The following is a 230,686-nucleotide window of genomic DNA, read 5'->3' as shown; positions in this document are numbered from 1 at the left end:
CGCTTACGCTGAGCAAGCGCGAATCCTTTACGCATAGTTTCCGTAACAGCTTGAGGACTTAAAATCATGTTCGTCCAACGCGTGATCGGCCGGAACACGGACACCAAATCAATGATCTGATGAGATTCCTTATGAATACGGTTGATATTGCCCTGCGCACACAAGGCAACCAGCGGCGTATTGCTTGCATTCGCGCACGCCACCGGCAGCGTAAGATTCAATGCGCCCGGGCCGAGCGTAGCCAAGCACACGCCCGGCTTACCAGTCAGATGCGCGTAGGTGAGCGCCATGAAGCCCGCGCCCTGCTCGTGGCGAGTGACGACGAAGCGGATGCGCCCGTCGCGTTCCAGCGCTTCGATGAACGGGATGTTCTCCTCGCCGGGGATGCCGAAGATCACTTCGACACCCTCCTGCACAAGACATTGGACCATCAGGTCAGCAACATTGCGCTGATGATGACGATTGTGATGCGATTGGGGTGCGATTGCAGTGTCATGATGCTGTTCGTTGCCATCGCGGTCGAGCCCATCGCGAAGACGCGACTCGATGCGGGCAAACAATGATTCGTTATGTTGTGTCACGAGTGCATGAGTATAACCATGCGGATGATCGAACTGGTGAAACGGACGATATATGGCCGTAACAAATCAGGATTGTTGGCAATGTGCTGTGCGCCTCATGCTGTCAGCCTGCGGCTTTCATCCTTGGGGATGAGAGCAGCAGAGTCAGTTTCCGCCTGCCGCACGATGTAAGAACAACGCGTTGCGCGAGACCATGAAACCATCATCCGATATTCGTTATGAAGAAATGAGGAATCATGGAAGGTTTGGCTACGGCAACGGTACATCCGGTACATCCAACTGCCATCGAAGCGATTGATCTCATCAAAGACTATGGGCGTGGTGAGAGCGTGGTACATGCGCTACGCGATGTCAATGTACGTTTTGAACAAGGACGGTTTACTGCGATTATGGGCCCGTCTGGTTCTGGCAAATCTACGCTGATGCATACGCTCGCCGGACTTGACTCGGCGACAGGCGGACGGATTATTTTCGAAGGTGCCGATATTACGAAGATGAACGATAATCAGCTCACGTTATTGCGGCGGCACAAGATTGGTTTCATTTTTCAAAGCTTTAATTTGTTGCCGATGTTTACCGCCGAGCAGAACATTCTCATGCCGCTAACACTGGCGAACGAGAAGCCGGACCGTCGTTGGTTTGACCAATTGGTTCACACGCTTGGCTTGAGTGAACGACTGAACCATCGTCCGAACGAACTCTCTGGTGGCCAGCAGCAGCGCGTCGCCATTGCTCGTGCGCTCATCACTAAGCCCTCACTCGTGTTCGCTGACGAGCCGACCGGCAATCTTGATTCTGTGTCCAGTGCTGAAGTATTGAGCTTCCTGAAGCAGTCAGTTAAGGAACTTGGCCAGACGATCATCATGGTGACACACGACGCGGTAGCCGCCTCTTATGCTGACCGTGCAATCGTGTTCGCTGACGGTCGCATTGTTGCTGACGTGCCGAATCCTACTGCCGAGCGGATGAGTGACCTGCTCATGGCCGAACGCGAGCGCGCTACTCGTGCTGCCATGAATCCGGTTATTGCTTAGTTTGGGGGAGTTGCACCATGTTTTCGATCACGCTGAAACTCATGAAAAAAAGCGCGCGAATGCTGATTCCTGCGGGCATTGCGATCCTTATTGGTACGGCATTCATTAGCGCGACATTCCTGTTTTCTAATACGATGACTGATTCGCTTGGTCGCCAGCAGACTGGCAGCTACGGCGGCGCGAACTATATCGTGACGTTGGATGCTGATTCGTTGGATACTGCGAGCGAACAGGAGCGTAATGACGCGTATTCAACGACTGTTGCCGATTTTCATCTCGATCAAGTAGCGGCCCTCGCCGGCGTTGATGGCGTGCGCGCGGATACTGCGAGCGATATCACCGTGATCAACGGCGATAAGAACGTTAACGGTATTGCAGTTGGTACCGCTTCGGACACTAGCCTGCTGCCAGTGGGGATCGCATCTGGCGATCAGCCGGTCGACAATAATGAAATTGCTCTACCGCAGTCTGTTGCCAAGCAGCTCGGTGTGAGCATTGGCGATACTGTGACTGTCAGTTCACGCATTCTGCAGGAAATGTCAACGGCAACTGTTGATGACACTGCGAACTCGAGTACGACTAGCGGGATCACGGTGCGTGTGACTGGTCTGACTGATGACTCAAACGGCGTGTATAGCTCTTATGGTGGTGCGTCCGTGATTTCCAACAACGTCGTGGCTACGTTGGACGGTGTTGACGATTTCTTGCAGGTTCCCGCTAACAAACTGTTGCTTAACCTCGCTGGTGGCGGCAACGGTACGGACGGTAGTGCCACTGATGCTGCTAAAGCGCAGGCTACCGCTGCTAATCTCGTCAAACTCATGCCGAAACACTATCGGGTGCTTTCGCGTGATGCTGCTAATCAAGAAGCCATCAAGTCACTGAGCGCAGACGGCGGTACTGACATCACTACTACATTCCTGCTGAGCTTCGGCGTGCTTGCCATGTTCGTGGCCGCGCTCGTCATCGCCAACACATTCCAAGTGCTCGTCGCACAGCGCCGCCGCACGCTGGCATTGTTGCGCACGATCGGCGCGAAGAAAAGCCAGTTGTATGGTGCTGTGCTGTTTGAGGCCGGCGTGCTTGGTTTTGTCGCCTCTGCGCTCGGCGTGGCGCTCGGCTGCGCGCTCATCGGCGGCCTCACCGCGTCGGGACTCATGGCGTCAACCGGCATGGACGCACGGTTCGTCGTCAGCTGGCAAGCGTTCGTTGTGCCAGTGTTGTTTGGCATCGTCATGACCGTGCTCGCTTCGCTGAGTTCTGCACGATCCGCGACAGCTGTGACTCCACTTGAAGCGTTGCGGCCGATTGAGCTGACTGATACGCGTCGCGCAGGTGTTATGCGTGGCATAATCTCCGCGTTGCTCGTGCTCGCCGGCTTGGCGTTCGCTGGATTCGCTGCATGGCAGATGAGCGAGTCGATCGCCGGGCATTCGTCCATGATCACTGACGCGTATTCCACAGTGCTGCTCATGGCTATTTTCGGCTGCGCGCTGATTTTTCTTGGTCTTGTGCTGTCCGCCGTGTTCTGGCTGCCTGTGCTCATGCGCGGTGTGGGTGCGCTCGTGTCTCTTGCTGGACCGTCCGCTAAGGTTGCGCATGCGAACATCCAGAAGAATCCGCGCCGCGTGGCTGCGACCGGCGCCGCGCTGCTCATCGGCGTTACGCTCGTCGCAACCATTGCAACCGGTGCGACCAGTGCCAAGCAGACGATGGGGGAGGCGCTCGACAAACGATTTAGCGTTGACATGATCGCCGACGGTACCGATATGACCGACGCGCAGGCTGACAATGCGGCCAAGGTGAAAGGCGTTGCGGCGTCCGTGTACGCGCCGACTGTAATGGAATACGCGACCGACAAGGATGGCAACGACCTGTCCGTGCTGTTGGTTGGAGTTCGTGACGCGGATGCACTCCGCTCGGTGATGAAGGCTGATCTGTCACACACGACGATCGCCGACGGCACAGTGCTCATGCCAAAGTACGAGGTGTTCACCGGTAAGACGATGGCGTTCAGCGGCGACAAGGTGACATTCTCCGATAAGACGAGCGGCTCTGACGATGGCACTGCCACGTCGGACGAGACGACCGGATCAACTGGTAAGACGATCACGTTTACACCCACATACGTCGACTATCGTCGCGTATCCGAAAACTACAATGCGGTCGCGTTCGTCAACGTCAAGCATTTTGAAAACGGCGACCTTACAGCCACCGGTCATATGTTGCTCATGAAGATCGACGCGGACGCTGCCGGTGTTGCTTTGAACGATGTGCTCACCAATGTGCAACAGGCGTTTACTGCTAGCCCTGGCGTGCAAGTAACCGGGCCGATTGCGGAACGCTCGCTGTGGGAGACGATGATTAACGGCCTGATGGCGCTGCTCGTCGGCTTGATCGCAGTCGCCGTGCTTATCGCCCTCGTTGGTGTCGCGAACACGCTGTCGCTGTCAGTTATCGAACGTACGCGTGAATCCGCGACCCTGCGCGCCATCGGCATGACGCGCGGCCAGCTACGCCGCTCGCTCGCGGTCGAGGCACTGCTGCTCTCGCTCGTCTCCGGCGTGGCCGGCGTACTGCTTGGCACCGCGTTCGGCTGGCTCGGCTCCTACATGGTGTTCAGCCTGTACGGCGACGTGGCCTTCCCATTCGATTGGGCTGGCAATGGCATCATGCTCGGCGTGGCAGCTGTGGCTGCACTCATCGCCAGTATCGCCCCCGCCCACCGCGCTGTGAGCGTGCCGCCCGTCGAGGCTCTCGCCGAAGCCTGATGGCTTGGCTCGAGTCTCTAGGGCGGCCTTCGCGGCAAAGCCGCTCACTTCGCCTACAAACGGTCCGCTGGACCGTTTGTTTAACGGCTCAGCTCGTCGAGGCTCTCGCCGAAGCCTGACCTGAAAAACTTGGCCCCCTTGCCGGGGGAGCTGCCAGCGAAACTGACTTAAGGGGTAGTCGGAAGGTTCATCAACCTCCTGACTACCCCTTAAGTCTTACTGCAGTCTTACTGCATTCGACAGTCCCATAGCAGAGAGCCTATGAACTCACACAATCCCGTTATCGTAAGCAAACACCACGGCTTGCACCCGGTCGCGCGCGTTGATCTTGGCAAGAATATGTGCCACATGCGTTTTCACAGTCGGCAGGCTGATGAACAGTTTGCTCGCGATCTCCTGATTACTTAATCCATGCGCGATCTCAACCAGCACCTCGCGCTCACGGTCGGTGAGCAGTTCAAGCTCAGGATCGGTGTACGCCGGCTGTCCCGGCTGCGACGACGCAGCGGCTGGCTGGGTTTCAGCAAGCGAATTGCCTTTCGCGTATCCATCCTGCATCATCTTCTCGATCAGACGCTTCGTGGCAGATGGCGCAATAATCGCATTGCCGTTAAACACCGTGCGAATGGAACTCAGTAGTGTTTCCGGCTCAGTATCTTTTAGCAAGAATCCGGATGCGCCAGCGTTAATTGCAGCCATCACATACTCGTCCAAATCGAACGTCGTCAGAATAATCACACGCGTCGGCCGCCCATCCGCCGCCGATTGCAGCGAACTAATACGTCGCGTCGCCTCAATGCCATCCATGCCTGGCATGCGCACGTCCATCAGCACCACATCCGGGCGCAACGATTCTGCTAACGCAACAGCTTGCGCACCATCGCCGGCTTGACCAACCACCTGCATGTCCGACTGGGAGCCGATTACCATCGCAAAACCAGCACGCACCAGCTCCTGGTCATCCGCGATCACTACTCGAATTCTGCTGTTCTCACTCATATCTCACCACTGTATGTGCTCACGGGTGTGCCAAAAGTCGGCGACACCCTGATTTCTCCCCGAATTCACTAGAGCTGTCACGAACAGCCATGCCGGCCGTAGCATGAAACTGCACAGTAAACATGCGTGTCGCGCAATCGAACGCGCATGCCGCATTATGCACGCCGGCTCACTCCTCGTGCCGTTCTGCGGTGTGCCGCAACTGCTCGTCCAGCGACGCAGCAGGCCGCAACTGCATTTCAGGCTGCGCGTGATCGTGCGCCTCATCACTGAATCCAGTTTCGCGCAGCACGCTCAGCAGTTGCCGCATATGTTTGAGCGCGACTCGTCCCTGAGCGCCGATTGCAGCGAACGCATCCTGAATCGCGTCCGCTGACGGCTCCTCACCGCGGGCCGCGGCATCATCCAACATGCGAATGCCGGCCACTGCACGGTCGATCACCGAAGACAATGTGGCGCTCACCTCCGCTTGAATGCGCGAACTGATCCGATCACGCTCCATATTCGCGGCCAATATCCGCTGCTTGCGCTGCTCCTCACGCAAGGCCTCCTCGCGTGCCTGCAACACCAGCACATTCGCGCCACTCGAACGATGCCAACGCGCCAACAGGATCGTGCCCATGCAGATCACGCCGATCACCAGCGTCCATGCGAAGCCTTGCAGCAGCTGCCTCGGCGTGCTCAAAACCCCAGTGACCGTGTAGTCCGCGGTACGCAGCAGCCAATGCAGAATGCTCGCATAGCCAAGGTTGCTTAGCATCACCTTGAACCCGAACAACATCGCGTTAGCAGCGGAAACTACGCTCGTCCACCGCCACGCGTTCGCGCGGCCGTACAGCACCGCAGAATACAGTGCGCACAGCGAGAACAGGTTCGAGAACATCACCGGCTGGAAGACGATCAGCTGGAACGCCGACGCTAGAGCAACCATGGCCGCCGATGATTCAGGGAACCGCCGGCGCAGGCACAACGGCAGCATGGTGGTGATCACGATGAACTGGTTAATCGCCTGCTCAGCGGTGCCATAGGTGTAGCCGTCAAGCAATGACATCGGGTTATTGAACATGATGCCGATCAGCAGCATCGTGCCGATGATGTCGGTGGCCAGATAATGCCGTTCTGTCCATTGGGAGAGCCGTTCGATCCAATTGAACGACTGCCCGTTCGCCAGCACGGCCTGCGCGATTGGCTTCGAACGAATCGTCTTGTAGACGCTCGCCCATGAGGGGACCCGGGGGAGCGTGGGGGAGAAAACCCCATGCTCGGGTTTGCGCGGCGCACGGTTGCTTGTCTGTTCGGCGAGATCGGCCGGTGCTTCGGCCCTGGCACTGTCATTCGTGGATTGTGCAACCGGTGTGGATTGTGTGACTGGCGAGGCGTTGACCGTTGCGGAGCTGGTCTGCGTGGAGTATGCATGCGCGCTCGCCAATGGTAGATGCGCGTGAACCATGAACCCGCCGCCGATGCGCGGCCCCGCCTCAAGTGTGCCGCCGGCGGCCTCGACGCGCTCACGCATGCCGAGCAAACCGTATCCGGGCTTGTGCCCGTCCAGCGAAGCGGTAGCACCGCGGCCGTCATCGGTCACCGTGATATCCAGCGCGCTGTCCGACCAGTGTTCGTCGATCAGCACATGCGCGTTCGGACCGGCGTATTTGCGCACGTTCGTCAGCGCCTCCTGCACGAGATGATAGACGGCCGCGCTGGACGCCGGGGCGAGCATTTGCGGCTGTGGCAATCCGGTGATGCGCCGCTGCACCGTGCCGCCGTCGGGCGTTGACGCCGCGGCCGCGTGCGCTTGCTCGACGAGTGCGCCGATGTCCGCATAATCAGCATGTGATGATCCGCCGAATACACCAAATAAGCGTTTCATGTCATGCAGCGCGCGTTCTGACTCGTGCCGGATCGTCTCCATTGTGCTGCGCGCCACGGCCGGATCATGCGCGCCCGCATACCGGCCGCCATCCGACTGGACGATGATAATCGACAGCGTATGCGCCACCACGTCATGCATATCGCGGGCGATGCGCGCTCGTTCCGCCAGTGCCGCGATATGCCGTTCCTCCGCCTCACTGGCCTGGATTGCGTCATTGCGTTCCTGCATCATGCGGATCGTGATAAGCCGCGCTCGCTGCCAAAACGCGGCAATCACAATCGCGATAAGACATGCCGCGATCTCCGCCAGATACACCGCGGACTGCCGCAGCACTATTTGCGCACACGAACCGGTGAACCCGCCGCCCGCATACACGGCGTGACAATCCCGGATCGATCCCTCGGCGCCCTGCGCGTACTCGGCGGCGGTGATGTACGGGTCGAAGAACGGGCCAATCTCAAGCGACCACGCCATAACCGGGCCGGCCGCCGCGCCGAGCGCCGAAGCGAGCACGATGAACGCCGTTGTATTGCGTGGGTCGCCGTAGACGATCACTGAATACAGCATGATCAGCGCCAGAAAATCGGAAGGCACCATTGCCGGGCCGGCAACCAGTTGGACGGCCGTCAATCCCGCGAACACAGCCGCCGCAGTCTGCGGTCGTACGCGTCGAAGTGCGAGCGGCAATGCCAGCACGGCCGACCATACGGACATCGGACCGCTGTCATACGCGAACAGCATGCCGGGCATGTTGCCGACGCTCGTACCGAACAACAGACCGAACGCGAGCGTCGCCAGCAATGCTACGGCTGAGTCGATGGCCAGCATGCGTGCCTTCCGGTCGCGCACAAAGGTGTCTCGTATCGTTGTCAGTCGTCGCGTCATGTCCATGATCGACCAGCGTAGCGCGCTGGCGGCCGCATGGCCATCATGCGTGGGGATGAAGCGGGAATGATATACGGCGGGCTGTGGCGTTCGGTCGGCGGTGGTCAAGGTGGGCGCTCGCGATACGGTCGCAAGCGGCTTGGTTGTCCCCGCGTACGGCTGATATGGAAGACGACGCATAAGCGAAACGTCTTCGGGCTGTACGCGATGATCTACGCATGACAACATGTGCGCATGGGTCCGTACACGAAGATCTACGGGAAATGAGGATGCGCATGACGCTGCTTGCCGAATATTACGTGCCGGGACTGCACGTCGAGGATCGTTCGATCAAGGTGCCGCTCGACTGGACCGGTCATGAGCCGGGACGCGGCTTCGATGGTGAATCGATCAGCTTGTTCTACCGTGTGGTCACCGCGCCCGAACACGTGCACGACGACCTTCCGCTGCTCGTCTATTTGCAGGGCGGCCCCGGTGGCGAAAGCCCGCGCCCGCTCAACCCGACCTCTGACGGTTGGATTGAAGAGGCGATCAAGCATTTCCGCGTCGTGCTGCCTGATCAGCGCGGCACTGGCCGTTCCAACCGCATTGATACGCAGGTTATGGCCCGTCTCACCCCCGCGGGAGCGCGCGCACAGGCTGACTATCTGAAACTGTTTCTCGCCGATTCGATCGTGCGCGATTTCGAACACTTGCGCCGCACCGAGTTCGGTGGCGCGAAATGGGTGACGCTCGGTCAAAGCTACGGTGGCTTCCTCACGCTCACGTACCTGTCGCTGTTCCCGGCCGGCGTAGCCGCGAGCTTCACTTGCGGCGGTATTCCGCACGTGCCTGCCGATGCGACCGAAGTGTACGAGCACACGTTCCCGCGCATGCTCACTAAAACCAAGCAGTTCTATGAGCGCTACCCGCAGGACGTTGAGCGCGTGGCGGCCATTGCCGACATGCTGCCCACTGCAGCCGAAGTGGCCGATTTCGTTTCCACGCTCACCGATTCCGTGATCGCGCCGCTGGGCGGCGACGATCTTGGACACCGTCTGGGCGTGATCGCCGGCATGACTGCGCACGGATTCCCGATGCTGCCCAACGGTGACCCGCTCACCGTGGAACGTTTGCAATGCCTTGGTTCTGATTTTGGTATGAAGCCGAGTTTCGAACGCGTGCACTGGATCCTCGATGCTGCGTTCCTCGACGGTGATGGCAGTGCGAACGCTGATTCGCCACTGTCGGACGAGTTCTTGAGCAAGGTGCAGGCGGCTACGTCATCGCGGCCGTTGTATTGGCCGTTGCAGGAGTTTATTTACGCGAACGGTGAGATGGACAAGCCGATTCGTTGGGCTGCACAGCGTGTGCGTGACACGAAGAGCGAGTTCGCGGCCAGCGTGCGCCCGCTCAACTTTACCGGCGAGGCAATGTTCCCGTGGATGTTCGAACAGGAGAATGCGCTGCGCCCGTTCAAGCCGGCGATGGACCTGCTCATGGAGGATACGCGCTTCGGCGTGATCTACGACGCTGAGCAGCTTGCGCGCAACGAAGTGCCGCTTGAGGCCGCCGTGTACTTCGATGACATGTACGTTGATTCCGGCATGCAGCTCGACACGCTGAGCCGCGTCGGCAACTCGCACTACTGGACCACCAACGAGTTCGAACACGACGGCAACCACGGTGACCGCGTTTTCAAACATCTTTATACGGAGGCGCTGAACCGCGGCGACTTGGCATCGCTGTTCTAGCCTTCAGCCAACCTCGTCATAGCACGAAAGGACATCATTATGAGCATGGATATCACCATTGGATTCATCGGCTACGGCAACATGGCTCAGGCTATCGCACGCGGTCTCGTTGATGCAGGAGTAGTCAACGGTGGTCAAATCGTTGCCTGCGCGGCACACTATGACAAGCTCGAGCACACTACGGCCGAACTTGGCGCGCGCCCACTGCACAACGCGACCGAAGTTGCCGCGGCGGCCGACGTCGTGGTCATTGCGATCAAACCGTACCAGATCGAGGCTGTTGTCGGTCCGATCGCCGCCGAACTGGCCAAACCCGGCAAGATCGTCGTCTCGATCGCTGCCGGTTGGGATCTCGGCAAATACCGTGAATTGTTCGGTGCGGACTTCGAGAACATCCACGTCCAGTGCACGATTCCGAACACGCCGATGGCGGTCGGCAAAGGCGTGCTCGTTACCGAAGCGGACAATACGCTTACCGGCGCGCAGAACGAAACGTTTGAAGCGTTGTTCTCGCCGATCAGTCTGATCGAACGCGTTGATACTGCGCACATGAACATCGCCATGTGCATCGCCGGCTGCGCGCCCGCCTTCACTGACATGTACATCGAGGCGCTCGGCGACGCCGGTGTCAAATACGGTTTGCAACGTGCCGCCGCCTATCGCATGGCCGCCAAAATGATCGAAGGCGTGGGCGCACTGTACATGGCCACTGAAACGCATCCCGGTGCAATGAAGGATGCTGTCTGCTCGCCGGGCGGCACCACCATCCGCGGCGTCGCACAACTGGAGAAGGACGGCTTCCGCGGCGCGATCATCAACGCTGTTGACGCAATCGAAGCGTAGTGACTGATAAGGCACGGTTGAAACGCAGGTGAGACACAGTTGAGACTGGCAATAACCAGCAAGTTAACGGGCGAGTGCAGGAAAACTTCTGCGCTCGCCCGTTATCGTAGATGCTGGTATTCGCATATAACCTCACCTAATAACCCACCGCTCATATCCACATAATGAGACGACAGTGTAGTCGTTGAGGCGGCTCACAGGGATTCATCAGCTGTTTTTGTTCCACGCATAAATAGCCGCATATAACCATCGCTAATATGCTGATTTCGCATTTACGCCATAATGCCCCCAAAACCCTTCATACACTGGCATCACCGCCGCAAGCGGCGCCAGAAGGCCGAATCCAGCCGAACGGCGGACACAAGAAGGGAATCATTATGAACGTCAAGAAAATCCTCGCGGGAGCATTAGCCGTACTCACACTGGTCGGCACTGCTGCCTGCGGTTCGGCCTCCGCCGACAGCGCCAACACCGTGAAAATCGGCGTAGTGGGAGACAGCAACGAAGTTTGGGACCAGTCCGTCATTCCTGCCCTCAAGAAGGAAGGCATCAACGTTGAACTGGTAAAGTTCTCCGACTACATTCAGCCCAACGAAGCACTTGCTAAGGGTGATATCGACCTCAACGCTTACCAGGGCTACATCCTCATGGACGACTTCAACAAGACGCACAACAATGCGCTCGCTGCCGTTGGTGAAACCGTGCTCAACCCGATCAGCCTCTACTCCGACAAGGCCAAGAAGGTCGAGGATATTCCTGAAGGTTCCGAAGTAACCATCGCCAACGATGACGTCAACGCCGCACGTGGCCTGCTGCTGCTCCAGTCCGCTGGACTCATCAAGCTCGACTACAAGGAAGGCACCAACCCCACCCCGGACGACATCGTCTCCAACCCGAAGAACCTGAAGATCACCGAGCTTGAAGCCTCACAGACCGCCCGCTCCCTGCCTGACGTGGGCGCCAGCGTCATCAACGTGTTCATGGCTCTCGACGCCGGCCTCAACCCCAAGTCCGACGCCATCTACATCGAACCGGTCAACGAGCAGTCCAAGCCGTACTACAACATCATCGTCTCGCGCGCCAAGGATAAGGACAACGAAACCTATAAGAAGGTTGTTGACGCTTACCGCACCGACGAGAGCAAGAAGATTATCGAAGACCTGTACAAGGGCGCTGTCATCCCTCTGTGGTGACGAACACACCCCAGTGGCTGCCGATCGCACAGTTTGGCAGCCACTGGGGTGAAACACAGTAACGCGGCAAACTGCGTAAGCGAGCACAGAAGCTCACGCGGCGAGTCGCACAGTGACACAACACAGTGACACAACACACGGAAAGCACAACCATGACTACACCACTAACCACCGAACAGGCGATTGACCTGTACACCACCATGCGCAGAATCCGCAAATTTGAGGAAACAGTCAAAGCGCATATCGGCAAGGAAATCGTCGGACCAGCCCACCTGTACATCGGCGAAGAAGCAGTCGCCACCGGCGTTTGCAGCAACCTCACGCACAAGGACTACGTGACCAGCACCCATCGCGGTCACGGTCACACCCTTGCCAAGGGCGCTCGCGTCGATCGTTCACTCGCAGAACTCTACGGTCGCACTACCGGCTACTGCAAAGGCAAGGGCGGCTCCATGCACCTGGCTGACTTCAGCGTCGGCATGCTCGGTGCTAACGGCGTAGTCGGCGGCGGTTTCAACATCGCTACCGGTGCGGCGCTCGCGGTCAAGCAGCGTCATGGCAGCGAAGTCGCAGTGTGCTTCTTTGGTGACGGTGCATCCAGTCGTGGCACATTCCACGAAGCAGTCAACCTCGCCGCCACGTGGAAACTGCCAGTGATCTACGTGTGCGAAAACAACGCGTGGGCATCCACCACCCGTTTCGACGACGTCAAAAACGTCGACTATTTGTCTGAACGCGCCGCAGGATACGGTATTCCCGGCGTGACCGTTGACGGCAACGACGTTGAATCCGTGCGCGATGCAGCCGCCAAACTCATCGCTCGCGCTCGCCGCGGCGAAGGCCCCTCCATCCTCGAATGCAAAACGTACCGTCGCGACGGCCACTTTATTACTGATCCACAGCTGTACCGCAGCCAAGAAGAAGTCGAAGAGTGGAAAGAATACAACGATCCAATCGACCGATTCCGCAAGAAAATCTTGCTCAACGGCACGGTCACACAGGCTGATCTCGACGCAGCCGAAGCGGGACTCGACAAAGAGTTCGTAGACGCGCTCGAATTCGCAGCGAACAGTCCGTTCCCGACAACTGATCAGGCATTGGAAGACGTATACAGCGGTGAGGTGAACCTTTATGAGTGAGCGAATCATTACCTTCGGCGAGGCAACGCGCGAAGCCATGCTCGAAGAAATGCGCGCCGATGAGCGCGTATTCGTCTACGGCGAAGACATCGCCAAACAAGGCGGTATTTTCGGCCAGTTCGCCGGCATGAAAGACGAATTCCCCGAACGCGTACTAGACACGCCGATCTCCGAAACCGCACTCGTCGGCGCCGGCGTCGGCGCGGCCATCGCAGGAGCCAAGCCGGTCATCGATCTGCACTTCGCTGATTTCATTGGCATCGCCATGGACGAAGTCTTAAACCAGATGGCCAAAGCCCACTACATGTTCGGCGGCCAGGCCAGCATGTCGCTCGTATTGCGCGCGCCTGATGGTCTCATGAAGCACGGTGCCGCCCAGCATTCGCAGTCACTGGAAACCTGGTTTACCAACATTCCAGGTATTCGCGTTGTTGTTCCTTCCACGCCCGCCAATGGCAAGCAGCTGCTCAAAGCTGCAATCAAGGATCCAGACCCAGTCATCTACTTCGAAAACAAAGGTCTGTTCCCGGTTAAAGGCAATGTGCCTGACGATCTGCCTGATATTGATCTTGGCAAAGCTGAGATCGTCAAGCCTGGCACTGACGTGACACTGATTTCATACGGATTGATGCTTACCAAGGCGCTCGCCGCTGCGGAGGCAATCGAACGTGAGCATGGCGTAAGCGTTGAGGTTATTGATCTGCGTTCGATCAGCCCGCTTGACATGCCCACCATCTACGAGTCGGTGAAGCGCACCGGGCATTTGGTTATCGCACACGAAGCCATCAAGATTGGTGGTGTTGGTGGAGAAATCGCTGCACGCGTCGCTGAAAATCACTTCGACTATTTGCGCGGCCCGATTCTGCGCGTTGGCGCAAAATTCTCGCCGCTGCCGTTCAGCCCGGTGCTCGAGGACTATGTGCTCGCCGGCGAACGCGAAATTACTGCGGCGCTGAAAGCTGCAGCTGGACTGGGAGAGGCGGCATGAGCGAAGTCGAATCGACCACGCTGACCAATACTGCTGCAACGAGCGCACAAGGCGAGCGTGCTGCGCTGATGCGCCTCGACCATGTGACCGTAGAATTCCCCGGGCGTGACGGAAAAGCTCCATTCCACGCGGTTGATGACGTATCGCTGACCATCAGCAAGGGTGATATTTACGGCATTATCGGTTTTTCCGGTGCGGGCAAATCAACACTCGTGCGCACGATGAACGTGCTGCAGCGCGTTACCTCCGGCAGTGTAACGTTCAACGGCAAGGAAATCTCATCCCTGTCCGAGAGCGAGCTCAAACCGGTACGCCGCAAGATCGCAATGATCTTCCAGCATTTCAATCTGATGCCTTCACGCACAGTGCTGGACAATGTGACGTTGCCGCTTGTGCATGAGCGCATCTCAAAGGCTGATGCAAAAGCCAAGGCGTTGCGACTGCTTGATCTTGTTGGCATTGCTGATAAAGCAAACGTGTACCCACGTCAACTTTCCGGCGGTCAGCAGCAGCGTGTAGCAATCGCTCGCGCGCTTATCGGCGATCCAGAGATTTTGCTGTGTGATGAGGCTACGAGTGCTCTCGATCCGCGCACCACACGTTCGATCCTCACGCTGCTTAAAGACCTCAACGCGCGACTTGGTTTAACGATTGTGCTGATTACTCATCAGATGCAGGTTGTGAAAGATATTTGCACGCGTATCGCCGTAGTTGATCACGGTCGACTCGTTGACGACGGTGGCATTCTTGACGTATTCGCGCATCCGACGAGCGAACTGACACGCGAGTTCATCTACACATCCGGCAATATCAACAAAGGTCTTGAACTCGTTCGCACGCACGATCTATTTGCTGCTGAGCGTGACGCAGGCAACGTATACCTGCTTTCCTCTGTTGGTCAGGGTGCTGAAGAGACACTGATGGCTGACGTGCACCGTCGCTACGGCGTGACCGGCAACATTATTTTTGGCAACGTGGATGTTATTCACGATACGCCGTTCGGTATGATTCTCGTCTCGCTCGAGGGTACGCCTGATGCGGTACGTGGCGCATTGGAATACTTCGCAACGGTTGGTGTTGAAGCAACCCCGCTAGCTGACGTACATGTGAACGAAACCCAAGCGGAAGGGGAAGATGATGAGTGACGTGCTCAACACGCTGCTGCCTAACGTTTCGCAGATCTGGCCCGAAGTGTGGGAGGCAACCGGCGAGACTGTGTACATGGTGGTTGTCGGTGCGATTATCGGTTATGCGATCGGCCTCGTTTTTGGTTTGTTGTTGCTGCTCACCGGCCGTGGTGGACTGCTGCGCAATGCGATCGTGTACAACATCCTCGACAAAGCTGTAAACATCCTGCGCTCGATCCCGTTCATCATCCTCATGGCGCTGCTCGTCGGTGTTACGCGCGTAATCGTAGGCACATCTATTGGCACGAACGCAATGATCGTGCCAATTGTTGGCGCCACGATCCCGTTCTACGCGCGACAGGTTGAAAACGCGTTGCTGGAAATCGATAACGGTCTTGTTGAAGCAGCAAAAGCTTCAGGCTTGGGCACACTCGACATCATTTGGCGCGTGTACCTGCGCGAAGGGCGTGTGCCAATTATTCGCGTGTCCGCCTTGTCGTTCATTAACGTTGTTGCGTTTTCCGCAATGGCTGGCGTAGTCGGCGGTGGCGGTCTCGGTAACCTAGCAATCATCCGCGGCTACAACCGCTTCCAAGGTGATGTGACGCTCGTAGCGACGCTCATCATCCTGATTATCGTGTTCATCAGCCAATTTCTGTGCAACTGGCTGGCACGCAGGCTGCAGCACTAACTGCAGCTGGTCGGCGTCGACTGGAGCCTTCAATGTTGCGTGTGGTCTTGTGCTTTCGACTACAAGCGGCACAAGGCGACAGTCGGCGTCTTTTTACATAAGACGTATTTCTCTATTTGTTAGTGCAATCGGCAGTGGCGCGATTGCACGCATCACCATTGGTAAGGAGCAGTGACCAAGATGACGACAACAGGTGCATGGACGCCTCGATTTGCAAGCGTCGCACAAACTGTGCCGCCGAACGTGTTCGCTGACATGGACGTAAAAGTCGCTAAGGCTGTCGCTGCTGGCGCTGACGTGATTGACCTAGCAAAAGGTAACCCGGATGCCTATCCGGCTGAATTCATTCGCGATGTTGCTAAATCATCCGTTGACGATCCACTCAACGCACGATACACGCCGTTCGATGGTAAGCCAGCATTTCTTGAAGCTGCAGCCGGCTGGTATCAGCGCGTTCATGGCGTAGCACTTGATTGGCGTACGCAATTATTTGCTGTTGAAGGTGCAGTAGATGGGCTCGCGGGCCTATTTGCGATTCTTGTGGAGCGCGGGGATGCTGTTGCTTTTGCAGACCCGTACTATCCGTCATATCACTGCATGTCAGTCATGTACGGCGCTGAAGAGATTTTGCTGCCTGCCAAACGTGAGCTTGGCTGGTTGCCGGATCTCGACGCGGTTGACGAGGACGTGTGGCGCAGACTGCGCGTGCTGGTGCTCAACTATCCAAACAATCCCACGGGAGCGCAAGCACCTGCAAGCTTCTTTGCTCATGCGATTGAACTCGCCAAACGCTACGGATTCCTTATTATTCACGATTTCGCATACACCGGACTTGGCGTACACGATCAGCAAGTCAGCTATCTGACATTGCCGGGCGCTACCGATGTGGGTGTGGAAGTTAACTCGCTGTCGAAGATGTACGCGATGGCCGGCTGGCGCGCCGGATTCGTTGCCGGCAATCCGGATGTGATCGCGCGCCTCAAGCAATACCACTATCAAATGGGATCCATGGTTACTGGCATGGTGCAGGATGCTGGCATTGTTGCGCTCAACTCTGACCAAAGCTGTGTGGCTGAACTTGCCGCACGTTACGCTGCTCGACGCAAGGTTGTTTCCGACGGTTTGCGTGCGCTTGGACTTGACGTATTTGACTCGCCCGGCGGCGTCTACGCGTGGATCGCCACACCGGAAGGTTGGAGCGGCCAGCAGTTTGCTGACGCGTTACTCGACAAAGCGTCTGTTGCGGTATTGCCAGGTACGTGCTTCGGGCGAGTGGGTGCGAACTATGTGCGCTTGAGCTTGCTGAAAGATGAAGCGCAGCTGCGTGAAGCGGTACGACGCATCGGTCAAGCCGGTGCTGCAATCGGACTGTGAGCGTGCATACGTTGTTGCGCTACTAGTGATGCGGTAACTTTGCGAAATAGTGAAGTTGCCGCATCATCATTTTTGACATCATCATATGTGTTGGTGAACAGCCGGTATCGAACACGCCGTATCGCGGGGGAGTGGCCAACGTCCACCTTGGCTTTAGACTGGGAAGCATGTCTCTTACTATTGGAATCGTTGGTTTGCCGAATGTTGGCAAGTCCACTATGTTCAACGCGCTGACGCGCAACAATGTTCTCGCTGAGAATTATCCGTTCGCTACCATTGAGCCGAACACTGGTATCGTGCCGCTGCCGGACGATCGCCTGCCGGTGCTTGCCAAGCTCGTGCACACTGAGAAGGTTGTGCCCGCAACCGTCACATTTGTTGATATTGCAGGCATTGTCAAGGGTGCTTCCGAAGGCGAAGGCTTGGGTAATAAGTTCCTCGCCAATATTCGTGAGGCGGACGCGATCTGCGAGGTCGTGCGCGCTTTCGAAGACGACGATATCGTGCACGTCAACGGCAAGGTCGACCCGGCTGACGACATCGACACGATCAACACTGAGTTGATCCTCGCTGACATGCAGACCATCGAGAACGCGCTGCCCAAGCTCGAAAAGGACCTGCGCGGCAAGAAGATCGAGCCTGCGTACATGGACGCGGTCAAGAAGGCCAAGGCCATTCTCGAATCTGGCCGCACGATTGATCAGGCTGCTTCCGCTGGCGAAATCGACAAGGCTGATATTTACGACCTGCACTTGATGACCGCTAAGCCGTTCATCTACGTGTTCAACGTGGATGATAACGAGCTGGCTAACGATGAGCTCAAAGCTAAGCTTGCTGCTTCTGTTGCTCCTGCGCCCGCAGTGTTCCTTAACGCTCAGTTTGAGGCTGATCTGACTGATCTTGATGAGGCTGACGCTCGTGAAATGCTTGCTGATGCTGGTCTTTCCGAGTCTGGTCTTGACCAGCTGGCTCGTGTTGGCTTCGACATCCTCGGCCTGCAGACCTTCCTGACTGCAGGCGAGAAGGAAGTGCGCGCTTGGCAGATCCACAAGGGCTGGACCGCCCCGCAGGCCGCCGGCGTGATTCACACCGACTTCGAAAAGGGCTTCATTAAAGCCGACATCGTCTCCTACGACGATTTCGTTGCCGCTGACGGCTCCATGGTCAAGATCAAGGAGGAAGGCAAGCTCCGCCAGGAAGGCCGCGACTACGTGATGCAAGACGGCGACATCGTGGAATTTAAATTCAACGTGTCTAAGAAGTGATCGCGGCGATTGCCGGGTAGCATCGGGGGCCTTGGAATCCCAGTGATTCCAAGGCCCCCAGCACATGGTGGTCGCTGGCTGTTGTGGTGTGGTCTATGTTGGGAACGGTGTATCACCGGGGTCTGCGCCCGGCGTGACGGACGATTGGATCGGGGAGAAAGCCACGGTGCCAATCGTGGACATAATCGTGTTTTGTGTAGCGCGAAATGGGGCCTCTCCATCACACGGCGTTCTGTAATGGAGTCATGACCAACAACAGTGCCAACAATTCAGCAATCTCCATTCAGGTTATGGTGGCCGGCCGTGTGCGTGTCTCACCGGATCTGCCTTTCGGCAACGGGTGCGGACTGGTCCGCGGTTCGGGCTTTTTCGTGCCCGCGTCCAAGCGCATATGGCTGCCCGTGTGCGCGTTCCTCGTCACCACGCCGCACGGCCGTATCCTGTTTGATACCGGCTGGGGCCGGGACATGAGTCCGGACGGCGTCTACGACCGTGGAGCGCAGATCCGCTCTCTCGGCTCATGGTCTCTGTATCGGGTCAACCAGGGTGTAGTGGGTCCGGGGATGACCGTGCCTGAGCAGCTGGCCGCGCAGGGCCTGTCCCCGGCTGATCTCGACGTGGTGGCGATATCCCATCTTGATTGTGATCACGCGAATGGACTGCGCGGCGTGAGGGACGCCCGGCGCATCATGGTATCCAGGGACGAGATGCGGTGCGCCACGCGGTTCCCGAACAGCCTCGTGCGCTTCAATGCCTCGTGGTGGAGGGGAATCGACCTCGACCTGTACGACTGGAACGACCATGAGGGCCCCGCCGGACGATCCTACGACCTGTTCGGCGACCGCAGCGTGCAGCTCATCAACATCCCTGGCCACACCGACGGTCAGGTGGCCATGAAGATCACGGCGCCGTCGGGCCGGTACGTACTGCTGTTCGCCGACGGCGGTTACGCCACGCGATCATGGAGGGACATGGTTACGTCGGGCATCGTCTACGACCGTCACGCGCAGCGCTCCTCGCTCGAATGGATCCGCGAGCAGAGCCTGTCGCCGCTGTGCGTGCGATCGGTCGCCTGCCACGACACGGCGAATCGTCCCGAGACGATCCTGCTGAGCTGAAATGGCGCACGTCACGGCACGATCAGTGCGTCCAGTGCGGCGAACACCGTGTTGACGATTCCGTCCACTCCCCGCTCGTGTACCTTGGAAGGGTCGTGCAGCCAGAACGTGGTGGCCGACACCATCGATGAGGCGACGATCTCCAGAATCAGCTCGCGGTTGACAGTGGGACGGCGCGGACCTTCCGTCCGTGGTTCCTCACCGCCGTCAGTCATCCGCAGTCTGCATTGCCGCTTGATGGCGTCCTTCCATCGTTCAATGAACCGAACGTCGGGCGCCGAGACGAGCAGCGCGCGGAACGCGTCCTCGTTGGCCCGGATGTAGTCCAGCGTGGGCATGAGCGTGACGCGCGCTGCTCCGTACGCATCCCCGTCATCGGCATCCCTGACGGTCAGCGGCTCGTTCAGCTCCTCGAGGTCCCTCACCAGTCGACGTTCCAACGTCTCGAGCACCTCGCCAACGTGGTGGTGGTGCGCATAGAACGTGCTGCGCGCCACGAACGCTTTCGCGCACAGCGTTTTGACTGATGGCAGCTCAACGCGCCCCGTCGGGCCGGACGGATCGGCGCCTTCGTTGAGCAGATCGATGAGCGCGCGCTCGATGGCAGACTCGACGTCGTCCCGCGGCTTAGGCGCAACGGGCGGCGGATTGGCATGTGAGGTCTCCATGTCTCAACTCATATCCGCCATTCCGGACAGGTGACCCCATCGCCGAGGGCGCCAACACCAAGGGTGATAAGGCGTTGTTCACCCGGCGTGCATCCCGACTCGTGGGGTTTCGCGTGGTCTTACTCAGGAATATTGGTACATTGCCGGCAGAGTCGCTGTCAAGGCGGATGACTGAGATCAATGCGTGGGAACGAGCGACTGTTGCAGAAGAGCGAGCCGGTCGAATTTAAATTCAACGTGTCTAAGAAGTGATCGCCGCATAGTGCCGAGGCCTTTTGAACCTTAGTGATTCCAAAGGTCTCGGCTTATATTTGCGTTCAGTTGTTGTGTGGGCTTGTGCTTGGGGCGTTTTGTCGTGTGTCTGAGTGTCTGCGGGAAGGTGCGGATCGTCAGCGAGAACTAATCAGTCTTTCGGGAGCTCAATTTCTACATGAGTTTCTCCGCTGATTCTTCGGATAGTCGCTGCGGTCACTTTCGCCTCGTTCCCGAAAGGATCAAGATTGTCGGGAAGCGGGACGGTCCCGATAAGAGTTCCGGTGAATCGTACCGCCAAGTATTGTGATGTCGGTCTCACCGTGACCCACATGCGTGTGTTGTCGTCAAGGTCGGACAGAAGGATGTCTATTCCTTGCGTTGGCACAATACTCACTACCCGTTCGGTTGGCGATAGTACTATTTTGTGAGGCTTGGCGTTGACGAACCCGCCGCGAGTTTCAGAACGGCGCATGCTCTCCTTCTGAGTCTGCGAACTCCGAATCGGTTTAATCTCAGGTTCCGGTTTCGAAGGTAGAACGACCTGTGAAGATAAATCGACCGGCGCATGCTCGTCTGGCATTTGTAGACGAAGCTGCCATTGGTTCTGGTCTCGGTCCTTAGCGCGATCAGGGATGTGAGCCAGCATGACAGCACCGTCGGCGGGAACCTGTCCACAATGGCGCTCCATCTGGTATTTGCTGATGTGACCAATCTCCTCGCCATCAAGGTAGACCCAATATGTCGGATAGCCGAGATATTTGCCAGAACGAATTCTGTCTTCGGTCACGTATACCCACAGCCATGCGTCGTATCCGTAACTGCGCAAGATGTCTTGATGATGTTCATCGCCGGAAATTTCTACACCGCAGTCCATGCTCTCGATGATGTGACCTTTTGGCTGGACGTTGATTGGCGTGGTGCTAAGGCCTTTAAGATAGGCGCTTTTGGCGAATATCTTGTCTTTACGGCGTCTCTCGGTGATGGCACGTTGCGCGGATTTCCGTTGTTCCTCCGTGGATAGAAACCTTGGCCTGTCCATGGTCCTCAATCGATGCCAGCACGCAAGCGTCTGTCTGGCGTCCTGAAGCGCGCGATGTGCTTCTTCATCGGCGACACCCAACAATTTCGAGAGCTCAAGAAGACTCATCGAAGGAGCATTTGGGAACATGTCGCTGCCAAGGCGCTGTGTATCGATGACATTGTTGGCAAGATGCGGACAGCCCATTCGATCCGCTTCCCGGTTTATTGCGGCGATGTCATATGAGATATTGTGTCCGATGATTGTAAGGGACATCATCGATTCAATGAATACTGGTATGACTTGTGCGGCCTCGGGCTGTTCAGCGGTGTCAGCTTCCGTGATTTTGGAAAACAGTTTCGCTGATACAGGTAAGTCTCCGACCGGCGTGATCAGCTGCTCATACTCGTGAATCGGAAAGCCATTGCGGAGAAGAATCGCTCCGATCTCCACCACTTGTGTGCCAATCTCTGAACTGATCGTTTCCGTATCCAATACAACCGCGTCGGCCGCTATTGCGGCCGTGCGGAATTCCACCAATGCGGTTGGTGCCGATACGGATCTGCTTACTGGATTATCCGGATGGTCCGATAGAGGTAGAGGAACGACTTGCCGTACTTCATCTTGAGATTGTGATGCATGGCGTCCTTTGCGGCTTCCGAACGGCCAGGAAAACAATCTCATGCATCCTCCTCGTTGCACTTGCATCCGAACTGGAATCGTTCGGCGTGATCTTTCATCTTGCTCTTGCTGGCTCGTGTGCCGATATTGGCTGAGCCGGATGAGTCTTTCATCCCGTTACAGGTACCAAGCATCTTCGCATATTGGCTAAAGCATATCAACATGGACATATCAGTGGGCAGTACCTGGGCAATCCATGGCGAATAGTGCGGATTGCTTGGCTTAGCAAAGTAACCGTGTTGCGCTTTTTCAAACATTGATCTTGCTTATTCCCAATGCAATGGATGATGTATGCCCTCGTCGTAGTGATGATGTTCGGAAAGAAAGTCAATGAGCTCATTGAAATACGAATCGTCGCCGTTGATCTTATCCGTCAGGTAGAACAACGCGATCAACGCCTGCGCGACTGATCGTTGCTTGTAGTCGAAGTCCGGGTATCGGCGGCGCATGTCTCGGGTGACCGGCGGCACGATGACCATTTCGCGGTGCCATAGCCTGCTGTGATGCGAGCATAGGTTGCGCAGATAGACCATCGCGTGGATGATCTCGGATGCGGTGCGCAGGTTGGTGCGTATGCCAAGCGACCGGTACAGCTCCTTGAGCGCCTCCGTGTCCTTATGCAGGCTGAGCATGCGTGAGACGGTATCGAACGGCATGGTCTCCACCGCCGCCCATATCGGCACTGGTTCGCTCGCTTTCCGATAGTGTCGGATGCATATCTCGTTCGACATGTCCATCCATTTGCGGATGTTCGCAACCAGTGAAGTGCGAAGCTCGACGCCTTTGCGGTTGGTGATCAGCTCGTACGAGTCAATGTCCGCGTATGAGTATGCGCCGCCATTCCGGGCGATGAGATACGCGAAACGAGACCGTACCGTCAACTCGATAAGAGCCGTGCCCCGCAGGATCTTGGAACGTAGTTCACCGTCCAGTCGACACGGTTCGAGGAAGTCCGAAACATTGACGTTCGGTTTGAAGTCGTTGTCCCCGTGCGCTGGATCAATCTGAAACGCGCGGAAATAACCGGACAACCGATAGTAGTTGGAATCAAACAAAATCTGGCGCATCTCATCGTGATCCGGTACGGTCAGGCCCCGTGACTCCATGAGTTCGATCATCTCATCCAAGTTTTTCGCGGGCTTCACTGACACCTCCGGAAATGAAAAGAGCCTCCCGGGTTGCGCACTGTAAGGAGGCGTGGAAGGCTGCTGTTGTCATTGAATTTAGCATCTGGTCTTGACTGGCAGTGATTTTGGCCTTACTGCACTACGATGGTGCAGGATGATCACAACGTTGTGTGACTATTCTGAGCAAGAGGCGACACAGTCCGGCGACATCGTCGAGTTCAAGTTCTCCCCAACGTCTAAGAAGTGATTTTCGGGTAGTGTTGAAGGCCTTGGAATCCCAGTGATTCCAAGGCCTTTGTCTACACTGTATTCAGTTTCGTTGTCGTATGGAGTTGCATCGTGATGAACACGGTGCATTGGGTATCTGATCGGAGGAGCTGGAGGAGCGGATATGACCGGTTATGTGCTGCGTCTGTATGACACCCCGCTGCTCCGGTTTGATGCCGCGTACGGTGAAGGGCTGTTGGCCGGCAAGGTCGAGGCCCGTATCCGTTGGTTTGATGAGTCGAAGCGGACGCTGCTGCCGTTCCCGTTGGCCCCTCAGCCGGATGATGCGAAGCTCGCCGTTTGGCTGGAGCGGCGTACCATCCCGAAGAACCGCGAGTTCGCGGCTCAGATCCTCGCGCAGGCCGGACTGAACATCGCGGATACGCTCGGCATCATCGATCTGTGCAAGGGATTGTCGGTCAACGATTCGTTCTGGGTCGAACACGACGACGAGAATCTGAATTTCGCGGACATCAATCTGTATGACAATCCGTTGGACGAGACGCTCGCGATCGTGGCGTATACGGGGTATACGTCGAGTGAGAAGCATGCGGTCGGTCTGTCGGGCGAGTGGACAACGGGTGGGCAGTTCCCGAAGGCATGGCGGCATACGGATGGTGGCCTGGAGCTGTGGAAGGCGGGTTCCGAAGGGTATGCGAACGCGGGCTTGGAACCGTATTCCGAGTATCTCGCCTCGCAACTGGCGCACAAGCTCAGCGTGAACGCGGTCGAATATCGGATGGCGCGTTGGAAGGGCAAGCTGGCGTCGGTGTGTCCGTCCATGAATTCGAAAGACATATCGTTTGTGCCGTTCTACGCGGCCACGCAGCTCGCATCGTTCCCGGAGATTCTCGCGGCCGCCCGTGCTGTGTCGGAAACATCGTTCGAGGCGATGCGCACGATGCTCGTGTTCGATGCGCTCATCGTCAATCAGGATCGTCACGCCAACAACCACGGGTTCCTGCGCGACAACCACACCGGTCGTATCCTCGGCCCGGCGCCTCTGTTCGACCACAACATGTCGCTGTTCAAGAACGACATGCGCTCCGATTGGGAGCATGGTGCGTGGACGCCGAAGGTACTGGAGGAACGTCAGCCGTCGAACTCGCGCATGACGTTCCGAGACCAGTGTGCGGCCATCATGGGGGTCGCGCAGCATGAGATGCTGCGCAAGGCATTGGACGTCACGTTGGAGAACGATCCGACGTATCCGCTTGAGGACGGCCGCATCGAGGCACTGAACGACTATCTGCACGCCGCGGCCCGAGCGCTGCTCGACATCCCCGTGGTGGACGAGGCGAAACTTGCCGCGCAGCTCGACGCACTGCAGCCCGCGGTCAAGAACGCGCCCGCGATTCTCAACAACAGACTGCTTGAGAAGGGATAATCGGACGAGTTCAATCTCCCCAATGTCTAAGAGGCGAATGCCGGGTAGTGTCATGGTCTTGGACGGGGAGCATGTCCTAGAACCTCCGCGCTACGTGTGCGACCAATGGCAACATGGCAACGGCCAGCACGAACGTCATCGCCAGAACTGCTCCCGCTGAATAAACGCTGTACGCCCAGCCGTATGCGATCTGCCCGAGAGGCTGGGCGCACATACTCGTGGAGAGCGCGAGCGACATCACCTTGCCGGTCATGTTCTCGGGGCAGCTCATCTGGATCGCTGGCACGGCGATGAGGTTCGCGAGGGTGATGGCGACCATGGTTCCGCAGGTGCTCGCCGTGAGCGTCGCAAGGCGCGCTCCATCGCCGGTGGGAAGCGCCATGACGAGCGCCTGGGGCAGGATGGTGAGCGAGAAGGCGACGATTGCCATCGGGAATCGCCGCATGGAAAGCGACTTTGCAATCCGTCCGCCGACGAGCGCGCCGAGCAGGCCCGACGCTCCCACGAGACCGTATGCAAGACCGTACGCCGTGGAGTCGAACCCCAGCACGGTCCGCACCATGTAGGGGAAACCGACCTCCGCATAGCCCGTCACCAGAAAGTTGAGCGCGGCGCAAAGCAGCACCAGATACAGTACATGGGGGCGTTCGCGAGTGAGGAAACGCCCGGCGCGTACAAGGTCATCAAGGGCGGAGGTTCGCCCATCGCCACCGCGTTCGGGGGCGCCGAGCCGGATGAAGCACTCCACGACTGCGGCCGTGCCGAATCCCACGATGGTGATGCCCATCATGGGCATGGCGCCCACCGCCGCGTAGAGCACGCCGCCGATCACGGCGGGCACGAGCGTGCTTGTCTGGTTCACCACGTTCACCACGGCCATCGCGCGACGCATCACGTCCTCGCCGTGGGAGCGGAACATCTGCGGCAGCGCCGCCTGCACCGTGGGCGTCTCCATGGCATCGAGCACGGCGAGCACCACCTGCATCACGGCGATCGCCGCCAGGTTGAAGCCGACGGCCGAGAAGATAGTGGCGCAGACGAGCACCGTTGCGGCGGAGAGCGCATCGAGTGCCACCATGACGGTCCGGCGGTTCATGCGGTCCGCCACCACGCCGCCAAGAGGCGAGAGCAGGATCGTGGGCAGGATACTCGCTGTGAGGATGGACGCGAATGCCGCGGCCGATCCGGTCTCGTCAAGCACCCACATGGACATGGCGAACCGCAACATGAGGTTGGCGAAGAGCGATATGCCGAGACCTGCGACAAGCAGATAGAAGTCGCGTACGTGAAGAGGGTCCGCGGTTGGGCTGCTTTGTGGTTGAGTCGTGTATTCGGACGTGTTCGTCATTATTGAATTCCTTTCCTTGGTATTCATGGGCATCCATTCAGACCGACCGTCGGTCTGTTATGGTGATAAAAAATGCGCCACGGCAAAGGACGCACAAACGTCCTTTCACTTGGGCGCCATAATTTGCAAGCCAGCGTGCCCGGGGACGGCCTATGCGGACGCCGCTTCCCCCTCTGTCGTCAGGGCTGTGAGGCCTTTGACCGCTCGTAGGATGAGCGTCTCGTCGAACACCGGTACGCCGATGGCGTCAAGCATCGTGGCGAGGCAGCGGATACGGCGTTCCATGTCGGTGCGGTCGGCGGGATAGAAGCAGGGCATGAGCCAGTAGTTGCCGAGGAGCGAGAGCAGTTGTGCCGCTTCCTCGGGATATGCTGTGGGAATCGAGCCGTCCTGCACGCCCATGTCGATGAGCGAGCGGAAGGATTCGGGCAGTCCCGTCGACCAGAAGCGCATGTTCGCGGTGAAGAACGCGGGATCCTTGAGCAGTGCGAGCTGGGATCGAACGAGATCCAAGTGATCGGGGGCGTCCACGGCGGAAATGATGAGTGCGCGCAACTTCTCCAACGCGCTCATGTCATCACGCTCGATGAGTTCGTCGAGGAGACGCGCGGTGACGGCCCACTCGTCGGCGTTCAATTGATCAAGGATCGCCTCCTTCGATTTGAAATGGTGATAGAGCCCGCCTTTGGAAAGACCCAGATCGTTCAGGATGTCCTGGATGGATGTCTTCTCGTAGCCTTTTTCAGTAAAGAGTCTGCGGGCGGAATCAAGGATTCGTCGTTCGGTCTCCTTGGGATGTGTATTGTGCGCCATGCGGTTCCACCTTTCAATCTTGACGCCGATAAGCATACAGACCGTCGGTCGGTCTGTCAAATGGTCTAATAGACTATCATGCGCTGTGCTTGAATATCCACAACAAGGCAGGATGAAAAAGACCGGCAAACATCGAGCCTCAATTCAATGTGTCTGAGGACAGATAAATGACTTTTGAAATGACACGATTTCACTTCTGGATGACTATCCGTCGGCTGCGCAAGTGTGGGGGAATGGACGGCTGTTGCGGTACGGCAAGTCGGTCGAGTTCAAGTTCTCCCCAACGTCTAAGAAGTGATTGCTTCATAGCATCGAGGGCCTTGGAATTCCAGTGATTCCAAGGCCCTTGTCTATACTGTATCCAGTCGTCCGCATGCGGAATCGTTTTGTGGCTGAACTGATGCGTGCTTGATTGGAGGGGTGGATATGACTGGTTATGTGTTGTGTCTGTATGATGTTCCGCTGCTTCGGTTCGATGCCTCGTACGGTGAAGGGCTGTTGGCTGGCAAGGTCGAGGCCCGTGTTCGTTGGTTCGATGAGTCGAAGCGGGCGTTGCTGCCGTTTCCGTTGGCTCCTCAGCCGGATGATGCGAAGCTTACCGCTTGGCTGGAGCGGCGGACCATTCCGAAGAATCGTGAGTTCGCGGCGCAGATCTTGGCGCAGGCCGGGTTGAATATCGCGGATACGCTGGGCATCATCGAGTTGTGCAAGGGGTTGTCGGTCAATGATTCGTTCTGGGTCGAACGCGACGATGAGAATCTCAGGTTTGCGGATATCAATCTATATGACAATCCGTTGGATGAGACGCTTGCCATCGTGGCGTATACGGGGTACACGTCGAGCGAGAAGCATGCGATCGGCCTGTCGAGTGAGTGGACGACGGACGGGCAGTTCCCGAAGGCGTGGCGGCATACTGGCAACGGGTTGGAACTGTGGAAGGCTGGTTCCGAAGGGTATGCGAATGCAGGCTTGGAACCGTATTCCGAGTATCTCGCCTCTCAGCTGGCGCGCAAGCTCGGCGTGAACGCGGTCGATTACCGGATGGCTCGGTGGAAGGGCAAGCTGGCGTCGGTGTGTCCGTCGATGAATTCGAAGGACATATCGTTTGTGCCGTTCTATGCGGCCACGCAGCTCGCTTCGTTTCCTGAGATTCTCGCAGCTGCCCGTGCGGTGTCCGAGGCCTCGTTCGAGGCGATGCGCACGATGCTCGTGTTCGACGCGCTCATCGTCAACCAGGACCGTCACGCCAACAACCACGGGTTCCTGCGCGACAACCGCACTGGCAGAATCCTCGGCCCGGCACCTCTGTTCGACCACAACATGTCATTGTTCAAGAACGATATGCGTGCCGATTGGGAGCGTGGGGCGTGGACGCCGAAGGTGCTGGGGGAACGTCAGCCGTCGAATTCGCGTATGACGTTCCGCGATCAGTGTGCGACCATCATGGGGGTCGCGCAGCATGAGATGTTGCGTAAGGCGTTGGACGTTACGTTGGAGAACGATCCGACGTATCCGCTTGAGAAGGGTCGTATCGAGGCGCTGAACGACTACCTGCACGCTGCTGCCCGCACGTTGCTCGACATCCCCGTGGTGGACGAGGCGAAGCTCGCCTCCCAGCTCGACGCGCTGCAACCCGCAATCCAGAGCGCGCCCGTGATTCTTAACGACAGACTGCTAGGGGAAGAATAATCGTTCGAGTTCAAGTTCTCCCCTATGTCTACGAAGTGATTGTCGGGTAGCATCAAGGGTCTTGGAATCGCCAGGATTCCAAGACCTTCGTTTATTTCGGCCATGCGGAACTCTTCAGGGGGTGCTTCCATCTCGAATCGCCGTGCCGGACGCCATTGGCAGTCTCGGAGTTGTGCCATAGACAGGTCTTCACTCACCGCCCGCCAACCGCTACGGACGGGTCATCAGATAGTTGGTGAATGAAACAGTCCCGATTGTCGGATGCCGAGTCTCGACCGTGCGGAATCCATGACGGGCAAAGAACGGATGTGCGGTGATGCTGGCGTGGACGGTGAGACGTACGATACCATGGTCGGCCGTGAATTGCTTCACTCGCGCAAGCAGCAACGTGGCGACGCCCAGACGCCCGTACGCCGGGGCGACGAACAACATGTCGATGTATCCGGAGTCGTCCACGTCGATGAAACCGATTGGAGTGCCGATTGTGGAATCGGGCGAATCGCCGTCACAGGCGTCGCCGGCCAGTGCGGCGACCCATGTATGCGCCGCCATCCGACGGATATTCCATCCGGCGGCCGAACCGACTCGGCCGGCCCACGTGCGCGTCTGTTCTGCATCGTAATCCCGCGACGCCGTTTCGAGGATAGCGCGACGGAAAACTTGCATCGTTGCCGTCGCGTCGGATGGCCGATACTCCCGGATGATGATCTGCATGATTTTCAAGTGTAGAAGGTGCAGGCCCTATGAGAAGGCAACGCCGACTGCCGTTCGAAGTCGAGGGCCTTGGGACTCGTAATTCCGAGGCCTTGTCATTTCGATGGCGCGTAACGCATCTCATGCGGTTGAGAAGTTGTGAGGAGCCATATCTCTCCGCAGGAATGCAGGTCTTGACAGTGTGTGCTCGCACTATCTGCTGATCTTCACCGTGACGTTGCGCGGGATAGCAGCGCGACGATTCCGAGAGTGACGATGATGATTATGGCAGCCGTGGCGAAGCTGCCGGTCATAGCGGATTCGTAGGCGCGGGAGGCTGCCTGCTGCATCAGGTCTCCTGTTGTACCCATGAATCCGGCCGCTTGTTGGAAGTCCTGTGCCACGGATCCGGCGGATTGCAGATTAAGCCCGGCAGATTGTGCGAGATCGTGGAATTTCGTGGCATACAGTCCGCTTTGTATGCTGCCGAAGATGCCCACGCCGATGATGGAGCCGAACTGTCGGAACACGGTCAACAAACTGGAACCAGCACCGGATTGTTCGGCAGGAACTCTGCCCATGGCCCATGTCAGCATCGCCGGTTGACCGGCACCCAAGCCGAAGCCAGCAACGACCTGACCGACCAGCACCGTCGACTGCTCCATCACTCCGTTGCGCCAACACATGGCGGCGCCGATCGTCAGCGTGCCTGCGGACAGGCATCCCAAGGCCAGCAGGCTCGTGCCGCGCGAGCCGATCCGGGAGACGATCCAGTCGTTCATTCGCGACCCCACAATGGACGCGACGACCAACGGCATCAGCAGCATTCCGCCAACCAGCGCGCCGTGGCGCAGCACCGTCTCCAGATAGGCTGGCATGATGAAGATGATGCCGTACATCGAGAAGTTCAGCATCATCAATGCCGGCGCACAGGCGGCAAACGACGAATCCCTCATCAATCCGAGTTCCATCAGCGGATTGCGGGACGTGCGGTCATGCAGCACGAACCCTGTGATCAGCACAACGCCGACCGTCATCGGAATCCAAGCATCCGCAGACAGGACGCCATGCTGCGCATTGACTAGACTGGCAGAAAACAGCGTGAACCCGGCGAACATCATCGCCACCGACATCCACGGAATCTGCAATGAGCGGGTTGCATGCGATGCGTTCATCCGCGGAACGTTCATGCGGATGACCACGATCACGGCGAGGAACACCACGCCGTCGAACCCGAAAATACCGCGCCATCCCAGCATTGCGGTGATCGCTCCGCCAACGAGAGGCCCAAACGGCACGCCCAAAGTGCCGGCTATCGCCCATGCGGTCATGGCGCGGGACAATTCAGGGCCCCGAAACAGAATGCCGAGCAGCGCCTGCCCCATCGGAATAACCACGCCCGCGCCAGCGCCCATGATCGACCTTGAAACGAGTAGTACCGGCACGTTCCCAGCCATAAGGCCGATCGCGGATGCGACGACGAACATGCTTAATCCTGCGAGCATGGTCTTCAGATGGCCGAGACGGTCGCCAAGAAATCCAGCCAGCAGCACCACGGCCGCGAACACGAGATTGTAACTGGAAACGATCCACTGCTGTTCAGCCATGCCCGCGCCGAGCGACTCAGCAATATTCGGCAGCGCTACATTGAACGCTGTGGTGTTGATCATCATCACCAGTTCGGCCGCGCACAGGCACACTAGGGAACGGTTCAGATCCTTTCCCTCCGTATCAGCATCATGCATAATCAATCCTTTAAGATACGTACAAGTTTCTTATAAACCACATGGCATTATAGATAGCTGCAAATAAGAAACGCCGTGGTATCTTGTAATCAGTGACGTGAATGATGTGCAGATGCGACGCCCATGCCGTGAACGGAGATGAGATTATGGAAGCGGAAAATATTGCGCCCAAGCAGACGCGCCGACGTGGCGAGGCTCTGAAAACGGCCATTCTGGAGGCCGCGTGGGAGCAGCTGTCCAGGTGTAGTGCCGAAGAGTTTACCTTCGACAACGTGGCTGCTAGGGCGCTCACTAGCAAGCCGGTACTCTACCGTCGATGGTCGAACCGCACAGAGTTGTTTGTGGCTGCCATGAAGCAGCATCGCAGTCACGCCGCCATCGAACGCCCGAACACTGGCACGCTCAGGGGTGACATCATCTCTATTCTCCTGCAGCTCAACCGCAAACAGTCTGACGCGGTGATGGTGCTGGCCAAATTCGGCGTCTACGCTAATTGGCTCGGCGTAAGCGCGCATGAACTCTACGAGCGTACGATGATGAGCGACCAACCCAGCATTATGATGGCCATCGATAATGCGCGGGCGCGTGGCGATATCACTTGTGAACTGCCAGAATCGTTGCTGCGCATGCCCGGGGAGCTCGGCCGCGCGATCATCTTGCGCGACATGCGGCCCTTGTCCGAAGCGGACATCATCACCACTGTTGACGAGCTGTTTCTGCCGCTCGTCGATCATTACGAGCAACAGTCGCGAATCGCCGCCAAGAAGTAAAGCGCCGGCGGGAATGGCGGGCGGAACTCCGTAAGCCGGCTGACTCCGTGGCATAATCGGGCGTATGCGTATTGTGATTCAGCGTGTATCTCAGGCCAGTGTTGATGCCGTCAACGAATTGGGGACGCTTGACCCAACATTCGAACCGCAGCAGATCGGGCCGGGCTATATGATTCTCGTCGGCGTATCTGACACGGACGGCGAGGAGGAGATCGCCTGGCTCGCGCACAAAGTGTTGTGCTTGCGCGTTTTCGAGGACGAGCAGGGCAAGATGAACCGTTCCATTCAGGACATCGGCGGCGAGATCCTTTCCATCTCCCAGTTCACGTTGTTCGCCGACGTGCACAAGGGCAATCGCCCGAGCTTCATCGGTGCCGGCAAGCCCGAACATGCGGATCTCATGTGGATCAAATTCAACGAGGCATTGCGCTCTGGGGGAGTGAAGGTGCGCGAGGGCCGCTTTGGCGCGCACATGCGAGTCGGCCTGATCAACGACGGGCCGGTTACCATCGTTATCGACACTGACAAGGACATGCGCCGCAAATAGCCGTTGCATAGTATTCGCATACCGTAATAGGCGCATACCGTAATAGGGGGTTACTGTTATGTTTACAAAAATCGATCTGTCGAATATTGATCTCTCGAATCTTGACTTGTCTGCGTTTGACCGTTTTGCAATTTGGTATGCGAGCCTGCCCTCTGCGGTGCAGACTTTGCTCACCGTGGCGGTGGGTGCGGCCGTCGCCTACGTGGTCTTCCGTATCGTCGTGAAGATCATCAAGGGCATCATCGGTGCCGTCATCGCCGCGGTGCTCTCCTTCCTGCTGATGACTGTGCCTGGCAATATGCTGCTGTCACAAACCGTGGAACGTGTGGAACAGCAGATCACCACCAGCGTTCAATCATCTCAAGCAAATCAATAACGGTTAGTGTTGATCGCTAGTGTTGGTCGCTAGTGCTGATTGAGAACAGCAGCTATGGTTTCAGCAACTAGAAACAGGCCAACATACCCGCTTGTTTGACGGAGTCTGTCGTCGCAGATTACCCTCAATATCAGAGGAATAATACAGACAGGTAGTGTTACGAAAGGAACCATCATGCAGCGTCAGTACGTATGCCCCAAGTGCGGTGGAACTCAATACGATAGCGATCAATTCCAAGCCACCGGCGGCAACTTTGCCAAAATTTTCAACGTGCAAAATAAGCGGTTTATTACCATCACTTGCACGCAATGCGGTTATACGGAACTGTACCGTTCGCAAACAAGCACTGGCATGAATGTGCTTGACTTCTTGCTGAGCTGACGATTATCGGTTACCGGTCAGGCTGGGGAGTACGATGGCCCGCGTGGTAGAGGTTCATGCGATCAAACGCGCGAGTGCAGATGCAAAATACCGGCAGATGACTGGCAGCCCGGTCAAACCGCTGATTCTCAAACTGTGTCTTCCAGCGGTGATCTCCAATCTGGTGACCACCGCATACAATCTCACTGACACATTCTTCATCGGTCGACTCGGTACCGCGCAGTCGGGCGCTATCGGCATCGCGTTCTCCGTGATGACCGTGTTACAGGCGCTCGGCTTCTTTTTTGGTAACGGTGCCGGCAATTCGATGAGCCGCGAACTCGGCAAACAAAACAATGAGCGTGCTTCGCGTCTGCTTGCCGTTGGATTTGCTGGAGCAACGATTTCCGGGCTCCTCGTGGCAATCTTCGGCCTTATTACGCTGCACCCATTAGTAATCTTCCTCGGCTCTACGCCTACAATCGCGCCGCACGCAGTGCATTACCTCACGCCAATCCTTATCGCGGCTCCGTGCGTATGCGGCTCGTTCGCACTGAATGGTCTTTTGCGATATCAAGGCCAGTCAATGTTTGGCATGATCGGCTTGGTTACTGGAGCACTGCTCAACTTTTTGCTCGCACCGCTTTTTATTTTCGTGCTTGACTTAGGCATTTTTGGTGCAGGACTTGCAACCGGTATTTGTCAAACGGTGAGCTTCCTGATTCTCACCACGATGAGCAGCAGGTTCGGCGTAATGAAACTGTCACTGCGTAACTGTCGCCCTGACGTGCTGCTCGTACGCGAAATTCTTGGGGGTGGCTTGCCCTCGCTGATCCGCCAAGGTGCCGGTTCGATCGCCACCACATGCGTGAACATCGCTGCCAACCCGTTCGGCGACGCGACGATCGCCGGCATGGCCATCGTCATGCGTATCATGCTCGGCGCAAACTCGGTGATTGTGGGACTTGGACAGGGTTTCCAGCCGGTGTGCGGTTACAACTATGGCGCCGGTAAATACGGCCGCGTGAAAGAAGCGTATTGGTTCTGCGTGCGATTGTCGACGATAGTACTGATCGTGCTCGGCGCACTGATTTGGATATTCGCCCCTCAATTAGTTGAGATCTTCCGCTCCGATCCAGCCGTAGTTGAAGTAGGCGTGGCCGCATTGCACTTCCAATGCGTCACGGTGGCGCTCAACGGCGTGAACATGATGGGCAACATGTCATCGCAGACAATGGGCAAAACCGGCATTGCCTCATTCCTTGCCGTATGCCGCATGGGATTATTCCTTGCACCCGCAGTGCTTATTCTGCCGCATTTCCTCGGTGTATTGGGCGTCGAGATGGCCCAGTCGGTAAGTGACGTACTGTCTTGCGCGGTCACGATACCGTTCCAGCGCAAGCTCTTGCAAGGATTGCGCGAGCGGTAGGTTATTACTCACTAGTTCATAATGTGGTGTGCTGCGCGGCTACGATGTTTGATGAACAGAGGGAGTGAATCATGGGGCAGCACAATCACCAGCCGGCAGCCATCGAGGTGCGTGGCGCGCGCGTGCACAATCTCAAGAACATCGACGTCGACGTGCCGCTGGGCGAACTGGTCGGTGTGGCCGGCGTATCGGGCTCCGGCAAAAGCTCGCTGGCGCTCGGCGTGCTGTATGCGGAAGGATCACGACGCTATCTCGAGGCGTTGTCCACGTACACGCGCCGCCGTCTCACGCAGGCGAGCCGCGCGCAGGTCGACGACGTGCGCCACGTACCCGCCGCGCTCGCCCTGCACCAGCGCCCCGCCGTGCCAGGCATCCGCTCCACCTTCGGCACGATGAGCGAACTGCTCAACAGCCTGCGCCTGCTGTTCTCCCGCGTCGGCTCGCACATGTGCCCGCATTGCGGCACACGCAACCAGCCTACGCGTGCGGTGGCCGCCGAACTGCCGATCACGTGCGCGCATTGCGGCAAGGACTTCTACGGCCCCGGCGCCGAGGACCTCGCATTCAATTCCGGCGGCGCATGCCCCACCTGCTCCGGCACCGGCATCGTACGCGAGGTGAACCGCGCCGCGCTCGTGCCCGACGAGTCGAAATCCATCGACGACGGCGCCGTACTGCCATGGGGCTCGCTCATGTGGGACCTCATGAAGCAGGTGTGCGGGGCGATGGGCGTGCGCACGAACGTGCCGTTCAACCAGCTCACGGACAAGGAACGCGACATCGTCTTCAACGGGCCGGCCGTCAAGAAGCACATCCTCTACCGGCCGAAGAAGGGCGACGATTTCGCCGAACTCGACTTCACGTACTACAACGCCGTATACACGGTAGAAAACGCGCTCGCCAAGGCCAAGGACGAGAAGGGGCTCAAACGTGTGGCGCGCTTCCTCGAGGAGAAGCCATGCCATGACTGCGGCGGCACACGCCTGAGCGAGGCGGCCCGCAGGCCCGAAATTCGCGGCTTGAATCTGGCCGAGGCGAGCGCGATGACATTGGACGATGCGGTGGCGTGGGTGCGTGGCGTGCCCGATACGCTGAAGCCTGACATGCGGGCGATGGCCACCAACATCTGCGAATCGTTCCTCGACGTGGCGCGCAGGCTGCTCGAACTCGGACTCGGCTATCTTGCGCTCGACCGCGCAGGCTCCACGCTGTCCACCGGCGAACGACAGCGCGTGCAGTTGGCCCGTGCCGTGCGCAACCGCACCACCGGGGTGCTGTACGTGCTCGATGAGCCATCCATTGGTTTGCACCCGTCGAACGTCGACGGGCTGCTCGGTGTGATGCACGATCTTGTCGCGGACGGCAATTCGGTCGTCGTGGTCGACCATGACGTGCGCGTGCTCAAGGCCGCCGATCATCTCATCGAAATGGGACCTGTGGCGGGCGGCGAAGGCGGCCACGTGATCGCGCAGGGGAGCCTTGCTGATATCGAATCGACGCCGGAAAGCCGGATCGCACCGTTCCTGCGCGCCGACGAACCTGAACGCGTGCGCGACCGCATCGAAAAGCCGCGCATGTTCGACGAGGGCCGTATCCACATGGAAACCGGCCCATTGCACACCGTGCGGCCGTTGGACGTCGACGTTCCGCGTGGCCGGCTCACCGTGGTGACCGGCGTCTCCGGCTCCGGCAAGACGACAATGGTGCTGGAATCGCTGATCCCCGCGCTGAAGGCCAGTGCGGCGGGGGAGCGGCTGCCCGATCATGTGCGCGCTCTTGACGCCGACGGCATCGAACGGGCGAACCTCATCGACGCGACGCCGATCGGCGCGAACGTGCGTTCCACCGTCGCCACCTACGCCGACATCCACGACGATCTGCGCCGCGCGTTCGCCCGTTGCGAGGCGGCCAAGGAAGGCGGCTGGAAGGCCGGCGACTTCTCATACAACACGGGACGCTTGCGCTGCCCGACCTGCGACGGTACTGGTTCGATATCGCTCGACGTGCAGTTCCTGCCCGACGTGGACATCGAATGCCCCGACTGCCGAGGTTCGCGATACGCGCCCGAAGCGGCCCGCATCCGCCGCCGCGCCAAGGACGGCCGCGAGCTGACGTTGCCGCAGATGATGGCGATGAGCGTGGACGAGGCGCTTCATGCGACCGGCGACCTCAAAAAGGTGCATGCCCGCCTGACTACGCTGCACGATCTTGGTCTGGGCTATCTCACGCTCGGCGAGCCGACCCCGGCGTTGTCGGGCGGCGAGGCGCAACGGCTCAAGCTCGCCAGTGAGATGGGGCGTGCGCAGTCGGACGCCGTGTTCGTGTTCGACGAGCCGACGATCGGCCTGCATCCGCTCGACGTGCGCGTGCTGCTCGGCGTGTTCGACCGGCTGGTTGCGGCCGGTGCCACCGTCGTGGTCATCGAGCACGATCTCGACATGATCGCCAACGCCGATTGGATCATCGACATGGGGCCGGGCGGCGGCGTGCACGGCGGGCGCATCGTCGCCTGCGGCACTCCGGAGGAGATCGCGAACGATCCCGACAGCATCACCGGGCGGTATCTTCACGGCTGACGCCGATTCGCCCCTGCCTGACGCCCGTTCGCGTGACGTTCAGCGTTCGCTCGGCGGCTTGTACTGGTCGTCCGCGGTGAAGCAGGTGCGATACACCATCGTCATGATCAGGCCGTCGGCCACCAAAGTCAGCGCCGCGATCGCCGCGAACACGACGAACTGGTATTTGGCGGCTTCAAGCGGGTCGCCGCCGGCGAACACCTGACCGGCCATCATGCCCGGAATCGTCACGATGCCGCAGGATGCGAGCGTCGCCGTGGTCGGCAGCAATCCAAGCCGTATCGACGAGACGATCGACGGCCGTGCCGCCGCCTCCCACGCGCTCGCCCCTAAGGCGAGCATCGTGTCGATCTCGTCGCGCCGCCACTGCTGCGGCGTGAACGTCGAAGAGTTGCGCCCCGCGAGCACGTAGACGCCGTGCGCATGTGGGTTGAGACGCGCGAACGCGGTGAGCAGGTTGCTTTTGCCCGACCCCGACGGCCCCACCAGATCGATGATCTCGCCGGCGTTGATAGTGAACGAAACGCCATCGAAGATCGTGCGCTCGCCCTGGTCGCCCCCGGCATGATCGTGCCCGCCTGTCGTCGTCGGCACCGTACAGCGCACATCGCGCGCCTCGAACAAAGGCGCGTCCAAGACCGCATCGTTTCCCATACCCGCGTACGTTACTGCCGTGTGTCGCCGGCCAATTTCTTAGCGTTTCTTAGAGCGGTCTTAGACGCTCCGTCATCTGATATAACGAAGACATGACGATCGGAGGGGATATGGACGAAACCCGGAAGGGCGATGGCGCCGGGCTGGACCCCGCGCGTCTGCTGTTGCCCGCCGTGCTGCTCATCGAGGACGACCGCAACCTCGGCGCGATGCTGGGGGAGATGCTCGGCATCGACTATCGCATGACGTGGGCGCGGACATTGGGCGAAGCAAGGAACGCATTGGCAGGCGCCGCATTCGACGCGCTGATCGTGGACCGCCGCCTGCCGGACGGCGACGGATTGTCCCTGATCCGCGAGCTGCGGGGCGGTGGCGTTTCCACGCCCGCATTGGTGCTGACCGCGCTCGCCGAAGTCGACGACATCGTCAACGGATTGGACTCGGGGGCGAACGACTATCTGACCAAACCGTTCCACATCGTCGAGCTCGAGGCGCGTTTGCGCGCACTGCTGCGGGGATTCCGCGCGCAGGCGGCAAGCGTCATGATCGGTGATTGGCTGCTCAAACCGGGCGTGAACGGCATCGAAGACCCGGATGGGCATATGGTCTCGCTCACCGAAACGGAAACGCGACTGCTCGCCACGCTCGCCGCATCCCCCGAACACGTGTTCGGCCGCGAGGAGCTGCTGGCGAACGTGTTCTCGGCCGGCAGCGACATTGGCGCGGTCGACGTGTACGTCTCGTACGTGCGCGCCAAGACCACGCGCGCGATCATCGACACCGTGCGCGGGCGCGGCTACCGCATCGGCAATCCGCAGGAGTGAAACATACGCGCAAGCACGGCGCGTATCGTGGGATGCCGTGCGTATCCGCGGGAAACGGGAACGCAATCGCAGGGGAGCGAACCATGAATATCCATAAGGGCCGTAGCCGGACGGAGGAGCGTCGCGGTCGTCGCAGCGTCGCCGGGCTGATCAGCCTGCGCATGACCATCGCGATGGCCGCCGTCACCGTCATCGGCGGTATCCTGTTCGCGGCCGGTGTGCTGCTCGGATCCCGTCATGAATTCGTCGAACGCGGTCTCGACCCGAACAGCATGTCGGTGACCGAGCAGTTCGGCTCCGGCATGATGGTCATCGACACGCGCAAGGCGATCGCGTTCACGCTGCTGTTCGTCGTCGGCGTGGTGGCGGCCGTGGCTGTGATCGGCCGGCATTATTCGCATAAGGAGGTAGCGCCGCTCGAGCAGGCATTCGAACTGCAGAAGCATTTTGTCGCCGACGCCAGCCATGAATTGAAAACGCCGCTCGCCGTGATCTCCACGCGCATCGACCTTATCGATTTCCGCCGCGCGCACGGCCAGCCGATCGACGGCGCGATCGACGATCTGCGCGCCGACGTGGACCGTATGAACGCGATTCTGACCGACCTGCTCGTCGCGGCACGCGGCGCGGTCAACACCGAACCGGTGATGCTCGCGACCACGATCGCCCAATCCGTCGATGCCGTGCGCCCGCTCGCCGATGAACGTGCGGTTCGACTCGAAACCCGCATCGACGGCGATCCCGCGCATTTCGTCGTGCAGGGCAATGCGGTCGGCCTGTCGCGATGCGTGGTCGCCGTGCTCGACAACGCGATCGCCCACGCGCCCGCCGACTCGGAGGTCACCGTCTCGCTCGGATTCCTGCACCACGGCAACGCGGCCGCCATCCGCGTGACCGATCACGGCGAAGGCATCGGAGACGATCCCGAACGCCTGTTCCGCCGCTTCGCGCGCGACGACGACGGCACCGCGCACCAGGGATACGGTCTGGGATTGGCGCTCGCCCGCGATGTGGCGACCCGCTACGGCGGCACGCTCGATGTGGAATCCACCTCGCCGGCCGGTACGACGATGCTCATCACCCTGCCGCTTGTAGAGGCTGGGGCAGAAGCCGGGATGGAGGCTGGGGCGGAAGCCGGAGCGGAGAAGAGCGAGGCTTAGCGCAACCTAAGCGGGCGTGCCGTAGCGTTACTGCCATGATCACTACAGTTATCGCCACCACGCCAACACTTGCACAGACCGCCACCGTCACTGTGCAGGCTGCCGCCGCGTCGGCAGTCGCCACGCCCGTCATCTCCTCCTGCCCGGTCTCCACCGGCGGTTTCATCGGCGCGATCACCGACTGGCTTGTCGGCCTCATGTCCACGATGGGCTGGCTCGGCACCGGAGTGGCCGTCTTCCTTGAAAATCTGTTCCCGCCCATCCCCAGTGAGGTCATCCTGCCGTTGGCCGGATTCACCGCCGCGCAAGGCCGCATGACCCTGTTCGAGGCGATCGGCGGGGCGACGCTCGGCTCGGTTGTCGGCGCGCTCGTGCTGTACGGCATTGCCTATGCGATCGGAGCGGATCGTATGCGCCGCCTGTTCGACCTCATGCCGCTCACCGACGCGAGCGATATCGATAAGGCGAACAACTGGTTCGCGCGTTACGGATCATGGTCGGTGCTGATCGGCCGCGTCATCCCGATCGTGCGCTCGCTGATCTCCATCCCCGCCGGCATCGCTCGCACGAATCTACTGCGCTTCATGCTGCTCACCGCATTCGGCTCGCTTGTATGGAACACGATCCTCGTCATGGCCGGCTATCTGCTGGGCTCGCAGTGGTGCGGCATCCTCGGCGTGCTCGACCGGTTCCAATACGCGGTCGCGGCGGTCATCATCGTGCTGTTCGCATGGTATGTGGTCGTCAAGGTGCGCTCGCGCATGCGCGTTGCGCGCTGAGTCGCGGTCATCCCCGGTCGTCGTTCGTCGGCGTCCGTCGTTCGGCGTCCGTCGGCACCCCGTTATCGTCACTCAATGCGCGCGAACACGATACGTGCGCGCACCGAGTGACGGTTACGATACCAAAAACGTCACTGAGTGCGCGCGTATGTCGTGATTGCGCGCACTCAGTGACGTTTATGACGTTTATGTCTGGCGTTGCCGATGCCGGATCTCGCGGGGGACCGCGCATCCGGACCGGAAAGGGTTACCGCCGCCAGTTATGCCGACGATAGTTGATGATGCGCTTGCCTCCGATACCAGCCTTACCGCCTGGACCCCATGGGCCACGCGCCTCAGCCTTGAGCGCAGTCAAATGATGTTTCATAGCTAGCAGCATGATATGCGTGTCTTCAAGGCCTAAATGACGTTCTGCGTCATCTTCGCGCAGTGCGCCTTGACGCTTTGCGTACGCGTCCAGCGTATTATCACCATCCGGGTGGCCTTCGCACGGCACTGATCCTTCATCCCACAAGCGGCTCATCGGCAACGTATCAATAATCGTCACATGACCATTGCGGTAGGCTTCCGCATACCCTGCCACATTGAGCATAAAGAAACTATGCTCGAACGTCGCCATGTGTGCGACGAACGGTTGTGCGGTAAGTCGCTTGAGCAGATCAGCTTGCGCAGCTGGATCCTCGTCCAATAATGGGAACTCGCTACCTGTCCGCTGGCTAATATCAATGCCAGTCAGCTGAATAATAAACGCGTTACCATGCTTAGCTGCTTCAGGAGTTACACCAAATGAGAAACGATGCTGATCGTAAGCATCACCAGATTCGTAATAGTCCTTGTCATACGCGTACGTACTGCCAGCAGCCTCAGCTGGGCGCGGCGACTTCATATTCATGTATTCAAAACCAACATCGATAATGTACGCACGATACGGTTCAGTACCATTCGTCTCCAAGTCGATGCCCATCACCTTGTCCACGTCACGGCCCGGCAAGTATGCTTCGCGCCAATAGTCCTTCGGCGCTGCAGCGGTGTGCGCGGCGACATGTTGTGCTGCGCTATGACGCGAACGTTCGAAACGAGCTTCCGGCACGGCAGTCTCATCTGCGTTCACCTGTTCAGTGCCTGGTACAGCCGGATTATCATCGTTAATGATTTGCTGACCTTCAACTAAATCATCCGCGCTGTTGGCATCTGAGCTGGAATCTGCGGGCGCTGATTCGTCCGGTCCAGCTTCAATGGAACCGTAATGCTTCTCGTCTGCCTCGAATAGGGCCATTTGCTTTTCGTGCCGTGCGGCCTCGCGTTTTTCGCGGTCAGCCTTGCGCTTCTCGGCGCGCGTATTGACAATCTCAGCCGTGTGATCTTGGATATCAGCCAGATCATCGTCGGTAAAGGGTCCGTTCTCGACCGCATGCAATACGGGCACAGTGACACGCTCGCGCTCCTCATCAGTGATCGTCCATAACCCTTCGGCCACGCCGCGGTCGCGCAACAGGTCGATCTGGTCGGTGAGCCTGCGATCCGCGTACGCGAGCGCGCGCGGCAGCTCGTATGTTTTGATGCGGCGGTCGAAATCGCGCATGAACGTCATGCTCATCTTCGCGATGATCGCCTCGAGCCGGTCGCGGATCGCAAGATCCTCTTTAAGCAGATCGTGCGCATTGCTTGCGGCTCCCGGCTCCAGATCGGCCGGTTCGGCCACTCCGATGCCGTGCTCGAGATCAAGGCCACGTACCCAATCCCAGTCGATGTCGTGGTCGTCGGCGTCTCGCAGCATGATGTACGCCCACTGGCCGATGGTGTCCTTCGCGCGCGTCACCCACGAGCGGTCGAGTGCGGCCGCGCTCCTCTCGATGCGCTGTTCGATATCGTTCGTATTGTCGTTTGTGTTGTTGTTTTGATTTTCGCTACTGCTATCCATGGAATCAATCCCCATGCCTCCCATCGTAGTGCGTCGATGCCGACGTTTCGGTTCGGTTCACGCGGATTTCATTCGCGGGATAGCACATACGCGTCGCGCGGGGGTCGACGTGGGACTGCCGCGTCAGCGATCTGCGAACCGCTGATTGAGTTCGCTGATACGCGCGACGAACGCGGCGACCTGCGGGGTGGGGATGCGCTTCTATGGTTCGAAGGTGATCTCCTGCTCTCCCTCGTTATAGATATCGACCCGGTTCTCGACGGTGACGGTAGTGATCGCCCATCCCCAAGCCATGCACTGCTGTTTGAAATCCTCGATGCGGTTGCGGCCTTCCATTTCGCGCAACGTGACGGCCACGCTGAACGGCAAGGCGCGGGATTCCTCGTCTTCCAGTCGTTCCCAGCGTTCTTTGGCAAGCAGAGCCATGCCCCAGAATCCTTGTACGGTGTATGTTTTTCGTGCCGCGAACCGGCTCTTTTCGATATCGGATATGTGCTTGACGTTATCCCATTTCCGGTATTGCAGACGCGCGCTGTTTTCGGACAGATTGATCTGTCGCAGCGCCGCTTGCACATTACCGTTGATGGATTCCACGGTTGGCTTTGCTTCGGGATGCTTCTCCAATTTCTTTTTGGAAGGCGGTTTGACTCGACCGAAGTGCAGATCCAGTTCGGTCCTAGTGTAGTCTACGCCTTGATGCCGGTCGCATTCGGGAAAGTAGCAGAGCGTGGCCCGTGCCATGAACGGATGCCTGCCCTTATTGTCGATCGGGACGGGCAACTGGTAGTGATAGGTTTCGTACCGTTCGGAGACGCCGGTGACGATGAACCTGATTTCGTCGTTTGCTGTCGTGAGTATGTCATCGACGGGGATCGGTGGCACGCCGAATCCTTCCGTAAACCGGTCCTCATCGTTTTGCTGCCAAGTCGTGGCCGCATCGATGAGTAGTGCCTTTGCTGTTTGCCTGGAGAAGCCCATCACATGAATGAGGTATGCGATTTTGCGGGTGATCCACGGCGCTGCCAGTGAAGTGCCAGTGTCCTCGATGATGCCCCGGGGAGTCCATACGCGCATGGGCGTATCGGTGTCTCCGCCATAGTATGCGATGTCCGGTTTGCGGAAGAACTCAAGGACCGGTCCATGCCGTGTGTAGGATGCGGGCATGCCGGATCGGTTGCAGGAATTGACCACAATGGCGTTAATGGAATCGGCTGGCGAACCGATGCGCATGTCGGCATGAGCCGGGGCATGTTCTGGCAGATTGGTGCCGGCCACAACGAAGATCACGTCATACTTGAACTGGAGGCGATCCAGTAGTGATGCGATGGGGGAGATGTAGTTTTCCGGTATCTCCGTATCCGTGCCGAGGGACAGGTTCCAGACCTTGATATCCAGATGGTTTGTGACGGCGGATTCGATCTGCTCGAGGATGGTCAGAACACTGTTTTTGCCATCTCGTGCGACGGCGAAATGCTTGACTTTGAACCGTCCGCATCCGTCATCGAGCCACGGGTTCAAGGAGGGGCCGTCCACGATAATCGAACTGACTTCGGTGCCATGCACCATATCGGCTTCACGCATGTCGATTTCGGGCAGGCAATCCGTTGCATCCACCCAATCGGTGAGGTATGAACGTTTGTCGAATCCGGTATCGATAACGCCCACGGTGGGCTCGTTCGACGGTGGGGGAATCAGCGGGGCCTGCTGCTGTATTGGCGCCGAATCGAAAACCGGTTCCTGAGAGAAATCTCCCGTAACGGACATGGAGACCAGATAAGGGGCGTTGCGCCGTATGCGGTCGATGACCGTTTCGTTGTTGGCGATCAACGTCAGCTTGTCGATGATCTGATAGTCGGTGACGGAGGCTCCCAATCGGTTCATCAGATCTGCGGCGTCCACCATCCCCGTATCGAACAGGGTAATGAACGACCCGGTAGGGGCATCGGCGGTGTACCGGGGTATAGTGAAGCGCCGCACGTAGTAGGAATCCTTGACGACCTGTGCGAACTCGGTCTTGTACATGCCGTTCGGCATGGCCTGCTTGCCTTTATTGAAGAGGTCCAGATCTTCCGAGCTGATGCTGCCGCTGAAGCGGCTATCGGTGCGTAAGTATCGAGCGTAATCGGCCAATAGGTCGATGCCGCTCCTGACAGCGTCTTTGGAAATGCAGTAGGTGAGGATGTGATATGGGGAACCGTCGCTCTGCCGCCCAAATCGTGCACCGACGACACAACGGTTGAGAGGAACGTCCGGGGATTGCCTGAGCAGACGCATCATGCGGTTGCTTTTGGCTACGACGCTGCGATAGCGCGCTTCGACGAGGATGTTGTCTCCGATCAGGGATTGCTCTGGCCATGATGCAAGTACCTGTTGCAGGTCATTCGCGAGTGCTATGAGTGTATCGGCTGTGACCGTTGCGCCTGTGGGAATATGGGCGGGACCGCCCGCGGCGGTGCCCGGTCGGCTTTCGAACGGCTTGTGCAGTTCTAGTAACGCGTTCATCTCCGCTTACTCCTCTTCGGTGAGCTTGCGTGCGGCGGTGCTTTTCGCCACGCCGCTGAGTGCTTCGATTTCCTTCAAGGTGAAGCCTTCCGCTCTCAGCTTGGATGGATCGTTCGGTTCTCGTTCCAATGCGGAAGTGTAGAACCGACGTAGATAGTCGGTGCCACTGTCCGGGGAGCTGAATGCCAACGAAGTGCGGATCAGGTTCTTCATATCGCCCGGATACGGCAACTGTGGCATGAGTGTCAGGATTTTCGTGAACAGGCGTTTATTTGGAATGGCGCGCTGCAATTTGCCTACGTAATACTGCATAAGCGATTCCGCAACGATTCTGAGATCGTCCTGCGTGTATCGGTTGAAATCGACGGTGGCGTCGAAACGTCGTTTGAGCGCCGCGTCGAACGATTCGTACAGGTTTGTGGTGGCGATCAGTGTCACGTCTTTGTTCAGCGAATCCAGTCCTTTGAGCATGGTAGATGTCGCGCGGCCCATCTCGCGCACATCATGCGCGTTGATGCGGTCCAATGCCAACGTGTCGATTTCATCAAACAGGACGATGACCTTGTCCGGGTGGGCCAGTTCGTTCAACTGCTGGAACAGGGTGTCGATATTCTTGGCGGTTTGCCCCAGACGGCTGTCAACCAGCGAACTGCTGTCCACGACGTACAGTTCACGGGAAAGAATACGTGCCATCTGCTTGGCCGACTCCGTTTTGCCGGTGCCAGGAGCGCCTTGGAACAGGAACCGATTGACACCAAACGCGTTGCCTACCGCGTTGATGATGCCGCGAAGATCGTCGCGGATGGCATCGGGCAGGGGAAGGGGATCGTTATCCAAGGTTGCCACATGCACCGCATCAGGAATCGTATTGGCGAATCCGTGCGACTGCGGGCTGACGGCATTGGAACTGGTGATCAGCGCGGTCACATACTGGCTCAATGCCATGTCGCCGGACAACTGAAAGTCGTTGGCGATCTGCCGTGCCTGTTGCAAGAAGCCGGCTTCGTTACGGTCCACGTGGAATCGGATGAGGTTCACTACGTCGTTTTTCTTCACTGAGGATCAGTCTCCTTTTGCTTCGCGATACGCGGACCGGACGGGGTAGTTACCGCATTCGGAGACCGATTCGTTCAGAACCTTTAGGAAGTATTTTTTGTCGGAATCGGGATATCGAAGGGATGCATGCACGATAGCGGATACCAGCTCCGGGCTTTGAGTCTGATAGATAAGTTCGTCAAACACTTCACTCAGAAAGTTCATGTCGTCAGCTGAGCATTCATCGTTAATAAATGCGACGGTTCCGGGAATGTCTTTGACGCAGGCTTCTACCATATCGTGCCATGCCTTATCAAGCATGACATTGTCCTCGTCAAGGGTGTCGCGACGCTGTTGAATGGCTTGTTGAATGTTCATCATTATCGTCCTTTTGGCTTGGGTTGGTCTTCTGACGGGAATATGGTCTGGATCTGTCCGTTGCGTTTGATGATGCCCACTCGGACGCCTTTGTAGGTTCCCCACCAGATAATGCCCTCCGGTTTGTTCCTGTTGGACTTCAATCCGCTAACATGTTCTCCGGCTTTGACGATGTCCGCCGCGGTCCAATGCCAAGGGAACCACATCTGCCCGGATTGCTCCCGTTTCTTACGGACGGTGTGGCCTTCCACTCGTCCTTGGCGAACGCCATTCGGGAACGTTTTGTCGATATAGTATTTGATGCCAAGCTTATCTAGGAGTTCAAGATTCGCCTGTCCGTGTCCTCCGCTTTTCATTTTCTGAATGCGGCCGGTGCGCGGATTGCGGGTGAATTCGCCTTCGATGCTGTGAATCAGTGCGGGATGGTGCACCCGATTGCTGCCGTTGGAGGTGTAATATACGCCCAGTTCACCGGTGCCCATAGCTACACTCCTTCATGCGTCGAGTCCAGGCGGGATACGTACGAAATTCCGCATCATCCCAGTATCGGCCGAATACTTCGGCCGGCATTGGCCCATTGACAATCACCCGTGAGGGTTCCAGCGTGGACATCATGGCCTCAAGGCCGCGGGCGAACAGCTGCTTCTCCTTGCGTGAGGCGATGCACCCTATGGTGCTGACGGCCACCATGCAATGTTGGGCCACGCCACGGAAGCAAAAATCGAAGGTTCTCTCGTCTCCCCAACGAATGTTGGGAACGACCGGCAATCCGGAACGTTGCAGATAGTGCCCGATCACACGGCTGCGATACACATTGCCCTGGAGCACCGGTTCAGGTGCTCCCCAGTACAGTGAGAAGTCAGGCGCGATGACGCCTTCGAACTCTTGCAGTTTGGGAAGATAACGGTCGGGATTCGCAGCCAATGCACGGAAACGTGTGTCGTCTTCGTAGAAGTGGATGAATGCGCGCCTGTTCGTGACCGTGTTCCGCTTGCTGAATGGCACGAGGTTGTGGGGCATGGGCACTGTGCTCGGGAGTGGATCGATGCACGGATAGCCGTGATCCAGAGTCGCGCCTTCGAGCAGCCACGGTGCGAAACCGTCGTCCGCGATGTTGCTTCGGTTTGGCATTGAGTCACCACCTTTCGTGGTTGGTTCGGCGTTGGGCGCCGAATGTTTACTTTCCTCGCTGAAAGTGCCATGATGGTGTCTTGTGGTCGAGCATCATCATGGCTCCTCCAGCAGGTGCGCGAGGATCTGGACCATCCTCGCGCACCGTTTTTTTAATTTTTCCCCGCTGGTAGATTTCTCCTCCGGTGGAGTCGATTTCCAGCATACTCTGCTGGGACGAATACTGCCATTTATGGAAGAAGAAATGTAAAAGAAAGAACGCCGATAGTCTCGTAAATTGTTGAAGAATGTTGGAATGACAGCGATTCGTCGGCGTGTCGTATTGGCTGTGACATACCGACAAATCACCGTCATTGAGCGCGGCAATACAAATGAATCTGTTTCCGCATGCCCTGATTGTTTATTCGATGACAGCCTGGCCGTTCATGAGAAGGGGGAGGAGCCGGTCGCGCAGTGCGGCGAGGCGGGCGGATTCTTTACTGGCCGTTTTTATACCTGAATACCAAAATTCCGACATTCGACTGAACTGCTCTTGAATTTCCTTCGGGGGAATTATTATTTGCAGATCATGCAGGGTCCGTCCGTCGATGGCGCCAAATGTTGTTCCGTTATTGCTTAACGCATTAAAGAGAGAGGAACAATGCTCGAGGGAAAAATAAACGAATAGCCGGTTGCTTCTGGATATGCTTTGAATTGAGGCAAGACCTCGTCCAATGCAGCATTGTTCCGCTGCGAAGTTCATGGCACCCACAGGTGCGCGAACGCTCATGAGAATGGAATCTTCTTCTGCAATGCGTTGAGGCTGAGTTGTGTAGACTCGACGAGTTGGGTAATGGATACCGAAGTCGGCTTTGCCTTGGAAGAAAGGCATTCCGTCACCTGTTTCATTATATGAATCTCCTGAAGGAGATTGGCCCATGATGATGTTGGCCATCATGGCGAGAGATCCGACGCTCCACCCCGCAGGAATGTCACGGTGGAGGGCTTTGCTGTAGGTCATTGCGCCGCCGGAGGAGCGGTAGGGGTTGCCGTGCTCGTCGGGGAAATCGAACTGGGTGAACCAGTAGTCATACACCGAACGTGCCACCGACTCCAGCTCTGCAATGATCTTCGTATTCATCTCGATCTTGCGAGAGATTACATCGAGCAGATTGGCTGCTTCTTCCGAATTCTCTACAATTGGAATTTCAAGTTCGCGTAATGTGTCTAGATCGATATTACTGACTATGGAACCTCGTGTATCAATGCGTCGAATTTGCGTTTGCACATACTCTGAAGTCAATGCATACAACAAATAGGTAGGTGCGCATTGAGAGCGGTCCACTTTGAGCAAAACTAGACGTTGGCCCATGCAACATTTCATGCCTTCAGGAATTATTCCGACTACTCCCATAGGGGCTTCGCGCGAAATGACAACATCACCGGGTTCGGGAATTGCACGCTGAATACGTTGTTGGTATGTATCCTCATCTACATATGAAACATTGCCATCGCTGAAACTGATATAACTGTTATTCAGGTTGAAATTGCGAACAACGGGGATACCAGATTCTTGCCACTTAGGAGTAGAGTGTGGACAATCAATGATTGCAGTGCATAGCTCTTCTAGCTTCACCTTACGCAAGATGCACCGCCTTCATCTGCTCCTCGATCTCGCGCTGCAGGCGCTCGCCTTCGGTCCACAGCTCGCGCAGCTTGCCCATCCGCTCGTCCATCTCCGCGTGGAACTGTTCTGGCGTGATGTCCTCATAGTCGATCTTCACTTCGAAATACTGTCCGGCGCTGAACGAGTACCGCTTCTCCCTGATCGCGTCATACGAGGCGATCACCGAAAAATCATCCTGCTCTTGGCTGCCATTGAACGTTTTGATGATGCGTTCGATCTCTTCATCGGACAGAATGGTCCGCTGGTTCTTGCCGACCTTCTCTTTGGTGCCGAGCTTCGAGGCGTCCATGAGCAGCGCATGGTCGTACTGCTTCGACCGGTCGAGGAAGATGATCGACACGTTCGTGCCGGTGTTCGCGAAGATGTTGCTCGGCATCGACACCACGCCGCGCAGCATGCCGGAATTCACCATGTTCTGGCGAATCTCCAGCTCGATTTTGCTTTTCGCGGTCAGGAACCCGGTCGGTACCACGATCGCCGCCTTGCCGTCCGGCTTCATCGAATCGATGATGTGCTGGAGGAACATCAGGTAGATGGCCATCTTCTCCGGCTGCTTCGCCGGTACCTTCGGCACGCCTGCCCAGAAACGGCTGCCGTACTTGTCGGACGCCAGCTGGTCGCGGCTTTGCGAGAAATCGGCCTTGAACGGCGGATTGCTCACCACATAGTCGAACGTCTTGATCGACTTGCCGTCCGGCTCCAAATGCCGCGGCGAGACCAGCGTGTCGTCGTGCACCACGTTCGCCAATGAGCCGACCTGACCGTTCAGGATCAGGTTTAGGCGCATGAACTCGTTGGCCTTCTGCGAACGGTCCTGCGTGTACGTGGTGCAGTTGCCCTCGCCGATCTGATGTGCCAACGCCAGCGCCAGCGTGCCCGAACCGGCAGCAGGATCGTACACGGTCACGTTCATATCTCCTGCGGGAGCGAGAATCCGGGCCATGATGTTCGCGATCGCATGCGGCGTGAAGTATTCGCCGTAACTGCCGGAATCCTTGTTGTAATCCTTGATGAGATACTCGAACACCTGCGAGAAGAAGTCATAGCCCTGCGAGAATGCGTCGAAGAAGCTGAAGTCAACCAACGAGCCGACCAGCGACCTGCAGAAGTCATTGCGCTTGTTCGCCTCGATAATAAAGCGACTTACGCCTTGGAACAAGGTGATCGACTCCGTGCCGGCCTTCACCGAATACACGTCGATGTTGTCTTGAGCGATACCGAGCAGCGCCGTGTCGAACGTCTTCGCGAAATCGTCGTCCTGCAGGTTGTACAGCGAGGACACCATCCACTCCGGGCGGATGATTGCCACGGTGCCAAGTTCATACGGCAGCATGGCGCGCGCATCCTCGTCAAGGCCGCGATACCGTTCCTCGATGGCGGAGACACTTTCGCAATCCTTGAACTGGTCGAGTTTGCCCAGTTCGTAGAGCATGCGATCGTTGAGATACTTGTACAGGAACGATTCGGTGATGATCTTGTACTCGCTGCTGTCGTTCGCTAAACCGTAATTCGCACACACCGTCTTCAGACGGTCGATCATGGCGAGTGTGTCGTTGAGGGTCTCGGTGTTCATGCGAGGCGTGTCTTCCTTTCGTCGGAATACTCATTGTAGATCCTGTCCGCGGTCGTCTTGACTTGCGACGGCGAGAACGTGACGTCGTTGTCCTTGAACGCTTTGATGATCGTCGGACCGATGCTGTGCTTGAAGATCGCCGGCTGGTCGAGTGCCGCAGCATTTCGCTCGACTGTGGCATCGATCGAACGCCGCAGGGGTGACAGGATGCGGAACAGCGCGGCATCGCTGGTCGCCATCGGTTGATCGTCTCCCATCATCTCCTTGTGGATGCGCATGAACTTTGCGTCGCCGCCGTATTTGCCGGTGAGCAGGTCGTTCTTCCGGTTCAGCTCGTCTGCTTCGCGTTTCAGCTCCTCGAACTGGCCGATCAGATCGGTCATCTCGTCGGTGGTGAGCTCCTGCATGTTGGCTTTGACGAGCTTTTCCCGGAGCTTGTCCAGCAGATTGACGTACGCGGGGTCCTTGGGATCGTCGTTGCCTTGGAACGAGCCGCAGGTGGTATGAATCGTCTTCTTCAGCTTGTCTGCCACGGTCAGCTCCTCGGTGCCTTCCTTCTCGAAGCTGAACTCCATATGGTCCAGCAGGATGTTGAGTGAACCGGTTGACAGCTGGCCGAGCTTCAGTGCCTTCTGCTCGTTGATGCGTTCGATACGCAGATTGACCTCGTTGAGCAGCTTGCCGAACAGGGCGATGTCGAAATGCTCATCCAGCTCGTTGAAGCCGTACAGAGTGGCCAGATTGCGCAGCTCCTTATACCGTTCGAGCGCCCTGCGAATCCGATACAGCTCGTCTTCGTCCTGGATCGCGCTGATCTCTTTGGCGAACGCGTATTCGTTGTCAGTGCTGTACCGCCACAAAATATCCTTGATGTCAGACAGATCGGCCTTGATCGCCTTCGGATCATCGAACAGGCTGGCGTACCGTGCAGCATCCTGACCGAACTCGCCGTTTAGCTCGGCCAGATAATCCTGATTTGTCTTGTCGAACTGCTTGGAGATATCCACGAAATCGACCACGAAACCGTGGTCCATCGACTTGTATGGCCGGTTCACACGGGTGAGCGCCTGCAAGAGATTGTGTGCCTTAAGCGGGCGGCATAGGTACATCTTCTTAAGTCGTCGCGCGTCAAACCCGGTGAGCAACATGTTGAACACCACTAGAATATCGATCTCGCCGAGCTTGAACCGTTTCTGAATATCGCGCTGTTCTTTTTTGGACCCTTCGTCGTAGAGTACCAGAGCTGAAGAAATATCCGTATCGTATTGCTGCAGTGCGGCATAGATATTGCGGGCCTGCTGTGAGGTGCGGGCCACAATCATCGCGCCGATATTGCTGCAATCCCTGCCGAGCGCGATGCGCGACTGTATGAGGTCGTTCACTATGTATTCCGTCAGCGGTTCCACGAAATGCGGATGCTCGCACACCTGATCGAGATCGGTGAGTTTGTCGATCTCCTGCAACGTGTCCATGATCGAACGCATTCTGACGCGAAACTGTGGTTTGATGTCCTCGCGTAGGAGTCGGAGCGTGTACCCGTCGGCAATGGACCGGTCGTAGAAGTAGGTGTGGATGTACTCCCCGAATACCTGCTTGGTGTCTGCGCCGTTCTTTTGACGGATTAACGGGGTGCCGGTCAGGGCGATGCGAACCGCGTCGCGATCCGCGTTGAACAGTGCGGCGAGGAAGCTTTTACCCGGTTTGTATTCGCGATGCGCCTCGTCGATGAAGAACAAGCGCTGTTCGTTCAGCCCATATTCGGTGGTGATGGTCTGTGCGTCGGCGCTGAACTTCTGGATGTTCACCACGGCGATCTTCACCGGGGAGATGGTGATTCCATCACCTTGTTTGGTATTCCAAGACGAAGGCTTGCGCAACAGCGTGACGAAATCGTCCCTGGAATCAACGCGTATGACGGTCGCGCCGCGTGAACGGAACTCGTCGTCGGCCTGATCTGCCAAATCAAGACGGTCCACAATGAAGAACGTGTACAGTACGCGTTGCCGATCTTGATAGTAATCGCGCAGATACCGTGTGAGTAGAAATGCCAACTCGGTTTTGCCGCTGCCTTGCGTATGCCAGATCACGCCTTGCCTGATGCCGCTGTCAAGTGTGCGGCGTACTGCCTGAGAGGCGAAGAACTGCGGATAGCGCATGATGTGCTTCTCGATGACGCGTATGCCGTTGTCATTGACGTAATCCTTGTAGCACAAGCCATATCGCAGCAGAAACATCAGCCGTTCTCGGGAGAACAACGAGGTGATGATGCTGTTTGCTGGAGTCTGCGGGTCGACGGCTTCGTCCCATTGCGGAGAATCCAACAAGGAGATCAGGTTGTTGTCTTTGAGAATGAACTTCTCCTCGTCGATGCCGCGTGGTGCTAGTTGCTGCAACAGCTGTCTGCTGCTGTCTTCCTCCTCGCGGAAACGGTTCATGCGTATGCCGTCATAGGAGCTGGTCGCGTAGAAGGAGCCTTGAATCGGTTCGCGGTCACTGTCATCGTACGGCTGATCATTGCTGAACGCCATGATCTGCGTGATGTTCGCGAAACGACGGAAAAAGGGTTGCTTGAATCTCGTGTACATGCGGTCGCGCTCGGCGAGAATGCCGTTGCGGTTGTTCAGACGCTTGACTTCCATGAAGCATAACGGCATGCCGTTGATCAGGAATACGATGTCCGGGCGGAAATTATCGTCGTCATGCGCATAGGTGAGTTCGGTGACGACCGTGAAGTCGTTGTTGTCCGGTGTCGCAAAATCGATGAGCCGGTATCCGTCCAGGCCATGCAGCAGATTGCTGAAGAACGCACGGCCGAGATCATCGCTGTCCAACGTGACCGCGATCTTGCGGATCAGGAACCTGACCTGATCGTCATCGATATCCATATCGGGATTGATGCGGCGAAGCGCTTGCCCGAACAGGTCGTAGAAGATATTGGTGTCCGGATCGTAATCGGTACCGGGTTTGTCGTTCCTGATGGAACGATATCGCCAGCCGAGTCTTGTGGCATGTACCAGAGCGGGGACCTTCACGTACTTGTCTTCTGGACCGTGCATCGTGCTTCCTGTCAACGTTGAACGTGTGTGCAATCCCATGATAAATGGTCGTGCGGTGTTGGATCGTATGGGATCAATGGTGTTGGGGTCGTCAGCAATCCGCGAACCGCTGATTGAGTTCGCTGATACGCTCGACGAACGCGGCGACTTGCGCGGTGGGGGAGAGTGGATAAAGCAGACCGTACTGCATACCGACCGGTTCGGGCCAGTCGACGGGCACATTGACCAGCTGCGGATGCACGCTGTCCCACATCGGCTTGGAAATGAGCAGATCGCCGGATTCGGCGCTGTCATTGAACAGGTCGAGGTCGTACTGATCGATGTCGACCAGCGTGACGCCCGGGTTGCGTTCCAGCAGGTCGCGGGCGATGTCGTCAGTGCCGTTGCCGCGCGGCAGGATGCGGATGCGCTCGCCGGTCAGATCGTCGATCGTGAGCTTTGCCCGTCGCGAGAGCGGATTGCCGCGCGGTATGGCTAGGCACAGCGGCTCGTACGACAGGGGGAGTGTACCGCAGATGCCGGTCCAGTGGTCCGGCACGAATGCGGTGGCGATCACGTCGATATCCTCGCCCAAGTGCGCGATGATGTCTTCGACCGATATGTTGTTATCCGGCATTGATACAAGTTCCAGTCGAATGCCTGGCTGGCCTGAGCGTTGCCACAGGTCGAGAATGAAACGGGCAGGGCGAAGAATAGAGATGCCCAAGCGTACTGGAGCAGCGTCGGGGTGCATCCGGTGGCGGGCCCTGTCGATGATCTCGTTCGATTCGCGAACGAGGGCGCGCGCATCTTCGAGAAACTCCGCTCCGGCTCGAGTTGGAGCGACCCCGGCGCGGGAGCGTTCGAAGATTGTCAGACCGTACTCCTTTTCGAATGTGGTGATCTGTTTGGCGACCGCCGGTGTTGAAATATGCAATCGTCGTGCGGCCTGCGCGAAACTGCCGGTATCCGCGGCGGCGATTACCGCGTCGAGTCTTCGATCGTACATAGGGGCCTCTGATTCCCATGCATCCAGAGTGTAAACCATTGGTTTATGTGACATAAACCAGAAGCATGTATAAACGCTAGTATTGCAAACGTCTATAAGCCTATCATGATTGTCAGCATAGAGAACAAATAGTATATAGACGAATGGAATATATACAAATATGACCTCGACTTCGACCTCGACATCAATTCAGGCATCTCCGGTATCTTCCGAATCTGAGATCTCCGACACGAAGGCGAACCGGAGCGCCGCTACGGCCACTACCATCGCCGCGGCCGTCGCTTCATTTCTCGCCGGCATGGACGTGCTCATCGTCAACGTCGCCCTGCCTACTATCGCAGCCGATCTCGGCGGAGACATGGCCGTCCAGCAGTGGGTTGTCGACGGCTACACGCTGTTGTTCGCCGCGCTGCTGTTATTGGCAGGCAGTCTCGCCGACCGGTTTGGTGCGAAACGCCTCTTTCTGATCGGGGCGGGACTGTTCGGACTGGCGTCGCTGTTCTGCTCGTTCGCATGGTCGATGGTGGCACTCGTCGCCGGCCGTTGTGTGCTCGGTGTCGCCTCCGCGCTGATCCTGCCAGCGTCCATGTCGCTGATTAACGAGGCGAACCCCGATCCACGCCGTCGCGCGTGGGCACTGGCATTATGGGGTGCCGGCGGCGCCTCCGCCTCTGCGGTCGGGCCACTGCTCGGCGGCCTGCTCACGCCGATCCACTGGAGCTTGGTATTCGCCATCAACGTGCCGTTCTGCCTGTTCATTCTCGCGCTCGCGCCGCGCATCGCGACCTCACCGCGTCGCCCTACTCGCTTTGACTGGATCGGACAAGCGCTGTCGTTGCTCGGGTTGAGCGTGCTGGTCGCCGGCATTATCGAAGTTGGATCGATCGGGTTCACGGCTTCTGTAACGCTTACGTTGCTGGGAGCAGGGCTGCTTGCGTTGGTGCTGTTCGTGTTTTCGCAGGCTAAAGTCGCTGCTCCAATGATGCCGCTCGGCTTGTTCCGTATCCGCGGCATGCAAGTTGCGCTGCAAATCGGCTTCATCATGATCTTCAACTGGTACGGCATGGTGTTCATCTGCACGATGTTCCTGCAGAATGAACGGCACATGGGTGCATTCGCAGCCGGCCTCGTGTTCGTACCGTCCGCGTTCGTCACGATCATCGGCAACCTGCTCGGCGGTCGTATCATCACCGCGCGCGGCGCGAAGTTCTCGATCACGCTGGGACTTACGATCATGATCGCCGGATTCATGTTCGAATTCCTCACCCCCGCGCCGATCCCCGTGTGGGTTATTGCAACAGGTCTCAGTGTCGTCGGATTCGGCGCGGCCATCACCACGCCCGCCGCAGCTGGCGTTGTTTTGCGGTCCGTCGATCCCGCTCAAGCTGGAATCGCCTCCGCCATGTTCAACACATTCCGTCAGGTCGGCGGTGCGATCGGCGTAGCTGTGTTCGGCGTCATCGCCACGTTTTTGCCCTCGCTTGACGTGGCGTTGCGGAGCGTATTCCTCGCCTCCGCGATGCTGCTTGTCTACGTGCTCGCCTTTGAACTGTTGCGTTGGCGGGAACGTTAATTACAGCTGGCTGTAACTGAGTCCGTGTTCCGCCGACCGCACGCGAATACGGTCGCGCCCGGGTGTGCGGAAGGTCGTAACCGACTCGCATGATGGATTGTGGACTCGGTTACGGCCTGTATCGTCGGTTGCAGGCTGCCGGCTGAGGTGTCGTCGGATTGAGGTGCCGTCGGATTGAGGTGCCGTCGGCATGAACGGTCAGATACCGTGCACGATGATGGGCGGACATGATCGTCGACGATCATTTGTCTGCTTACGCTGATAGTGTGCGGAGTCATGTGTTCTTTGTGTTGCATGATGATGGGCATTCGCCCGCAGGACGGCGGATTGCCCGGTCTGATCTAACGGGTGCGCGGAGCCATGCCCGAAGCTGGGTGTGGTTGAATCCGCATCATCCCCATGGTCCGAAGTTCATCATGTTTGGCGACATATGTCGTCGCACTCCGTTGCGCATTGAATTCTGCGCGCGGATGGTTGCGCATAATCGCGTAATTGGCGACGGCGATGTCATGTTTTGAAAGCAAAGACATTTCATCTATGACTCAATCTACGACTCATAACACACAATCCGTATCGTCCTTCGAACCTGCCGCCGATCCGCGTGAGGCCGGTTGGAAAGGCCGCGTCGCCTTGTTGCTTACAGGCCAGGTGTTCTCGCTGCTCGGCTCCAGCATCGTCCAATACGCTCTGTGGTGGTGGATCGCATTGGAATGGAAATCCGGCTGGTCAATGCTGTTCGCCACGATATTCGGTGTTCTGCCGCAAGGCATTGTCTCTATTTTCGGAGGCCCTATGGCCGACCGATATCGTCGTAAACCGTTGATCATGCTGCCCGACCTGATTATCGCGGCTGTCACTATTCTGTTGTCGTTATCATTCGCGTACGGATGGGCTGGACTGCCGATGTTGTTCGTCGTTTTGCTCATTCGTTCGTCTGGCGGCGGCGTGCAGATGCCAGCTGTCCAGTCATTTATCCCGGACATCACACCGGCAGGCAAACTTTTGCGCGTCAACTCGATCTTCGGCATGATCAACTCGGCCAACATGATCGTCGCCCCTGCGCTGGCCGCAGTACTCATCAACGTGATGCCACTGTGGTCGATCCTGTTGATCGACGTGACGACCGCGGTGATCGGCGTCGGTTTTGTCGCGCTTATCCGCGTGCCGAAGAAAACCGTGGCCAAGTCGGATGATGAGGCTGACGTAATCAATACAGCTGAAGTGGTTGGTGACGATGTCACAGCTACGCATCCAATCATCGCTGGTATTCGTCGCACAGTCGCCGATCTCAAGGCCGGATTTACCTACACGATGCGCCACCCGCATTTGAAGGGCGTGGTACTCGGAGACGGCATGACCTGCCTCATGTCTGTGGCTCCACTCAACCTCACACTGCTGCTCATGACCCGCGAATATGAGGGAATCGACCTGAACCTCGGCTTTATAAACCTGACTACTGCTTCTGACAAACTTGCTGCCAACGAGCTGAGCTTGACTATTGGCATGCTGCTTGGAGGTGCATTCATGTCAACGATCGGAGTGAAGATCATCCGCAACAATATGCGCGTCATTGCGTTTGCTATCGCCGCGGTTGGTATTGCAGTAGTTGGACTGGGGCTTGCGCCTGATCTGCTCAGTTATCTGATTATCAACGCGTTGTGCGGAGTCGCCTCGGCCATCTGTGTGGGCCCGATGCGCACGGTCATGCAATCTGAATCTGATGAGGCGATGGTCGGCCGCGTGTTCGGCATCGACACTATGCTCTCCACATTCGGCATGCCGGTGGGCATGTTGATCTTCGCGCCGCTCGCTGACCTCATTCCGATCATGTGGGTGTTCGTCGCTGGCGGCCTACTCACCCTGCCCGTCGCCTGGTACGTACTCACGCTGTCGAAGAAGTAGAGCGAAGATGTAGAGCCTGACGCCTGCCGCTCGGATATTGGATATGAAAAAGCCGTGGATCCGCAACCATACGGTGCGGGACCACGGCTTTTTCATAAATGGAATCGTAAGGGACTACGCAGCGCGGGCAATGGCCTGCTCGTAATCCTTCGTGCCCTTGAACACTTCCTGGATCCACGGGTTGACACCCTGCTTCTTCGCGCGCACGAGGATATATCCGAGCGCCAGCACGTTCGCCACGAGCGCGATGATCGACACGGTAAGGTTCACGTTCGGATTGTTCACCGACTGCGTGGAGAACACGGAGTAGTCCTGGAACATCGGGAAGATCTGCGCGAACATGCACCAGATCGCCAGCGTGTTCGCACGGTTCTGGATCCAGCCGCCCTTGTTCCAGAAGAAGTTCGCGACGGTCGGCGCGAGCAGTAGCGCAAGGCCGCAATACCACGAGTGAGTAGGCAGGCAGTTGTACGTGTAGCAGAAATTCCACAGATCGTAGGCGACGATGAACACCCACGTCATATCCGGCCAGAGCATATCGTCCTTCTTTTTGGACACGTAGATGCCGAACCAGCCGGTCATGCAGGCGATGTTGATCAGGCCGGCTACGCCGTTGAATACGTTGTGCCAGCCGCCCATAAGCGTTACGCCTTCGGTGGATACCCACGTAGTGCCCCACGCGCGGATTGCAGATTCGAAGTCAGAGACGACAGCGATGAGAATGTTGATTGCGACGATTACGAATGGGAAGCACTTGAACCATTCGGATTTGCCGATGCGTCCCCAACGATACTTCAATGCCATGAAGCCAATGCAGCCTGCGGTTGCGGCATACAATTTCGCGTAATGGAACCAGCTCGTCATATGGATATAAGTGGGGTTGCTGAGTGCCCAATCTGCGCCCATTGCCGCGCCCACGTAGATGGCGATGAAGTATACGGTTAATACTGCAGGGATAGCAACGAATGCGATGAGTCCGCCGATTTTGGTGCGACGTGCGAGCTCGTTTGCTCCGATAAGGCAGCAGAATACGAGTATCCAGCCAAGCCACTGCCAGCCGGCATTAGCGCCGTAGACCTGAAACAGCATAATGGTCCTTTCTTCAATTTCCTCTGGTTGCCGCGCGCCCATCTTTGGGAGTACTGCGACTAAGCATTAGCGATGTTGACAACTCGTCAATGCTGTGTTCGCCTGTAGTGTAACGCGGTGATTGACATGGTGTCAATTCATGTGTTGGGGTGGCGTGTTGAGGGGTTGAGTTCATTGTTGCGTTCGATATGTGGACGCAAAAATGGGATTGATGATTTGCGCAGGCTAGCGTGACAATCATGGTCGAATGGAATGCACAACAATATTTGCGATTCAGTACAGAGCGTACGCAACCGGCCCGCGATTTAGCCATGCAATTACCGCCAGACGATGGTTCGATTACGCGAGTACTTGACATCGGCTGCGGCCCAGGGAACAGCACTGCTGTACTGCGCGAACGATATCCGCACGCGGACATACTAGGCATTGACAATTCGCCTGAAATGATCAAAGCTGCTCGTGCAGCTCATCCTGATATTGAGTTCAAGTCATGTGATGCAGCAAGCGAACTCAATACGTTACCCAACAACTTCGATGTTGTGTTCTCTAACGCATGCATCCAATGGGTGCCTAACCATGCAACACTTATTCCAGAAATGTTGAGCCTGCTCAATGCTGGTGGTGTACTTGCCGTGCAAACGCCAATGAACTATGAAGAGCCGATTCACCGCATCATCGCCAATGTAGTGCATTCGCCGGCGTATGCGGACCGTTTGCCGCAGAGCCGTGAATTTTACAATCTCAAGCCAGCTGAGTACTGGGAGCTTTTGCATACATACGCTGTTCACTTCCGCATGTGGAAAGTCACGTATATGCACACGTTGCCTTCGCATGAAGCAATCATGGAATGGTATCGCGGCACGGGAATGCGCCCATACTTGCAAGCGCTCGCAAGTGACGCGCAGCGGGCTGAATTTGAGGGAGAAGTGTTTGCGCAGGTATGCGATGCTTACTCGACGCAGTCTGATGGCAGCATTATCTTCCCGTTCCCAAGGTTCTTCTTCACAGCGGTGAAGTAAGCGCATAGTCGAGCGTGGCGCAGATAGCAGTTAGCAGATAGCAGTTAGCAGATAGCAGATAGATACAGATTTATTGCACATATATCGCAACAAAGGCGACCTCCCATATAGCAGGGAAGTCGCCTTTGTTGCAATACGTGGTATGTTGCTACGCGAAACTACCGACTACTTGGACAGCAGCTCCTTGTAGTTCTTTGCAGCTTCAGCCAACGCTTCGTCGGTAATACCGAACGAGCCGAACGTCACGAACGGCTTAACCCACGTTGCGCTGATGTAGTTGGCAGTGCCCTGGAACGGCACCAGCACCTGGTCGATTACGAACTTGTTTGCACCGTCCGGCTGATAGTTTGCCTCCGGCGAGCCAGTGGAAACGGCAACCTGGAATTCCTTGCCTTCGAAGGCGTGACCTTCAGAACCGTATGCCCAGCCGTGCTGGAGTACTTCATCTTCCCACGTCTTGAGCAGCGCGGGGGAGGAGAACCACCACAGTGGGAACTGGAACACAATGCGATCAGCGGCTTCAATGGCCTTCTGTTCGGCGGCCACGTCGATCTTGCCGTCTGGGTACAGCGCGTACTCGTCGCGCACGGTCACATTGTCAAGTTCGGCAGCTGCGTCAGCCAGCGTCTTGTTAACGTGCGACTGAGTGTTAAGGCCGGGGTGAAAAACGAGAACCAGAGTCTTCATCTCATGCTCCTTGATAAAGAAAAATAGGTAAGTCGATGTTGATATTACCGTGCGTAATCTTGGCAGCGGGAAAGTATTGCGCATTATGTTGCGAGCGAACACAGCACTGGAGTGAGCTGGCTGCAGTATTCGCTCGCGACATAATGCGCTCAATGCGCAGTGTGAGTAGTTATGTCTTACTTGACGACCTTGAAGCCGCCGGTCCACGGGGTCTGCTCGGTGACTCCCAGAATGATCTGCAGTGCGCCGTAACCCTCGAGGTACTGTGCACGCTTGAGTGCGCCAGCGTCCACGGTCTTCAGGCCCGCAGCTTCGATGAACGCGGCGACAGACTTCTTGGCATCCTCATTGTCGGAAGCAAGCTGCACGACAGTCGGAGCGCCGTCGTTTTCGCCGGTGGCCAGCGTTGCGGCAAACGTGGTGTTGAAGCCCTTGACGACGGTGCTGTTCGGAAGCTTTGCGGCCACATACTCTGCGGCAGACTTGTAGCCTGCCGGCAATGCCAGGTCGAAAGTGGTGAAGTCGATCGGGTTGGCGACGTCCACCACGGTCTTGCCGGCGAGCTGATCGGCGTACGTGGCGAGCACTTCATCGTAAACCGGGAACGGCAGGGCGAGTACAACGATGTCGCCGGTGATGGTGGCTTCGCCGAACTTTGCGCCAGTTACGCCTTCAGCAGCAGCGGCAGCCTTGTCTGGATTGCGATCGATGACCTGCACGTTTGCGCCAGCCTTGGTGGCGATTCCTGCGACGGCGGAACCGATGTTGCCTGCGCCGAAGATGGTGATGTTGCTCATGGTGGTGTTCCTTTCGGTGGGTTGCGGCTTCTTGTTCTCTCGGCCGCTGTTGGGTGATGTTGCTCGACGATCGCGTTGCCGTCGTGTGGTGCCGTGCGGTGTGGCGTTCGTGCTGATGCCAGTATGCACCTCGATTAGAGATATTTCAAACTGAGATATATCAGAAAGATTTATGAGGTGTGTAAAAACGTTGTGATTACACCGTTTGTGGGTGGGTTCAAGATGTTCGCTGCCGGCGTGTCGTTCTGAGATATCTCGAATTGAGATATCATGGAGACATGATGAACACGATAGAACTCATGACCTTGGGCTTTTTGAGCGAGGAGCCGCTATGCGGATACCGTCTGCGCAAGAAGATGGAACAGCTGCAGGGCTATATGCAGGCCGTCTCCGACGGTACCTTGCACACGGTGACGAACCGCTTTGTTAAAGCCGGCTATATCGGTGAGACCTTCAATGTGGTCAACGGCCGTCGCTTGCGCGAATTCCATCTTGAGGATGCGGGCCGCGAAAAGCTGATCGAGGAGCTCAAAGGCACTGAAGGTTACATGCTCACCAACATCACCAAGTGGGCGGTCGTCATGTCATTCCTCTCCGTCATTCCCGACGAGGAGGATCGGCGCGCTGTGCTACGCCGCCGCCTCGACGTGCTCGACTCCGACGTGCGGCGCCTTTACAGCGACGGCGAAGGTCCGATTGACAACGACAAGGTCGACGACAAATACCGCCGCGCGATCATCATGATCCACGATGCAGAGATCGACGCCGAACGCCAATGGCTCAAGCACGAACTCGGCGAACCTGGCGAATGATACGTTCCGCTGATCGCGGCCGCCTGCCTAACGCGGCCGTGATCGAATCGCTGTACAACACTTTGGAGCGCGAACTTGGCCCCACGAATTGGTGGCCGGCCGAGACGACGTTCGAAATCATGGTTGGTGCCGTACTTACGCAGAACACCGCATGGGGTAATGTCGACCGGTCTTTGATGGCGCTGAAAGCGGCCGATTCACTTGAGCCGCACGCCATCGCGGCGCTCGAACCCGAGGTGCTGCAGGATCTTATCCGCCCATCCGGCTTCTACCGCAACAAGGCGAAAACGCTACAGGCATTGAGCCGATGGTATATCGAGCGTTGTGGCGCTGACCCCTCGGGTGCGCGCGATCTGTCGGACGATGCACTACGCGCGCAGCTGCTTGCACTCTTCGGCATCGGAGGAGAGACTGCCGACGATCTAGTGCTTTACGTGTTTTCGCGCCGCGCGTTCGTGGCTGACACCTATGCGCGGCGGCTTTTTACATTCCTCGGATTCGATGTGCCGGCCGGGTATGCTGCCTTTCACAAGTCGTTTGCGCCTCCTGTGCTTGACTGCGGGCTAGATGTCGCGCAATTGCAGGAATTCCACGGGCTTATCGACGAATATGGCAAGGCGTATCGCGATGACGTAGCCAAGGCGGCGTCCTTTCTTGCGCATTGGCGTGAGGGGTGACGCCTTGCGCCGGGTTGTGTCGTCTTGCGTTGCCGCAACGATTCCGCGTTGACGACACGCTATGGAAAACGTTTACCTAAATTGGTGGAGTCGGGTACAGTATGGGGGAAGAAACGCCACTACAAGGAGGTATGCATATGCTCGTCAACCACGCCAACCCGACCCGCGCCGACATGCTCGCTCGTATGGGCAGTCTGCAGCAGGTGGCCTACACTCGTCCGATCGAATATCAGGAGGGGCGTGCACACGGTCTGAAGGCCATCGAGGTGAAGAACGGCCCGCTGCGCTTCATGTCAATGGCCGATCGTGCGCTCGACATCGCACAGATCGAATACCGTGGCGAGAACCTCACGTTTCTTTCGAAGCCGGGATTGAACGGCCGTAACCAGTTCGATACCAACGGTCTCGAGGCGCAGCGTTCTATCATGGGCGGTCTGTTCTTCACCTGCGGGTTCGAAAACATTTGCGCGCCGTACGTAACCCCTGAAGGCTCTAAGTATCCGGCTGGCAGCTACCCAATGCACGGGCGCATCCGCACCACGCCTGCCGAGCACGTCTCCTCTGATGCCTACTGGAATGAGAATGACCAGTATGTGCTCGAGGTGTCTGGTGAAATACGTGAGGCCGAACTGTTCGGTGAAAACATGGTGCTGCGCCGCCGTATTTCATCGGTGTACGGCACGCCCACGATCACGGTCGAGGACGAGGTGACCAACGAATCCTTCCGCGAAGAGCCACTCATGTGGATGTACCACTGCAACTTCGGCTGGCCGCTGTTGGCCGCGGGTGCTGAGGTTGTTATTCCGAGCCGTAAGGCCACGCCGCGAGATGAAACGACCGCCGCCGACGAAACCCCGTGGAACGAGATTGGTGAGCCGGTGAAGAACAAGCCGGAAAGCGTTTACCTGCATGATTTGGCCGCCGATGAGAGTGGTCGCAGTTTTGCTGGCGTAGTCAACCGTGGTCTCGGTTTGGGGGTTGTGATCGAATTCGACGCGGCTGACTTCCCGTACTTCATGGAATGGAAGTCGATGGGCTCCGGCGACTACGTCGTCGGCCTCGAACCGTCCAACTCCAGCGTGCACGGCCGCGGCTGGCATGAGCGGCGCGGCGACCTGCACACGATCGCACCGCAGGCCACCGAGCGCAAGGTCGTCACGTTCACCGTCATCGAAGGGGAGGATGTGATCGACCAGCTTATCGCCCGTCGTGACACGCTCCTTGCCGCCTGAACCGCAGTGTGCGCCCATCTGAATCGTTCGTAATCATCACTCGATGCGCGCAATCGCAACGGGTGCGCGCACCCAGTGATGGTTGACGGTATCGAATCATCATTCAATGCGCGCAGACGTCCCGATTGCGCGCATTGAGTGATGTGAGCGACGACCCGGCTGTCGCCGACCGGGCGCATTGGCATTGATGCTGGGTACGATGTGGCGTCCCGCGGTTCTATGCTTTACCATTCCCGCCCGTGCACATCCGTCCTCCGCTCGTGCATCAGCGTTCCGGTCATCGGCACGTGGGCGTTCAACAGCTTGCGCCGCAACGGGTATCGTTGCCTTGCCTCGTCGTAATTTGTCCGAATGATCGTCGTGACTCCAGCGCGGCGCAGCACATCCTCCCTCGCGCGTTCGTCGCGCACCACATCTCGTATATCGCGTCGTTTTGTCATCGCAGGATCCACATACTTGTCGGTGCCGTCGTATTCCAGCACGATCACACGCCCGTCTGGCGTGTGCCATACGAAATCGGCACGATACTTGGTCCACGGTGCATCAGGGTCAAGGAACACGTGCTGCAATTCCGGTATGGCAAATCCCTCTTCGAGGATCGTCGCGTAGCACAGTGACTCGCCACCGTTCTCGTTGAGTGGATTTGCGTAATGCAGCAGCCGCAGCACCGGACCGCAGTCGGCGTGCAGCCCGTCACATATCCCCAGAATGCCGTCGCGCGTAACCAGACCGCGACGTAGTGCCGAATCGAACATTGGTAGCGCTTGAATGAACGAATACCGCAATCCGCAGTCCACCAGCGTGCGTTCCGGTGTGGTGATGCGCGTCACGTCCACGATGCCGGCTGCGTTGTCGCGCTGCGCGAGATCCTCCGGCTGTTCCTTTGCCAACGTGGTGACGATGCCGGTTCGCTCCCGCGTCCTGACGATCGTTGCCGCCGGTGGATGACGCATGATGATGTGGCGTAGGGACACGTGAGAGTGGGCGTTGCCGCCGGTGGATGACGCGAGGAACACCATGCCGCCGTTGTGCAGGTTCCAGCCGTATTCAAGTTCCAGCATGGCGGCGGCACTTAAGCCCGCGAACACGCGGTTTGGGCGTTGCCGTGCCAGTTCGCGGATGACATGCCGTGCCTGATCCGCGGCGTTGAGCGACGCCCAATATGCGGTTCGGGCGTACGCGTTGCGGTGCGGGCGGACCAGAGCACCCGATCGCAAGCGTGTGATTGTTGCCTGCCGCTGTGTGTTGGTTTTCGGGGTGAAACAGCGCTGGTCGCGTTCTGCCGCGGCGATGAGCCGATCGATGTCAGGGTGCGCTCTCATGTCGCCATGATGCAGGAGGTGGCGTTGCCACGCAATGCAATCCGGGGTATGTGGTCGAAGGGTCGGTTTTTCGGCGTGTCGCGGTCGGGTTGTGGATAACTTACGGCGGTCGGGCCGATGGGCAGGGTACTGGGCGTCAGAACCATCACTATGTGCGCGCAATCGCAACGGGTGCGCGCACATAGTGATGATTGGGGAGGCTGAATCGTCACTGAGTGCGCGCAGACGTGCTGATTGCGCGCACTCAGTGACAGTTGCAAGTGGGTTTGACCGGCTACTTCGTGAATCCCATGCGGTCGGCATCGGTGATCGGCCGTAGCACGCGTGCCGGGTTGCCCGCAGCGACCACGTTGCCTGGGACGTCGCGCGTGACGACTGAGCCGGCGCCGATCACCGCGCCGCGGCCGATCGTCACACCGTCCAGCACGACCACATGCGCGCCCAGCCACGCGCCGTCGCCGATCGTGATCGGCCGCGATACCACGCCACCCGCCGCGCGCTCGTCGTAATCCAACGCATGGTTCGTAGTGAACAATCCCACCATCGGCGCGATCCATACGGACTTGCCGATCGTGATCGGCGCCGCGTCGAACATCACGCAATCGTAATTAACGAACGACCCCTCGCCAAGATGAATGTTGCATCCTAGATCGCACCGGAAATTCGGCTCGACCACCACGTTCTCGCCGACCGAGCCGAGCAGCCGCTCCAACAGTGCCCGACGACGCTCGGTATCCTCGAAATCGGTGCGGTTATATGTCTCGAACAGCCTCCGTGCCTCCATGCGTTTGCGTTCTAGTTCCGGGTGCATGTCCCAGTACGGTTGCCCGGACACCATGCGTGACCACACCTCGCGGCCTTCGGTGGTCAGATCGGAGGGGATGACGGGTGCCGCCGGCTGTGTTTCAGGTCGTTGGCTGCTCATAATCGCTCCTTTGCTGTGACGTTGTGTGCCATGCTGTGCCGTGCCGGCAGATGTCTTCATCGTACCGGCGGCCTTTCTATAATGATCGCGTGACGCGCAGCGAAAGGGGAGCGGATGACGAGACTGCTGGTTGTGGAGATGAGCAGGCGCTTAACGACATCGCCTGCGACACGCTGCGTGACGCCGGATATGAGGTGACTGGTTGTTTGAACGCCAACCGCGCGTTCGATGCGATGCGTGGCACGATCTTCGATCTTGTGATATCCGACATTATGATGCCCGACATCGATGGCTACGAGCTGGCGAGCCGTATTCGTGTGCTCGACGCGAACATTCCGATTATTGTTATGACTGCGCGCGACGACATCATGTCGAAACGCCGCGGATTTCGCGCGGGCATTGACGACTACATGGTCAAGCCAGTCGATTTAGATGAACTGGTTCTGCGCGTCGAAGCACTGCTGCGGCGCGCACACATTGCCGAAAGTCGGCAGTTGAAAGTCGGCAGTTGAAAGTCGGTGGGTTCACGATGGACGCCGACCAAATGACCGCAACACTAAACGGCGAAGAGATCGCGCTCACAACGCGCGAGTTCAGCATCCTGGACCGGCTGCTGAGCTACCCGAAACAGGTGTTCTCTCGCGCACAGCTCATGGACGAGTTCTGGGATTCCGCTGACGCAGGCAACCTTAGAGCTGTGGATGTGTATATCACCAAACTACGGCAGAAACTCGCCGATTGTATGGATTTCGATATTGTCACCGTGCGTGGCATTGGTTACAAGGTCGTGCCGAGATAGGCGGATGGGTATGGAAGTGATGACGGGGAGGCTCGCAAAGAACTGCACGGCAGAAGGCGACTGGCATCGATCGGTGTTACGGGCCGCGTAGCGTTGTGGTCGTTCGCGGTATTCGTGCTGGCGGCCGCCGGCCAGACAAGTCTGATCGTGTGGCTGCCAAGGTTACTGCCGGCGGGAAACGGCTGGTATCTGGCGGTTGTGATTCTCGTGTACTGGCTGATTCTGGCTGTAGTGTTCGCTGTGCTTATCGGTCGACAGATTTGCAATCGGTTGGAACGGCCGATGCAAACACTAGGGGAGGCGCCGGTCGTGTCGCTCACGGTGACTTCTCTGTTATGTTGCGCCGCGGCACGTTGAAGGAAGCCACAAATGGGATGCGACCGACCAGATGTTCGCTGACTTCAACACGATGGTGGCCGAACTGGGCGGTATTGAAACAATGAAAAACGATTTTGTGGCGAACGTAAGCCATGACATCAAAAACCCGCTCGCCATTCCCGGTTTCGCCTGATGGATTGCAGCGTGTCCGGCATGCCGTGCGATCGCCGCAACAACTGAACGCCGTACAGCTCCAACCATTGAACATCTGTACGATCTCAATGACGACGTGTGCCGCAAAGCCCACGCACTACTCCACTGAACAGCCGGTTTTTGGGGGAAAGGGTCGCGCCATGCGCGTACGCGACTGAGCACCGTCGCTCAATGTGCGGAAAAGTTGTTCGCGGCGACTGTTGGCCGGCTGTAAACGTCAGATTCTTCTGCTGGATTGTCGTTCTTCAACGAATTGATGAGCTGGGCGACGATGTCCGGCATGATCGAGCGGCTGAGCCATTCGATGTTCTGCGGCGTAAGCAGATCTGGTGCCTTGGCGAGTACGCCGAGCATGCCGCTGGAGGCGAACTCCAGCAGCATGCGCTGGCCGGGGTTCAGCGTGTCCGGGTCGCGGTCGAGCGCCGCCAGCCAGATCTCGACGACATGGGTTTTGAGCTGCGCCGCGAGGCCTGCGGAACCGTGTGGCCCGGCGATGTGTGACAGGCGGTGGATGCTGCGGACTCGTTGCGGCGAGGACAGGCAGGCAAGTGCAAAGTCGCGAATGCTGTCAATGCCTTGGTCTTGTCGGATGATGTGCGTGATGAAGTCAGTGATGCCCGGCTCTTCATAGATTGCAGCGATCGCATCATCGGCCAACTCGGGAATGTTGCCGTAATGATAGTAGAACGCGCTGCGGTTGAGTCCACTTTCGCGTGTGATATCGCTAATGGTGATCTGCGCGTATGGTTTCTCTTCCAGCAGCCGCCAGAACGCATCCTGCATTTTCTGTGGTGCGCTTGGCTCCTCGGCTCTTGGTCGTGCCATGAATTACTTCCCGTCTCCATGATTGAATAACTCAACATCGTATCGTGTTTTTTGGCTTAATCGTGCGGTTTTCGTCCAATAACCCAACATAATGTTGAATTGCGTGGATTTATTTACCCGACGCAGTGATGTATTTCTTGGATGCGCAAATAAGTATTGCAGCAGTCAATCGCATGAGAGGAACGATCGACATGCCATTCCTTGAATTTCACGATGTGGTCCGACAATACGGCAGCGGCGAATCTGCCGTACTAGCGCTCAACCACGCCACCTTTGACATTGAACAAGGCGAACTCGCCATCATCCTCGGTGCGTCTGGTGCCGGCAAATCCACTGCACTCAACATCCTCGGCGGCATGGACCGCGCAACGTCCGGCTCCGTAAAACTCGACGGCAAGGACATCACCAAGGCAAACGAGGCGAAGCTTACCGATTACCGTCGTTTCGACGTCGGCTTCGTCTTCCAGTTCTACAACCTCGTACCCAATCTGACAGCCCTTGAAAACGTCGAACTCGCCTCTCAGATCTGCCCGAATGCATTGGACGCTCGAGAAACGCTCGACAAAGTCGGTTTGGGAGAGCGCCTGAACAACTTCCCAGCTCAGCTCTCCGGCGGCGAACAGCAGCGCGTTTCCATCGCCCGCGCGCTTGCCAAGAACCCAAAACTGCTGCTATGCGATGAGCCGACCGGTGCACTCGACTACAACACCGGCAAGGAAGTACTTCAGCTTCTTCAGGACTCCTGCCGTCAGCGCGGCATCACCATCGCGCTTGTCACGCACAACTCCGCGCTCGCGCCGATGGGAGACCGGCTGATTCGCTTCCGTTCCGGCAAGGTCACCGAGATCACGGCGAACTCGAATCCGACGCCGATCGCCGACATCGAATGGTAGGGAAGCGATAGGAACGTACATGAAAAAGACAGCACTTTGGAAGGACGCATGGCGCGCGATCCGCGGCAACGACAAGCGTTTTGCCGCAATGCTCGTAATCGTCGCGGTTGGTGTGATGATGCTCGGTGGGCTCAACTCCGTCGGCCGTGATATTCGCGCCGGACTCGACGAATTCTTCGACGAAACGACCATGCACGACATCACGATCGTCTCCACGCTTGGCTTCGACGATGACGATATCACCGCGCTGCGCACAGTGAACGGCATCAAGGACGTGGCCGGCGAATACGTCGCATCCGTTACCACTGCAATCGACGGCAAGCAATCGTCTGCCACTGTTACGGCGCTCAACAGCCGTGGTATCGACCAGCCGTACGTGACCGACGGGCGTTTGCCAAATGCCGATCATGAAATCGCTGTCACCGAGCAGTATCTGGATGATGCCGGCAAGTCGATTGGTGACACGCTTGAGTTTAGGTCGGACGATTCGATGGCAGCATCCGAGGCATTCGACGCGACTGAAACGTTCTCAGACGGCAAGTACACGATTGTCGGCACGATCGTCGATCCGAACGATATCGTCAACCCGTCCGGTCCGCTCGCGCTCATCTCCGGTAGCAAAACCGTGTACCCGATGTTCGTTGCAGCCGATTCGCTTGCCGGAGTCAACTCTGGAGCTGACGCTGGAACCAACTCCGGGAACGCAGTCGAAAGCGATACTGATGACCTGCCGTACACGTCCGTCGTCATCACTGTCACCGGGGCGAAGGCAATGAACACGTATGGCAACGATTATCTCGACACGGTCGCCGATGCGCGTGCGGCGATCGAAACCATTCAGCAGACCCGTGAACAGGCGCGCACCGACGCTGTGCACAGCGCTGCACTGAATACGGCCATGAGCGCGATTGATGAGCAAAAGGCCCAAATCGCAGCGCTACCCGATGGGCTGCCCGCCAAAACGGTTGCCGAACAGAAAATTGCCGACGCGGAAGCCGCCGCCAAACAGCAGGTTGACGCGCTGCCGAGCGCTAAGTGGATTATCCGTGATCGCAGTGCCGTCACCAGCTATGAGGATGTCAAAACGCAAAGCGACATGATCATGCGGCTGGGAACGCTGTTCCCCGTACTATTCCTCGTCATCGCGCTGCTCGTGAGCCTAACCGCTGTTACGCGCATGGTGGAAGAGGACCGTGGACTCATTGGCGCTTACAAGGCATTGGGATATACGCGTCACGAAACAATGTTCAAATATCTGGTCTACTCAGGCGCGGCTTGCCTGTTTGGTGGCCTGATCGGCGACGTGCTCGGACTGATTGGTCTGCCGTTCGTGTTCACGCGCAGGATCGTCTCGGATCTGTACACGCTGCCCTCGTATCCGCTGCTCGTCGACTGGCGTCTTGCAGTCGGAGGCGTGCTGCTGTTCGTTGTTATCATCACCGGTGCAGCGATGGTGGCCTGTACTGGATCCCTCAGGCTCGAACCTGCCGAACTCATGCGGCCGAAAGCTCCGAAAGCCGGCAAGACTATTTTCCTGCAACGTATCGGTTTCGTTTGGAACCACTTGAGCTTTCTCGGTAAGGTGACCGCCCGCAATCTGTTCCGTTACAAGTCTCGCGCATTGATGGTCATCGTCGGCGTACTCGGCTGCACGGCCCTGATGACCGCAGGATTTGGCATGGGCTCCTCTGCGTTGACCTTGATGCCGCGCCAGCACAGCGAGATCGCACCATACGACGTGCTGGCCGTGACCTCCGCCGTCGACCATGACAAGGCGCAGAACGATCTTGACGGGAACGCCGATGTGGAATCCGCATTGCCATTGCAGATCGGCAGTGTCACACTCGCTCCCGCAAACGGTGGCAATAGCGGCAATGCCTCCGATTCGACTGACGACGCGAAAATCACCGCGCAGCTCATGGTCATTCCCGACGGTGAATCCCTACACGGTTACATCAACCTCGCTACCTCGAGTGGAACGCCGATCAAACTGTCGAATGCTGGCGACGATGTTATCGTGACCGCTAACGCCGCGAAAAAGCTTGCGCTCGCCTCCGGCTCGACCGTGAACCTCACTGATCAAATGGCCGACACTGCGGATGCTACGGTTCATGAAATTGCCCAATACTATACCGGCAATCTCGTGGTCATGACGCAATCGGCGTATGAAAAAACGTTTGACGCCGACTTCACGCCGAATGCGGACTTGATCAACGTACGCGGTGACGATGACGCGCAGATCGCGTTCGCCGACGATCTTGCTGGACAGAACGAATACCTTTCGGTGACAAGTTCGGCCAAACAAGAACGCGACTTTTCGAAGAGCTTCCTCATGTTCTTCGTGATGATTGGCTTCATCGTGACCATGGCCGCGATCCTTGCGATCGTGGTGCTCTACACGTTGGCTAGCACGAACATCTCCGAACGTGAACGTGAGCTCGCCACCATCAAGGTGCTCGGCTTCAGACGACGCGAGGTTCACGGCTACGTGAACAAGGAGATGTTGTTACTCGCCTGCTTCGGCATCGCAATCGGCCTGCCGTGTGGGCGAGCGCTGTTGGGCTTTTTGGTCGGCGAACTCGACCTGCCGGGCATGAACATCGTGCCAAACGTGGCATGGTACTGCTATGCGGCGGCGGCCCTGCTCGCGCTCGCATTCACCGTGCTGGTTGAGTTGGCGACAAACCGTTCGCTCGACCGTATTGACATGGTTGGTGCACTGAAAAGCCCAGAGTGAGCGATTGCTATTGCAGCTCGCGCAGGCCCGCGAAGAGACGTTCGAATCCTTCGCGCATTGTCCTGCGCGGGCAAGCAACATTGATGCGCAGAAAATCGCGACCGTTGCCGCCGAACTGTGCGCCGGGGGAGAACATCACCTTATGCTCGCGGCGCAGCCATTCACACAGACTGTTCGTGTCTGCAAAGCGATGATCGTCACCAGTGAACGCGGAGCAGTCCAGCCACAGCAAATACGTAGCAGGGCCTTCAACTAACGATAACTGGCGGTCGGTGCTCGGCTCAACGTTGTACTCGTTGATCATGCGTGCGGCTTCGTGTTTGTTGCCTGCTAGATACGCGCGCAATTCGTTAAGCCATGGGCCACCCTGTGTGAACGCAGCAATAGCTGCATCGATGGCAAAAGCGTTCGGTTCAGCTACTTCATCCGTGTTCAGTCCGCGCCACACTTTATGGCGCAGCGTCGGATCGGGAACCATCACCGCAGCCGTATGCAAGCCAGCAATATTAAACGCTTTCGTTGGTGCGAGGCAGGTTGCTGAAATCGCAGCACACGTCTCATTCACTGCAGCAAACGGTACGTATGAGACTCCAGGATCAGTCAAATCACAGTGAATTTCGTCACTGATCACCGTCACATGATGCTCATAACACAATGCACCAATGCGCGCGAGCGTCTCACGATCCCAGATCATGCCAGTCGGATTATGCGGATTACACAGGATCATCAACGTTGTTTGCGGGTCAGCAAGCTTCGCAGCAAGATCTTCCCAATTGATTGCATAATGACCCTGCGCGCCATCGCGTACATACGTGAGCGCAGATTCAAGCGCGTTGCGACCATTATTGAGAATCGAATTGAAAAAAATGTTGTACACCGGCGTCATAATCAACACATTTTCCGCAGGCGTAGTCAGCTTGCGAACCATGCTGGAAATCGCTGGTATCACACCGGTAGTAAAAATCAGCGAATCCGAATCGATGGCAAGACCATGACGTGAACCCCACCAGTCGACGTACGCGTGAGCCCACTCATCAGGAATAGTTGAATACCCAAACACGCCATGCGCAACTCTTTGCGACAATGCGTCACGAACTGCGGGTGCCGTGGTGAAATCCATATCCGCCACCCACATAGGCAGCGCATCGCCAGCCTCATCCCATTTGAGTGAATGCGTGCCACGTCGATCAATTGGTGCATCAAAATCGAACGTCATACTATTGCCTCTCTTCGAACATCGCTGCCGTGCTATGGGTTACGCAACTACTGTCATGCAACGATTACTGTACCTGCTGCGTACGTGCACTGGTATTCGAAGCGACAACAATGCGCGTCGCCTTCGGGTCAATACGATTCGGATCCAGCGTAAGCTCACCGATAGCATCAGCACGGATTACGCCAGACGTCGGATTCACAATGCTGTCAATCGTGCCATGCGCTTCAACATCCACGGTTGAATATTCGAACGCGCGCGTCGTATTGATCAGTCGACAATTCTTCATCACAAGATTGTCGATATAACACAAGCCTTGCAAGCTCTCAATCGTGCAGTTGATGAACGTAAGATTGCGCGAATTCCACCCTAAATACTCGCCAGAAATGTAAGAATCAGTAACCGTTACGTTCTCACAATTCCAAAACGCATCCTTACTGATCAGCCTTGAATGAGCGATATGCACATCCTTCGCACCATCAAACGGGTAATTGCCAACAAGACGGAAATTCTGTGCAGTCACATGCTCGCAATTCATGCCCAAGTAATCGCCGCGCGCTGAGACGTTATCAAGATTCACATTCGTGCACTGCCACAGCGTTTCTGCAGCATTCGTGAAATCAACCGTATGCAATGACACGTCATCACAGCGGCGGAAATTCTTCGGCGCGTCAATCGTACAATCTTCCACTCGAATAGCATGCGTGTACCATACGCCGGCGCGCGCCATCTCAAACCATGTCGAATTACGCACCATCACGTCATGGCAATACCACAGCGGGTACTTCCACTGAAATGCGCAACTGTCCAGTTCAATACTGCTTGCATGCTTGAGTGGTGATTCGCCATCTGCAAAAATATCGTTCACATAACGGTGTTCATGGGCGAAAAACTGTGCGCGCTCGCCGGTGTATCGCGTCTGGTGTGACTCTTGAACGCTTGACTGTGCGTTGGTGTGCGATTGCTCTGATGTTTCGAGATTCACGGTGATGCTCCGATTACTTGTGTTGATGGTTCCGCTCGACAACAGTGCCTACGATATGAATATTGTGTGTGCTATCGGTTGTGTTGCGCTTACGGCGTATCGAAAAACCCTGCAGTGCGTGACCTGTGCGCAAAGCTGCTCGGTTTGAGTTGTGTTAGATATGACCGATTGCGCGCGCAGGGCTACCAGCAACGATGACACCTTGCGGCACGTCGTGAGTTACGACGGCGCCTGCTCCGATAATCGCACCATCGCCAACGGTGACACCTTGCAAGACGATGGCGCCTGCTCCGATCCACACATGCTTGCCGATATGGATCGGCCGGCTTATCGTGGTGGCGCGCTGTGCTGGATCCTTGAGATGGTTAATGGTGATGAGCTGCACGTTTGGTCCGAGAAACGAATCATCATCGAGCGTAATGCCGCCACGGTCCATGAGTGTGCAACCCCAGTTAATGAAGACGTTGTGCCCAATGGTGATGTTGTGCCCGAAATCCGTGTAAAACGGCGGGTTGAGCCTAAATGTTGGGTCAACTGGGTGCCCAACAATTTGTTCGAAGAGAGCATGAACGTCTTGGGGCTCATGCCAGCTTGTGTTGAGTTCAACGCATAACCGTTTGGTGGCAGTAATGATGTTGCCGATTGCTTCGTATTCGGGGTCAGTTGGCGACACTGGCTCACCGGATCGATCACGGGTGAGAATATCGGTCATTGGAAGTCCTTTCAGCTTGCATTGTCATTGAATCGCGCGCATGAAGAACTGTCCAATAGGTATTTTCAATACAATGTCATGCTTTCAGAGCATGACACAATGGGCTGCTGTTACTGATCGCTGGTGGTTGTGCTCGCGTCGCTCTCATGGTTGATAGATTCGCTAGAAGACTCACTCAAGAATCGTGCAAACGCCGCAGCGGCGGGGGAGAAGACGGCTTTTGTCGCTTCCACGCCAACACTGACGCATTGCCCAGTGGTGGATCCAATGGCACTGTGCGAATGCCAGGGTAGGTGATTCCTAAATCAAGGCAAATGTAAATACCCATGCCGTTCGCAGTCATATTGGCACCATTGGCCGGCAAGTTGCACCATCCAGCAACGTCTAAATGATCGGCGGCAGAGCCAAACCATTGAAGTACAGTTCTGCGCACTGACTCACGAGATGGCAAGAGCAATGTTTGCTCTTCAAGATCCTGTGGTGACAGTGATGTGCGATTGGCAAGCGGATGATGTTCGGGAACCAGAGCTGCCCACTGCTCTGCAATGCCAGTAGCGATACATTCATAACGGCTTGTATCTGCTGGTTCGCTAAGCAGTCCAAAGTCCATGAGCCCTTGCTCAATGCGGTTTTGAATAACATCTGCTGTGGTACTAATAACTTGGAAATGAACGTGTGGGTGCAATGCGCGGAACGCTACCATGCGTTGCGAGAGGAACGACATTGCGCGCATTTCGCCACAGCCGATAACAATATCGCCGCTAAGTTCACTATCGGATTGGCGAAGTTCAAATTCGGTTTTGTCAGTGAGTGAGACGATGGTTTGCGCCCGTTCGCGCAGTAAACGCCCTGCATCAGTAAGAGTTAGTGTGCGTCCACCGCGATCAAAGAGAGCAACGCCGAGATCCTCTTCAAGCTGGCGTAGTTGGCGCGATAATGTTGGTTGTGAGATGCGCAGTAGCTGCGCAGCCCACGTAATATTGCCCTCCTCGGCTACCGCAAGAAAATATCGTAGTACACGTACTTCCATACGCCCCTCCGTTCCTTCAATTTCTTCATTGTAGAGTGATTTGTTGCATTGAGTACGTTTCGCGTATGGTGCAGTCAAGTGCCATGCTTGACACGCATAGTATGGCATCGTTTGCAGCTATTGGACATTGTGAAGCAAGCGGTGTGTACTAGTGGCGGATATCAATCACAATCGGTAAGGATTTCAATAATGGATAATCCAAGTGTATTCCCCATGGGTAGTCCCAATGACGCATATGCGCAATATTTTGAAGGTCACAGCTGGTTGGCACCGCTTGCAGCTGATGGTCAGGTAAGTGTTGCGAACGTGACCTTTGAGCCAGGGTGCACGAATCATTGGCATATTCACCATGGTGTGTGCCAGATTCTGATTGCCGTGGGCGGGCGCGGTTACTACCAAATTGAGGGCCAAGATTCGGTGGAACTCAAGCCGGGTGATGTGGCTTATATTCCGCCGGAAACCAAGCATTGGCATGGTGCTGCACCGAGCGAAGCTTTTGCGCATATTGCTGTCATGCCTAAAGCTGATGGTGCGTCAAACGAGTGGTTGGAGCCTGTAGACGAGGCTGTTTATCGCGAGCTCGCGTAAGCGCATTGTCATAGAGGAACGGGTGGTTCCTTGATGCTCACACCGCAATAGAAGTGTACGAATGTACATATCCAAATAGTGGTCACCGTGACTGTGTTGTACGATCGTACACTTCTTCGATGTGCCAATGAATAAGCGATATTCTGCGTATTGGGCAACGCTATGGCCTATCCTAAAGAGGGAACGTGCTGTGCAGTCTTCATGATTGCATAACACACGTAACGTTCTTGATTCTAGGGGGCATAATGCGAATCGAACACGCGGTAACAAGCATTGCTGGCAATGAAACGAGTCCAGTGCTGCTACTGCTGCACGGGTGGGGCTCTGATGAACGCGATCTGCCTGGATTGCTCGAATACTGTGCACCCGAAGCGGATTATGCATCTTTGCGCGCGCCGATCGCTTACGGTATGGGATACACATGGTTTGGAACATGGGATCATGAAGGCGTGCCGACGGGAGCGTCGCTTGACCGCCAAGCGCGCGAAGCTGGTGAAGCTATTGATGCGTGGGTAGCGCAGAACATTGCTGACAATCGCGCAGTCGTACCCATGGGTTTCTCACAAGGCGGTTTGCTCGCAGGTGAGATGCTGCGTATCAATCCAAAGCGATATGCAGCAGCCGTGAGTTTCTCAGGCTTCCTTGCACACGGAGAGCTGCCTGGCGATAGTGAGCTTGCTAGTCTCAAGCCGCCAATGTTTTACGGTCGCGGCTCGATTGATGATGTTTTTCCTGCAGACGAGATCAGTGCTATGACCGATTTCTACACTGCTCATACAACGCTCACCGCCAAAGTGTACCCTGGCATGTCACACAGCATTTGCATGCCTGAACTGCGCGATGTCGCAACATTCCTCACTGACGCTGGATTGATTCGCCCGCGAATCTGGTAATGCGCACACTGATAGGCTAGCCAATATGACGATGCAATCTGGAAATGATCGCCACAACGCGGGCAAGGCGATGGGAGAGAATGATATTTCCCATGCGTTCGTATCAATCATCGTGCCGGTGTACGGCGTCGAAGCATATTTAGACGAATGCGTAGCGAGCCTAGTGCACCAAACATGGCGCAATATTGAGATCCTGCTCGTAGATGATGGCTCCCCTGATCGTTGCCCAGCAATGTGCGATGCTTGGGCAGCTCAAGATTCGCGTATTCGTGTGATTCATAAGGTAAATGGTGGCCTGTCAGATGCGCGTAATGCTGGTCTTGCAGCGGCAAAGGGATCATGGATTTATTTCGTGGATTCTGACGATGTGGTTTCACCAAAACTGATTGAGCATGCGTTGCATGCTGCCGACCAGTACGACGCTGATCTGGTCATGTTCCAGTTTGATACGATCTCTGAAAATGGTGCGCCGCTGTTCTCAGACTACAAGCACAATGACTTTAATGAAGTCATGGTGATGACCCCGGTTGATGCCATCAAAGCACAGGTAAAAGCTGAAATCGACGGATACTTTTGGTCGTTTATCGCCGCGGCGCCAATCTATCGTGATCATGATTTCTCATTCCCGGTAGGTCGCAAAATCGAGGACTTGTCGCGTATTTGCAATGTTATTGGCGAATCACGGCGCGTAGTGCGTATTCCTGAAGTGCTCTATCACTACCGTCTACGTCGTGGATCGATCACTGCTGGATGGAATGCGCAACTGGTGTGCGATTGGATGAAAGCTGCCGATGATCGTGAAACCTATATCGTTTCGCGTTTCCCTGAACTCAAGCAGTTTATGCGTTTGCAGCAGCTCACATTCTTCGCCAATCTCGACTATGAGACTATCCGCCAGTCGTTGACGGCTAGTTTGCATATTGATCCAGAGGATGCGGACCGGATTCGCCGTCGTATTGAAGGACTCGCTAAGGATGTTGCGGATGATGGCACGCAAATGCCGGATACCACGCGTTCGTTGCTTGATTTGCTGAAAGATTCAGTAGATGCTGCAGTTGATGATTTCCATGAAATGCGCGAAGAATGGGCGCGTTCGGGGCCGGGATGGAAGCAGTATGTGCACGAGCTGCTCGACCCGGCGTCAGAGCGCACGGTTTCGCAACGAGCAGTGGCCTCGGATGACAATAAGTCAGCGTGATATGCAGCCAGCGTAATATACAAAAGGCCCGCATCATATGGTGATGCGGGCCTTGCTGTTCCCCGTGCTGTGACGGGGAAATAAAGTGTTATCAATCGTGGCGGTTGATATTGGTATCGCGTGCCACGGGGACGGCGTCAAGCGCCGTGAGTGCAAGACTACTTGTTGAGCGCGTTGACGAGCTTCCAAGCAGCCTGGGACAGCGCGTAGCTGCCGAAAGACGGGTCGGTCGAAGCGAGCGGAGAGCGCAGTGCTTCGTTCATGATCTCATGCTTCATGATATTTCCTTTCACCACTGCTAATGGTTGTCGCTTTGTATTGCGTGTCATCTTGTGATGACGACTCATACTGTAATCGGAGCAAGAGCGTCGTCTCTAGTCGATTTTCTCGCGTTTTTTGTATATTTATCGGCTATTCTTGAGAATATACATAAAGTTGGCGGGGAGGCTCCATGGAACAGGTAGCCAGCGAAGCGAAACTGCGGTACCTCGACTTCATCGCGCGTGAAGACCGTATTCGGCATCATCGGTATGTCGAAGAAATGAAACAGTACGATCTCATGCGCTCCGGCGACATGTCTGCAATCCGCGAAAGCGCACAATTATGGGACTCAGGTCTGTACGGGCATTTGAGTAATGACCCATTGCGCGACGCCAAATATCGTTTTGTTACATCCATTACGCTAGCCACCCGCTTCGCTATCGAAGGTGGTATGGATGAGGAAGACGCCTACAACGCTTCCGATCTGTACATTCAAGACGTTGATACATGCGACAATGTCAACGCAGTGCGACGCATTCATACCGATATGATGACGTTCTTCACTTGGGCGATGGCTGACCTCCACAAGGAACCAGTCACCTCAAAAGCTGTGGCAGAAAGCATGGATTACATCCACTATCATCTGCATGAACGCATTACTGTTCCCATTCTCGCCAAGCATGTGCATCTCAACCCCACGTACCTCTCAGAGTTGTTCAAACGTGAAACCGGCGAAACCATTTCCCGATATGTCACTGGCAAACGTGTCGAAGCTGCACAGAACATGCTGAAATACTCCGAATATGGGTTCGCGGAAATCGCACAAATTCTTGCCTACCGGTCACAAAGTCACTTTTCAAAAGTGTTCAAAAAAGAAACCGGGTATACGCCAGGGGAGTACCGGCGTCGGTTCGCGCAGACTGGCATCTGGCCAGAATAGTGGTAGGCGGTATGGGTATGTGCCTATGTGAATCGCAAGCGAACCGCACATGAATTATTGTGCTTCGGGCGTATCTCGGCGGGAACGAATCTGATTTTCAGGTAGCGTGTAGCTAAGCACGAGTAAGAAAGAGGAACGCATTCATGGGAATGCCATTGGATATGTATGTCATTCGACATGGTGAGTCGGAGGCGAATGTCATTATCACCGCAGGCGAAAACGGTGACAATTCTCTGTATACGCAAGATAACGTGACGGTCCCTGATCGTTCGTGGCGTTTGACTGCCACAGGGCGTAAGCAGGCTGATTGCATTGGCCGTTGGCTGGTGGAACAGCAACAATTGTTCGATCGCTATCTTGTCTCGCCGTATGTGCGCACGCGCGAAACCGCTGCCACGATGGCGTTGCCAAAGGCCAAATGGGAAGAAAATCGCGTACTGCGCGAACGATCATGGGGCGAAATCAACACTATTACGAAGGATGATTTCCGCTCAAATTATCCGCGTAACTGGCAGTTTAAAGCTAATGACCCGTTATATTGGCGTCCGCCGGCAGGCGAGTCAATCGCCGATGTGGCTGAAAATCGCGTGCACAATCTCCTTACCTCGCTTGATCGCAAATCTGACGCACAATCGGTCGTCATGGTCAGCCACGGCGATCTCATGCTGGCACTCATGCTGGTGCTTGAAGACTTGTCAGATGAAGAGTTTATGCATCGCGCAGCATCAGATGATTGGAAAATCACCAATTGCACATGCCTGCACTACTCGCGCCGTGACCCCTCCACTGGTCGTACGTACAAGCGTTTCCGTTGGGAGCAGACTGCAAGACCAGTGCTTAACGCGCAGAGTGGTAAGTGGGAGGTTGCGGTAAGCGACTGGCGTTCCTTTAAGAAGCCGACATTATCGAACGGTGATCTGGTGGACGTCGTGCATGCTGTCGACCCGCATTTGTGACAACGCAAGCAGTGATGAAACGTGAAGGACTGGTGAACAGGTTACAATGGCACACGATGCGCGGACGCGGATGTTATGCGCCTGCGCGGGAGAGCTAAAGGAGTTCACTTATGAAGAACCTGTTCACATGGGCGCTGCACGGCGATGGCAAAACCCTCGCCCCTGGCGAAGTCGTCGAACCCGATGAGCGCTTGACCTGGCCGCGTACTGCAGGCATCGGCGCCCAGCACGTCGTTGCTATGTTCGGCGCGACCTTCCTCGTGCCGATTCTCACCGGCTTTGACCCGTCGACTACGCTGTTCTTCACCGCGCTGTCGACCGCCCTGTTCCTGCTCATCAACAAGAACGTGCTGCCGAGCTACCTCGGCTCGTCGTTCGGCTTCATCGCGCCGATCACGGCTGTTACCACCGCGAACAAGGGCATCGCCGTCGCCAGCTTCGGCATCATGGTCACCGGTCTGCTGCTCGCGCTCGTCGGCGTGGCCGTGCACTACGCCGGCTCGAAGTGGATTGACATCATCATGCCGCCGGTTGTCAACGGCGCTATCGTTGCGATCATCGGCTTCAACCTGGCTCCGAGCGTGTGGAACAACTTCAAGGCTGCTCCTGACACTGCGCTCGTCACACTGGTCGCCGTGCTTTTGGTCGCTGTGTTGTTCAAGGGTCTTGCGGGCCGACTCAACATCCTGCTCGGTGTGATTATCGGCTACGCGTACGCGTGCGTGCGCGGTCAGGTTGACTTCTCCGCTATTGGCAAGGCGTCGTGGATTGGCTTCCCGCAGTTCCACACTCCGCAGATTGACTTCTCGATCCTGCCAATGTTCCTGCCGGTTGTGCTCGTGCTTGTCGCTGAGAACGTTGGCCACGTCAAGTCCGTCGCCCAGATGACCGGCCGTGACTATGACAACCAGATGGGCACCGCCCTGTTCGCTGACGGTCTCGGTACTGCGATCGCCGGCTTCGGCGGCGGTTCCGGCACCACCACGTACGGCGAGAACATCGGCGTAATGGCTGCCACCAAGGTCTACTCGACCGCCGCCTACTGGTGCGCTGCCGGCTTCGCACTGCTCTTGAGCCTGTGCCCGAAGTTCGGCGCAATCATCAACACGATCCCCGCAGGCGTGCTCGGCGGTGTCACCACGCTGCTTTACGGCATGATCGGCATGATGGGTATTCGCATCTGGGTGGAGAACAAGGTCAACTTCGACAAGCCGCTCAACATCATGGTCGCCGCAATCGTCATGATCATCGCTATCGGCCAGTTCGAATTCGCGTTCAATGGCATCCAGTTCAACGGTATCGCTATCGGCACGATCGTGATCCTCATTGCCTACCATGGTCTCAAGGCTATCGGCAAGGCTACTGGCACTATCGATAAGAACGATCCGGATATTCTCTAACCGTCACGCTGACGCACCACGGCCGTATACCCGGCACCTTTCACAGGTTTGCCGGGCATACGGCCGTTTTGTATCAGTGAAACAGCAGTATGCCCGGGAGAGGATAGGGAAATAGGGGGATTAGGGGATTAGGGGATTAGGCGCGAGCAGCATATTGTGCCTCACGATATTCGCCAGGCGTCGCTCCAGCGCGCTTACGGAACACGTTGATGAAATAACTGGCTGAAGAAAACCCGCATTCACGAGCGATCTCTGCAATTGAAAGATTCGTGTTCGCTAGCAGACGCCGAGCTTCCTCAAGTCGCCGTTCAGTAAGGCATTCATTTGGTGTGCGGCCAACATATTTTTTGAACAGAATGCAACATTGACTGCGACTTACGCCGCCAGCTGCTGCAATATCATCAAGCCCAAGTGGATCGCGGAACCGACTTTGTATAATACCGGTCATTTCCAGCACGGTCATACGATTGCTTTGCTCGGTAGCCATATCGTCGCCGAGCGTGCTGGTCGTATTTGGCTCAAAGCGGTCAAGTACCATATCGCAGAGTTCGATTGCTGCTGCCAGTGCAGGAAGAGGATTGTTCCCCGCATTATGAGTCTGCTGCGTATCCGCATTGCGCTGACTGCCGCGCATGCCACCTCCAGGCATTAAACGAATAACACGTTCGACACCCATCAGCACATCACGCTGCCAATCAATATCCGGGCTTAAATGCAAAAAATCTTCCATATGCTGTGCAAACGCGCGTTCACAACGCGCTGCAACATCAGTCGTTACATGTTCAAACAGTGTTGGGCTAATAACAGCACATGAAAACCATGATTCACGCTTATCAGGTGAAAAATCATAATGCAAGCGGCTTGAGTTCACTACAATGCCTTCGCCTGGTTGCAGTACATCAGTATGACCGTTGACGAAATAGTGCAATTCACCGCTGACAACATGGATAAATTCAAGATCGCGATGCCAATGGCAGGGGCAACGATAGTCAGGAAAGCTCGAGAGCGGATCGCAGTGTGCATAGATCGGCAGTCCGGGAACGTTGTAATAAATATGTTCCGACAGATCTGAGAAAACTGTCACCTTTTTATGCAGTGTTGCCATGCGCTCCTCCCATCAGTATTCACAACACGGTGAATCTACTATTTTGATATTACTCTGGTGAGAAGCGCAATTGCAGCACTGATGTGAAGAAGCGCAAAGATATATGATAAAACCATCTTCCAGCTGCAGAGGAAGACCACGCAACAACATCAATGCTGAAGCAACAGTATGGACGATTCCGTCATATTCGGCATCTTCAGCAAGCACACAATAAGGAGTGATTGCGATGCGTAACCATGCACTGAAGAACGAATCTGTACTGTCTCATCTGATCGAGTGGACGAATGCTCAGATCAACACATTTTATGATATTTGCCACTCGTGGATGTCGCAGCAGGTTGCTCACCCAGATGAGGAAAACTGGTGGGCAGTATGGTACCCGGAGTATTTCCGCTTGGCTGCCTGAACGGCGGTTGCTAGCGCGCCGCCGGGCGAAACGCGGGTCTGACCGACTCGATATGCTAACGATGAACTTCCCGTCGTGCACAGTAGGGACATGCAAGGAGGCACATCATGGCAACATCGGACGGCAAGAACATCGCGATCGTTACTGGCAGCGCGCTCGGCCTCGGCTACGAACTCACTCGTCAGCTCATCGAACAAGGCTGGTTTGTAGCGGGTATTGATTTTAACGAAGAACGTCAGGTTGAGCTTGCTAAAACATTCTCCGCGCAATCATATCGAGGATTTGTGGGCGATATTTCTGACGAAGTATTCGTCAAACAGTCAATCGCTGAGATCGCGCGCATCGGGCACATTGACTTGCTCATTAACAACGCTGGCCAGCCATCATTCAAAGTACCTACCGGCTATGAGGCAGCTGACGTTGACAAATGCCTCAAAGGTTTAAAGGGCATGATTTTGTGGAGTGTAGAAACGCTTCGCGCTGACAATGAGCAAGACCTCAAAATCGCTAACGTGATGAGCACTGCTGCAACACGTGGCAATGCCAACGAATCCGTGTACTGCGCAACCAAGTGGGGCGAAAAAGGCTATACGCAAAGCCTGAAAGCTGCATATAAGGGTACGAGCGTGAAAATCGTCGGCGTATACCCTGGTGGTATTGATACCGCGTTCTACCGTGACAGTCACGATTATGTGTCTGAAGCCAAACAGCACACGTTCATGGATCCGGGTCAACTCGCTCAGGTTATTCTGTTCAATTTGGTGAATGAAGCAAACCTGACAGTTTCTGACATTCTCATTGAACGCAATTATGTGTGACCAGTGAAACACGTAGATCGTATGGCGACTTGTGATGTTGGGAGCAGTGCTGCTCTGAGCAAGTCGCCATACGCATAAAGTAGTGGGCATAGGCTACTCTGGCACAGTTTGCGCAACCTTGTGCAACCCCTGACATGAAAGACCAACGTGCCTAAGAAATCCGCGAAAAAAACATCGAACAACAGGTCGAACGCGTCCTTTACTGGCGAAATAGCCGAACCATACGCTGCCACTACTACGGTTGAAACGCGTCCCATTCCATTCGCCGAACTCGGCGTACCAGAACCATTACTGCGCGTGCTCGCTGCCGACGGCAAAACTGAAGCATTCCCCATTCAGGCAGACACGTTGCCTGACTCATTGAGTGGACGAGATATTCTTGGCCGCGGCCGAACTGGTTCTGGTAAAACACTTGCTTTCTGCATTCCGCTAGCGGCGCGCTTGTGCGAAGCTCCGTGGCAGACGGGCATGACCATGACCGCGTACCGTCGCGGGTTGAAAGCAGTCAAAGCGCAGCGGCTAGAAGAACGTCGCGCTGATGACTTCCTGCCACATCCGCGCGGTCTTGTGCTAGCTCCAACGCGTGAGCTCGCTAACCAGATTAACGACGTGCTCGTGCCTCTTGCACAAATGGCTGGCATAACTACTACCACCGTATATGGTGGCGTTCGATACAACCGGCAGATTCGCGATCTGAAATCCGGTGCAGATATTGTCGTCGCTTGCCCAGGTCGTCTTGAAGATCTCCTGCATCAGAATGCACTCACATTGTCTGATGTGCAGATCATCATCCTTGATGAAGCCGATGAAATGGCGGATATGGGATTTCTGCCACCAGTCAAACGTATTCTTGAGCAGATTCGCCCTGATGCACAACATATGCTCTTTTCTGCCACGCTTGACCACGGCATTGATGATCTGGTTCGTGAATTCCTACGCAATCCGAAAACGCATAGTGTTGCCGAGCCGGCTGATGCTGCTGATCTCATGAGTCAGCACGTATTCAACATTGACAGAGACGATAAAAACGCAGTGGTGCACGCGCTTGCCTCTGGAGCCGGACGTAGAATACTGTTCACTCGCACAAAATATCAAGCGAAAAACTTAGCGAAGAAACTCACGCAGTCAGGTATTCCAGCAGCCGAATTGCATGGCAATCTGACACAAAACCAGCGCGATCGCAATCTTGCCGCATTCGAAGACGGCGACGTGAACGTGATGGTTGCCACTGATGTTGCTGCACGTGGTATCGATGTCAGCAACGTAGAACTCGTTGTTCAAGTTGACCCACCTGCGGATCCGAAATCGTTCGTGCATCGTTCAGGTCGTACGGCGCGCGCTGGCCGGTCTGGCGACGTAGTCACACTCGTCTTGCCAGATCAGCGGCGTGAAGCCCGACGCATGCTGAAGGCTGCCGGCATTAGCGTGCGACCTATCGCAGTACGCCATGATTCGCCTGAAGTACTCGAACTGATTGGCGACGTAGCTGAGTCAGTAGAAGGTTGGAGCCTCGATCAAACTCAGCCAGCAGGTAACCCGCGTAAACGCAAAGGACGCAACGGTAAGGCAGCTAACAAGACTGCTGACATGGCAGACGATAGAGGCGCTCGCCGGCGAACGAATAAAACTAAGGCACTGCGTCACCTGCCTTCTCAGGATGCGGATGCTCGCATTGATACCGATACTGCGTTGACCGATTCGGCCGACTCGATTGATTCAACTCACTCGGCTGAATCAGCCGACTCGCCTCGCCATGCGGTGACTGCAGTATCTCCATCATCACAGTCACGTGGCCGCAAACCGCGCGGTAAAGCAGGGCAGCGTCGTGCTCAGCGCGAACGTGAGGAAGCATTAGGCATTATTCGAGTGCAGGATTTTGACGAAACAGAACCAGCATCATCACGCCGTGCATCACAACACACCACGAAAGACCGTGCTACGTCTGCGCGCAAGCAAGGAAAGCCACTGAAACCACGGCGTGATAAGACTGCTCGTGCTGCGGCTGCACCGGCGAAAACTGGTGGCAAACGCATTCATCATCATGATGAAAACCGTATCGTGCGTGACGAACGTGGAGAAGACGCTAAACGCCATGAGCGTCGCATGATCGCCAAGTACGGCAATACTGACGGTCCGCGTCGGCGCCACTCAAAAATCAAACGCACGCCATTCCGTATCGGCCGATAACCAGTATCGCGCTCAACGGTAGGCTATAACACGAATGTGGCGCTGTCTGCAACGTATATCATGCAGACAGCGCCACACGCATTGTTAGTGTGCACTCGTAGTGATGAACTGGTGTACCGCAGTAAACGAAGTGCGATAAATCAACACCATAATGAGCGAATCAGCCATAAGTGTGAGCGCACTAATAACTGCCAGCACCACGAACTGGTATTTTGCTGCCGTTAACGGATCTGCGCCAGCAATCACCTGACCGGCCATCATGCCCGGAATAAGCACAATACCGCTCGACGCTAATTGCGAGATGGTAGGAATCATGCCCAATCGCACCGATGACACAATCGACGGTTTAGCTGCCTCAAACGGGGTAGCACCAAGACTCAGTAGCATTTCCACTTCGTAGCGTCGTGCTTCCATATCGGCAAAAAATCGGCTCATTGCTACAGCTACTGCCGAAACCACATTGCCCAACAACATGCCGCTCAACGTAGCCAGCACAGTTGGCGCATACCACGGGTGCGGGCGAATAATAAGCTCCGTAACCACGCATACTTGCAAAATAACGCTTGCAGTAAGGGTCAACAACACTGATGGCATCACTGAGCGTGGAATATTCGCCGCTCGTGACATGGTGATTTGCACTGCTGCAAGAATCATCACCGCGATAAGTGCAAACACCAGCCATGGATTATTCTGCTCGATAACGAACTTGAGAATATAACCCATCGCCAAGAGTTGAATCAGCGAACGAAGAGTAGCCCACAGCATTTGCCGGTGCACGCCAAGTCGCATCGCATACGACATGCCAGCAGCTACCGCTACTAACAGGATGGTGATAATCAACCCCAATACGTCAATGGGGTAGGAGCCGGTAGTTGTATTCATCGCGTTTCTCCACCTTCAACCTGTGTAAGCACGCCTGCTGCGAGACGCATAGTACGATTTGCCCGCCCATCCGCTTCACGATGTCGTACGCGAATAATCGCCATGCCTTTCTCGCGAGCCGCATATGAGAGCATGTCACCGACTTTGTCAGCATTGTCCTCATCCAAGCCAGCATCCACCTCATCAGCAAGCATCACTTGCGGCACGGTGAGCAGAGTACGCAACAGGCATACGCGCGCTTGTTGCCCAACTGAGAGATCTTGCGGAGAACGCTCAAGCTCAATATCTGAACATCCCACTGTGTCAAGCGTGCGCCGCAACATCGACTCATCCGGGCGCGTTTCAGTAAGCGCAGTACCATCGTCACCAAAACGGTGCACGCGCAGCGTAAACGGCATAAGAATCGCTTCTCGTACAGTTTCACCGGTCAACGTTGGGCGCTGCGGCAGATACGCAACCTGCCGACGCCACCATTCAGGGCTCATTGATGTGCTCGGCTGGCCTTCAAGATACAATTCGGCACTCGCGTGAGGATTTAACTGTGCAAGCGTGGTCAGCAATGTGCTTTTACCTGATCCCGAGGGGCCGACTAAATCGACAATATCGCCGCGTTCGAGCGTAAACGACAGGTCAGCAAAAAGAGTACGGTACTGCGTCTGCTCGTCGCTGGCATGGTGAGAGAAGCGGCGAAATAACGAGGGCAGTCGCAATGAAGCACGGTCATTGTGCGTGGTTACCTTTGGCATTCGGCACGTCGCTTGAGCAACTGCGAACAGAGGTTGTGTACTTGCTGTCATGAGGGCAATGCTACGAACAAGAGCGACGATTTGGCGGCACACGGCGATTCTAAGCGTTTTCTTAGCCACCTTGGATTGTGATGGACACTGCACAACCCGGTAATCATTTACGATGGAAGGTGTGATGAACCATGACTGACATGACGGGCATAACGGCACATACAACGTCGAAGAGCGGCGCCGCCCCAATTGCGGCCAGTGATCCCGCGCTTGACTTGCTGACGGCCAGTATGATTGCTCATTGTTGATCGCCGATTGCCAGACGGCGATGTGGACCGAATGAGTGCGATTCTCACTGATTTGTTGATGGCGGCACGCGGATCAGTCAACACTGAACCAGTATCACTTACCGATGTTGTTCGGCAATCTGTCGCATCAGTACAAGGCAATTCGCGTCGCTGATCACGGCAGCGGTATTGGCGACAATCCTGAACGCTTATTCCGCCGGTTCGCGCGTGATGATGATGGCACCGCTCACCCAAGGATATGGTCTAGGGCTTGCGCTCGCGCGCGATGCGGCACAACGCTATGGTGGCACGGTTATGCGAATCACCCTGCCATTGAGCGACCAGTGAACAATCAGGAGCGATTGCGCGCATTACAGTGGAACTGTGAGCGCAAGAATAACGACATCGTCAACAGACAAGTCGGTTTCAGCAAGACAGCCACTGTTGCTGTTTGATGATGTTGATAGTACCGCTGAGGCAGCTAATACGACGCAATCGCGTCAGATTGCAGCCGTAAGCGATGCTGATAACACTGGCGATGCTGACACTGCCGACACAGCGTATGCGCATCAGTATGATCACTGGATTGCGCAAACGCTCGAACGATTATCTCATTCGCCCTTTCGCGCAAAATTTGTGCTTACCGACAAGGACCGAGCATACGCGCGTGCCAAAGGCAAAGCGGTGATCGCCCGGCATGCGCATGAACTACTCCGTGCACGTGTTGGCGATGCTGAACCAAAAGCAGATGGTCGTCAAACACCATGGCGTGGGCATCCAGTCTTTACTGCGCAGCACGCTACCGCTTGTTGCTGCCGCGGATGCATTGCTAAATGGCATCATATTGCAGCAGGAAGGCGTTTAACTGATGAAGAAATCGACCGTCTTGCAGCGTTAATTATGGCGTGGATTGAACGTGATCTTACGCAGCATCCTGCACGCTGACCAGCCAAACAAACCGCATTGCTGCGATCTGCTACAGCTGGGTTGGATGGTCAGTGTGCGTGCCAAGTTGCCGCAGATTACTGCGCTAATCCCATTTGATATTTCAGTGTCATAACACGCGTCGCCGAACGCGTCACCTTTTGCGCAAACGTAGGATCGGTTTGTGCTTTGGCAATAAGCCCGTTAAGAATCGGCTGCACATACGAATTATCGCCAATACATGCCAAGTCGCCGCCTGCTTCCACCAAGCGCACACCTAACTGGCTGGTTGCAATACCACTGACAGCAGCAGCCGACAGCGAATCAGAAATCACAACACCGTCATAGCCAGTAGACGCGCGCAAATGGCCGTCAATAATCGTAGAAGAAAACGCTGCGGGTGCGGACGGGTCAATCGCCTGATATGTTGCTAACGACATCATGACCATTGCCGGCTTAGCCTGCGTAATCGTCTGGTTAAATGCGCCAATTTCCTGACCATCCAACGTTGTAGTGGTGTCAAGAATACCTTGATCAGTGAAATCAGTATTGCCAGTTACCGCGCCTAGACCAGGATAATGTTTCACCGAAGTCTCTACGCCTGCATCGCGCATGCCTTCAACAAAAGCCGTACCATGCTGAGCATTACCGTTAGCATCAAGGCCAAAATCACGGTTCAGTGCACCAATAGGCGCATTCGATGAACGCTGAACTTGCACCGTACCTAACACCGGGGCTAAATCAACGTTAATACCAGCAGCTTTCAACTGCCCACCCCAAACAGCTGCGGAAGAACGCAGTTGATCAGCCGTCATCTGCCCTTGCTGCACAGCTGACGGCATCGTGTCAAAACCAGCACCCTTCAAATGCTGCACTTGACCACCCTCCTGATCGGTAGCCATAAGCAGCTTGTTAGCGTCAGGAGCATACCCTTGTAAAGCATCCGTCGCCTGCTTGACGCCAGAAACACCAGACCGCCAGTTACCAATAATCAGCACCGAACCCACATGCTGGTCAGTAATCAGCGAACGCAGCGCAGAAGCATCAGTACCCGCATACAAAGGGGCCATAATAAGCTGCCCAGCCTGCTCTTCGAGACTCATCGAAGCAACCGCACGTTGCGCTTTGCTAGACGGTGAATCATCAGTCGACTGCGGCACAGACTGACGATCAAGATCTTGCTGAGCATCCGAAGAAGTAGACGCATCATCAGATGTAGACGATGACGTATCCTGCTGCGCTACCGTTTGACTGCCAGTTTGCGACTTCAATCCACGATTCGTCGTCCACCATGCCGTCAGTGATACCACCAGTGCAACAGCAACTACTGCTGCAAGCACAACAAACGGCCACGATGTGCGCGTTGCACGAACCCTACCATGCCTGATCTTCTTCTGCTTCATACCCACGATTATGGCATCGCCTCTCGTCGCCGTTGATGTGCACACACATGCTCACACGCTCACATACGCTCAAACACGTGCTCACAGCGTAGATCGTTTAGCTCGCTCCCAGCCTTTCGGTAGGCTTAAACCATGTCTTTCTTCGATGTATTTGGAATGTTTGACCCCGGCAATGATCCACGCCGCTCCTCATCAGATGATCATGCGGATGACGATCCGATAATCCTCAACGTCGAGGCTGATGGTGACGATACAACCACATCTACTCACACATCAGGGAACTCACATCGGCGCAATACCCCTCGAATTGCACGTACTACCGCACCGCAAGGCTTGTCTGGCGGCACCAAAATTCTTATCGGCGTAGCGGTAGCGCTCGCTATTGCAATTGGCTTGTTCTTTGGCCTTGCGCGATTCATTACTGACCTCATGTGGTATGGGCAGCTTGGCTTCCAGTCGGTTGTCTGGACACAATTGGGTGTCAAAATCGGCTTGTGGTTTGCTTACGCATTGCTCATGGCATTGGTGAGCTACCTGTCAGCCATACTCGCTATTCGTGCGCGCCCAGATTCTTCTGACGGTTCGACGATTCGCGTGAACGGTGATGTGATTGAAGTGGGCAAGTCTGTCAGCTCGAAAACTGCGCGTCGCACTGCCGTGATCGTCTCACTCCTGGTCGGTCTTGTGTTCGGCTCACAGTTCAATGCGAATTGGTCTGAAGTGTTGTTGATGTTCAACGCGCAGTCCTTCGGTATCAACGATCCTCAGTTTGGTATTGACAATGGCTTCTACGTGTTTGTACTGCCTGGTTTGCGCATGATTGTTGCCATGGTTTCCATGCTGCTGTTCATGGGTATCGTATTTTCCTTGATCACACATGTGATGATGGGCGGTATTCGTTTCACCATGCCAGTACATGGTCGTGGCATTCTTGACGTTACGAAGCGCGCGCGCCGGCAGATTGCTATTTGGCTGATACTCAATATGCTCATGTGGTCGGTGCGCCAAGTGCTTGGCGTGTTCGCTCATCTCACGCAGCAGGGCGATCGTATTACTGGTGCTGCGTACACGACAGTGCATGCTACTATTCCTGTCACGTTCATCATGGCCGGTATTACTGCGATTCTTGGCGTATTCCTTGGCATTTGGCTCATGCATTCTCATGCGCTTGAAGGCCCAGCTAAGCCTACGGTGCGTGCTGCTGCAGCACTCAAAGCGTGGCGCACGCCGGCGGTAGCTATTGCCGCCACTGTGGTGATTTCGATGGTGCTTACGGTTGCTTGGCCGCTTCTTTTGCAGCGTTTCAAAGTCAACCCGAACGCGCAGGAGATGGAATCGACGTATATTCAGCGCAATATCGAAGCCACTCAGCAAGCGTATGGGCTGAACAATGTAAAAGTCGAACAGTATAAGGCAACGACGAAGGGCGAGTCGGGCGCACTGTCTGCGGAAGCAGAGTCCACGGCACAGATTCGTTTGCTTGATCCGCAGGTTGTTTCGCCAACGTTTAAGCAGCTGCAGCAGTCGAAACAGTACTATACGTTTGCTGACACGCTTGCTGTTGATAAGTACGATATTGATGGTGTTTCCCAAGATACGGTGATTGCTGCACGCGAGCTTGACTTGGAAGGTAACGATAATCGCAATTGGGTGAACGACCACACGGTATACACGCATGGATATGGTGTGGTTGCCGCTTACGGTAATAAGGTCACTGCAGACGGTCAGCCTGAATTCTTCGAATCTGGTATTCCTACGCAAGGTAAGCTTACTGATTCGCAGCATTATGAGCCGCGCATTTACTTCTCGCCTAATGCGCCAGAATATTCGATTGTTGGCGCGCCGAAGGGCACTGAATCATGGGAGTTTGATTATCCGACTGGCTCGCAGGGAGCGACCAATACGTTTAACGGTAATGGCGGTCCTTCGGTCGGCAATATTTTCACACGTTTGCTGTATGCGATTCGCTTCGGCTCTGACCAAATCCTGTTCTCTGATCGTGTTACGTCGGCCTCACAGATTCTCTACGATCGTTCCCCGAAGGAGCGTGTTGCTAAAGTCGCACCGTATTTGACGCTTGATGGTCGCGTGTATCCGGCTGTGGTTGATGGCCGGGTGAAGTGGATTGTTGATGGATATACGACGTCGGATGCGTACCCGTATTCTCAGATGACTGATTTGGGAGCGGCTACCGAAGATTCAACAACTACTACGTCGAATACGATTAAGGGCTTGGGCTCGCAGCAGGCTAACTATATTCGCAATTCAGTAAAGGCTACTGTTGACGCGTATGACGGTTCGGTTGACCTGTACGCGTGGGATGCTAACGATCCGGTGTTGAAAGCGTGGCAGAAGATTTTCCCCGGTCAGTATCATTCGATTGCTGAGATTTCTGGCGATCTGATGAGTCACATGCGCTACCCGGAGAATCTGTTTAAGGTTCAACGTGAATTGCTTGCGCAATATCATGTAGCGTCAGCTGGCCAGTTCTTCTCTGGTGAGGATTTCTGGCAGACGCCAGTTGATCCAACTGAATCTGCTGACGCGCAAAAACAGGGCGTGCCGCAACCGCCGTATTATTTGACGTTGCAGACAGGCGGTACTAAGGAGCCTGTGTTCTCGCTGACGTCTTCGTATATTCCTGCGGGAACGTCTACGCGTGAAATTCTTACTGGTTTCTTATCGGTTGATTCTGACGCTGGCAGCACGAAGGGCGTCATCGGTGCTAACTATGGCACAATACGCTTGCAAGAGTTGCCGAAGGATTCGAATGTTCCAGGCCCCGGTCAAGCGCAGAATAATTTCAATGCGAACGCTGATGTGTCTAAGGAACTCAATTTGCTTGAGTCTGGTTCGACTAAGGTGAACCGAGGCAACTTGTTAACCCTGCCTCTTGGTGGTGGTTTGGTTTACGTGCAGCCGGTGTATGTGCAGTCGTCTGGCTCGACCTCATTCCCACTGTTGAAGAAAGTACTCGTTGCTTTTGGCGATCAGGTTGGTTTTGCTGACACGCTTGATGAGGCGTTGAACCAAGTGTTCGGTGGTGATTCTGGTGCGTCTGCAGGAGACGCGGAAAACTCTGCGGGCAATGGGCAGAATACCGACAATTCCGCATCGGATTCGCAGAACAAGACTGATCAGAATACGGGTGGTAATACGGAAAACAGTACTGGCCAGTCGGGTTCTTCTGACAAGCAGGAGCAAAGCGCTAATGCTGATTTGAAGTCGGCTCTTGCTGACGCTGCACAGGCGATGAAAGATTCGCAAACCGCGATGAAAAACGGTGACTGGAGCGCGTACGGTGAGGCGCAGAAGCAATTGGAGGATGCACTCAATAAGGCGATCGAATTGGAGCAGTAGCTTCATGATCGTGCGCGTATTGTGCGCGTGATATCTACGTACGTAGATTGACCTTCATGGCAGGCGGTTGCATAAAACAATATGCAACCGCCTTTTGCGTATGTATTACTCGCAGGCGGCAGCGCATTGGTAGCGCATTGGTAGCGCATCAGAACGCGTATGTATTTTATGAGCGGAAAAGTCGCGCATCGAGTAACGAATGCTATTGTCAGAAACCATGCTCAATTACGTCATTCGACCGGCCGAAGAATCCGATCTTACTGCCATTACCGACATCTATAACGAGGCGGTAATCCGCGGAGGTGCATCCGCTGATCTTGAACCAGTATCCCGCGAAGTACGCCGCGCTTGGGTGGACTCTCACCAGCCTCGCGAACAGTATCCAGTTGTTGTTATCGACGTGACTGATGAGGCAACCGGCGAAACAGTAACCGCTGGCTTTGGCTCACTGTCTAAGTTCCATCCGCGTGCCGGTTACGATGGCATTGCTGAACTCAGCTACTACATTGCAGCGCGCTTCCATGGTCAAGGACTTGGTACTGCAATGGTTGACTGGCTGTTGCAGGCTGCCGTTGAACGCGGTTTCCATCATGCCACGACGATTATTTACGCGGATAATGCTGGCTCCGTGGCTCTTATGCGCCACTTTGGTTTCACACGTTTTGGCGTATTGCCTGCTGCTGTCAAAGTTGTAGGCGATAACGAATTGCATGACATGAGCTACTGGTTCAAAACGCTCTAACGCGAAACACACTCAGTGTCAGCGTCTCGTTACCGCCGCCGTTTGTGTCGACTCTCTTGTTCGCCACCGTCTGATGACGGCGGGCGCGGGTATGATTCGGTTGTTTGCGTAAGTAGAGGAAGCGTCGCGCGCACGTATAAGCGCGACTGCAGGACAGGGACGAGGACGAACAACATGGCATCTGATTTCTGGCTGATCGTAGGACTGGGCAATCCGGGCAAAAAATACGAGGATACGCGGCACAACATGGGCTTTATGACTGCCGACGTGCTCGCCGAGCGTTGGTCAGTCGCATTCTCCGACCATAAAGGACTCGCCATGCTTGGCAAAGGTGCAATGAGCCTGAATGGTCAAACAGTCAAATTCTTCCTCGCCAAGCCGCTAACCTACATGAATGATTCAGGCAATGCGGTCGCTTCGATCTGCTCGTACTATCAGATCGAACCAGATCATGTTGTTGTTATTCACGACGATATGGATCTTGAATTCGGGCGCATTAAAGTCAAGTCAGGCGGTTCCGCAGGCGGCCACAATGGCATCAAATCAATTGACCGTTCCCTCGGCACGCCAAAATATGCGCGCGTACGCATGGGCGTCGGCCACGCTAAGCGTGGTGCCAACGCGCACGACAATACCGTCAACTGGGTGCTCGGCGGTTTTGGCCCTGACCAGCGCAAACAACTCCCTGAATTCCTGATGGACGGTGCTGACGCTGCTGAGTCAATTATTTTCGACGGACTTGCTAAAACGCAGGAGAAATTCAATGGCCGATAAGGCAATGGCGCGTAAGAACGCTAGTAGCAACGCGCAGGCAGCCCACTCCGCCTTAATCAACGGTTCGTTAGCTGGCATACTCGCCGAACTCAATACAGATACTGCCTTTCGCGCTCTTACTGATGGCAGCACACAAGCGTATTCCGATCACGATATTGCTCCAGCTCTCATTATCGGTATCCCTGACGGATTGCGCCCCGCGCTCGCTGCTGCTACCGCACGCCGTAAGCCAGTAGTGCTCGTTGTTGCGTCTGGGCGTGAAGCCGAAGATACGGTGAACGCGCTGCGATCCTGGTATGACGGCGATCCCAATGAGATCACACAGCTTGAAGCATGGGAAACGTTACCGCACGAGCGCCTTAGTCCGCGCGCTGACACAGTTGCAAGCCGTATGGCGGTGTTCCGCCGGCTTGTTCATCCAAGCGATGAAAATCCCATGTTTGGCCCGATTCGCGTTTTGGTAATGCCGGTACGTTCGCTGATTCAACCGGTTGTTGCAGGACTCGGCGATGTTGAGCCGCTGGTATTTACGCGAGGGGAGGAGCTGCCCCTTGATGAAGCGTCGAAGCGTCTTGTTGAGAACGCGTATACGCGCGTTGATCTTGTTATGGACCGCGGCGAATTCGCGGTGCGCGGTGGCATTATTGACGTATTTCCGCCTACAGCACCGCACCCGGTGCGTATCGAGTTTTTTGGTGACGAGATTGACACGATCCGCGAATTCCACGCTTCTGACCAGCGCACCTACGGTGATGGGCTTACGTCCATTTGGGCAACGCCATGCCGTGAACTGCAATTAACGCAAGCAGTACGCGATCGTGCGAAAAGTCTCATCGGTCGTATTCCTAACGCTGACGACATGCTGGAATCAATCGCGAATGCGATCCCGGTCGAAGGCATGGAATCGTTAATGCCTGCGCTCATTGACGACATGGAGCCGGTTGCGGGAATGCTTGATAAGCATGCGGTCATCATGCTGTCCGATCCAGAGAAACTGCGTCGCGCTGCTGAAGACTTAGCAAAAACAGCGAATGAATTCCTTGCAGCTAGCTGGCATGTTGCTGCATCCGGTCATGGTGCGGGTGCTCCGATTACCTTCGATCAGGCGAGCTTCCTTGATTTTGAAGAGACGATCAGTGCTCTTGAATATTCGAGTCATGACGTGTGGAAGCTGTCGAGTTTTGGCGTGGACCCGTCTATGCCAAACCATGTGCAGCTTGACGCGCAGAACCCGGGTGAATATCGAGGCGATGAAGCAAAAGCTGCGGCTGGTATTGAAGGCTTGATCGACGCAGGCTACCACGTTACGGTAACTGCTGCCGCGCAAGGTACGCTCGCTCGATTGAAGCGCGCGATCAATGAAACTGGGATTACTAGTTTTGATGTGATTCGTTCGCAAGCAGCCGACGGATTTGTTGATACCAGTGCGAAGGTTGCGCTGCTGACTGAACGTGATCTGACCGGTCGCTCATCTGCTGCCGGCCAAGCAAAGACGCCTAAGCGCCGTCGCAAGGCTATTGATCTCATGGAGCTTAAGCCCGGCGACTTTGTTGTGCATGAGCAGCATGGTATTGGTCGTTTTGTTGGTATGCGGCAGCGTGAGATTGGTACGGGTGCGAATAAGAGCACGCGCGAATATCTCATCATCGAATATGCGCCGAGCAAACGCGGTGCTCCTGCTGACAAACTCTTTATTCCGACAGATCAGCTTGACCTCGTCAGTAAATACATCGGTGCTGAAGTGCCCAAGCTCAACAAGCTTGGTGGCTCTGATTGGGCGGAAACGAAGGCGAAAGCGCGCAAACACGTGCATGAGATCGCCGAGGACTTGGTGAAGCTGTATTCGGCACGCCAGCGCACGCCTGGTTTCGCGTTCAGCCCGGACACGCCGTGGCAGAAGGAGCTGGAGGACGCGTTCCCGTACCAAGAGACCGCCGACCAGTTGACCACGATCGACGAGGTTAAATCCGATATGGAAAAGCCTGTGCCGATGGACCGCCTCATTTGCGGCGACGTCGGCTTCGGCAAGACCGAAATCGCCGTGCGCGCCGCATTCAAAGCGATTCAAGACGGCAAGCAGGTGGCCGTGCTCGTGCCGACCACGCTGCTCGTCCAGCAACATTACGAGACATTCACCGAGCGTTACGAAGGCTTCCCGGTTACGGTCGCGGCGATGAGCCGATTCCAGACGACCAAGGAGATCAACGAGACGATCGAAGGGCTTGAATCCGGCGGCGTCGACGTGGTAATCGGCACGCACAAACTGTTGAATCCGAAGATCAAATTCAAAGATCTGGGGCTGGTCATTATCGACGAGGAGCAGCGCTTCGGCGTCGAACACAAGGAGACACTCAAGGCTTTACGTACGAACGTGGACGTGCTCTCGCTATCCGCGACGCCTATCCCGCGCACGTTGGAGATGGCGGTGACTGGCATCCGCGAGATGTCGACGCTCGCGACCCCGCCCGAGGACCGTCTGCCGGTGCTGACCTATGTCGGCGCGTACGAGGATGCGCAGGTCACCGCGGCCGTGCGGCGCGAGCTGCTGCGCGGCGGACAGGTGTTCTTTGTGCACAACCGCGTGCAGGACATCTCCAAGATCGCAGCGAAGATTCACGAGCTGGTACCCGAGGCGCGCGTAGGTATTGCGCATGGCAAGATGGGGGAGAAACAGCTCGATCAGATCATTCGCGACTTCTGGCACCGAGACATTGACGTGCTTGTGTGTACGACGATCATCGAAACCGGCCTGGATATCTCGAACGCGAACACGCTCATCGTCGATCATGCTGACAAGTTCGGCCTGTCGCAATTGCATCAGTTGCGCGGTCGTGTCGGCCGTGGTCGTGAGCGCGCGTACGCGTACTTCCTCTATGACCCAACCAAGCCGATGACCCAGCAGTCACATGACCGACTGGCCACCATCGCGCAGAATACGGCGCTCGGCAGTTGCTTCGACGTGGCGATGAAAGATCTCGAGCTGCGCGGTACGGGTAATTTGCTCGGCGACGAACAGTCCGGGCATATTGAAGGCGTTGGCTTCGACCTGTACATTCGTATGGTCTCGGAGGCGGTCGAGGCGTACAAGGCGCCTGAGGAGAGCGTGGAGCCGCTTGCGGTGACTATTGATCTGCCGATCGAAGCATCGATTCCGGTGGATTACATCGACTCTGACAAGCTGCGTCTCGAGGCGTACCGCAAGCTCGCGGCCGCACATACCGAGGATGATCTCAAGGAGCTTGCCGAGGAGCTTGAAGACCGTTACGGCAAGCTGCCGGAGGAGTTTGAGACGCTGTTCGGCGTGGCTCGTCTGCGCATGAAGGCCCGCAAGCTTGACATTTCGGAGATCATCGCGCAGGGGAAGAACGTGCGCGTCGGTAAAATCAACCCGCCTGAGTCGATGCAGATGCGTATCAACCGCATCTACAAGGGTGCCCAGTATCGTGCGCTCACGCACACGTACACGATTCCTGCCCCGTTCGCCGGCTCACTCGGTTCCGGCCCCATGAGCGGCGAAATGGTCATGGACTGGACCGCCGACCTGTTGAACGACTTTGCATGGAGCCCTAAAGGTAGAAAGTAGTGTGACTGGGTCACTTACAGCCTGTCATATGCGGTGTTGGGATTGTTCCATGAGGGGAACGGTCCCAACGGACTAATTGGATGAGGGCTTCACCGACGCGATTATCCGTTTCTGCGATTACGGCATTAGAAAAGTGAATATAGATATACCTGTTTATACCCTTCCGCTGTGGTGCAGCTAGGTATTATGAGATTATCGCTGCGAAGGATGCGGAAAGGATTCTCAATGGGCGAGGGCCGGCTCACGGATGTGAATGGATCTCAGAGCATTTCGATACTGGATGAGTTTGCTTTTGAACAGGCGATCATCAGTCATCTTGTTGGCATGGGCTATGAATATTTCTATGGTCCTGAGGTGAGTCGTACCAATGATTCATATCGTGATGCACTTATGCCGGGAGTGCTTGAAGAAGCTCTACGGCGAATAAATCCTCATGCTCATCCTGCTGCTATTGAAGAGGCTTTGCGCAAAGTTAGTGATATCGAAGGTATAGATTTATTATCCCGCAACATTGCTTTTACTGACTATATGCAGTCCGGCGTTGAGGTTTCATATTTTGATGGTGAGAAGACCCGGCCTGACAACATCAAGATCATAGACTTTGACCATCCGGAGCGGAATACATTCGCTGTGATCAATCAATGGACATATGTTGAATATGAGGAGAAACGTCCTGATCTGATCATTTTTGTTAACGGTATGCCGTTGGTGATATTTGAGTTGAAGTCCCCAGCACGGGAAAATGTTGATTCTTCAGATGCGTATCTTCAGCTGCGTAATTATATGAAGGTAATTCCTACGTTGTTTACATATAATGCGTTCTGCGTGATGACCGATATGGCCGATACGCGTGTGGGAACCATCACCGCTAGTGAAGATCGATTCATGCAGTGGAAGACGGCTGACGGGGACTATTCGCGAATTGATACTGGGAAGCCTATACGTTGGACAACCATGTTGGATGGAATGCTCTCTAAGGAACGATTGATTGACATTCTTCGCAACTTCATCTGCTTCTCCAAGTCGGAGAACGGAACCGTAAAGATTCTAGCGGCGTATCATCAGTACTTCGGCGTTCATAAGGCTGTGGAGAGCACCTTGCGCGCCATGAACGGCGATGGCAAAGCCGGCGTGTTCTGGCATACACAGGGTTCCGGCAAATCATTGTCGATGGTGTTCTACGCACATTTGCTGGCTGAACAGGTGAACAGCCCGACGATTGTGGTGACCACTGACCGTACCGATTTGGATGGGCAACTATATGGACAATTCGTCAAGTGCGCAGATTTCCTGCGCCAGCAACCACAGCAGGCGGTCAGCCGTGACAATCTTGTCGAACTCCTGAACAATCGGCAAGCGAACGGCATCGTATTCACGACGATGCAGAAGTTCAGTGAATCCGATGAACCGCTATCAGAACGCCGTAACATCGTGGTCATGGCCGACGAAGCGCACCGCAGTCAGTACGGACTGGAAATAAAACTCCATGCGGATGGTACTCATTCAGTGGGTGATGCGTTAAAAGTCAGACAAGCGCTCCCGAACGCTTCCTATATAGGATTTACCGGCACTCCGATTGAGACTCAGGATAAATCCACCCGCGAGATATTCGGTGATTACGTGGACGTGTACGACATGACCCAATCGGTCGAGGACGGTGCCACTCGTCCGGTGTTCTATGAGAGTCGTGTGGTTTCGCTCAAGCTGGATGAGAACATACTCCGCGAATTGGATAAGCAGTACGAGAACATTTCGGATGATGCCGATGAGATGGCTATCGATCGCAGTAAACGTGACTTGTCGACGATGGATAGTGTGTTGGGTGCTCCTGAGACCATCGATTCCCTATGCCGTGACATCGTGAACCACTATGAGGAGAATCGTGCGGACGAGCTGACAGGTAAGGCGTTGGTCGTTGCCTATTCACGGCCCATTGCTATGCGTATGTACAAGAAGTTCCTTGAACTGTGCCCGCAATGGAAAGATAAAGTGCATGTGGTCATGACGTCTTCCAATCAGGACCCGGAGGAATGGCATAAGGTCATAGGCAATAAAGCCCATAAAGATGAGCTCGCTAAAGAGTTCAAGGATGATGACAGTCCGTTCAAAATCGCCATCGTAGTGGATATGTGGCTGACTGGCTTCGACGTACCTTCGCTGTCCACGATGTACGTATACAAGCCCATGAAAGGGCACAACCTCATGCAGGCCGTAGCTCGGGTGAATCGTGTATACAAAGGCAAGGAAGGCGGCCTGATCGTCGACTACATCGGCATTGCCGGAGCTCTGAAACGCGCTATGCACGATTACACGAAACGCGATCGGGAACGCTATGGCGACATGAATGTGGCCGACACCGCATATCCGTTGTTCCTCGACAAACTGAGTGCGTGCCGAGACTTTCTGCATGGTTTGGATTATCAGAACCGAATCCATACCAATTCTGCCGAACAGATGGCTGAAGCCATCGCGGACGGTGCGGACTACTTACTTGATCCCGAGCGGGAGAAAGATCGCAAGGACTTCATCAAGTGTGCCAAGGAAATGGCCCAAGCATTTGGCCTATGCCGCAGCATGGTTGCTGATGAATTGAAGATTGAAGAAGCATACATCGATGTGTTGCGCACGCAGATGCTGAAAGTGCTGAACGTCAATCCCGGCAATCCGCGCATGTCTTTGAAGGAGATTAATAAGCAAATCGCCGCCATCATGGAGCAAGGCGTGCATAACGAAGGCGTTATCGATCTGTTTGAAGACCGGACAGTTGAGGTCTCGCTGTTTGACGAATCGTTCCTTGCTGAAATTGCACAGATGGAACAGAAAAATCTTGCTGTGGAACTGCTGCGCAAACTGCTTGATGATCAGGTCAAGGCATATCGCAAGAAGAGTGTGGTCATGGCTGGTAAATTCTCCGAGATGCTGCAGCAATCGGTTAATGCATATCTCAACGGCATGCTCACCAACGCCGAGGTCATCCAGCAGCTGTTGGATATGGCCAAAGAAATCATGGCCGCGCGGCAGGAAGGTAAGACTCTTGGTCTGGATGATGAGGAGCTTGCCTTTTATGATGCGCTGACCAAGCCGCAAGCCATCAAGGATTTCTATGAGAATGATGAGCTGGTTGCTATCACCCGAGAGCTGACTGACACGTTGCGCAAGAACCGCACGATAGACTGGCAGAAGAAGGATGACGCCCGCGCTCGCATGCGTATGTCAATTAAGCGCTTATTGAGGAAGCACAAGTATCCGCCGGACGAAGTGCCGGAGGCCATCGAGACGGTGATGCAGCAGTGCGAATTGTGGGTTGACTACGAAGAGGGAAACTGATTCATGGCGAAGAAAACAAGTACCAAAGCCCTTGGATTCGAGGAGCAGATTTGGGATGCGGCTTGTAAGTTACGTGGCAACATCGATGCTTCGGAATATAAGAACGTTGTGCTCGGTTTGATTTTCCTCAAGTACATTTCGGATAACTTCGAGGCCAAACACGCTGAACTGGTGGCCGAAGGCGAAGGGTTCGAAGAAGATCGTGACGCGTATGCGTCCGAGAACATTTTCTGGGTGCCGAAAGAAGCTCGATGGGAAGTTGTGTCCGCGGCCGCGCATACTCCTGAAGTCGGCAAGGTTATTGATGAATCGATGAGGCTCATCGAGCAGGAGAACAAAAAGCTTAAGGGCGTGTTGCCCAAGAACTTCGCACGTCCCGAACTGGACAAGCGCCGGCTTGGGGAAGTGGTCGACCTGTTCACCAATGTGAAGATGACCGAAAACGGTGGCACCCATGATTTACTTGGTCGCACGTATGAATATTGCCTGTCGCAGTTCGCATCGCAGGAAGGCAAGAACGCCGGCGAGTTCTACACGCCGAAATGCGTGGTGAAGACGTTGGTGAACGTGCTTGAACCATTCAAGGGGCGTGTATATGACCCGGCGTGCGGTTCCGGTGGCATGTTCGTGCAGTCCGCCGAGTTCGTGCGTAACCATCAGGGCAATATCAACAACATCTCTGTCTATGGTCAGGAGTCGAACCCGACCACGTGGAAGATGGCCACGATGAACCTCGCCATTCGTGGTATTGATGCTGATCTTGGCCCAAAGAACGACGATACGTTCTTCAACGATCTGCATCGCACTGAACGGTTCGATTACATTCTTGCCAATCCACCGTTCAACCTGTCAGATTGGGGCGGTGACAAACTCAAGGATGACCCACGCTGGGAATACGGCGTGCCGCCTGAAGGCAATGCAAACTTCGCATGGATGCAGCACATGATTCACCACCTGTCTCAGTCCGGCAGAATCGGTCTGGTGCTTGCCAATGGTTCGCTGTCTTCGCAGACGAACAACGAGGGTGAAATTCGCAAGAACATCGTCAACGCCGGACTGGTGGAGGGTATTGTTGCGATGCCAACGCAGCTGTTCTTCTCCACGCAGATTCCGGTATGCCTATGGTTCCTTCGCAAAGGTCGCCCTGCTGATTCGAAGACATTATTTGTGGACGCTCGCAACATGGGCACGATGATTAGTCGCTCACAGCGTACGCTCACTGATGAGGATGTTCAGAAGATCGCGTCCACGTTTGATGCGTTCCGTGACGGGACACTGGAGGAGGAGAAAGGCTTCTCTGCGGCGGTGTCCATCGAAGACATCGCCAAGCAGGATTACATTCTCACGCCGGGCCGCTATGTCGGCATCGCCGAACAGGAAGAGGACGACGAGCCGTTTGATGAGAAGATGAAGCGTCTGACCGGTGAACTCGCCAAGTGCTTCGAGGAGTCCAGCCGACTGCAAGCCGAAATCAAAAAGAATTTGGAGGCGATTGGGTATGGGTTCTAACTGGCCCGAAGTCACAGTGAATGAGATATGCAGCCTTTCTATGGGGCCTTTTGGTTCTGACGTTAAGAAAGATTGCTTTGTTGCGTTTGGAGTGCCAATTATCAATGGTTCCAATATCTCTGGTTTCAGACTAAATGATAATGGACTTAGATTTGTGACTGAGCAGAAGGCCGATAGCTTATCCCGGTCCATTGCCAAGCGAGGCGATATCGTAGTTACTCATCGGGGGACTTTAGGACAGGTCGCGCTTATTCCCAGTAACTCCCAGTATGATCGATATCTGATTTCGCAGAGTCAATTTTTGTTGCGTTGCAATGATCGAGTTTTACCGGAATATCTGGTGTATTATCTGCATTCTCCTGAAGGGCAAGGAAAAATTTTAGCTAATAAAGTGCAAGTAGGTGTTCCTGCACTTGCGCGTCCTACAAGTACTTTTCGTGACATCAGGGTTCCTCTGCCTCCTATCTATATTCAGAAAAAGATATCCACGGTGTTGAGTTCAATCGATTCTGAAATATCTAATCTAGTTCAGATAAACGGCCATTTGTCGCAGAACTTTGTTCTGGCGGCGTAGGTAGTTCAACCTTCGATACATCAATTTCACCTGACATCAGTTTGGGCAGCAGCGCATCACGCAGTTTCGCCAAAGCAGCGATTTCATTTTCGTTGCTCTTAATCGCATTCAGCAAGGGTCCAGCGTATGAACTGAATGATCGTGCTTGCTCAGCTGAAGGAATCGGGGCAGCAAAATGACGCATAGCCCTACCAGACACTTCAACAAAAGTGGTACCGGAACCCGCCTTTTCAATCTCCTTTGCATTGTCCCTCAAAAAGCAGAAAACGAATGCCGTGCCGATGTTATCGGATGGTACAACCGATTTAAAGCCCTGGTTAGTGCATACTTCCTTCGCTGCGATCGCAACATATCCAACTGGAGCGCGCGAACTAAATAAGACCGAACCAGCAGGCATCAGTTTTGTACTACAGGATTGATAGCCAGCATCGGTAATATCCATTGTGCCATGCTCAATGAATATATTTGCTGTATTAGAAAGATCTTTAGGCGTCACCCAGCTAATACCGGAAGTCGTGAAGAACTCTTCTCGCTTTTTTGATGGAGTTGCACCACCAACCACTGTGCCCAAGTCCTCAATGCAGCCATACGTGTCAATGGAATTGATGACGTTACGATATTCCGTCATCAGCAACTCCAACAAATGGCCGTTTGTTTGATTAAGACAATCGATCTGGTTGTCTAGGCTGGTAAGTATATGCGCAATGCGTCGCTGATCATCAATATGATGGGGACACACTTCTATCGTATTGAGTACTTTTTGTGTTATCAAAGGCTGACTAGTGCCAATTTGTCGTTGTTGAAGGTGAAGATTCTTGAGAAGATAATAAAAATATCTAATGCAATTATCATTTTTGGGTTTTGCAAAAATCGCATTGTCTGAGATCCAGCATGAATTCTCTTCAAAATGAACGCTACCGCAGTAAGCGCCTACACGACCGATGATAATGCAGTTGTTACTATTACTTGTGCCGGTTGTATCGAATATTCCATTACCACCATAAACTGGGATGGGCCCCTTTGAATCGGGCTTCTTTTTCCCATTAGTAAGTGTTAGGAAATCACTCAAGAATCGTTTGCTTTTTGTTGACATTATCTATTGTCCTGACCGTAGAAGTCTTCGGTACTGTATTCCTTCCACCTGAGGTACATTTCCCGGTAGTTCTTCTTGATAAATTTCTGAATTATAGAGACTTCCTTTGCTGTTAGTCTGCCTTGTCGCTCAAGCGTGGTGTCTCCGTTGGATTTAACGAAGAATTTCGCGGAACCTGATTCGGTGAGCTTGGTGTCGCTGGCATGTACATGCATGCATTCGATGACGCAGAACGATGTGAAATACAGGTAATACCCGGCGACCATGAACTGGAAGTACTTAGGCATGGTCAGCCTCCAGAAACTCCTTGTTGTTTCGATAGTATTCTTGCACGATACCGACTTCCATGTCGTCCATGCTGGTTTCCAGCACGTTGCCGTCATGGTCGAGTACCAGAGCCGATTCTGGCGCATTAAGGTTCAGCACCTTGACGTGTCCGTCATCTGTTTTGGTGAACGCATAACCGTTCACGATCATTCCTGCGCTACCGGCAATCGAAGCGATATCAGGCATGGGCTATCTCGACTTTCTGAATCGGCTGTAGAAAATGGTTAGCGTCGATGTAGAGATCCGTGAGCACCGGTTCCAAGTCGATGTATTCTTCTTCTGGTGTGGTATTGTGCCGGTATTTCGCATCCACCACGAGGTATCCGTTGTCCCATTGCTTGACACCGGTATACCGTTCCAATGAGTAGGGGGCGCGGAATCGTATGCGTGTCTTACCGTACTCAAACACAGTGAAGCCGTTCTCTGCACTCAGATATGCGGTATGGCTTGCCTGCTGTGTAGCGCTTTCTGTTGCGTTCAAACCTACTTCCTTCCGCTGATAGTGAGTGTTGACCAGTGTTGATTCCGATTATAAGAGGAAGTGGATGAGATTATCCCAGATACCTACGGTGCGACGCTTTCACGTTGCTCTGACTGACGAGAGCATATTGCATGGTGGTATCTATTTTGACGTGTCCGAGCAGTTTTTGCACCTGCTCGACTGGCATGCCGCGGTTGATGGCGTTGGTGGCCATGGTTCGACGGAACTTATGCGGGTGAATGCGGGGGAGCTGTAGTTTCCTTCCAAGGGCGCGAAGTCGACTTTCCACAGAACAGATGGCAATGCGTTCGTGGTTGCCGACGAGACCGACGAATAGGGCAGGGTTATCGTCGTTGCGACCTTGCAGGTATTCTTCAAGATGAAGCTTGGCTCTGGCGTCAAAGTAGGCTTTGCGTTCTTTGTTGCCTTTACCTTGCACAATGCATTCACGCTCGTTGAGGTTGACACTGTCACGGTCGAGCTTCACTAATTCGCCAACTCGCATACCGGTGGATGAAAGCAAGTCAATCATCGCGAGATCGCGTGGTGTTTCGCAGCCATCACGCAATCGTTCCATATCCTCATCTGAGATGGTTTCCTTGACTCTAATCGGGGCTTTCACGCGACGTATCTTGCGAGCTGGGCTTTTGACGATGTAATCCTCATCTTCTAACCATGAGAAGAACGTAGCAAGAATACGACGGATGTTATCTACCGTAACTTTTCCCACGGCGTGTGTCGCCTGGTATTCGGTGAGATAGGCTCGAAGCTGTTCCGTGTCCACTTGGGTTAGAGGAGTAGTGGTTTTTCTGATGTAGTGAGTGAGCGTCGAATCATAATATTTCAACGTGCGTTCGCTGCATCCTTCAAGTTCCTTGGCGGTAAGGAAGGAATTTAGCAGTTCTTTGGTTTCATTGCTATTCTCGGGAAGATTTTCTGTGCTGAGATTGGCTGACAGCACGGCTTTGAGCTGTCTGAGCTGTCGTGCGTCCAACGTGTTCTGCATGGATGTCAAGATTGATTCGATGGTGTTGTTTCCTATCATTGTGGATTCTTTCGCTTCGATGCGTGTACGGAATACATGCATTACATAATGCGAACCACGGAAAACAACGATGTTGACAGACAAACGGCCATTTGCATGAATGTTTTGTGCTGGTGACGTAGGCAATTCGACCTTCGATACATCAATCTCACCTGACATGAGTTTAGGTAGCAACGTATCGCGTATTAGGGTTAATTTATCTATTTCTGAAGAGTTTAGAAGCAACGTCTTATGTAATGGTGCTGCATGTTGCTGAAAAATCTTTATAAGATTCTTTGAAGGTATATGTACATTTTCGCTATTCAGATCGCGTATATTAATTGCTGCGAATGTTGCTCCATTAGCTTTCGCTCGCAAAGATCGGACCGTTGAATTTATTATTTGGAACACTGAAGATTGACTAATGTCAATCCCTGAAAATGCAAAACAAGATTGATTCATTGCCATAGGTACTCCTGCAATCGATATTTTCCCGACAGTTCCTCTTGCGGTTAGAAAAACAGTGCCAACCGGATATAATTCGCTATTGCAATTGTCCAAGCCTAAATGGGTAATATATTTCCCGGTGGAACGAGTATATGGCTGACCGGCATCCTTAGGAGTGAAAAAGGGAATAACACCATTATTCCAGTAATCAGAATTGCTGGTCTTAGGGGTACCTCCAGACATTATGTTTACGATTTGACTCAGTGGGACCACTGTAGAAGATTCATTGCAGACTTCTCGCCAAAGACTTCTTAGCAACTCCAACAAATGGCCGTTTAACAAAGCAATGAATGGTGAGAAGTATCTGTATGAGACGTACATTGCACGATACACTTGGCGAACATGAGTGAAGAGCAAGACTCTACAGTTGCCGTCAACATATACATCCGCCGTGCCGAGGTGCGCGATATCCCGCAGCTGCATAAGCTGCTGCGTGAGGTGCTGGAAGTGCATCATCAGGGACGCCCGGATCTGTTTAACACCGGTGTGACCAAGTACACAGACGATGAGCTGGCAGATATTCTCTCGAATGATGAGACGCCGGTATTCGGCGCGTTCGCTGATGATGACGCGACCCTGTACGGTTACGCGTTCTGCGTGTTCGAACGCCACGCGGATAGTCATATTCTCACTGACATCACGACACTGTACATTGACGACATCTGTGTAGACGAAGCGGCGCGCGGTCGTCACGTTGGCACTGCGTTGTACCAGCATGTGCTTGATTTTGCGCGCAAAACCGGCTGTTATAACGTGACGCTTAACGTGTGGTCGTGCAATCCTGGGGCGCAGGCGTTCTATGAGCGTTTGGGTCTTAAGCCGTATAAGATCGGTATGGAGCAAATCCTATAGGCCAATGATTGTTCGATAGGGGAGTAGGGCACCACCGCAATGATGTGAGCGTTCACATTATTGTGTCGCCTAATCTTGCGCGTCGTCCACAAATCCCGGTATTCTTAAGGCTGTCATCACAACCTATACGTAAAAGGAGTAGTTGTGGCAGCAATTGAAAGCGTGTACGCGCGTCAGATTCTCGATTCCCGTGGCAACCCGACCGTGCAGGTCGTGCTGGACACTGAGGACGGCGCCCAGGGCCTGGGTCTCGTTCCGTCCGGTGCTTCCACCGGTGAAGCTGAGGCTTGGGAGCGTCGCGACGGCGACAAGTCCGTCTACGGCGGCAAGGGCGTTCTGAACGCGGTCAAGGCCGTGAACGAAGAGATCGCTCCGAAGGTCATCGGCATGGATGCCTCCGACCAGCGCGCTCTCGACGACCTGATGATCGAGCTCGACGGCACCCCGAACAAGGGCCGTCTGGGCGCTAACGCCATCCTCGGTGTCTCCCTGGCTGCTCTGTACGCCGCCGCTGAGTCCGCCGAAGAGCCGCTGTACCGCTACATTGGCGGCACCAACGGCCACATCCTGCCGGTTCCGAACATGAACATCATGAACGGTGGTGCTCACGCTGACTTCGCAACCGACATCCAGGAGTACATGATCTCCCCGTACGGCTTCGACACCTACTCCGAGGCTCTGCAGGCTGGCGTTGAGGTCTACCACACCCTCAAGAACGTCCTGAAGAAGGAAGGCCTGAACACTGGCCTCGGCGACGAGGGCGGCTTCGCTCCGAAGATGAAGTCCAACAAGGACTCCCTGAACTACATCATGGACGCCATCTCCGCCGCTGGCTACGAGCCGGGCAAGCAGATCGGTATCTCCCTTGACGTGGCTTCCTCCGAGTTCTACAACAAGGAGACCGGCAAGTACCACTTCGAAGGCGATGACCGCGACTCCCAGTACATGCTCGACTTCTACGAGCAGCTCATCGAGGAGTACCCGATCGTCTCCATCGAGGATCCGTTCCAGGAAGAAGGCTGGGAAGACTGGACCGCCATCACCAAGCTGCTCGGCGATCGTCTGCAGTTCGTCGGCGACGACCTGCTGGTGACCAACCCGGCTCGCCTGGCCAAGGCCATCGAGCTCGGCGCTGCCAACTCCCTGCTGGTCAAGCTGAACCAGATCGGTACCGTTACCGAAACCCTCGACGCTATCGAGCTGGCCACCGCTAACGGCTACACCTCCATGGTTTCTCACCGTTCTGGCGAGACCCCGGACACCACCATCTCCGACCTGGCTGTGGCTAAGAACACCCGCCAGATCAAGACTGGTGCCCCGGCTCGTGGCGAGCGCGTTGCCAAGTACAACCGCCTGCTGGAGATCGAGGAGGAGCTCGGCTCCACCGCGAAGTACGCTGGCTACAGCGCATTCAAGGCCTGCAAGAAGTACCTCGCTAAGTGAGTCAGTCTTGAGTTGAGATGATATTTGTCTCAACTCGCTGATCGCCCAAGTGGGTAATACGTTGCCCGGCGTATTCGTCAAGTCGAATGCGCCGGGTATTTTTATTGGCTATGAGCATGAACCGGAATACCCGTCAACGGAAAAAAACCGGAAAACGCGGTCGCAGCGCCGGCCCTATCGCTTTCTTTGTATCCTTGTTCATCGTCGCATTGGGCGCTATCCAAATGGTGTCTACGTTCCATACGTATGCGCTGAACTTGGCAGAGCTCAATGGTCTCAAAAAACAAGAGGCTGCACTTGTTGCGAAGAAACAAGACCTAGAGAATGATATTGCTCGATGGAACGATGACAGTTATGTTGCCGCGCAGGCACGCGAACGACTCGGATTCGTGTTCCCAGGCGAACAGTCTGTACGCGTGGAGCATCCTGAAGCGGTGACTGGCGGGTCGCAGAGTTCCACGAGTTCGAGTGGCACATCGTCTGATAAAAAAGCACTTCCTTGGTATAGCGAACTGGCCTACGCGTTTAAAAAAGCAGATGCTGATCCGGCAACAACATCAACAGATTCGTCAGACGCATCATCGAGTAGCAAGAACAGCAGTTCTGACTCAAATACCAATACAACAGATACGAAAACCGACACGAACACAACAACCGGCAAGGAGTAATACAGCGTGACCAACAACGACACAATCTTCGAACAGGAAGCAAAACGCCTTGTTGATACGTTGATGGCCCAGCCTGCCACGCAGTCCGACATCGACATCGTTGAACGTCAGCTGGGACGGTACCCTCGCGGTATGGTGGCAGTGGGTGCTCGCTGTGTATGTGGCCGACCGTTAGCAGTGGTGACTCGACCGATGTTGCCAGGTGGTATCCCATTCCCAACTACGTGCTATTTGACGAGCCCAGAAGCTGTTAAAGCAGTGTCTCATGTGGAAGCTGCGGGCGTGATGCGCGAATATAATGACTTGCTTGCTGAGGATGAAACAGTCGCGCACGCATACGCTGATGCGCATCAACGTTATCTTGCATTCCGTCACGAATTAGCTGAACGTCTCGGCGATGATGAATCGCATATTGCATTAACCAGTGCGGGAGGCATGCCAACTCGTGTTAAGTGTTTGCACGCATTGCTGGCTCAAACACTGGTGATGGGCGAGGGCGTTAATCCTATTGGTGATTTGACGCTGGCGCGTATCGTGGATGAATTCGCGCCGAATGTGTGCCGTTGCAGCATTGACGCTGAGTGATGAATTGTTAGTGTGAACGATTCGAGTCGTTTGGTAAGGAGATAACAAGGAATGGCATCGGTTACCGTAGCTGGTATTGATTGCGGCACAAATTCGATCCGTCTGAAAATCGCGCGCGTTGACGAGCAAGGCATGCATGTGATTGTGCCGCGTATTCTGCGCGTGATTCGCTTGGGTCAGGATGTTGATAAAACGCATCGGTTTGCTGATGAAGCGCTGGAGCGCGCCTATGAGGCTGCGCGTGAATTTGCTGGCGTGCTTGCGGAGCATCCTGTTGATAAGTTGCGTTTCGTTGCCACGTCTGCGACTCGTGATGCTGCTAACCGCGAAGAATTTGAGGATGGTATCGAACGCATTCTTGGCGTGCGCCCCGAGGTTATTCCTGGAACTGAGGAAGCTGATCTGAGCTTCCTTGGCGCTACCAGTGTTGTGCCGCGTGGTGAGCTACCTGCACCGTATCTTGTTGTGGATTTGGGTGGAGGTTCCACCGAGCTGGTATTGGGCGGTGACGGAGTGAGCGCGCCTGCTGATCAGGTGCAAGCTGCGTTCTCTATGAACATTGGTTCGGTGCGTATGACTGAACGCCATCTACATACTGATCCTCCGACTGACAGTGAAATCGAGGAGGCTATTGCCGATGTTGACCAGCATATTGACGAAGCGTTCCGCACTGTGCCGGCTGGCAAAGCGCGCACAATTATCGGCGTGTCTGGCACAGTAACCACGATGAGCGCGCTGGCTCTGGGATTAAAGGAATACGATCACACTCGCGTGGACGGTGTGCGTATTGCTAATGAAGATGCTTATGCGATTGATGACCGATTCTTGCGTATGACACGCGCTGAGCGCGCTGAATATAAGACGATTCACCCGGGGCGTATTGATGTGGTAGGCGGCGGCGCAGTGGTATGGAACCGCGTACTCGCGAAGGTTTCCGCCGCAGCTGAAGCGGATCATGGTACTCCGATCGACTCCTATATTGCTAGCGAACACGGTTTGCTGGACGGTATTGTGCTTGATTGTGGGCGTCGTCTGCTCGCTCAGTAACAAACAAAACTCAGTGGCATTATTCAGCAGCAAAACGCTGTACGATGCCAAATTGACGATTTGTCTGTCAGAACGTTCGATCATGTCGTATAGTAAGATGGTCGATCTGTACAGGCAGATCAAGCCTCCGTGGCGAAATGGTATACGCAGTCGACTTAAAATCGATCGCTTCGGCTTGTGGGTTCGAGTCCCATCGGAGGCACCTTGCTGACAGGGTTGAACAAAAGCCGCTTTCCTCTACAACAGTAGGGGAGAGCGGCTTTTTGTGTTCTACCGGCTAAGGGTTTTCCGGGCTATAGGGGGGGGCTCGGCCAGGTGTTGCAACGATCGCTAGAATCCGCCGTGAGCGCCAGAGTCTGAGGGGGGGGGGTAATCTCCGTGCATAAGGGATTCAGGGTGCCACGTGTTCTGATGAATCAACGTGCGTGCCTATTGACACCAGTATTCAGCGGTTTCACGCGGAAAGGGAGAGGCAGCAATGGTTGCTCGTCATGCTCGTCGGAAGGTGAAGAAGACACCGGATTATAAGAAGTTGGCTACTGCTGCTGTGACGACGGTGGTGTTGTCTGGTATGGTGGCGCCGAATGCGATGGCCGATGACGTCACCGCGAATACCCAGCCGGTAGACCCCAACCAGAATCAGGTCACCAAGGACGCGGTTTCCGAAGCCGAGAAGAATCTGAATGACGCCAAGGCTGATGTGGCTGACAAGCAGGCTGCTCTTGATGAGGCGCAGAAGAACGCTCCGACCCAAGAACAGATTGACGCGGCCAAGCAGGATGTGACCGACAAGCAGACCGAGGTTGATCAGGCGCAGGGCGAAGTCGATCAGGCTCAGAAGGACAAGGACGCCGCACAGCAGGAATACGATGCCGCCAAGGGCGACGCCTCTGGTGAGTACACGCCGGAGATGGGTGAAGCTGCTGACAAGGTGACCGAAGCCGAAGCCAACAAGACCGCCGCCGATACCAAGGTGGAACAGGCGCAGAAGGATGCTGCTGATGCTGCGCAGAAGGAAACCGAAGCGCAGAACAAGGTCAATGAGGCTCAGAAGGATGCGGATGCGGCTGATGCGAATGCTGACGCTGCGAAGAATACCCTGACCGAGGCTCAGAAGAACGCCGCTGACGCCGGTGCCACCGATGAGAAGATTCAGCAGGTGCAGGATACCGTGAACACGGTGACCCCGCAGGTTGATCAGGCTCAGAAGGACGCTGACGCTGCGGACAAGGCCGCTCAGGACGCCACGGCTGAGAAGACCGAGGCGGTGCAGAAGAGGGATGAGGCCAAGGACAAGCTCAATACCCTGAACTCCGAGCTGGATGCGCTTAAGACCAAGCGTGATAACCTCCAGAAGCAGCTCGACAATGCCAACACCGACGCCGAGGGTATTAAGCTCAAGCAGGAACTCGCGGACGCTCAGGCCAAGTATGACGCCAAGCAAGCTGAGGTCAACACGGCGGAACAGGCTGTGAGCGATGCCAAGGATGCGCTCGATGCCGCCAAGACGGATGAGACCAACAAGAAGGCTGAAGCTCAGAAGGCTGCTGATGATGCGGCTGGCAAGAAGCAGGCTGCGGACACGGCACAGGCGCAGCTGGATAAGGGGCTGCTTGGGTTCATTGAGAAGAACGGGTCCGAAGCGGCGAAGAATCTAATTAAGTCTGATCCGAAGTTCCAAGAGTGGGTTCAGAAAGGTCTTGTAAACCCGGCGGATAAAGCCAATGCATTCAACCTGTCCAACGTCAGGAAGTCACTCGCTTACATTGAACAGATCAATAAGTTGCGTGTAGCGGAAGGACAGTCTGAGCTTCTGGTGAGTGACTTCATTATGGTTACCGCTGCTGGTAACAATGAGAACACGTCATATCAGTACGCACAAACCGAAGAATACAACCACACTTACGACACACGCCGTTGGGGACTAGGCGAAAACATCGCACGCTCCTACTATGGCGGTGACGATCCTGCGGATTCTTCCATGATCTACATGTGGTACGACGCCGAAAAGTTTGAATTCGACACTTACGCTAAAGATGACCCCAACATTGAAGCATGCCGCTACAAGGGCATGAACTGCCTCATCAAGGTCAACAAGACCCTCGCGGAAGATGTCGGTCACTACCTCAACATTGTGGACTCCACCGAAACCGCCACAGGCTTCGGCACGGGTATTGATAACTACCACAAGACTGACAAGGGCACTGCCGTTGGCACCCAGCAGTTTCAGTACAACAATTACTTCCAGAACGTCACCGGTTCGGATGCAAAGTACACGGTGGCTCAGTTCAAGCAGATGCTTGATGAGTATGAGAACTCTTTGAAGAATGCGCCGGCTGAGTATGAGGCGGCGCAGAAGAAGGCGGAGGAAGCTCAGAAGGCCGCTGAAACCGCCACCACTGAGACCGGGAAGAAGCAGGCCGCGTATGAGCAGAAGGTCGCTGAGAAGGATTCTCTGGTGGCTCAGGCGCAGGTGCTCAAGGGCGCGCTTGATTCGGCTCAGACAGCTTACAATCAGTGGGTTGATCAGCATGGCGAACCGTCCGAGGGTGATCAGGCTGCGATTGAGAAGCTCCAGACCGAGCTTAATGAGGTGAATACCCAGATCACTGCCAAGAATGCCGAAATCAACACTCAGACGGGTGTGGTGACCGAGCTTGATCAGAAGGTGGCTGCGGCTGAAGCGAAGGTTACGGCAACTCAGGCTGCGAAGGTTACCGCCGATCAGACGCTTGCCCAGAAGAGTGAGGAACTCAAGCAGGCGAAGGAACAGCTGAAGACGCTGACTGATCTGCGCGACAAGGTGAATGCTGCTCAGACCGCGTACACCGAAGCTCAGGCGAAGCAGACCGCTGCGGCCAATACCCTGTCTGAGGCGAAGAAGGCACTTGAAACGGCTCAGGGCGATAAGACCGCTGCCAACAAGGCGCTGGGTGAAGCGAAGCAGGGTGCTGCGGATGCCGCTACGGCACTGAAGGCGGCGTCGGATAAGCTCAAGGCTCTGGAGGATGCTTCGGGTATTAAGCCTGAACAGCTCGCCCGCATCAGGGTCGCGTATGAGAAGCTCAATGCTCAGGTCAAGACGCTCACCGAAGCCAAGGCGAAGCTGGAGGCCGCTCAGAAGACACTCCAGACCGCCAAGGACACGGTTGCTGCGAACGACACTGCGCTCAAGGCCGTCGAGGATGCTCAGAAGGCGTTGAATGAGGCTCAGGTGAACCTCGCGGCCGCTCAGAAGGCGTACGATGAGCTGACCGCTGATAAGGATGCGCCGGTGATTTCTGGAGCGTCCAGCACTGAGATTACTCAGGGTGATGCGTTCGACCCGATGAGTGGCGTGACTGGTCTGGATGCGAAGGACGGCGTGGTCACGGTTACGTTCACTGGCACGGTGGATGTGAATACCCCCGGAACCTACACCCTGACTTACACCGCTGTCGATAAGGCCGGAAACAAGACCACGGTCACGCGCACGGTCACGGTCACGGCGAAGAGCACCACTCCTGAGAATCCGGGTGGTGGTACTACCACGCCTGATAAGCCTGCGGACACCACCAAGCCCACCATTACCGGAGCTGACAATGTGCAGATCACTGCTGGGGATGCGTTCGATGCTCTCGCGGGTATTACCGCTGCGGATGATGTAGATGGTGATGTGACCAAGAACATCACGGTCACGGGTTCAGTGGATGCGAATACCCCCGGAACCTACACCCTCACCTACACGATCACTGACGCCGCAGGAAACACCACCACCGTGACTCGTACGGTTACCGTCCAGGCAAAGAACACCGAGAATAACAGTGGCAACACTGAGAACGGTGGCAGTACTAATAACGGCGGGAACACTGAGAACAACGGTGGCAATACTGAGAACGGTGGCAATACCGGTAACAACGGTAGCAACACCGAGAATCAGGGCAACGGTTCGGAGAACACGGGGAACAGTGGTACTGCTTCCAATACCCAGACCACCACACCGAAGGTTGAGAACGACCCGAGCGATACGAACGCGGTCATCTACGCCTACGGTAAGAAATTGGCCTCCACGGGTGCGGACGCTACTACTGCGGTACTAATCGCTGCCACCCTCTTCGCAGCCGGTGCCGGCATCGAAGTAATTCGTCGCCGTAAGACCGAAGAGCGCTGATCATCGCGCAGCTGCTCGCTGATTGACAGTTGACAACAGCTGAAGCCCCACACATCCTTATCGGATATGTGGGGCTTTGCAGTATTACCGATTTATTGCTAACTCTTATAAACCCCAGCACGGCAGATCAATGAATGGCGATTACAGTGTCGGCAAACCTTAACATATGGTTTTCTTTCAACAGTTAGACTGACGCGCGACGTGAAAAGGGCGAAATTGGGTCGTATACAACCCAATAAATACAGCGAAAGGATAATGCATGGCCAGCTGGATGGAAGTGACACGTGAATCCGAACATGGATTGCCCACAATGCTGGTACAAGCGGTAGGCATCGCTACTGCCATGTGCGTATGCGAGCTAGTGAGCGCGCCGCTGATGGTTGATGCCGCGTCAGGAGCATTTAATGTACTGCCTTGGTTCTTGGTCGCATGCCTGTTCGCTGTAGCGTTCACCTATACCGTTGGCTTCGCACTGCTATGGGCTGTTGACTCGTTCACACATCGGCTAGAAGGCAAGTCGCGCGCATGGATGCCAATGGCATACGCGCTAGCTGGCGGCGCCGGATTTTGCGTGTGGGGGTATGCAGTTTATCCAGCAGTCATCAACGCCATACTGGTGCCAGTCGGTCATGATGCGCTCTCGCAAAACGTTGCGCTCAGTATTGGCGCGAACTGTGCCATCGCTGGCATGGTATCGTTCTTCCTTGGCTCGAGTGTTGCTTCGCGATTTGCTGAGCGCAAGGCAATCGTTGCGGTAGCTGGCGGTATTGGCATCGTACTGGCCATACTGGGTGGCATTGTGCTGTGGCTTACGCTCACTCATGTTGCGTGACAGTGAAAGTGGGATGATACACGTATGTTCAGTGTTCTTGACATGTTCACTATTGGGGTTGGCCCTAGTTCCTCCCATACGGTTGGCCCTATGTGTGCCGCTCAGGCGTTCGCCTCTTCACTCGCACAATCGGGCGCATTAGAGCGTACCGCGCGTGTACGCGTTGTGTTGTATGGGTCATTGTCGTTAACCGGTCTTGGACATGGTACTGACCGTGCTGTGCTAGCCGGATTAGAAGGTCACCTGCCTGTTGACGTGGATACAGACTATGTCATGGTTGTTCGCGAGCATTGCACTGATAGCCATCAACTGAATCTGGCAGGTAAACGCACTGTCTCGTATGATGATGCGCGCGATATGGTGTTTGACCGTTGGCACCGGCTTGCACCGCATCCTAACGGCATGCGATTCCAAGCATTTGACGCGCACAATAACATTGTTGACGAGCAAGTATGGTATTCGATTGGTGGCGGGTTCATTCGCAAAGGCAAAGCTGGTGATCTGCTCATTTCCAATCATGAGCCTGTTCCGGAAGACATGAAACTTTCCGGCGATGCCAAAGGAAGCTCAGATGCTGTCGATTTCGGCCCGGACGCACCCTATCCGTTTGCTACATGCGATGAGCTTATCGCGTTGTGTCGTGAACATCATTTGAGTATTGCCGAACTGGTGTGGCGTAATGAAACGTCTTGGCAGTCAGAAGATGAGGTGCATGCGCGACTTGACGGCGTATGGCATGTTATGCGTGGTTGTATTGATGCTGGCTGTACCAGTCACGCGAAGATACTGCCGGGAGGCTTAGACGTACCCCGTCGTGCCCCGGTCATGTATGAGCGACTCGCTGCGAATAGTGATGTGCTGCGTCGTGGGCGTCGCATTGCTTCCGCTTTGGAATCATCCGATTCAGCATGGGTAGCATTGTTCGCCATGGCAGTCAGCGAGGAGAATGCGGGCGGTGGTCGCGTTGTCACCGCGCCGACGAACGGCTCCGCTGGCATCATCCCCGCGGTCATGGAATACTATTGGCATTTTGTGGATTCTGCCGACGAGGCAGGAATCGAATGCTTCCTACTCACTGCTGGAGCGATCGGCTACCTGTTTAAGCGCAACGCGTCAATTTCTGGCGCAGAAGTTGGCTGCCAGGGAGAAGTCGGCGTTGCATGTTCCATGGCTGCTGCCGGACTTGCCGCAGTCATGGGCGGTACTCCACAACAGGTGGAGAATGCAGCAGAAATCGGTATCGAACACAATCTTGGCCTTACGTGCGACCCAGTTGGTGGACTCGTGCAGATTCCATGCATCGAACGCAACGCGATGGCTGCCAACACTGCTATCAACGCGGTACGTATGGCGATGCTAGGAGACGGGTCACATATCGTAAGCCTTGATCAAGCTATTGCTACGATGAAGCAAACCGGTGAAGATATGATGTCCAAGTACAAAGAGACGTCAAAGGGTGGACTCGCAGTAAACGTTGTCGAATGCTAATTTCTAGCACTTTTGCAGTGTAATCAACGGTTTTTCAGCTGTTTCGCGCCGAATAGCGCGTCATGCGCTGGCCGCTACACTTCAGGGGTGATAGTCTAAATGGCATTGTCGTAAAGGAGATCAATATGGCACAAACGAATATGCCCGAAGTCAACGCCGAATTCGGCGCTACGCCGACCATTACGTTCCCCGCGCCTGAGGCCCCGGCTGGCCTGAAGGCCATCGAGATCGTAGAGGGTGATGGCCCGATGGTGCGCCGCGGCGACACCGTGACCGTGAACTACCACGGTGTGGTCTGGGGCAAGGAGGAGCCGTTCGACTCCAGCTTCGCCCGCCACCAGCCAGCAAGCTTCGGCATTGGCGTTGGCCAGGTGATTCGCGGATGGGACCAGACCGTTCCCGGTCATAACGTTGGTTCTCGTCTGGTGGTGTCTATTCCGCCGGAGTATGGCTATGGTTCGCATGGCATGCCGCAGGCCGGCATTGGCGGTGAGGACACGCTGGTATTTGTGATCGACATTATTTCGACTCGCTGAATCAAGTCCGCTGGCAGCGTGCAGGAATGGCGCTACTAGCTGGATAAGAGGTGTATGCGCCGCGGCTGCGTGTTGACGTGCCGCGGCGCGCAATTATTAGGAAGGAACACACATGGATGAGGAAATGACCGTCCTGCTTACGCAGGAGGCATATGACGCGATGAAGGCGGAGCTGGAGCGTCGCCAGACTACGATGCGCGATGAGATTACCGGGCGTATTGCTGCGGCTCGTGCTGAGGGTGATCTGTCCGAGAACGGCGGTTATCATGCTGCGCGTGAAGAGCAGGCAAAGAACGAAGGACGCATTAACGAGCTGATCGTCAAGCTGCGCAACGCAAAGATTGTTGAAGCGCCGAAGGCTGGCAAGGTAGGCAATGGTTCTGTAGTGACGCTGGAGCTCGGCGGCCGTGAAATGACTTACGTGCTTGGTTCGCGCGACATTAAGGTTGCTACGGATTACGACGTTATCAGCCCAGAATCGCCAATCGGTGCAGCAATCTTTGGCGCTAACGCTGGCGATACGGTCACCTACAAGGCCCCGAACGGTCGCGAACTGTCGGTGACGATTAAGGAAGCAAAGCCGCTGGCCTGACGCATATCAGTAACTATCAGTAGCGGTTACTTAAATGTTGTGGCGGTCATCTCTGTATCGTAGAGATGACCGCCACAATGCGTTGTTATACAGTGCGGGCTGTCTATGGCCACAGTTGCACAATCACCATATAGATCGCCACCATATGGCAGGCATATCCAGCAACGGTGCCGCAGTGGAAGATCTCATGGAAACCGAATATGCGCGGCCACGGGTCTGGTTTGCGTAGCGCGTATACGATAGCGCCGGCAATGTAGCATGCGCCGCCTGATGCCAGTAGTACAACAACTGCTGGCCCGGCAGCGGGGGAGACCCAGAAGAGATACATATATGACAGGCCCGATACGCCGAAAATAATGTAGACGATGGTGTATAGCCAGCGTGGTGCACCAATCCAGATCACATGGATAATGAGTGCGATGAATGTGCACACCCACATTCCCGCGATGATTGCATTACGCCATACGGCAGGTAACGCGAACGAAACTGGCGTGTAGGTGCCAGCAATGAGTAAAAAGATATTCATGTGGTCGATACGGCGCAGAACATCGGTAACGCGCGGCGACCAGTCGCCAAGATGATAAGCGGCAGAATTGCCAAACAAAATGAGCGAGCACGTCATGAATACAGCGCACGCCCATTTGAGCGCTGCTCCGTGTGCGAGGCAGATCAGTACAATGCCTGCCGCGAGCGCTAATGGCGTGGCAACAGCGTGAATCCAACCGCGTAGTAAGGGCTTAGGGCGTCCGTGCACATCAAGACGAATTTTGCGAGCTACCTCAGCAGGGGCGATGCCCACGATACGTGCAGCTCTAGCCTCGCCTTTGGCGATAACGTTGCTCGCTTTTACTTCGCCGCGATGTCGTATGCTTTCAGCTCTTGCGCGTGCTTTGGCTCGTACAGCATCGGCTTTGGCTTGCAATGCATCTTCGCGCGCTTTGATTACTGCGGCGCGTTTTGCTGCTAGCGTGGCCTCGTCCTGTGTTGACATATGTCCTCCGTCCCTAGGTTACGGAACCGTAACCTACGATAGCGTAGGTTGTTGGCATTTGCAACGGTCATTGCCGCCAGCGTACGCCATCGGCTATTCATCTGCGTATGATGGTGATCATGGCAGATTTCACTCACATTCTTGCAACGCGTCCCGATTTCACCGAAGAGGACAAGGAATGGCTGCATCATCTTGTGGCTGACTGGCAGGTCATCGCTGACCTGAGCTTCGCTGACCTGCTGCTTATCGTGCAAGATGGCGACGGCAATTATCGTATTGTTGAACAATGTCGACCATCCACGGTGATGACACTGCGCGTTGACGATGCAGTTGGTGCGCTAGTGCCACCAGAAATGAACGGCGAGCTTGACGCCGCCATGCAATCCGAAGTGGTATTCCGTTCGACAGTGTTACGCACCGTTGGCAAATCAACGGTGTGCAACGTGTATGCGCCAGTACGGCATAATGGCAAAACGCTGGGCTTAGTAGTACGCGAAACCAATATGGCCACGCGGGAATCCAACGGCCGTTACGAGTCGGAAAGCATTAACGCAGGCAAGCAGCTGTACGAGATGATTCCGCGAGGCCAGTTCCCTTATGTCAACGCGGTAATGAGTCAACGACATATTGCGCGCGTGTCTGACGGTTTTATCATGCTGACGCAAGAAGGCATTGTTCGCTACGCTTCACCAAACGCAATCAGCTGCTTCCGTCGACTTGGCTGCTTGGTTACGATGTCTGGTCACTTCCTCAGTGAGATTGGCACGCAGCTGATTCACGAGAATGATCCTGTCCCGGAATCGTTGCCGCTCGTATTGCTTGGCAAGGATGCTGTCGATTCTGAGCTTGATGCGAATCGTTCGGTAGTGTCGGTGCGTTCGTTGCCGCTGTTCGATAACAATGGTCGTACTGGTGCAATTATCTTGTGCCGTGACGTAACTGAATTGCGCCGCCGCGAAGTCGAATTGCAGACTAAGGATGCGACGATCTCCGAAATTCATCATCGTGTCAAGAACAATTTGCAGGCTGTCTCTGCGCTTCTGCGCTTGCAGGCGCGCAAAACCAAGTCTCTTGAGGTGAAAAAAGAGCTTGAAGAAGCACAGCGTCGCGTGCAGACCATCGCCATGGTGCACGAGGGCTTGAGTCAAACTGCTGATGAGATTGTCGACTTTGACAAGGTCATTTCGAACTTGCTGAAGATGAGTGTGGACTTGGCTACCATGCGCGATCAGCATATTAGCATCGACTACATTGGCAAATTCGGTATGATGCCCGCACAGGATGCAACCCCGCTGTCACTGGTGCTTACTGAGCTGATTACCAACTGTGTCGAGCATGGTTTTGAAGGCCGCAAAGAAGGCCATATTACGATTTCCGTGGGCCGCAGCGGTAACAACCTCAATGTTGTTGTGGAAGATGATGGTTCCGGTCTTGCGAACGAAGAACACAATGGGCTCGCTCGTTCTTCCGGTTCTGGCCTCGGTACGCAGATTATCAACACGTTCGTAACCAACGATTTTGGCGGCACAGTTCGCTGGGAGCCGCGTCGCGAAGGTGGTACTCGCGTTGTCCTTGAAATGACCTTGCGAGCAGCGCAAAGCGAATGACGTTTCTCTTGCCGCACTGCTGATGACAAGTATGCAGCGCGGTGAGAACACGTTGGGTAAAACCGTGAAATAACAAGAAAGAAGGGAGCGTTTCCATGGAGGAAACGCTCCCTTCTTGACAAAAAGTCACTGATGGTATTTCGCTACAAGCGGATATGCCAACAATGGGTTGAAGCTCTATCAGACCTGCATCTGCATAGCCTGCGAGCGACGGGCACGCATCGCGCGACGCTTCAATGCGCGACGCTCGTCCTCGCTCAAACCGCCCCATACGCCGTAATCCTGATTCGTGTCAAGTGCGCACTTCAAGCACGCATCAATAACTTTGCAGGTACGGCACACGGCCTTAGCTTCTTCAATCTGCTGATATGCCGCACCGGTATTGCCCACGGGGAAAAACAGCTCCGGATCCTTGTCGCGGCAAGCCGCCTTGGCGCGCCAATCAAAAGCACTGCTCATGTGTATTTCTGCCTTCCTCCCATCGCCCGGTGGACGACGAGTTCTCGAACCATATACAAGGTAATCACGAACCAGACGTTTTTTCAAGAGTTTTCGCCGAAGGGAGGTGAATAAATTCACAGCGGCGTGGCGCTCGGCGTGGCGTCCAGCATAGAGCAAGCGGGTTGATGAGTCGATACGGCACATGGATCTTCAGGTTCACCATCCGCAAATCCAGGGTGTGTAGGAAGGGCGATTTGGATTGGTTCAGCGTGTCCTACACTCACCAACGCTGCTCGGCCAGCAGTCGTCAGGTCATGTTGGTCGAATTCAGCCAACACAGTGGCAGGAATACCATCCATAAGATCAACCGAGCGTTCTCCAGAAGGAAACACAATTCGAGTACGACAGTGTTCAGGCACACGAATGTGTTTACTGGACTCGACAGCAAACACAACGGTTACATTGCGATCTGCAATAGCTTCAAGCAGCGCTGTGCGCAACGGATCATTGCTAAACGGGTCGAATAACGCATCAGCATCGTCTACAATCCACAACATATGGCACTGTTGCGACGGCGAAGCGGCGATATTGCTAGGTGCGGCCGATACGCGACGTGAGTGATATTCACGTCCTACGCGTTCGCTGATGCGCACATGTATGCCAGTTACGCGCGCAGCCCCAGCCGCGAGTAGTGCAAGTAGCGTGGTTTTTCCGCGCCCATGTGGGCCGATAACGCCAATATTGCCTTCGCCTATCGGCAGCGTCGCGGTCGTTAACTGTGCGCCATCATCGGCAAGTGCAAACGGGATACGCCTAATGCCAAGTTTGTGATTGTTGCAACTGTTGCTTGATGTGGTGCTGTGCGTTTGCCGGGGGACTGGAATTGGTGCTTGCGCGTGGAGCGAAGCTTCATGAACGGTAGTTGGCAAAGGAGCCGTGAATAATGGTTGCGCTGCTGTAATGCCATGGAACGAGCGTGCGAGTTCAATAGCTCCAGTAATCGTGCTAATACTACGCGGCGCGGCACAACGCAATGGTGCCACAGATTCACCGTCATTACGCCACGCGCATCCGGGTAGGGAAGGGCTGATTGAAGCAGCACGACCATCACCTAAGAGCTCTACTGATTGCAAAGGATCGCGTACTCGAAGGCAAATATTTAACGCCATATTCGCTTTCATATCGGCACTGACCTGACCTAAAGGATTTTGCGTGCACGCGATAACATGCATGCCTAATGATCGTCCTAATGCGGCAATATGAACAAGACGATCCACATAGTCGGGCAATTGGTTTTTCAGCGCGTGAAACTCATCAATGACAATAATGAGCCGTGCTGGCGGATTACGCAGCTCTGAAACAGACCCGACGCGTTCGCAGGCTACCATGCGCTCACGGCGAGTGAGCTCTGCTTCTAATGCTTTCAACGCGCGCACAGCATGCTTGAGATTGAGATCACATACACTACCTACAGCATGAGGAAGCTGCTCGAGTGCGCTGAACGCTGAGCCACCTTTAAAATCAAGGAACACAAAATGCAGTACATCAGGCCCATTGCGGCATGCCATTGCTAAACACCAACTCTGTAAGAGCACTGATTTACCTGAACCGGTAGTGCCAGCGAGTAACGCATGCGGCCCTTGCTGTGCTAAATCAATATGAAAATCGCCATCAGTTCCCACGCCTACAAGCGCATCAAGGGAGGGAGGCTCTAACCATTGCCGGACAATAGTTCGCCACATAACACAGTCTGCGTCTAACCCTATGAGGGTTTCCAATGCAGGGCATTGCATCAGCGCGAAATCTGAAGAGGAATGCTCACTGGATGCTTCGTGCTCACAGTGAGCATTATTGGATGTTGTAGCGGGGTTTGCTTGCGCTGTTTGCGACAGTGTGAGCAATACCGAGGCAAGCGCACCAATAAGCCCTGGAAACACCATCATGGCAAATAGCCAACGGTGTTCAACCATCATGGCAATCAGCATGACGGATTGTGCTGCCATAGGGGCAAGCAACGCGATCCATGACAATGCTGATCGTTGAGACGCCGGAGTGCTAGTAGCGCGTGGCCTGCTATCGGCTGGTGCTTGCTTGCCGCGATGAGAGCGCGCGTGATTGTTGCGCGCATGGCGCCCGCCGCGCTTTCGATCGTGACTATTGACCATTCACCTAGTGTGAGGTGCAAGCGTATATGCTGACAAGTCACACCGGGTTATGTGGTCGAAGGCTTAGGGGTTATCCACAATTCGGCGTGTCGCGCACGATCATCCAGCAAGTGTGCCAACGGTTCCAGCTGCATGACTACCAGCAGATAGCTGGCTAAAGAGTTCAAGATTCTTCGCATCATCAAGCAATACTGACGAACCAACACCAGCCAGCATGTAGTTCGGATCAGTCCAATACACGCTGCCAGTCACGCCCTTATCAGAAGATGCTGCGCGGAATGTGAGCATCATCTGCAACAACGTGTATGGATTAGTCTTCTCATCGACAGTAACCGCCTGCAGACCAGCTTTTGCGACCTTCGTAAGCAGTGCAGGATTGGTCAGGGATGAGCTGCTCGTTGCTTTCTTAGCGATCGCGCCAATGACTTGACGTTGACGTTCAGCGCGACCAAAATCACCCTTCGGATCTGAATAACGCATACGCGAGAACGCTAGTGCAGTAGTGCCATCTGCAACATGGCAACCGGCCTGCCAGTTCAAGCCAGAGAGCACATCATTAACCGTCGAGTCATAGCACAGTTCAACGCCGCCAAGTGCATCAACAACATCCTTTAAGCCGTTAAAACGAATCTGTGCCACGTGGTCAATCTTCTGACCAGTAATAGCTTCAACCTGTTCAACCAATGCAGTTCGGCCAGCTGCCTGTGCAACAGCATTGATCTTCATATACGTGCCATTCACCTGCACCAACGAGTCACGCGGAATAGAGATCAGAGAACTAGCGCCCGAATTCGGCTTAGTAAGCACCAAAATAGTGTCAGTACGAAAACCAGTAATGGACTTTGCTTCTTCGCCATCACGCTGATCAGAGCCAAGCAGCAGCCAGCTTGTGCCAGCATCGCTGGCTTTGCTGGACAGCCATGATTCTTTATTGAGCTGCCCATCCACCCAGTTCCATACGGTGAATGATGCCAAGAGCGCTACAACAAGAAGTGCGGCGAAAATGGCAGCAATAATTTTGCCTGGATGATGACGTTTAACTGTAGCTTGCCCAGATGGGCGTGCGCCACCTGGCTCAGAAGCTGCGTAGGCAGAGCGGCCGCTCAACATGGGAGTACGCGCAGGATTTGCGGGCGCATTGGAGCTCGCGGCGGGTACGCGCATTGAGCCATGACTGGATGCGGTGCTGCGACTGGATGCAGATGATGCGTGCTGCGTAGAGCCGGCAGTGCGACGCGGTGCTACTGGTGACGGCGACCCTTGGCCAGGAGTAAACGACGGAATCGATTCAGCACCCGTTGCAGGAGCAGCAGGCGTACCTGCGGATCCTGCTGCACGGCGTGTGGACGCAGGGGAGAAGCTCGGCGGCGCGGCCTGCTCGGAGCTGGTCGTCGCTTGCGCAGCTGCAGCCGTGCGCGCTACAGGAGACGTCGTGCGGCGGCGTCGGTTGCCAGAGGGGATGAAGCTAGGAGGAATCCCCTGTGGACTGGCTCCACTGTTGCCTTCGCTCATACACCCTCCATGACGACTTGTTTCTCAGTCTCTTTTACACGCTGTGCGTGCAGGGAACGGCCACGCCTTGCAATCCTGTGCAGGAACGGCACATAAGTGAAGACGATGTGCGGCACGTATCCAACAACGAAGCACGACGTATAGCACACTCTGCAGTACAGCTTGTGGATTGACACGGCATAAGACTTGACAAAACTCAAGTCACATGTGTGTAATTTAGACGATGAATCAGCACACGAACAGCGGCAGGGAGGGACGACACATGTGGGGGGTTGTCGACGATTCCGCCGATGAGCCGTTGAATGGGCTGTTGTGGGGGCTCTTTCGACCGGATGAGGATCTGTCATGGCAACACAAAGCATTATGCTCACAAACAGATCCTGAGGCTTTCTTCCCAGAAAAAGGTGGATCAACGCGCGACGCTAAACGTGTATGCGCGCAATGTGAAGTTCGTCAGCAGTGCCTTCAGTGGGCTATTGAGCATGATGAACGGTTTGGTATTTGGGGCGGTCTGAGCGAACGCGAACGCCGCCGTTACAAAAAGGAACATAAGGAACGGGCGTGACGCCTGGGGTGTCTCGCGCATAGACTGGAGACCATGACTTCCACAGGCACTACCGATGATCTGCAGCAGATTGTAGCTGATTTGCTGGCGAGCCGACCATATTCGCATCGTCAGGAGGTTGATCCAACAATCGCCGCTGTCGTAACGGTTGAAGACGATTTGCGTTTTTTCCCGGATACCATGCGCGCAGTATTGTCACAATCCGTGCTGCCGGGCGTCATCGTTGTTGCTGATTGCACCGGTAGCATCGCGCAGCCAGTGCAGTCTACGTTCGAAGTAATCACTGCGCCTGCAGGTCCGGCTACGTTTGTGCCAGAACCGCAAACTGTCGCCGTGCGTCTCGTTCGTGCCAAAGGTGCGCGATCGTTCTCCCACGCTGTATCGAAAGCGTTGCAATACGCTGAAATTGGGCCAACGACGCGAGCGATTTGGATGCTGCATGATGATTCACGCCCCGCTTGTGACGATTGCCTTGAACGCCTATTGGAAGCGTGGCGTAACACGCCAACTGCCTCGTTACTGGGTGCTAAACAACTTGATTGGCAAGGTCTTAATCTGCATGATGTGGGCTCGTACGCGTACCATCATGACATTCGCAGTCTCGTTGTTGACGGAGAACCTGATCAGGAGCAGTATGACACTCGTCGCGATGTGTTCTGTGTCTCTCTTGCCGGCGCACTCATGCCAGTTGAAACATTGCATGCGACCAAAGGTGGCGATGCCTGGTTCACCAGCTTTGCAGAATCGCGTGATCTTGGACGTCGCATCTGCGTAAGCGGCGGACGCGTTGTTGTAGTACCGCAAGCTCGTATCGCACACCGACGTGCACGATTTGAGGGTGTGCGTACAAAAGGTGGTGCAGCTCTCGAAGAAGGCCGCACCGTTAATAATGCGATGATGCGTATGGTTGCTCGGCAACGGTATGCCTATACCGACATGCGACTGATGATGTGGCCACTGGTATGGGTTGCAAGCGTGATCATTTCATTCGGCCGGGCTGTGGCAGCATTGTTTGCCAAGCGGCCGTTTGAAGCATGCTGCGAATTGTGCCTGCCATGGCGAGATTTGTTCTCATTGCCTCGCGCAATTGCAGCACGTCGCCGGCTCACACGGTGCAGTCGTGTTGGTATTAGTCGTCTTTCCGCACTTGTTGCGAATCGCCAGCAGGTTGCTCAATGGCATGATCGCGTACAAGCGTTAAACGATCAGCGTCATGTAGTGCTGCTCAGTCCTTTGGCGAAAGCGCATTTGCACCGGCGTGCCATTCAACGCTGGCTGCTCGCATTGTTGATGGCGGCACTGTGCGAGGCTGCGGTGGTAGCAACGCATTGGACGGTATTACGTCAAGTTTTTGGCGGGGGATACCTGTACTCCGATGTGCTGCTTCCTACAGGTGGTAGTTTTGCTGAGCTTGTGCGCTCGGCAACAACGTCATGGGTGTTCGGTGGTGGCGTGTCCGCACCGCCAGCCCCTGGACTGTTGGTGCTCATGGGCGCTAGCATACTTACCTTCGGTCATGTGTCAGCAGCGATGGCATTGATTGTGTTTGCTGCAGCGCCGTTAGCAGCTTTATCATTCTGGGCTCTTGCTGGAGTGTTTACCCGCTCAGATTTCGTGCGTGTTGCTTGCGGCCTCTTGTGGGTATCCATGGGAGCTGCGTTAGGACTGTTTGCTCAAGCGAATTTGCCGATGCTCACGGTAATGGTGTTTCTGCCTGGCGCGTTCGCGTTTGTGTTCCGCGCAGTTGGCATGTACCACACGGAAGATCAAGATCGTTCGCATCATTCGGTACAGGCAGCGGCCTTAGCTGCGTTGTGCTTTATTCCCGTTGTTGCAGCTGAACCGCAGTTGATGCTTTCACTGATTGTCGTATTCTTGTTCTTCCTGATCGCAGTGCGTAGCCATCGTGCAATGCTGCTACTCATTCCTCTACCTGCCGCAATCTGTATTGCGCCGACGATCGTTAACGCTATTCATCATGCGTCTGAAGGCGCATGGCGCCAGTTGTTTGGTGACATTATGCTGCCAAGCCATGCGGCGAATGGATCGCCTGCTGCTCGCGGGTTTATTGATCTCTTTACTCAAGCGCTCGGAGTGGATGTTCATGCAGACTGGCTTACATGGTTGAGAACCGGGGATCTTCCGGCAATACTGTTGCTCACTGTATTCGCAGTGCTGCTTGTGCTAGCTATTGTGGCGTTGCTATTGCCATTCGCATTACGCGCGTCGCGCATGATGTGGGTAGTAATGATTGCTGGCGCGTTATTGTCATGCGTGTCAGCTCGCGTCACCATTGCTGTTGACAGTGATGGAGCAGTAGCGGGTTCTGCTTTGCCAGGCATTGTCATGTGCTTATTAGGCGGCCTGTCGGGAGCAAGTTTTGTCTCCGGTATCGCCGTACGCCGCTTTAGACTACTACGTCGTTCGTCTGGCACAGCTGCTCTCGAAGGTGCAACTGCTGCGGCGCGTTTAGCTGCAGTTCGCGTATTCGCAGCACATGTCGGTCGAACATTGTTGGTGATCGTCCTAGTGGCAGGCACTGCAGCATGCTCAGCATGGTCACTGTCAGCTGATCGCGCGTCTTCGCCGCATACGTCATACTCTGGTCTGCCAATGGTTGCTGTTGACTATCTCGAACGTAACCCGAATCATCGAATTCTTGCATTGAGCGCGCAATCGCCAACCAGTGTGCAATATACGGTGATGCGCACTTCGCGCGGTGACTTGCTTGACAGTTCTCCTGCTGAACGGGCACGTATCGCTTCAACAGGAGTGAGCGCTACCGACGCAAGCATTGCCTCGGCGAGTGCTCGTCTGCTTGCTAATGCGGATTCTGAGGCGATTGCTGCCATTAGCAGTCTGGGCTTCGGTGGTATTTACGTTGCCTCATCTACTGATGAGGGCACACAGCAGGCTATTGAACGCTTAGCGTCGAACATTACGGCCTCTGACGGTACGCAAAGCGTAGTAAGCAACAGTGCCGGAACGTATTATCGACTTACGCTTACCGATGCGGATGCTCAGCATATTGATGTCACTGTTCAGCAGCATCAGCAGCACAATCCTTGGCGTTACGCTTGGTTGTGGTCTATGGGCATCATCGTGGCGTTGTACTGTCTCGTGGCGGTTCCACGCAGCCGTCGCATCATCGAGGAGGATTCATGAGCGCACGCGCATCCGGAGCCGGCAAAGCGCTGAAGATTGGCACAGGATTCGTCACGATGGCGATGGTCGTAGCCGCGTTTGGCTACCTCGGTCTCGTTGCTCCCGAACAGCCGGTTGACACCGTTACGACTGACGGTTCATCCACCTCTCAGCTCGTCAGCCAGCAGCAGCTTACTGCATACTGTCCTGCTCGTATGACGTTGCCTGACGCTGCATCCTATGGCGATAGTGAATATCAGCCTTCTGAGGGTGATATTGCTTCAGCCGCCCGGTATGCGGCGTTTGGTGCCGTGTACCAGTCGCGTTTTGGTGCGTTCGCTGACACGTCGTCGCAACGAACCACGCTTGCGGATAGTGACCCAACGGATTCGTCCAACGTGCTCGTTGCCTCTGGTGATACGAATGCAGGCGCGACACTGTTCAGTACGCAGCTACTAGAAGCTGCGCAGGGAGCTGGCGAAACTGCTGCTGTTTTGTCGTCAGCGTCTAAAGGCGATTTGCGCGGTTTGAGCGCTGCCTCCTGCCAGGCGCCAGCGTTGAGCCATTCTTTCATGATTTCGAGTACGAAGACGGGTTCTACGCAGCAGCTTATTGTTGCTAATCCTTCTGCGAAGGCGACGACAGTTGATGTGCGGGCCTGGGGTACGACAGCGCGCGGCCCGATCGTGTTCTCTACTGGCAGTACGCTAACTGTAGGTGCAGGCAGTGAGTCAACATTAGATTTGTCAGCTGCTGCAAGCGGCCAGGATGCACTGTATGTGACAGTAACCAGTAAGGAGACACCGGTTGCTGCTGTTGTGCGTTCAGTGCGCATGGATGGTTTGACTGCAAAAGGGTCCGACTGGGAGGTGCCTCTTGCAGATGCTTCCAACGATGCCACATTCCCTGGGCTTGCCGAAGGCGATGCGGTTACCTTGATGCTCTATGCCAAAACAGCTGGCACGGTGAGCACTCATTGGATTGGGGCAGATTCAGCTGATTCCAAGAATGCGGCGGATACTACGCACGAGTATCGTGCTGGCACAGTGACGGTAATCGATTTGGCTAAAGCTCCCAAGGGCGCGCAAGGACTGTCGATCGAGTCGGAGAGTGATGTCTCAGCTGCTGTACGTGTTGTGCGCTCTGGTGCGGATGGTCAGGAAGATTTTGCGCTCATTAACCCAGCGCAGCCAGCAGCAAGTACTGCTATCGCTATTCCTGATGGAGCTAAGGCGCGTATCAGCGTAATCAGTCGCAGTGCCAAGGATTCTACTGTGACGTTGCACGCGTATGATGACCAAGGCAAAGCACTCGGATCTAAGGACGTCGAACTCGAGACCGGTAAAGCTACCTCGCTCAATGCTGCTGATATTGCTGATGGCACGATTGCAGTCATTACCCTCGACGATGGCGAGGAGACCGCGTGGGGGGCTCGCCTGTCATCAGACGCTCTCGATAAAGCTAAAGTTGCTGGCGTAGCATGGCTAGCCTCTACATCGCTCATGCCACGCCAAGAGCGCGTACAAGCTCACCGTGATATGACTATCGTGCGCTGATCACATACTCCAGTCAGGATCAATCTCTTCAGGCCTGCGGCCGTAGAGTTCTGCTAATCGCAGTACGACTTCATCACGAATCGCTAACTGTAGTTCAATACGATCGCGCACTTTGCTCTGTAATGGCATGCGATACAGCACAATACGAGCAGGAATTCCATGGCTTGCAGGAAAGCACTGCGATGCGAGCGAGGGTTCAGGCTCCCAAGGTGCAGGCTGCGATGGTGGTACATCTTCGACGGCGAACTGCAATGGACGCACGAGCTCAGGCCATGCTCCGTCAAGACGACGTATTTGAGCGGCGACCATATCGTCAAACGAGCCGCTACGCGTGCGATAGCGTGGCAGGCGCGTACCGAACATTGGCGTACGCATGCCACGACCATGACGATTGCGATATACCGGTGCTTTCCAAGGTGGTTGTTGCATGCCTCCACTGTAAGCCAAGGCGACGCCAGCGTGGTGATGCGATAGGATAGCTAGGTCGGGGTTTGAGGTGGTACAGTCGGACGGTCATGGAGGTTGTGGCATGGCGGTGTTGGTGCATTCTTGGAATGAAGTCGATGCCGATGCGTTGTGTGCTCACGCACGAGTAGTGGCCTTTGATCTAGATAACACGCTCGCAGTTTCCAAACAGCCAATGCTGCCTGATATGGCAGATCGGTTCACACAGTTGACCTGCCTGACACCAACAGCGATTATTACTGGCGGACGATGGGAACTGGTTGTCAGTCAGATTCTTGACGTGTTAGGGGAGCGCGCTAACCGCGCTAATTTGCATCTCATGCCTACGAGCGGGTCTAGTTATTACCGTTGGAATGGGCATACATGGCAGTGCGAGTATGCGCGCACGCTTAGCGAAGCAGATCGTGCTGCTGCAATTGCATCACTGACTCGCCGTGCTCACGAACAGGGAATCTGGCCTGACCACCCATATGGTGAGCCGATTGAGGATCGCGGCAGTCAAATCACCTTCTCTGCACTCGGGCAGAAAGCTTCTGCTGAAGCAAAACGCGCGTGGGATCCTGATGACGTTAAGAAACAACGTTTGGTGGCAGCAGTAGCTGCTGATCTTCCACGTTTGCACGTGCGCGCTGGTGGTTACACCAGTGTCGATGTGAGTGAAGGCAATGTTGACAAAGCATATGCAGTGCGCCAATTAGCACAACAAGTGGGAAGCACGCCAGAACAGATCGTGTTCATTGGTGACCGTATGACGCCCGGAGGCAATGATTACCCAGCCGCTATGGCAGGTGCAGTTGCTGTGCACGTCAATGATCCTTCTGACACCGTGCAACTGTGCGATAGGCTTATTCGAGGGTTTATGAAGCGTACAGCAGCGCACGACGCTCGTTAGCAGCTTTATATTGTTGGCAGATTGCCTGTAGCTTGCGTGCAAAGCTACAATAACCCTAAGCGTTCGGGGGAGCGCGATTGGGGGCTCAACGATGAGTAAAAGAACTATTGCGAATGATCATCACACGTTCAGCTGGTTGCCGCTGCTATCAGCCATAAGCTCTGTACCAGCAGCTATTCGCGATCTCATCTGGCCTCGAGGATGCGCAGGATGCGATATGCCAGATGAAATAGTATGCAATGATTGTATGCGCCTGCTCCATGATTGGCAGCAGCTACCAATGCCAGGAACGACATGTGGCGCGCTCACCTGCGGAATGTACCGGGGCAATATTCGACAGGCGATTCTCGCATGGAAAGATCATGGCGACGAGGAATGTAATACGCCATTTGCTATAGCATTGGCTGATCTGTTGACGGTACTCCTCAGACACAATGGCTACTCAACATACAGAACGGACAATGCCAGTGCCAGCAATATGGGCGGCACAGATCATGCGACTGGCCGCACAGACCGGCCAGTATTGCTAGTGCCAGCACCATCATCTCGCTCTTCAATGCGCCGTCGTGGGCGATGGCATATGCGTGCGTTGGCTGTACGTGCAGCACGCATGCTCAGTCACCAAGGATTTGACGTACGCGTAATACCGTTACTGCGTACTACTGGCGTATCAAGCAAATCTGTACAGATGAACACTATTGCACAGCGATCGCATCGACTTGCAGGACGCATTGCTGTGCAGCGTCGCGTGTTCAACCAACACAATACAACAGATGGGGATGAGATGCGCGTCATACTGCTTGATGACATCATCACAAGCGGTGCGACTGCCACATACTGTGTTCAAGCATTGCGTGATGTGGGCGCTGAAGTGCTTGCCGTAGTGACATTAGCGTATACGCCTGATCCGAGGCAAGCACGCACGTGAAGAAGCACATACGCGCCTCAAATCAGGCATATAGGCTACGACTGGTGAGAGCTAGCAGTTGCTGCTTCACTCATCGCTGGCAATGTGATATTTGGGAAGCACGATTTCAAAATCAGCACCACGATCGTCATCGACAACGCGCACCGTACCGCCATGCAATTGCGCAGCCCAGCGTGCGATCGACAAGCCAAGACCAGTGCCTCCTGATTCAGTGCCTGGCCCCGTTTTCCCTTTAACAAAACGGCGGAAGATTTCTGATCTCGCTTCTTTTGGAATTTGTGAACCATAGTTGACGACATTGGTCACAATCGTGCCATTGGAGGTATTCTCATGCGCTTCAATAAGCACTTCAGTATCGTCAGCAGAGTGTTTCAGCGCATTGGCAATAATATTCGTAAACAATTGCCGCAGTCGATCTTGATCGCCTTCCATCCAAATGTCAGTATCAACGTTCATCACGATGTCGTGAGCATGGCCAGCATCGGCAATTTCAAGCGGTTCAATCGTCTCGTCAAGGAAATCATGCAGGTTAAACCGTTCAATTTCCAAACTTGCTGCTCCAGCTTCCATGCGTGATAAATCAAGCAGGAACGCAATAAGATCTGACAAGCGGTGTGTTTGATTGAGAATACTTTCTAGATTTGCTGGTGTGGGTTCGACCACGCCATCTGCCATATTCTCAACCATGGCTTGCAAAGCGGAAACCGGCGTGCGCAGTTCATGGCTGACGTTTGCAACGAGATCACGACGCATTTGATCAGCGTGTTGTAGTTCTTCAGCCATTTCATTGAATGTACGTGCCAAGCGGCCGATCTCATCGTTACTATCAGTACCTGTTTGCACGCGTACGCTGTAGTCGCCCTCGGCCATTGCTTCAGCTGCATCACGTAACTGGCGCAGGGGAGCGATCAAACCGCGTGAGAAAAAGTAAGTAATACTTAATGCCACGATCATCGTCAACGGCATTGCAATCCAGCCACTCCACCCATATTTCAGGAGGAACCAGACGAGTACAAAAGCAATTGATGTGGCGATAACAATGAGTACGCCAAGTTCTATCTTCAGCGAAGAGAAGAGCCCGATCGGACGACTAATGTCCAATCGGGCTTTCGTCTTGCCGCTATTGTTGCGCGGCTTAGCCATGAAACTCCTTGTCTGTATCGTCAGGCTTCTGGCGGCTCAAACGCATAGCCAACACCGTGCACGGTACGAATGGTTTGCGAGCCAAGCTTGTGACGCAATGCCTTAACATGGCTGTCAACCGTTCTCGTGCCGGATGCATCAACCCAATCCCACACTTCCTCGAGGAGCTTCTCGCGGGTAAGCACAGACTTTGGCTTACGCGCCAGTGTTGCGAGCAGATCAAATTCGGTGGGTGTCAGATGCACCTGTTCTCCATTGACTGTTACCAGTCGCTGAGCGGGGTCAATGACCAGCGATCCGAAATCAAGGAGCTTCTCATTTTCGGAGTTTTTCGCAATGACCTTTGCACGTTCCACGCGGCGAAGCAGTGCTTTACAGCGTGCAATGAGCTCTCGCATAGAGAACGGTTTAGTCATGTAGTCATCAGCACCAGCTCCAAGACCGATAACCTTGTCAGCCTCGTCGTCTCGAGCGGTCAGAATCAGTACCGGTACAGGACGGTCTGCGACAATACGCTTAGTAGCTTCGAGACCGTCCATTACCGGCAGCATGATGTCCATGATGACGAGATCAGGGCGCAACTGTTTAGCGGCTTGTACTGCGCTGGCACCATCGGACGCCACGCGGGCCGTCCAACCTTCGGCGGTAATGCGCTGGGCCACCGCCGTGGCAAGGGTCGGCTCATCCTCGACCACGAGGACTGTGCGCGGCGTCGTCTGACGTGCGGGAGTATTGATCATGAAGATTCACCTTTCAGTTTTCCGGCTTCAAGAATACCGCCCCCAGAGCCGGAATGGTGAGTTTCGCTGACCAATCGCGTGAATGATATTCACCCTTGACTGCTTCGAACGTGCCGTTATGAATGTCAGAACCGCCGTACTTCTTATCATCAGTGGTCAATACTTCAGTCCAGCGGCCGCCACTCGGCAGCGGAACCTGGTAATCTTCCCATGCTTCACCGGAGAAGTTGACGACAACAACCAGCTGCTCGCCATCCTTGCCAACACGAAGGAAGCTCAGCGTGTTGTGATCAGCATCGTCACTTGTCAGCCACTGGAAGCCGGCAGGGTCGAAGTCCTGGCTCCAAATTGCCGGAGAGGCCTTGTACAGTTCGTTCAGATCAGCGACCAGCTTCTGCACGCCCTGATGATCAGGCCACTCAAGCGCCGCCCAGTCGACAGAGCCATCATGATCCCACTCACCCCACTGAGCAACTTCATTGCCCATGAAGGAGAGCTTCTTGCCAGGGTGTGCCCACTGGTACGCAAACAGTGCGCGCACGCCAGCGTAACGCTGCCAATCATCGCCTGGCATCTTGCCAAACAGTGAACCCTTGCCGTACACGACCTCATCATGGCTGATTGGCAGCACGTAATGCTCCGAGTAGGCGTACACCATCGAGAAGGTGATTTCATTGTGGTGCCACTTACGGTTGATCGGTGTCTCGTGCAAGTACTGGAGCGTATCGTGCATCCAGCCCATGTTCCACTTGAGGCCAAAGCCTAGGCCGCCAGCACTCGTAGGCGCGGTAATGCCAGGATATGCAGTGGACTCCTCAGCGATCATCATGATGCCAGGATTGTTCTTGTACGCAGTAGCATTCGCTTCCTTAAGGAAGTCAATAGCCTCAAGATTTTCACGTCCGCCATAAATGTTCGGACGCCACTGGCCAGGCTGACGGCTGTAGTCGAGGTACAGCATCGAAGAGACAGCGTCAACGCGCAGGGCGTCAACGTGATACTCGTCAAGCCAGAAGCATGCGTTAGCAACCAAGAAGTTGCGCACCTCATGACGGCCGAAGTTAAACACGTACGTGCCCCAGTCAGGGTGCTCGCCGCGCAGCGGATCAGGATCCTCATACAACGGCGTGCCATCGAAGCGACCTAGCGCGAAATCATCCTTCGGGAAGTGCGCAGGCACCCAGTCCATGATGACGCCAATACCAGCCTGGTGGAACTTGTCAACCAGATACTTAAAGTCATCCGGGCCACCCAAGCGTGAATCCACCGCATAGTAGCCAGTAACCTGATAACCCCACGAACCGGAGAACGGGTGCTCAGCCAACGGCATAAACTCCACGTGAGTGAAGCCTTCCTTGACTACATAGTCAACGAGCTCATCAGCCAATTCGCGATAGTTCTTCAGACCCTTCTTCCAGCTGCCAGCATGCACTTCGTAAATGCTGACCGGGCCAGCGTGTGGATCCGTGGCACGACGGTGCTCCATCCATGCCTTGTCATTCCACTCATGGGTGGAATCGACGACAATAGAACCGGTTGCCGGAGGAATCTCATGCGAGCGTTCCATCGGGTCGGCCTTCATCTTCCATTCGCCGTTGGCGTTAAGAATGTGGTACTTGTACACCTCGCCAGCCTGCACGCCTGGGATGAAGATTTCCCATACGCCGGAGGAGCCGAGTTCACGCATTGCGTGACGGCGGCCATCCCAGCCGTTAAAATCTCCGACCACGCGTACGGCGCGAGCGTTAGGTGCCCACACGGTGAAGGACGTGCCGACTACCTGCTGGCCGGCAGTGCCGTCTGCACCGCCCATCGGATCATCAAATCGACGTACATGAGCGCCGAGCGCTTCCCAAAGACGCTCGTGACGCCCTTCGCCAAACAAATAGGTGTCCATATCGCCAATGGAAGGCAGGTAGCGGTAAGGGTCGTCTTCAACGAGCGTCTCACCGTTCGCGTACGTGGTGCGCACACGATAGTCAGGCACACCCCAACCGTGCTCGTTACGTTCAGCATCGAGTACCGCTACGAAGACGCCGTTGTATTCGTGTGTAGCTGCAGTCTCGCCATCGCTGGTGATGATGGACACGGCCTTAGCTAATGGGCGCAGCACACGAATGGTAACCTTCGACTCTTGCGCGCCAGTACCGAGATGACCGCCGAGGATCTCATGGGGGTTGTAGAACGTCGCGTTGCTTACCGCGTTCAGATTGCTCTGATCGACGGGCACAGGGACGGTATCTTCATTGATGTTCGTGTTAGTATCCATAACCAAGAGGGTAATACGAGACATGCCAGAATTTGGTATTTAGGGCGCGTCGCGTCGGCCTTATTGTGCAGTCCTGGCTACATGGCATAATCGATAAGGTTTTGTGTAATTTTTCACGGAGGATTCATGGGGTACAAGGTCGGCGATATGGTCGTCTATCCGCGCCACGGCGCGGCCAGGGTGGAGGCCATTACCGAACGTGTGGTGAAGGGCGTGACGAGGGAGTACTTGCAGTTGTCCGTACTGTCCTCCGACGGTTTGGTTATCAACGTTCCAGTCGAAAACGCGCAAAAGGTCGGCGTGCGTGACATTGTTGATGCAAACGAGGTTGCGAAGGTATTTGAGATCCTGCGTACCCCGATCGTCGAGAAAGAGATGAACTGGTCTCGTCGATACAAGCTGAATGTTGAGAAACTGGCTACTGGTGATGTGAATAAGATCGCTGAAGTAGTGCGTGATTTGTCTCAGCGTGATGTTGATGAACACGGCCTGTCTGCTGGCGAGAAGCGTATGCTCACTCGCGCGCGCAGTATTCTGACTTCTGAAATTGCCTTGTCTGAAGATCTCGACGAGACTGAAATTCAGCGTTTGCTTGACGTCAACCTTGGTTATGAGCCGCCGCAGCCTGGCGATGAGAAGCATCATACTGAGGCTCCTGAGGAAGCTGCTGGCGATACGCTGGCGCGTCTGGAAGCGGAGAACAAGAAGTCGAAGCGTAAGTAAGCATGGACGCTTGCCAATCGTGTTGAGCAATACGGCAGCACAGTGATTGACTTCAAAACGCTCGGGAACTGTAAGAACACTAGACTTTTCTTACAATTCCCGAGCGTTTTCTAGTTTGTGCAAGCCGTTTCATATGGTGTTGTAAGCACAGCACCTGTTCATTGGACATGTGTATTGGACAAGGAGAAAAGCCAAGAATGCTAATAGGGCAAGGATTTGATGCACACCGCTTTGCTGCGCCCGACACTCACCGACCGCTCTGGCTCGCGGGCTTGCTGTGGGATGGCAATGGCATTGAGGGTGATTCTGATGGTGATGTGGCTGCTCACGCGCTTATCGATGCCTTATTAGCTGCATCCGGTTTAGGTGATATTGGCTCATTGTTTGGCGTGGGAGCTACAGCGCATGGTGCGGGAATGCATGGTGTGGATATGCTGCGCGAAACTATTGAGTATCTCGCTGCGCGCGGGTTTGTGCCAGTGTCAGCTTCTGTAGCAATTATCGGCAATCGTCCAAAAATTGGAACTCGTCGCGATGAAGCAGCACGAGTCTTGTCTGAAGCGATTGGTTGCCAAGTTTCGCTGACCGCTACGACTACCGATCATATGGGTTTTACTGGGCGAGGAGAAGGCATTGCGGCTATTGCCAATGCGCTGATTGAGCGTCGGAGCTGATAGCTGATCACAGTACCAGCGTTTGCGTTGGTACTGTGATCCGGCAATACGCTCAGCGGTGCTTGAGCGAATCCACACCTTTAGCGGCGGCCCAGAACAGGGTGGATAGTGTCACGATAATGAAGCTTGGGGGAGCGGGGAACATCGCGGACAGTACGAGCCCACCCCAAATTGACACGAGGCAGAGTATGCCAGCCACGATCATTGCTTTCAGCGGCGATGTCACCAGAGTATTGGCTGCGGCCGCTGGCGTAATAACGAGCGCGAAGATCAGCAATGTGCCTACAGCAGGTACAGCGATCGTAATCACACCGGCCATAATTGCCATGAATGCCACATTCATCATGCCAATTGGCACGCCTTTTGCTTGCGCTACTTGTTCATCTACGGAGCTGAATAGTAATGGTCGATAGATAACCGCAAGGACCGCGAGTAGCAGCACATCGAAGATCGCAAAACCGATGATTTGATCAGTGGTGATTGTCAGAATTGAGCCAAACAAGATTGACTGCATTTGCTGTGACGCCGAGCTTGAGAGTCGTGCAAAAAACAGGCCCAGACCGGTGGCAAATGCCAGCACGGTACCAGTGGCAATTTCGCGTTGTGTAGCACGTTTACCGAGCGCACCAATAACGAGCGCACCACCGAGCGCAAATACGCCCATTCCCAAAGAAACTGGCAGTCCAAGAAGGACAGCGCCGGTAGCACCTGGCAAACCGATGTGCGCTAATGCGTGCGCGGCAAACGTTGAATGACGTGCAATAGTGAAATATCCCATTACGCCTGCTGCGAGTGCAATGCACAATCCTGCCAAAAAAGCGTTGGTCATAAATGGCAGCGTCAGTGTGCTCAGCCAGTCGGGATCAAAAGAAAAAGTAACGTCGTTCATACTTATGCCCCTGGATTTGTGTCGTGATGATATTCGTGACGGTGGAATCGAGCTACTTCGCGCGGATCATGCGTATCTGGGATTACATCGTCGGCTTCATCTGGCGTAGGAGTTACGAACATGTCTCCCTGTGGTGTGGTGACGACTTGAACTTTGGTGCCGTACAAATGAGTCAGCAGACTTGAATCGAGAACATCGTTCATGGCGGCGTAGTGCGGGTGACCGTCAAGCAGGTATACCGCTCCGGTGAGGATTGGCAGCAGCATGTTCAAATCGTGCGCGACTACTTGGATCGTCATGCCTAATTCTTTATTGAGGCGTGCAAGTACATGTACTACTGCGCGTTGACTGGCAAGATCAAGGTTGGCTAATGGTTCGTCCAGCATCAGCAGCTTTGGATCAGCAACCAGTGCTTGCGCGATGGCAACGCGTTGCCTTAAGCCTCCAGAGAGTTGAGAAAGACGATATTCAGCTTTGTCGGCAATGCCCACGAATGCCATTGCTTCATGCGTTTTAGCACGTTGTGCTTTGGTAACTGGGTGGATGCCGAATCGTGTGCCGGTCAGTCCGAGAAGTACTGATTGCTCGGCGGTTAGGTTTGAATCAATGTCAGAAGTGTAGCTTTGCGGCACATAGCCAATCTGCCGATTCATGGTGCCGGCTGGTTTTCCTAGAACGGTGAGTGTTCCATCGGCGAGTGGTTGCAGGCCAAGTTCTGCTCTCATCATGGTGGTTTTGCCGGTGCCGTTTGTGCCAACAATTGCGGTAACTGACCCATAGGGGATCGTGAAGCTTCCGTGATGCCAAATGATGCGATCGCCGCGTTTTACAGCGGCGTTATCGAACACGATGCACTCATGCTCGGAGTGTGTGGTGGTGTCGCCGCCCATACGTGCCTCCAATTGCTGATGATCTTAAGGACTTTGCTGGTTACGATCAGCCTGTTCTTCGGTCGATTATTGCAAAAGACTATGACAATCATTTTCAATAAGGAAGGTGTGAAGCTATGAACAAATCAGAGGGTTACGTACATCGATACGGTAATAAAAAACCGCAGGTAAACAACCTGCGGTTTGACAATGCACACTGACGAAGCGGTGATCACTTGCCAGGATCCGGTTGCTCGCCGTCGGGCGAGGAATCCTGTGTTGTAGCGGCACTATCATCTTGCGTCTGCGTGTCAGAAGAATCTCCTGCGGTGCCATCGGAGCCGTCAGATTGCGTCTCGCTAGTAGTGTCATTCTGAGTATCGGCGTCCGTATCGTCCTCAGCCGCTGATGCCTCATCGATCACGTCAGTTAACTTGCTGACAAGGTCGGCAATCCAATCAGTAAGGCTGCTTTGATCATCGGGCAACTGCTCGCTGATATCAAACACTGGAACATCTGAACGGCCAGCAGTGCCAGTCAACATATTGGTGGCATCACTTGCTTCCTGCGTGTTGTTAATCAGCACGTCAATGTCACGCGATTCGATCAATGCTTGGAACTCTTGCAAATCAGCAGGCGCAGGTTCGCCCTCCGAAGCAGAAGATTGCGCATAGCCTTTAGGGGTAGCATCTTCGAAGCCCATATCACTCATGAGATAGTAAGCAACCGCTTCCGTTGCACCATACTTAGCATCTTTATGCTTGGCAGAGAAATCATCCATTGCCTGTTCAATGGTTTTTTCTTGCTTTTTCCATGCGGCCAAACGCGTTGCAAATGCTTTCTTCTTCGAAGGCAACACCTTGGAAAACGCTTCAGTGAGCTCTTCAGCAACGCCATTGCGCGCATCCTTTGAGAACCACAGATGCGGGTTGTCGCCTTCCATAGCGCCCACCGTTTGTGCAGCGGAGACACTCACCGCATTACGACCTAGCGACTTGGTTGCCCAAGCATCATATCCAGCACCGTTGGTGACGACAATCTGAGCTTTCTGCAACTTCGCAATATCAGAGGTCTTTGGCTCAAAATCATGCGCGTCGACAGCAGTAGAACTCAAAATCGACGTGACAGAAACATCATCGCCGCCGATTTGCTTAGCCAATGAGCCCCATTGATTCACGGACGCAACAACCTCAATCGGGCCTGTTGCCTCCGGCTTAGCGGTGTTTTGCGATTGTGTGTTCGATGCCGTTCCACAGGCGCTGACGGACAGCAGCATACCGGTAGCCAAAACGGCCGCCATTGCAGTCAGCAGACGATGCGAGTGAGTCTTCATAGCGCGCCTTCTTCGAGTGTGCCCTTTGGGGGTCGTAATTTCGTTGACCTGAGTCCACGATAGCCTATCGTTGCGAGGAATGGATGCACGGCACGGAAGGACGCACATGACCATCAAACTCGACGGTAAGCTCACAGCAGCGAATATCAAAGCGAATCTGGCAGCACGCGTTGCACAGCTCAAAGAACAAGGTATCGAACCAGGGCTGGGAACACTGCTTGTGGGCAACGACGCAGGATCGGTGAAATATGTGGCCGGTAAGCACGCGGATTGTGCAGAAATTGGTGTGCGCTCAATCAAACATGAACTGCCAGCGGATGCCACTTTTGAACAAATCGCTGATGCTGTACGCGACATGAATGCTGATCCGGCGTGCACTGGTTACATCGTGCAGCTGCCGCTGCCTCGCGGTATTGACCAAAACGCGGTTATCGACCTGATTGATCCAGCCAAAGATGCTGATGGCATGCACCCATATAACTTGGGCGAACTCGTATTGCATGTAGGCGGCGAGATCACCACGCCGTTGCCATGTACACCGCGCGGTGTGATTGAGCTGCTTGGCGCATACGATATTGATCTCAACGGTAAAGAAGTATGTGTGCTCGGTCGCGGCATCACCATCGGCCGTACGATTGGCTTGATGCTCACTCGCCGCGCTGTGAATGCAACAGTTACGCTGTGCCACACTGGCACGAAAGATGTTGCTGATCACATGCGCCGTGCTGATGTGATTGTTGCGGCAATGGGCTCGGCTGGATTTGTGAAGCCTGACATGATTCGTGACGGTGCTGTGCTGCTTGACGTCGGTGTTTCTCGCGTATTTGATGAAGAGGTTGGACGCTGGCGTGTCAAGGGCGATGTAGACAAGGCTTGCTATGAGAAGGCTTCCGCCTATTCGCCAAATCCTGGTGGAGTGGGCCCGATGACCCGCGCCATGCTGCTCGCTAACGTTGTAGAGATGGCTGAGCGACAGTTGCACTGATTCCTAGCTGAGACTTACAACAGTGTCGGGCGTGTCATGCATCGCAGGCGTTTCATGTTCTGTGCGACACGCCCGAGATTTTGGGCATGGCTGACTGTATTCTTGATTTTTGCGTGTCTTAACAGATGCGCGCATAACTGAATATCGAGTAATTATCCATCCATCTATTGAGAAACCATTAACTACATGGCAGAGAACAATACTGAAGTCGCCAAGGTCGCCATCAACGACATCGGCACCGAAGAGGACTTCATCAAGGCAGTCGATTCCACCATCAAGAACTTCGATGATGGTGATCTGGTCGAGGGTACCGTCGTTAAGATCGATCACGACGAGGTCCTCCTGGACATCGGCTACAAGACTGAGGGTGTGATCCCCTCCCGCGAACTTTCCATCAAGAAGGACGTTGATCCTGACGAGGTCGTCGAGGTCGGCGACACCATCGAGGCCCTTGTCGTCACCAAGGAAGACAAGGAAGGCCGTCTGATTCTGTCCAAGAAGCGTGCTCAGTACGAGCGTGCTTGGGGCGACATTGAGAAGATCAAGGAAGCTGATGGCGTTGTCGAAGGCACCGTCATCGAAGCTGTCAAGGGTGGCCTCATCGTGGACATCGGTTTGCGTGGCTTCCTGCCGGCATCCCTGGTCGAAATGCGTCGCGTGCGCGACCTGTCCCCGTACATCGGCCAGAAGATCAAGGCCAAGATCCTGGAGCTCGACAAGAACCGCAACAACGTGGTCCTGTCTCGCCGCCAGTACCTCGAGGAGACTCAGTCCGAAGTGCGCGAGACCTTCCTCTCGCAGCTCAAGAAGGGCCAGATCCGCGAAGGTGTGGTGTCCTCCATCGTCAACTTCGGTGCATTCGTCGATCTCGGCGGTGTGGACGGCCTGATCCACGTTTCCGAGCTCTCCTGGAAGCACATCGACCACCCGTCTGAGGTTGTCAAGGTTGGCGACAAGGTCACCGTCGAGGTGCTCGACGTTGATCTCGATCGTGAGCGTATCTCCCTGTCCCTGAAGGCGACCCAGGAGGATCCGTGGCAGCGCTTCGCTCGCACCCACGTTCCTGGCCAGATCGTCAAGGGCAAGGTCACCAAGATCGTGCAGTTCGGTGTGTTCATCTCCGTTGAAGATGGCATCGAAGGCCTCGTGCACATCTCCGAGCTGGCTAACCGCCACGTGGAGAACCCGGAGACCGTCGTCAAGCCGGGCGAAGAAGTGTTCGTCAAGGTGATTGACGTTGATCTCGATCGTCGTCGTATCTCCCTGTCCCTCAAGCAGGCCAACGACTCCGTCGATCCGGCTTCTGAGGACTTTGATCCGGCTCTGTACGGCATGCCGGCTGAGTACGATGAGCAGGGCAACTACAAGTACCCTGAAGGCTTCGACCCGAACACCAACGAGTGGATTGCTGGCTACGAGAAGCAGCGCGAAGAGTGGGAGTCCCAGTACGCGGCCGCTCACGAGCTGTGGGAAGAGCACAAGGCATTCGTTGCCAAGGAGCTCGAGAACGCTGCTGAGTCCGCTGCAGCCGATGGCCAGGCTCCGAAGGAGGAGAAGGTCGAGGAAGTGTCCAACTACTCCTCTGACAACACCTCCACCGGTACCCTTGCTGACTCCGATCAGCTTGCCGCCCTGCGCGACCAGCTGCTCGGCAAGTGAGTTTCGCCTGAGTAGAGAAGAAGCGATTCAGTCTGATTCGTCGGCCTGATGAAGGAGCCCGATCCCATATGGGGTCGGGCTCTTCGCGTATATGCTGGGAATGCTGCTCGAGTCGCTGGTAGAAGTCGTAAGAGAGTGTGGCACAATGGCAACCGTGATACAACGCATAGGGTTAACTGGTGGAATCGCTGCAGGCAAGAGTACAGTATCAGCCCACTTACGCGATTTAGGCGCGACAGTGATTGACTATGACGCATTAGCACGCCTAATTGTGGCTCCCGGCAGCGAAGGACTTGCGCGTATTGTGGACGAATTCGGGCCAGCAGCATTATCTGCCAATGGCTCGTTGAACCGCGCCTGGATGGCAGAGCATGTGTTTGGACGCAATGCTGACGTGGGGGCGCGTGAGCGGCTTGATGCCATCGAGCATCCGTTGATTTACGCGCAAGCACGACGGCTTGAACGTGAAGTGTGCCAATCGTGTGTTAGCGACGATATGACCTGTAAGACGACGCATGTTATTGTGCATGACGTGCCGTTGCTCGCTGAAGTGTTCGACTCGATTCCGTTTCATTTCAATCATGTAGTAACTGTTGAAGCGCCAATAGCAGTGCGTATTGCGCGCATGATGGGGGAGCGTGGTATGACACGCGAACAGGCGTTAGATCGTATTCGCCATCAAGTGGATGATGCGACGCGCCGAGCAATTGCTGATATCGTCATAGATTCCACACAGCCCATAGAACAAATGTTCGAGGTTGTTGATAGATTGTATGCATCGTGGATGTGAGACGCTTCTCAGACAAGTGATATGGACTAGGGGGCCATGGTCACTATTGCGGTTGGAAAGGAGCAATGATGGGCTTCAACATCGAGCGGACCAACAAGCCATTTGTGGTAAAGGCGCCATATAAGCCATCCGGTGATCAGCCGCAAGCTATTGATGAGCTTGCTCGGCGTATCGAAAACGGTGAGAATGACGTTGTACTCATGGGTGCTACGGGTACTGGTAAAACTGCGACTGTTGCATGGCTCATTGAACGGTTGCAGCGCCCGACGCTAATCCTTGAACCGAATAAGACTCTTGCGGCTCAGTTATGCGCCGAATTTCGTGAGTTAATGCCTGACAATGCGGTTAGCTATTTCGTCAGTTACTACGATTATTACCAGCCTGAAGCGTACATTCCGCAGACAGATACGTATATCGAAAAAGATTCAAACATCAATGATGATGTAGAACGATTGCGCCATGCTGCTACTGCTAACCTGCTTACACGCCGTGACTGTGTAGTGGTAGCTACGGTCTCATGTATCTATGGTCTTGGCACGCCGGAAGAGTATGCCGGTCGTATGTTGTTCCTGAAGGAAGGGCAGCAAATCGACCGCGATCAATTACTGCGCATGTTTGTAGACATGCAGTATAAGCGTAACGATATTGCTTTCACTCGCGGTACATTCCGCGTGCGTGGCGATACCGTTGAAATTATTCCTGTATACGAGGAACTGGCAATTCGTATCGAGTTCTTCGGTGATGAAATTGATCGTATTTCTACATTGCATCCGCTTACTGGCGACGTAATCGCGCATGAGACTTCTGTCCATATTTTTCCAGCTTCGCATTATGTTGCTGGTCCTGAACGTATGGAGCGTGCGCTGAAAACCATCCGTGAAGAGCTTGATCAGCGTCTTGCTGAACTACGCAAGCAGGGCAAAGAGTTGGAAGCTCAGCGCCTGAATATGCGTACTACCTACGATCTGGAGATGCTTACTCAAGTAGGTGTCTGCTCGGGTGTGGAAAACTATTCGCGACATTTTGATGGCCGTGCGCCCGGTACGCCACCGCATACACTGCTTGACTTTTTCCCTGATGACTTTTTGCTGGTTATTGACGAATCACATGTTACTGTGCCGCAGATTGGCGCTATGTATGAAGGGGATGCGAGCCGTAAGCGCACGCTAGTAGAGCATGGTTTCCGTTTGCCATCCGCGATGGATAATCGCCCTCTGAAGTGGCCGGAATTCCTTGACCGCGTTGGCCAGACGGTATACCTATCTGCTACGCCTGGTGATTACGAACTTGGCCTTTCTGACGGCGTGGTTGAGCAAATCATTCGTCCTACTGGTTTGGTGGATCCGAGTATTGACGTTCGCCCCACTGAAGGGCAGATTGATGATTTGTTGGCGGAAATCAAAGAGCGCGTTGCTCGGCATGAGCGTGCACTGGTCACGACACTCACCAAGAAAATGGCTGAGGATCTTACTGATTATCTCCTTGAGCGAGGTATTAAGGTCGAATACTTGCACTCCGATGTAGACACGCTTCGTCGCGTTGAGTTGCTGCGCGAACTGCGCGAAGGCAAGATCGACGTTATTGTTGGCATCAACTTGTTGCGCGAAGGTCTTGACCTACCTGAAGTGTCGCTCGTGGCGATTCTTGACGCTGATAAGGAAGGCTTCTTGCGCTCTTATCGTTCGCTTATTCAGACGATTGGCCGCGCAGCGCGAAATGTGTATGGAACGGTCATCATGTATGCCGATGAGATTACTGAAGCTATGCATGAAGCTATTGATGAGACGAATCGTCGTCGTGATCGGCAGATCGCATATAACAAGGCTCATCATATTGATCCCAAGCCGCTTATTAAGAAAATTAGTGATGTTAACGACATGCTTGCCAAAGAAGATGTGGATACTGCCACGCTGCTTGCTGGAGGTTACCGCAATGCTGGTAAGGCAGGAAATACTCATCTAGGCGTGCCGAAAGCCAATGCAAAGGAAGTTGACAAGCGGCATGAGGAAATACTTACTGCTGGTCTTCCTGCGCAGGATCTTGCGGATCTTATTCGGCAGCTTTCGGAGCAAATGCATACTGCTGCTGAACAGCTTCAATTTGAACTTGCTGCTCGTTTGCGCGATGAAATTCGTGATCTGAAAAAGGAACTACGGCAAATGACTGAAGCACAGAAGTAGGCATTGACGCTCAGCAGGGTATGCCGTGTATTGAGCACCAGTGCAGGACTAGAGCGGGGGAGTGCAACAGCCACTAGCATCCTGCTATGCGAGCGTGTAGCTATCCCTCTTCCTTGCTCTTCATTATTGGAAGTATGAAGAGCAAGACATGTATGGTTTGCAGATTGTTGCCTGTGCTCGTACCTGTGTGTTGCCCGTGAGTCAGCGCCTCTTTCTATGCTGGGGCATATGTCTGAAACCCCTCTAGCATTTATGATCGCTACGTTTGTGGTGATCGCGATATTTTTTGTGGTCGACCTGTTCGTTATTGGGCGCCGCCCTCATGTGCCCAGCACGAAAGAATGCGTACAGCATATTGCGTTCTTCGTGGTTATGGCGTTAATCTTCGGTGGTCTGGTGTGGACGTTTGCAGGCGCCAAACCAGCTATCGAGTTCTACTCTGGTTGGCTTACTGAATACTCGCTCAGCATTGACAACCTGTTTGTGTTCGTGATTATTATGTCGAACTTTGCAGTGCCGAAAGTGCTGCAGAAATATGTGTTGTCGGTTGGTATCACCGTTGCATTGATTCTGCGTGGCTGCTTCATTTTGGTGGGTGCGGCCATTATTCAGCGTTTTACGTGGGTATTCTTCCTGTTCGGCGCATTTCTTATTTACACCGCGCTCAAGCTGGTTATGGGCGGCGATGAGGATGAGGAATACCATGAGAATGGTTTGATTCGTGCGCTTCGCAAGGTTATTCGTATCACCAATGATTACGATGGCGAAAAACTGCGTACTACTGAAAATGGTGTACGCTGCTGGACGCCGATGCTCATTGTGTTCTTGACCATTGGTACGACCGATGTGATGTTCGCCTTCGACTCAATCCCTGCGATTTTCGGTTTAACCAAGGATCCGTTCATCGTGTTCACTTCGAACGTGTTTGCATTGCTTGGTTTGCAGCAGCTGTACTTCCTGCTGGGCGCATTGCTTGACAAGCTTGTGTACCTTCCAGTTGGTCTATCGGTGGTTCTTGGCTTTATCGGCGTCAAGCTCATCATGGAAGCGTTGCATGGCAATTCGCTGCCGTTCATTAACGGAGGCCACCCGATTGAGTGGGTCCCTGAGGTACCAACTTGGCTCTCATTGGCGGTCATTATCGTATCGATTGGTACGGCAGCTATTGCCAGTGTTGTCAAGATGAAGTCTGTTGAGGCTGCCTCTCAGCAGTGAATGCATCTTATGCGGGATCGAAAATGTGAGCGCTCACAACACACCGGCGAAAAAACTGGTTCAACGCAAAAAATGCTAGTACACTAACCCTTGGCAGTGGAAGTCGTAAGGCTTCTTCGATATCAATAACCACCAAGAATAGGCAGGCATTCATGCGTAAAGCCAAGATCGTCGACACTATCGGTCCCGCTACCGAATCCCTTGAGGGCATTTCCAAGCTCGTTGCGGCCGGTATGGACGTTGCTCGTCTGAACCGTTCCCACGGTACCCCCGAAGATCACCTGAAGGTCTACAACAACGTGCGCGAAGCCTCTAAGGCTGCTGGTCGCAACGTGGCTGTGCTGGTCGATCTGCAGGGCCCGAAGATTCGTTGCGGCTGGTTCAAGAAGAACGCCGAGGGCGAGGACAAGGTCCAGCTTAAGGAAGGCCAAGAATTCGTCATCACCACCGATGACATCGAGGGTGACGAGCACATCACCTCCACCACGTTCAAGGGTCTGCCGGGCGATTGCCACCCGGGCGACCCGATCCTGATCGACGACGGTAAGGTCCGTCTCGAGGTCACCAAGGTTGAGGGCAACAACGTGTACACCAAGGTTGTTGTGGCTGGCCCAGTGTCCTCCCACAAGGGCATCAACCTGCCGGGTGTGGCCGTGAGCCTGCCTGCACTGACCGAGAAGGACGAAGAGGATCTGCGCTGGGCCATCCGTACCGGCGCCGATATCATCGCTATGTCCTTCGTGCGTTTCGCGACTGATATTGATCGCGCTCACGAAATCATGGACGAAGAAGGCCGTCGTATCCCGATCGTTGCCAAGATCGAGAAGCCGCAGGCTCTTGAAAACCTTGAGGACATTGTCAAGGCGTTCGATGGCATCATGGCTGCTCGTGGTGATATGGCTGTGGAGTGCCCGCTGGAAGAGGTCCCGCTGGCAACCAAGCGCATCATTGAGCTGTCTCGTCAGTACGCCAAGCCGGTCATCGTGGCTACCGAAGTGCTGGGCTCCATGGTTCACTCTCCGGTGCCGTCCCGTGCTGAGGCTTCTGACTGCGCTAACGCTATCCTCGATGGTGCTGACGCAACCATGACCTCCAACGAGACCGCTGTTGGCGAGTACCCGGACGTGACTGTTGCTACGATGGCTCGCATCTCCGGCTTTGCAACTGAGCACGGTTTTGACCGTATTCCGGAGCTGAAGAACCTCGACATGTCTTCTACTGGCGCTGTTTCTTCTGCTGCAGTTGATCTGGCAGAGAAGCTCAACGCTAAGGCTATCGTGGCTTACACGCAGACTGGTAACACCGTGCACCGCGTCTCTCGCGAGCGCCCGGCTGCTCCGATCTACGGCATCACCAACAACAAGCACACCTACCACTGGCTGGCTCTGTCTTGGGGTACCGAGGCCTTCTTCGTGGACGAAGATTACCATGACAAGTCCCGCAAGGACCTCATGGCTTACACCGACACTATCCTGAAGAAGGCTGGCAAGGTGGCTGACGGCGACAAGATCGTCGTGCTGAGCTCTGCTCAGGGTGAGCACGCTGCTGGCAGCACGGATACCATTTACGTGCACACTGTTGGTAGCAACGACTGATGTGACCACTGTTCAGTTGAGGTAGATTACGCGCAGCGATCTACCTCAACGAGCAGTACATAGCAATGAGCCCCAGACCTGTGAATGGTCTGGGGCTCATTGCGTTGATAACCTGTTTAGCCTTTAATGTGCTTGAGCAAGCCACCGTGCAAGCGCACTATCGCGATTATAGTTTTTGCATCGACGATCGTGCCGTTGTTGACTAGTTCCATAGCTTCATCGACTGTGTAGAGTCGAACGTCAGAACGTGGCGATTCTGGACCGATAACAGAACGCTCAACCGGAGTAAGTCCAGTAGCGAGGAACAGTGCAGTGTATTGCGAAGAAAAGCTGGGCTCTTCAATGAAACGTGTGAACTGGACGAATTCCTTGGCTTCGTAGCCGCCTTCTTCACGTAATTTGCGTACTGCTACATCTTGTGCGCGTTCAGTGGGAGAGGAGGCGTGACCGCCAGGAATTTCTAGAGTCCAGCGGTGTGTTGGAATGCGATATTGCTCGACTAATGGAATCTGACCATCGCTGGTGACTGCGAGCACCCCAACGCTGTCGCCATTATTGCCGTGCAACACGTACCGGTCAAAGCGCCCAGATTGTGGCGATTCAAGAGTGAGATGGTCGACGTTAAAGTAATGACTGGAAACGATCTGTTTGCGCGCTTCCTCTTTGAATGGTGCTGGCCGCCATGGATCGAATTGGCGATAGGTTTCGTTACTCATGACATCCCTTTCTCACTGGATTGACATGCTATTCACATTGTAAGTGCGCAAGACATGTTCAGTTCGTAGCGACGCAGGTTGAAATCGTATTCTGGCGTGTGATACATAGAGGTTTTCAGAGGCGACGCCGATTGCGCTGTAAGCGACAAACAGTCTTCGTTCCACCATGCATCGCGGATCCGGCGTCTATCGTAAAGACGATGGTGTTGTCGCCTCCGATCCGCTGACGGTCCGCTGACGGTCTGTCTGCATGGATAGCGCTGACGAGGCGCGAACGACATATACATAAGGAGATGCATATGGATGGTGCTCTGCTCTACCCGCAGGTGACCGAGACCCGACGCATTCAGAGCTTGGATGGCATGTGGAATTTCGCCCTTGACCCGCAAGAAAGGGGAGAGCGTGACGGATGGCCGACACGCGGACTAGAACACCCTGAACAAGTACCGGTTCCTGCCAGCTTCAACGACTTGTTCACTGACAAGTATCATCGCGAATACACCGGCGACTTCTGGTATGAAACAGATGTTATGGTGCCCGGAGAATGGCGTGATCGCGATGTGTTCCTGCGCTTCGATGCGGCCACCCATCGCGCCACGGTGTTTGTCAACGGTACTGTTGTCGGATCGCATGAGGGAGGATTTACGCCGTTCGCAGTGCGTATCAACGACGCAGTGCATTGGAATAAACCCAATCGCATCGCTGTACGGCTCAACAACGAGCTTAACCACTCAACATTGCCCGCTGGCCAGACCAGTAGACTGCCGGATGGTACGAAAGTTTCCGAACCCTATTTTGACTTCTTCAATTACGCCGGACTGCAGCGTTCAGTGCGTCTGATTGCCGTGCCGAAGGAGGCCGTCACTGGATACACAACCGAATACGAGATTCATGACGATGGCAGTGCTGACGTCCATTACACGGTGGAAACCAACGGTACGCATCCGGTACGAGTCACATTAAGAGATGAAGACGGCGCAGTCGTTGCCAGTTCTGAAGGAGAGCATGGCACCTTACATGTGCCGGATGCCCACCTGTGGAATGTGCGCGCAGCCTACCTGTACCGTATCGAATTCACCATCGTCTCTGATACGGCTGCGACGCCAGTGGTCATCGATCGGTATTACGACGATATTGGCATTCGTACCGTCGAAGTGCACGGCCGCCATATCCTCGTCAACGGCAGGCCAGTGTATCTTAAGGGATTTGGTAGGCATGAGGACAGTGTGGTCAACGGGCGCGGTGAGAATCCCGCTGTAACTAAGCGCGATTTTGAGCTTATGAAGTGGATTGGTGCGAATTCCTTTCGCACTTCGCATTATCCATATGCGGAGGATGAGCTGCGGATGGCTGATCGTGAGGGTTTCCTTGTCATCGATGAATGTGCAGCAGTTGGCTTCATGAAAAGCCTGATGAACTTCCTTGATGCCGCATCGTCCGATGATGCGCGCAATCGGAGCTTCTTCGACGATCCGCAGGTGCGCACACGCACACTTGAAGTTCATAAGGCGGCGTTGCGCGAATTGTTTGAACGAGACCGCAATCATCCTAGCGTGATCATGTGGAGCTTAATGAACGAGCCGGATTCTGCGGCTGATTCAGCTGTCCCGTATTTTGAGGAGATTTTTGCCTATGCGCGTGGACTCGACCCTCAGCACCGTCCGCTTACTTACACGAACCTCATGATGGCGGCCGCCGGGCGAGATCAATGCCATTGTTTCGCTGATGTGATCTGTCTGAACCGGTATTACGGATGGTATGTGAGTGGAGGGTATCAGCTGGCTGCTGCGAAGACGGCGTTTATCGACGAGATGAACCGTTGGATGCAGATAGAGCCAAACAAGCCGTTCGTGTTTACTGAATACGGTGCAGACACTGAAGCTGGCGTACACAAGCTGCCCAGCGTGCAATGGAGTGAAGAGTACCAGTGCGACTATCTGACGATGCAGCATGAGGTGTTCGACATGTTCGACGCTGTGACCGGTGAGCAAATGTGGAATCTGTGTGATTTCCAGACTGGAGAGGGCATTATGCGCGTCGATGGCAATAAGAAGGGCGCGTTCACGCGTGACCGTCAGCCTAAGGCCGCCGCGTTCTTGCTCAAGCGGCGCTGGGAGACAAAGTAGGCCCGATGTAGTCCTGATGTGGGCTGTCAAGCGCGGCTGCTGCCGCTGTCGCTTCGAGCGATGCGCTGAACGAAAAAGCCGCAAACCCTTGTGAGAGTAGGGTTTGCGGCTTTTTCCAATGATTAAAAAGAGTGCCCTCGGTGGGACTCGAACCCACACAAGACAAGCGCGAAACACCTACTGCTGCCTAGATTATGAAGCCTCGCAAACATTGTTTGCCCACATTTTGCCCACATTCTCACGCAGTAGCATGTCACCCATACGAGCAGACAGCTCGTCTAAATCATCGTCGAATAAATCGGCGTACACGTCCAACGTCATCGCCGCCGACGAATGCCCAAGCTGTCGCTGCACGGCTTTGACGTTCGCGCCGGCGTGCACCATGAGAGACGCGGCTGTATGCCGTAGATCATGGATGCGGATACGCCCCTCGATGCCAGCACGTCGCATGGCCACGCACATCCAACTGTCAGAGCGAGCCGTAGCGTTTCCATGCTCGCGGATCATCTCACCGGGGCGGCCGGGAGCCTCGAACACCAGAGCGTCGGTCGCGCGGCCATCGCAATGCTTCCGCATGATCTCGTCCAAAACGCTCGGGTACATGATCGATCGCGTCCGGTAGGTCTTCGTGTCATCTGCAATGATCTGCATGCCTACCATAGGCGCGCTCACTCCAATATTGATACGATGCTTGTCAAGGTCTACGTCTTTGACGCGTAAGGGGACGAGTTCGCCCCATCTCATGCCGCACAGGCCGAGCGTGAGAATGATATCGTGCCGCCATCCTGCACAGTCCGCCAGCCGGTAAAGTTGTTCCGCGGTCAAATAACGATGCGGTCGGCTGCGTTTTCTCGGCAGTTCGGCATTACGCGCCGGATTATCACCGATTCTTTTGTCATTTTTGGCGTCGTCGAGGATGCCAGCAAGAATTCCGTGAGCTCGAATGACAACGGTGGGGGAGCGTTGTTCACTGAGACTAGTCACCCACTGCTGTATGTCCTCACGCGCGATCTTCGAGACCGGGACGTTTCCCCACACTGGTGCAACGTGGACACGCCATGTGATCTCCAACGGCCGGTAAGTGCTCGCTTTGACACTGGTCTTCTTCTTCGCCAGCCACGCCTCGGCAAGCAGCCCGACGGTGGTTTTGCCCGCCTGCGGGTCAATATAACCGCCGGTCGCTTTCGCAATGGTTACGTGCTCGGCCGCCCAATTCTCCGCGTCAATCTTCCGCTTAAACCCACGCTTATCAGTCTGTGTGCCGTCTGGTTTGCGATAGCGCACCCGGTAGCGGACGCCGTTAGTGGTCTGGTATTTAGTAATGTTTGCCATGATATGGACTCCTTATTGCGTCGCGTAATTTCACGTGATTTCAACCGTTTTCACATATCGTCAAGTTGCGTTTGTTATGATGCAGGTGACGAACGTGTGGATTGGAGGGCTGATGACCCATGAGAACGTCGACCAAGAGAGCGATAATTCGGGGGTTCAAGACGGGGATGATGGCCGGGCTGACTGGAAGAATACGCCAATCAGAGCCTCCGAAAATGCGGACCTCTCTCGAACTGCAAAACAAGGCGTGGACTATGACCGGCGGAGCGATTCGAAAGGCGATGGATCGCCAATAGTCGGCTACATGTCCCATGTCGAGATGACGTCTAGCCCGCTGCCGTCCAGTAAAGAGCTTGCTGGATATGAGCGTGTGCTTCCAGGGGCAGCGGATCGCATTCTGGGAATGGCTGAAGATTCTCTGCATTCTGAGATTGACTACCAGAAGCAGCTTGTGGAGATTTACCGGGAGGATCGTCGGGCCGAGAATTGGGTATACAAGTTCACGAGTGCCGTGTTTTCTTTGATGCCAGCCGCAGCGTTTACTAGTTCTGTGGTGTTCTTTGCGCTCGGTATGAATCCAGCCGCGCTTATTGGCTTTGCTGGCAGTATAGCGCTTCTTCTTCCGCAGGTTATTGACGCGATCAAAGGGCGCCGCACATTCAAAACGGATGATTCGGGGAAAGATAAGTCTTAGCATTTTGAGTGTGCTTCACTTGCCCATCGACTATGATGGGCAAGTGAAGCATGCCCCTTTCTTTTGCTTTCAATGCTTCAAAATTGCTGGAGCTTCGGATATTGGCGTATCCGCCGGCGTCCCCCTCTCGCCTTATCAACCTCGAGAAGGGAATTTTTGTTATAAGCGGCTCAAATTTGTGTCACCACACAGCAGTTGCTGATAGTCGTAGATAACCTGCTCGGTGCGGTCTAATTCTTGAGCGATCAAAAATATGTTGCCTTCATAGGTTTGCTCTGCGGTGATGTATTCGAGCGGGTCAACCATAAGCCGCGCTGTTTCACGCCGACAACGCATCTCCTGCTTTACGGAGTACACGCCATTCCCAGCATCTCCATACCAGCGGTGCACAAGCTCATGCACCAGCGCACACCGCTTCCTCGTGAAGTCGATACGCCGGTCGATCAGAATCGTATCCGTCTCCAAGCAGTACAAGCCGTCAAGATCGCCGGGTAGATAGTCGCTCATGACGGTTAGGCTGGGCGCGCTCGCATATAGGCTCATGCGCATTGGCCCGTATGGGTCGCGCGGATTGACAGGGAGCGTAATCATTACGCATCCGATTTTTGAGCGAGGTTTTTAAAATCGCTCAAGGGGAGAGTGACGGTGTGGCGGACTGATCTCACGCCCTCATTCCAGACTGTTTCCTTTTTGGAAATAATTGGATTGTCTGCCGTGCCCATGGTTGCTAAATATTTGCTAATCGCGGATATGCTCACGCCGAAATAGTCGATCATGCCCTCTGGCGACACCCAATACGTATTCCCTCGGTATGAGACTTGTACTGCGGTAGGTTTTCCGTCGGTCTGGTATACCGCGATCTGCACCTGCTGGCTGTTCTGATCTTCCATGATCACTCCCTTCTTAACCCCCGGTTGTTCGGTTTTTCCGGATAACTGGGGGGGGTAAACGTGTCGAATTCGATGCGTTTAAGCGTCTTGATCGCCCTCGTGATCAAACTTATGCGGATCATGCAAAGCGGCAATACCGACACCCTCGCGGAGGAAGCGGCGGGTCTGCTCTAACTTTTCCTGCTCGCGAGCAGCGACAGGATCAACATCAGGAGCAGAAGCCTGAGGGGGCTGGACCGACATTTCCCTTTCCGCTTTTTTAGCAGCCCGATCGGCAGCTTCGCCATAAACGTCGTCCATAATTGCGTCGACAGAATAAGAGACTTCCTTATGCGCCGCAAGGTCAAGTACTCTTTTGAGGACTTTGACAGGATCCGCCTTACATACTTCGCATATCAATAAAAACTCAGAGAGGCGGGCAGGTGCTTTTAGCCCGAGGCAGAGATCTCGGACTCGGTTATATCCAATTTCCCCGTGGGCTGCTCTTTCGACACCTGTGTATCCAAGATGCGAATCGGCTACTAGATAACAGATAGCTTCGCGAGCTGCGTTATCAGTGTCTTTCCAAACGTATTTTTTAGTCGGCATGATGCCATTTTAGCAAGTGACACGCCGCACTTGCTAAAAATATATAGCAAGTGCTAAAACTGTAGACATGCAAATTGCACTTGCTAAACAACAGGCCTCTTCGGCCGTGAAGAGCCTTCGAGACAAGTCGCTTCTCGATGAGGTGCCGAAGAAACTGATAGCGCAAAAAACTGGCGTGGACCGGAACACCGTCACGCACAGACTCCGATCCTCTGACATGCTCCTTAGCGCATTCCTTGGGACTGCACGAGCTATCGGAGCTGACCCAGTGAAGGTTCTCGATAGCGCCATCAAATCCACCCAAGAGCAGGAAATGGAGACCAGCGCATGAGCGTCTATGAGTGTGGGCACATTGCCGCCGGCGGCTATCACGACGTGAATCACTGCCTGCTCCTGCAAGAAGTCAAGAAGGCTGAAAACCTCAACAACCCAGCCCGCCTCGTCCGCATCGGACGCAGCCACGGACTCACCCCCAGCCAAACCATGAAACTCGCAAAGGAGGCATGACATGAGCGCCGATATTCAACGGTTCGATTTCAACGGCAATCAGCTTCGCGCGCTGACCGATGAGCAGGGTGAGCCGTGGTTCGTCGCCAAGGACGTCTGCGACATCCTCGAAATTCGCACCGATACCGTCCGCAAGATTCTCGAAAACGACGAGGCGGCTAAAGTCAACCCCAACAGTATTGGGGTTGCTCAGAACGGTGGCCGTTCGCCCCTGATCGTCAGCGAGCCGGGCTTGTACAAGTTGATTATGCGCAGTCGTAAACCAGCGGCGAAAACGTTCCAGCGTTGGGTGACGCATGAGGTACTGCCCCAGATTCGTAAGACCGGCGGCTATATTCCGGTCGGGGAATCCCCGGAGGAAACAATGGCACGCGCCCTACTGATCGCCCAGAAGACCCTCGACCAACAGAAACAACAGTTAGAAGAACAAGCGCCGAAAGTGCTGTTTGCGGACGCGGTTGCCACGTCAAAACGCAGCATCCTAATCGGCGAGCTTGCAAAAATCCTTAAACAAAACGGTTACGACACCGGGCAAACACGGTTCTTTAAAACACTCCGTGAAGACGGTTATTTGATGAAGCGTAACGGTAGCCCGAACATGCCAACACAGAAAAGCATGAATCTGGGCCTGTTTGAAGTCAAAGAAACCGCGATCCAGCACAGTGATGGGCATACGACCGTGAATTTCACCACGAAAGTCACGCCTAAAGGACAGCAGTATCTGATCCAGAAATATTTGGGTTGCACGCCCTTGGAAGTAGGAGCGTAACAATGAGCGCTAAACAGCATCGGCCTCACTACCCGTATACGCAAGGCCTCGTGCTCATGATCCTGCTCGTAGCGTGCTTGTTTTGGCTGCTGACGCACATGGCGTGCGCGCATCCAGTCGAAAACGCGATTGCTGCACTGGTTGGCTTTGGTTTCGTGCCTTTGCGTGTGCTCGCTTTGATCACTGCTGACATGAGCGACTAACCGGTTTTGGGACTGTGCAAGTTGCCCCCGGTTCGCAGATCACACGCCATCTGTCAGCGTGAGGCAAACGACGGGCGCTGGTGCGATTCCGGCCAGCCCCACATAGCAAAAACAAAAAGCCCCGCGGCAACGGGGCTCCAACGCAATAGAGGTATCAGTAGAAAGGATATCACGATGAGCCAAGCAGAAGCAGCGCCATTGATGTCGATACAAGACATGATGAAACACGCTGGCAAATCGTATTCGACCGTAACTAAGTGGTCGTCTGGCGTATTGGCCAGCCCATACCCGGAACCTGTTCGTAACGGGAAGAAATTCCTTGGTTGGCGACGCGAAGATATTGAACGCGCTGACGAGCGGAATCGGTACAGCACTGCCGACTACCTGTATGGGAAAGCCGGCAAACAATGAAACTCCTCACCCCAAACGACATACATAACGCCACATTCACCGTCCACTACCTGCGCGGCGGCTACGACACCGACCAAGTAGACGACCTACTCGACCAGGCCGCTGCCACCATCGCAGTGCTTTGGGCTGAGCTTCAAACGTATCGGAACACTATTTAGGCTTGCTGCCTGACTTTTTGTCACTCGTCATAGCGAAAAATCAGGCAGCAATAAAGGGTTGAGGTTGGTCACATTGCCTTTTCTTCCCAGCCTCAACCCACCCACCACAACACTAGTGAAAGGAAAATTATGGTGGACGAAAATCAGAATACCAAGTGTGCAATCTGCGGTGAATATCATGATTCGCCAGTCAGTGAGCAGGAGATAAAAGACGCGATTATGTGGATTGCTGCACACCTCGGCTGCGACTCGGAGAGTCAAGAAGAATCGGACTCAAACGAAAGATTGCACCGATTGCAGCATTATATTGACATGCTCGCTGACGCTTATGATGCGGTGTCTACCGTCGCATACGCCGCATACATGGACGGGGAGCATGAGATTAACGTGCGCGCTCAAAAAATCGCCGCCCAAATCAGCGACCTAAACGGGATTATCACCGCTCGAATCCACCACGAAAAGGAAGCTCAGCATGTGGCATGAGCTCCTCCACCACGGGATGAAAATAAGCGACCTAAAAGACGTCGCACCAGGTGACGTGGTCTTCCTCACGTGTACAGCAATCCCGTACCTAGCGTTTACCGTGCACGCGGTCACACGTCGAAACGGGCTCACACTCCTGTACCTGAATGACTACCAGCATTACGTGATAGGCGGTAGCAGCACCATCACCTTCACGACAGCCCTACGCCCTAGTAATCACCTTCCACAGGAAGAGCGCACGTGACAGTCGACCAGCCTCAAGAATTCACTCTTAGCCTGCCCGGCGACCCGGTCGCAAAAGCACGACCACGCGTCTACCAAGGACACGCCATCACCCCTAAAAAAACACTCCACGCCGAAGAACGCATTTTCGCCGAATTCCGCCGCTGCTACCCCCACGCCAAACCCCTCACCGGGCCCGTAAGCGTAGAAGCAGAATTCTGGATGAGCAAACAAGGAAAACCCGACATTGACAATCTCCTCAAACTCGTCCTCGACGCTCTTAATGCGCTCGCCTACACGGATGATGCGCAAATCATGCACATCAGCGCGCGAAAAATCACGCCCGACCAAAAGGTAAAAGGCGTAAGACGTGGAGTCTTCCGCAAAAGAAAAAAAGGCGATCCACTCACCTTTTCCGGCACCGTGTACGAGCCGCATCTACTCGTACAAATCAGACAATTACCCGAATACCAGCCAAAGGAAAACACACAATGACTACTAAGCATTCAGCGCCAGTGTACGCGGTCGAAAACGCTTTACTGCCTGACACGGATCTAGCTGCGAGCCTCGCACCACTCGTACCAGTCGCCAGCAAAATCGCAGACAGTGCCGCCATCTTCATCGACAAAAGCAGCAAGCTGCCCGATAAGACGCTCACACCGAATCAAAAGCACGCGCTCGAGAGTGCTTTCATGATCGCGCAGAAGATACTGAAGAATGCTGATCTTATCGGTCGTCTTCTCCGCGATCCCGATCAGACAAGTATCACGGTAGAAATGCCTGAAATTGACAAGTAGCCGTCAATATGCGGCGTGCTGCTCCGTCTGCGGGCATCTCACCAGTCCCACGAGTTATGCGCTCGCTTATAGCGCGGTCATAGCTCACGCGCTCGTAGACGGAGCCGTCAACCATCCCGTACAAGTCCTACCAGTAGCAGATATGACACTCCTCAATCAAAGGATAAACCAAATGATGCAATCAACCACTCAAGCATTAGACGCACTCAACACCCCACCGGCAGCAACGAACGATGGACCAAGCCTAGAACACCGTTTATTCCTCCAGCAAGCCCAGCGAATCGCCATCATCGACAATCAAATCAAAGAACTGCAAGAAGAACGCGAATCCATTAAACAGCAGATTCTCGTATCCCATCCCACTCCTGGCACGTATGAGGCTGGAGCCTTGACCGTCACCGTAAAAAACGGTGCACGTCGCTTGGATGCGCGCAAACTCGAAAAAGCTTACCCGGCTGACAAGTATCCACAACTTTACAAGAATGCGTTGGATACGAAGATGGTGCGGCAGCAGTTTGCGCCCGCTGCACTCGAAGCCTACCAGACCGCTAGCAGCCCCACGGTGGTGGTCGCATGATCACCAGTGACGAAATCAGCTCAATCCTCAGCCGAACATTCAACACCTTCGACCTGGGCATTAGTGAGGATCTCTATGTTTTTAAATCCGATGATTTCTTTGCCCTCTGCAAAGAAATCATCGGAAAAATCAGTGAGCTTTCCCGCGAAGACTCTCAAAAAGATTCAGATCAAGAAAAACGCTTAGACGATTTTGAGCAGCATATCGCGAATCTTCAAGATCGAGTCTGGAACTTAGAAAAGAAAGTAGGGCGTAGTAGATGAGCGACTTCATTCCCATCGACTTACAGCAACCTCAACCGGTAGAACAACGCTTACCCGAGCCACCTATGCCGCCAGACGTGAGCGTGGACTTAATGGAAGACCCATTCTTGTGGAATGAAATCCGGGCGATTATCGAAAACCATATTGCTACCCAACCGCGCAGTCTACAAGCCCATATCGGACCCAGTGAACTCGGCACCGATTGTGTGCACTGTCTGGCGGCAAAACTCGCTGGATGGAAGCACGCTAACCAGGCTGTGAGCTGGCTGCCCTTCATCGGTACTTGCGTACATGAGCATTTCGAACGTCTCTTTCGAGACCTTAGCGAGGGAACCGACCAGTATGAGCATCGCTGGCAGACCGAACTACGTGTAACGGTAGGGGCCTTGCATGGGATCAATGACGGGTATGAGATCACCGGCAGTATCGACCTGTACGATCGTAAAGCTCACGCCACATGCGATTGGAAAATCGTAAGCGACCGAACCATCAAAACCGTCAAAGCTACCGGCCCATCACAAACCTATCGCATCCAAGCAAGCCTCTACGGTATCGGCCTCACCCGCATGGGCGAAACAGTAGAACGATCATGCGTCTACTACCTACCCAGGAATGCGGTAAGCCTAGCAAGCGCATACCCCGTCGAAATGCCCTTCGACCCACAACCTGGCATGTGGGCATTACAACGCGCGAACATGCTGAAAGCGTTCATGGACACCATTCGCATGCGCGACGGGTTACCCACCTTAGACGCGTGGATAAACCGCCTACCCAGGTCGTCGACCCACTGCTTCGACTGCGGCACATGGGTTGATGACATGATAACCGGCCTACCAGAATTCGACCCACCAGCCTCACGAATAAACGTGCCCAGTGAATGGCTCGCCCTCATCCCCCTCATCCAACCAACCTACCAACCAAACAACCAATAAAGGAGAAAAACCATTATGTACGGTCAAAACAACTACCAACAGCAAGGATACGGATACCAGCCACAGCAAGGCTATCCACCACAAGCACAAGGCTACCCGCCACAGCAAGCACCACAGCCTGCCGTGCAAATGAGTGCTGCTGAAATGCTCGACCAAATCAGCCGCCAATCCAGCAAAAGCGCCCACTTCGAACAACCCGGCGACAGGGTAAGCGGCATTATCGAAAACGTGACAGCCAGCCAAGTACGCGACTACACCACCAAAGAACCGCAATTCTGGAAAGACGGATCTCCATGCCTGCAAGTTGTCGTGACCATCGACACTGGCATCACGGATCCGAATGTAGAAGACGATGACGGGCGCCGTACCGTGTACATCAAAGGCTGGGGTGTCCAACGCCGCGCATGGCTCAATGCCTTGCGTAATGCTGGCTTGAAGAAGGCGAGTGAGATTAAGCCTGGCGACCATTTCACTGCCACCTTCACCGGGTATGGTGAGCGGAACGCGAATCGGCAGCCAGCCAAACTATTCGAATACGTGATTGAACACCAGTCACCCGCTGATCTTGCTATGAATCCGCCTCAAAACATGCCCCAGCCGGCCCCGTACGCGCCTACTCCAACTCAACCCTCATTCGGATACCCGCAGCAGGCGCCCATGTCTCAGAATCCGAATTTGAGCACACCCGCACAAGCAGCCACGCCAGCAGCGCCGCGAGTAGATGAACAGCAGGTTTTGCAAATGCATGCGGCTGGTAAGAGCGTGCCAGAAATCCAAACCATGACCGGTTTCCTGGCTACGGATATTCAACGCGTGATTTTGCAGGCTCGCCCACACGGTGGTAGCGAGCAGGAGCCAGAATTCTAACCAGCAAGCAGTCAACAGGTTTGGTCGACTGACGTGAAAAATCAGCCGACCGAACCAGCCAAACTAGTCGTACATCATTCAAGGAGTCTGACGATGCAAAACGTAAGAGATGTCATAGCGCGTAGTCTCTCGCCGGCTCAAAACACTGTAATTCAACTCAAGTCTTACGTGTCTTACGCACTCTTACTTTGCCAAAGTAAGACCTTTTTTGTTGGTATTACGCCATTACAGACCATATATTACAACTCTTACGTTGTTTTTACTCTATATATAAGTAAGTATGTATGTAATGGTGTTTGTTTAGGGGCTGTAAGACGTAAGACCTGCCGAGGTGATCTTCAATGACACTAGACGGTCAATACAAGGATTATTCGCCGATTGAAACGGACACTCTCCCAGCCAAATTCTTCGGCTGTTTTAAACTGCTTGACCTGACTTTCACCCCGGCGAACGATTTCACAATCATTCGCACGCTCACCGGTCATAATCTTGAGCTCGTCTGTGATGGTGAGGGCAAGAATAAGAGTCCGGTCGTGGATGCGGGGTATCAGAAAGCGATTTGGGAGTTGCGTGAGCATCATTTGCGTTACTGTCCGTCGCAGGATCGTCTCTGGCGGCGTGATGTGGATGATACTGATCATCCTGGCGATCGTCTGATTTTGAATTCGTGGCATCCGATTAAAAGCATCGAAGACGAGTACGGGATCGGCGCAAATGCGAATAGTAGTAAGCGTAATCCGAATATGAGTGCTGCTATTTTGCGTGAGGCGAAGCGTGCTCAATGGTTTCCGCAGGTTGAGCGTGGTTTGCGGGTTGATCCGTGTGTGTGGATTCGTGTGAATGGCAAGCTTATGGAGTATCGGGGTGAGAATGATATTGCGGTGACGCAGACTTTGCCGCCGACTGGCATGGGTAATGCTGCGGTACAGCAAGCGTGGAATATCGCCCGCTGGCTCACCAATGATGAGTCTTCCGCGCGTAATCTGATTCGTTTGTTTGCTACTCCGTGGTTGGAGCCGTTTAAGCAGCTGAGCTATGTGCTTAGTGGGCATGGTGGTGATGGTAAGACGCTGATTATGCGTCAGGCTGTCATGGGTGTGCTTGGCTCTGAGCGTGTTTTTCCCGGTTTTAGTGTGGCTCAATACTGCTCTGGAGGCGGCTACACGCTGAATCGCGAGAGTATGAATGATGCGATGGACGGTAAAGCATTCGCCTATGACGATGAAGCTTGTGAAGTCATCGAAAGCATGCTGCCTTCGTTGCGTGCATTGTCTACAGGTTCGGAGATGCAGGCTCGTGTGACTGGTGGTAAGTATCGTACTGTGTCACCGACGGCGACCATGGTGATCTTGACAAATATGGCTTTCGCTGACTCGTCAGAAAAATCGGATCGGCGTCGCTTCGTCAAGATCGACATGCACCCAGCTGTTGGCCGCTCTTACGACGAGTACCACGCTATTGAAACCTTTTGTAAAAGGCATCCGGCCGCGTTTTATGCTGCGAGCGCTCGTTTGTGGGTGGAGTCGGATGTGCCGGATTTGGTGAATTTGTCGCCTGCTCGTCAGATTTCGGATGAGGCGTATTGGCTGATTACGTCGATTTTGGAGAATGAGGAGCGTTATGGGCAGCCGGTGGTGTCTCGTCAGGATTATCGTGATGAGTTTCATGCGGCTTTGCCGGATTCTCTTCTTGACTTGCTGGGGTTGAAGAACAGTACAAGTACTGCGCTGCCGGGCGGGCAGCAGCGTGTGGCTCGTGTGGCTGATCGTGCGCGTTTTGACGTGTACGCGAATGCATTGGATTCTGACGTGGAGGCACCGGATGAGGAGGCGAGTATGGAGGTGAATGCACTGGCTATGCCTGGCGTGGATTCTTTGCAGCTGTTGGATGTGGCGGATTCTTGTCGGCAGAATGCGCAACTAATTGAGGGCTTGTGTATGGGGCAGGTTGGTTTTGCTCCATGCGAGGGCAAGGTGAAGAAGGACGGTGTTGTTGATGAGAAAGTGAGCTTGTCGTGGAAACGCTTGAATGCTGATCTTGAGCATCGCAGCACTTCCGATACGGTTCGCTTGGACCAGGCGCGTTATTGTGTGCCTTTGCTGGGGCGTACTTTTGTGATCGATTGTGATGCGCCGAAGCAGGAAGGCCAGCCGCATGGCTTCCAGGTTTTGTAATCCAAGATTGGCAAGTACGATACTGGCGTGCTGCCGTCCACTCTGGCGGTGCGTTCTCCGCATGGCTTGCACTTGTATTATCGTTTGCCTGCTGATTTTGATATTAGCCGGTTGAAGAATGCGGTGCACCCGGACATGATGCCTATTGACCTACGCGTAGCTGGTAAAGGCTACGTGCTTGGACCGGGTAGCGTGGCAAATGGTGGTAAATATCAGATTTGTGACATGCCTGAGATGGATGTGATTCCAGAGGCGACGCCGGCTATGCTGCGTTTTCTCGAGAAAGAGTTTATGGACCAGCCACAGCAGGCGGCTACTGTGCAGCAGGTTTTTAGCGTGGATGATGTCATGCGCGAGCCGAATCCGCTGCGACGCTCATCGAACGGTCGCCCGGATATGACGCCTATACCGGAGGGTGCGCGGAATGATACGTTGCACGCGTGGGCTTACGGCAGGCTCCTGCATCATCCCGATAATGAGCGGCAGATTGAGCGCGACTTGTATGAGCGTGGTCACGCGTCTGGCTTGCAGGATGCTGAGCTTGCTTCGATTTGGAAATCTATCAAACGCCACCAAGGAAAGAGGTGATTTATGAGCGATTTGTGGCTTGCTATAGGAATGTTCGTCTGGCTCGTCCTCAATATCAGTCTGATAATTACCGGCTTACGACTCTTAATGCATGTCCTCAGTGAGAGCGATTGCGATGAGTGGAGTCCCCTAGCTGGACTGCTTATCACTATTCTCACCAGTGGCTCGTGGGCGGCTTGGATTATTACCTGCTTGAGGCTCGGAGGTGTGCAATGAGTATGCGCGAATATGTCACGATCACATACCATGCGGTAGACGAGCAGCGTGGATACCATCATTCAATCCCACTCGCCTCAGCTGACGTGGATCAATGGGATATGTGGCATCCCATGATTACTACGCCTTGTGAGCCATATGGCTACCGTGCGCGCGATCTCAAAATCGCATTGGACCGAGTGTGCCACAAAATCATTGATCATCTCGAAAACATGAGCTTCGAAGACTAGCAGCAAAATCCGATCGGGGATAAAGGGGGAAATTATGATTCAGCAGGTTGTTGACTCGAATATGGTGTATCCGCGCCAGTTGCGTATCGAATTATTACGAAGCGACGGCGTGACGATTGATCTTGGCTCGCTGACAGGCGGCCCGGACATGCCGAATACGACTACAGCACATCCGAGGCTTATCAAAGATGAGCGCTGGCGGGACCTCGTATTCTCAGCCTTGGTAGATTGGATGGAAGCGATATTAGAGTACGCGGCTGCCTCAAGCGACGATGAAGAAGATGATGAAGACGATGAGGACGATGAGGACGATGATCTATGAGGCGGAAGGCGAAAGAGCATAAGCCATCTTGGCTGCGTATTTTTGCACCGCCGGGCAATCTTGCGAAATTAGAAGCCTGCGTGTGCGAGGGATGCGGCAGGTGGGTGATCGTCCAACAATTAGGCGTGTGGGACACGTATGATGCGGGCATTATCCAAGGCGACGACCTCATGATCGCAATCATCCTTAAGAAGCGATTGACGCGAATCCGCTGGAATGTGGATTATGCGCAACCTACTTTGATTGACGTGTGTGGAGATAAGGGAATTAGTCCAGATGGTCAGTATCTTGCCGAGCATGATTGCCGGCTAGGCCGCGTTTCTGATACGCCTTTTCGTCCACCGCGTAAGCCGCATCCTGCGGGTAAGCCTTTTACTACTAGCATTTCAGACGAAGACGTGAAAGCCTTCGAGAAAATTTGGCGCACCCCATTGCGCAAGCTCAAGTAAAAAGCCCCAACCCTTGGGGCTGAGGCGATTATGCGACAGTAATCAGTCTAGCTCAGCCAGCATATAAGGGGCAATCATGGTCGACAGCACACGCTTCTACACTAATTTGCGCACTCTAAAAGACGGGTGGGCACCCTTATGTCTGATTGCCGCGCGTAAAGCGTCCGTCGTGCATTCCACTGGCGGGCATGGCGCGCGTTCTAGCGCACCATTGCCGTTGAATGTTGGCGCGTGGCAGTTACAGCAGGATATCGAAAAGCTCGTAAATATGATGGTTACTGCTGCTGGCTTGCACGCGCATCACGCGATGATCGTGCCCGATCTCATCAAGGGTTTACTCGCTAATCCCGGCCGACTGGAATCACGCACCGATTGGCCTATGATCAGCGCTTTAGTCGATAAGGCGGTATTGCGCTTAGCTCGTACGCTTGACCCGCCACCGGACACAAAAATGATCGGCTGGTGCCCCCAGTGCGGGTGTGAGCTACGTTGTACACCGCTCGAAATCGCTGGCGGATACACAGCATGCGAGCGCTGTGGGAAGGAATCCAAGATCAAAGAAGTGCCTCGGGCGAGTATGGCGCGGCTTGCAGTCGGTGGCGTGCGAGGCACTGCGGCAGAAATCGTCAGGTGGTTGAATCCGTGGGGCATTGAGGTGAAGCGGAATACAATTACCCAGTGGGGTAAGCGCGGGCGGCTTCAGCCGGTTGGTGCCGCCCCGGATAGTGGAGCGCCGATTTATCTCGTGTGGGATATATGGCAGGAATTGAATCGTAAAAAAGAGTGATTGTCACCGATATTTGACAAAGCAGTTTTGTCACCGTATACATGTCTACAGTGGTCATTTTCATACCCACGGGCATGGGATGACCTTCGCGGCATCATGTATTGATTGCATGGCATCATTATTCGATTGGCATTCAGGGTGATGCCATGCGATCTTGTTTTATGATTGGCGTATGCCAGTCGAAAATAATTCCACTAAGCAAGTGTCTGCTGCTCTTGATTATCTTCTCAAGAAATGGCCCAATCCTAGAGAATGTCCGATCTGTCATGAAAACTCATGGGTGGTTGGAGCCGTGTATAGTCTTCGTCGATTCACTGATGGAGAGCCCACCAATTCGGATGATCGAGGTCGGATATTCCCGGTTACTCCAGTTACCTGTGTGAATTGTGGATACACGATGCTGTTCAATTCCATTGTCGCTAATGCGGTTGATCCAGATGTGCCGCGTCCCGAGAATGGTGGCAAGAACCTTGAGTGATGGTGGTCTTTACGGTGATGGACTGAGGTCACAGTCAACGTCGAACGCCGCTAATATGACACTTCACCCTAAACGACGTAACGAAGAGGTGATTGAAGTGTTATCTAGTGAAATCGATGGTTTAAAACGGCGAATAATGCATCTTCATCTTGTCGCCCCGTGGAATGAGACCATTCTAGGTGCATCCATTGGGTTAATTACATCCGCTGTATTTGGACTAGTTGGCTTCTATCAGACAGTTGGCGCTCCTCGGTGGGTGGAAATAGTAATGATCGCCTTTCTTGCTGGGGGTGTAGTTGCTACAGCACTCTGCTTGTTATTTAGGAAAAACATGGCAACTATCGAAGAAGAGCAGAAAAACGATCTCATCGAAGAGCTTGATCGATGGAAACGTGATAGCGAATAAATAAGTTCTGATACTAGTGGGAATAACAAGAAACGGCGCCCGCGATTGCGAGCGCCGTTCTTGTGTTGAAACGATTGTTTGGAGTACTGGCGTGGACGATCATCCCCGACGCCTCGTGCTCTCAGGGATGTTGATGTCATGAGAAACAAGCGCATTAGGTGGAACAATAGCGACCGGGCTGCTCGACTTCCTACCGATTGGGCATGGCGGCGGCAGGTCGTTCGCGATCGCGCGCACAACAGATGTCAAGCTCAACATCATGCGCCTGAATGCAATGGCATTGGTACGGATTGTGACCACATCAAGCAAGGCGATGACCATAGCTTCGACAATCTGCAATGGTTGTCGCACGCTTGTCACAAAGCGAAAACCGAACAAGAAAACGCAGAACGCAATCATATGAAAGCAAAACAACGATTACACCCGAAGGAAAGACTTCCAGGAATGCTAGAATAATCGGCAAGCCGGGTGGGAGGGGACTCCCCGGCCTAATCGCTAAAAACCGCCGGATAGCACTTTCGATCATACGTACGCCGTAAACCTTTGTTTTGGCTGCCGTGTCATCTTTGACTTGATGGTGTCAAACTGCTTTTAGGGGACTGTTTTTACGTGTTTTTGGGGCATTGCAGCGTTGGGCGAGCTGGTATGTGCAGTTTTATTTCGTAACACGTTACCAACTGTTACGAAATTGGCAAAAGTGTTGCAATTATTGACTATTCAGCGTTTTTTACCACCTGTTACGTTATAATAAAAACGTGACACGATGTGAATACTGCGGCAAGGATATTCAACAAAGCGACGGGCGAGGCCGCAAACGCCGCTACTGTTCCAACGCATGCCGTCAAGCAGCCCACAGACGAGGCAAAACGATGCCAGTGCCAGCCGAAATGGCACTCGCTGACCGTTGGATGCGCTGGCGGCGCATCACACGAGGCGATGGGACCACCAAGCAGCCAATCACAGTCGACGGTCTCCCCGCATCGAGCACTGACCCCTCTACTTGGTCTCCGCTCGTCGTCGCAGAGAGCTCGAACGCTGGCGACGGGCTCGGGTTTGCGCTCGGCAACGGGATCGCATGTATCGATCTTGATCATTGCTATGATTCGCGAGGCTATCTGACCGATTGGGCGAAGATGATCATCGCGCCGGTCGAAGGTCGGACGTACATCGAAATCAGCCCCAGTGGTGAAGGGCTGCACATCTGGGGGGTTACAGGAGAACGAACCGGCATCAAGGTACGCAATGACCTTGGTATGAACATTGAAGCCTATTCCCAAGGCAGATACATCACTTACACGGGGCACAAGTTCCGTGATTCACCGCTAAAACTAGCAAACCTGACGTTCTTATTCGACGTTATACCCCGCCTCGCCTGACCTTACGACATGAAAAGGAGGATGTTCGCACATGGTTGAAGATACATCTTCCCATCGTATGCCGTCCGGCCTCATCCGAGATGGTAAGGGACAGCGCCTGTGGCGCGATCTGACTTCCAAATGGGAGTTCACACAAGCTGAATATAAACTGCTAGAGACAGCTTGCTACACCGCCGACAGAATTGTTCGGGAACGCCGAGCCATCGGTGACCAGCTCATTGTCAAAGGAAGCCAAGGTCAGATCGTCGCCCACCCGTTACTTGCACAGCTACGCGCCGACGAGGAACACTTAGCAAAACTGCTTGCACGTATCGACATGCCCGAACCAGAAGAAAACGAGTCATCCGGCACGAATGATGGACAGCGTTCCTCCCAGATGCGCGCGGTCGTCAACAGTCGCTGGCATACGGCGTACGGGAGCGGCTGATGGCACGGCTGCTCACCAAACGGGCGGCCACTCTCATCCCCGATCGGGCGGACGAATACCGTGAGATCGCCAACTGGTATCGTGCTGCACTCGACCATGAGCCAGCACGCCAGTGGAACACAAGCCCGACATTGATCGGCCCCACATGGAAGCGTGCTGGCAATCATTGGCTATTGCCAGAGCGCACACTCGGCTGGAATTTCCTTGCATGGAGTGGCTACTGGTTGCGCGACTCGAAACGTCGCCTGCCATGGAAGTGGACACTCGAACAAGCCCGTTTCTGGCTGTGGTTCTACGCGCTCGACGAGCGCGGCGTCCCTCTGCACGACAATGCCGTATTACAGCGGCTCAAAGGATGGGGCAAGGATCCGATGGCAGCCGGTGGCGCTGTCGCTTCGTGTTTCGCTGATCTCACGTTTGATCACTGGGACCGTAACGGGGAGCCGGTTGGCCGCGAGGAGCCAAATGCGTGGGTGCAGGTGTGTGCTGTCAGTCAGGAACAGACCAAGAACACCATGAAACTCCTTCCTGGTCTTATCCCCGCTGAAACTCGGCGATATTACGGTATCCAATTGGGCAAACTGAACATGTACGCGTTGGGAGATTCACGACAGATCGAAGCGGTCACGTCGTCGCCGCTCGCGTTGGAGGGCGGACGCCCCACATTTCTAATCCGCAACGAAACGCAGAACTGGAATAGTTCGAACGGTGGGCATGACATGGACGGTGTCCTGTCTGGTAATGCTGCGAAATCCGAAGACAGTGTGAATGTGAAGATGCTCGATATCTGCAACGCGTACCGCGACGGTGAAGATTCTGTAGCACAGCGCGTACGCGAAGCATGGGAAGGTACCCAAGGCGACCCCAATAGCCCGGACAAGGGATTGCGCCCTAAATATATGGATTTCGGCCTGCTCTACGATTCGATCGAGGCCGCACCGGATACGCCCATGACCGAGGAAAGCATCCCGAAGGTCGTCGAGGACGTGCGCGGCGATTCGACATGGTTGAGTACCACGAAGATCGTCAAGGAAATCATTAACCCGAAGAATCCTGTTTCGGAGTCCCGGCGCAAATGGTTTAACCAGTGCGAGGCACCAGAGGACGCATATGTCACTTCACAGGAATGGGATGCGAACGAGCATTCCGAACTGGTGCTCGAGCCCGGGGAAAGGATCGTCATGTTCCTTGACTGTTCTCTCACCGATGATGCGACCGGCCTAGTCGCATGCCGCCTGTCAGATGGGTTTATCAAGCCGTTGGGCATGTGGCAGCGGCCGCCAGGCGACCGTGGTAAGCAGTGGCGCGTGCCGCGTGAATCGGTGGACGACACGGTGCGCGAGGCCATGAGCCGTTATCAGGTCATGGCGTTCTGGGGTGATCCATCGCACGTGTTGGATGATGAGACTGGTTTGCACTACTGGGACCCATTATTCGACGCGTGGCATCGCGATTACGGGCGACGGCTGAAGCTGTGGGCGCGGCCATCCGGTCGTGATGCGCACGCGGTCATGTTTGACATGGTTCGTCTTGATACGCAGAAACGGTTTGTTGAATACGTCGATCAAGCATATACGGCCATCTGCGATAAGACGTTCCCGCACGATGGTGACGCGCGATTACGAGCGCATATGCTTAACGCTCGTCGCCAGCCCACAAAAGCGGGCATGAGTATCGCCAAGGAAGGGCGCGAGAGCCGGCGGAAGATTGATCTCGCATTCTGTGCGATCGCCGCATACGGCATGCGCCGCGAATATTTGAACACGAGAAAGCAAGGAGGTGGACAGGTATGGTAGACACGCTCAGTTACGAGTCCGCCGAAGAGGCTGAACAGGCGCTGCGTGAGATCATTCTGCCCTGCTATGGCGGTCAAATCCCCACATTGAACCGCATCGATCGTTGGTGGCGGTGGAACCCCAAACCCATCAGGCTACGGAACGCTACCTTGGAACATCGTATGCTGCGCGATTTAGGCGTGACACCGTGGCTGCGTCTTGTGGTTACTACCATCAGTCAGACCCTCTACCTAGAGGGCGTCGACATACCTGGTAAACAAGATACGGAATCAAATCGTGCGTTCTGGCATCCGTGGGTTGCCAACCGCATGGGTCGTAAGCAGGTTGCCTTGCACAAGGCTGCCATCGCCTACGGGTACGCGTTCGCATCCGTTCGATCTGCCGAAACAGTGGACGGTTCGAATCGTGCAAGCATTGAATGTTATTCACCTCGCGAGGGCTTCGCTGTCTACCGTGACCCCGCTCGAGACACGTTCCCGAAGGCGTTCGTCTATGTGCAGCATTTCGACTCGAATCCGGACGTGTACGAACTGTGGGACGCGTACCGCGTATGGCGGTGGGAGCGCAGTGACAACAACCAATATCGGTTCGTTGCTGCGACCGCACACAATGCTGTTGACCCGGATGGTAATCCGGTGTGTCCGATCGTCCGTTACGTCAACGATCTCGATCTTGAAGGGCGCGCGCCCGGCGAAGTCGAACCCTATATTCCTCTAGCTGGCCGGTTAAACAAGGACAATTATGACCGGCTACTCGCCCAGCACTACAACAGTTGGAAAGTACGCACCGTCACCGGCCTAGATATGAGTGCGCTCAATGACCAGCAGCGCGCCGACAAAAAGGCTCAACTACGTCATGATGATCTGCTCGCCGGCGGTGATGGTGTTCAGTTCGGCACTCTTCCTGAAACCACGTTGTCCAGTCTCATTGAGGCGAAGCAGGCTGATGTGGAGGAACTAGCCGCTGTCTCCCAGACGCCGACAACCGCGTTCGGCAAGATGGTCAACGTCGGCGACGCAGGCATCGAGGAAAGTCGCGCGGGCTTCTACGCAAAACGCGACGAACGACAGAAAAGCTTCGGCGTTAGCCACATGGACGTACTTCGATTGTGTGCAGCCGTCGAAGGCCGCATGGACGACGCGAGGAATTTCGACCTGACGCCAATCTGGGCGGACACGGATGTGCGCACGATCAACCAGGCTGTCGATGCGCTCGGCAAAGCCGCGCAAATGCTCGGTGTACCCAAGCAGATGCTCTGGGACATGATTCCGGGCGTATCTAAGCCTCGTGCCGATAGTTGGCGCGAATACGCTGACGCGCACCCCGACGCCGACGCGCTCGCCGTGCAAGCGTATCAAGCGCAGTTGAACCCGGCGGTGGCCGATGGCTCAGACTCGTAGCGGAGCCCTGCTAACCGATAAGCATCGGCGCGATCAAGTGCGGCTGGCGATCACCGCCGACAGTCAAGCGCGACGCATATGGGATTCCACGCTCGACCTGAACGATCTGAAGGGATCGCAGCCGATCTGGAAGAACGCAATCCTCAACCTGCTGCAAACATGGTGGAAGATCAGTGCTCAGACCGCGAACGCGTACCTACCGCAATTCCGTGAAGCGGAGACCGGTGACGGTTCGTTTGAGACGGCCATGCCACGTTTCGACCGTAAACGCATGGCTGATCAGATCGACTGGACGGGTGCGACGAACGTCTTATGGCACATCGCTCGCGGTGAGACACAGGAAGCAGCGTATGCGGCCGCGCGCAGTCTGTTTCTCGGCATCTTCCACGAAGCCGTGCTCACCGGTGGACGCATCACGATTGAACACTGGGCGAAAAAGGATCAGCGTGCGATTGGCTGGCGGCGCGTTTCGGACGGTGACCCGTGCGCGTTCTGTGCGATGCTCGTCACCCGCGGCCCTGTCTACACGAGCGAACAGAAGGCCTTGCTGCGTGCGTCCGACGGCAAGAAATACCATCCCCACTGCGGGTGTACCATCGAGGTCGTCTACGGCGATTGGAAACCCACCGAACAGGAGCAGCAGTGGATCGACGACTATTATCGCGCCGCTGAAAGCCTGCCCGACAAGACGCCGCGCACCGCGGAGACTGTGCTGCCACTCATGCGCCGCAACGGATCGTTTCGTGACTCCACGGCGCGAAGGAACGCTCCCGCAGCGCTAAAGCAACGCAGAGATGCCGCATTCGAACGCAAGATCGCCGTCAGGCGGTCCTCTCTCGTGCGAACTCCGAATGAGAAGATCATCAACCATATCCTTCACGGCGAGGGCGATGGCAAGCGCGGAGGACACATGTATGGTACGGGAGTACTCGGCAAGACCGAGTTCCCGGAATCATGGTCCGAAGACAACATCCTTGGAGCTATCCAACGTGTTATGGCCGATCCTGATTGGATTAGACCCGCCCCAAATGAACGAGCGCTGCACCAGTTCGGCAAGACCGTCGACGGTGTACAGGTCGAAGTCAAAGCGTATCTGGCCGACGGCGAATACGTCATCGACCAGGCGTATCCGGTCGGGGGCGATGGCGTGACTAAGAATACGTCTACAGGTAAGATCGATGTCAAACCCAGTCGTTCGAAACAATGGAGGAAGGCGAAGTGACGCTGGAAGAACTGACCACACTCGCCAAGCGTTGTCTTGAAGTCGTCAAAAACGTTGACGAAGACATTGAAGATTACGTTTCGGACGATCTTACGGCCGGAGAACCGGAATATGCCATAGCCAGCATGCTTGACGTGGCATACTCGCATCCGGAACTGTACGCGAGATTCCCGGATGAAGTATATGAATTAGCCAAGGATTCGGATTACCCGGTGATTCACCGTTACCTTGACCTACTGGAAAAGAACCGAGCGAGGTAGTTCTCGCACTGAGTTTTTCAAGCCACCATGAAGTTCATGGTGGTTTTTTTATGCCCGCAGGCCGGGCGGAAAGGAAAACACCATGGTTGACGAGAACATCGAAGACCAGACCCAGAACGCCGGCGAATCCGGCGCGCAGACGCCGTCCGACGCGGATGGCGGTCAGAAGCCTCCGTGGGAGCGCGACGGCGAAGAGTTCAATCCGGAGAAGGCGTGGAATCTCATCCAGCATCTACGCGACGACAACTCGAAGCTCAAGAGCGTGAATGAGACGACTAGCGCGAAACTACGTGAGTTTGAGGATGCCAAACTTACTGAGCAGGAGAAGATGCAGCGTGACCTTAAAGAGGTACGCGAGCAGCTCGCGTCCGTCAACGTGGAAAAGGCGTGGGCTGAGGCCCGCGCGAAATACCCGCAGCTAACCCAACAGGATTTTGATCTCATTGGTGCAGGTACGCCGGAGGAGATCGCAGACAAGGCCGCGAAGCTCGCGGCGCGCATCCCCGCACAGGATACGGAGAATGCAGCACGACAGGCAATTATCGAATCGGAGCGGCGCAAGCCGTTGACTGGCGGCAGTGACCCCCATCACAGTGATGGCGGGGACTGGCTGCGTGACGCTCTGACTAACAAGTAAAGGAAACTATCATGGCAGACAATTTCACCAGTTCTATCGGCCGCGCCGATCTTGGCGGCGCGCTCATCCCGGATGATATTAGTCAGGAGATCATCCAGACCATGCCGGAGTCTTCCGTGCTGCTGACCCGTGCGAAGCGTACGGCGATGAGCGCTCGCAAGAAGACGCAGCCGGTGCTCGCTACTTTGCCGGAGGCCTATTGGGTGCAGGAGGGTGCTCTCAAGCAGACGTCAAAGACCGGTTGGGAAGATGTGAACATCACTGCGGAAGAGCTCGCGGTTATTGTTCCGATCCCCGATTCGGTCGTGGATGATTCGAAGATCAACCTGTGGAACACGGTCAAGCCGCTGATTGCTGAGGCGTTCGGTCGTAAGATCGACGGTGCGGGTATCTTCGGTGTTGACAAGCCCGCCACTTGGGGTGATGACATTCTCACGGGTGCGACCAAGGCTAATAACACGATTACGCAGGGTACTGGCACTGATCTTGCGCAGGATGTTGCCAAGCTTGCGCAGAAGGTCAGCGAGGAAGGTTTCGCTGTCAATGGTTTTGCTAGCCAGCCGGGCTTGAACTGGCAGCTCGTTGGTTTGCGTGACGCGAACGGTCAGCCGGTTTACCAGCCGAGTCTCGCACAGGGTACTCCGTCTAACCTGTACGGTTATCCGCTCAACGAGGTCAAGAATGGTGCGTGGGATCCGACAAAGGCTGTGCTGCTTGCTGCGGATTGGTCGAAGTTCGTGGTCGGTGTCCGTCAGGATATGACGTATCAGCTGTTCGATCAGGGCGTTATCTCCGACGCGGACGGCAAGGTCATCTACAACCTCATGCAGCAGGATGCTAAGGCATTGCGTGTAGTCATGCGTGTCGGTTTCGCTGTTGCCAACCCGATGACTCGCGTCGCGAAGAAGGGCACCCAGTACCCGGCTGGCTTCATTGTCCCGAAGGCTGGTGCGTGATGGCTAAGCAGGTTCGATTCGTTTCCCAGCCGACTGTGATCGACGGTCAGAGCGTGAGCGAGCTTGCCGTGTTCGACGCGGACGGTAATCCGGTCGATCTCGCCGGTTCGTCCGGTGGAACGATCACGTCCGTGAAAGCGACCGGCCTGGCCGCCGGTGCTACACCGACTGCGACACTTGCCGACGGTGTGCTCACTCTGGGCATTCCAGCTGGAGCAAAAGGCGACCCTGGAGCGGCTGGTGCACCTGGCAAAGCTGGCACGAACGGTACTAACGGTGCGGCCGGCGTCGGCGTGAAGAGCCTTGCGCTGACCGCGGACGCGTCCGGCAAGATTACCGGTGGCACGCTCACCCTGACGAACAACACGACCAGTCCAGTCACGGTGACCACTGCCACCGCGTAAGGAGGCTGACCATGGCCGTCACCGCACTGCCTTCGTTCGCTGACACGGACGCGTTGGCTGAATGGCTTGGTGAGGACATCACTGACGATAAGGACGTGAAACGTGCGAAACGCTGCCTACGTGCCGCGTCGAATCGCATCCGCCGATACACGAAACGCACCTGGGTTGATGAGAACAACGAGCTCATCAACCCACTGCCGGAGGACTTGGAAGACGTGTGCCTCGCCTGTGCGGGACGCTTCTACCAGAACCCAGATGGCGAAACATCATGGTCGCGGCAGATCGACGACGGTATGGACGGTGGCAGCAGAAAGGTCGATGAGGCTGGCCTGTACCTGACCGCATCCGAAATGCAGACGCTGGATGATCTCGTCGCCGACCAATCACCATTAGTCGGCGGATTAGGCGTCATCTCCACAACGCGCAACGAACTACCCAGCACTGACATGAATCCCAGTTGGTTCGAGGATCCATGCCACGGATATTTAGAAGCGCGGGTGACCGGATGAGCCTACAGTTCAAACCTGCAAGTCTGACACGATTGCGCCGGTACGCGGAATCGCTGATGACGGACGAATGCCAGATCATCCGACATAGCCCTCCTGTCACCGACCGCGACACCGGCATAGTGACTGTACCAGAAACCTCCCTCTACGAAGGCCGCTGCAAGGTACAAACATCGGGCGGATTAGCAGCCGAGAACACTGAAGGCGGTATCGTCCAAGCACTCGGCGCAGTCACCCCAGTATGGAGTTTGTACCTTCACCTGCCCTACGGGACTACAGGATTATTGCCCGGTGACGTGGCTGAAATCACCCAAGCCACTGACCCGACACTGATCGGACGCCGATACCGTCTGCTCAACCTGCAATCCGAAAAAACACATGCAACAGCGCAACGCTGGAACGTGAAAGAAGTAGGCAACAGCAATGAGTAACGGTATCGACGCAAGTGAACTGACCGAATTCGGTAGACATATCGCGCTCGCTGCAGTGCATGCGAACGTGAAGATTGCGAAATCGGTGAAAAAGGGTGCGCAGAACGTGAAAGAGAGCGTGCAAGAAGACCTTGCACGCTCCTCTAATAGCGCGTTGCAGCGTATCAGCATTGGCTATGACATGGGATCGATTGGTACGCAAATTTACGCGGATATTAGCCCGCGTGAAGGTGGCGCATCCGCGTTGGCGAATATCGCGTTTTTTGGTACCGCGAAAGGCGGTGGCACGCATCAGTTTTACGAGCATGCTGAAGCAGAAGTGCCGGTATTAGCTGATTATGTGGCTGATGCTGGTGTGGAAGCTATCGGGGAGGTGATTGGTTTGTGAGTGTGATGGATGTGACGGGCGCGGTTCTTGCCTTGTTGCCTGACGGTTTGCCTGGCAGCGTGTGGAAGAACAGTGAGCCGGGTGAGGCAGACATGCCACCATGGGTGATTGCCACGTGTACGACTATTGACCATGCTCGCAGTGAGGCGATGCGCTTCACCGCGCATTCCGGTCGGTTGGAAGTGCGCGTCGCTTCACATACTGATGATGCAGTAAACGTGATTTGTGACGACAAGCTTATTCCTGTGCTTGATTGTCACGCTCCTGATCCTGTGCCTGGCTATTCGATGAGCCCATTGATTTTGTACGAGGATTCTGGTTCATATCCGGCTGGTTTGACTGCTGATGACACGTCACGCCGATATCGGGTGCGCGTCTTGCGATTCCGCTTCACGTGGAATCAGCTGTAACACCATTTTTTGATTCATAAAGGAGGCCATTATGGCTGCAACATTGAAATTGGGTACCAAGATTCCCGGCACATCTGCCGAGGGTAATATCACGACCCTTTGGGTGCCTACGATTGCGAATATTAAAGCTCCAACGCTCGATGAGCTCAACGCGGGTACTGATATTTCCAATTACGTGATGCTGGGTGGCTGGTCGTTTAGCCCGTCTCAGGATTCTGTGTCTGATCAGCGTGAGAACACTACGCAGGATTTCGGCGCGCCCGGTCGTAAAAGCGCTGGCGACATTTCAATCGAGGTGATCGACAACACGAACACCGAGCATCAGGATCAGAACGAGGCAGTTACCCTCATGGCTGAAAACAATGAAGGTTTCATTGTGCGCCGTCGTGGTATGGCTACGGATGCTCCGCTCGCTGCTGGCCAGAAGTTGACTGTGGTGGCGGTGCGTTGTGGTGAAAAACAGGTCATTAACCCGGATGCGAATACGATGATCCGTTCGAAGATTCCACTGTTTGCGAAGGCTCCCGGCTGGGAGTCTGAGACTGCTGCGATTGCAGCACCGGCAGCCGGTAAGACTGGCGCCTGATTTGTTCGCCTGCGCGCGGGAGTGAATACCCTCGCGTGCAGGCCTCATTGACTATTACGAGCGTAGAAAAAGGATGGATGCGATGGCACTGACGGTAAAGCGTAAACGAGTAGATGTTGATTTGATTCTTGACCAAGACACGGCCGAGCGTATTACCCAATTGGGTCGTGATCTTACGGCTGTTGAACAGCGGCATGTGACCGAGGGCGTGAACAGTGAGGCGAAGCGTATCGCCGGTGAGATTGATGAGCTGCGTGCGAGTGTCGCCCAGGATACGATTCATCTCACACTGGAGGCTTTACCGCTCTCGCAGTGGCGTCAAGTGTTGGAAGAAAACACGAGCGTGGTAGACGGTCAGCCTAAGCAGCGCGTGGAAGATATTACGCGTGACGCGATCCGCTTAATGACAGTGAAGACCGTGCCGGATACGCCGGTGAATGATATCGCTGACATTATTGGCGAGCTTTCTGACGGGCAGATTAGCCCCATCTGGTATGCGATTCGTGATTTGAACACGAGGATCGCTGACCCAAAAGCCGCATTGGAGAACGCCTCAAGGATTCTCCACGCTTAGTAAGCGAACTACGCTTATGTCGCACACTGGGCATCAGTTATAAGCGTTGGTGCGGGTGGGAGCCCACGCATATGGTCGAACACGATGAGATGGGTCGTGTTATTTCATGGCAGGCAGAAAACGAGTGGGATGCTACAGAACGCGAATGGATGCTCGCGTTAGACGAATACGAGCATTCACTATGCCCTTACTGTGGCATGCCTTCAAACGAATGCCATGATCCACTCATGCCCACCCACTGGCAAGCCACCATTGACGTGTGCCAAACCCAGCTTATGCGAAATGTCGCTATTTCCCAATGGAAGCAAGATCATCCAGGTGAAGACGATCGTGCAGGCGCGCTCACTACTCGCCTCACACCCCGAATCGAACCATAACTTAATGGAGGCTATATATGAGCGGATTGAACCGTGACATCACTATTCGTCTGCTCGCAGACACTAGCCGATTCAGCGCAGGCATGGCCAAAACCAGTGCTGAATCAGACAAGCTCGCCACTACACTCGAATCCTCTCACGCCGGCACTAAACTCCTCACTGCAGGACTCGCAGCAGCCGGCGTGGCCGCCAGTGCATTCTTCGGCGCTGCAGTCAACATGGCCGCCGAATTCGATGCCAGCATGTCTACCGTGCAAGCCAACACGGGTGCGTCCGCCGACGAAATGGACAAACTCCGTCAAGCCGCCATCGATGCAGGCGCTGAAACCGTCTACTCCGCTTCAGAATCCGCTGATGCGATCAACGAACTTGGCAAAGCCGGCATGAGCACCACCGACATCCTCGCCGGTGGCCTGTCCGGTGCGCTCAACCTCGCAGCCTCCGACGGCATGGAAGTGAGCGAAGCCGCCGAACTCATGAGCTCGGCTATGGCCCAATTCAACCTCACCGGCAAAGACGCAACCACCATTGCCGACGCACTCGCCGCCGGCGCAGGCAAAGCACAAGGCTCCGCCCACGATCTCGGCTACGCTTTGCAGCAATCCGGCATGGTCGCCAACAGCTTCGGCATTTCAATGCAGGAGACGGTCGGCACACTCACCAGCTTCGCTAACGCTGGCATGATCGGCTCCGACGCTGGCACCAGTCTCAAAACCATGCTCATCGCGCTCGCGAAACCATCCACCAAGGCTGCGAATACGATGGAAGAGCTTGGCATCAACGCGTATGACGCGCAAGGCAATTTCGTCGGCCTCGCAAACCTTGCTGGCCAGTTACAGACGAAAATGGGTGACTTGACCCAAGCAGAACGCAACCAGGCGTTGGCTACCATTTTCGGCAACGATGCTATTCGTGCTGCAAACGTCCTATACAACGAGGGTGCTGACGGTATTCAACAGTGGACTGATGCAGTATCTGATTCAGGATACGCGTCCGAACAGGCTGCTGCGAAAAACAATAACCTGAAAGGTGATCTCGAAAACCTCTCCGGTTCCATGGAAAGCCTCATGATCAACATCGGCGAGGCGGGCCAGGGTCCTATGCGCTCACTGGTGCAAACGTTGGATATGCTCGTGGATGGGTTCGGCCAGCTACCACAGCCTGTGCAGCAGGGTGTGATCCTCATGGTTGCGGCTGCAGGTAGTGCGACCGCATTGCACGCGGCATTGAAACCATTGAATTCGAGTACGAGCGGTTGGGCGAGCTCACTTGGCCTATTGATTGACCCATTGCAAAGGGTTGCTGTTGCTGCCCCCCAATTAAAAGATGGATTCTCCATGTTGGGAAGCACTGCGGCAGCGAGTTTTAAATCCCTCGGCTCTGGCACTCCGGTTATTGGCGCGTCTGCGGCGGCAATGAGCGGTTTGAAAAGCATTGGTAGCGGCGTCGTAAGCCTTCTCGGCGGCCCTTGGGGTATCGCACTAACCGCGGCGACGGTCGCATTGGGCGTGTTCGTGCAATCAACACAAGCGTCGCGAAAGCAAGTTGAAGGATTAACTGACGCGCTGAAAAATGGGTCAGACGCTAGCGAGTATTTCGAAAAAACACTCAACGACCCCTCTGGTTCGAGCAATACCAGCACATGGCTCGCACGCTTGGCCACTGGGTATGACAATCTCTGGCAGGCAGTCGATAAGACTGGGATTTCGCACAAGAAATTCATCGCAGCCATCAAGGGTGATAAAGACGCTTATGACAGTATCCAAAAAGCCCTCAACGATTACGCCGCATCCGCGTCACACTTTGACACGACCGCTGGCACAGTCAACAGTGGTCTCGCTGAACAGCAAGCAAACTATCAAAACGCTATCGCAGCAGCCAAAAACGCTGCCGACGCCGACAAACTCGGCGCACAAGCCAGCATGGAAAAAACCGCAGCGCTCCTTACCGGTAATGATGCGCTCGCCACACATGTGGATGCGACTACGGAAGCAGCTGACGCCGGTACGATTCTTGAAGAATCGTTTGGTGCGACGACTGACGCAGTCAATGAGCAGAGTGCGGCGTTAAGTGAAGCGGTTGACGCGTTGAAAACCTATTACGGTTTTGCTCTGTCCGAGTCGGACGCGACGATCGCCATGTACAACGCGTTCGATAAAGCGTCTCAGAGTGTGCAAGAGAATGGTAAAACGCTTGATCTCAATACCAAGCAGGGGCGTGATAATCAGAGCGCACTGAATGATTTGGCGGAAAGCGTGATTAAAGCCGCTCAGGCACAAGCAGAGAACGGTGCCACACTCGACGAAGTGAACGCGACGCTTGATTTAGGTCGTAAACGCTATGAGGAAATCGCTCAAGCCATGGGTATGACGCCTGAAGCAGCGGAGGCTGCTGCAAAAGCATCCGGTCTAACCGGTGAAAGCTTGCAGCAGGTCGCACAACAGGCCAGCACGGTCCCGCAAAAGGTTGAGGATGCGAAAACAAGCTTGACTGACCTGGGATTGACCGTGCAACACTTGCCAAACGGTGAAATCAAAATCACCGGTGACAATACTGAAGCACTCAAGTCGATCGAAGCCGTAAATGGTGTCAAGATCGATGATAAAACCGGTACACTCACCCTTGACAAGCACGCATACGACACTGCTCTAGCGTTAGCGAATGGTGCGAAAATCGATGAGAAAACCGGCAAACTCATCGGCGACAACAGTGATTTTTGGAAGAAAATCGCTGAAGCCAACGGGTGGAAAATCGATGAGAAAACCGGGTACATTACCGCTGACGACGGTCAAGCATTAGCAGTCATTCAAAACCTGAATAACATGCAGATCGCTGACAAGTACTTCCAAATTCACGGCACATATGTCGATGAAAGTGGCGGCCAGTACTCATCGAGCGGATACCGACCTAAAGGAGCGACCGGTAATATTCCCACCGGCGCCACCGGCGGCCTGTACACCGGCCGTGAATTCACCCCTGGATATGCGTCAGGCGGTATCGTCAACGGGCTTGTCTCAGGCCCGGGCACAGGTACGTCAGATTCCATCTGGCTGACAAACGCACGAATCGCTAACGGCGAATTCGTACAATCCGCAGCCGCAACCGAATACTACGGTCCTGGATTGATGAGCCTACTCAACGAACGCAAAATCCCACGCGACATGCTCCTAGCCTCACCAGCAAACACAGCAAACACCACACCAGCGCGCACACCCGCCAGCAACGTGCAAGTCACAATCAACGTGACCGGCACGCCTGACCCGACGGTAACCGCTATGAAAACATTCGAAATATTCCGTCAACGGATCGGAGGCACCGTATGAGAGTCACCCTCACCCCCCGAACCCAACCATCGAATGCACTCATACTGGTAGACGCCGCCACCAAAAACATCAACCCACTCAACCCACAGCCAGACGTCGAAGCCGTCCTCGACGTCAACAGCCTGTCAGACGGCTGGTATTCCAGCCTCGAACCAGACGTTGACGACATGCCCATCCCCGCATGGCACGGTAGCTGGCAACCCTCATTCATCCGGCTCAAACGCCGCACCGTCACCCTCAAAGGCCACCGGCGTCGCGCACCCGACACCCACGGACGCGACACCAGCACCCTCGAAGACGCCGACTTCAAAGACCGCCTCAACGCGCTCGCTGGTGAACGGGTGCGTTTGGAGGTTGAGGATGATCATGGGTATCGGTGGGCTGACGGGTATGTGGGCGCGTCGATCCCGTATTCGTCAGATATGGGTTTCACGGTGTTTTCGATTGTGCTCGTGTTGGAGCCATTTAAGCATGGTGTTGCAGCAGTGTTTCCGGTTAAGGGTGGGCGTGTGCATGTGGAAAATCATGGTAGTGCGCCCAGCTGGCCGATTATTCACGCTGCGAATCCTAATGGATTGTCGTTTGTGAATGTGTCGGATGGTGTGCATCAAGTGTCGTGGCGGGGGAGCGGTAAACCGGTGTCTGTTGATTTGGATTATGCGCGGCTTGCTCCGAGTGCAGGGCGTATGAATGCGAATGATACGGTGCCGGTGCCGCCTGGCGGCTTGGATTTGTGGGTGTCGGCGGATGCTGGCAGTACGCTCACGGTGTCGTGCGCGCCAAGTTGGAAATGAGGTGTGATGTTTCGACTGGAAGCGTATGACACACAATATGGCACGCATTTAAACACTCGCCCGATCCCGGTTGTATCCTGCTCGTGGTCACAGTCTTGGAATACGGCAGGCTCGATGAGCGTCACCATCGCTGTTGGTGAAGCCACGCAAGGCATTGACCTGAACGAGCTGTTGGTTGAGCAGTACACGCTACTGGCGTTAATGGATGGGGATCAGATCATACATGCTGGGCCGATCCTTGAAGCGCCTGAATGGGATGCTGAATCACAGCAGCTCACGATTAAATGCGGTGGTGGGTGGAGTCTGCTTGATTGGCGGCTCGTGCTTGACCCGCGACTTAATGAGCGATCCTATGAGGGCAGCATTGAAGTAGATGAAGACAATCCCAGTGGCGAATGGGTCCTTGGATACGGTGGTAGCGCCGGTGACATTGCGAAAGCGTTGATCGGTCTCGCCCAACAATGGGGACGCTTATGCGTTAATGTCCCGGTCGGTTTGACTGAACAGCCCGGCATAGAACCATTATCCGTGAGCGCGTACGCGTGGGAAATGAAAACCATCGGAAGTATGCTTGATGATCTCATGAGCATGGAAACCGCTGGCCAGTTACGGTTTGACCCGAAACTTGACGCGGATGGTCGTTTTAGCTGGCAGACCCGTTGGGCGCGCACCGGTATCGTCGATCACTCGTACTTGTGGAATACGCTACAGCCTGACTCGCGGATTGTGTTGCAAGGTGTGAGCGGCGGCGGTACTCCCATTGCTACGCAAGTGTGGGCGACCGGTGGGCGCAGTGATGGGCGTATCCTCATCACACGCGCAGACGATGAATCCAGTGCAAGCGGCATGCTCTTGCAGGCCGGTAATGCGAGTAACACGAATTCATTGGCCGCGTTACACGCGTATGCGCGTGGCACACTAGCCGCGTCTCGGCGTGATCGTACTTGGAAACTTCGCGTAGGACGCGAACACCAAGTACGTGTCGGTGATCATATCGATTTGCGAGTCCAAGACGAGTACGTATACGAACGGAATCGCGACGGACAGCATACCAGCACACTCATTGCCTTAGTAGTCACGGACGTGTCTGGCAATATCTCAGACGATTATCTCGATGTGCAAGCACGCCAACGCGCTACGTCAGTCAATGGTGTACGCCCGGGCAATTCGAATCCGATGACATGGCTTGCATCTCGCCTTGACCGGCTTCAATCCGACGTGGCAGCAGCATTAACCCCCGTCGTGGTACGCCGCCCAACAGTGGCGCGCATGACTACTACACGTCTTACAGCAGAGGAAACCTGATGGCAGTTTTAGAAAAACCCTATGCGCGCGGTGACTTCTCATTCCCTCGCGGCATGGATTTCAGCTGGCAATTCAACTGCCAGCGTTCTATCGACGGTGGCAAAACCACAAATCCCCTTGATTTGAGCGGTATCACCGTACGCGTGCGCCTGCTCGATCTCGCAGACAATATACTCCTTGACAAGCCAGTAGCAGCCGCGACCGCCACCGGGCAAATCATCGCCACACTCACCGCATCAGACACCAACAGCAGCGAATGGCAAGGCCGACGACGCGGCGTCTGGCAAATCTACGGCGTACAACCCGACGGCGAAGCACTCTCATGCACTTGGACAGGCGCAAACACCACAGCCCACAGCATCATGCAATCCATACCAGACCTTGAATCCGGCAAAACCGAACTCTACGGCTGGGGGTACTGGAATGCGTTCTAATCAGAAGAAAGGAATGCACTGATGGCATCCACACAAATCCTCGACACCTACAGCGAAGTAACCCTAGCCGGCGTCGCCGCCGGATTCGGCAAAATCAACGCCACCGTCACCAACACATCCGGCACACCAAGCGTCAAAGCCACCATGAGCGGCCCAGACACCGCCAAAGACATCACCCTCGAATTCACTAACCTCAAAGGCGACAAAGGCGAAAAAGGTAACACCGGAGACAGCGCCTACAAAGCCGCACAACAAGCCGGCTACAAAGGCACCCAAGACCAATGGGCCAAAAGCCTACGCTTCCAAATCAACACCCAAATCACCGACAAAACCAAACTCCCTACCAGCGGCCTCTACACCGGCTACCGCGCCCAAACACTCGACGACAAGCATGTGTATGAGTACAACGGGTCCGCGTGGATGGACTTGGGGCCGCTCGCCGCGAATTATGAGGCACGCCAAGTCTTCAGCGTCAAAGTAGGGGATAGCGGCCGCGCATGGTTTGATCGACGAGGCTGGGAGGTTGATTGTTGGATTACTTTCAAGCCCTTCACCAGCGCGAGCATTAGCAGTGATTTGCTTGATGATCTGCTTGCCCCGCAAATGCCAGGCCTTTTCCCCACGGTCACGGTAGGAACAGCATTATCAATCCCGATCGGCGACACCATGCCAGCATTAGACACGAACGCCATAGGCCCCCAAATGATGCTGCAAATCACCGACAAGCTCATCCTGACACGCGTTGACACAAAGACTGCAATGCCCGCCCTAACAAGCGGGCATCTTTACTATATGCATCTGCATTATCGGGCTACCAACGAAATGCTCGAAAGTAAGCCGGTCTACTTCACCCAGGCACTTAATAGTGATGGTACTGGCGCAGTACTTACCGACATGTACACCTACGCAACCGACAGCGGCATCAGCTACCTCGTCGTTATCAACTAGGAGACCCACCATGGCAAACAACCAAGAATTCCAAACTATCGCCACCAACTGGATCAAACCAGACATCCTCACCAAACCACTCCCAACCGCCAACAACACCACCCAAACCACCCGAACAGACGGCGCGCTCGCTATCGTGTGCACGAACACTGCAAAAGACGGTTGGGTGCAACCGTGGAATAACACCACTGCCTCAGGAATGCCCTCCGGCGACAAGATCGGTGTGCTGCTGCTCAGTCCCGACGATGGACTGACACCAATGGGCGGCGCGAGTCTCGATAATGGAGTAATTACTTGGCTGCGAGGCAGTTCAGCAGGCTACCAGCACGCGTTAATTATTCGAGCAGCCAACCTAGCCAATGTTCGATTGCATGCGCCAGCAAACGGCCGAGGCCTGGTCGTCCTCAAAATCGGTTTGTTTGATTTGGCTAGCTGGGAGCAAATGCAACAGCGTGAAATCATTTACTTCGACGGTGGTGGCATCACCACAGGCGGTAATGATTCATACACGCTGCCGCCAGCAACAACCAGTATTCGCGGTGGTGTGATTATCGGCGACGGCTTAACCGTCGACGTCAACGGGCGCGTATCCACGCTCGTGAAAGACCTTCCTATCGCTACCCAAGATACGCCGGGTGTCATCAAAGAAGGCAAAGGTGTAGACATCACTGCTAACGGCACTCTCAATGTCAAGCTTGGCCGAAACCTGAATTTTGATGAAAGCGGCGCTATCGAAGCCCCCGACATCACACCACCAGACCTCTCGGACTACTACACGAAAACCGAAACCGACGGCCGGTATTACACCAAGACCGAAAGCGACGCGAAATTCTTGCCGGCAGACACGGACAAGTTTTACTCGAAGACCGAGGCGGACGCGAAGTTTGCGACGAAGAGCACGGAGGGTACTGACCCGAATCTTACGGCTGCGATAAAAGCGTACGCGCTGGAATTCTTGTTCCCGGTGGGTGCGATTTATGCGACAATGAAGAATACGAACCCTGATCAGTTCATCGGGGGGTCATGGCAGCAAATCGCTACAGATCGTTTCCTCGTCGGCGCAGGCAGAAGTTACGCGGCGTCAGCCACAGGCGGCCGCTCAAGTGTCACCCTTGGAATTGCTAACATTCCTAAGCACCAGCATTCTCTCACCCTAGAAATGACCAGTAACGGCGGTAAAACCGATACGGTCGCCGGTGGTATGGGTGCTGGTAAAGGCAGTAAGGGCATTTTCTACACGAGTTTCGCCGGTGGTGATGGCAATGGCAACACGCAGCCTTTTAGCATTCTTCCACCGTATACGGCTGTGTATTTCTGGCAGCGAATTGCTTAGGCCGTCCTCTGCCAGAAATAGACCGCCTTGTAAGGCGGCATGATACTAAACGCCTGACCTCCGCCGACATGAGTGGTCTGTGCATTCAGTAGTGTCGTGCCAGTGCCTTGACCGGCGCTAACAGAATTGTTGCTGCCTGCATTCTGTCCGCTGACTTTTACGTCTAGCGTGTGCTTGTGGGATGGCATTTCGTTAATAGTTAGCGCATGTGTGGCTGAGCCGCCTTCGTTGCCGGCAGTATATTTACTGCCCGCACCGACAAGAAAGCGGTCTGTAGCCAGCTGAATCCATGACCCCCCGATGAACTGTTAAGGGGTCAACTTATCCACATTTTTTTGCCGCTCTTGTTGGGCGGTTTTTTCATATCCAAAGGAGGAAAGTATGCGTATTGGCAATTTTTTCGCTGACCCGGGTTTTAAACGATTATCCGATTTTGTAACGAAGGTGAATGATGTGACGGTGACCGGCGCGGATTCGGGTGGTGAGCATCTTGTTGTGATGCCGACATCCGACGCGAGCGGTCACGCCGCCATCGAATTCCCATTCACCACGCCAGGCACTTACGAATTCCACGTAAATGCTTATACGCGTGACACGAGCGTGGGCTCGCGCATCGATAACGCATGGATTCGTGTCGGGTATATCGGCGCTGACGGTAAATGGGCATGGCTGGCGAATATCAGCGGCTTAGTTAGCGACCAGGTAGTGAGTCTAACGAACGTGCTGACTGTTCCAGATGGCGTGCAGCGCTTGCGGTTTGAAGTGGCGGCTGGCAAGAAGACGGGTTGTAATACGTCAATTACTGATCCGGTCTTATGTACTTCGGAAGGATGGAAGAAGTTGCAATCATATGAGTTAAGCGAATTGTCCTCAAGTCTGACGCCGATAATCGAGGGGGGGAGTCTCTTAACGCTTCTCCTCGTGTGGCTAGCCTCTACGATTGGAGGCTGGCAGCATGACGTGCATCAAGAATATTGCATTATCCCCGAAATCGTTCACTGGGTTCAGCAGCAACGGCACAATCATCCCGATCAGCCCGGTCACGGCCGGTACTCCGCTGGTGTTGCGCGTGAGCGTGTGGAAAACGTGGACGGACGTGGAGTCCAAGGGATTCATGATCACGTGTGGGGGCACGACCATTACGGAAGCGGACTTGCCCAAGGCGAACATTTGGACCATCACGCCTGCGAAAGATGCGGATTCGATCACGTTCACCGCGTTGAACGACGGCAAATACTGGCGGGCGGACAACCTGTGCGTGTGCACGGCCGACGATTGGAAGGCCCTGCAAACGTACAGCCTGCCCAAGGACACGTTCAACAAGGGCACCATGCCTATTATCGCCGGTTGACCGTCTCCCAGTGGGAGGTGGCAGCATGAGCGACCGCACGAATTATTTTCCGAATCCTCGCGGCCGCTCATGGCTCATGCAGCCAGCCGAATTGATTGACGCGACTTTCATGGCTTGGAGTGACGCACAACCTGGGTTTGCGCTGAAAAATAAAACCACCACCTTGGGTGCGTACGCTCGATTCCGGCTTACCTTGCCTGCGGGTAGCAAACTGGTTTTGCTCTCGCAGGCGGGTGCTGCATCCGAGTCTGATACGTATCGCGGCGCGGTCATCGAGATCAGTGATAGTAGCGGCAATATTCTTGCGAAAACCGCTGACTATGCCAGCAAACAACTATTGCGGCTTGAGTTTACTGTGCCTGCTGACGGTGCGATTGACGTGAAATTCCGCGGTAAAGCCGGCGAAGAAACCGTCACTGCTTTTTATTTCACGCGCATTGTGTCAGCCGGTGAGGATGAAGCGTTTTTCGACATGGAAACCCAGCCGATTATTCATTTTCAATGAGGAAGGAAAGAAGGAAATGTTTTGGATGACTTAATTATCGCCATTGCGGAATGGGCGCTGGTGGGTGTGTTGGGCGTGATCGCTACCGCTTTATGGCGGCAACTCAAACGCATGAAGATCGAGATGGATGCTTTTAAACGCGGCATGCAAATGCAATTGCGTGGCGAGCTGATTGAGCTACATCGAGTGTGGATCGTGGACAAGGGTTATATGCCTGTGGAAACGAAACGTTTCTTTCACGATATGTTTTGTGCGTACGAGGATCTAGGCGAGAATGGCGTTATTTCCGCATTATATGAGGACGTGAAACGCGCTCACGTCGCACCCGATCCTGATGAAGATTCTGAAGAGTAATTAAACCGCATTCCATCATGGGGTGCGGTTTTTCTATATTTACAAAGGAGAAAATTATGGCAGATCACGCCAATATCGTTAACACCACTACTCCCGGCTTGAATACTGAGCGCGTCAAGTCTATTGTCCTCCTGCTCGTGCAGCTATTTAGTGTTGTCCAGACCGGCTTGAGTATTGGCGGAATCTCACAGCTGCCGTTTACTACCGATCAGGTATCTACCGCCATCACTGGCGTCATCGCCGTTGCTACATCTATCTGGGCATGGTGGCGCAACAACAGCATCACCGAAGCCGGATATTCCGGCAAGCAGCTCACCAACGGTATTAAAAATGGTGCTTTGGAGCAGGTGCAGGGCGTCTCGATGATGCCGACCACAGTCACGCAGATCACCCCCGCCGTCATCGAAAAATATACGACCGACGCGGCGAAGACGGACGAGAAGGACGCAGACAATGCCTAGTCTCACGAAGCTCACCGAGCGAATGCGCTACTGGTGCCAGTCCGTGAGCCTCGGCTACGACCAATACAACCGCTGGGACATTCGTCCCGGCGGTGAATGTGATTGCAGCAGTCTCGTGATCTGGGTGTTGCGTGAGGCTGGCTTCGACACTGGTAACGCAAGCTACACCGGCAACCTCAGCGCCAATCTCATTGCTCGCGGCTGGAAACGCCTCCCCAACAACGGTAATCCACAGCCGGGTGACATCCTGCTTAATGATGTGCATCACGTCGCCGTGTACTTGGGTGGTGGCTTGCTTGCTCAAGCGTCCATCGATGAGCGCGGGCGTGCTTACGGGGGACAGGCCGGCGACCAAACCGGCTACGAAACCAATGTCCGAAGCTACTACAACTACCCGTGGAACTGCTATCTGCGCTACACGGGTACTACTACAGACACTAATGACACTCAGGAGGATACTGATATGAGCATGGCTTGCATTATCCAGCCAAACGACGAATCAAGGCTCATTTATTTCGATGGTACTAAATGCCATAATCTTACCCACCCGGATCAGGTGACGGCTTTACAGACGGTAGCCCAGCAGACCATGGGCAAGCAGCTACCTGTCTTCAAGCTCGGCACTAAGTCGGCGCCATTCGCGACGCGCCTTCTACAGGCAGTCGGACAGTAATAAAAATCGTGCTGCTCATCTCTCCACACGAAGTGTGTGGAGGCAGCACGGCAGTGCGTGGAAAACACTGCTGTCTTTCAAGTATCCACTAGCGCCCCGCTCAACGTGCAGGTTAAATGCCTGTGCTGAGCGGGGCGCTTTTCTGCGTTTGAGCAAACCCCGCGTATAATCAGACTTGCCCATGTTTCCCCACCCTAGTGGGGGTGACCCCGTGAATAGGCGGGTTTACGTAGTGTTCCCCACCTCGGTGGGGATGACCCCGTGAATAGGTGGATTTACGTGGTGCTCCCCGCTATGGCGGGGGCTGATGGCGGCCTGTGTATTTCGCACCGGCCGCCATTTCTCATTCTTGGCTCATGCCATCCGATACCGTGTCTGCGGCGTGTTAATGTCCTCATCGTCGAGCCGAAATACTTCCGGCGGTTCCACGAATTGCTTCGCATCGATGCGCAACCCCCGCCCGATGATCGTACTGCCGCCGAGGTTACCGCGTCGGCCGAGTTCGATATATCGGTCATCCTCCCCAAAGCCTAGATAGATGTCTGCGCACTGATATGAGCGTTCCATATGCTTGTCGCCCGGGTACCAGATTTTGCATGCTAGCCACACTTGAGTGCGGGTGACTCGGGTGACGATCAGCCACATGGTGCATTCATCGTCCATCGGATACCCGGTACCTGGGGTGAAGGCGCGCACTCCGCCTTTGCGCGGCCGGTCGATCATCCACTGATCGATTGTTTCACGCTTCCATCCGGCTTTAGCGTACTGGCTACGGGTGCCAATAATCACATCCGGGGCAGGTAGGTCGCCTGGATGCGGCTCGCCGTCTAGGCGGTGAGCGCGCGCGGTTTTATGGTACTGGCGGGCGGTCGCGTCACTGATGCCGGCGATGACGGCCACGTCATGTAAGTCAAGGAAGTGGAGACGGTGCAGGTCGGCTGCATCTTCGTCTTCCGTCGTGGTCGGCTCCTCGTTCTTATGGGCGGCGTGGGTGGCCGGCTGCTGCGGTGCTACGGTCTTCTTAGTCTGGCGGGCAGCAGCAACGCGGGTCATGTACGCTTCGAGGCTATCCTCCCATTCGGCATAGCGCGCATTGTATTCAGCCCATTCCGCTTTCGCCTGCTGCTGCTCGGGAGTGAGTTCCACTGGCTGACGGCGACGACGACCGCGGCCCGGGATGATCGGGGATGATTCCGGCTTTGCTGGCTGTGGGTGGCTGGCCTCGAATGCTTTCTTGTCTGCGATAACCTGCTGGCGGATAGCTTCCATCTCGTAACCGTTGACGATCTCTTGGTTATCTGCGTTGAAGTGGCCCTTGCACCAGTCGATGATTGTGGCGGCGTCGGCGCATTCGGAGAGGCGCTCGGCTTTGAGCGCTGCGAGGCGACGACGGTAATAGGATTCGTCACGGTTGTCGGCAGTGGCGTGGAGCTTGGCAACGGTTTCCTCACGCAGGGAGGCGGCGTAGGTGATCTGCTTTTCGGTGCCGGTGGTGATCTCCTGCATTTTGTGTCCTTTCCTTGATGACACTTCTATATTACCAACTTGGTAGTATAAAGACAAGTCGACACACCTAAAAAATATGCCAAACCCATCGATTCGTGCCCACATTTTGCCCACATTTTTTATGAAATTGGATGAAATAGGATGAAATAGGATGAAATAGGATGAAAGACGAAAAAGCCGCAAACCCTTGTGAGAGTAGGGTTTGCGGCTTTTTCCAATGATTAAAAAGAGTGCCCTCGGTGGGACTCGAACCCACACTGCGCAGATTTTGAGGCTGCTTCCTCTACCAATTGGGATACGAGGGCTTTTCGCAACGATTGGATAGCTTAGCACAGTTTTTCGCTAACGTCGCATTGGCGTGCCGTTTTTGTGAGTTACGGCGTGTCTACAGCATAAGTAGGAGTTGACAATGCGATTCTCGCTGGGGAACGTTACGGCAGCAAATGCAAACGTTGACGTTGGATATTGGATTCAATACTGCGAAAGTGTTATGCTAAAAGCCAACATGCGTGCGAACGTTTTCATTACAAAACATGAGCACATATGCTTGTTTGCTGAAAGCTCAATGCTGAGGGGAAAGGGGACCGCAATGACGCGACAGATTATGAAACGACGCAACGGTCAGCAATCAATACTGCAACGCGCCCTTGCTACGGCGGCAACTCTTGCACTTACCGCTGCAATGCTCTGCACGCCAGCATCGCCGTTAACGCCATCTGCACATGCTGAAATATCATCCGTAAACCGTGGCGACGTTATCGTGATCGCATTTCAAACAAACTGGCGCTCGGTAGCGCGCGAATGCACTGAAACATATGGACCTGAAGGCGTCGGTTATGTACAAGTTTCGCCTCCGCAAGAAACCATTACCGGCACACAATGGTGGACCTCCTACCAGCCGGTAAGTTATAAGCTAGACTCCAAACTCGGCACAGAAGCTGAATTCACCAACATGATCGCCACCTGTAAAGCAGCTGGTGTAGGCGTTATTGCAGACGCAGTCATCAACCATATGGCTGGCGCCGATCGCTCCGGTACTGGCGTAGCTGGCAGCAAGTTTGATGGGGAAGGGAACTTTCCTGCAGTACCATACACGCCCAGTGACTTTCATGACTGTACTGAAAACATCATCAACTATTCCAATGCTGACAATGTACAGAACTGCCGTCTTTCCGGTCTTCAAGATCTTGATACTGGCAACGCTAACGTGCGCAGCAAAATCGTCGACTATATGGCAAAGCTGTTAGATCTCGGCGTAGCAGGCTTCCGCGTAGATGCGGTGAAACACATTGCTGCCGCAGACGTAGCAGCGCTCAAATCCGAGCTGCTCGCAAAAACTGGCTTGGACGAGAACGATTTCCTCTTCGAACAGGAAGTGATCGGCAGCACGTCAGAAGCGAAAGAAATTCAGCCAGTCAACTATCTAGGTACCGGTAAGGTTTCTGAATTTAACGTCAACGCGCGGTTGAAGCAAGCGTTCAACGGTGACATCAATTCTGCTACGTTTGGCCTGTCCGGCATCGGTACCAGTAGTAGCTGGGTACCATCGAACAAGGCTGCTGTATGGGTGACGAACTGGGATACCGAGCGTGGCGACAACGCATTGACCTATAAAGATGGTTCACGCTACCTGCTCGCAAACGCTTTCTTGCTTGCTTATAACTATGGCCAACCGCACGTTTATGCCGGCTATTATTTCAACAATAATGATGCAGGAGCGCCATCAGCGAGCACTACGCAGGTTCCGGATATGAAGTGCCCTACTGATGGCTCACAGACCTCCGGCACCTGGCAGTGCACACAGCGTTGGACAGCAATTCGTGGCATGATTGGCTTTCATAATGCAGTAGCTCACACGAAGGTCACCGATTGGAAAGAATATGGCGATAATGTAGTGGGCTTTGGCCGCGCTGATAAAGGATATCTAGCGATTAACAACAGCGAATCGCCCCTTGAAGCCACATTCACCACCTCGCTGCCAGCGGGCACATATTGCAACGTGTATGCCGTAGGTGACTGCTCGAAAACAGTCACTGTTCATCGCGATGGTACGTTTACCGCCACCGTGGGCGCTGGATCAGCAATTGCTATTCATGTGGGTGCACAACCAGCAACTTGGACCAGTACATCACTCACCGATCCAACAGATCCAAGTTGGTTTGTTCAGCAAGCCAAAGCCGACGGTGTCGACGGCAAAGCTCCATCATTGATAAGCGCGACAGCAGTTGTAGCTGCTGTAGTGGTCGGTATCGCGTGCATTGGAGTGATAGTCGTCGTCGTTTGCTGGAGGGTTCGCCGTAAAGCGCGTTCATAGTACAGGCAACAGCGCGGACAACTGGTAAGCGGTTTGCTGCACACGCGTTGACTTGACAGTAAACCCGTTTTCGATACAGTTATCTCAGTTCGCGCACTGTACAATGCGAGTTGCACTGTACAATGTGAGATGTCATTACGATGTAACAACGAACAGCGAGGCATCGTGCTAACCTGCGCGGGGAAGACCGAAGTCGGCTTTCCTTGAGCTCACCGGGTTCACGAGTCGCCGTGGCCGTCGGGCGCGTCGATGCTTCGTTGCAGATCGAAAAGAGGTTTGCTGGCATGGCTGCAAGGAAGAACGCCTCACCGGCGGATGAGGGCATGGAGGAAGTGCTCTCCGCAGACGAGCTGAAGGCCGTCTCCGCAGGTGAACCTGTTGAAAATGCTATTCACAAGAAGCGTACTGTTGTTGTTGCTGAAGACGAATCTGTCAACAGGATGGATCTTGTGGCAATGCTGGAAGACAACGGCTACGAGGTTGTTGGTGAAGCTGCCAACGGTGAAGAGGCGGTTGAATTGACGCGCAAGCATCGTCCGGATGTGGTGTGCATGGATGTCAAGATGCCGCGCATGGATGGTATTGCTGCTGCAGGCATTATCTGCGATGAAAATATTGCTCCGGTAGTGATGCTCACCGCTTTCTCCCAGCCGGATCTTGTCAAGCAGGCCACTGGCGCTGGCGCAATGGCATACGTAACCAAGCCGTATGAAGAGTCGAAGCTGCTGCCTGCACTGGAAGTGGCAATGGGCCGTTTCTCTGAGATCAATGATCTGCTTGACAATGTTGAAAGCAGCGAAAACCGTCTCAAGGAAACTGAGGAGCAGCTGCGCAAGACCGAAGAGAAGCTGAAGAAGGCTGAAGACACGCTTGAAGAGCGTAAGCTCGTCGACCGTGCAAAGGGCCTGCTCATGGATAAGGCAGACTTCTCCGAGCAGGGCGCTTTCCGTTGGATTCAGAAGACGTCGATGGATCAGCGTATCCCGAAGAAGCGTCTTGCACTGGCCATTATCGCTAAGTATGGCGATCCCAAGCCGGAAGTTGAGGAATGAGCGACAACCTGGATGATACCCAGACGAAAACGCGCGGAACACTGCTAGTGGTTGATGGCCACTCGCTCGCGTTCCGCGCGTTTTTCGCGTTACCGGTCGAAAGTTTCAGCACCCATGACGGTCAAGCAACCAATGCCGTATGGGGATTCGCATCAATGCTGTGCCAAGTACTTGACAGTGAGCGCCCTGACCGGCTTGCTGTGGCTTTTGACGTGAAAGGCGGCACCTTCCGCAATCAGTTGCTGCCACAGTACAAAGGCACACGTGAAGCTGCTCCTGAGGAGTTACTTACGCAGTTGCCGCTGATCCAACGCATGTTGAAGGCACTTGGCGTTACCTATATCGAGAAGCCCGGCTTTGAAGGCGATGATGTTATTGGCACGCTTGCCTCAATGGGTGAAGATGCTGGGTATGCAACACTCGTGCTCTCCGGAGATCGTGATGCGTTCCAGCTGATTGATGACAACATCACCGTACTGTACCCCGGGCAGCATTTTAAAGACTTGAAGCATATGACTCCTCAAGCTGTTGAAGAGAAATATCATGTGCCGCCATCGTTGTACCCGGATCTTGCCGCATTACGCGGTGAAACCGCCGATAATATTCCTGGCGTTCCTGGTGTTGGCGATGGATTCGCTGCGAAATGGATTAACCAGTTCGGCAATCTCGAAGGTATCATCGCGCACGCTGATGAAATCGGTGGCAAAAAAGGCGAAGCGCTGCGAGACAACATTGACCAAGTCAAACTCAATCGTACCGTTAATGCGCTGCGCCGAGACCTTGACCTCGGTGTTGCAGTACGAGATCTGACATTCGGTGAGGTAGACACTGCAGCATTCGACGAATTATTCGCCCAACTGGAATTTGGCGGGCGAACTAGAAGCCGCATTCTCAAATCATTTGGTATCGGCCAGCAGTCCACTGTTGAAGATGACTCTCAGGAACCATCATCGTTCAATGTTCCTGAAGGCACGGTCATCAATGATGCAGCACAGTTGCAAGCCTGGGCGGCAGCCAATATGCCGGCAGCTGACTCATCCACGCAGCATAGTGACCATAGCGATCATGAACTTCTGCAACCTACTGCTGCAGGTCAGCACGCACCAGCTACACTGTGTGCACCTCGTATTGCGCATGCGTGGACACTGAACGCTGAAGGATCGCCAAAGCCTGGGAGAGCTGAACTTGCCTCCATTCTTCTGTTCTCAGCAGGGCAGGCTGCGATTATCCCTGCGAAGGTACTGCGAGATTCTGTAGCCGCTGATAACGGTCTTATGGAAACCATGCAAACGATCATCAATGACCATGCATCTTCGATGATCGTGCACGGATTCAAAGAGCAGTCGCACATGCTCGCGTCGGTCAACCTCGTACTTCCCACACCATTTTTTGATACCAAGCTCGCTGGGTATCTCATACACCCAGATTTTCACGCTGAAAGTGTCGAAGAAGCTGGCGAACATTTCCTCGACGTGCATATCGAAGCTGAAGACTCTCAGGAATCGCAAGGGCAACTGGATCTTGGCGGTGATGATGAGATAAGCGAAGAGGATGACCGTCACCATGAGTTGACGCGTATTGCGCTTATCGCGGCTCTAGCTGCCACTTTGGCTCCGATGGTTGATGAACGTCAACAGTTCACGCTGCTGCATGCTATCGAATTGCCTGTTTCGCAAGTGCTGTATGGCATGGAGCGTACTGGTGCAAGCGTTGATATGCCGCGATTGGTAGCAATGCGAGACCAGTTCGCTTCTGATGCTCGTCAAGCGCAAGAAATCGCTTGGGATGCGGCTGGTACTCGAGTCAATTTGCAAAGTCCTAAACAGTTACAGAAAATACTGTTCGAAGACATGGGGCTGAAGCCCACGCGTAAGACCAAATCCGGCTCGTATACGACTAATGCGGCGGTTTTGCAAGATTTGTACGTCAAATCTGTAGACAATGAGCGTGCTAACACATTCCTTGGTGCGCTGCTACGGCACCGTGAGACTAATAAGCTGAAACAAATCGTGCAGACGCTTATTGATGCTACCAATCCTGCTGACGGGCGTATTCACACGACATTCGAGCAGACTGTTGCGGCAACAGGCCGTTTAAGCTCGGTTGACCCGAACTTGCAGAATATCCCTAACCGTAACGCGCAAGGGCGTGAGATTCGTTCCGCGTTTGTGCCGGGGGAGGGCTATGAGTCGCTGCTTAGTTCTGATTATTCGCAAGTTGAGTTGCGTATCATGGCTGATCTATCCGGTGACGAGGCGCTGATTGAAGCGTTCCGCTCCGGTGCGGATTTCCACCGCTATGTGGCGAGTTTGGTGTACGGCGTGCCAGTTGAGGAGATTAGCTCCGATCAACGCTCTCATGTAAAAGCGATGAGCTATGGTCTCGCCTATGGCTTGAGCACGTATGGGTTGGCTCAGCAGCTGAAGATCGCTCCGGGCGAGGCTGAACGACTGAAAGCACAGTATTTTGCGACGTTTGGCAAAGTGCATGAGTATTTGGAATCATTGGTTTCTTCAGCTCGTGAGCGCGGATACACTGAGACGATGTTCGGGCGCCGTCGTTACTTCCCCGGACTGCATTCCACGAACCGTAATGTGCGCGATGCAGCAGAACGTGCAGCATTGAACGCGCCGATTCAAGGCTCTGCTGCCGACATTATGAAGATTGCGATGATCCGCGCTGATCAAGCGTTGCGTAATGCTGGTTTGCTCAGTCGTATCATTCTGCAAATTCATGACGAACTTGTGGTAGAAATCGCTCCAGGAGAGCAGGATCGTGCAAGTGAGTTGGTGAAGGATGCGATGGAACATGCTGTACAGCTTGCAGTGCCGCTAGACGTTTCTACCGGCATTGGTGAAGATTGGCAGCTTGCCGCGCACTAATGCGCATCGTATACGAATCGCTTACAGCATTCGTAACAAGGGTCCGTGAAGGAGGATGCTTTGCCTACGCTCAAACAGGTCGTTGACGTATTGGAAACGCTATACCCATTGCGCTATGCAGAAGATTGGGATGCGCCCGGTCTGATCGTTGGCACACCGCATCGTCCAGTTACCACCATTGCGTTTGCTGCGGACCCTACGATCGCAGTCGTCAAGGAAGCAATTCGTCGCGGAGCTGACCTGCTGGTATGCCATCATCCGTTGCTGTTTCGAGCAACGCATGCGGTGAGCGGGCTTGATCCGCATGGCGTAGTCGTTGGTGAACTCTACGAGCATCATTGCGCGCTATGGGTTGGGCACACCAATGCTGATGCCGCGTATCGTGGAGTAGGCCAAGCTGCAGCCGATTTGTTCGGATTGATTAACCAGCAGCCGCTGGTACCAATTCACGATCCAAGCGCCGAGCATCCTGTCGGTCTCGGTCGTGTTGGCGAACTTGCCGAACCGCTGACGCTTGAAGCATTTGCTCGTCATGTCGCTGCTGTTTTGCCGCACACTGAACTTGGCGTTCAAGTAGCTGGTGATGTGAATGCCATGGTGCGTCGAGTAGCCGTATTACCAGGATCAGGTGATTCACTATTTGATGAAGTGCGCGCTAGTGGCGCTGACGTTTATGTCACCAGTGATTTACGTCATCATCCAGCTACAGATGCTCTTGAACAGGCGCGTTGTGAAGCTATGCTACGTGCAGAAACAGAGAACAGTACTGATTGCATGGTTGCTCGCCCAGCGCTCATTAACACGCCACATTCGGCGATTGAATCGTTGTGGTTCCATTATGCGCTCGACGATGTTGCTCAAGCAGTGGAGCAAACGTTAGGACAAACGGTAGCAACAACTTGGATCACGATGAATACTGACCCGTGGGCGCTATCAATCCACGCGTAATCCATACATACAACGCTTCGGAAGGTATGAAATGGATATGGACAGGGCTTACGACGAATCCGCCACTCCTGCAGCTCTTGATCGAACACTGAATAATTCCTCAGATGGTGTGGATATGGATGCGCCTGTTAGCGTGCTTTCCCGCAGCACCGTATATCACGGTGCGGTATTTGACGTGGAAGATATGCGCCTCGCTTTAGCAACAGCAAACGGTGGCAATATTGAAATTCGACGACAAGTAATGCGCCATGCGCCGTGTGTAGTAATGCTGGTACATGACGAGGAACGTGATCGGTATTTGCTTGAGCGTGAATATCGCGTTGGCTCAGATTGCTTTGCATACGGATTGCCAGCTGGTCTTATGGATGATGGAGAAGACATTGAGCCCGCTGCGTTACGCGAACTCGCTGAAGAAACTGGTGTTGCGCCAGCATCCAATGCAGACGTGCGATTCGATCATGTTGGTGCGTTCTACTCATCCGAAGGCATGAGCGATGAGCTTGCGCATATTATGGTGATTCATTTGCGGCATTGGAGAAGTGTGCCGCGCCATTTTGATCCTGACGAACATGTCGAATCCGCATGGGTTGATTGGAATACGCTGCGCAGTGTGCGCATAACTGCGTCTAACTCGTTTATTGCTATTCAGCATGAAGAGTTTCGCCGTATTACTCAGCGATAAGCGCATGTCACCATATCATCGCCGAATCATCACATGCAATTTGCTTAGCAGTGAGGTTTGATGCGAATATAGCAAGCCGAGTCGTGCGATAATCGGAGGTATGCAGATTAGACCCGGTTCAATGTATCCTCTCGGAGCAAATTACGATGGCTCCGGTGTGAATTTTGCGCTGTTCTCCCAGGTCGCCGACAAAGTTGAGCTGTGCCTGTTTGATGAGCAGGACAACGAGACTCGCATCGAGATGACAGAGCAGAACTCGTACGTATGGCATAACTATCTCCCCGGTATTCGCCCTGGTCAACGATATGGTTACCGTGTGTACGGACCATATGATCCAGCTAATGGTCTGCGTTGTAATCCAAACAAGCTGCTGCTTGACCCGTATGCCAAGGCAATCGAAGGCAATATTGACGGCGATGAAAGCTTGTTCTCATACTGGTTTGATAATCCCGACAATCTCAGCGCGCGCAACGATCTCGATTCTGCCGCGCATACGATGAAATCTGTCGTCGTTAACCCATATTTTGATTGGAATAACGACCAGCATCCGCGCACCCCATACCACGATTCTGTGATTTATGAAGCGCACGTACGCGGTATGACCAACCTCAACAAAGACGTGCCGCCGCAAATTCGAGGCACTTACGCGGGTATGGCGCACCCGTCAGTCATTGAATATCTTAAGAAGCTAGGTATTACCGCCATTGAGCTCATGCCAATTCACCAGTTCGTCAATGACTCGTTCCTGCAAGAAAAAGGATTGAGCAACTACTGGGGATACAACACTATCGGCTTCTTCGCGCCGCATAACGCTTACTCAAGCGCTGGCCAGCGTGGCGAGCAGGTGAACGAATTCAAATCGATGGTCAAAGCGTACCATCGTGCTGGTATCGAAGTCATTCTTGACGTGGTATATAACCACACTGCTGAAGGTAACGATCGCGGCCCAACCTTGAGCTTCAAGGGCATTGATAACCGTTCGTACTATCGTCTTGTTGACGGTGATCAGCGTCACTACTTCGACACTACTGGTACGGGCAACTCACTGCTCATGCGCTCTCCGCACGCGCTGCAGCTCATCACTGATTCGCTGCGCTACTGGGTGACTGAAATGCACGTTGACGGCTTCCGCTTCGATCTGGCAGCTACGCTCGCTCGCCAGTTCCAGGAGGTTGATAAGCTGTCCGCGTTCTTCGACATCGTCGAACAAGATCCGGTTATCAGCCGTGTCAAGCTTATTGCTGAGCCATGGGATTTGGGTTCTGGCGGCTACCAAGTGGGTGGCTTCCCCTCGAGTTGGTCTGAATGGAACGGCCGCTACCGTGATTGCGTGCGTGACTTCTGGCGTTCGCAACCGTCTACATTGCCAGAATTTGCGAGCCGACTGCTTGGTAGTTCTGACCTCTATCAGGTTAATGGTCGTCGTCCAGTTGCATCAGTGAACTTCATTACTGCACATGACGGCTTCACCATGAACGATTTGGTCACGTACAACTACAAGCATAATGATGCTAACGGTGAAGATAATCGTGATGGCGAAAACAACAATCGCTCGTGGAACTGCGGTATTGAAGGTCCCACTGCGATTGCTGACGTCAACGATTTACGTCAACGTCAGCTGCGCAATCTGTTCTCAACGCTACTTGTTAGCCAAGGCATTCCGATGATTTGCGGTGGCGACGAAGTAGAGCGTACGCAGCAAGGCAACAATAATGCGTACTGCCAAGACAATGAAATCTCTTGGACGAGCTGGGATCATACGCCTGCTCAGAAAGATCAGCTTGAATTTGTTTCTAAACTGATTCATTTGCGTCTCGACCATCCGGTGCTGCACAGGCGTCGATTCTTCACTGGCCGCGAACCGGGCGAAGACATGTCGACGATCCCGCAGATCGAATGGTTTGATCACACTGGTTCCATCATGGACATGGACGATTGGCAGAACACGCATGCGTTCTCAGTAATGGTGTATCTCAATGGTTCAAGCATTCCAGAAACCGACTGGTACGGTTCGAAGATGGTTGACAATGATTTCATTCTGATTTTTAATGCGCATTACGAGCCGATTATGTTCACACTGCCTGATGAACGATATGGCAAGAAATGGCAGCTGCTTATTGACACGTACAACCCGAAGGGTCCTGAGCTGAGCTATGAGGCAGGTTTTGCGATTACTGCGCAGTCGCGTAGTTTCCTGCTGCTGAAGAGCGCTGACTGCCCAGCACACCGTGCGGAAGCGTGACAGATAGTTGCATACATATGGGGATGGTTCTTTAGCCAGTGCGCCAGACGCTGACAAAAGAACCATCCCCATAATTGTGTGAGCGCTGTGTTTGAGCGGGAAATGCGATAAATAACTCGCTAATTGAGAGCTGATCTAGCGTTCAGCAGCGAGTCGTGACTGCAATGCGGCAGTTGCGTCATGCTCACTGGGGGAGGAGGCTGCCTGCTGTGCGGCTTCTTTGACTGCTTCAGTACTGTCAAGTGCATCCGCCAGCGCGTCAGGAACAGTTACCATGTTGGCTCGTTGAGCTTGCAACATGACAAGCTGCATTTGTGCACGATCTGCCTCGATTGCTGCAATTTGCCTTGAAAAGACAATAAACCAACCAAGGAAGAATGCGCACGCGAGTGCTTCGAGATTCGTTAACGTGTCATGCCCCATCAACATGTATATGCCGAACGCCGCACATACAGCGATTGCTAAATCCGACACCACGTACATAGCTTTGGGCATTTTCGGCGCAAGCCAAGGCAATGCAAGCAGCAGCACGCCCATGATAAGCGGAAGCCCTTTGGCACACACATTGTGCATGATGTAATGCGGCGTGTAACGGAACACACCGATACCAATAAATGCCAAACCAGAAATCGTCAGCAGCAAAGAAAGTATGGCGATACGAAGTTTAAAATGATGTATTTCTTCTGATTGATGAGAAACATCTTGCCGCTCATGCCACAAGCGTTCAAGACGTTGTGTAGTAATGAGCTCAGAAATCGCGAAGTAGCTCACGATGATGATGCATGTGCCTGCGAGCATCAGTGTTGAATTGAACATGCGTGCAGCGAACGTTGTACGATCACCGAGCTGCGAAAAGTTATTGTGATACCAGTACGGATCATCCGTGGTAAATCCAGCTGTGCTTACGCCTGAGATCACAAAAAATGGCAACAATGATGCTAGCGTTTTCGCATTCATCAATTCAGCTTGCACAAACGTCATATATCCAGCCACGCCGGCGAATCCTGCACACGCAGCTGGCATATAACCAGCAAGTAGATGCATGCCGAGCACGGTGTTAACGACACTGAAAAGTGCGAATGATGAGAGAAAAATCGTAGACGCATACACCACTGAGAGAGCCAAAATCTCAAAGATTCGACGAATTGGCATCCACCAGCCGTGTTTGAGCGTCAACGAGCGAGAATTACTGGCATACCCAATGATGAACGAAATCACGCCGCAAGCTGCAATAATCGCTGCTGCTGCGGTAAATCGGCGTTGCGTCACCTGCCAAATAGCTGAAGCGAATTCAAGATACAGCTTCATCCCTGCGAAGGCAGCAACCGAACAGATCAGGAATGACACCAATCCCAACGTTTCAGCACGTTGATGCCTACCCATGTTCGCTCCCTTCGTTAGTCCACGTTTATTGTAGCGGCATGACCACAGCACGCAACGATGAGCAACAAAAACCATGGTGGAAGGAGCGCGACGCTCCGCGCCACGCCGTAGTCCAGGGATGTAGTACAATTATCGATTGTTGCTTTTTCACGGCAACATCGGGCTGTAGCGCAGCTTGGTAGCGCGTCTGCTTTGGGAGCAGAATGTCGCAGGTTCAAATCCTGTCAGCCCGACCAGAAACCCCGGAATTCCAATGATTCCGGGGTTATTCATTTTCTGGGTGATCTGCAAATAAGACCCACGTTTTGTCTATTAACCCATATTTCGTGCTACGGAGATCATCTTTGCGGCAGGGACTTAGGCCTGTGCGGCTGAAAATACGAGAAAACCCCGTGTTTCCACGGGGTTTTGCTTGTGTCCGAGATGGGACTTGAACCCACACGCCTGTATAAAATAGGCACTAGCACCTCAAGCTAGCGCGTCTACCATTCCGCCACCCGGACAGGTGTCTTGCAGACAACGAGATGAAACTATAGCGTGCTTTTTGAGGAATGCCAAATCGAATAGTCTCTTCGGCGTGTCGCGGCTGTGGGTTGCGGTTTTGTACGGTCTGCTTGTGTAGCCTAGTGCCTATGACTGAACCTTTGTTTCTACTGGATCCAAGCCATGATGATGTTCCAGTAAACAGCGACGAACTCAATACTGGATGGACAATTACGCTTCCGGATGCTGTACGTCGCCACGCTATTCAAGCAATGCGTCTAACAGACGGCGATGCTTTGCAACTCTCTGATGGGCAAGGCTTATGCATTCACGCAGTATTGACTGATGCGCGCAATGGCATGGTGCGTGTTGAGCGCGTTGGACGCCAACCACAGCCAGTTACCCGGCTAACTCTGATTCAAGCGTTGGCAAAAACTGGTCATGATGAACAAGCAATTGACATGGCTACGCAGATCGGCGTGGACACGGTAATCCCATGGCAAGCAAACCGTTCTATTGCCAAATGGAAAGCGGGGCGTACTGATCGCAAATGGAATCAGGTGCTTCAGGCAGCTACTGAGCAATCTCGCCGTGTCTGGACTCCGACGCTAGGGGAGTGCGTTTCTAGCAAACAAATCACGGCAATATGCCGACGTGCTTGCGTTCATGGTGATCTTGTTATCGTGCTGCATCAAGATGCAAACGCAACCTGGCAGACAATAGAAGATCGTATTGCCCAGCTTGCTGAACGTTGCCTTGAAGATGGCAAGCCACGTGACATTAGTGTTGTCGTCGGTCCTGAAGGTGGAATTAGCGAAGAAGAAGTTGCTGAATTTACGCAGGCGGGCGCATACAGCGTTGTGCTGGGATCGAATATTTTACGCGCTTCAACCGCGGGGCCAGTCGCGTTGTCATTGCTGTCTCGTTCACTCGGACGTTTTGCGTAAATCACATCAATCAACTGGCATGCGGTGGCATGAATATCCGCAAGACGCAATAGCATGGCAGTAGCATGGAAAGCGATAACACTATCGTGAAATGCGGCAAGGAGTAAGAAAGCGATATGACTACCAACGATTGCTTGTTCTGCAAGATCATCGCCGGCGAAATCCCCAGCACAAAGGTGTATGAGGATGAGACCACTTACGCGTTTAAAGACATCAACCCTAAGGCAAAAGTGCATGTGTTGATTGTGCCGCGCACTCACTATGCCAATGTAGCGGAGCTCGCTAAGGCAGATCCGGCTGAATTGGCGCACATTGTAGAAGTTGCTCAGTCTATTGCCGATAAAGAATTCCACGGTGACTATCGACTGATTTTCAATACGGGTCTTGATGCCGGTCAAACAGTGTTCCATGTGCACGCACACGTGCTTACCGGCGAACAGCTCGACGAGTAAAGGGGTTTCGTGGCAACTACGACACGTACCATCACCATCCCACCGCAGCTCGATCCAGTGGCTGTACTCGGCCCAGTGGATGAGGTTATTCGCGAAGTTGAACGCGCATTCCCTGATCTGACCATCATCGTACGCGGTAACCGTATTGCTATTCTTTCGCATGCTAAGCACAGTGAATCGCAAGCAGCACGTGCGGAAGATGTGGTTAACACCATCATTCAAGCGGCATACACTGCTCCAATGGATGCGGATACAGTTCGGCGCATGCTTGACCAGCAGGTGTTAAAAAACCGTGTTCGCGCAGAGCGTCCCGGGTATGACCGCCCTCGTGCTGCAATGGGTAGGGCAGCGCTGTACCCTGCGAACGAACCCGCAGAACAGGATAATGAGCGGCGTCGGCCTCGAGTTCCTGGTGTCATCACATTTGCTGCAGGACAGCCAGTACGGGCTAAAACGGCCGGCCAAATTGCATATATGAATGCTGTCGATTCACATACAGTAACGTTTGCGATTGGCCCTGCAGGTACAGGCAAAACGTATTTGGCTGTTGCGAAAGCTGTGCGCGCGTTCCAGGATCGGCGTATTCGTCGTATTATCCTGACTCGTCCTGCGGTTGAAGCGGGTGAAAACCTTGGTTTTTTGCCAGGCACATTGAACGAGAAGGTCGATCCGTATTTGCGACCGCTCTACGATGCGCTTTCCGACATGTTAGGGCCTGATCAGCTGCACCGTTTTCTTGATGATGGCACAATCGAAGTAGCGCCTTTGGCCTATATGCGTGGCCGCACGTTGAATGACGCGTTCGTCATTCTTGACGAGGCACAGAACACTACGGAACAGCAGATGAAAATGTTCCTTACTCGTCTCGGATTCAACACAACAATGGTGATTACTGGCGATGTTACGCAGGTTGATCTGACTGTTCCACGATCCGGCTTGGCTACCATTGAGTCAATTCTCGACGGTATTGATGGCATTGCATTCGCGCATTTAAGTGCTGGCGACGTAGTTCGCCATGAGCTTGTTGGACGCATTGTGGACGCTTATGATCGTCATGCGGCTCAGCTTGAACGTCAACGTGAACGTCGTAAGATGCGTGAGACTGACGATCATAGCGCGCACTTTGCGCAGAGTCAGAACACTCGCCAGCAGGATGCGCCGCACGATACAACAAAGGATGAATCATGAGCGTCGAAGTGACGAATGAAACCGTATGGCATATCGACGCAAAGGCGTTTTCGGATTTAGGCGTATGGGTGATGAGTCAAATGCAGGTCAGTACCCAATCTGATTTGACCATTTTGTTTGTTGATCCTGAGCCGATTGCCGAACTTCATGAGCGTTGGATGAACCTGCAAGGGCCTACCGATGTTATGAGCTTTCCTATGGATGAGTTGCGCCCAGGAGATGGCAAAACTGAAATGGAAGGCGTACTTGGCGATCTCGTGATCTGCCCATGGGTTGCAGCTCAGCAAGCAAGTTCTGCTGGTCACAGCACCATGCAGGAAATGATGCTGCTTACTATTCATGGCATCCTGCATTTGTTGGGTTATGACCATGTCACTGCCGAGCAGGAACGGCAGATGTTTGGGCTACAGCGCCAACTGTTACTCACTTTCCTTGCCGTCCGCCAAGAGCCCATTGAACAAGCGGTACTACCGGCTGGAGCGAATGATGCGCTTGCTGAATATGACGCTGAGCATGGCTCTGGGCGCCAAATTACCAAATGATGATATGTCATCACTATCAAGGACACTAAAATGCCGTTAACCGATACGACCACGATCGTCATCGTCGCTGTGCTAGTGCTTGTTGCTGCACTACTTGTCTGGTTTTCGCTGAGTATGGCTGCCGCTGAAGGAGCGGTATCGCGCGTCACTCGAGCAAGCTTGAACAATATGATTCTCGAAGTGCAAACGGACTCGGAAACTTCCCAGTTCTTGCGCATGAAGAAAATCGACCGTATTCACAAAGTACAGCGTCTCATTGCTGACCGATATGCTACGGCTGGATCTTGTGCGTTCTTCCGCATCATGTGCAATGTGCTTGATGGCGTGTTGGTCACCTGTATTGCAGCACTGTTCGGCGCACCACTATGGGCTGAATTGCTTGCAGGCGTAGTGTTCGCGATTATTGTGGCTGTGGTTTCTGTACTGGTTCGGCCACGTTCAGCTGGCGCAATGAAACCAGTAGAACGAATGCTTGGTCATGCTTCCTTAGTGTCGTTTGCTGTTGCTGTTACGCCATTCGCTCGGATTGGTGGTCAGCGTGACGCTAAAAAACGCGGCCGTGATGAATCTGACCTGTCAGATGACGAAGAGCTTGACAAAATTCAACATGAGCAAGGTCGTGCTGCGATTGACCGTTTGGTCGAGGCGAATGACTTTGACCCAGAAGTATCAGAGATGCTGCGTAATGTGCTCACGCTCTCTGATACGCTGACGCGTGAGATCATGGTGCCGCGTACCGACATGATCACGTTGGAAAAGGACGAAACACTATCCGACATGTTGAAGCTCTGCTCACGTTCGGGATTCTCTCGTGTGCCAGTAATCGGCGCGGATGTTGATGATCTTGTTGGTGTGGCTTACCTGAAAGATGCTGTTCGCGCTACGGCGTTTAACCCTGCTGCGTTACAACGCGATGTGGCTTCTATTGTCCGCCAGCCAATGCTCGTTCCGGAATCTAAGCCGGTTGACGATCTGTTTCATGCCATGCAGCAGACTCGCCAACATGTTGCTATCGTCGTAGACGAATATGGCGGAATCGCGGGTTTGGTCACCATTGAAGACACGATCGAGCAGATCGTTGGTGAGCTTGAAGATGAGCATGATCGCACGCAGCACACTGACCCTGAGCGCATTGGCGACAAGAAGTGGAAGATGCCTGCGCGCACGCCAATTTCTACGCTTGAAGAACTCTTTGAGATTGATATTGACGAAGATGATGTCGATACGGTGTACGGTCTGCTCACCAAGGTGCTAGGTCGTGTGCCGATTGTTGGAGCTACCGCGGTAACTCGCGGTTTGCGATTGACAGCGGTTGATTCTGCGGGCCGCCGCAAGAAGGTCTCAATGATTGTTGTGGAGCCGGCGAACGATGATACTGCTGCACTTGATACCCAGCACCATGACGATGACGAGTCTGCAAGCAATAGTGAACCAGAACGTTCCGAAGATAACGAGTAGCTCGAGTAGCAGTATCGTCAAGTCAGGCCTCAGAGACTGACAATACATGGCAGATACGAGCAGATACAATAAACAAAGTACGAATCAACAAACCAGTAAAGGCATGTGTGTATGACCAACACTGAATCCACTGTGTCCGATGAGCAGTCTCGCGTTGATACTAACGCTGCAGCCGGGGGAGCGGAAGAAACCGCCTACCGCTCGGGCTTCGTTGCTGTTGTTGGCCGACCTAACGTCGGTAAGTCAACGCTGATTAACGCACTGATTGGTAAGCAGATTGCCATCGCATCTTCGCGTCCAGAAACGACGCGAAAGGCAATCCGCGGCATTCTTACTACTGATCATGCACAGCTTGTGCTTGTTGACACGCCGGGTATTCACCGTCCTCGTACACTGCTTGGCCAGCGACTCAATGATGTTGTTGAAGAATCTTTGTCTGATGTTGATGTCGTAGCGTTTCTGCTGCCTGCCGATCAGGAGATTGGCCCGGGTGACAAGCGTATTCTGTCGCGTCTTCGCGCTGATTTTGCAGTCAAGCAGGATGATGGCACGTTCCGTTGGCGTATTCCGCTGATTGCTATCGTCACGAAAATCGATGAACTGGGCCGTCAGCAGCTTATTGACAAGTTGATTGCGATTAACGAATTTGCTGACTTTAGCGATATCGTGCCGGTTAGTGCGCTCGAGCATGACAATCTTGATGAAGTGCGCAAAGTACTTATTGCGAACACGCCTGAAGGTCCGCAAATGTACCCGGATGATCAGATCAGCGAAGAACGTCCAGAAGAGACCATTGCTGAGTTGGTGCGCGGTGCATTTCTTGAGGAACTTGATGACGAACTGCCACATTCGCTTGCCGTTGTGGTTGATTCCATTGAATACCCGGAAGATAACGAATCCGGTGCTGCTTACGACGGCAAGATTCACGTAATGGTTTCCGTGTACGTGGAACGCGATTCGCAAAAACCGATCATTATCGGCAAGGGTGCGGAACATCTTGTACGAGTCAAGAAGAAGTTGCGTACTCCGGTTAACCGTATTGTTGGCGGTAAAGCGAAACTTGACTTGCACGTCAAGGTTGCTAAGGGTTGGCAGTCTGATCCTAAGCAGTTAGAGAAACTGGGATTCTAGTGTTTGCTGTGGGGATGTGATTTGCGGCTTGTGTAGTTGCAGATACTCTCCCACATTGCATATGAAAATAGGTCTTCCAATGGAAGACCTATTTTCATTCTCACCAGAGCTACTTCTTCTTGGTGTACATTTGCGTGTTGAGCAGCGTAGCGTAGCGCTTAATAACCTTCGGACGAATCACCTTCATTGAAGCAGTCATGAGACCGTTTTCTTGTGTGAACTCCTCCGGCAGAATAATGAATTTACGCACAGACTCAGCGCGGGAAACACCTTCATTTGCCTGATCAACCCACTTCTGTACTTCGGCGCGTACAGCAGCATTGTTGGCAGCTTCCTGCAGTGGCATGTCACGGTCAAGACCCTTAGCTTCCAGCCACGGACGGAGCGCCTCCTCATCCAGCGTAATGAGCGCGGAGATGAACGGGCGCTTGTCGCCGAGCACCAGCGCCTGGGAGACGAACTCGCAACGTTGAATGACTTCCTCGATGGGGCCGGGAGCGACATTTTTGCCACCAGCAGTAATAATCAGATCCTTTTTACGGCCGGTGATATACAGGAAGCCATCATCGTCAAGACGGCCCAGATCACCGGTCATATGCCACCCATCCGGTGTGAACGCATTTTCGGTTGCTTCATCATTCTTGTGGTAACGATGGAACACCACCGGGCCGCCAATCTGAATCTCACCGTCTTCAGCAATGCGAATCTTAAAGCTCGGGAATGGAATACCAACCGAACCTTCGTGGAACGGCACACCCAGCGGGTTGAACGCGCAGGGAGCAGTCGTCTCAGTCAGACCGTAACCCTCATAAACGGGGATATTCGCGCCGCGGAAGAAGTTCATGAGTTCCGGGTCAAGCGGAGCGCCACCGGAGACGATCCACTTCGCGCGACCGCCGAGCGCCTCGCGTAGCGACTTATAGACAATCGGATCGAAGGACGCACGACGCACAGCGGTCAGCTTCTTGGCCTTGCCGAATTCGCTGACTTCCTTCATGTACTGCTGTGCCGTGGTGACGGCGGAAGCGAACACGATGCCCTTAGCACCGTGACCGGCCTTCTGCGATGCCGCGTTGTACACCTTTTCGAGCACACGCGGAACAACAATCATTACGGTCGGCTTAGCCACCTGCAGATCGGCCAGTAGCGTCTTGATGCCGGTAGCGATATAGATGCGCATGCTGGAGGCAACGACGATGTAGTTGATCGCGCGGGCAAACGTGTGCGCTTGCGGCAGGAACAGCAGGATGGAGCCATTCTTGTCATGCAGTAAGTCAGGCATGTAGTCGCGCAGGTTGAACGCGTCCGTGCAATAGTTCTCATGCGTCATCTCGACGCCCTTGGGCGCGGAGGTGGAGCCGGAGGTGTAGATGATCGAGCACAGGTCGGTCTTGCGCAGCGAATTGATGCGCTCGTCGAGCTGCTCGTCGCTGATTGAATCACCGTACGCGGCGATCTCATCAAGACCACCGGTTTCGATGCAAATGATGTGCTCGAGCGACGGGCATTCCTCGATCGCGCCGTCCGCCTTGTCGCGCATCGCCGTATCCTGCACGATAAGCAGGCGAGCGTCAGAATTGTTGACGATGTTGCGAATTTGCTCGGCCGAATCAGTGTCGTAGATCGAGGCGAGCACACCGCCGCACGCCATGATGGCAGCGTCAGCGAGATCCCACTCGTAGGAGGTACGACACATGAACGCGACCGCATCGCCTTTTTTCAGTCCGTAATGAATGAAACCCTTGGCAACCTTACGAACTTCAGCGAGGAATTCGTTGGCAGTTTTCGTGATCCACTCACCGTCACGCTTGAACGTGTACAGCGGATCGTCGCCCATGCGCTTGGCACGATCTTCGTAGACGCTGTAAATCGTAGTGTGCTCGTCCAGCGGGGGATTGCCGGCAGTTTCAGCGTTCAGTAAGCCGTTAGCGTCGAGGAATGTGGTCGTAGGATACCCCGGGCCCCATTCGTCGGTGTGTGGCAGCGTAACGCTGTGTGCATCAGTTTCGGTAGTGTTGTGGGCTTCAGGTGCCGGGTAGTCAGGCTCATCCGAAGAGTCGTCGCTGATCGGATGAACGAAGTCACCTCCCAGACGCAACGCCTTCTGGACAATATTGGCGGTCTGCCTGTTCAATGAGGTGATGATGGACACGTAACTCTCCTTGGAATCCTTCGTGGCCGTAGCGCAATGTGCCGGCCGGCTTCTCAACAGTTGAATACTAATCGCAAATCGTTGAAAAATCACCTTACGGTAGCGTAAGGAGTGGTGTATTTCGCTGTGAAATACCACCCGTAGGAGTTGCGAACGGCCGCGGGTAAAAACCTGTTATATACCCCCGTATGAGCATGGCGAGGCGTGTACATGCCCAAAGCGTGGTTCGCTCACCGTTCTTTTGTTGTTCTTCCTATACACTGGACGGCTGTAAGCAATGAACGCTTATACGAACAGAGAAAGGGCTCTCATGGCTGAAACCCCACAGGCCACGGTGACGTTCGGTGTGCTCAATGAGACATCTGAACACGAGTCCCGCGTCGCGTTGACGCCGGACATTGTCACTAGGCTACGCAAGGCAGGTGTCGCTTGCCTTCTGGAAAGTGGCGCAGGCGCCGCATCACAATACGTGGATGATGATTACATCAAGGTAGGCGCAACGATTGCAAGTGCCGATGAAGTAATTGCGCAATCTGATGTGCTTGGCTTCGTAGATAGGCCAGGCGAGGATGTTATTGCTAAAGCAAAGCCTGGCACATGGATTATCGGAATGCTGGGTTCATTTACTGACGCTGACTATGTAGCTTCGCTTGAAAAGGCTGGAATGGTAGGCGTCGCTATTGAAAAACTTCCACGACAGTTGAGCTCTGCACAGTCGATGGATGAGATGACATCGCAGAACTCTGTGATGGGTTACAAAGCTGCGCTAGTAGCAGCTAATGCGTACGGTTCCTTCCTGCCGATGATGACTACTGCTGCTGGAACAATTCGCCCAGCAAAGGTACTGATTTTGGGTGCTGGTATTGCCGGCTTGCAAGCAATTGGCACTGCGCGTCGACTCGGCGCAGTAGTTACTGCCTATGATGTGCGCCCGGCTTCACGCGGTGAGGTTGAGTCGCTTGGTGCAAAGTTCCTCGATCTCGGTCTGGATTTTTCAGCAGGCCAGGGCGAAGGCGGCTATGCGCGTGCGTTGACGCCTGAAGAACAAGCAGCACAGCAAGCGGCTGTTGATGAAAAAGCTGCTGGATTTGACATTGTGATCACTACTGCAAAAGTGCCAGGTCGCAAACCGCCAGTTCTGTTGACCAAAGCTGGTGTTGATGGTCTGAAGCGTGGTGCTGTGATTGTGGACTGTGCAGCGAGCGACTTGGGTGGCAATGTTGAAGGTTCCAAGGTCGGTACTCAGGTGACCGATGGGGGAGTCACGATCATTGGTGCTCCATATTTGGCCAGTGAAGTATCGAACACTGCATCGAATTTGTTGTCGCGCAATGTGGCTGATATTCTCGCGCATTTCGTGCGTGATGGTCGCCTGTCTATTGATGTGAATGAGGAACTCGACGACGCGCTCATCGTCGCCGGGCGTCCGGCATCGTCGCAGGCGCAGGCGTAAGAGAAAAGAGAGGACACGAAACATGGATATCGTAGTCGCGATTACGCTGTTTATTCTTGCGCTGCTGATCGGCGTTGAGGTAATCGGCAAGGTGCCTGCCACGTTGCATACCCCGCTCATGTCGGGCGCAAACTCCATTCACGGCATTGTCATCGTCGGTGTTGTTATTGTTGCGGCTCACGCCACGTCACCACTTGCTTGGGTGTTTATTTTCCTTGCAGCCGTGCTCGGCACAATGAACGTTGTCGGTGGCTATGTGGTTACTGACCGCATGTTGGAGATGTTTAAGTCTGACAAGTCGAAGAAGAATGAGGAGGCCAAGTAAATGGGCACGCTGGAACAAACGCTGAGTACCCCGCTTGGTGTCGTCGAATGGTTTGTCTATCTGCTTGCAGCGGTGATGTTCGTCATCGGCTTGCATTTGATGAACTCGCCTAAGACCGCTCGTCGAGGAAACCTTATCTCCGCCGCTGGCATGGTTATGGCCTGCGTTATGGCGTTCATCGTCTTGTTTGTTGGTGAAGCCGGTAACGGTTTCCAGCACGGTATTGCTGTGGCGCTGCTCATCGCAGGCATTGCTATTGGCGCAATCGTGGGCGTATGGAGCGCTAAGAAAGTCAAGATGACTGATATGCCGCAGCTGGTCTCTGTGTTCAACACAGTAGGTGGCGGTGCAGCAGCGCTCGTCGCATTGAACGACATTCTTAATTCTGAGGAGGCTGCTGGGCCGGGCATTGTTGTGCTGATCACCGCAGGTTTGGGTATTATGATCGGCTCGGTCACATTCACTGGCTCCCTTGTTGCCGCTGGCAAACTGCAGGGTGTTAAGTTCTTGCGTAAGCTCACCCTGCCTGCTAAGGGCGTGTGGAATATCGCATTCATTGTGCTCACGATTGCAGCATTCGTCATGCTGTGCGTGCAACCGAGCAACGCAGTACTGTGGTGCATTCTGACCACCGTATTTGCTCTCGCCTACGGTCTGGTGTTCGTTATTCCGATCGGCGGCGCTGACATGCCGGTGGTTATCTCCGTGCTGAACGCGTGCACTGGTACTGCTGTTGCTATGAGCGGTCTGGCGATCAACAACATTGCGTTGATCGTTGCTGGTGCACTCGTTGGTGCTGCTGGTGTGACGCTGTCGCTGGCTATGAGCAAGGCTATGAACCGTCCGCTGATGAGTGTGCTTGCTGGCGGATTCGGCGGCGGCTCTGATGCTGCTGGTTCTGCTGAAGGCCCTGAAGGCACGATGAAGGAAACCACTGCTGATGATGTGGCTGTCCAGCTCGTTTACGCTGACAAGGTTATTTTTGTACCCGGTTTCGGTTTGGCTCAAGCGCAGGCTCAGCGTGAACTCGCTGACTTGGGCGAACTGCTCAAAGGACACGGTGTTGAGGTTGAATACGCAATCCACCCGGTTGCCGGCCGTATGCCTGGCCACATGAACGTGTTGCTTGCAGAGGCGAATGTGCCTTATGAGGAGCTTGTGGATTTGGACGATATCAACCCGCAGTTCCCGTCTGCCAATGTCGCTCTTGTTGTTGGCGCTAACGATGTCACTAACCCAGCAGCCCGCCGCCCAGGTACTCCGGTTTCTGGCATGCCGATCCTTGATGTCGACAAAGCGCAGAATGTTGTGGTCATGAAGCGCGGTCGCGGTAAGGGCTACGCTGGCATCGAAAACGAGCTGTATTTCAAAGACAACACGCAGATGCTGTTCGGCGATGCGAAGGCAGGCTTGCAGGCAGTCATCGCAGCGGTGAAAGAACTGATCAACTGATGAGTTCGTGCATTTGCTGATTCGCTGATATGCAAAGCGGCGGCTTCTCTACAAAAGAAGCCGCCGCTTTGTTACTCGTACTATCGATGAACTTGTAACTGCAACACAGTTCTTTCATCTATCACAGATGAAATATGCGCTTGACAAAATTACCTACCGTTCGCCAATACATAATCGGCGCGGTAGCCGCACTCATAGAATGACCAGCAGTAGGAATAAGCAGCTTCTGCCGATCAATACTGGCGCACGCGTCGAACAAACGATCCAATGATTTTGGCGAAACAAAATCATCATCGCCTCCGTGAATAAACAACATCGGGATTGTTGTATGACGCAATGATGATTCGCATGACGCTTCTTGAAACTCATAGCCAGCTCGTGATTGAGCAATCGCACTCATTGCTGCTACAAATGGCCGCGCAATGAAACCCGGCAGGTGATAGAACGAGCGCGCTACATCAAGGAACTGATCCCACACTGACGTGTACCCGCAATCCTCAATCGCTGCAACCACATTGCGTGGCAAATCCGGTTCGCCTACAGTCATCATGACTGCGGCAGCACCCATTGACCTGCCCATCAGCAGAATACGTGCCTGATCATCACTAGCAACGATCAAATTGATCCAGCACATAAGATCACGCCGGTCTAACCATCCCATGCCCACATAGCGGCCTTCGCTGAGCTCATGGGCGCGCAGCGCGGGGGTGAGTACAGTAAACCCCAGCTTGGCAAACCGATGCGCATATTTGGCCATTTCTGACGGCTCGCCGGTATAACCGTGGCAGCAAATCGCATAACAATGCGGTGCGGACGACGAGCGGTCAGGGTCAAAGAGCCAGCCGTGCAATTGCAATCCATCTTCACTAGAAACAACTACCGGCTGCTTTGACTGATCAAACCAATTGGCTGCGTCTTCCTCTTCTTGCACGTCCAAACGGGCCGCTGAGGCTGAGCTATCAACACGTTGAGCCTGCTCGTCGAAAGCTGAATGCTTCGCCTGCGTATCAAGCGCAAACGACACGAGATAATTGGCGATCGCATAGGTGATGCCAGCAAGAGCTGATGCAGCGATTCCAGTGCCGACGATAATTCTTGAAGCATGACGCGCCATCGCAACCTCCAGCATGTATCCAATGGTGGATTATTCCGAGAACAGAACGGATATCTACTAGTGTACGTCGTACACATTCGAGATTGTCCGTGCTTGACGTATAATCATCTACTGTTGCTTTGGTGGATATGTATCCACTGCGCTTTGGCGAGGGAATCCGCGTGGGTTCCGTTATCGACTGAGCTGACGGCATACACCTTGTGTGTTTTCTGTTGGCGCGTCGGCGCGCCAAAACAACGAATGAAACATACAAGGAGCAAATCATGGCTAACACCATTACTCTTGAAGGCGAAGTGCGCAATGAGTTCGGTAAGGGCGCTGCCCGCCGCATGCGCGTTGCGAAGAAGATCCCTGCAACCATCTACGCTGGTGGCGAGCAGCCTGTGTTCGTGACCCTGCCGATGAAGGAGACCACCCTCTCCCTGCGTCACACCAACGCTCTGTTCTCCATCTCCTTCAACGGCGAGACCAAGCTGGCCGTTGTGAAGGACGTGCAGAAGAACCCGGTGAAGCGCATCGTTGAACACATTGACTTCTACGAGGTCAAGGCTGGCGAGAAGATTGACGTTGAGGTGCCGGTGTTCGTTGAAGGCACCCCGAAGGGCGTTGCTGTCGCATTCGTGGACGTGCAGGAGCTCAAGGTGCGCGCTGACGTGGCCAACCTGCCTGAAAAGATCGTCGTGAACGTGGACGGCATGACCGACGGCACCAAGGTTCTGCTCAAGGACGTCGTGCTGCCTGAGGGCGTTGAGCTCGACATGGATGATCTCGAAGAGTCCGTCGTCACCGTTGAGGTGCCGGAGGATGCTACCGAGTCCACCGCTGCTCCGGAAGCTGCTCCGGCTGACGCTGACGCTGCTGCTCCGGCTGCTGACGACGCCAAGTGATCGTATGTCTCGCATTATCCGCCAATAGGTGTCAATGATGCGAGATGACTTCGAAAAAGCCCACCTCGTGTGGGCTTTTTCATAATGTGAACGACATCACGCCGAAGTGGTAACGGTGTGAGAAAGTTGCACACAGAGCCGGTGCCAGAAGCGCCGACGATCCCAACCTCGACATCGCGGTATACGCGATGATGAAAAAAGAAGTGGTTATGACTGAACAATCTCATCACGATCCTGCGGCATTGGATAAGCTCACTGAGCCGTTCACCGTACTGCCGAACGACAACCCGGCATCCGATGCAAAGCGTAACGAACTGATTGACAAGCCGGCTTTCGGTCAGGTCTTCTCCGACAATATGACCCACATGACGTGGACTAAGGGCGAAGGCTGGGGCGACCGTCGTGTTGAGCCGTATGCGCCGTTGAAGATGGACCCAGGTGCATCCGTGCTGCACTACGCACAGGAGTGCTTCGAAGGCCTGAAGGCATACCGTCACGCTGATGGTTCCACGTGGCTGTTCCGCCCGGATGCGAATGCTGAGCGTTTCCAGAACTCTGCTAAGCGTCTGTACCTGCCGGAACTGCCGATTGATGACTTCCTTGGTTCGGTGGCTGCGCTGGTTAAGCGTGACGTGAACTGGGTGCCGTCTCGTCGTGAATACACGCTGTACATGCGTCCGTTCATGTTTGCTTCCGAGCCGTTCCTTGGTGTGCGTGCTCCGCAGGAAGTTGACTACTGCGTGATCGCTTCTCCGTCTGGCCCGTACTTCCCGGGCGGCGTGAAGCCGGTGAGCATTTGGGTGGAAGACAAGTGGTTCCGCACTGGCCCTGGCGGCACTGGTTTCGCTAAGTGCGGTGGCAATTACGCTGCTTCCCTGCTGGGCGAATACACGGGTATTGCCAATGGTTGCGAGCAGGTGTGCTTCGTGGATGCTGCTACGAAGACGTACCTTGAAGAGCTTGGCGGCATGAACATGATGGTCGTGCACAAGGATGGCCACGTTGAGACCCCGTCGCTGACCGGCAACATTCTGCCGGGCGTCACTCGCCGCTCTCTGATTCAGCTGCTGCAGGACGATGGTCACGACGTTGTTGAGACGATGATCGCGCTCGACCAGCTGCTTGAAGACATTAAGTCTGGTGAAGTCACTGAGGTGTTTGCTTGCGGTACTGCCGCTATCATCACCCCGATCGGTCGCTTCAAGTCTGAGAAGTTCGATGTGACCGTGGCTGACGGTGGCTCTGGCGAGCTGACCGTTGCGCTGCGTAATCAGCTGCTCGGTATCCAGCTTGGCGAGATCGAAGATCCGCATAACTGGATGTGGAAGGTTTGCTAATCGAGAGTAATTCTCATTAACAGCTCATAGAAACCCTTGTGAACGCTTGTGTTTGCAAGGGTTTTTGATTTCTTGCAAATATGATTTGCTCACTGCCACAGTGCACTAGGCGATAGTCAAGCGGCGCACAGGAAGAGTCAGTGCGATACTGATGCTATGAATCAGAGTCGTGCGCTGCCTACCACACCGAATTACGATCGCACTGTTGTTGCGTGTTTCGTTGGATATATCACGCAAGCGGTAATCAACAATTTCATGCCGCTGCTATTCGTCACGTTTGCATCAACGCTTGGTATTGGCATGGCAAAATTGTCCGCACTGATCACCGTCAACTTTGTCACTCAGCTGATCGTGGATGTACTCGCCGGCAGATTCGTGGACCGCATTGGATACAAGCGTTGCATTATCGCAGCCCATGTAGCAGCATTAGCTGGACTGCTAGTACTCGGAATGCTACCGACTCGAGTCTCTGACCCGTATGTAGCTATTCTTATTGCCATTTTTTTATACGCATTGGGCGGTGGCCTGATTGAAGTGATGGTTTCACCAATTGTTGAAGCCTGCCCAAGCGAGCATAAAGCAAAAGCTATGAGCCTGCTGCACTCGTTTTACTGCTGGGGACAATTAGGAACAGTTGCATTGTCTACGCTGTTCTTGTTTGTTTGTGGCGCTGATTCTTGGCCAGTGTTGGCCTGCTTGTGGGCTATCGTGCCGGTAATCGGCATTGTTATGTTCGCTGGCTCGCCTATGCCGCGTATTGTGCCAGAAGGCACGACCGCAATGCGGTTTGCGGATTTAGCAGGCAAACCAGTGTTCTGGCTCATGTTCTTGATGATGCTGTGTGCAGGTGCCGCCGAGCAAGGCATGAGCCAATGGGCCAGTGCATTCGCTGAATCTGGTCTCGGAGTCACTAAGATCATCGGCGATTTAGCAGGACCAGCGATGTTCGCACTGATGATGGGACTTTCGCGCACAATATATGGCGTATTCGGTCACCGACTGAATCTCACCGTGTTTATCGCTGGCAGCTCAGCTCTTTGCGTCGCGATGTATTTGACCGCAGCGCTCTCCTCTCTACCAGTAATTGGTTTGGTAGCTTGTGCACTGACTGGTTTCTCAGTTGGCATCATGTGGCCGGGCACTTTTTCCATCGCAGCTGATGCCATGCCGGGCGGCGGCACTCTGATGTTCGCGCTGCTTGCCGTGGCAGGAGACTTAGGATGCGCAGGCGGGCCGGCAGTAGTGGGATTCGTCGCGTCTGCCAACGGGGACAATCTGCGCACAGGGCTCCTTGTTGGATCCATTTTCGCGCTTATTCTGTTTGCGTGCGTTGCACTGATGGGGCGTCGTCGGTCGCGCGCCACAGCATAGGTGTTGAGATGTGCGTGGTATTGCGCACAGCTGATAGTGGAATATACCGGTTGGATGCTGTCTAGTGCGGCATAATGGCACAGGAGCAGATATCTCACGTCGAGGAGGAATCAATGGCTATTGAAAACGCCAAGGTACTGATCATTGTCAACAATTGGGGTATTGAGGAGACGGAGTTGACTCGCCCGTTGCGTGATCTCAAATCCGCAGGCGCAAAGGTGACATTGGCCGCTACTACGCTCGATCCATGCGAAACTGTGCAGCACGATCGTTATGAAGGTGAAACGCTTACGCCTGATACTCGGTTGTCTGACGTGCAGGCTGCTGATTATGATCTGCTCGTTGTTCCTGGTGGCACTTGCAACGTGGATCGTATTCGTGTGAATGAAGATGCGATCACGCTTGCGCAGGAATTCGCTCATGAAGGCAAGCCGATCGCTGCAATCTGCCATGGCGCTTGGCTGCTGGTTAACGCAGGTCTGATTGCTGGCAAAACCGCGTCACCGTGCCGTTATATCGCCGCCGATATTGAGAACGCTGGCGGTCACTATGTCGATAAGCAACTCACTGTCGATGATGCGAACGGTTGGAAGCTAATTACTTCTCGCAAGCCTGATGATCTTGACTACTTTGTTGGTGCGATTAAGGACACGCTTGCCTGAGGGGTTGAACAGTTCCCAGTTTTGCTTGCTACAGTTGCCAATGCGCGCAACGACGACGCGAACAAGAACATCTGGAGGAATCGGGGAACCATGACCGACGAAACAATGCATGACGACACCACAATCGATACGCCTGCGTGCGGCAGCGAGGATTGTGCTTGCGATGGTGAATCCTGCGAGTGCGCCGCAAGCAAGGCTGTGTGCCCACTTAAGCGCCTTGGCAAGGGGGATATCACAGCGGGCGTAGTTACCGCGATCTTTCTGACGGCAGCCACGGTACTGAGCGTATACGCGCAATATGTACTCACCAAGTGGGCTGTTAAATCTGCGCTCAAAGAAACGCGGTTGCGCTGAATGTGCTGATATCGTCACGTGCGCGTTCTGTAAACTGGCTTGGCCCATCGCTGACTTGTAGGTCCTGCGCTGAGTTATATGCCGGTTTGCAACGCGTACGTCCATTGATCGCCGGTATGCAGGAAAAAACTGCGCTAAACCGATACGATAAAGCACATGAGTGAAACGAAGAATCCTGAACTGTGGCCTGCGCCAGTAGCAAGTCACCAACTTGACGCTGTTGTCACGATCCCCGGCAGCAAGTCGCTGTCCAATCGTTATCTAATCCTTGCGGCTCTTGGCTCACAGCCTGTGACACTTGTGGGCTTGCTGCGTTCACGAGACACCGAACTCATGATGGGAGCGCTTGAAGCGCTCGGCGTGCATTGTGACGTTGACCCTAACGTGGAGACGACTGTTACGGTAACTCCACCGGCTTCTGGACGGTTCAACGGCAATGTTGACGTGTACTGTGGTCTTGCTGGTACCGTGATGCGATTCGTGCCCGGACTTGCTCTCTTTGCTGATGGGCCAGTGCACTTTGACGGTGATGAACAAGCGTATGCGCGTCCAATGAAGCCGGTACTTGATGGGCTCGAACAGTTGGGGGCACACATTGAATACCATGGTGAGGTTGGCCGACTGCCGTTTACGATCACGCCGCCGACAGAATTGCCAGCGTCAACCGATGGTGCAGCGCATGTCGCAATAGACTCGTCTGGCTCCTCGCAGTTCATTTCTGGACTTCTGCTTATTGGCTCGCGTTTGCCCGGGGGATTGTCATTAACACACACGGGGGAGAAGACCCCGAGTCTACCGCACATTCGTATGACTGTCGCTGACGTGAATGGTGCTGGTGGGCGTGCGCATGCTGATGAAGATGCCCGTATCTGGACAGTCGAGCCGAGCTCGCTGCAGCTTCCGCAACGTGTAGTTGTGGAACCAGATTTGTCGAATGCTGCACCGTTCCTTGGTGCTGCGATGATTGCGGGTGGTACTGTGCGCGTACCGCATTGGCCGGTTGAGACAACGCAACCGGGCGGACTGCTGCCTGGCTATTTGGAGCGTATGGGCGCGGCCGTCACGTTCCCGGAGCGTGACGGCATTCGCTATTGCGAGGTGACGGCGACAGCTGGTGCGATTCGAGGCCTTGGTGACTTCGATTTGACCGCAGCTGGAGAAATCGCGCCATCATTGGCGGCGATTCTCGTATTTGCTGATAAGCCAACACGCATGATCGGTATCGGCCATTTGCGCGGACATGAAACGAACCGTCTCGAAGCGTTGGTTACCGAAATTAAGCGCATCGGGGGAGAAGCCCGCGAACTGCCGGACGGTCTTGAAATCACACCGGTGGCGCGCGAACAACTGCACGGTGCGGTGATGGAATCGTATGCAGATCACCGCATGGCCACATTCGCTGCAATGATCGGCCTGTCTGTACCCGGCGTGGAGATCGTCAACGTGGCAACAACGCGTAAAACATTGCCTGATTTTGTAGGTATGTGGACAGGCATGTTGGCGTAAACGTAGCGATACGTGAACGATATGCGGATATGAGAAAGTCCCAACGATTTGTAAACCGTTGGGACTTTCTCATGTTAGCCAGTCAACAGACTGTACTGATTATGCTCACTTAGCGAACTTGTTGCCGTAAGTGTCCTCGCCGGCTTCCGCGATGGCGGCGGACTTGCGGGCGATGGCCAGCTCCTCGTTGGTCGGGATCACGGCGATGACCACGGAGGAATCCGGGGTGGAGATGACGCGCGGTTCCTTGGAACGCTTCGCGTTCTTCTCCTCGTCGAGCTTGACGCCGAACGGAGCGAGCTTCTCGCACACCATCTTGCGCACGATGTCGTCGTTCTCGCCGACACCAGCGGTGAAGGTGATCACGTCCACGCCGCCCATCTGCGCGGTGTAGTTGCCGATGTAGCCGACAATGCGGTGTACGTACACGTCGAGAGCCAGCTTGGCGTCCTCATTGCCCTCGGCCACCAGACGGTGCACCTCGCGCAGATCGCCGAAGCCGGTCATGCCCATCATGCCGGAACGCTTGTTGAACAGGGCATCCAGCTCGTCCACGTTCATGTGAGCGTTGCGGATGAGGTGGAATACAACGGCCGGGTCGATGTCGCCGGTGCGGCCGCCCATGACAAGGCCTTCGAGCGGGGTCAGACCCATGGAGGTCTCGACCGGCTTGCCGGAAATCTCAGCGGAGGCGGAAGCACCGTTGCCGATGTGCAGGACGATCTGCTTCAAGCCTTCGGCCGGCTTGCCGATAACTTCCGGCACCACGGAGGAGATGAACTCGTGGGAAGTGCCGTGAGCACCGTAACGACGAATGTGGTACTGGTCGGCGATTTCCTTGTTCAGCGCGTAGGTGCTGGAGGCCTTCGGCAGCTGGAAGAAGAAGGAGGAGTCGAACACGAAGATCTGCGGCACGTCAGGCAGCAGTGCGCGCATAACCTCAGCGCCCTTAGCTTCCGGGCCGTTGTGCAGCGGGGCAAGCACGGCGAGATCCTTGACCTGGTTGATGGTCTTGTCGTTGACCAGAGCCGGCTTCGGGAAGAGGGAACCACCCTGGACCACGCGGTGGCCAACAGCGACGATGCCCGCGTCGGCGAGCTTCGGGCCGTACTCCTCAAAGAAGCCGAGGACGCGCTTCAAGCCCTGCTCGTGATCGTGGATCGGCTCTTCGAGCTCGTGCTTCTCGCCGTTGTACTCGTGCTTGTAGTGGCCGTCGATCGGCTCACCGATCTTCTCGACGAGACCAGAAGCGAGACCTTCACCGGACTCGAGATCAACCAGCTGGTACTTGATCGAGCTGGAACCGGAATTGATGACAAGGACGGTTTTCGCCATTGTGGGCATCCTCCATATTGATTGTCGTACCGCGAAGCGCGGCTTTCCAAACCTTAAGATTACTCGTTGCTTGCTACAAATCGTGTGTCTTCGCTAGCGTGCTAGCCGACATTGTTGTAAAAAAATGGTTCCCCTCACGCGAGGGGAACCAAATAATTGTGATTACTGCTGTGCTTCGATGGCAGTCAGGGCGATCGTGTTGATGATGTCCTGCACGAGAGCGCCACGAGACAGATCGTTGACCGGCTTGTTGAGACCCTGTAGCACCGGGCCGATGGCCAGAGCCCCGGAAGAGCGCTGCACAGCCTTGTAGCCGATGTTACCGGCGCACAGGTCGGGGAACACGAACACGTTGACATGGCCGGCCACGTCGTTGCCCTTTGCCTTGGTGGCGGCGACGGTGGGAGACCAGGCGGCGTCGAACTGGATGGAGCCGACGACCGGCAGATCCGGTGCCTTCTCCTTGAGAAGCCTCGTTGCCTCCTCGACCACGTCCACGTCCGGGCCTTTGCCTGAGCCGAGCGTGGAGTAGGAGAGCATGCCGACCTTCGGATCGATGCCGAACGCCTTGGCGGTCTCGGCCGACTGCAGCGCGATCTCGGCCAGCTGCTCAGCGTCAGGGTTGAGGTTGATGGCGCAGTCGGCGAAGACGGCGACATGATCCTTGAAGCACATGAGGAACGCACCGGAGACGAGCTTCTGGCCGGGCTTGGTCTTGATGACCTGCAGGGCGGGGCGCACGGTGTTCGCGGTGGAGTTGACCGAACCGGAGACCAGGCCGTCGGCGTAGCCGAGCACGACGAGCATCGTGCCGAAATAGCTGGCGTCGGTTAGCTGCTTGCGCGCCTGCTCCTCGGTCATGCCCTTCTTGGCGCGCAGCTCGCACAGCTTGGCGACCATAGGTTTGAGGATGTTCTCATCGTCCATTGCCTGGAAGCGCGCCTTGGAAAGCGACTTCAAACCTAATTCGGCGCCGCGGGCGAGGATTGTCTCCTTGTCGCCTACGATGATCAGGTTCACAATGTCGCGTTCAAGCAGGTAGTCAGCTGCCTTGATGATACGGTCCTCCTCGCCCTCCGGCAGCACAATCGTCTTCTTGTTGACTTTCGCACGGCCGAGCAGGCTGTGCTGGAACGCGTATGAGGTGATGGGGAATTCGACATCAACGTCGAGCGCCTTGAGTACCTCCTCGGTCGGCACGTTCGCTTGGAAGGCAGCCAGCGCGGCGTCGGCCTGCGAAGCGTCGGAGAACGGGGTTTGCGGGATAGTCCACACCGGCAGACTGAATTCGGCAAGCGTGTTCTTGACGGAGACGGCATGGCGTGGCTCGCAGCCGGTTACAAAAATGCCGAGCACCTTGTTGCCAGCGGCCTCCATGCCTTCGATCGACAGCTGTACGGTGTCGCGCAGCTCGTCGGGCCAGCGGTCAATCGTGCACACAGCGAGAAATACGCCGGCCTGCAGATCGGCGGCGATGTTCGCGTTGAATTCGTAGGTGGTCGGGTCGTTGACGTGTGACTTATCAGTGCCAACGATTAGCGCCGCATCGGCACGGGAAACACTCAGTGCGTCGCTGAAAGCGGCAACGATATCGGCGCGTGCGCCCTCCTTGTCACGGCGCACGTCATGGATATCGAGGCCAGTGGACAGGGTTACGCCCAAGCCGGCGTTCGAAGCGGACAATAGTACAGGAGTGAAGTTGTCGTGATTGGAGACGGCGGGGCGGAACACGGCGGTCTTGTACTTCGTGGTTAACGCCTTGAGTACGCCGTAGGCGACGACATTACGACCATTGGCACCTTCAGGGCTTGCGATATACACATTGCTAATTGTCACGGTGATCTCCTCATCGGGATGGTACTGTGTGTGACCGCTCTGTTCACACTCGGTGACCATTCTAGTACGAGGCTGTTTGCTGGCGTGGTTGCCATGCAATGTGACCTACATCACATTATGCTGCGGTTTGTATTGACCTTCCCGGGCATACTGCCGATTTTCATAGTGAAACTAGCAGTATGCCCGGGAAGGGGAGTAAGGAATCAGCTGAACAGATCCGCAGGTGTGCTTGGTACGAAAACCGTCTACTTGTGGTAGAGGCTCACACGCTCATATTTCGGTTCGCAGCACACGTTAATACCGAGCTTGCGATAAAGCGCCTCGTCAGTTGGGGAGATGATGACTGAGAAGAACGCGTCGCATCCGCGCAAGAGCTTCAGACCGTCGATGACTTTGGCGGCGGTCGGGCTGGATGCGCTAGTGATAGACAGTGCGATGAGTGTCTCGTCGGAGTGCAGGCGACGGTTCGCGCTGTGCAAATGCTCGGTTTTCAGTCGGCAGATCGGTTCGATGGCGGCATCGTCGATCACCAGCAGTTCGGCGTCGACACCCGTTACAGCTTTGAGCGCGTTCATCAGTAGGGCACTGGCGGCGCCAAGCAGCACGCCGGTCTTGCCAGTAACGACTCGTCCGTCGGGCAGCACCATCGCGCCAGCAGGGGCTCCGGTTGCGTTTTCCTTGCCGAGTGCGGCTGCGCGCGCGGGGGAGAGGTTCTCGTCAACGCCGGCGCGCTTCATGATGGAACGCAGACGCTCCACCTGTTCCTCGCCAGTTCCAGTGCGTTTAAGCTGCTCAGCGGCAGTGAAGTAACGGCGTACAATTTCCATCTTCGCGGCCTCGCGGCAGGCCTCGTCGTCGCTGATCGCATAGCCTGCCATGTTCACACCCATGTCGGTGGGGCTTTGATAGGGGCTTTCGCCTAGGATTCGCTCCATCATTGCTTTGAGCACAGGGAATGCTTCGACATCACGGTTGTAGTTGACGGTGGTTTTGCCGTACGCCTCGAGATGGAACGGGTCGATGATGTTGGCGTCGTCGAGGTCAACGGTGGCGGCCTCGTAGGCGATGTTGACCGGATGGTTCAGCGGCAGGTTCCAGATCGGGAACGTCTCATATTTCGCGTAGCCGGCTGTGATACCGCGACGGTGCTCGTGATAAAGCTGGCTAAGGCATGTTGCCAGTTTTCCAGAGCCTGGACCAGGCGCGGTGACGACGACGAGTGGACGAGTGGTTTCGATGTAGTCGTTGTTGCCATAGCCTTCGTCGGAGACAATACGTTCGATTGCATGTGGATATCCTGCGATCGGATAATGCAGATAACAGGTGATGCCGAGTTGGGCGAGTCGGCGGCGGTAGATGTCGGCTGCCGGCTGTCCTGCATACTGAGTGAGGACGACAGATCCGACGTGGAAGCCACGGGAACGGAATACGTCGATCAGTCGCAGTACGTCCTCGTCGTAGGTGATTCCAAGATCGCCACGCATTTTCGCTTTTTCAATATGATTAGCATTGATAGCGATGACGATTTCTACGTCTTGCTTCATGCTTTCCAGCATGCGGAATTTTGTGTCAGGTTGGAAGCCGGGTAATACGCGAGACGCGTGGTAATCGTCGAAGAGCTTGCCACCAAATTCGAGGTAGAGTTTGCCACCGAATTGCGCAATGCGTTTTCTAATG

The 230,686-nt window shown here is 54.7% G+C and carries 214 protein-coding genes and 4 tRNA genes (2 of these 218 running past the window's edge); 149 read left to right on the top strand and 69 right to left on the bottom strand.

Features of this window, described 5'->3' with window-relative positions; translation table 11 throughout:
- Positions 1–485: the beginning of an acetolactate synthase large subunit gene (locus D2E25_RS02135; protein WP_241216979.1), read on the bottom strand. It extends 1,204 nt beyond the left edge of the window; the window shows 485 of its 1,689 coding nt (coding positions 1–485); it begins with the start codon at positions 483–485; its stop codon lies off the left edge, out of view.
- A 332-nt stretch (positions 486–817) separates the two neighbouring features.
- Here D2E25_RS02135 and D2E25_RS02130 point away from each other — a divergent pair, with 332 nt between their 5' ends.
- A complete protein-coding gene (locus D2E25_RS02130; RefSeq protein WP_125979383.1) occupies positions 818–1,615 on the top strand; it encodes an ABC transporter ATP-binding protein in 798 nt (265 codons plus the stop codon).
- 17 nt (positions 1,616–1,632) lie between these two features.
- Positions 1,633–4,386: an ABC transporter permease gene (locus tag D2E25_RS02125; protein WP_125979382.1), complete on the top strand. Its 2,754-nt coding sequence runs from the start codon at positions 1,633–1,635 to the stop codon at positions 4,384–4,386.
- Positions 4,387–4,653: 267 nt separating this feature from the next.
- On the opposite strand, the gene D2E25_RS02120 is transcribed toward D2E25_RS02125, so the two are convergent.
- Both D2E25_RS02120 and D2E25_RS02115 read right to left on the bottom strand, forming a co-directional pair.
- Positions 4,654–5,385, bottom strand: a complete 732-nt coding sequence (locus D2E25_RS02120) for a response regulator (protein ID WP_125979381.1) — start codon at positions 5,383–5,385, stop codon at positions 4,654–4,656.
- Between the two features lie 169 nt (positions 5,386–5,554).
- Entirely contained in the window at positions 5,555–8,149 is a 2,595-nt protein-coding gene (locus D2E25_RS02115; RefSeq protein WP_241216933.1) for a sensor histidine kinase, read from the bottom strand.
- Positions 8,150–8,418: 269 nt separating this feature from the next.
- Between D2E25_RS02115 and D2E25_RS02110 the strand changes: the two genes are divergently transcribed.
- The 10 genes from D2E25_RS02110 to D2E25_RS02065 all read left to right on the top strand — a co-directional run bounded on the left by D2E25_RS02110 (position 8,419) and on the right by D2E25_RS02065 (position 19,614).
- A complete protein-coding gene (locus D2E25_RS02110) occupies positions 8,419–9,876 on the top strand; it encodes an alpha/beta fold hydrolase (protein WP_125979380.1) in 1,458 nt (485 codons plus the stop codon).
- 39 nt (positions 9,877–9,915) lie between these two features.
- Entirely contained in the window at positions 9,916–10,719 is an 804-nt protein-coding gene (gene proC, locus D2E25_RS02105; RefSeq protein ID WP_125979379.1) for a pyrroline-5-carboxylate reductase, read from the top strand.
- A gap of 377 nt (positions 10,720–11,096) precedes the next feature.
- The gene (locus D2E25_RS02100) at positions 11,097–11,912 is read left to right on the top strand and encodes a MetQ/NlpA family ABC transporter substrate-binding protein (RefSeq protein ID WP_125979378.1); all 816 of its coding nucleotides are present in this window, start codon (positions 11,097–11,099) and stop codon (positions 11,910–11,912) included.
- Positions 11,913–12,064: 152 nt separating this feature from the next.
- Positions 12,065–13,051 carry a thiamine pyrophosphate-dependent dehydrogenase E1 component subunit alpha gene (locus D2E25_RS02095; RefSeq protein WP_125979377.1) on the top strand — a complete coding sequence of 329 codons (987 nt, stop codon included), beginning with the start codon at positions 12,065–12,067 and terminating at the stop codon, positions 13,049–13,051.
- Positions 13,044–14,039: an alpha-ketoacid dehydrogenase subunit beta gene (locus D2E25_RS02090; protein ID WP_125979376.1), complete on the top strand. Its 996-nt coding sequence runs from the start codon at positions 13,044–13,046 to the stop codon at positions 14,037–14,039. Before D2E25_RS02095 ends, D2E25_RS02090 begins: the two co-directional genes overlap by 8 nt.
- Complete coding sequence (locus D2E25_RS02085; protein ID WP_125979375.1) at positions 14,036–15,184, top strand: methionine ABC transporter ATP-binding protein; 1,149 nt, start codon at positions 14,036–14,038, stop codon at positions 15,182–15,184. Before D2E25_RS02090 ends, D2E25_RS02085 begins: the two co-directional genes overlap by 4 nt.
- The gene (locus D2E25_RS02080; protein WP_241216925.1) at positions 15,174–15,857 is read left to right on the top strand and encodes a methionine ABC transporter permease; all 684 of its coding nucleotides are present in this window, start codon (positions 15,174–15,176) and stop codon (positions 15,855–15,857) included. The genes D2E25_RS02085 and D2E25_RS02080 overlap by 11 nt, the downstream gene beginning before the upstream one ends.
- 180 nt (positions 15,858–16,037) lie before the next feature.
- Positions 16,038–17,231, top strand: a complete 1,194-nt coding sequence (locus tag D2E25_RS02075; protein WP_125979374.1) for a pyridoxal phosphate-dependent aminotransferase — start codon at positions 16,038–16,040, stop codon at positions 17,229–17,231.
- Positions 17,232–17,398: 167 nt separating this feature from the next.
- Positions 17,399–18,496 (top strand): redox-regulated ATPase YchF, encoded by a 1,098-nt coding sequence (gene ychF / locus D2E25_RS02070; RefSeq protein ID WP_125979373.1) that lies wholly within the window; start codon positions 17,399–17,401, stop codon positions 18,494–18,496.
- A gap of 245 nt (positions 18,497–18,741) precedes the next feature.
- Positions 18,742–19,614, top strand: a complete 873-nt coding sequence (locus tag D2E25_RS02065; RefSeq protein ID WP_125979372.1) for an N-acyl homoserine lactonase family protein — start codon at positions 18,742–18,744, stop codon at positions 19,612–19,614.
- An 11-nt stretch (positions 19,615–19,625) separates the two neighbouring features.
- On the opposite strand, the gene D2E25_RS02060 is transcribed toward D2E25_RS02065, so the two are convergent.
- The 4 genes from D2E25_RS02060 to D2E25_RS02045 all read right to left on the bottom strand — a co-directional run bounded on the left by D2E25_RS02060 (position 19,626) and on the right by D2E25_RS02045 (position 23,381).
- On the bottom strand, positions 19,626–20,282 hold the full coding sequence (locus D2E25_RS02060; RefSeq protein WP_125979371.1) for a hypothetical protein: 657 nt from the start codon (positions 20,280–20,282) through the stop codon (positions 19,626–19,628).
- A 403-nt stretch (positions 20,283–20,685) separates the two neighbouring features.
- A complete protein-coding gene (locus D2E25_RS02055) occupies positions 20,686–22,239 on the bottom strand; it encodes a 3'-5' exonuclease (RefSeq protein ID WP_164514662.1) in 1,554 nt (517 codons plus the stop codon).
- Entirely contained in the window at positions 22,236–22,493 is a 258-nt protein-coding gene (locus tag D2E25_RS02050) for a hypothetical protein (protein WP_125979369.1), read from the bottom strand. The genes D2E25_RS02055 and D2E25_RS02050 overlap by 4 nt, the downstream gene beginning before the upstream one ends.
- Positions 22,494–22,502: 9 nt before the next feature.
- The gene (locus tag D2E25_RS02045; protein WP_241216923.1) at positions 22,503–23,381 is read right to left on the bottom strand and encodes an Abi family protein; all 879 of its coding nucleotides are present in this window, start codon (positions 23,379–23,381) and stop codon (positions 22,503–22,505) included.
- 373 nt (positions 23,382–23,754) lie between these two features.
- On the opposite strand from D2E25_RS02045, the gene D2E25_RS02040 reads away from it, so the two are divergent.
- Positions 23,755–25,017 carry a HipA family kinase gene (locus D2E25_RS02040; RefSeq protein WP_125979368.1) on the top strand — a complete coding sequence of 421 codons (1,263 nt, stop codon included), beginning with the start codon at positions 23,755–23,757 and terminating at the stop codon, positions 25,015–25,017.
- Positions 25,018–25,093: 76 nt separating this feature from the next.
- Here the strand turns inward: D2E25_RS02040 and D2E25_RS02035 are convergent, their stop codons facing one another.
- Positions 25,094–26,365: an MFS transporter gene (locus tag D2E25_RS02035; RefSeq protein ID WP_125979367.1), complete on the bottom strand. Its 1,272-nt coding sequence runs from the start codon at positions 26,363–26,365 to the stop codon at positions 25,094–25,096.
- A 150-nt stretch (positions 26,366–26,515) separates the two neighbouring features.
- The gene (locus D2E25_RS02030; protein ID WP_125979366.1) at positions 26,516–27,178 is read right to left on the bottom strand and encodes a TetR/AcrR family transcriptional regulator; all 663 of its coding nucleotides are present in this window, start codon (positions 27,176–27,178) and stop codon (positions 26,516–26,518) included.
- Positions 27,179–27,604: 426 nt separating this feature from the next.
- On the opposite strand from D2E25_RS02030, the gene D2E25_RS02025 reads away from it, so the two are divergent.
- Positions 27,605–28,867, top strand: a complete 1,263-nt coding sequence (locus tag D2E25_RS02025; protein WP_125979365.1) for a HipA family kinase — start codon at positions 27,605–27,607, stop codon at positions 28,865–28,867.
- Between the two features lie 210 nt (positions 28,868–29,077).
- Here the strand turns inward: D2E25_RS02025 and D2E25_RS02020 are convergent, their stop codons facing one another.
- On the bottom strand, positions 29,078–29,581 hold the full coding sequence (locus D2E25_RS02020; RefSeq protein ID WP_125979364.1) for a GNAT family N-acetyltransferase: 504 nt from the start codon (positions 29,579–29,581) through the stop codon (positions 29,078–29,080).
- Between the two features lie 206 nt (positions 29,582–29,787).
- On the bottom strand, positions 29,788–31,305 hold the full coding sequence (locus tag D2E25_RS02015) for an MFS transporter (RefSeq protein ID WP_125979363.1): 1,518 nt from the start codon (positions 31,303–31,305) through the stop codon (positions 29,788–29,790).
- 146 nt (positions 31,306–31,451) lie between these two features.
- Here D2E25_RS02015 and D2E25_RS02010 point away from each other — a divergent pair, with 146 nt between their 5' ends.
- The 6 genes from D2E25_RS02010 (at position 31,452) to D2E25_RS01985 (ending at position 37,363) form a co-directional block, all read left to right on the top strand.
- Positions 31,452–32,075 carry a TetR/AcrR family transcriptional regulator gene (locus D2E25_RS02010; RefSeq protein ID WP_164514661.1) on the top strand — a complete coding sequence of 208 codons (624 nt, stop codon included), beginning with the start codon at positions 31,452–31,454 and terminating at the stop codon, positions 32,073–32,075.
- 64 nt (positions 32,076–32,139) lie between these two features.
- Entirely contained in the window at positions 32,140–32,622 is a 483-nt protein-coding gene (gene dtd, locus D2E25_RS02005; RefSeq protein WP_125979361.1) for a D-aminoacyl-tRNA deacylase, read from the top strand.
- 58 nt (positions 32,623–32,680) lie between these two features.
- A complete protein-coding gene (locus D2E25_RS02000) occupies positions 32,681–32,998 on the top strand; it encodes a hypothetical protein (protein ID WP_125979360.1) in 318 nt (105 codons plus the stop codon).
- Between the two features lie 174 nt (positions 32,999–33,172).
- Positions 33,173–33,379, top strand: a complete 207-nt coding sequence (locus tag D2E25_RS01995) for a zinc ribbon domain-containing protein (protein WP_241216921.1) — start codon at positions 33,173–33,175, stop codon at positions 33,377–33,379.
- A 43-nt stretch (positions 33,380–33,422) separates the two neighbouring features.
- Positions 33,423–34,787, top strand: a complete 1,365-nt coding sequence (locus tag D2E25_RS01990) for an MATE family efflux transporter (RefSeq protein ID WP_125979358.1) — start codon at positions 33,423–33,425, stop codon at positions 34,785–34,787.
- 71 nt (positions 34,788–34,858) lie between these two features.
- Positions 34,859–37,363, top strand: a complete 2,505-nt coding sequence (locus tag D2E25_RS01985; protein WP_125979357.1) for an excinuclease ABC subunit UvrA — start codon at positions 34,859–34,861, stop codon at positions 37,361–37,363.
- 39 nt (positions 37,364–37,402) lie between these two features.
- On the opposite strand, the gene D2E25_RS10645 is transcribed toward D2E25_RS01985, so the two are convergent.
- A complete protein-coding gene (locus D2E25_RS10645) occupies positions 37,403–38,017 on the bottom strand; it encodes an ABC transporter permease (protein WP_125979356.1) in 615 nt (204 codons plus the stop codon).
- A 92-nt stretch (positions 38,018–38,109) separates the two neighbouring features.
- Here D2E25_RS10645 and D2E25_RS01975 point away from each other — a divergent pair, with 92 nt between their 5' ends.
- The 3 genes from D2E25_RS01975 to D2E25_RS01965 all read left to right on the top strand — a co-directional run bounded on the left by D2E25_RS01975 (position 38,110) and on the right by D2E25_RS01965 (position 40,780).
- The gene (locus tag D2E25_RS01975; RefSeq protein ID WP_125979355.1) at positions 38,110–38,841 is read left to right on the top strand and encodes a response regulator transcription factor; all 732 of its coding nucleotides are present in this window, start codon (positions 38,110–38,112) and stop codon (positions 38,839–38,841) included.
- 83 nt (positions 38,842–38,924) lie between these two features.
- A complete protein-coding gene (locus D2E25_RS01970) occupies positions 38,925–40,001 on the top strand; it encodes a sensor histidine kinase (protein WP_164514660.1) in 1,077 nt (358 codons plus the stop codon).
- A gap of 35 nt (positions 40,002–40,036) precedes the next feature.
- Positions 40,037–40,780 carry a DedA family protein gene (locus D2E25_RS01965; protein WP_125979353.1) on the top strand — a complete coding sequence of 248 codons (744 nt, stop codon included), beginning with the start codon at positions 40,037–40,039 and terminating at the stop codon, positions 40,778–40,780.
- 247 nt (positions 40,781–41,027) lie between these two features.
- On the opposite strand, the gene D2E25_RS01960 is transcribed toward D2E25_RS01965, so the two are convergent.
- The 11 genes from D2E25_RS01960 to D2E25_RS01915 all read right to left on the bottom strand — a co-directional run bounded on the left by D2E25_RS01960 (position 41,028) and on the right by D2E25_RS01915 (position 55,069).
- Positions 41,028–42,716 carry a DNA polymerase III subunit epsilon gene (locus tag D2E25_RS01960; RefSeq protein WP_241216920.1) on the bottom strand — a complete coding sequence of 563 codons (1,689 nt, stop codon included), beginning with the start codon at positions 42,714–42,716 and terminating at the stop codon, positions 41,028–41,030.
- A gap of 186 nt (positions 42,717–42,902) precedes the next feature.
- Complete coding sequence (locus D2E25_RS01955; protein ID WP_125979352.1) at positions 42,903–45,203, bottom strand: S8 family peptidase; 2,301 nt, start codon at positions 45,201–45,203, stop codon at positions 42,903–42,905.
- 6 nt (positions 45,204–45,209) lie between these two features.
- On the bottom strand, positions 45,210–46,259 hold the full coding sequence (locus tag D2E25_RS01950) for an ATP-binding protein (RefSeq protein WP_125979351.1): 1,050 nt from the start codon (positions 46,257–46,259) through the stop codon (positions 45,210–45,212).
- A 6-nt stretch (positions 46,260–46,265) separates the two neighbouring features.
- Positions 46,266–46,619, bottom strand: a complete 354-nt coding sequence (locus D2E25_RS01945; RefSeq protein WP_125979350.1) for a hypothetical protein — start codon at positions 46,617–46,619, stop codon at positions 46,266–46,268.
- A complete protein-coding gene (locus tag D2E25_RS01940; RefSeq protein WP_125979349.1) occupies positions 46,619–47,098 on the bottom strand; it encodes an EndoU domain-containing protein in 480 nt (159 codons plus the stop codon). The genes D2E25_RS01945 and D2E25_RS01940 overlap by 1 nt, the downstream gene beginning before the upstream one ends.
- On the bottom strand, positions 47,085–47,747 hold the full coding sequence (locus tag D2E25_RS01935) for a DUF4417 domain-containing protein (RefSeq protein WP_125979348.1): 663 nt from the start codon (positions 47,745–47,747) through the stop codon (positions 47,085–47,087). Before D2E25_RS01935 ends, D2E25_RS01940 begins: the two co-directional genes overlap by 14 nt.
- Positions 47,748–47,793: 46 nt before the next feature.
- Positions 47,794–47,952, bottom strand: a complete 159-nt coding sequence (locus D2E25_RS10445) for a hypothetical protein (protein ID WP_164514659.1) — start codon at positions 47,950–47,952, stop codon at positions 47,794–47,796.
- A gap of 195 nt (positions 47,953–48,147) precedes the next feature.
- Positions 48,148–49,362: a restriction endonuclease subunit S gene (locus D2E25_RS01930; RefSeq protein ID WP_241216968.1), complete on the bottom strand. Its 1,215-nt coding sequence runs from the start codon at positions 49,360–49,362 to the stop codon at positions 48,148–48,150.
- 1 nt (position 49,363) lies between these two features.
- Positions 49,364–50,986 carry an HsdM family class I SAM-dependent methyltransferase gene (locus tag D2E25_RS01925; protein WP_125979346.1) on the bottom strand — a complete coding sequence of 541 codons (1,623 nt, stop codon included), beginning with the start codon at positions 50,984–50,986 and terminating at the stop codon, positions 49,364–49,366.
- Positions 50,983–54,042, bottom strand: coding sequence for a DEAD/DEAH box helicase family protein (locus D2E25_RS01920; RefSeq protein ID WP_164514658.1), 3,060 nt, complete (start codon positions 54,040–54,042; stop codon positions 50,983–50,985). The genes D2E25_RS01925 and D2E25_RS01920 overlap by 4 nt, the downstream gene beginning before the upstream one ends.
- Before the next feature lie 91 nt (positions 54,043–54,133).
- Positions 54,134–55,069, bottom strand: coding sequence for a LysR family transcriptional regulator (locus tag D2E25_RS01915; protein WP_241216919.1), 936 nt, complete (start codon positions 55,067–55,069; stop codon positions 54,134–54,136).
- 121 nt (positions 55,070–55,190) lie between these two features.
- Here D2E25_RS01915 and D2E25_RS01910 point away from each other — a divergent pair, with 121 nt between their 5' ends.
- The 3 genes from D2E25_RS01910 (at position 55,191) to D2E25_RS01900 (ending at position 58,505) form a co-directional block, all read left to right on the top strand.
- Positions 55,191–56,603: an MFS transporter gene (locus D2E25_RS01910; protein ID WP_125979344.1), complete on the top strand. Its 1,413-nt coding sequence runs from the start codon at positions 55,191–55,193 to the stop codon at positions 56,601–56,603.
- A 227-nt stretch (positions 56,604–56,830) separates the two neighbouring features.
- Positions 56,831–57,121, top strand: coding sequence for a hypothetical protein (locus D2E25_RS01905; protein ID WP_125979343.1), 291 nt, complete (start codon positions 56,831–56,833; stop codon positions 57,119–57,121).
- A gap of 19 nt (positions 57,122–57,140) precedes the next feature.
- Positions 57,141–58,505 (top strand): MFS transporter, encoded by a 1,365-nt coding sequence (locus D2E25_RS01900; protein ID WP_164514657.1) that lies wholly within the window; start codon positions 57,141–57,143, stop codon positions 58,503–58,505.
- 114 nt (positions 58,506–58,619) lie between these two features.
- On the opposite strand, the gene D2E25_RS01895 is transcribed toward D2E25_RS01900, so the two are convergent.
- Complete coding sequence (locus D2E25_RS01895; RefSeq protein ID WP_125979341.1) at positions 58,620–59,594, bottom strand: DUF5692 family protein; 975 nt, start codon at positions 59,592–59,594, stop codon at positions 58,620–58,622.
- A gap of 239 nt (positions 59,595–59,833) precedes the next feature.
- On the opposite strand from D2E25_RS01895, the gene D2E25_RS01890 reads away from it, so the two are divergent.
- Positions 59,834–60,613 carry a methyltransferase domain-containing protein gene (locus D2E25_RS01890; protein ID WP_125979340.1) on the top strand — a complete coding sequence of 260 codons (780 nt, stop codon included), beginning with the start codon at positions 59,834–59,836 and terminating at the stop codon, positions 60,611–60,613.
- A 165-nt stretch (positions 60,614–60,778) separates the two neighbouring features.
- Here D2E25_RS01890 and D2E25_RS01885 read toward each other — a convergent pair whose 3' ends face one another.
- Entirely contained in the window at positions 60,779–61,300 is a 522-nt protein-coding gene (locus tag D2E25_RS01885; RefSeq protein ID WP_125979339.1) for an NAD(P)H-dependent oxidoreductase, read from the bottom strand.
- A gap of 176 nt (positions 61,301–61,476) precedes the next feature.
- Positions 61,477–62,226, bottom strand: coding sequence for an NADPH-dependent F420 reductase (locus tag D2E25_RS10640; RefSeq protein ID WP_277599945.1), 750 nt, complete (start codon positions 62,224–62,226; stop codon positions 61,477–61,479).
- Between the two features lie 149 nt (positions 62,227–62,375).
- On the opposite strand from D2E25_RS10640, the gene D2E25_RS01875 reads away from it, so the two are divergent.
- The 3 genes from D2E25_RS01875 to D2E25_RS01865 all read left to right on the top strand — a co-directional run bounded on the left by D2E25_RS01875 (position 62,376) and on the right by D2E25_RS01865 (position 64,818).
- A complete protein-coding gene (locus D2E25_RS01875) occupies positions 62,376–62,909 on the top strand; it encodes a PadR family transcriptional regulator (RefSeq protein WP_241216918.1) in 534 nt (177 codons plus the stop codon).
- Positions 62,906–63,586, top strand: coding sequence for an endonuclease III domain-containing protein (locus tag D2E25_RS01870; protein WP_125979338.1), 681 nt, complete (start codon positions 62,906–62,908; stop codon positions 63,584–63,586). The genes D2E25_RS01875 and D2E25_RS01870 overlap by 4 nt, the downstream gene beginning before the upstream one ends.
- Before the next feature lie 137 nt (positions 63,587–63,723).
- Positions 63,724–64,818 carry an aldose 1-epimerase family protein gene (locus D2E25_RS01865; protein ID WP_164514655.1) on the top strand — a complete coding sequence of 365 codons (1,095 nt, stop codon included), beginning with the start codon at positions 63,724–63,726 and terminating at the stop codon, positions 64,816–64,818.
- Between the two features lie 224 nt (positions 64,819–65,042).
- On the opposite strand, the gene D2E25_RS01860 is transcribed toward D2E25_RS01865, so the two are convergent.
- Together D2E25_RS01860 and D2E25_RS01855 are read right to left on the bottom strand one after the other, a co-directional pair.
- Entirely contained in the window at positions 65,043–66,140 is a 1,098-nt protein-coding gene (locus tag D2E25_RS01860; RefSeq protein WP_241216916.1) for a CTP synthase, read from the bottom strand.
- A 274-nt stretch (positions 66,141–66,414) separates the two neighbouring features.
- Positions 66,415–67,125, bottom strand: coding sequence for a sugar O-acetyltransferase (locus D2E25_RS01855; protein ID WP_241216914.1), 711 nt, complete (start codon positions 67,123–67,125; stop codon positions 66,415–66,417).
- Positions 67,126–67,154: 29 nt separating this feature from the next.
- Between D2E25_RS01855 and D2E25_RS10540 the strand changes: the two genes are divergently transcribed.
- Complete coding sequence (locus tag D2E25_RS10540) at positions 67,155–67,577, top strand: response regulator transcription factor (protein WP_206430712.1); 423 nt, start codon at positions 67,155–67,157, stop codon at positions 67,575–67,577.
- A gap of 32 nt (positions 67,578–67,609) precedes the next feature.
- Positions 67,610–67,864, top strand: a complete 255-nt coding sequence (locus D2E25_RS10535; RefSeq protein WP_206430711.1) for a winged helix-turn-helix domain-containing protein — start codon at positions 67,610–67,612, stop codon at positions 67,862–67,864.
- Between the two features lie 316 nt (positions 67,865–68,180).
- On the opposite strand, the gene D2E25_RS10440 is transcribed toward D2E25_RS10535, so the two are convergent.
- Both D2E25_RS10440 and D2E25_RS01835 read right to left on the bottom strand, forming a co-directional pair.
- Positions 68,181–68,489 carry a hypothetical protein gene (locus D2E25_RS10440; RefSeq protein WP_164514654.1) on the bottom strand — a complete coding sequence of 103 codons (309 nt, stop codon included), beginning with the start codon at positions 68,487–68,489 and terminating at the stop codon, positions 68,181–68,183.
- 74 nt (positions 68,490–68,563) lie between these two features.
- Positions 68,564–69,220 (bottom strand): TetR/AcrR family transcriptional regulator, encoded by a 657-nt coding sequence (locus D2E25_RS01835; protein WP_125979335.1) that lies wholly within the window; start codon positions 69,218–69,220, stop codon positions 68,564–68,566.
- A gap of 191 nt (positions 69,221–69,411) precedes the next feature.
- Between D2E25_RS01835 and D2E25_RS01830 the strand changes: the two genes are divergently transcribed.
- Together D2E25_RS01830 and D2E25_RS01825 are read left to right on the top strand one after the other, a co-directional pair.
- Positions 69,412–70,113 (top strand): ABC transporter ATP-binding protein, encoded by a 702-nt coding sequence (locus D2E25_RS01830; protein WP_125979798.1) that lies wholly within the window; start codon positions 69,412–69,414, stop codon positions 70,111–70,113.
- A gap of 19 nt (positions 70,114–70,132) precedes the next feature.
- Positions 70,133–72,850 carry an ABC transporter permease gene (locus D2E25_RS01825; protein WP_125979334.1) on the top strand — a complete coding sequence of 906 codons (2,718 nt, stop codon included), beginning with the start codon at positions 70,133–70,135 and terminating at the stop codon, positions 72,848–72,850.
- Between the two features lie 7 nt (positions 72,851–72,857).
- On the opposite strand, the gene D2E25_RS01820 is transcribed toward D2E25_RS01825, so the two are convergent.
- The 4 genes from D2E25_RS01820 to D2E25_RS01805 all read right to left on the bottom strand — a co-directional run bounded on the left by D2E25_RS01820 (position 72,858) and on the right by D2E25_RS01805 (position 76,790).
- On the bottom strand, positions 72,858–74,066 hold the full coding sequence (locus tag D2E25_RS01820) for a MalY/PatB family protein (protein WP_125979333.1): 1,209 nt from the start codon (positions 74,064–74,066) through the stop codon (positions 72,858–72,860).
- A 64-nt stretch (positions 74,067–74,130) separates the two neighbouring features.
- On the bottom strand, positions 74,131–75,054 hold the full coding sequence (locus tag D2E25_RS01815; protein WP_125979797.1) for a DUF3737 family protein: 924 nt from the start codon (positions 75,052–75,054) through the stop codon (positions 74,131–74,133).
- 148 nt (positions 75,055–75,202) lie between these two features.
- Positions 75,203–75,760, bottom strand: coding sequence for a sugar O-acetyltransferase (locus tag D2E25_RS01810; RefSeq protein WP_125979332.1), 558 nt, complete (start codon positions 75,758–75,760; stop codon positions 75,203–75,205).
- A gap of 175 nt (positions 75,761–75,935) precedes the next feature.
- Positions 75,936–76,790, bottom strand: a complete 855-nt coding sequence (locus tag D2E25_RS01805; protein ID WP_125979331.1) for a LysR family transcriptional regulator — start codon at positions 76,788–76,790, stop codon at positions 75,936–75,938.
- A gap of 189 nt (positions 76,791–76,979) precedes the next feature.
- Between D2E25_RS01805 and D2E25_RS01800 the strand changes: the two genes are divergently transcribed.
- The 6 genes from D2E25_RS01800 (at position 76,980) to D2E25_RS01775 (ending at position 83,026) form a co-directional block, all read left to right on the top strand.
- On the top strand, positions 76,980–77,378 hold the full coding sequence (locus tag D2E25_RS01800; protein ID WP_125979330.1) for a cupin domain-containing protein: 399 nt from the start codon (positions 76,980–76,982) through the stop codon (positions 77,376–77,378).
- A 245-nt stretch (positions 77,379–77,623) separates the two neighbouring features.
- Positions 77,624–78,271 carry an alpha/beta hydrolase gene (locus D2E25_RS01795; protein ID WP_125979329.1) on the top strand — a complete coding sequence of 216 codons (648 nt, stop codon included), beginning with the start codon at positions 77,624–77,626 and terminating at the stop codon, positions 78,269–78,271.
- A gap of 70 nt (positions 78,272–78,341) precedes the next feature.
- Entirely contained in the window at positions 78,342–79,469 is a 1,128-nt protein-coding gene (locus D2E25_RS01790) for a glycosyltransferase family 2 protein (protein WP_125979794.1), read from the top strand.
- Positions 79,470–79,920: 451 nt separating this feature from the next.
- The gene (locus D2E25_RS01785) at positions 79,921–80,670 is read left to right on the top strand and encodes an AraC family transcriptional regulator (protein ID WP_125979328.1); all 750 of its coding nucleotides are present in this window, start codon (positions 79,921–79,923) and stop codon (positions 80,668–80,670) included.
- A 143-nt stretch (positions 80,671–80,813) separates the two neighbouring features.
- A complete protein-coding gene (locus tag D2E25_RS01780) occupies positions 80,814–81,626 on the top strand; it encodes a histidine phosphatase family protein (protein WP_125979327.1) in 813 nt (270 codons plus the stop codon).
- A 110-nt stretch (positions 81,627–81,736) separates the two neighbouring features.
- Positions 81,737–83,026: a uracil-xanthine permease family protein gene (locus D2E25_RS01775; RefSeq protein ID WP_125979326.1), complete on the top strand. Its 1,290-nt coding sequence runs from the start codon at positions 81,737–81,739 to the stop codon at positions 83,024–83,026.
- A 136-nt stretch (positions 83,027–83,162) separates the two neighbouring features.
- Here D2E25_RS01775 and D2E25_RS01770 read toward each other — a convergent pair whose 3' ends face one another.
- Entirely contained in the window at positions 83,163–84,131 is a 969-nt protein-coding gene (locus D2E25_RS01770; RefSeq protein WP_125979325.1) for a helix-turn-helix domain-containing protein, read from the bottom strand.
- 226 nt (positions 84,132–84,357) lie between these two features.
- Between D2E25_RS01770 and D2E25_RS01765 the strand changes: the two genes are divergently transcribed.
- From D2E25_RS01765 to D2E25_RS01755, 3 genes are all read left to right on the top strand, one after another.
- On the top strand, positions 84,358–84,537 hold the full coding sequence (locus tag D2E25_RS01765) for a hypothetical protein (RefSeq protein ID WP_125979324.1): 180 nt from the start codon (positions 84,358–84,360) through the stop codon (positions 84,535–84,537).
- 107 nt (positions 84,538–84,644) lie between these two features.
- Positions 84,645–85,355, top strand: coding sequence for an SDR family NAD(P)-dependent oxidoreductase (locus D2E25_RS01760; protein ID WP_125979323.1), 711 nt, complete (start codon positions 84,645–84,647; stop codon positions 85,353–85,355).
- A 210-nt stretch (positions 85,356–85,565) separates the two neighbouring features.
- The gene (locus D2E25_RS01755) at positions 85,566–87,542 is read left to right on the top strand and encodes a DEAD/DEAH box helicase (protein WP_125979792.1); all 1,977 of its coding nucleotides are present in this window, start codon (positions 85,566–85,568) and stop codon (positions 87,540–87,542) included.
- An 84-nt stretch (positions 87,543–87,626) separates the two neighbouring features.
- Here the strand turns inward: D2E25_RS01755 and D2E25_RS01750 are convergent, their stop codons facing one another.
- The gene (locus D2E25_RS01750) at positions 87,627–88,424 is read right to left on the bottom strand and encodes an ABC transporter permease (protein WP_125979322.1); all 798 of its coding nucleotides are present in this window, start codon (positions 88,422–88,424) and stop codon (positions 87,627–87,629) included.
- A complete protein-coding gene (locus D2E25_RS01745) occupies positions 88,421–89,170 on the bottom strand; it encodes an ABC transporter ATP-binding protein (RefSeq protein ID WP_125979321.1) in 750 nt (249 codons plus the stop codon). The genes D2E25_RS01750 and D2E25_RS01745 overlap by 4 nt, the downstream gene beginning before the upstream one ends.
- A gap of 403 nt (positions 89,171–89,573) precedes the next feature.
- On the opposite strand from D2E25_RS01745, the gene D2E25_RS10635 reads away from it, so the two are divergent.
- Together D2E25_RS10635 and D2E25_RS01735 are read left to right on the top strand one after the other, a co-directional pair.
- A complete protein-coding gene (locus D2E25_RS10635) occupies positions 89,574–89,903 on the top strand; it encodes a hypothetical protein (protein WP_241216912.1) in 330 nt (109 codons plus the stop codon).
- Positions 89,904–90,033: 130 nt separating this feature from the next.
- On the top strand, positions 90,034–90,393 hold the full coding sequence (locus D2E25_RS01735) for a DUF4186 domain-containing protein (RefSeq protein WP_241216966.1): 360 nt from the start codon (positions 90,034–90,036) through the stop codon (positions 90,391–90,393).
- Between the two features lie 77 nt (positions 90,394–90,470).
- Here the strand turns inward: D2E25_RS01735 and D2E25_RS01730 are convergent, their stop codons facing one another.
- Positions 90,471–91,775: a glycoside hydrolase family 3 N-terminal domain-containing protein gene (locus D2E25_RS01730; RefSeq protein ID WP_125979320.1), complete on the bottom strand. Its 1,305-nt coding sequence runs from the start codon at positions 91,773–91,775 to the stop codon at positions 90,471–90,473.
- 132 nt (positions 91,776–91,907) lie between these two features.
- On the opposite strand from D2E25_RS01730, the gene D2E25_RS01725 reads away from it, so the two are divergent.
- The 7 genes from D2E25_RS01725 (at position 91,908) to D2E25_RS01695 (ending at position 105,644) form a co-directional block, all read left to right on the top strand.
- Positions 91,908–95,135, top strand: a complete 3,228-nt coding sequence (locus tag D2E25_RS01725; protein WP_125979319.1) for a UPF0182 family membrane protein — start codon at positions 91,908–91,910, stop codon at positions 95,133–95,135.
- Positions 95,136–95,352: 217 nt separating this feature from the next.
- Positions 95,353–95,877 carry a GNAT family N-acetyltransferase gene (locus D2E25_RS01720; RefSeq protein WP_164514652.1) on the top strand — a complete coding sequence of 175 codons (525 nt, stop codon included), beginning with the start codon at positions 95,353–95,355 and terminating at the stop codon, positions 95,875–95,877.
- A gap of 174 nt (positions 95,878–96,051) precedes the next feature.
- Positions 96,052–96,651, top strand: a complete 600-nt coding sequence (pth, locus tag D2E25_RS01715) for an aminoacyl-tRNA hydrolase (protein WP_125979317.1) — start codon at positions 96,052–96,054, stop codon at positions 96,649–96,651.
- A 4-nt stretch (positions 96,652–96,655) separates the two neighbouring features.
- Positions 96,656–100,234: a transcription-repair coupling factor gene (gene mfd / locus D2E25_RS01710; protein ID WP_125979787.1), complete on the top strand. Its 3,579-nt coding sequence runs from the start codon at positions 96,656–96,658 to the stop codon at positions 100,232–100,234.
- Positions 100,235–100,459: 225 nt separating this feature from the next.
- Positions 100,460–103,561 (top strand): type I restriction endonuclease subunit R, encoded by a 3,102-nt coding sequence (locus D2E25_RS01705; protein ID WP_125979316.1) that lies wholly within the window; start codon positions 100,460–100,462, stop codon positions 103,559–103,561.
- 3 nt (positions 103,562–103,564) lie between these two features.
- A complete protein-coding gene (locus tag D2E25_RS01700; RefSeq protein ID WP_125979315.1) occupies positions 103,565–105,070 on the top strand; it encodes a class I SAM-dependent DNA methyltransferase in 1,506 nt (501 codons plus the stop codon).
- Positions 105,060–105,644 carry a restriction endonuclease subunit S gene (locus D2E25_RS01695; RefSeq protein WP_125979314.1) on the top strand — a complete coding sequence of 195 codons (585 nt, stop codon included), beginning with the start codon at positions 105,060–105,062 and terminating at the stop codon, positions 105,642–105,644. Before D2E25_RS01700 ends, D2E25_RS01695 begins: the two co-directional genes overlap by 11 nt.
- Here D2E25_RS01695 and D2E25_RS01690 read toward each other — a convergent pair.
- The 5 genes from D2E25_RS01690 to xerA form a co-directional block, all read right to left on the bottom strand.
- The gene (locus D2E25_RS01690; RefSeq protein WP_164514651.1) at positions 105,589–106,713 is read right to left on the bottom strand and encodes a restriction endonuclease subunit S; all 1,125 of its coding nucleotides are present in this window, start codon (positions 106,711–106,713) and stop codon (positions 105,589–105,591) included. The genes D2E25_RS01695 and D2E25_RS01690 overlap by 56 nt on opposite strands.
- A 23-nt stretch (positions 106,714–106,736) precedes the next feature.
- Positions 106,737–107,003, bottom strand: coding sequence for a DUF4160 domain-containing protein (locus D2E25_RS10870; RefSeq protein WP_420897315.1), 267 nt, complete (start codon positions 107,001–107,003; stop codon positions 106,737–106,739).
- A gap of 13 nt (positions 107,004–107,016) precedes the next feature.
- The gene (locus D2E25_RS01680; protein ID WP_125979311.1) at positions 107,017–107,250 is read right to left on the bottom strand and encodes a DUF7723 family protein; all 234 of its coding nucleotides are present in this window, start codon (positions 107,248–107,250) and stop codon (positions 107,017–107,019) included.
- Positions 107,243–107,545 (bottom strand): DUF7724 family protein, encoded by a 303-nt coding sequence (locus tag D2E25_RS01675; protein WP_125979310.1) that lies wholly within the window; start codon positions 107,543–107,545, stop codon positions 107,243–107,245. Before D2E25_RS01675 ends, D2E25_RS01680 begins: the two co-directional genes overlap by 8 nt.
- Before the next feature lie 70 nt (positions 107,546–107,615).
- On the bottom strand, positions 107,616–109,397 hold the full coding sequence (xerA, locus tag D2E25_RS10945; RefSeq protein WP_277599944.1) for a site-specific tyrosine recombinase/integron integrase: 1,782 nt from the start codon (positions 109,395–109,397) through the stop codon (positions 107,616–107,618).
- 21 nt (positions 109,398–109,418) lie between these two features.
- Between xerA and D2E25_RS01665 the strand changes: the two genes are divergently transcribed.
- The 11 genes from D2E25_RS01665 (at position 109,419) to D2E25_RS01615 (ending at position 121,269) form a co-directional block, all read left to right on the top strand.
- Entirely contained in the window at positions 109,419–109,928 is a 510-nt protein-coding gene (locus D2E25_RS01665) for a GNAT family N-acetyltransferase (RefSeq protein ID WP_125979308.1), read from the top strand.
- A 144-nt stretch (positions 109,929–110,072) separates the two neighbouring features.
- Positions 110,073–111,371, top strand: coding sequence for a phosphopyruvate hydratase (eno, locus tag D2E25_RS01660; RefSeq protein WP_125979307.1), 1,299 nt, complete (start codon positions 110,073–110,075; stop codon positions 111,369–111,371).
- Positions 111,372–111,481: 110 nt separating this feature from the next.
- Complete coding sequence (locus tag D2E25_RS01655) at positions 111,482–112,039, top strand: FtsB family cell division protein (protein ID WP_420897308.1); 558 nt, start codon at positions 111,482–111,484, stop codon at positions 112,037–112,039.
- A gap of 63 nt (positions 112,040–112,102) precedes the next feature.
- Complete coding sequence (locus tag D2E25_RS01650; protein ID WP_125979785.1) at positions 112,103–112,624, top strand: DUF501 domain-containing protein; 522 nt, start codon at positions 112,103–112,105, stop codon at positions 112,622–112,624.
- 51 nt (positions 112,625–112,675) lie between these two features.
- Complete coding sequence (locus D2E25_RS01645) at positions 112,676–113,671, top strand: Ppx/GppA phosphatase family protein (RefSeq protein ID WP_125979305.1); 996 nt, start codon at positions 112,676–112,678, stop codon at positions 113,669–113,671.
- A gap of 123 nt (positions 113,672–113,794) precedes the next feature.
- Positions 113,795–113,873, top strand: a tRNA-Leu gene (locus tag D2E25_RS01640).
- A gap of 276 nt (positions 113,874–114,149) precedes the next feature.
- Positions 114,150–117,821 carry an immunoglobulin-like domain-containing protein gene (locus D2E25_RS01635; RefSeq protein ID WP_125979304.1) on the top strand — a complete coding sequence of 1,224 codons (3,672 nt, stop codon included), beginning with the start codon at positions 114,150–114,152 and terminating at the stop codon, positions 117,819–117,821.
- Positions 117,822–118,080: 259 nt separating this feature from the next.
- A complete protein-coding gene (locus D2E25_RS01630; RefSeq protein WP_125979303.1) occupies positions 118,081–118,653 on the top strand; it encodes a 4-hydroxybenzoate polyprenyltransferase in 573 nt (190 codons plus the stop codon).
- A 24-nt stretch (positions 118,654–118,677) separates the two neighbouring features.
- The gene (locus D2E25_RS01625; protein ID WP_125979302.1) at positions 118,678–120,141 is read left to right on the top strand and encodes an L-serine ammonia-lyase; all 1,464 of its coding nucleotides are present in this window, start codon (positions 118,678–118,680) and stop codon (positions 120,139–120,141) included.
- 125 nt (positions 120,142–120,266) lie between these two features.
- Positions 120,267–120,677 (top strand): FKBP-type peptidyl-prolyl cis-trans isomerase, encoded by a 411-nt coding sequence (locus D2E25_RS01620; RefSeq protein ID WP_125979301.1) that lies wholly within the window; start codon positions 120,267–120,269, stop codon positions 120,675–120,677.
- A gap of 112 nt (positions 120,678–120,789) precedes the next feature.
- Complete coding sequence (locus D2E25_RS01615) at positions 120,790–121,269, top strand: GreA/GreB family elongation factor (protein ID WP_125979300.1); 480 nt, start codon at positions 120,790–120,792, stop codon at positions 121,267–121,269.
- Between the two features lie 103 nt (positions 121,270–121,372).
- Here D2E25_RS01615 and trhA read toward each other — a convergent pair whose 3' ends face one another.
- Positions 121,373–122,260 carry a PAQR family membrane homeostasis protein TrhA gene (gene trhA / locus D2E25_RS01610; RefSeq protein ID WP_125979299.1) on the bottom strand — a complete coding sequence of 296 codons (888 nt, stop codon included), beginning with the start codon at positions 122,258–122,260 and terminating at the stop codon, positions 121,373–121,375.
- 119 nt (positions 122,261–122,379) lie between these two features.
- Here trhA and D2E25_RS01605 point away from each other — a divergent pair, with 119 nt between their 5' ends.
- Complete coding sequence (locus D2E25_RS01605; protein WP_125979298.1) at positions 122,380–123,867, top strand: sensor histidine kinase; 1,488 nt, start codon at positions 122,380–122,382, stop codon at positions 123,865–123,867.
- A 180-nt stretch (positions 123,868–124,047) separates the two neighbouring features.
- Here the strand turns inward: D2E25_RS01605 and D2E25_RS01600 are convergent, their stop codons facing one another.
- The 3 genes from D2E25_RS01600 to D2E25_RS01590 all read right to left on the bottom strand — a co-directional run bounded on the left by D2E25_RS01600 (position 124,048) and on the right by D2E25_RS01590 (position 127,985).
- Positions 124,048–124,326, bottom strand: a complete 279-nt coding sequence (locus D2E25_RS01600) for a WhiB family transcriptional regulator (RefSeq protein ID WP_003809589.1) — start codon at positions 124,324–124,326, stop codon at positions 124,048–124,050.
- 116 nt (positions 124,327–124,442) lie between these two features.
- Positions 124,443–126,311 carry an FtsK/SpoIIIE domain-containing protein gene (locus tag D2E25_RS01595; RefSeq protein ID WP_241216911.1) on the bottom strand — a complete coding sequence of 623 codons (1,869 nt, stop codon included), beginning with the start codon at positions 126,309–126,311 and terminating at the stop codon, positions 124,443–124,445.
- Positions 126,312–126,572: 261 nt separating this feature from the next.
- Positions 126,573–127,985: an LCP family protein gene (locus tag D2E25_RS01590; RefSeq protein ID WP_125979297.1), complete on the bottom strand. Its 1,413-nt coding sequence runs from the start codon at positions 127,983–127,985 to the stop codon at positions 126,573–126,575.
- A 262-nt stretch (positions 127,986–128,247) separates the two neighbouring features.
- Here D2E25_RS01590 and D2E25_RS01585 point away from each other — a divergent pair, with 262 nt between their 5' ends.
- Genes D2E25_RS01585 through D2E25_RS01575 form a run of 3 tightly spaced genes read left to right on the top strand, consistent with a single transcriptional unit; the run spans position 128,248 to position 133,250 of the window.
- The gene (locus D2E25_RS01585) at positions 128,248–128,550 is read left to right on the top strand and encodes a WhiB family transcriptional regulator (protein WP_125979296.1); all 303 of its coding nucleotides are present in this window, start codon (positions 128,248–128,250) and stop codon (positions 128,548–128,550) included.
- 33 nt (positions 128,551–128,583) lie between these two features.
- Positions 128,584–131,715 (top strand): glycosyltransferase family 2 protein, encoded by a 3,132-nt coding sequence (locus tag D2E25_RS01580; protein ID WP_125979295.1) that lies wholly within the window; start codon positions 128,584–128,586, stop codon positions 131,713–131,715.
- Positions 131,712–133,250, top strand: coding sequence for a DUF5719 family protein (locus tag D2E25_RS01575; protein WP_125979294.1), 1,539 nt, complete (start codon positions 131,712–131,714; stop codon positions 133,248–133,250). Before D2E25_RS01580 ends, D2E25_RS01575 begins: the two co-directional genes overlap by 4 nt.
- Here the strand turns inward: D2E25_RS01575 and D2E25_RS01570 are convergent, their stop codons facing one another.
- Positions 133,251–133,679 carry a metallopeptidase family protein gene (locus D2E25_RS01570; RefSeq protein WP_125979293.1) on the bottom strand — a complete coding sequence of 143 codons (429 nt, stop codon included), beginning with the start codon at positions 133,677–133,679 and terminating at the stop codon, positions 133,251–133,253.
- A 100-nt stretch (positions 133,680–133,779) separates the two neighbouring features.
- Here D2E25_RS01570 and D2E25_RS01565 point away from each other — a divergent pair, with 100 nt between their 5' ends.
- Both D2E25_RS01565 and D2E25_RS10435 read left to right on the top strand, forming a co-directional pair.
- Positions 133,780–134,607, top strand: coding sequence for an HAD-IIB family hydrolase (locus D2E25_RS01565; protein ID WP_125979292.1), 828 nt, complete (start codon positions 133,780–133,782; stop codon positions 134,605–134,607).
- A 478-nt stretch (positions 134,608–135,085) separates the two neighbouring features.
- Complete coding sequence (locus D2E25_RS10435; RefSeq protein WP_164514649.1) at positions 135,086–135,535, top strand: ComF family protein; 450 nt, start codon at positions 135,086–135,088, stop codon at positions 135,533–135,535.
- Positions 135,536–135,601: 66 nt separating this feature from the next.
- On the opposite strand, the gene D2E25_RS01555 is transcribed toward D2E25_RS10435, so the two are convergent.
- From D2E25_RS01555 to glgB, 3 genes are read right to left on the bottom strand one after another with little or no spacing between them, the layout of a single operon-like run.
- Positions 135,602–136,678, bottom strand: coding sequence for a sensor histidine kinase (locus D2E25_RS01555; RefSeq protein WP_125979290.1), 1,077 nt, complete (start codon positions 136,676–136,678; stop codon positions 135,602–135,604).
- Positions 136,679–136,698: 20 nt separating this feature from the next.
- Complete coding sequence (locus D2E25_RS01550) at positions 136,699–137,418, bottom strand: response regulator transcription factor (RefSeq protein WP_125979289.1); 720 nt, start codon at positions 137,416–137,418, stop codon at positions 136,699–136,701.
- 13 nt (positions 137,419–137,431) lie between these two features.
- A complete protein-coding gene (glgB, locus tag D2E25_RS01545) occupies positions 137,432–139,687 on the bottom strand; it encodes a 1,4-alpha-glucan branching protein GlgB (RefSeq protein WP_125979288.1) in 2,256 nt (751 codons plus the stop codon).
- Between the two features lie 126 nt (positions 139,688–139,813).
- Between glgB and D2E25_RS01540 the strand changes: the two genes are divergently transcribed.
- Together D2E25_RS01540 and ispF are read left to right on the top strand one after the other, a co-directional pair.
- Positions 139,814–140,410, top strand: coding sequence for a CarD family transcriptional regulator (locus tag D2E25_RS01540; RefSeq protein ID WP_125979287.1), 597 nt, complete (start codon positions 139,814–139,816; stop codon positions 140,408–140,410).
- Between the two features lie 197 nt (positions 140,411–140,607).
- Entirely contained in the window at positions 140,608–141,084 is a 477-nt protein-coding gene (ispF, locus tag D2E25_RS01535) for a 2-C-methyl-D-erythritol 2,4-cyclodiphosphate synthase (RefSeq protein WP_125979286.1), read from the top strand.
- Between the two features lie 52 nt (positions 141,085–141,136).
- Here the strand turns inward: ispF and D2E25_RS01530 are convergent, their stop codons facing one another.
- The 3 genes from D2E25_RS01530 to D2E25_RS01520 form a co-directional block, all read right to left on the bottom strand.
- Positions 141,137–141,973 (bottom strand): metal ABC transporter permease, encoded by an 837-nt coding sequence (locus D2E25_RS01530; RefSeq protein ID WP_125979285.1) that lies wholly within the window; start codon positions 141,971–141,973, stop codon positions 141,137–141,139.
- A gap of 2 nt (positions 141,974–141,975) precedes the next feature.
- A complete protein-coding gene (locus D2E25_RS01525; protein ID WP_125979284.1) occupies positions 141,976–142,863 on the bottom strand; it encodes an ABC transporter ATP-binding protein in 888 nt (295 codons plus the stop codon).
- Between the two features lie 211 nt (positions 142,864–143,074).
- On the bottom strand, positions 143,075–144,175 hold the full coding sequence (locus tag D2E25_RS01520; protein WP_125979283.1) for a metal ABC transporter solute-binding protein, Zn/Mn family: 1,101 nt from the start codon (positions 144,173–144,175) through the stop codon (positions 143,075–143,077).
- 106 nt (positions 144,176–144,281) lie between these two features.
- Here D2E25_RS01520 and D2E25_RS01515 point away from each other — a divergent pair, with 106 nt between their 5' ends.
- From D2E25_RS01515 to pyk, 6 genes are all read left to right on the top strand, one after another.
- Entirely contained in the window at positions 144,282–145,160 is an 879-nt protein-coding gene (locus tag D2E25_RS01515) for a bifunctional methylenetetrahydrofolate dehydrogenase/methenyltetrahydrofolate cyclohydrolase (RefSeq protein WP_125979282.1), read from the top strand.
- Positions 145,161–145,346: 186 nt separating this feature from the next.
- On the top strand, positions 145,347–146,819 hold the full coding sequence (gene rpsA / locus D2E25_RS01510) for a 30S ribosomal protein S1 (RefSeq protein ID WP_125979281.1): 1,473 nt from the start codon (positions 145,347–145,349) through the stop codon (positions 146,817–146,819).
- Positions 146,820–146,964: 145 nt separating this feature from the next.
- Complete coding sequence (gene coaE, locus D2E25_RS01505; RefSeq protein ID WP_206430710.1) at positions 146,965–147,609, top strand: dephospho-CoA kinase; 645 nt, start codon at positions 146,965–146,967, stop codon at positions 147,607–147,609.
- 68 nt (positions 147,610–147,677) lie between these two features.
- Positions 147,678–149,789, top strand: coding sequence for an excinuclease ABC subunit UvrB (uvrB, locus tag D2E25_RS01500; RefSeq protein ID WP_125979777.1), 2,112 nt, complete (start codon positions 147,678–147,680; stop codon positions 149,787–149,789).
- 228 nt (positions 149,790–150,017) lie between these two features.
- On the top strand, positions 150,018–151,004 hold the full coding sequence (locus D2E25_RS01495; protein ID WP_125979280.1) for a TerC family protein: 987 nt from the start codon (positions 150,018–150,020) through the stop codon (positions 151,002–151,004).
- Between the two features lie 152 nt (positions 151,005–151,156).
- On the top strand, positions 151,157–152,599 hold the full coding sequence (gene pyk / locus D2E25_RS01490; RefSeq protein WP_125979279.1) for a pyruvate kinase: 1,443 nt from the start codon (positions 151,157–151,159) through the stop codon (positions 152,597–152,599).
- Positions 152,600–152,715: 116 nt separating this feature from the next.
- Here pyk and D2E25_RS01485 read toward each other — a convergent pair whose 3' ends face one another.
- Entirely contained in the window at positions 152,716–153,315 is a 600-nt protein-coding gene (locus D2E25_RS01485) for an NUDIX domain-containing protein (RefSeq protein WP_125979278.1), read from the bottom strand.
- Positions 153,316–153,614: 299 nt separating this feature from the next.
- On the opposite strand from D2E25_RS01485, the gene uidA reads away from it, so the two are divergent.
- Complete coding sequence (uidA, locus tag D2E25_RS01480) at positions 153,615–155,441, top strand: beta-glucuronidase (protein WP_125979277.1); 1,827 nt, start codon at positions 153,615–153,617, stop codon at positions 155,439–155,441.
- 192 nt (positions 155,442–155,633) lie between these two features.
- On the opposite strand, the gene D2E25_RS01475 is transcribed toward uidA, so the two are convergent.
- The gene (locus D2E25_RS01475; protein ID WP_125979276.1) at positions 155,634–156,773 is read right to left on the bottom strand and encodes a tyrosine-type recombinase/integrase; all 1,140 of its coding nucleotides are present in this window, start codon (positions 156,771–156,773) and stop codon (positions 155,634–155,636) included.
- A 34-nt stretch (positions 156,774–156,807) separates the two neighbouring features.
- Here D2E25_RS01475 and D2E25_RS01470 point away from each other — a divergent pair, with 34 nt between their 5' ends.
- Positions 156,808–157,467, top strand: coding sequence for a DUF2335 domain-containing protein (locus D2E25_RS01470; RefSeq protein ID WP_125979275.1), 660 nt, complete (start codon positions 156,808–156,810; stop codon positions 157,465–157,467).
- Positions 157,468–157,626: 159 nt separating this feature from the next.
- Here the strand turns inward: D2E25_RS01470 and D2E25_RS01465 are convergent, their stop codons facing one another.
- From D2E25_RS01465 to D2E25_RS01455, 3 genes are all read right to left on the bottom strand, one after another.
- Complete coding sequence (locus D2E25_RS01465; RefSeq protein WP_241216910.1) at positions 157,627–157,974, bottom strand: hypothetical protein; 348 nt, start codon at positions 157,972–157,974, stop codon at positions 157,627–157,629.
- An 83-nt stretch (positions 157,975–158,057) separates the two neighbouring features.
- The gene (locus tag D2E25_RS01460) at positions 158,058–158,357 is read right to left on the bottom strand and encodes a virulence RhuM family protein (RefSeq protein ID WP_125979273.1); all 300 of its coding nucleotides are present in this window, start codon (positions 158,355–158,357) and stop codon (positions 158,058–158,060) included.
- Between the two features lie 78 nt (positions 158,358–158,435).
- Positions 158,436–158,945 carry a hypothetical protein gene (locus tag D2E25_RS01455; protein ID WP_125979272.1) on the bottom strand — a complete coding sequence of 170 codons (510 nt, stop codon included), beginning with the start codon at positions 158,943–158,945 and terminating at the stop codon, positions 158,436–158,438.
- Positions 158,946–159,012: 67 nt separating this feature from the next.
- Here D2E25_RS01455 and D2E25_RS01450 point away from each other — a divergent pair, with 67 nt between their 5' ends.
- The 43 genes from D2E25_RS01450 (at position 159,013) to D2E25_RS01245 (ending at position 190,671) form a co-directional block, all read left to right on the top strand.
- On the top strand, positions 159,013–159,276 hold the full coding sequence (locus D2E25_RS01450; RefSeq protein WP_125979271.1) for a hypothetical protein: 264 nt from the start codon (positions 159,013–159,015) through the stop codon (positions 159,274–159,276).
- Entirely contained in the window at positions 159,273–159,452 is a 180-nt protein-coding gene (locus tag D2E25_RS01445) for a hypothetical protein (RefSeq protein ID WP_125979270.1), read from the top strand. Before D2E25_RS01450 ends, D2E25_RS01445 begins: the two co-directional genes overlap by 4 nt.
- 1 nt (position 159,453) lies before the next feature.
- Positions 159,454–160,221, top strand: a complete 768-nt coding sequence (locus D2E25_RS01440; RefSeq protein ID WP_125979269.1) for a phage antirepressor KilAC domain-containing protein — start codon at positions 159,454–159,456, stop codon at positions 160,219–160,221.
- A gap of 2 nt (positions 160,222–160,223) precedes the next feature.
- A complete protein-coding gene (locus D2E25_RS01435; RefSeq protein ID WP_125979268.1) occupies positions 160,224–160,424 on the top strand; it encodes a hypothetical protein in 201 nt (66 codons plus the stop codon).
- A gap of 174 nt (positions 160,425–160,598) precedes the next feature.
- Positions 160,599–160,835, top strand: a complete 237-nt coding sequence (locus D2E25_RS01430) for a hypothetical protein (protein WP_125979267.1) — start codon at positions 160,599–160,601, stop codon at positions 160,833–160,835.
- Positions 160,832–160,993, top strand: a complete 162-nt coding sequence (locus D2E25_RS01425; protein ID WP_125979266.1) for a DivIVA domain-containing protein — start codon at positions 160,832–160,834, stop codon at positions 160,991–160,993. The genes D2E25_RS01430 and D2E25_RS01425 overlap by 4 nt, the downstream gene beginning before the upstream one ends.
- A gap of 129 nt (positions 160,994–161,122) precedes the next feature.
- Positions 161,123–161,476 carry a hypothetical protein gene (locus tag D2E25_RS01420; RefSeq protein ID WP_125979265.1) on the top strand — a complete coding sequence of 118 codons (354 nt, stop codon included), beginning with the start codon at positions 161,123–161,125 and terminating at the stop codon, positions 161,474–161,476.
- A 240-nt stretch (positions 161,477–161,716) separates the two neighbouring features.
- Positions 161,717–162,193 (top strand): RusA family crossover junction endodeoxyribonuclease, encoded by a 477-nt coding sequence (locus D2E25_RS01415; RefSeq protein ID WP_125979264.1) that lies wholly within the window; start codon positions 161,717–161,719, stop codon positions 162,191–162,193.
- Positions 162,190–162,495 (top strand): hypothetical protein, encoded by a 306-nt coding sequence (locus D2E25_RS01410; protein WP_125979263.1) that lies wholly within the window; start codon positions 162,190–162,192, stop codon positions 162,493–162,495. The genes D2E25_RS01415 and D2E25_RS01410 overlap by 4 nt, the downstream gene beginning before the upstream one ends.
- A gap of 172 nt (positions 162,496–162,667) precedes the next feature.
- Positions 162,668–163,072, top strand: a complete 405-nt coding sequence (locus D2E25_RS01405; protein ID WP_125979262.1) for a hypothetical protein — start codon at positions 162,668–162,670, stop codon at positions 163,070–163,072.
- The gene (locus D2E25_RS01400) at positions 163,069–163,335 is read left to right on the top strand and encodes a hypothetical protein (RefSeq protein WP_125979261.1); all 267 of its coding nucleotides are present in this window, start codon (positions 163,069–163,071) and stop codon (positions 163,333–163,335) included. The genes D2E25_RS01405 and D2E25_RS01400 overlap by 4 nt, the downstream gene beginning before the upstream one ends.
- Positions 163,332–164,267 (top strand): hypothetical protein, encoded by a 936-nt coding sequence (locus D2E25_RS01395; protein ID WP_241216909.1) that lies wholly within the window; start codon positions 163,332–163,334, stop codon positions 164,265–164,267. The genes D2E25_RS01400 and D2E25_RS01395 overlap by 4 nt, the downstream gene beginning before the upstream one ends.
- 15 nt (positions 164,268–164,282) lie before the next feature.
- Positions 164,283–165,134: a hypothetical protein gene (locus D2E25_RS01390; RefSeq protein ID WP_125979260.1), complete on the top strand. Its 852-nt coding sequence runs from the start codon at positions 164,283–164,285 to the stop codon at positions 165,132–165,134.
- 341 nt (positions 165,135–165,475) lie between these two features.
- Positions 165,476–167,308, top strand: coding sequence for a primase-helicase family protein (locus tag D2E25_RS01385; RefSeq protein WP_241216907.1), 1,833 nt, complete (start codon positions 165,476–165,478; stop codon positions 167,306–167,308).
- A 27-nt stretch (positions 167,309–167,335) separates the two neighbouring features.
- A complete protein-coding gene (locus D2E25_RS10630) occupies positions 167,336–167,896 on the top strand; it encodes a bifunctional DNA primase/polymerase (RefSeq protein ID WP_241216906.1) in 561 nt (186 codons plus the stop codon).
- A 212-nt stretch (positions 167,897–168,108) separates the two neighbouring features.
- Complete coding sequence (locus D2E25_RS01380; protein ID WP_125979259.1) at positions 168,109–168,342, top strand: hypothetical protein; 234 nt, start codon at positions 168,109–168,111, stop codon at positions 168,340–168,342.
- A 34-nt stretch (positions 168,343–168,376) separates the two neighbouring features.
- On the top strand, positions 168,377–168,664 hold the full coding sequence (locus tag D2E25_RS01375) for a hypothetical protein (RefSeq protein ID WP_125979258.1): 288 nt from the start codon (positions 168,377–168,379) through the stop codon (positions 168,662–168,664).
- Complete coding sequence (locus D2E25_RS01370) at positions 168,661–169,113, top strand: hypothetical protein (protein WP_125979257.1); 453 nt, start codon at positions 168,661–168,663, stop codon at positions 169,111–169,113. Before D2E25_RS01375 ends, D2E25_RS01370 begins: the two co-directional genes overlap by 4 nt.
- A gap of 76 nt (positions 169,114–169,189) precedes the next feature.
- A complete protein-coding gene (locus D2E25_RS01365) occupies positions 169,190–169,900 on the top strand; it encodes a hypothetical protein (RefSeq protein ID WP_125979256.1) in 711 nt (236 codons plus the stop codon).
- A gap of 455 nt (positions 169,901–170,355) precedes the next feature.
- On the top strand, positions 170,356–170,784 hold the full coding sequence (locus tag D2E25_RS01360; protein WP_125979255.1) for a hypothetical protein: 429 nt from the start codon (positions 170,356–170,358) through the stop codon (positions 170,782–170,784).
- 138 nt (positions 170,785–170,922) lie between these two features.
- Positions 170,923–171,240: an HNH endonuclease gene (locus tag D2E25_RS01355; protein WP_125979254.1), complete on the top strand. Its 318-nt coding sequence runs from the start codon at positions 170,923–170,925 to the stop codon at positions 171,238–171,240.
- A 299-nt stretch (positions 171,241–171,539) separates the two neighbouring features.
- A complete protein-coding gene (locus tag D2E25_RS01350; protein ID WP_241216905.1) occupies positions 171,540–172,160 on the top strand; it encodes a hypothetical protein in 621 nt (206 codons plus the stop codon).
- A gap of 31 nt (positions 172,161–172,191) precedes the next feature.
- Positions 172,192–172,587, top strand: coding sequence for a hypothetical protein (locus D2E25_RS01345; RefSeq protein ID WP_125979253.1), 396 nt, complete (start codon positions 172,192–172,194; stop codon positions 172,585–172,587).
- Positions 172,587–174,383: a terminase gene (locus tag D2E25_RS01340; protein WP_125979252.1), complete on the top strand. Its 1,797-nt coding sequence runs from the start codon at positions 172,587–172,589 to the stop codon at positions 174,381–174,383. The genes D2E25_RS01345 and D2E25_RS01340 overlap by 1 nt, the downstream gene beginning before the upstream one ends.
- Positions 174,377–175,783 (top strand): phage portal protein, encoded by a 1,407-nt coding sequence (locus tag D2E25_RS01335; protein ID WP_125979251.1) that lies wholly within the window; start codon positions 174,377–174,379, stop codon positions 175,781–175,783. Before D2E25_RS01340 ends, D2E25_RS01335 begins: the two co-directional genes overlap by 7 nt.
- Positions 175,767–177,005, top strand: coding sequence for a VG15 protein (locus D2E25_RS01330; RefSeq protein WP_125979250.1), 1,239 nt, complete (start codon positions 175,767–175,769; stop codon positions 177,003–177,005). Before D2E25_RS01335 ends, D2E25_RS01330 begins: the two co-directional genes overlap by 17 nt.
- Positions 177,002–177,265: a hypothetical protein gene (locus D2E25_RS01325; protein ID WP_125979249.1), complete on the top strand. Its 264-nt coding sequence runs from the start codon at positions 177,002–177,004 to the stop codon at positions 177,263–177,265. Before D2E25_RS01330 ends, D2E25_RS01325 begins: the two co-directional genes overlap by 4 nt.
- An 82-nt stretch (positions 177,266–177,347) precedes the next feature.
- Positions 177,348–177,902 carry a hypothetical protein gene (locus D2E25_RS01320; RefSeq protein ID WP_125979248.1) on the top strand — a complete coding sequence of 185 codons (555 nt, stop codon included), beginning with the start codon at positions 177,348–177,350 and terminating at the stop codon, positions 177,900–177,902.
- An 11-nt stretch (positions 177,903–177,913) separates the two neighbouring features.
- A complete protein-coding gene (locus tag D2E25_RS01315) occupies positions 177,914–178,858 on the top strand; it encodes a phage major capsid protein (protein WP_125979247.1) in 945 nt (314 codons plus the stop codon).
- Positions 178,858–179,262 (top strand): hypothetical protein, encoded by a 405-nt coding sequence (locus D2E25_RS01310; protein ID WP_125979246.1) that lies wholly within the window; start codon positions 178,858–178,860, stop codon positions 179,260–179,262. The genes D2E25_RS01315 and D2E25_RS01310 overlap by 1 nt, the downstream gene beginning before the upstream one ends.
- An 11-nt stretch (positions 179,263–179,273) precedes the next feature.
- Positions 179,274–179,771, top strand: a complete 498-nt coding sequence (locus D2E25_RS01305; protein WP_125979245.1) for a head-tail connector protein — start codon at positions 179,274–179,276, stop codon at positions 179,769–179,771.
- Positions 179,768–180,199, top strand: a complete 432-nt coding sequence (locus tag D2E25_RS01300; RefSeq protein ID WP_125979244.1) for a DUF6093 family protein — start codon at positions 179,768–179,770, stop codon at positions 180,197–180,199. Before D2E25_RS01305 ends, D2E25_RS01300 begins: the two co-directional genes overlap by 4 nt.
- Positions 180,192–180,587 carry a hypothetical protein gene (locus D2E25_RS01295; RefSeq protein ID WP_125979243.1) on the top strand — a complete coding sequence of 132 codons (396 nt, stop codon included), beginning with the start codon at positions 180,192–180,194 and terminating at the stop codon, positions 180,585–180,587. The genes D2E25_RS01300 and D2E25_RS01295 overlap by 8 nt, the downstream gene beginning before the upstream one ends.
- 5 nt (positions 180,588–180,592) lie before the next feature.
- A complete protein-coding gene (locus D2E25_RS01290; RefSeq protein ID WP_241216964.1) occupies positions 180,593–180,997 on the top strand; it encodes a transcriptional regulator in 405 nt (134 codons plus the stop codon).
- A gap of 31 nt (positions 180,998–181,028) precedes the next feature.
- A complete protein-coding gene (locus tag D2E25_RS01285; RefSeq protein WP_125979241.1) occupies positions 181,029–181,583 on the top strand; it encodes a phage tail tube protein in 555 nt (184 codons plus the stop codon).
- Between the two features lie 82 nt (positions 181,584–181,665).
- Complete coding sequence (locus D2E25_RS01280; RefSeq protein WP_125979240.1) at positions 181,666–182,157, top strand: DNA primase; 492 nt, start codon at positions 181,666–181,668, stop codon at positions 182,155–182,157.
- A gap of 71 nt (positions 182,158–182,228) precedes the next feature.
- A complete protein-coding gene (locus D2E25_RS01275) occupies positions 182,229–182,534 on the top strand; it encodes a hypothetical protein (protein ID WP_241216904.1) in 306 nt (101 codons plus the stop codon).
- Positions 182,535–182,551: 17 nt separating this feature from the next.
- The gene (locus D2E25_RS01270) at positions 182,552–185,857 is read left to right on the top strand and encodes a phage tail tape measure protein (RefSeq protein ID WP_125979239.1); all 3,306 of its coding nucleotides are present in this window, start codon (positions 182,552–182,554) and stop codon (positions 185,855–185,857) included.
- Positions 185,854–186,651 (top strand): hypothetical protein, encoded by a 798-nt coding sequence (locus D2E25_RS01265; protein WP_125979238.1) that lies wholly within the window; start codon positions 185,854–185,856, stop codon positions 186,649–186,651. The genes D2E25_RS01270 and D2E25_RS01265 overlap by 4 nt, the downstream gene beginning before the upstream one ends.
- 6 nt (positions 186,652–186,657) lie before the next feature.
- Positions 186,658–187,956, top strand: coding sequence for a hypothetical protein (locus D2E25_RS01260; protein WP_125979237.1), 1,299 nt, complete (start codon positions 186,658–186,660; stop codon positions 187,954–187,956).
- On the top strand, positions 187,956–188,390 hold the full coding sequence (locus D2E25_RS01255; protein ID WP_125979236.1) for a hypothetical protein: 435 nt from the start codon (positions 187,956–187,958) through the stop codon (positions 188,388–188,390). The genes D2E25_RS01260 and D2E25_RS01255 overlap by 1 nt, the downstream gene beginning before the upstream one ends.
- Before the next feature lie 21 nt (positions 188,391–188,411).
- Positions 188,412–189,338 (top strand): hypothetical protein, encoded by a 927-nt coding sequence (locus tag D2E25_RS01250; protein ID WP_125979235.1) that lies wholly within the window; start codon positions 188,412–188,414, stop codon positions 189,336–189,338.
- A gap of 10 nt (positions 189,339–189,348) precedes the next feature.
- Entirely contained in the window at positions 189,349–190,671 is a 1,323-nt protein-coding gene (locus D2E25_RS01245; RefSeq protein ID WP_125979234.1) for a phage baseplate protein, read from the top strand.
- Here the strand turns inward: D2E25_RS01245 and D2E25_RS10855 are convergent.
- Entirely contained in the window at positions 190,668–190,958 is a 291-nt protein-coding gene (locus tag D2E25_RS10855) for a phage baseplate protein (protein ID WP_420897313.1), read from the bottom strand. The genes D2E25_RS01245 and D2E25_RS10855 overlap by 4 nt on opposite strands.
- A gap of 668 nt (positions 190,959–191,626) precedes the next feature.
- Here D2E25_RS10855 and D2E25_RS01240 point away from each other — a divergent pair.
- From D2E25_RS01240 to D2E25_RS01220, 5 genes are read left to right on the top strand one after another with little or no spacing between them, the layout of a single operon-like run.
- On the top strand, positions 191,627–192,022 hold the full coding sequence (locus D2E25_RS01240) for a hypothetical protein (RefSeq protein ID WP_125979233.1): 396 nt from the start codon (positions 191,627–191,629) through the stop codon (positions 192,020–192,022).
- A gap of 25 nt (positions 192,023–192,047) precedes the next feature.
- The gene (locus tag D2E25_RS01235) at positions 192,048–192,527 is read left to right on the top strand and encodes a hypothetical protein (protein WP_125979232.1); all 480 of its coding nucleotides are present in this window, start codon (positions 192,048–192,050) and stop codon (positions 192,525–192,527) included.
- Between the two features lie 21 nt (positions 192,528–192,548).
- Positions 192,549–192,881: a hypothetical protein gene (locus tag D2E25_RS01230; protein WP_125979231.1), complete on the top strand. Its 333-nt coding sequence runs from the start codon at positions 192,549–192,551 to the stop codon at positions 192,879–192,881.
- Between the two features lie 56 nt (positions 192,882–192,937).
- The gene (locus D2E25_RS01225) at positions 192,938–193,342 is read left to right on the top strand and encodes a phage holin (protein WP_125979230.1); all 405 of its coding nucleotides are present in this window, start codon (positions 192,938–192,940) and stop codon (positions 193,340–193,342) included.
- Positions 193,335–194,015: an endolysin-like domain-containing protein gene (locus D2E25_RS01220; RefSeq protein WP_125979229.1), complete on the top strand. Its 681-nt coding sequence runs from the start codon at positions 193,335–193,337 to the stop codon at positions 194,013–194,015. The genes D2E25_RS01225 and D2E25_RS01220 overlap by 8 nt, the downstream gene beginning before the upstream one ends.
- Before the next feature lie 354 nt (positions 194,016–194,369).
- Here the strand turns inward: D2E25_RS01220 and D2E25_RS01215 are convergent, their stop codons facing one another.
- Together D2E25_RS01215 and D2E25_RS01210 are read right to left on the bottom strand one after the other, a co-directional pair.
- Positions 194,370–195,521, bottom strand: coding sequence for a helix-turn-helix transcriptional regulator (locus tag D2E25_RS01215; protein ID WP_125979228.1), 1,152 nt, complete (start codon positions 195,519–195,521; stop codon positions 194,370–194,372).
- A 231-nt stretch (positions 195,522–195,752) separates the two neighbouring features.
- Positions 195,753–195,826 (bottom strand) — tRNA-Leu (locus D2E25_RS01210).
- A gap of 284 nt (positions 195,827–196,110) precedes the next feature.
- On the opposite strand from D2E25_RS01210, the gene D2E25_RS01205 reads away from it, so the two are divergent.
- The 6 genes from D2E25_RS01205 (at position 196,111) to glgX (ending at position 205,641) form a co-directional block, all read left to right on the top strand.
- Positions 196,111–197,835 (top strand): alpha-amylase, encoded by a 1,725-nt coding sequence (locus tag D2E25_RS01205; RefSeq protein WP_241216903.1) that lies wholly within the window; start codon positions 196,111–196,113, stop codon positions 197,833–197,835.
- A 284-nt stretch (positions 197,836–198,119) separates the two neighbouring features.
- A complete protein-coding gene (locus D2E25_RS01200) occupies positions 198,120–198,887 on the top strand; it encodes an ANTAR domain-containing response regulator (RefSeq protein WP_125979227.1) in 768 nt (255 codons plus the stop codon).
- Positions 198,884–201,769, top strand: coding sequence for a DNA polymerase I (polA, locus tag D2E25_RS01195; RefSeq protein ID WP_125979226.1), 2,886 nt, complete (start codon positions 198,884–198,886; stop codon positions 201,767–201,769). Before D2E25_RS01200 ends, polA begins: the two co-directional genes overlap by 4 nt.
- Before the next feature lie 60 nt (positions 201,770–201,829).
- Positions 201,830–202,717 carry a Nif3-like dinuclear metal center hexameric protein gene (locus tag D2E25_RS01190; RefSeq protein WP_125979225.1) on the top strand — a complete coding sequence of 296 codons (888 nt, stop codon included), beginning with the start codon at positions 201,830–201,832 and terminating at the stop codon, positions 202,715–202,717.
- Positions 202,718–202,754: 37 nt separating this feature from the next.
- Positions 202,755–203,399: an NUDIX hydrolase gene (locus tag D2E25_RS01185; protein WP_125979766.1), complete on the top strand. Its 645-nt coding sequence runs from the start codon at positions 202,755–202,757 to the stop codon at positions 203,397–203,399.
- A gap of 100 nt (positions 203,400–203,499) precedes the next feature.
- Complete coding sequence (glgX, locus tag D2E25_RS01180; protein WP_125979224.1) at positions 203,500–205,641, top strand: glycogen debranching protein GlgX; 2,142 nt, start codon at positions 203,500–203,502, stop codon at positions 205,639–205,641.
- 135 nt (positions 205,642–205,776) lie between these two features.
- Here glgX and D2E25_RS01175 read toward each other — a convergent pair whose 3' ends face one another.
- Positions 205,777–207,024: an ABC transporter permease gene (locus tag D2E25_RS01175; RefSeq protein WP_125979223.1), complete on the bottom strand. Its 1,248-nt coding sequence runs from the start codon at positions 207,022–207,024 to the stop codon at positions 205,777–205,779.
- Between the two features lie 159 nt (positions 207,025–207,183).
- Here D2E25_RS01175 and D2E25_RS01170 point away from each other — a divergent pair.
- Positions 207,184–207,260: transfer RNA gene (locus D2E25_RS01170), tRNA-Pro, on the top strand.
- Positions 207,261–207,439: 179 nt separating this feature from the next.
- Here the strand turns inward: D2E25_RS01170 and D2E25_RS01165 are convergent.
- A tRNA-Leu gene (locus D2E25_RS01165) sits at positions 207,440–207,527 on the bottom strand.
- Between the two features lie 129 nt (positions 207,528–207,656).
- Here D2E25_RS01165 and D2E25_RS01160 point away from each other — a divergent pair.
- From D2E25_RS01160 to era, 6 genes are all read left to right on the top strand, one after another.
- Positions 207,657–208,454 (top strand): 16S rRNA (uracil(1498)-N(3))-methyltransferase, encoded by a 798-nt coding sequence (locus tag D2E25_RS01160; protein ID WP_125979222.1) that lies wholly within the window; start codon positions 207,657–207,659, stop codon positions 208,452–208,454.
- A 116-nt stretch (positions 208,455–208,570) separates the two neighbouring features.
- On the top strand, positions 208,571–208,906 hold the full coding sequence (locus D2E25_RS01155; protein WP_125979221.1) for a histidine triad nucleotide-binding protein: 336 nt from the start codon (positions 208,571–208,573) through the stop codon (positions 208,904–208,906).
- A 9-nt stretch (positions 208,907–208,915) separates the two neighbouring features.
- Positions 208,916–210,094 carry a PhoH family protein gene (locus tag D2E25_RS01150; RefSeq protein WP_125979220.1) on the top strand — a complete coding sequence of 393 codons (1,179 nt, stop codon included), beginning with the start codon at positions 208,916–208,918 and terminating at the stop codon, positions 210,092–210,094.
- Positions 210,091–210,636: an rRNA maturation RNase YbeY gene (gene ybeY / locus D2E25_RS01145; protein WP_125979219.1), complete on the top strand. Its 546-nt coding sequence runs from the start codon at positions 210,091–210,093 to the stop codon at positions 210,634–210,636. Before D2E25_RS01150 ends, ybeY begins: the two co-directional genes overlap by 4 nt.
- Before the next feature lie 30 nt (positions 210,637–210,666).
- Positions 210,667–212,094 carry a hemolysin family protein gene (locus D2E25_RS01140; RefSeq protein ID WP_125979218.1) on the top strand — a complete coding sequence of 476 codons (1,428 nt, stop codon included), beginning with the start codon at positions 210,667–210,669 and terminating at the stop codon, positions 212,092–212,094.
- Positions 212,095–212,205: 111 nt separating this feature from the next.
- On the top strand, positions 212,206–213,225 hold the full coding sequence (gene era, locus D2E25_RS01135; RefSeq protein WP_241216898.1) for a GTPase Era: 1,020 nt from the start codon (positions 212,206–212,208) through the stop codon (positions 213,223–213,225).
- Between the two features lie 109 nt (positions 213,226–213,334).
- Here era and D2E25_RS01130 read toward each other — a convergent pair whose 3' ends face one another.
- Positions 213,335–215,377: an AMP-dependent synthetase/ligase gene (locus D2E25_RS01130; protein ID WP_125979217.1), complete on the bottom strand. Its 2,043-nt coding sequence runs from the start codon at positions 215,375–215,377 to the stop codon at positions 213,335–213,337.
- Positions 215,378–215,687: 310 nt separating this feature from the next.
- On the opposite strand from D2E25_RS01130, the gene D2E25_RS01125 reads away from it, so the two are divergent.
- From D2E25_RS01125 to D2E25_RS01115, 3 genes are read left to right on the top strand one after another with little or no spacing between them, the layout of a single operon-like run.
- The gene (locus D2E25_RS01125) at positions 215,688–216,830 is read left to right on the top strand and encodes an NAD(P) transhydrogenase subunit alpha (RefSeq protein WP_125979216.1); all 1,143 of its coding nucleotides are present in this window, start codon (positions 215,688–215,690) and stop codon (positions 216,828–216,830) included.
- Between the two features lie 22 nt (positions 216,831–216,852).
- On the top strand, positions 216,853–217,155 hold the full coding sequence (locus D2E25_RS01120) for an NAD(P) transhydrogenase subunit alpha part 2 (RefSeq protein ID WP_125979215.1): 303 nt from the start codon (positions 216,853–216,855) through the stop codon (positions 217,153–217,155).
- Entirely contained in the window at positions 217,156–218,607 is a 1,452-nt protein-coding gene (locus tag D2E25_RS01115; protein WP_125979214.1) for an NAD(P)(+) transhydrogenase (Re/Si-specific) subunit beta, read from the top strand.
- Between the two features lie 121 nt (positions 218,608–218,728).
- Here the strand turns inward: D2E25_RS01115 and D2E25_RS01110 are convergent, their stop codons facing one another.
- Positions 218,729–219,721: an alpha/beta hydrolase gene (locus D2E25_RS01110; RefSeq protein WP_125979762.1), complete on the bottom strand. Its 993-nt coding sequence runs from the start codon at positions 219,719–219,721 to the stop codon at positions 218,729–218,731.
- A 263-nt stretch (positions 219,722–219,984) separates the two neighbouring features.
- On the opposite strand from D2E25_RS01110, the gene D2E25_RS01105 reads away from it, so the two are divergent.
- From D2E25_RS01105 to aroA, 6 genes are all read left to right on the top strand, one after another.
- Positions 219,985–220,608, top strand: coding sequence for a 50S ribosomal protein L25/general stress protein Ctc (locus D2E25_RS01105; protein WP_125979213.1), 624 nt, complete (start codon positions 219,985–219,987; stop codon positions 220,606–220,608).
- 209 nt (positions 220,609–220,817) lie between these two features.
- Positions 220,818–221,945 (top strand): branched-chain amino acid aminotransferase, encoded by a 1,128-nt coding sequence (locus D2E25_RS01100; protein WP_125979212.1) that lies wholly within the window; start codon positions 220,818–220,820, stop codon positions 221,943–221,945.
- A gap of 156 nt (positions 221,946–222,101) precedes the next feature.
- Positions 222,102–223,316 carry an MFS transporter gene (locus D2E25_RS01095; protein WP_125979211.1) on the top strand — a complete coding sequence of 405 codons (1,215 nt, stop codon included), beginning with the start codon at positions 222,102–222,104 and terminating at the stop codon, positions 223,314–223,316.
- 113 nt (positions 223,317–223,429) lie between these two features.
- Positions 223,430–223,978: a type 1 glutamine amidotransferase domain-containing protein gene (locus D2E25_RS01090; protein ID WP_125979210.1), complete on the top strand. Its 549-nt coding sequence runs from the start codon at positions 223,430–223,432 to the stop codon at positions 223,976–223,978.
- Between the two features lie 90 nt (positions 223,979–224,068).
- Entirely contained in the window at positions 224,069–224,332 is a 264-nt protein-coding gene (locus D2E25_RS01085; RefSeq protein WP_125979209.1) for a hypothetical protein, read from the top strand.
- Positions 224,333–224,488: 156 nt separating this feature from the next.
- Positions 224,489–225,838 (top strand): 3-phosphoshikimate 1-carboxyvinyltransferase, encoded by a 1,350-nt coding sequence (gene aroA, locus D2E25_RS01080; RefSeq protein ID WP_125979208.1) that lies wholly within the window; start codon positions 224,489–224,491, stop codon positions 225,836–225,838.
- Positions 225,839–225,943: 105 nt separating this feature from the next.
- Here aroA and D2E25_RS01075 read toward each other — a convergent pair whose 3' ends face one another.
- The 3 genes from D2E25_RS01075 to D2E25_RS01065 all read right to left on the bottom strand — a co-directional run.
- A complete protein-coding gene (locus D2E25_RS01075) occupies positions 225,944–227,173 on the bottom strand; it encodes an acetate/propionate family kinase (RefSeq protein WP_125979207.1) in 1,230 nt (409 codons plus the stop codon).
- 162 nt (positions 227,174–227,335) lie between these two features.
- On the bottom strand, positions 227,336–229,009 hold the full coding sequence (gene pta / locus D2E25_RS01070; protein ID WP_125979206.1) for a phosphate acetyltransferase: 1,674 nt from the start codon (positions 229,007–229,009) through the stop codon (positions 227,336–227,338).
- Positions 229,010–229,254: 245 nt separating this feature from the next.
- Positions 229,255–230,686: the 3' portion of a DUF1846 domain-containing protein gene (locus D2E25_RS01065; RefSeq protein ID WP_125979205.1), read on the bottom strand. Its footprint extends 50 nt past the window's final position; 1,432 of the gene's 1,482 nt are visible here — the last part of the coding sequence; its start codon lies beyond the right edge, outside the window; the stop codon is at positions 229,255–229,257.

Source organism: Bifidobacterium goeldii (assembly GCF_003951095.1).
Taxonomy (GTDB): domain Bacteria; phylum Actinomycetota; class Actinomycetes; order Actinomycetales; family Bifidobacteriaceae; genus Bifidobacterium; species Bifidobacterium goeldii.
This window is presented reverse-complemented; position numbering and strand designations above follow the sequence as displayed.

Excerpts from the sequence above, each read along its gene's own strand:
- D2E25_RS01615 (WP_125979300.1), top strand. The coding sequence starts at position 120,790 with ATGGATGAGGAAATGACCGTCCTGCTTACGCAGGAGGCATATGACGCG.
- D2E25_RS01790 (WP_125979794.1), top strand. The coding sequence starts at position 78,342 with ATGGGAGAGAATGATATTTCCCATGCGTTCGTATCAATCATCGTGCCG.
- D2E25_RS01590 (WP_125979297.1), bottom strand. The coding sequence starts at position 127,985 with ATGAGCGAAGGCAACAGTGGAGCCAGTCCACAGGGGATTCCTCCTAGC.
- D2E25_RS01600 (WP_003809589.1), bottom strand. The coding sequence starts at position 124,326 with ATGAGCAGTGCTTTTGATTGGCGCGCCAAGGCGGCTTGCCGCGACAAG.
- D2E25_RS01940 (WP_125979349.1), bottom strand. The coding sequence starts at position 47,098 with ATGGGCACCGGTGAACTGGGCGTATATTACACCTCCAACGGCAGCAAT.
- D2E25_RS01805 (WP_125979331.1), bottom strand. The coding sequence starts at position 76,790 with ATGGAAGTACGTGTACTACGATATTTTCTTGCGGTAGCCGAGGAGGGC.
- D2E25_RS01580 (WP_125979295.1), top strand. The coding sequence starts at position 128,584 with ATGACTTCCACAGGCACTACCGATGATCTGCAGCAGATTGTAGCTGAT.
- D2E25_RS01100 (WP_125979212.1), top strand. The coding sequence starts at position 220,818 with ATGACTGAACAATCTCATCACGATCCTGCGGCATTGGATAAGCTCACT.
- D2E25_RS02010 (WP_164514661.1), top strand. The coding sequence starts at position 31,452 with ATGGAAGCGGAAAATATTGCGCCCAAGCAGACGCGCCGACGTGGCGAG.
- D2E25_RS01630 (WP_125979303.1), top strand. The coding sequence starts at position 118,081 with ATGGCCAGCTGGATGGAAGTGACACGTGAATCCGAACATGGATTGCCC.
- D2E25_RS01270 (WP_125979239.1), top strand. The coding sequence starts at position 182,552 with ATGAGCGGATTGAACCGTGACATCACTATTCGTCTGCTCGCAGACACT.
- D2E25_RS01525 (WP_125979284.1), bottom strand. The coding sequence starts at position 142,863 with ATGGGCGGCGACACCACCACACACTCCGAGCATGAGTGCATCGTGTTC.
- D2E25_RS01220 (WP_125979229.1), top strand. The coding sequence starts at position 193,335 with ATGCCTAGTCTCACGAAGCTCACCGAGCGAATGCGCTACTGGTGCCAG.
- era (WP_241216898.1), top strand. The coding sequence starts at position 212,206 with ATGACCAACACTGAATCCACTGTGTCCGATGAGCAGTCTCGCGTTGAT.
- D2E25_RS01965 (WP_125979353.1), top strand. The coding sequence starts at position 40,037 with ATGATCACTACAGTTATCGCCACCACGCCAACACTTGCACAGACCGCC.
- D2E25_RS01655 (WP_420897308.1), top strand. The coding sequence starts at position 111,482 with ATGAGCATGAACCGGAATACCCGTCAACGGAAAAAAACCGGAAAACGC.
- D2E25_RS01385 (WP_241216907.1), top strand. The coding sequence starts at position 165,476 with ATGACACTAGACGGTCAATACAAGGATTATTCGCCGATTGAAACGGAC.
- glgX (WP_125979224.1), top strand. The coding sequence starts at position 203,500 with ATGCAGATTAGACCCGGTTCAATGTATCCTCTCGGAGCAAATTACGAT.
- proC (WP_125979379.1), top strand. The coding sequence starts at position 9,916 with ATGAGCATGGATATCACCATTGGATTCATCGGCTACGGCAACATGGCT.
- D2E25_RS02130 (WP_125979383.1), top strand. The coding sequence starts at position 818 with ATGGAAGGTTTGGCTACGGCAACGGTACATCCGGTACATCCAACTGCC.
- D2E25_RS01530 (WP_125979285.1), bottom strand. The coding sequence starts at position 141,973 with ATGAACGACGTTACTTTTTCTTTTGATCCCGACTGGCTGAGCACACTG.
- D2E25_RS01090 (WP_125979210.1), top strand. The coding sequence starts at position 223,430 with ATGGCTATTGAAAACGCCAAGGTACTGATCATTGTCAACAATTGGGGT.
- ychF (WP_125979373.1), top strand. The coding sequence starts at position 17,399 with ATGTCTCTTACTATTGGAATCGTTGGTTTGCCGAATGTTGGCAAGTCC.
- D2E25_RS02040 (WP_125979368.1), top strand. The coding sequence starts at position 23,755 with ATGACCGGTTATGTGCTGCGTCTGTATGACACCCCGCTGCTCCGGTTT.
- D2E25_RS01380 (WP_125979259.1), top strand. The coding sequence starts at position 168,109 with ATGAGTATGCGCGAATATGTCACGATCACATACCATGCGGTAGACGAG.
- D2E25_RS02020 (WP_125979364.1), bottom strand. The coding sequence starts at position 29,581 with ATGCAGATCATCATCCGGGAGTATCGGCCATCCGACGCGACGGCAACG.
- D2E25_RS01275 (WP_241216904.1), top strand. The coding sequence starts at position 182,229 with ATGGTCGAACACGATGAGATGGGTCGTGTTATTTCATGGCAGGCAGAA.
- D2E25_RS02080 (WP_241216925.1), top strand. The coding sequence starts at position 15,174 with ATGATGAGTGACGTGCTCAACACGCTGCTGCCTAACGTTTCGCAGATC.
- D2E25_RS01515 (WP_125979282.1), top strand. The coding sequence starts at position 144,282 with ATGACCATCAAACTCGACGGTAAGCTCACAGCAGCGAATATCAAAGCG.
- D2E25_RS01375 (WP_125979258.1), top strand. The coding sequence starts at position 168,377 with ATGATTCAGCAGGTTGTTGACTCGAATATGGTGTATCCGCGCCAGTTG.
- D2E25_RS01865 (WP_164514655.1), top strand. The coding sequence starts at position 63,724 with ATGCTCGTCAACCACGCCAACCCGACCCGCGCCGACATGCTCGCTCGT.
- D2E25_RS01620 (WP_125979301.1), top strand. The coding sequence starts at position 120,267 with ATGGCACAAACGAATATGCCCGAAGTCAACGCCGAATTCGGCGCTACG.
- D2E25_RS01680 (WP_125979311.1), bottom strand. The coding sequence starts at position 107,250 with ATGCCTGATATCGCTTCGATTGCCGGTAGCGCAGGAATGATCGTGAAC.
- D2E25_RS01925 (WP_125979346.1), bottom strand. The coding sequence starts at position 50,986 with ATGAACACCGAGACCCTCAACGACACACTCGCCATGATCGACCGTCTG.
- D2E25_RS01245 (WP_125979234.1), top strand. The coding sequence starts at position 189,349 with ATGGCAAACAACCAAGAATTCCAAACTATCGCCACCAACTGGATCAAA.
- D2E25_RS01475 (WP_125979276.1), bottom strand. The coding sequence starts at position 156,773 with ATGGCAAACATTACTAAATACCAGACCACTAACGGCGTCCGCTACCGG.
- D2E25_RS01565 (WP_125979292.1), top strand. The coding sequence starts at position 133,780 with ATGGCGGTGTTGGTGCATTCTTGGAATGAAGTCGATGCCGATGCGTTG.
- D2E25_RS01595 (WP_241216911.1), bottom strand. The coding sequence starts at position 126,311 with ATGGCAGCACAATCCGTCATGCTGATTGCCATGATGGTTGAACACCGT.
- D2E25_RS10535 (WP_206430711.1), top strand. The coding sequence starts at position 67,610 with ATGACCGCAACACTAAACGGCGAAGAGATCGCGCTCACAACGCGCGAG.
- D2E25_RS01720 (WP_164514652.1), top strand. The coding sequence starts at position 95,353 with ATGCTCAATTACGTCATTCGACCGGCCGAAGAATCCGATCTTACTGCC.
- D2E25_RS10435 (WP_164514649.1), top strand. The coding sequence starts at position 135,086 with ATGGGCGGCACAGATCATGCGACTGGCCGCACAGACCGGCCAGTATTG.
- D2E25_RS01575 (WP_125979294.1), top strand. The coding sequence starts at position 131,712 with ATGAGCGCACGCGCATCCGGAGCCGGCAAAGCGCTGAAGATTGGCACA.
- D2E25_RS01215 (WP_125979228.1), bottom strand. The coding sequence starts at position 195,521 with ATGCAGGAGATCACCACCGGCACCGAAAAGCAGATCACCTACGCCGCC.
- D2E25_RS01900 (WP_164514657.1), top strand. The coding sequence starts at position 57,141 with ATGACTCAATCTACGACTCATAACACACAATCCGTATCGTCCTTCGAA.
- D2E25_RS01310 (WP_125979246.1), top strand. The coding sequence starts at position 178,858 with ATGGCTAAGCAGGTTCGATTCGTTTCCCAGCCGACTGTGATCGACGGT.
- D2E25_RS01775 (WP_125979326.1), top strand. The coding sequence starts at position 81,737 with ATGAAGAACCTGTTCACATGGGCGCTGCACGGCGATGGCAAAACCCTC.
- D2E25_RS01395 (WP_241216909.1), top strand. The coding sequence starts at position 163,332 with ATGAGCGACTTCATTCCCATCGACTTACAGCAACCTCAACCGGTAGAA.
- D2E25_RS01945 (WP_125979350.1), bottom strand. The coding sequence starts at position 46,619 with ATGATGAACATTCAACAAGCCATTCAACAGCGTCGCGACACCCTTGAC.
- xerA (WP_277599944.1), bottom strand. The coding sequence starts at position 109,397 with ATGTACGTCTCATACAGATACTTCTCACCATTCATTGCTTTGTTAAAC.
- D2E25_RS01645 (WP_125979305.1), top strand. The coding sequence starts at position 112,676 with ATGGCATCGGTTACCGTAGCTGGTATTGATTGCGGCACAAATTCGATC.
- D2E25_RS01320 (WP_125979248.1), top strand. The coding sequence starts at position 177,348 with ATGGTTGACGAGAACATCGAAGACCAGACCCAGAACGCCGGCGAATCC.
- D2E25_RS02015 (WP_125979363.1), bottom strand. The coding sequence starts at position 31,305 with ATGCATGATGCTGATACGGAGGGAAAGGATCTGAACCGTTCCCTAGTG.
- D2E25_RS01115 (WP_125979214.1), top strand. The coding sequence starts at position 217,156 with ATGGGCACGCTGGAACAAACGCTGAGTACCCCGCTTGGTGTCGTCGAA.
- D2E25_RS02050 (WP_125979369.1), bottom strand. The coding sequence starts at position 22,493 with ATGTTTGAAAAAGCGCAACACGGTTACTTTGCTAAGCCAAGCAATCCG.
- D2E25_RS01915 (WP_241216919.1), bottom strand. The coding sequence starts at position 55,069 with ATGGTTTACACTCTGGATGCATGGGAATCAGAGGCCCCTATGTACGAT.
- pth (WP_125979317.1), top strand. The coding sequence starts at position 96,052 with ATGGCATCTGATTTCTGGCTGATCGTAGGACTGGGCAATCCGGGCAAA.
- D2E25_RS01125 (WP_125979216.1), top strand. The coding sequence starts at position 215,688 with ATGGCTGAAACCCCACAGGCCACGGTGACGTTCGGTGTGCTCAATGAG.
- D2E25_RS01830 (WP_125979798.1), top strand. The coding sequence starts at position 69,412 with ATGCCATTCCTTGAATTTCACGATGTGGTCCGACAATACGGCAGCGGC.
- D2E25_RS01585 (WP_125979296.1), top strand. The coding sequence starts at position 128,248 with ATGTGGGGGGTTGTCGACGATTCCGCCGATGAGCCGTTGAATGGGCTG.
- aroA (WP_125979208.1), top strand. The coding sequence starts at position 224,489 with ATGAGTGAAACGAAGAATCCTGAACTGTGGCCTGCGCCAGTAGCAAGT.
- D2E25_RS01285 (WP_125979241.1), top strand. The coding sequence starts at position 181,029 with ATGGCTGCAACATTGAAATTGGGTACCAAGATTCCCGGCACATCTGCC.
- D2E25_RS02110 (WP_125979380.1), top strand. The coding sequence starts at position 8,419 with ATGACGCTGCTTGCCGAATATTACGTGCCGGGACTGCACGTCGAGGAT.
- D2E25_RS01730 (WP_125979320.1), bottom strand. The coding sequence starts at position 91,775 with ATGAAGCAGAAGAAGATCAGGCATGGTAGGGTTCGTGCAACGCGCACA.
- D2E25_RS10635 (WP_241216912.1), top strand. The coding sequence starts at position 89,574 with ATGTTGTTCGGCAATCTGTCGCATCAGTACAAGGCAATTCGCGTCGCT.
- rpsA (WP_125979281.1), top strand. The coding sequence starts at position 145,347 with ATGGCAGAGAACAATACTGAAGTCGCCAAGGTCGCCATCAACGACATC.
- D2E25_RS01875 (WP_241216918.1), top strand. The coding sequence starts at position 62,376 with ATGATGAACACGATAGAACTCATGACCTTGGGCTTTTTGAGCGAGGAG.
- D2E25_RS02085 (WP_125979375.1), top strand. The coding sequence starts at position 14,036 with ATGAGCGAAGTCGAATCGACCACGCTGACCAATACTGCTGCAACGAGC.
- D2E25_RS01160 (WP_125979222.1), top strand. The coding sequence starts at position 207,657 with ATGACTGAACCTTTGTTTCTACTGGATCCAAGCCATGATGATGTTCCA.
- D2E25_RS02055 (WP_164514662.1), bottom strand. The coding sequence starts at position 22,239 with ATGAGATTGTTTTCCTGGCCGTTCGGAAGCCGCAAAGGACGCCATGCA.
- D2E25_RS01430 (WP_125979267.1), top strand. The coding sequence starts at position 160,599 with ATGAGCCAAGCAGAAGCAGCGCCATTGATGTCGATACAAGACATGATG.
- D2E25_RS01280 (WP_125979240.1), top strand. The coding sequence starts at position 181,666 with ATGGCACTGACGGTAAAGCGTAAACGAGTAGATGTTGATTTGATTCTT.
- D2E25_RS01205 (WP_241216903.1), top strand. The coding sequence starts at position 196,111 with ATGACGCGACAGATTATGAAACGACGCAACGGTCAGCAATCAATACTG.
- D2E25_RS01995 (WP_241216921.1), top strand. The coding sequence starts at position 33,173 with ATGCAGCGTCAGTACGTATGCCCCAAGTGCGGTGGAACTCAATACGAT.
- D2E25_RS01970 (WP_164514660.1), top strand. The coding sequence starts at position 38,925 with ATGAATATCCATAAGGGCCGTAGCCGGACGGAGGAGCGTCGCGGTCGT.
- D2E25_RS01185 (WP_125979766.1), top strand. The coding sequence starts at position 202,755 with ATGGACAGGGCTTACGACGAATCCGCCACTCCTGCAGCTCTTGATCGA.
- D2E25_RS01305 (WP_125979245.1), top strand. The coding sequence starts at position 179,274 with ATGGCCGTCACCGCACTGCCTTCGTTCGCTGACACGGACGCGTTGGCT.
- D2E25_RS01785 (WP_125979328.1), top strand. The coding sequence starts at position 79,921 with ATGGAACAGGTAGCCAGCGAAGCGAAACTGCGGTACCTCGACTTCATC.
- D2E25_RS01895 (WP_125979341.1), bottom strand. The coding sequence starts at position 59,594 with ATGCTGTTTCAGGTCTACGGCGCTAATGCCGGCTGGCAGTGGCTTGGC.
- D2E25_RS01290 (WP_241216964.1), top strand. The coding sequence starts at position 180,593 with ATGGATGTGACGGGCGCGGTTCTTGCCTTGTTGCCTGACGGTTTGCCT.
- D2E25_RS01085 (WP_125979209.1), top strand. The coding sequence starts at position 224,069 with ATGACCGACGAAACAATGCATGACGACACCACAATCGATACGCCTGCG.
- D2E25_RS01360 (WP_125979255.1), top strand. The coding sequence starts at position 170,356 with ATGGTGGCAAGAACCTTGAGTGATGGTGGTCTTTACGGTGATGGACTG.
- D2E25_RS01345 (WP_125979253.1), top strand. The coding sequence starts at position 172,192 with ATGGTTGAAGATACATCTTCCCATCGTATGCCGTCCGGCCTCATCCGA.
- uvrB (WP_125979777.1), top strand. The coding sequence starts at position 147,678 with ATGGGCTTCAACATCGAGCGGACCAACAAGCCATTTGTGGTAAAGGCG.
- D2E25_RS01550 (WP_125979289.1), bottom strand. The coding sequence starts at position 137,418 with ATGATCAATACTCCCGCACGTCAGACGACGCCGCGCACAGTCCTCGTG.
- D2E25_RS02115 (WP_241216933.1), bottom strand. The coding sequence starts at position 8,149 with ATGGACATGACGCGACGACTGACAACGATACGAGACACCTTTGTGCGC.
- D2E25_RS01555 (WP_125979290.1), bottom strand. The coding sequence starts at position 136,678 with ATGGCTAAGCCGCGCAACAATAGCGGCAAGACGAAAGCCCGATTGGAC.
- ybeY (WP_125979219.1), top strand. The coding sequence starts at position 210,091 with ATGAGCGTCGAAGTGACGAATGAAACCGTATGGCATATCGACGCAAAG.
- D2E25_RS01335 (WP_125979251.1), top strand. The coding sequence starts at position 174,377 with ATGGTAGACACGCTCAGTTACGAGTCCGCCGAAGAGGCTGAACAGGCG.
- D2E25_RS01105 (WP_125979213.1), top strand. The coding sequence starts at position 219,985 with ATGGCTAACACCATTACTCTTGAAGGCGAAGTGCGCAATGAGTTCGGT.
- D2E25_RS01780 (WP_125979327.1), top strand. The coding sequence starts at position 80,814 with ATGGGAATGCCATTGGATATGTATGTCATTCGACATGGTGAGTCGGAG.
- D2E25_RS01810 (WP_125979332.1), bottom strand. The coding sequence starts at position 75,760 with ATGACCGATATTCTCACCCGTGATCGATCCGGTGAGCCAGTGTCGCCA.
- D2E25_RS01295 (WP_125979243.1), top strand. The coding sequence starts at position 180,192 with ATGAGTAACGGTATCGACGCAAGTGAACTGACCGAATTCGGTAGACAT.
- D2E25_RS01315 (WP_125979247.1), top strand. The coding sequence starts at position 177,914 with ATGGCAGACAATTTCACCAGTTCTATCGGCCGCGCCGATCTTGGCGGC.
- ispF (WP_125979286.1), top strand. The coding sequence starts at position 140,608 with ATGCTAATAGGGCAAGGATTTGATGCACACCGCTTTGCTGCGCCCGAC.
- D2E25_RS01890 (WP_125979340.1), top strand. The coding sequence starts at position 59,834 with ATGGTCGAATGGAATGCACAACAATATTTGCGATTCAGTACAGAGCGT.
- D2E25_RS01835 (WP_125979335.1), bottom strand. The coding sequence starts at position 69,220 with ATGGCACGACCAAGAGCCGAGGAGCCAAGCGCACCACAGAAAATGCAG.
- uidA (WP_125979277.1), top strand. The coding sequence starts at position 153,615 with ATGGATGGTGCTCTGCTCTACCCGCAGGTGACCGAGACCCGACGCATT.
- D2E25_RS01175 (WP_125979223.1), bottom strand. The coding sequence starts at position 207,024 with ATGGGTAGGCATCAACGTGCTGAAACGTTGGGATTGGTGTCATTCCTG.
- D2E25_RS01765 (WP_125979324.1), top strand. The coding sequence starts at position 84,358 with ATGCGTAACCATGCACTGAAGAACGAATCTGTACTGTCTCATCTGATC.
- D2E25_RS01265 (WP_125979238.1), top strand. The coding sequence starts at position 185,854 with ATGAGAGTCACCCTCACCCCCCGAACCCAACCATCGAATGCACTCATA.
- D2E25_RS10870 (WP_420897315.1), bottom strand. The coding sequence starts at position 107,003 with ATGGTCGCCGGGTATTACCTGTATTTCACATCGTTCTGCGTCATCGAA.
- D2E25_RS01110 (WP_125979762.1), bottom strand. The coding sequence starts at position 219,721 with ATGGCGCGTCATGCTTCAAGAATTATCGTCGGCACTGGAATCGCTGCA.
- D2E25_RS01420 (WP_125979265.1), top strand. The coding sequence starts at position 161,123 with ATGGTGGACGAAAATCAGAATACCAAGTGTGCAATCTGCGGTGAATAT.
- D2E25_RS02065 (WP_125979372.1), top strand. The coding sequence starts at position 18,742 with ATGACCAACAACAGTGCCAACAATTCAGCAATCTCCATTCAGGTTATG.
- D2E25_RS01410 (WP_125979263.1), top strand. The coding sequence starts at position 162,190 with ATGACTACTAAGCATTCAGCGCCAGTGTACGCGGTCGAAAACGCTTTA.
- D2E25_RS01095 (WP_125979211.1), top strand. The coding sequence starts at position 222,102 with ATGAATCAGAGTCGTGCGCTGCCTACCACACCGAATTACGATCGCACT.
- D2E25_RS01495 (WP_125979280.1), top strand. The coding sequence starts at position 150,018 with ATGTCTGAAACCCCTCTAGCATTTATGATCGCTACGTTTGTGGTGATC.
- D2E25_RS01140 (WP_125979218.1), top strand. The coding sequence starts at position 210,667 with ATGCCGTTAACCGATACGACCACGATCGTCATCGTCGCTGTGCTAGTG.
- D2E25_RS02000 (WP_125979360.1), top strand. The coding sequence starts at position 32,681 with ATGTTTACAAAAATCGATCTGTCGAATATTGATCTCTCGAATCTTGAC.
- D2E25_RS01225 (WP_125979230.1), top strand. The coding sequence starts at position 192,938 with ATGGCAGATCACGCCAATATCGTTAACACCACTACTCCCGGCTTGAAT.
- D2E25_RS01460 (WP_125979273.1), bottom strand. The coding sequence starts at position 158,357 with ATGGAAGATCAGAACAGCCAGCAGGTGCAGATCGCGGTATACCAGACC.
- glgB (WP_125979288.1), bottom strand. The coding sequence starts at position 139,687 with ATGGATACTAACACGAACATCAATGAAGATACCGTCCCTGTGCCCGTC.
- D2E25_RS01825 (WP_125979334.1), top strand. The coding sequence starts at position 70,133 with ATGAAAAAGACAGCACTTTGGAAGGACGCATGGCGCGCGATCCGCGGC.
- D2E25_RS01635 (WP_125979304.1), top strand. The coding sequence starts at position 114,150 with ATGGTTGCTCGTCATGCTCGTCGGAAGGTGAAGAAGACACCGGATTAT.
- D2E25_RS01960 (WP_241216920.1), bottom strand. The coding sequence starts at position 42,716 with ATGGGGATTGATTCCATGGATAGCAGTAGCGAAAATCAAAACAACAAC.
- D2E25_RS01340 (WP_125979252.1), top strand. The coding sequence starts at position 172,587 with ATGGCACGGCTGCTCACCAAACGGGCGGCCACTCTCATCCCCGATCGG.
- D2E25_RS02035 (WP_125979367.1), bottom strand. The coding sequence starts at position 26,365 with ATGACGAACACGTCCGAATACACGACTCAACCACAAAGCAGCCCAACC.
- D2E25_RS01800 (WP_125979330.1), top strand. The coding sequence starts at position 76,980 with ATGGATAATCCAAGTGTATTCCCCATGGGTAGTCCCAATGACGCATAT.
- D2E25_RS01820 (WP_125979333.1), bottom strand. The coding sequence starts at position 74,066 with ATGACGTTCGATTTTGATGCACCAATTGATCGACGTGGCACGCATTCA.
- D2E25_RS02060 (WP_125979371.1), bottom strand. The coding sequence starts at position 20,282 with ATGGAGACCTCACATGCCAATCCGCCGCCCGTTGCGCCTAAGCCGCGG.
- polA (WP_125979226.1), top strand. The coding sequence starts at position 198,884 with ATGAGCGACAACCTGGATGATACCCAGACGAAAACGCGCGGAACACTG.
- D2E25_RS02075 (WP_125979374.1), top strand. The coding sequence starts at position 16,038 with ATGACGACAACAGGTGCATGGACGCCTCGATTTGCAAGCGTCGCACAA.
- D2E25_RS01465 (WP_241216910.1), bottom strand. The coding sequence starts at position 157,974 with ATGAGCGACTATCTACCCGGCGATCTTGACGGCTTGTACTGCTTGGAG.
- D2E25_RS01540 (WP_125979287.1), top strand. The coding sequence starts at position 139,814 with ATGGGGTACAAGGTCGGCGATATGGTCGTCTATCCGCGCCACGGCGCG.
- coaE (WP_206430710.1), top strand. The coding sequence starts at position 146,965 with ATGGCAACCGTGATACAACGCATAGGGTTAACTGGTGGAATCGCTGCA.
- D2E25_RS01605 (WP_125979298.1), top strand. The coding sequence starts at position 122,380 with ATGGCAGATTTCACTCACATTCTTGCAACGCGTCCCGATTTCACCGAA.
- D2E25_RS01435 (WP_125979268.1), top strand. The coding sequence starts at position 160,224 with ATGAGCGCTAAACAGCATCGGCCTCACTACCCGTATACGCAAGGCCTC.
- D2E25_RS01695 (WP_125979314.1), top strand. The coding sequence starts at position 105,060 with ATGGGTTCTAACTGGCCCGAAGTCACAGTGAATGAGATATGCAGCCTT.
- D2E25_RS01955 (WP_125979352.1), bottom strand. The coding sequence starts at position 45,203 with ATGAACGCGTTACTAGAACTGCACAAGCCGTTCGAAAGCCGACCGGGC.
- D2E25_RS01235 (WP_125979232.1), top strand. The coding sequence starts at position 192,048 with ATGAGCGACCGCACGAATTATTTTCCGAATCCTCGCGGCCGCTCATGG.
- D2E25_RS01975 (WP_125979355.1), top strand. The coding sequence starts at position 38,110 with ATGACGATCGGAGGGGATATGGACGAAACCCGGAAGGGCGATGGCGCC.
- D2E25_RS01885 (WP_125979339.1), bottom strand. The coding sequence starts at position 61,300 with ATGAAGACTCTGGTTCTCGTTTTTCACCCCGGCCTTAACACTCAGTCG.
- D2E25_RS01650 (WP_125979785.1), top strand. The coding sequence starts at position 112,103 with ATGGCCCAGCCTGCCACGCAGTCCGACATCGACATCGTTGAACGTCAG.
- D2E25_RS01330 (WP_125979250.1), top strand. The coding sequence starts at position 175,767 with ATGGCTCAGACTCGTAGCGGAGCCCTGCTAACCGATAAGCATCGGCGC.
- D2E25_RS01440 (WP_125979269.1), top strand. The coding sequence starts at position 159,454 with ATGAGCGCCGATATTCAACGGTTCGATTTCAACGGCAATCAGCTTCGC.
- D2E25_RS01450 (WP_125979271.1), top strand. The coding sequence starts at position 159,013 with ATGCAAATTGCACTTGCTAAACAACAGGCCTCTTCGGCCGTGAAGAGC.
- D2E25_RS01705 (WP_125979316.1), top strand. The coding sequence starts at position 100,460 with ATGGGCGAGGGCCGGCTCACGGATGTGAATGGATCTCAGAGCATTTCG.
- D2E25_RS01625 (WP_125979302.1), top strand. The coding sequence starts at position 118,678 with ATGTTCAGTGTTCTTGACATGTTCACTATTGGGGTTGGCCCTAGTTCC.
- D2E25_RS01260 (WP_125979237.1), top strand. The coding sequence starts at position 186,658 with ATGTTTCGACTGGAAGCGTATGACACACAATATGGCACGCATTTAAAC.
- D2E25_RS01910 (WP_125979344.1), top strand. The coding sequence starts at position 55,191 with ATGACCTCGACTTCGACCTCGACATCAATTCAGGCATCTCCGGTATCT.
- pyk (WP_125979279.1), top strand. The coding sequence starts at position 151,157 with ATGCGTAAAGCCAAGATCGTCGACACTATCGGTCCCGCTACCGAATCC.
- D2E25_RS01390 (WP_125979260.1), top strand. The coding sequence starts at position 164,283 with ATGTACGGTCAAAACAACTACCAACAGCAAGGATACGGATACCAGCCA.
- D2E25_RS01985 (WP_125979357.1), top strand. The coding sequence starts at position 34,859 with ATGGGGCAGCACAATCACCAGCCGGCAGCCATCGAGGTGCGTGGCGCG.
- D2E25_RS01445 (WP_125979270.1), top strand. The coding sequence starts at position 159,273 with ATGAGCGTCTATGAGTGTGGGCACATTGCCGCCGGCGGCTATCACGAC.
- D2E25_RS01240 (WP_125979233.1), top strand. The coding sequence starts at position 191,627 with ATGACGTGCATCAAGAATATTGCATTATCCCCGAAATCGTTCACTGGG.
- D2E25_RS01155 (WP_125979221.1), top strand. The coding sequence starts at position 208,571 with ATGACTACCAACGATTGCTTGTTCTGCAAGATCATCGCCGGCGAAATC.
- D2E25_RS01370 (WP_125979257.1), top strand. The coding sequence starts at position 168,661 with ATGAGGCGGAAGGCGAAAGAGCATAAGCCATCTTGGCTGCGTATTTTT.
- D2E25_RS01665 (WP_125979308.1), top strand. The coding sequence starts at position 109,419 with ATGAGTGAAGAGCAAGACTCTACAGTTGCCGTCAACATATACATCCGC.
- D2E25_RS01485 (WP_125979278.1), bottom strand. The coding sequence starts at position 153,315 with ATGAGTAACGAAACCTATCGCCAATTCGATCCATGGCGGCCAGCACCA.
- D2E25_RS01860 (WP_241216916.1), bottom strand. The coding sequence starts at position 66,140 with ATGAGAGCGCACCCTGACATCGATCGGCTCATCGCCGCGGCAGAACGC.
- D2E25_RS01700 (WP_125979315.1), top strand. The coding sequence starts at position 103,565 with ATGGCGAAGAAAACAAGTACCAAAGCCCTTGGATTCGAGGAGCAGATT.
- D2E25_RS02090 (WP_125979376.1), top strand. The coding sequence starts at position 13,044 with ATGAGTGAGCGAATCATTACCTTCGGCGAGGCAACGCGCGAAGCCATG.
- dtd (WP_125979361.1), top strand. The coding sequence starts at position 32,140 with ATGCGTATTGTGATTCAGCGTGTATCTCAGGCCAGTGTTGATGCCGTC.
- D2E25_RS01855 (WP_241216914.1), bottom strand. The coding sequence starts at position 67,125 with ATGAAGACATCTGCCGGCACGGCACAGCATGGCACACAACGTCACAGC.
- D2E25_RS02100 (WP_125979378.1), top strand. The coding sequence starts at position 11,097 with ATGAACGTCAAGAAAATCCTCGCGGGAGCATTAGCCGTACTCACACTG.
- D2E25_RS02095 (WP_125979377.1), top strand. The coding sequence starts at position 12,065 with ATGACTACACCACTAACCACCGAACAGGCGATTGACCTGTACACCACC.
- D2E25_RS01750 (WP_125979322.1), bottom strand. The coding sequence starts at position 88,424 with ATGAATACAACTACCGGCTCCTACCCCATTGACGTATTGGGGTTGATT.
- D2E25_RS10645 (WP_125979356.1), bottom strand. The coding sequence starts at position 38,017 with ATGGGAAACGATGCGGTCTTGGACGCGCCTTTGTTCGAGGCGCGCGAT.
- D2E25_RS01760 (WP_125979323.1), top strand. The coding sequence starts at position 84,645 with ATGGCAACATCGGACGGCAAGAACATCGCGATCGTTACTGGCAGCGCG.
- D2E25_RS01200 (WP_125979227.1), top strand. The coding sequence starts at position 198,120 with ATGGCTGCAAGGAAGAACGCCTCACCGGCGGATGAGGGCATGGAGGAA.
- D2E25_RS01725 (WP_125979319.1), top strand. The coding sequence starts at position 91,908 with ATGTCTTTCTTCGATGTATTTGGAATGTTTGACCCCGGCAATGATCCA.
- D2E25_RS01745 (WP_125979321.1), bottom strand. The coding sequence starts at position 89,170 with ATGCCAAAGGTAACCACGCACAATGACCGTGCTTCATTGCGACTGCCC.
- D2E25_RS01455 (WP_125979272.1), bottom strand. The coding sequence starts at position 158,945 with ATGCCGACTAAAAAATACGTTTGGAAAGACACTGATAACGCAGCTCGC.
- trhA (WP_125979299.1), bottom strand. The coding sequence starts at position 122,260 with ATGTCAACACAGGACGAGGCCACGCTAGCAGCAAAACGCGCCGCAGTA.
- D2E25_RS01935 (WP_125979348.1), bottom strand. The coding sequence starts at position 47,747 with ATGCCAAACCGAAGCAACATCGCGGACGACGGTTTCGCACCGTGGCTG.
- D2E25_RS01570 (WP_125979293.1), bottom strand. The coding sequence starts at position 133,679 with ATGCAACAACCACCTTGGAAAGCACCGGTATATCGCAATCGTCATGGT.
- D2E25_RS02120 (WP_125979381.1), bottom strand. The coding sequence starts at position 5,385 with ATGAGTGAGAACAGCAGAATTCGAGTAGTGATCGCGGATGACCAGGAG.
- D2E25_RS10445 (WP_164514659.1), bottom strand. The coding sequence starts at position 47,952 with ATGCTGGAAATCGACTCCACCGGAGGAGAAATCTACCAGCGGGGAAAA.
- D2E25_RS01770 (WP_125979325.1), bottom strand. The coding sequence starts at position 84,131 with ATGGCAACACTGCATAAAAAGGTGACAGTTTTCTCAGATCTGTCGGAA.
- D2E25_RS01075 (WP_125979207.1), bottom strand. The coding sequence starts at position 227,173 with ATGGCGAAAACCGTCCTTGTCATCAATTCCGGTTCCAGCTCGATCAAG.
- D2E25_RS01255 (WP_125979236.1), top strand. The coding sequence starts at position 187,956 with ATGGCAGTTTTAGAAAAACCCTATGCGCGCGGTGACTTCTCATTCCCT.
- D2E25_RS01120 (WP_125979215.1), top strand. The coding sequence starts at position 216,853 with ATGGATATCGTAGTCGCGATTACGCTGTTTATTCTTGCGCTGCTGATC.
- D2E25_RS01300 (WP_125979244.1), top strand. The coding sequence starts at position 179,768 with ATGAGCCTACAGTTCAAACCTGCAAGTCTGACACGATTGCGCCGGTAC.
- D2E25_RS01905 (WP_125979343.1), top strand. The coding sequence starts at position 56,831 with ATGATCGTCGACGATCATTTGTCTGCTTACGCTGATAGTGTGCGGAGT.
- D2E25_RS01405 (WP_125979262.1), top strand. The coding sequence starts at position 162,668 with ATGATGCAATCAACCACTCAAGCATTAGACGCACTCAACACCCCACCG.
- D2E25_RS02030 (WP_125979366.1), bottom strand. The coding sequence starts at position 27,178 with ATGGCGCACAATACACATCCCAAGGAGACCGAACGACGAATCCTTGAT.
- D2E25_RS01795 (WP_125979329.1), top strand. The coding sequence starts at position 77,624 with ATGCGAATCGAACACGCGGTAACAAGCATTGCTGGCAATGAAACGAGT.
- D2E25_RS01425 (WP_125979266.1), top strand. The coding sequence starts at position 160,832 with ATGAAACTCCTCACCCCAAACGACATACATAACGCCACATTCACCGTC.
- D2E25_RS01250 (WP_125979235.1), top strand. The coding sequence starts at position 188,412 with ATGGCATCCACACAAATCCTCGACACCTACAGCGAAGTAACCCTAGCC.
- D2E25_RS01870 (WP_125979338.1), top strand. The coding sequence starts at position 62,906 with ATGATACGTTCCGCTGATCGCGGCCGCCTGCCTAACGCGGCCGTGATC.
- D2E25_RS01355 (WP_125979254.1), top strand. The coding sequence starts at position 170,923 with ATGAGAAACAAGCGCATTAGGTGGAACAATAGCGACCGGGCTGCTCGA.
- D2E25_RS01920 (WP_164514658.1), bottom strand. The coding sequence starts at position 54,042 with ATGCACGGTCCAGAAGACAAGTACGTGAAGGTCCCCGCTCTGGTACAT.
- D2E25_RS02125 (WP_125979382.1), top strand. The coding sequence starts at position 1,633 with ATGTTTTCGATCACGCTGAAACTCATGAAAAAAAGCGCGCGAATGCTG.
- mfd (WP_125979787.1), top strand. The coding sequence starts at position 96,656 with ATGGCGCGTAAGAACGCTAGTAGCAACGCGCAGGCAGCCCACTCCGCC.
- D2E25_RS01400 (WP_125979261.1), top strand. The coding sequence starts at position 163,069 with ATGATCACCAGTGACGAAATCAGCTCAATCCTCAGCCGAACATTCAAC.
- D2E25_RS01365 (WP_125979256.1), top strand. The coding sequence starts at position 169,190 with ATGGTCGACAGCACACGCTTCTACACTAATTTGCGCACTCTAAAAGAC.
- D2E25_RS01520 (WP_125979283.1), bottom strand. The coding sequence starts at position 144,175 with ATGAAGACTCACTCGCATCGTCTGCTGACTGCAATGGCGGCCGTTTTG.
- D2E25_RS02025 (WP_125979365.1), top strand. The coding sequence starts at position 27,605 with ATGACTGGTTATGTGTTGTGTCTGTATGATGTTCCGCTGCTTCGGTTC.